Raw genomic sequence first — 230,686 nt, 5'->3', positions numbered from 1 at the left:
GTTGGCGGTGGTGGTAACGACATCATTCACGGTCATCTCGGCAACGACATCATCGACGGCGGTCTGGGTGATGACCTTATCATTGGTGGCGAGGGCAATGACTTGCTCGCCGGTGGCTCGGGTTCAGACACCTTTGCTTTCCTGCGCGGGGATGAAGGTACCACTGAAGACCCGGCGGTCGACCATATCGTTGATTTCGATACCAATCAGGACACCATTAACCTGTCAGATTTGATGGGTTCCGATCCGGCGGAAACACTGGAGAGCTACCTGTCACTGATTGATGACGGAAACGGCCACGCGGTTCTGAACATCTCCACCCAGGGAGATGGCAATGTCGACCAACAGGTGGTGTTCGACAACATGAGCCTTGATGACATGGCAAGCGCTTATGCCGTCGATACCTCCGGCATGACAACAGAGCAGATCAGCACGTCCGTGATTGATGCCATGATCCTGCAAAACCGGATGATCGTCGATTAAGAAAACCAGACAGCTCAAGCCCAAGAGCCTGATTGCCGGTCAGTTCGCTGACTGGCATTTTTTTATCTTTACGAATCTTTACCTACGTCGCTGACGTGCCTCAGCGGCTAAATGGTATATAATCGGGCACCTTTTTTTTCCACTGTGATGGCGAAAAACCATCGAAACCGGGTAACGTTAACGCATGACACTCAAACGCCTTTTCCTGCCAGCAATCACTGTTTTTGCAGCACTGACATTGACCGCCTGTAGCGACGAAGCACCTCAGGTACAAACCTACACCACGCTGGAAAAACCGGTATCGGTAGAAAATCTGGCGCCATTGACCGAGTTTTTCAGCCTTGCCTGTGACCACTGCCGCTCGATGGAATCGGTGATCCCTGTGATTGAAGAGCAAACGGGTCAGAAAGTGGATAAAGTGCATGTCACTTTCAATGAAAGCTCTACCTTCGCCGCACTGATCTACTACTCTGCGGTTATCCAGACTGAAGGCAACCCACCAAAAGCACTGACTGATGCGCTGTTCAAATACGTGCAGGAAGAACAGAGCGAATCACAGGAAGAAAACCAGAAGCGCCTGACCCAAATCTTTAACGATGCAGGCCTGACCAGCCCTTATGAGCTGAATGAAGCGCAGCAGACTGACCTGTTTGCTATGCTGGAGCGTGCGGATTTGATCACCCAGGAATCTGGCATTACCTCCGTACCGACATTTATGGTGGACGGCAAATACATCGTCAATACCTCCGCGCACAAGAGCGTAGAAGAGATGGTGGCGACCATCAAAACATTGCTCAACCAATAACGATTCGACAGGGAAAGGGAATGATTCTGGAAGTCGCGATTTTGAATGTGATACCCGGTCAGGAAAAGGAATTCGAGGCAGCGTTTAACCAGGCGCAGGCCATCATCCGTTCACAGCGTGGGTACCTCTCACACGAAGTACGCCGCTGCATGGAAAATGAAAGCCGCTACCTGCTTTTGGTCAATTGGGAAACGCTGGAGGATCATACGGAAGGCTTCCGGCAATCTGACGGCTACCAGTCATGGAAAGCGCTGCTGCATCATTTCTATCAACCCTTCCCTACGGTTGAACATTATGAGGCTGTTGCTGGCCTGAACTGAAAAATGGCGCCGAAGCGCCATTTTTGTTTTCTGCAATTGCGGGCACTTTCCCGCTGGACTCACTTGCCCAACCGGGAGAAACCAGCGTCCAAATCCGCAATAAGATCGTCCACATCTTCAAGGCCAATGTGCACCCGCACCAGCGTGCCTTCAAAATCCACCGGGCCGGCAGGACGGATAGCGTTCAGCTCCTCCGGTTGGTTAGCAAGGATCAGCGATTCAAACCCACCCCAGGAATAAGCCATGCTGAAATGGCTGAAATTATCGAGATAGTCTGCCACTTGCTCATCGGTCAGTCTGGCTTTGAGCACAAAGGAAAACAGGCCGCAGCTGCCGGAAAAATCACGTTGGTAGAATTCATGCCCCACCGAGCCTTCCAGCGCCGGATGGTTAACACGCGCCACTTCGGGTCGCTGCGCCAGCCAGTTGGCAATAGCAATGCTGCTTTCATGATGCTGTTTCAGGCGTACACCCAAGGTGCGCAGGCCGCGAGACGCGACGTAAGCGGTATCGGCATCAACCATTTGCCCCATCAGGTAGGAGCGCTCGCGAAGCCTTTCCCAGCAGCGGGCATTAGCGACTGCCGTGCCAATCATGGCATCCGAGTGACCGACAATATATTTGGTACCCGCCTGAATGGAAATGTCGATGTCATGGTCAAGCGCTTTAAACAGAATTCCCGCCGCCCAGGTGTTGTCGATCATCACCACCACATCCGGATTGACGGCACGCACCGATTTAACCATGGCGGGAATGTCCGGCACTTCCATGGTGATTGAACTTGGAGACTCAAGGAACACCACCTGGGTGTCCGGCGTCATCAGGCTGCCAAGCCCGGCACCTATCATCGGGTCGTAATACGTGGTGGTAATGCCCATATCATGCAAGATGGTGTCGCAAAACGCCTGGGTTGGCTCATACGCGCCACCGGACATCAGCACATGACCACCAGTTTTGACAAAAGAGAGAATGCTGTTGGCGATAGCGGCGGCACCACATGGATAAAGCACACAGCCTGCACCGCCTTCCAGCTCAGTCATCGCATCCTGAAACGCGAAATGGGTCAGCGTGCCGCGGCGACCGTAAAAAAGCTCACGCTCACCGCGGTGTTTGGTGGCATGTTTCTTCTGTTCAACCGATTCAAAAACGATGGAAGAGGCACGCTGGATAACTGTGTTCACACTGCCATTGCAGTATTTCTTTTTCCTTCCGGCGGTCACCAGCGTGGTGTTCAATTTTTCTGACGACATGAAAGCTCCTTTTTCTTTAGCGCGGGTTCGTCTGCGCCTGGCATTTGCCGAATTCGATAGTTCATTCCCGATGCCCAAGAGTAACGCACTTCCCCCTAAATTACAGCGCTGTTCCTGCCTGTTTTCCCTTCACTATTTTCATTCCGGCCAATATCCGCAAACCACAAAATACTGTGCGCCATCTTTTGGCTGACGATGAAATCAGGCGCAAAAGAGCAACGCTGTACTATAGTTAAGAAAATGTTTCACATCAGGAAATATTTGCAATGAGATCAATAGTTAAACGCCACATTGTTACCTCTTTCCGGCATCTGTTGCTTATCGCTGCGTTTGGCGCAGCCATTGCCGTCTCCAACGCCTTTGCCCATGCCGGTAACCATGATGATGAAACACAGCTACTGGTATTCGGTGTCGTCCCCCAACAGTCGTCTGCCAAACTCATCCGCGACTGGAGCCCAGTACTGAAAAAAGTCAGTGAGATTTCTGGCCTTAAAATCCGCTTTGCCACAGCGCCCAACATCCCTGAATTTGAAAAGCGCCTGGCTGCCGGGGAATATGATGTGGCTTACATGAACCCTTACCACTTCACCGTGTACAACCAGTCTCCCGGCTATAAGGCATTCGCTCATGCCAAAGGCAAACGCATCAAAGGGATCCTTGTCGTTAACAAAAGTTCTGACATCAAATCAGTCAGCGATCTCCAGGGCAAAAATCTCGCTTTCCCGGCTCCGGCTGCATTCGCGGCAACCTTGCTCACTCAAGCCACGCTGAAAAATCAGGGGATCTTATTTACGCCACACTATGTTGGCTCCCACGACTCTGCCTACCTTGCCGTTGCAGACGGACTGTTTGACGGCGGGGGCGGCATTGTCCGAACCCTTGGTGCTGCCCCACCTGAAGCCAAAAGCAAGCTGCGGGTACTGTTTACCACCGAGGGATTCACCCCGCACGCCATAGCGACCCATCCTTCCGTCTCAGAGGATGCCCGTATACGTCTGCAAAATGCGTTTGTCACATTATCCGACAGCAACGAGGGAGAGATGGCACTGAAAGCGCTCAACATAAAGGCATTCGAGCAAGCGGAAGACAAGGACTGGGACGACGTGCGGGCACTGCAGATTTCGGTACTTAACGTGGACTAGCCAAGGGGACACACTGCCTATGTCATTTCGTCTCAAAACCATACTGGGGATTGCGTTTATCGAGTTGATACTGCTCGCGATCCTCATTGTGTCCGGGATTGGATGGCTTCGGGATTCCAACGAGCAGCAAATCATCAATAACGGCGAGCGCCTTTCCCGCACATTTGCGATTGCGGTGCGTGATGCCGTGATCTCCACCGACCTGGCTAACCTGCGCGCGTTCACCCGCGAGGCCGTCCAGCACAGCGACATTGCCTATATCCGCATTAGAAGTGATCAGGGTAAAACGCTGGCAGAAGAGTCCCTGTTACCGAAAGACTCTCCACCACCCAACTACGACGAAACCCCTTCTTTGTCATCAGACGGGATTTACGATATCCGCAGCAATGTGATGATTGATGACTTCAACATCGGACAAATCGAAGTGGGTCTTGATGTCAGCGCGTTCAGCCAGTTAATCAACGACGCGCAGAAGTACGCGGTGTCGCTGGCATTGCTGGAAATGGGCCTGGTCGCCCTGTTTTCACTCCTTTTCGGCTCCCTGCTCACCAAGCAACTTTTGGAGCTCCGGCAAAGCGCCCTGCGCATTCAGGAAAACGGCCCGGGCGAGACAGTACCCATCAAAGGTAAAGATGAAGTCGCACAGGTAGCGGAAGCGTTCAACAGCATGTCTGTCGCCCTGTCACATAGCTACAAGGAAATTTCCTGGGAAAAAGACCGCTTCAAGCAGTTGGCAAAGCAGAACAAACTGCTGGCAGAGATTGTTGAGCAATCACACGAAGCCTATCTGGTGACCGACCTTTCCGGTGTGGTTTCCAATGCCAACCAGGCGTTGTTTGAGCTGACCGGTTACGACGAGAGAAATGCCACCGGGATTCACTTCCAGACCCTGCTGTTCGGCGAACACACCGCAGAGGAAGCCGCTTACCGTTTGAGTGATGCAATGGCACAGGGGCAGAGTATCACAGTCCGCGCAACCTGCCTGACGCGCAGCAATGCCAGCCTGCGCGCTGAAATTACGGTTATTCCCATCCATGGCGGCAGTGGCAATGTCGAACGGTTTGCATTGATCGTGCGGGATGTCCGTGAGCACTACGCACTGGAATTGAAACTTCGTGAAGCAGCCGATATCGCCCAGCAGGCCACAAGAGCTAAATCCGTTTTTCTTGCCAACATGAGCCATGCTATCCGCACTCCCATGAACGGCATTATCGGATTGTCTGAATTGTTGAAAGATTCACCCTTGAGCAAGGAGCAGGCGGATTTCGCCACGATCATCAACAACTCGGCCAATGAATTGCTGCAACTGATGAATGACCTGCTCGACTTTTCCAAGCTGGAAGCCAACCAGTTGACGCTGGAGCAGGTTGTATTCTCTATTCAGGATGTGGTGGAGGAAACGGCGACCCTCGCTTCGGTGACCGCTGCAGAGAAAGAGTTGCTGGTAGTGATTGATATTCCGCCTGAACTCAATACCTGGGTGTTGGGGGATGAAACCCGGTTGCGCCAGGTGCTCTATAACCTTCTCAGCAATGCCGTGAAATTTACGCCCCACGGTTACATCAAGGTGGTGGTTCGCGGAGCCCCCAGCGATGACCCAACAACATCCGCTTTCTCGGTTTCCGTCGAAGACACCGGTGTCGGTATCGGCACCGATAAAATTGACGAACTTACCCATTCTTTCGACAGCAACGATGCCTTTGATAGCCGCAGGTACAGCGGAACAGGCCTCGGGCTTTCCATTACCCGCAGCCTTCTGGAGCTGTTTGACAGCCAGTTGGAATTGGAGTCCGAACCCGGCAAAGGCAGCAAATTCTCTTTTTCCCTCTGCCTGCCGCACTGCCAGCCTGAGCACGACCACCTAAGCGTGTTCAAAGGACGTAACATTGCCGTGGTCAATGCCGACCCGCTCCACCGCCCTTTGCTGGACCGATACCTGAACCACTGGCAGGCAGAAACTACCTATCTGAACAGCCTCGAGCACCCTTCGCTGGCATCCCAGCAATTTGATGTTGCCATTGTGATGGCGGGGCAAATCGAAGATCTCAACCCAACGCCTCATTGCCCTTGGGTTGGCGTCGTGGCCAAAATGCGTCAGCTTAATCTTGAAGCTACAGACCGCGACCGCCGTTTGATAGCCAAGCCCCTTCGCATGAACCAGTTACTGCAGGAGTTGCAGCTGGCCATGCAAAGCGAGCCCCAGCTTGTGCGCGTCGCCCCTCAAAATGCAGCTGCCGAGCTTTCCACGCTGAATAACTTCGCTGTCGCTATCGTCGATGATATGGAATATGACCGCGAGATAATCCGCCTCTACATCGAAGGAATGACGGAAAACATCACCTTCTTTTCCAGCGGCGCCGAGGCCATTGCCCACTATCGGCGTAACCTGTTCGACATTTTGATCACCGATGTGACCATGCCGGAAATGGACGGCTATGAGCTGACGCAGAAAATACGGAAGTTTGAGGAGGAACACCAGTTGCCCTCGGTGTTCGTTATTGGCCTGTCAGCCCATGCCGGTCAGGAAGATTCCGCACGCGCTTTTGCCGCTGGCATGAACAGTTACCTTACCAAACCGGTTAGCAGGTCAAGACTGCAGAAAACGTTACAGGAAGCAGCGAAAACGCGCCTGGCTAAGCTAACCAGTGAATAAAAAATCGCCCAAGCAGAGCGATTTTCTATTGTTCGGCTACTGATAACCCGTTCAGTTCTGAATAAAGCGTTCCAGACTTTCCAAATCCGGCAGTGCTGTCATCGCCCCTTTTTGAGTGGTCGATAACGCCCCGCAGGCATTCGCCCACACCACTGCCTGCTTCGCTACGTCTTGCTGCTGCCAGTCATCAACCCGTGACAGATAAGCCAGCAACCCGCCAACAAAAGCGTCACCCGCGCCTGTGGTATCAACTGGCGAGACTGATTTTCCAGTGACCAACGCTTTATTGTCTCCCATTACCAACCATGCACCCCGTGCGCCCTGCGTAATGAGGATCATAGGTATGTTGAGCGGTTTGACCGCATCAAGGGCAGCGTCCAAATCATTGGTACCCGTCAAGAACAGCAATTCATCGTCAGAAAATTTCACCACATCCGCCATCGCCACGGCACGCATTACGGTTGCACGAATTTCATCCGGATTTTGCCACACTTCTTCCCGCAGGTTGGGATCAAAACTGATGAAGCCACCCGCGGCTTTGATCGCTTCCATTGCGCCAAATGTGCTTCTGCGGCTAGGTTCATTCGCCAGCGAAATTGAGCAGGTATGAAGCCACTCGCCGGCTGAGAAAGCTGGAATATCCTGCGGTTGCAGGAACTGGTCGGCGCTGGGTTTCACCATAAAGGTAAAACTGCGCTCGCCATGGGCATCCAGTTCCACAACCACGGTGGAGGTGCGGTGGTCAGCATCCAGTACCAGATGCCCAGTGCCGACGTTTTCCTTGTTCAGGGTTTCTTTCAAAAAACGGCCAAATGGATCGCCACCCACACGGCCAAAGAAGCCAACGTCCCCGCCTAAACGCGCCACACCTACCGCCACATTGGCAGGCGCACCGCCCGGACATTTCAGATAGGTCATTTCCGTATCTGGGATCAGGTCTACAACCGCATCACCTGTCAACCACACTTTCTTCATTAAACGTATTCCTTTTTAGGCTTGCAGGCCGTCAATTGACGGCCTGCAGGTTGCTATCAGTTTGCGCTGTTTACCACTGGATTATAGATCCGGGTAAGGATAAAGGAGGTTGAAAACGCCGCCGCTATCACTGCCACATACATGGCTAAATCAAACAATGAGCTGGTATAAAGCAGCAGGCCCGGGATAAAGGTAATGCCCATGCCAGAGGCGCTGACATTGAAGATATAGGCAACCATACCGCCAACCGCACCGCCACTCATACCAATCAAAAAGGCTTTACCGTATTGCAGGTTTACGCCAAACAGCAGTGGCTCTGTAATACCGAACAGGGTCGACATAGAGGCGCTGTAGGCATTGGCTTTCTTCACTTTGTCTTTGAGCAGGGTCGCAATCGCAATGGCTGCGCCAAACTGGCCGGCCATGGACGCTGTGATGAGCGGGTTAAGCGGGTTACTCCCACGCTCATTAATCAGGCCAATTTCAATGACGCCGAGCGCATGGTGCAGGCCGGAGATGGTGATCAATTGCTGCAGCGCACCAACCAATACGTAACCGATGCCAAAAGGCAGTTCCAGACCCAGCACCACCAGCTGGGTGATTTGATGTTCAATCACCTGGAGGATCGGGCCGACGACCAGCAGGATAACCGCAATGGAAAACAGGATGGTCATAAACGGTGTTACCACCAGATCCATGACCGCTGGAACAAAGGTTCTCAAACGTTTTTCAACCAGTGACAGGAACCAGCCTGCGAAAATCGCGGGCAGAACTGTCCCCTGATAACCCACCAGCGGGATAGTGATACCCAGCAATGAGATTGTCATCGGGTCGGCATTTCCACCGGCGACCACCCATGCATTGGGCAGTTGTGGGGCAACCATCATCAAACCCACCACGATGCCGAGAACCGGGTTACCGCCAAAACGCTTGACCGCAGAATAGGTGATAAGAACAGGCAGGAAAGCAAACGCGGTATCCGTCAGCATACTGAACAGCGCCAGTCCGTTCTCACTGAAAGGTACGCCCAGCTGTAACATCAGCCCGCGCAGACCCATCAACAGACCCGTGGTAACCAGAACAGGGATCAGAGGGATCAGAATGTCTGCAAAGGTACGCACCACTTTTTGGCCTGTGGTCATGTTGGCATACGCATCTTGTTTGAAGTTGGATCCTGACGCGGTTTCCTCGCCGCCATTGCCCATCAGTTTCTTCACTTCTTCAAACACATGGGTGACCTTGCCCGTACCGATAATAAACTGGTGCTGTCCGGACTGGGCGAAATAGCCACTGATTTCAGAAATGCCTTTGGCCGCATCCACGTCCACTTGCCCGGCATCAGCCAGCACCAGTCGCAAACGTGTCGCACAATGCTCCGCATTTTTTATGTTTTGTAAGCCCCCTACAGAGGCAACGATTTTCTTAGCAATAGCTGGATAGTCCATACATGAATCCTGATCGTTTTATTTTGATAAGACGTCTGCCGAAATTGGTGCAGTGTTTACGGAAGATTTCAAAAGGTGCGTCGCACATTGATATTGCGCTGATGCCGAGCCGAGCAGCCGTATATCGCCTGTTGCGCCTGCTGGGAAAACCCTCGCAGTCATCGCAGCACGTCCCCCATCAAGGAAGATTTCAACGATGCTGCCGTCCACCAGAACATCAACCTGAACGGAGTTACCGAGCGGGTAATCCAAGTCTCGTTGCTCGCCCCAGGCAGTGGCAAAGCGGTGCTGCATTTTGCTGCGGTCAAGGGTGACGCGGCCTTTTGCCCTGTCGAGAAGCAGGTTGAGCGATTCCCTTTCGTCTGCAAGCAGCTGTAGTTCCAGCGTTTCATCAGACAGGTTGGAGAGTGTCAGGGTAAGGCGATAGCGGTGGGGAATATTGCCCGTTATCACCTCAATGCCCTTTACCTCTCCGCAGCCGGACTGGCTACTGAGGTAGAGCTTTTCAATGGCAGGTATAGGACGTTGGCAGAGCTGGTTTTCCTGAATGTAAAGTTCACGTGGGAACGTCAGGCAGTTTGACCAGCCTTCCACATCGCTCGGAAATTCAGGGTCTCCACAACCGGCCCACGCACAAAGCACCCGTTTCCCGTCCGGGTTGTTTTCCATTGTCTGCGGCGCATAAAAATCAAAGCCGCGGTCAAACTCCTCAACCGTGTCGACTCGGAAAGTCAGTGCATTCCAGTCCGCTTTGCCAAGGCAATACACTACGTTGAACTGGTTGTGGAAACGGGCGCCTTGCGGTTCAATTCCTTGTGGTGAGAAGACCAACACATCGTGACCATCGAGTACGAAGTAATCCGGACACTCCCACATGTAGCCACCAATTTCCTGCCCAGCCGGAAAAGCCACTTCCAGCTGTCCCAACAGTGTCCAGTTGAATGCATCATCGCTGCGATACACCAGAACACAGCCCTTGTCGCCAAGTGTTTGCGCACCAAGCAACATGCGATAACCGTCTTCTACAACAATTACTTTCGGGTCACGGACATGACCACTTAAGCCCTCAGGTACATGAGGAATAAGCGGGTTGTTGGCATTTTTGGTGACCTTGCCATCTGCAAACAGGGTTGCCACGCACTGAGTCGCATCCCGTTTGTCACCCTCATATTTCAGGTTACCGGTGAAATAGAGCAGCATTTGGTTATCAACAGGATGAAGGAACGCCGCGCCGGAATACACGCCACGTGGGTCATAACCGGAATCAGGCGTCATCGCCAGTGAAGGGGCTGACCAGTTAACCAAATCGTTGGAGCGCACGTGCGCCCAGTGTTTCATGCCATGGGCGATGCCAAACGGAAACCACTGGTAGAACAGGTGGTACTCACCGGCGAAATAGCAAAAGCCGTTCGGATCATTCAAAAGACCCGCCACCGGAGACAGGTGAAATGCCGGGCGCCAATGGCTCGCCTTCACCTGATGCTGGTAGGCGTCATAGCGGGGCCAGGTTTGCGCATTCAAAGCGACATATTTCGGATCAGACAGGAGTTTCAACGTCATTCTCTCTGGAACAAAAGGTTGTTGGTGTGCAATGGCGACAGAATAATCCATCGTCTTGTACTTGCTCAGGGGGTAGGCTCATGGGTGAAGGCAATTCGCCCTCATTTTCCCCTGTCTTCAAATTGAACTGTGATGTAACAAATGAATTTTGTTACATTGATATCCTTCTTATTCTTTTGGGCTTCACCATGAGTAACGTTCGGGACATTGCAAAGCTGGCGGGAGTTTCGATCGCCACAGTATCCAGGGTGGTAAATACGCCGGAAAAGGTGTCGCCGGAAGCAAGGGCACGGGTGGAAGCGGTGATGAATGAGATCGGTTACCAACCGCATCAACGCAAACGTGCCAAACCCACAGAGCTTTTCGGCGTTATCGTGCCAGACATCACCAACCCTTTCTTCAGCCAGTTTTTGGATGTGCTTGAAAAGCAGGCTTACTTGCACGGCCGCAGTATTCTATTTTTCAACAGCCGCCATGACAGGCATAAAGAGCGGTTGTATCTGGAAGAATGTGCAAGGCACAAAGTTGACGGCGTTTTTTTGTTGCCACTGAATTGTGCGCCGGCCTACTTAAAACAGCTGCAAGAACTGCCTTATCCGGTCGTTGTGCTGACGCGCACCTCACCACTGATTACCAGTTTCGGTGTCGACCATGCTATGGGTGGAATGCTCGCGGCTAAGCACCTGGTTGACAGCGGGCACACCCGAATCGGTTTTATCGGCGTCACCGGCAGTTCGGAAAACAAGTTTATCGGGTTCCGGCAGCATTTAGCTGAACGCGGTTTCCCGCTGAAGGAGACCGATTGCTTTGATGTGAAAAAAGAGCCTGATCTTGTGGCCTTTCTGAAGCAATGCTTTGAACAGCCCAAACCACCAACTGCTTTTTTCTGCATGAATGATGTGACGGCCGACAAGCTGCTCAGGGAACTGGAAAAGCAAGGCATTTACGGGATTGATGTGGTGGGTTTCGACGACAGTATGACAGCGCGTTTAATGGTTTTTTCCAGTATCGCGCAGCCTATCAATGAGATGGCCTACCGTGGGTTCGAAGAAATGCTGGTACTGGTGAATGAAAAAGGCGGAAAACACGGCTGTTATACCAGCATACGTTTTCCGCCTCGATTGGTAGTGCGTTGACCGTTATTGGGACAAATTAGGCTCTGGTGTGGGCTCAACCGTGAATCTACCCACATCCACTGCCACCACTTTAACCATTGACCCTGCCGGTAAAATCGCATCACGGTGGGGCGCTGCCAATACCAGTTTCCAGCTCACACCGGAATATTTTACTGTCACTGGGTGAGCGGCATCCATGTCAGCGTCAAGTTGGAACTCCAGCCCAATTAAATCGCTGTGGATGTTGAACTCACGACGCGGTGATTTCTGGGATTTTTTCAGCGGCTTCCACAATACTGCGGTAAGGACACCCGCCCCGATCCCAGACGTAGCAATCAGTGCAGTGAGGGTTTCAGGCACCACACCAATCAACGCCAGAACGCCAGTGATAACAGCGGCAACACCCAGCGCCAGCAGAACAATTGTCGACAGCCCAAGCAACCACACTTCAATGATCAGCAAAATCAGGCCAATAATGATGGTGGTTTGTGCCATGTTGTTTTGCAGGTACAGGGTTACATCCATATTTACTTCCTCGCGTTCAACGAGTTAATGATACTCATCGATTCTGCAACAATTGATGCGGCGCTGGACTGGCTGTCTGGCAGCAGTACAACCGAAGACTCTTTGGCAATTGCCTTTTTCGCCTCGATGGCTTTGTCAGCCAGATCCAGTTGGATTGCTTTCTGGCCTTCTTCCGTCGCCGCAGTGCGACCAACGATTTCTAACGCTTCCGCTTGCGCCTGTGCAACAGCCAAAATCGCCTGCGCTTCACCTTCTGCTTTCAGGATCTGCTCAGACTTTTCTGCCTCTGCAGCGAGGACACGTGCCTGTTTCTGACCTTCAGCCACGTTGATATCTGCCTGACGTGCACCTTCAGATTCAAGAACGACCGCACGCTTTTCACGCTCTGCCTTCATCTGGCGCTCCATGGCATCCAGTACAGAACGCGGCGGATCAATGTCTTTAATTTCGTAACGCAACACCTGCACACCCCAAGGCTGCGCCGCTTCGTTGATTGCCGACACAATAGCGGTGTTGAGGCTTTCACGCTCTTCGAAGGTTTTGTCCAGTTCCATACGACCGATTTCAGAACGCATCGACGTCTGCGCCAACTGGGTCACAGAGAAAATATAATCGTCAACGCCGTAACACGCCTTAACCGGATCCAATACCTTGATATACAACACACCGTCGACCACCAGCGAAATGTTGTCGCGGGTAATGGCTGACTGTGAAGGCACGTCGAAAGCTTGCTCTTTCAAGGTACGCACATAGGCGACCCTGTCGATAAAGGGAACCAGAACATTCAGGCCTGCTTCCATGGTTTTGTTGTACTTACCAAAGCGCTCAACGACATATGCCGTATTCTGCGGCACAAATTTCACTGCTGATCTCAGTACGATAACCACCAGGATAGCGAGAATGACCCAGATATTTACGATTGAAGGGAGTATTGACAGAAAGTCCATTTTGTTAGTCCTAACCTTTTGAAATTCTGCTCATCATAGCGAAAGCTGATTCTGGCTACTGGATCAATTGATGGAATTTGGGAGTAGAAGGGAATTAATTCAAGCTGTCCGCCAGATAAAAAACAGGGCACTTACGCACCCTGCTTCACTCTCGTTGCTCAACGGCTCTCTTACCAAAGCCTCGCCGCACCGCGCACGCCGCTGGAATCGCCGTACTTTGCTTTCACAATGGGGGTAGCACATTCGCCGCCCATCACCCACTGTCGCATCAGCACTGGAACGTTGGTATATAAGCGCTCGACATTCGACATACCGCCGCCCAGCACAATTACATCCGGATCCACCATATTTACAACTGATGCCAGCGCACGCGCCAGACGATCTTCGTAACGCGCAATACAGGCTTCTGCTTCCGCATCGCCCTTTGCCACCCGCGCCATAATGTCAGGGCCACGAAGCGTCTCACCATTCACCAGTTCAAAGTCTTTCCACAAACCGGTGCCTGAAATAAACACTTCCTGACAGCTTGGCTTGCCACAGTAGCAATGAATTTTTTCGGCGTGGCATCTGTCCTGCTCATTTTGCCATGGCAATGGATTGTGTCCCCATTCTCCGGCAACACCGTTGCCGCCGACATGGACTTTGCCATCAATAGCAATGCCACCGCCACAGCCTGTGCCAATGATAACGCCAAACACCATGTGCTTTCCGGCTGCCGCGCCGTCCACCGCTTCAGAAACCGCCAGACAGTTAGCGTCGTTGGCAATGCGAACTTCACGACCGAGCATACGTGCCAGGTCTTTATCCAGTGGCTGGCCATTGAGCCAGACAGAATTGGCGTTTTTGACCTTTCCGGTCACCGGCGACAGCGTTCCCGGAATCCCCAAACCTACTGTACAGGTGTGGTTAACCGCTGCTTCAGCTCTGTCCACCAGCCCTTTCAGGGCGTCTAACGTCCCTTGATAGTCATGCTGCGGCGTAGGAATGCGTTCTACATGAATTTGCTCGCCTTTAGCATTTAAAACCACGGCCTCGATCTTCGTGCCGCCAAGGTCAATTCCAATTTTCACCCAATGTCCTCCAGACTTCTTACTGCATCACTGCGCCTCAACAAGCCATGAATGGCTCGCTTCTCCGCATTTTTTTTAATTTTATTTTTTTATCGATAAGGCGTCAGTGACGGGAGCAGTACAACCGCATTTTCCTCGCTTGAACGAACAAACTTGCTGCTCACTGTTTTGACACACCCGTAGCATGTATGCTGCAAATCGCCCGCTAACTTGATGATTATTAGAATAAATACATCGTTTCTTGCTAAAATCGAGAGATGTCTCACTTTCTTTTCCATCAAATCGGACTATTTTTAAGAGGTGTACATTGTTGCATCAATTCTCGGCTTGGTTTCGTGAAGAGAGCTACAAAAAACACACGGTCAAACAGAGTTGTCATAATTTAACTATACAATTGGAAACTCTGTGGTACTATCGTTCGGCCTGGTTAATAGAGCTCTTTATGCTGCAATTGAAAACTTCGTTACACTACCTTCGCAAAAAGAAAGTTGTCCTGAAGCTATTCGCTACATTTGCCACCATAAGTGATTCATTAATAGGTCTTAATGCGTACGCGCAATGTTACAAATAGAAATACTTTCAGGAGACAACATGTCTAAATCTACCGGTACCGTGAAGTGGTTTAACGAAGAAAAAGGTTTTGGTTTCATTCAACAAGAAAATGGCCCAGACGTTTTTGTTCACTTCCGTGCTATCACTGGCGAAGGTTTCAAAACTCTGGCTGAAGGCCAAAAAGTAGTTTTCGAAATCGAACAAGGCCAAAAAGGTCCACAAGCTGCAAACGTAGAAAAAGCATAATTTTTCTATTCGCAGAGAATTGTAAAGGATGCCCAAAAGGCATCCTTTTTCTTTTGTTGCGGTAATATTCCCACATCGCAATTTTGTACAAAATTTCAACGCGCAGGTATCGTATACTGAGTTCGAATGAACAACAGGGTATGCAATGGAACGCGCCACGTTTGAATCCTCCCCCCTTCTGGGCGGGTTAGAACTTCTCCAAGCCAGTTACGAAAAACAGACTTTTTCGCGCCACACGCACGAAGGGTATACCGTGGGTGTTATCCGTCAGGGTGCGCAGCGCTTCTGGCGTCACGGCGGTTATCACATTGCGCCGCAGAACAGCATTATTCTGGTGAATGCCGACCAGATTCATGATGGCCATTCCGCCACAGAAGGCGGTTGGACCTATGAAGCGATGTATCCCACAGAGTCGCAGTTTAAAGCCGTCACCCAAGAACTTGGGCTGGCATCAGAGGTGCCCTATTTTCCCGAAGCGGTCGAACAGAACCCGCAACTTGCGCACCAACTGCTGACGCTATTTTCCCTGTTACGCGAAAACCAGGATCCCCTGCTGACAGAAACCTACACCCACCACACCCTCTTATCCCTGACTTGTCGCTTTAACAAACGGCCGCAAGCACCTGTTGAACTGGCCAAAAGTGGCAAGGAGATAGAATGGGTGCGGGACTATCTGCATCAGCATGCCACGGAAACCGTGTCCCTCGATACCCTGAGCCAGCTCAGTGGCATCAGCCCCTATCATCTGGTGCGGCAATTCAAAGCGCGATTTGGTTTACCGCCTCACGCCTATCAAATACAGCTGCGCGTCCGCCTTGCCCAGACCAAAATGAAAAATGGGATGACTATCGCTGATTGCGCGATCAGCAGCGGTTTTCACGATCAAAGCCACCTCCACCGCCACTTCCGCCGCATTATGGGCGTAACCCCAAGACAGTATCAAAAAGCAATTTCGTGCAATCTCTCTGCCTCCCTGCCAGCAGATACTTCAGGCATCTTGTACTAATCCGGATGAAAAAGATGGAAAAGGAACTTATTCAGTGCGCACCCAAGCGTGGAAGCTGGGTCACCCCTTGTTTAGATATGTTGCCGTTAAGCGTTGCGGTTTTACCCTGGGGGATATTGTGCGGATCGTTAGGTGTGCAGGCAGGCTTATCCCCCTTGCAAGCTCAGGCTATGTCTTTATTGGTATTTGCAGGCGCAGCCCAACTCTCCGGCGTCACCATGATGGGCGCAGGTATCCCGGGCAGTACCCTGTTTGGCACCACCTTTGTGATCAGTGCCCGTCACCTGCTCTACTCGGTAAACTTCCGCCAACACATACGGCCTTTACCGCTGCGATGGCGACTGGCGCTGGGCTTTTTATTGACCGATGAAATGTACGTGGTCAGTGCCGCTCATACGGAGAAAACCGGCTCTTTTTGTCGCTACTATGCCCTGGTCAGCGGTTTTTTCTTCTACGTCTGCTGGAACCTTGCCACCTTGCTGGGGGTGATTGGGGGCGCACAGCTCGATAACATTGAAACGTTGGGATTGGAATTTGCTATCGCCGCAACCTTTATCGCGCTAGTGATCCCGACGATAAAAGACAAGCCGATACTCATCAGTGTGATCATCACTGCCATCGCGTCAGTATTGCTGACAATGGCAAATTTCAGCAATGCCCTCATTGTCTCAGCCCTGATCGGCATGGTTGCCGGTTTTGTCAGTGAAAGCCTCTTTCCACCCAAAGATAAAACGGCCGCCAAGGAGAACGCGAAATGAATACATGGATTTTAATTCTGGGTATGGCAGCAATCACCTTCTCCGTGCGCTATTTCTTCTTGGCTAAAAGTGTCCCGTTTCGTGTTACGCCTGTAATGCAACGCGTGTTGAAATACAGCACACCGGCAGTGCTTACTGCCCTCACCGTCCCTATTTTGGTCTTCCCCACTGGCGAAATGATGCTGGATATCGATAACCCTTTTCTTATCGCTGGTATTTTTGCTTGTGTTCTCAGTCTGTTGTGTCTCCATACGCTTTTGACTGTGATCGCCTCCATGTTGTTCTTTTTGTGGATCAGGTAATCACTCTGAATTTCCTATTCAATCACCTTGAGATCTCACACAGGAAACATATGTTTCTTTTATTGAAAAATCAGCAATCTAGGCTATTTCTTAATTAGGGGAGTTGCGCGCAGCTGGAGACCTAGATGCTGGAAAAATGCCTGGTAGTTGATGACCATGAAATGATCCGTGAGACGATTGCCATCATGGCAAAGTCACTCGGCTTTAAAGAGGCCGTCATGGCGATAGATGGCGCGGATGCCATCTCAAAGCTCTATCACGAACGGCCTTCCATGATTATCACAGATTTACAGATGGAGCCCATTGATGGGCTGGAAATGCTGCGGCTGGTTCGCAGCGGCCGTTACGGATTGCCACACGATATTCCCATCATCATCCTCACTGCCAACGCTGCCGAGCACGTTATCGCACAGTGCATTGCGTTTGATGTCGATGCCTTTCTGGTCAAGCCGGTTAACCGTCACTCACTGGAAAGCCGTATCAATCAGCTAACCCAGCAAGCCAAGCCTAAAAAAACCGTCGAGCACTACTTTTCCATGTACCAGCAAGACCCAGCGAAATCGACGGCGTTTCAGGTTAATGGCACAGTCGCTTTCTCCGAGGAAGACCTGAAAGAAATCGATGCTCTGCTGCACGATCACCAGGCCGCTCAGGCCAAGCCGGATTTCACCGAATCAGCACCCGTCGTTGAAGAGGCTGCAGAGCCAGATAAGCATCACAACCGCAAAGAATTTATCAAGTGGCAGGACAGGTTCACAGTCGGTAATGACGAGCTTGATGCCAGCAACCGCGAACTGCTCAACATAATCAATGATACCTATGATCTTATCGTCAACCATCATGAAGGCCATGAGTTCGATGATGTGTCCAAACGCTTCCAGCATTACGTCAAGCAGCATTTCTTTACCGAAGAGAACCTGTTAGCTGAACGCCAGTACCCGCGCCTGAAAGTGCACAAAGACATTCATGATCGCCTTAGAAAACAGGCCGACTTTGTGATCCTGAAGTGTCAGGCAGACCCGAGTTTCTATAAAACGGATTTTTTCCGTTTACTCCGCTTTTGGTGGGTAAAACACGTGGTTCAGGAAGATACCAAGTACAAATCCGTGTTTGATTAAAGGATCGCTGATTTCGAATGTTTACACATCTGTTCCGCGCCAATGCTGAATCACGCCATACCATTCGCCAGTTGTTTTTCAGCGGCGGGATAGTTGTGGCGATCCTGCTGATCGCCTTTCTCTGGTATTACCGCTCTATCCACCAAGATACAGAAACCAAGCTTACCTACTTCCTTGCCGGAGAAATGGACAACCTCTCCGGTGCTGTCACTGACTGGTATACCCACCTGGAAAGTGATCTGAATATCATCGCCAACGACCGGATGCTGAAACAGTCACTCGTGCGCGGTGGCGCTTTTGACACTGCAACCCTGAGTAATCCTGATGTGATAAGGGAGAAGTTGCTGACCTACCGCGACTCCTTTTCCCTGTCAGACATGCAGCTGTACGCCCCGACAGGTGAAGTGCTGGTCAGCCTTGGTTCGACCAACAGCAGGTTTCTGGATGACGTATTTGCGCGCCTGCGCACCACAACCCTCGAGCGGCATATCTACATTGGGCTACCCGAAGTTGTAAACCAGGACAGTGGCCACACACTCATTCCCATGGCGGTCGCCATCCGGGGGCCGGAAGCAAAAGTAAATACCCCGTTACTTATCGCTACCATGGATGCAATTCTGTTCGACAAGCTTTTTATCAGCCACGATAAAGACGCTACGAGGCTGGCATTTGCGATCGACAAAAATGGCGAATTGATAGCGCCACAGGAAAGCCATACCGCCAGTCAGTTGCCCACAATCCTCAATGCCCAGGAGAGTGAAACACCAACCCCTTCAGATCTGCTGTTGTCTGAGAGTACAAAAGTCACCATCAATATCGATGGCTTCGCTGGTCACCTGCCTGAAGATGCCATCGGCATCTGGCGCTGGCATCCGCAATATCCCATTGGCCTTGTCATAGAATTTGATGCCGGGCGTGCCTTGAGCGCGGTGACCTACACCCGCCAATATCTGGCCGCCGCGTTTCTGATCGTGACCATTGCCTTCATTATCTTCCTGTTTAAACACGCCAATTCCGTCGTCAAAATCGGATTTAGTAAACGATATCTTGAGTCGATCCTCAGAAACTATGGTGATGGCGTGATTGTGGTCGACGGTGATGGATTCACAGCCACGGTGAATGATCGGGCCATTGAGTTATTGGCTCTGGCAAAAGCCCCGGACGAGAAGACATCGCTGGAACAACTGGTGACCGGACAGAATGATGGGCTATGTCAAACGTTGAAACAGACCTATGCCAGCGCCCTTGAACAGGGAGAAAGCAGTAGAGTATTCCAGTGGGGAGATGACGACGCCCGGCAAATTATTAACATCAAAGCCAAGCGGCAGCAGATCGATGAGACAGGCTATGTCGTGATTAACTTGCGGGATATCACCCAGCGTTCACTGGTCGAAGGCAAACTGAGCCGAAGTAACGCCCTCTATTCGGTGTTTAACACCGTTCAGGACATGTACATGACCACGGGCAACTCCGAGCGCTCATTCAAAAAAGCGCTGGTGGTGCTCGCCACCTTCACGGAAAGCAAACTTGCCGCCATGCTGATGATCAATGGCGGCACCCAGCAACTGCTGTTTAAACACCAGACCAGCAACCTCGAGCACCCTTTCGAAGCGCTCCCGACCCACTTATTACCCCATGCCAAATCAGCCATTGAGATGAAGCGGACTGAATACTCTTCCCTACACCGCGAGATAGAAGCCTCGGGCGGTGAACGGGAGTTCTTCAAGCACTATGTCTTCATTCCCCTTATCAACAAGGGGGAGGCTGTCGGTATCATCGTACTCGCTGGACGGGATAAGCCGTACTCGGAAGAGCAGGTAAACTGGATAGCCCCCGTCGTCAAAAGCATCTGCAGCATGATGTATTCCGACAAGCAGACCCAATTGAACCTTGAAGTGAACGAAGCACTTCGCCGCGCCAAGGAAGAAGCGGAACAGGCCAATGAAGCCAAATCCAACTTCCTTGCCATGATGAGCCATGAAATCCGCACACCTATCAACGGTATTATTGGCATGTCAGAAGTGCTCAATAACACCGAGCTTTCCTACGAGCAGCGCCATTACAATGAAACCATCTCGGTATCTGCCAACGCCCTGCTCGACATCATCAACGATGTGCTCGATCTGTCCAAAATCGAAGCCGGTAAAATGTCGGTGCGAGAAGAAACCTTCGCCCTTGATGAACTGATGGAAAACGTCACCAACATCGTCGCCCCGCGGGTTAAAGATAACGTCAGCTTCACCACCTATACCGACCCCAGACTGCCACGCCAGATCACCTCAGACTTTTCAAAGCTTCGGCAGATCCTAGTAAACATTGCCGGGAACGCAGCCAAATTCACAGACAGCGGGTATGTTGATGTGTCGATTACCCAAATCAGTGCGACTACCGCCTTGAGTGAGATTGAACTGAAAGTCACGGATACCGGGATCGGCATTGAACAGTCACAGCTCGATAAGGTCTTTGAGAATTTCTCCCAGATTGATAATTCCAGTAAGCGCCGCTATCAGGGGACAGGGCTTGGCCTTCCAATCTGCCGTAAGTTTGTCGAACTGCTCGGTGGCAGTATTGAGGCGAAAAGTGAGCCCGGTAATGGATCTGTTTTCACCACCCGCCTGCCCATCAAAATCCCGGAGGGAGTGGAAAGACAAGACAGCGGCCTGGGCGATTTAAGCCCGTACAAAGCCCTGTTGATTTCGCGCAATGTCAGCCAGATCTCCAATTTGCAGAAGTACCTGAACCATCTGAACATTGGCAGTACCGTTGCGCGGGATGAAAATACCGCCGCCATGTTGTTGCAGAGCGCATCCCCATTCACGGTTACCCTGCTCGACCACACCATATCACTTGAGGGGCTGCAACCTAGCCTGGCACCCAGCGAAAATACGCGCAGCGTCATTTACCTTGCCGATATTAAAGGGATCCTGACCCAGAACAGCTTTGCGATCTCTGCGGCTTTGACGGTGCCGTTTAACATCGAATCTCTCGGTAAAACCCTGGAGTCCGTCATTCATCTTGACGAGCAGGGCATGAGCCGGGAGAACGTATTTGCAAGAGTCATGCAGCAGGAACAGGTTGAAAAGCAACCGTCTGATACGTTGATCAAGCAAGGCCTCTCCGTTTTGGTGGCGGAAGACCATCCTGTCAATCAGGAGCTTATCAATACCGTATTGAACAAACTGGGTTGTCGCACCACCCTTGCAGACAACGGAGCGATTGCCTTTGAGCGCTATATGTCTAGCCGCTTTGACCTGATTTTAATGGATTGTCAGATGCCGGTGATGGACGGTTATGAAGCCACACACAAGATCCGTCAGCTCGAAGAGGAAAACCATCTGCCCCCTATCCCCATTGTTGCCATGACTGCAAATGCATTGTCCGGGGATCGAGAGCGTTGCCTTGAAGAAGGTATGTCAGACTACATTGCCAAACCTTTCCGGCAACAGGAATTGGTCAGCCTGATCAACCGTTTCTTCCCAGAGCAAAGCGAAGAAGCCGCAAACCTTGGTCACTCGCCACTGACTGCGCAACCTGCTCCCCAGCATGCAGCCAGTTCTTCTGGCACGCCGTCATCATCTCAAGAGGAGGCGACAAACCCGGAAAATGAGGTCGCCACAGCATGTATAGAGCCATTTGACTTCTCGTCATTGAAAGAGACAGCGGGTGATGACCCCGAGCTTATCGGCATGCTGGTAGAGCGCTATCTCAGCTCACAGGCGAATGATATGGCAGAACTCGCTACCGCGTGGGATGAAGCACGATACATCGATATCAAAAAGGTCGCGCACAAAATGAAAGGGGCAGCGCTAATGGTTGGAGCAGTAGACTTTGCCTCAGACTGTAAAATGCTGGAGCAGCATGATTTCAGCGTCGACCCCAGTCCCGATGTGCTGTATGAAAAAGTGGTGCATGGGTCTGAGATTTTATGCGAGAGAATGGCCGCTTCTAAGCCCTGACTTCAGCCTAATTAACTGCCACCTTATCGATTTATTGAACAAATCGTTTAAAAATTAACCTGTTAGTACACAAATCATGATCGCGCAAGTATAAAATAGTCGCTTTTTGCTCCCTTTATATTAAGAATGCAAACCGAGCTGCACTATCTTAAGGCACAGCTAGGCAAGTCAGCCAAATTTATCTAACTTATTAATCAAACAACAAAAAATACCTGTGTCAAAGACACCTACATATTTTTAAGAGAAACGCTATGCCGACAGTGATCCCATTCCCAACAGTAGGTACTGCGCCACCAGCGCCAGATACTTGCCACATTACAGAAATGATTCGGGAAGAACTCAGCCAGCTGAGCTCTAGTGAGTATATGGTTGAGTGTATCCTCGAACGAATGAAGCCATTTATTGCAACACTGGATTTTGACCTCGGACTCGACATTGAAGTGACCCCTGAAAATGAAGAAGCCATGATGCAGCTCATCCCTTCCATTCAGGCAATGCAGTCCCGGTTTGACGACATCATCTCCGAGATTATCTCCGAACGTATACTGCATGAGATCCACCTATTCCACATGCAGCGTCATTCCAAACCGTAAAAATAAGCTAACCGCAAAAAGGCGCATTAGCGCCTTTTTTTGTGGGTTAGTTTTCCTCTTTGATGGCGGTGACTACACCTACAAAGGAACGCCTCACCCACAACGCCAGCTAATCTCGCGGAATCCTGCATCTTCAGATACCAATATGATTCCTATTTTGCGAACCTGACGCTCTGTTCGTCACTGCAGATATGCCCATCCCTCTTACTGCTCGTCACTGACAAACGTCGCCCAACGTTCCACTAGTGTCTTTCCCTTGGTCATCAATTACTCATTTATCAATAAAATCAGCAATAAAGACGAACTTAGAGATACATACTAATATTGTTATCAATAAATATATCTCTCAATAAAGAGAAAATCGTCTCGTTGGCGCAACTTTTGCAGATTCCCTATATAAATGACCGTTTAGGGGGCGTTATGGGAGAAGCAGCGATCAGTACAGGTTCGATTCATACGTTCCAGTCACGTTCCGGGGCGCGTAAATTTCCGCGGGTAGAATTCCCTGCGCAGATCGAGATTGACGGCGTCCTGTACCCAACTAAAGAGTGGAGTGTTGGCGGGTTCTCCCTTGACGATGCCAAACTACCCGGAAAAAAAGGCGACAAGTACAACGGCCACCTCTGTTTTGAATTGCCCGTTGGGCGATTTTCCACCCCGGTGCAGTTTGAAGTGATGCGTGCCAGCGAAAACGGATATGCCCTTGGCTGCCAGTTTTACTCGCTCAACTCAGGTCACCGTAAAACCTTGCAATCCATTGTCGATACCTACCTGACCGGCGAAACCATTTCACTGGAAAGCGTGACCTCCTATGGTGTGAAAGCGCAGCTGCACGAAGAGGAAGTGAAACGCATGCAGCAAAACTGGTGGCGGTTTGCAGTCGTCGCCTTGGTGTCACTGTCACTCATCGTCGTGGCCGGTTTGATGGTGCAGGCGCGTATTTTGTCCATCACTTCCGAACACGCAGCCGTTAGCCAGCCAGTGCTGACCCAACGCAGCTACAACAACGGGATATTGCGCCTTGGCGACTACAAGCCCGGGCAGAAAGTGAACAAAGGCGAACTGCTGTTTACTGTCTTCACGGAAGAAGGCACGGATCTGATGGCGAAAAACCAGTTCGAGCTGAGCAATATCAACAGCGAAATTAACTACTATCAAACCTTGCTGCGCCAAAGCAAGGAAGCCGTCGCACGTTACAACACCCGTCTTTTCAATGAACTAAAGATCCTGACTGAGCGCAAAAAGCTGACAGAAGAAGAGCTTCAAACCCTCGAAAACATCCTCAGTCTCTATAACACAGGTGTGAAAAAAGGCTCTGTGGACGTTATTTCCCGTGAGCTGGCGCGTGTTGAGATTTTGGACATCAAACGTGACCTGTTGCAAATGGATGCCCAAAGCGAGTTTATCGAGAACCAACTCGACCAGATCCTTCTGGGCGTGCCGCCCCGTGAGGCTCAGGGTGATATGAAATCGCCTTTTGAAGTGCAAAGTAAACTCAGCATCCTGATTGCCAAAAAAGACAAAGTGCTGGAAGAAATTGAGAGGCAGAAAAATCGCGGACTCGCCTATGCGCCCTGTAATTGCTACATCGTGGCGATCAACGCCTCTGATGGCCAGGTCGTCCATACCGGCACTTCTATTTTCGAGCTTTCCCCTGTGGCTAAAGCTGACCGTACCGCACGTTCGATTCTGGCGCTGATGCCTCTTGAAGGCGCAGAACTCCTGAAAATTGGTATGCCAGTCGAGTATCGTCTCGCCAGTCACGACGCAAAGCTGCAGGGCACCATTGAGCAAATCCAGTTTTACAGCGCCGCCAACAGTGAGATTTTTAACGATGAAGGGGAATCTTTGAGTGGCTTGCCAAAAACACTGCCACGGCTTCAGCAATACACGCTGGTCAAAATCACCCCAAATGACGAAAACATCGACATGATGGTCAATGAACCTGCCACTGTCATCGCCACTGTCGGCTGGAAAGATGTCTTTAAAAACTGGTTCAACCTATGAATGTTGATCGCCTGTTCATCAAAAATTTCCACCGGCAGGATCCTATCCACATCACTATCTTGTGGTGGTTATCCCTGGTGGCGCTGCTTCTGTTGCTGTGGTTGCTTTACACCTTATTGCCCGAAACCGACATTCAGCAGGAGGTGCTCTATACCATAGGCATCATTGGCCTTTGGCGATACGGCTGGAAAACCATTCACCTGTTTCGTGGGCTGTATTACCAGTATGTGCGTTACCCGGTACTGGCAAGCCTTGCCGACATTACACAAAAGCCCAGTGAAATCCTGCTAGTGATCCCCTGCTACCGTACTACGCCAGAGATCAGCGCGCCGGTCTTCAAAGCGCTGGTCGACGAAATCGGCAATTTCGGTGTCGCTTGCCGGGCGGTCGCCTGTGTGACCGACGAAGCCGACCTCAGCATCATCGAATCACAATTCGAAAAGCTTAACCAGAAAGTGCCCGCCACCCTGTTTATCATCGATCAGGACGGCTCAGGTAAACGCAACACCATGGCCGATGCGCTGACCCTGCTCGCTGAAGACAAACCGGTATCCCGCGACAGCATTTTGATATTGATGGATGGCGACACTGTGTTGCCAGAAGGCATATTGTCAAAAGTCTCAGGCTTTTTGATGCGTTATCATGACCTTGGTGCATTGACCGTTCACAACAAACCTATCGTGAAAGGAAGCTCACTGACCCGACAATGGTATTGCCAGCGCATGGCGCAGCGTCACTTTTACATGAGTTCGTTAAGCCTCACCTATCGCGTTCTGGTATTGACCGGCCGCTTCTCCGCCTATCGCGCTTCTATGGCTCTCTCACCCGATTTCATCGAAAGCCTGCGTTATGATCATGTCTCTCATTGGCGGTATGGGCGCATCCGTATGCTCACCGGTGACGACAAAAGTACCTGGTTCTATGTACTGAAAGAGCGCTGGAAAATGCTCTACCTGCCCGACGTGTCAGTTACCTGTCTGGAAGACGCCCCGACCGGAAATTTCTTCAAAACCAGTGTTTCGTTGATGACCCGCTGGTATGGCAATATGCTTCGCAGTAATATCCGGGCGCTGAAACTGGGCCCAAAAAGAGCAGGTTGGTTCCTCTGGCTCTGTCTGCTTGATCAACGTATCAGCATGTGGACGACCCTGATTGGCCCTTCACTGGCGTTGGTAGTGGCTACCTACATGGGGCTGAAAGTGGTCATCGCTTACCTGTTTTGGGTTGTTTTGACACGCAGCATCAACGTGCTTTTGATTTCCGTTCAATCCGGCCAGTTCCACCCTACCTTTGTCGCCCTGCTTTGGTATGAGCAATTAGTCGGTTCACTGGTGAAGGTTTACCTCTTTTTCCACCCCAACCTGCAGCGCTGGACGCGGCAGGGAATTGGTCAAGGCGTGGAAGATCATTCTTGGTCCCATGAAATCAAGCGCTGGCTGCCCCATCTGGAAACCACGGCAGCATTCAGTGCCCTGCTTATCTTTGTCATGTGGTTGTACGGTTAAGCAACGATTAGCGTAAACCCACTTGCCCTGACCCCGATCTCCCCCTAAAATAATACTGTACATTTATACAGTATTATTTCTTATGCTAGATAACCTGCTCGCTCTACATTCCGGGATCTGGACGGCCAACCGTCTCTACCAGCCCCGCACTCATAGCCGCCCCAGCGGACACGCTGTGCTGGACGAAAAACTCGACGGTGGCTGGCCGGAATCCGGCGTGGTCGAGCTGCAATTGCCTTGTTTCGGCATTGGCGAATTGCGCCTTATCCTGCCTGCCGTTGCCCGCGGGCTGAAAGAGAGTGAGCTCACCGTCTTTGCCGCACCGCCGGGAGATCTAAACCCATTGGCACTGTGTCAGGCCGGGCTGGATCTGGAAAAGGTGATCGTGCTGGATACCCCGGCTTCCTCAAGCCTCTGGTGTGTTGAACAGGCCATGAAAAGCGGCTGTTGCCGCACCGCCGTGTTGTGGGGAGATGCCCTGTCAGTCACCCAGGCCAGAAGGCTTCAACTCGCCGCCACTGAAAACGACTGCCTGCTGTTTATGCTGACCCATCAAAAAAGCGTACAGGGACTGCCTGTAAGTTGTCGTTTATCGCTGACCCCAACCGACGAAGGCATTGCTGTGAATGTAGTCAAGCGTCGCGGATTGCCTGTGTTGCCCTTTACCGTGCCTTTGGCTTCCGTGGCACCTGCGTTTACCCTCAAAAGCAGAGTCAGTGGCAGTGATATTGCACACCTCGCCGCAGCATCTTCTGATCCAGCGCGGCCAGACTTAACACCTTCGAATGTGGTGCCACTGTTCCGATGATGCTGTGGCTCTATCTTCATTTTCCGGCGCTGCTGCTGGATACACTCGTCCGCGATAATGCGGTGAAAACGCCGCTGGTGGTACTTTCCCACGCCTCCGGCCAGGTCTGTCAGGCCAATACGCAAGCTCGGGAATTTGGTATTCAGACAGGTAATGATCTCGGCACCGCCAGTGCTTTGTGTCATGGGCTTCAGGTGGCAGATTATGACGAACAGGCCGAAACAGCACGTCTGCATCAACTGGCGACGCTTCTGTATCAGGTCAGTGCCGATATTTTCCCCTACCCGCCTGATGGCCTGCTGATCAAAGTCAGCCCTATGCTCAAACTTTATGGCTCTCTCGATAACTACTGGCATCACCTGTTGCCCGTATTGGCGGCGGAGTCTGTCGATTACCATTTTGCGTTGAGCCCATTTCCGGAAGCCGCCAGGCAACTTGCACGCGCCGGTGCCGATCGCGGTTTCCTGACCGCGGAAACCACAAAAGAAGCGCTTTCGGCATTAGGCGTTCACGGGCTGGGATTAACGCCAAAGCAGGTTTTGCAACTGGAACGCATGGGGATCCGTCAGGCCAGTCAGTTATTTTCGCTGCCGCTAGATTCGCTCGGCCAGCGTTTCGGCAAGCCACTGACAGCGCACCTGCGCGGGCTGACCGAAAGCATTACCGCGCAACAAACCAGCTTCAGACCCCCAGAGCATTTTCATCAGTCGCTGGAGTTAATGCATGAGATCGCCAACAGCCAGACCCTCTGTTTCCCGCTGCAGCGTATGCTCAAGGAAATGGAAAAGTTTCTGCATGTTCGCGAAGCGGTCACCCCCAGCATTGTGGTCGTACTGACCCAGCGCGAGCAGGAAGACAAGGTGTTGGAAATCAGCGCTGCGGCTCCGGAATCTGCCGCCAGCCGCTGGATGTCGCTGCTGCAATTGCATCTTGAAAAACTCAAACTGGATGCCCCGGTCACCCACCTTCGCCTTGACGCCAACATCCTGCTGCCCCGTCAGTCGCCAACGCAGGATTTGTTCGCAGGAAAGCGGGGGCAGTTAACCCCGGAGGAGCTGGTCAGCCTGATGCAGGCCAAAGCGGGAAAAGAAGGGGTATACAGCCTGACGCTGCAAAATGATCACAGGCCGGAGCGTGCCTTTCGTCGCCAGTTGCCGTTTGAACCTTGTCAGCAAACGCTCCCGACGCATCTGCCCGCGCGCCCTGCGGTTTTGCATACTGCGCCGCGCCCGCTGTTTTTCCGGCCGGAGTTGCTGACCCCGCCGGAGCGTATCAGCGGTGGCTGGTGGGATAAATCCCCCGTCCAGCGTGACTACTTTGTCGCCCGCAACAAACGGGGCCAACTCTGCTGGGTGTTCCGTACCGCCACCGGCGAATGGTTCGAACACGGCCTGTTTTGTTGATTTAGGGGGAACAGACCATGACAACCTCTTCCCTTTGGTTTGCCGAACTGCACTGCAAAACCAATTACAGTTTCTTGACCGGCGCTTCCCACCCGGAAGAGCTGGTCGTACGCGCCGCCTCCCTGGGATATCAGGCGCTTGCCATTACCGATGAGTGCTCATTAGCAGGCGTCGTGCGCGCGTACACTGCAAACCGCGACCAACAGCTTGGCCTGAAGCTGATCATTGGCTCAGAAATTACCTTTCAAGGTGAAAAGCTGGTGCTCTTGTGTCCGGATCGCGCTGCCTATGGCGAGTTGTCACGGCTGATTACCCAAGCCAGAATGCGCAGCGAAAAAGGCCACTATCAGGTATTCAGCGATGATTTCAGCCATATCTCCCGTTGCCTTTGCCTCTGGCTGCCGTCACTCCCACAAAGTGATAAACCGGTGAATGACGCTTTCCCCCACTGGCTCAAATCCACCTTTGAAGGGCGGCTCTGGATAACCGCAGAACGCCTGCTGCTACCCAACGAGGCTGCCTATCTTGAACATATCGACACCCTGGCAGAAATCCACAACCTTCCCGTGGTGTGCAGCAATGATGTGCTGATGCACCACACCCGGCGCCAGCCCTTGCTGGATGTAGTCACCGCTATCCGGCTCGGCAAACCACTGCAAGAATGTGGGCTTGAGCTGCCACGCAACGGCGAGCAGACCTTAAAACCGCTCGATAAACTGGAAAAGCTCTACCCTGCTGAGTGGCTGGCAGAGACCCAACGCATTGCCGAACGCTGCACGTTTTGCCTGAGTGAGTTGCGTTACGAATACCCCGCAGAGTTGGTACCGGACGGTTTCACCGCCAGCGGTTATCTTCGCCACTTGGTAGAAGAAGGCATCAAACGGCGTTTCCCTGACGGCATTCAGCCTTCTATCCGTGCCACCATTGAAAAAGAGTTGGTACTGATCGCTGAGCAAAAATACGAATACTTTTTCCTCACCATCTATGACATCGTGCAGTTCGCCAAATCGCAGGGGATTCTCTATCAGGGGCGAGGCTCAGCGGCGAACTCCGTTGTCTGTTATTGCCTTGAGATCACCGCCGTCAATCCGGAAAAAATCAATGTGCTGTTCGAGCGCTTTATCTCCAAAGAGCGGGATGAGCCGCCGGATATTGATGTGGACTTCGAGCACGAACGGCGCGAAGAAGTGTTCCGATACATTTACCAAAAATATGGCCGCCAACGTGCAGCGATTGCCGCTACCGTTATCACCTACCGCTTTAAAAGCGCGTTCCGTGACGTCGGTAAGGCGCTTGGCATCAAGGAATCCCAGCTCGATTTCTACATCAAAAACCTCAATCACCGCGATAAAGGGCTGGATAAAGGCGAACAACTGAAAGCGCTCGGGCTGGATATCGACTCCCACCTCGGGCGTTGGTTACTGGAGTTGGTAGAGGAAATCCGAGGCTTTCCACGCCACCTCAGCCAGCATGTGGGTGGATTCATTATTTCCGCAGGGCCACTTTACGAACTGGTGCCGGTGGAAAATGCCGCCATGGCAGAGCGCAGCGTGATCCAATGGGATAAAGACGATCTGGAATCTCTCGGTTTGCTTAAAGTCGACATCCTCGCCCTTGGCATGCTGAGCGCAATACGCAAGGCGTTTGCCATTATCCGCGAACAGCACCAGCGCCCGCTGTCGATTGCGGACATCACCGCCATGGGTGACGATCCGGTTATCTATGGTCAACTTCAGAAAGGCGACTCTGTCGGTGTATTTCAGGTGGAATCCCGCGCCCAGATGAGCATGTTGCCACGCCTGCGTCCGGCGAGTTATTACGATCTGGTGATCCAGATTGCCATTGTGCGCCCTGGCCCCATTCAGGGAGATATGGTGCACCCGTACCTCAAACGCCGTTGGGGGGAAGAGCAGGTATCCTATCCATCAAAGGAGGTAGAATCTGTGCTTTCACGCACCCTGGGCGTACCGATATTTCAGGAACAGGTGATCCAGCTGGCTATGGTGGCTGCCGGTTTTACCGGTGGGGAAGCCGATCAACTCCGCCGCGCCATGGCAGCCTGGAAACGCAACGGTAAACTGGCACCGTTTCGGGAAAAACTCATCAACGGCATGCAAGAGCGCGGCTATGACATTGCCTTTGCAGAGCAGATTTTCCGCCAGATCCAGGGCTTTGGCGAATACGGGTTTCCAGAATCCCACAGTGCATCGTTTGCAGTACTGGCTTACACCTCTGCATGGCTCAAGCATTACTATCCGGTCGCGTTTTACTGCGCCCTGCTCAACAGCCAGCCGATGGGGTTTTACAGCCCATCCCAGTTGCTGCAAGATGCATCCCGCCACGGTGTGCGCATTCTGCCCATCTGCGTCAACCACAGCGATTGGGATCACCGCCAGATTGTGCTCAGCGGAAAGCCAGCATTGCAACTGGGATTGCGTCTGGTAAAAGGCCTGTCAGAGCAGGGAGCAAAGCTGATGCTATCGCGCCGTCCACGGGAAGGTTTTTCCCATCTCAATACCCTGCGCCAATGCGGACTGAGCCGCGGCGACATGGAAGCGCTCGCCAGTGCCAATGCGACAAAGGTGCTGGCAGACAACCGTTTCGCTGCCCGCTGGCAAATGATGGACGACAGTCATAGCCTGCCGTTGTTTGCCCAGAGCCTGCCGGAGAGTTCAGACGCCAAAGCGATTTCCGCCCCCTCTGCGGTAGAAGATTTGATTGAGGATTATGCCGCGACCGGTATCACACTCGGAAAGCATCCCATTGCCTTGTTAGATGAAACAGGCAGCCTGGGACGCCATCGTTTGGCAAACGAACTGAACACCATCAAAACTGGCACTGCGGTCACTGTCGTCGGTGTTGTTACCGGCCGTCAACGCCCCGGCACCGCCAGTGGCGTAACCTTTGTCACCTTGGAAGATCAGACAGGAAACATCAACGTAGTCGTCTGGCTGGCAACCGCACGGGCGCAAAACACGCCGTTTGTCTCAGCCAAGATTTTAAAAGTGAAAGGGATTTTGGAGCGGGATGGCGATGTGGTGCATATCATTGCAGGACGTTTGATAGATATGACCCATACTCTGGATCAGCTACTTGTCCATTCGCGGGATTTTCATTGAAGAAGTCATGTGGACCTTAGCAAAGGGAAAAGACACTCTTCTTCTTAGAACGTCTGTCCCTGTTATTTTTTGCAGTCATCTACAAAGTAGGCAGAACACCCAGCATCAAATTAGAATCGGAAACAAAAATAAAAAATCCTACCCCTTCTTTATCTTTAACCTGTAAAACATTCACTTCTTTAACAGTGTCCTTTACTGCCAATGCTTGTTCGAGAATTGTGCGAAATGCATCTAAGTAAGAAATGTCACTGTTTTTCATCACATCTCTTTGAATATGAAACCGAGTCGAGTAAATAGATTCAAACTTATCTATGGGTAATGCAGCTAAACTCTTTAGTTCACTATCCTCTTGATTCAACAGGGTGGTAAGCCTACGGGTGTACTCTCGGTGAACCAATACGGCATCACAAATTTCATCAATCAATACACTTTTATCTACTGTCATTTTGATACTCATCAGTATGCGCTGGGAGAACATGACCATAGAAAATGAATGATAAATATAAGGGGACATACACTTTAAAATCCCTATTATTTTCGTTATTTCTTTTCACTTATTTCCAACTGGCGTAAACGTTTCATTTCTTCTAACTGTGTATCGAAATCACCCCATGTTTCAGGGGCAGCACTCTTTATATACTCATCATTTTCATCTGACGACATTAGCGCATCAATGAAACTGTCAAAGTCCCCGCTCAGGTGTATTTTATTAATATATTCTGCATTAAGAGATTCATGTTCCACAAAGAAAATCGCTCCGTTTCCATCCTTGCTCGCTGATATATCTAAACAAATATAATTTCCGAACGGATCGTCTGCAATTGGTAGTAACTTCAGAGTCTCCACAGAATATCTTTCGCCGACAAATTTTTGGTAACGTTGGCCGTCATCATCACACTCAAATCCAAAAAAATGGTGTATTCGACTCGAATCGCCATTACCTACTACGAAAAATCGTTTTTGGGGAAGTGTCCCATCAAAAGATAGAAGGAAGCGTTTGTAAGAATCGCTCAGCACGCCACCTACTTCCTCCTCTAGCTTTTTCACTTCTTCGTCAGAGTAACTTTTCATCCGGCTCAAATCTTAATCCTTTTCTTTTATTCAGTTTCGTTTACCCTTTTGCTGAACTAGGCTTTCAAATTGATAACATAAGGGGACAGACACTCCTCTTCTTATTAAAAGAATTCTTTTAGACTTGGTTTCCATTCCAATCTGTAGAGGCCGGCTCACCATTAGCTAACAACCAACGCTCTATGTATTTTTTGATTCCAGAGAACTCGGATTTAAGACTTTCTGCAAGTTTCTCCTTTTCACTCTCTAAACTCTTAAAAATCCCACCTGTATTAAGCTGGAACTTTTGTCCTCCTTTAAAAAATCCTTCATTGCTTGTCGAGATACACAACCTAGTTTTTAGGTTTGGTTGGACCAAATAGGCTATGCCATCCATACCATCCAGTTGCCCAACATCATCAATAGCTGGTTCAGGTTTAAAAATATTCAAATAAACCTGAATACGTTTGTCTCCTGAAGCGATATAGATATTGACTATTTCTAAGTAACCAACGTCAGAAACCCGACAAAGCTCATAAGAGCAGCCCCCCATGTTGTCACTTCCATACCAAGCATGGGAAAACGGAGATGGTCTGAAGCCTGCGTCTATGAGGGCAGGAAGACCCGCCCTCTTTAGTATCTCATCTCGAACTAGAACGAGTTCCTTTTCTGAAAGTTTGGTCACTGATCACCTTCTACTGAGGTCCCAATGCGAAGTGTACACCCCCGAAACATTCCAGAATCAGATGAAATAACTATTTCCAACTATTCTCCACCGCATCAAACAAGTCCTTTAACTCCTCAGATGACAGTTTCAAATTCAAGCTAAGATATGCTGATAAAATCATCAACCTTTGCTTGCGTGATTCAACAAATAAATTTGTATCTTCTTCACTGACTCCAGAAGCCAAAAGTCGGTTCAACGTAGACACGATTGGAGGAAAACCTGCTTTTTCATAGCTAATTGGAACTGAACTTTCATTCATCCTCTCAACTGCCTTAAGAAGTTTTTCTCTAGCTTGTTTGGTATTTGAGTATTCAAGTTGGCTATCAAATAAGAAACTAATAAGGCCTTTCTTTTTAAATACCCCTCCAAACTCCAATAAAAGTAACTTTAAAGCTTCCTCTCTTTGGATTTTATTTTTCCAACATGACAGGTTCTCTGGTGATAGTTCTCGACTTATTGCTTTCTCCAATATCTTTTTTAGTTTGGGCGGAAGAGGGATCTTCCGTTCAATACAGATTAGGCCAACTGAGATAATCTCATTGTCTGTAACGCTATCACCATGATCTACCGAAGTACCCCATGACCTTATAAAATTCTCTACAATGTTAGGGAACTCGAAACCTTCATCAGCCCATTTACCCCAGCGATATTCAACATCTTGCATTTCTTCAGTAATTAGTACTTGGAGCTGAGCTTTCATAATTTCCCTAACTATTGTTATTTCTATATCTGCCGCAAGGCGTACTATCGGGTCAGACACTTTTTGAATACGCTACCGCCATTGCTCAAACGCCTTGGCGTTGAACTACTCCTTTGGTTGAAAACCACATCGAACATCGAAGCTGGTAACATTGTCGGTACTGAAACCTCGATTAAGGCTGCCTTGCCTTTTCTTAAGCGTAGAAGAGCATCAGGCGTCCGTTTACCCGATAGCTAATCTACTCATTTATTTATATTTTCTTGTTATCAGGCCATTCCCTGATGCTTGTGCTGCTTGAAACTCAAATGACGCTTCGATTTCTTCGGACAATTTGATGATTGAGCGCAAAACATCCAACGTTTTCTTTTGGTTAGACGTTTAACAAAGAGGATAAAGACACTCTTCTTCTTAGAGTGTCTGTCCCAGTTATTGATTTAGGAATGAGAATACGAACAGAGTCTTCCTCTACCAGGCAATTGTTCTTCCCAATCGCATGCTGCGACGACACTGAACCCTAACTCACTGAGGGAAATCATGATTTTGCTTACTTCTTCAAGATACTCGCCAAGCTCGATATCAATAACACTAACGACTTCTACCGTATACCTATAGGTTAAGAATTCATCACCGCTATATGAAGAGGAAAGCCCTAGATCATTCCGTTTAACATCCAATTCGAGAGAGTTCGTCAAGACGGTATCAATCGATAAGATACCGCCTACGACCTCGCGAACATGTTCTATTAAGTCAGTAAGTTCTATTTTCGCATCAACAAAAATCTTAGTGTAAAACTCTTCCATACTTACGTTCACCTAATTTATTGGTATATATGGTCCATTATCAAAAGCACCACCAATACGAATAATTGAAATATCCACTGGCATTCCTAACTGCTCAGCTAACGTTCTTCGAAGCCCTCGCATTCCAGCTTCACCTGCTTGAATTTTACCAGTTTCCATCGCATGTAGCATTGTCCGCATTTTCGCAGAACCCGCGTTAGGAGATCCGAAACTCTGTGCGAGAAGCTCATTAAATCGTTCAGGAGAGACTCTTATTGCAATATCAATATCCGATGCTGCGGATGCTGTACCTGCTGCTCGACTGCCATGAACCGCAATGTCGTCGCTAAGATTCCCTACCTGCTGCCTGATTGTGCTGGACATAGCATCGTAGGCTTCTTGTGTTAAGCCTTGCGGTAGTTTCAATCCTGAGCGTAAGCCACTCACAACCCCAGAACCACCCTTAATTGCACCAAATGTTACAGCTCCAACGACACCATCAACGATCACATCTTCAGCTGTCGTTTCTTCACCTTCAATGGTCCGGGTGACCGTTCCTCCAACAATGCTGGAACCCACAGCGGCTGTTGCTTGAAGGCCCAAGCTAGCACCACAGGTTGTTCCTGCAATAGCCCCACTAGCAGCACCGCCAGCCGCGCCAGCGGTTACACTACCACCAGCCCACCAGGCAACACCTGCACCTATGATTCCTCCAACAACACCACCCACAAGTGTCCCCACACCTGCACAGTTGCCGTCAGGGTCGCTCAGAACTACCGGGCTGTTGAAGCTGTAAGAGTAAGCATTAATATTTCCGGGATTAAACATTCCGCCATTGGTCAATTCTTCGACGTTTGATCCCAAGTACTCCCCAAGTATCGGATCAGGACTCTGCCACACACTCGTCCTTGGGTCGTAATAACGCGCACCGAAGTAGTACAGCCCTGTCGTCTCATCCAGCTCTTTACCCGTGAAGTAGTATGGCGTTAGCTGGGTATTGCTCTTCTCGTGAACCCAGGTTTCACCGAATGGGAAGTACTCAAGGTGCTCGTACACTTCACCATCGATGTCCGTGATGTAGCTGGAGCTGCCAAGGTGATCGCCATGGTAGTAGAACTGTTTGGCTTCAAAATTGATGGAGCCATTACCGCCACCGCCGGAGCCGCCACCTGAACCACCGCCGTTACCACCCGGATCAAGTCCCGCATCGACCATTGCCTGATAAAGCGCGGCTTCTGCAGCTTCCAGATTGCTTTGGGCGACTTTCAGCGCATTGTGTGCTGCTTTCTTATCGCGGCCATGGGCATCTTTGAACGCTTGCAGTGATTGGTCATAAGCCGCTTGTGCCGCTTCTGCCGCCGCCTGCGCATCCAACACTTCCTGTGGCAGTGCTTCCGTTGTGGTGTCGGTTGTTGTGCCATCCGTTGAGGTGTCTGTAGTGGTCTCCGTGGTGCTCGTTTCTGTCGAGGTAGTGGACGTACTGTCAGTACCCGTTACCAAGGTGGAACTTTCGTTTTCCATCACTCGGGTGTGAATGCGCTGGCTACCGGCGTAGTAGTGCTTGGTGGCCACTTTGCCTGCACGTACCACCAGATACGCATTGATGTAGCGCGTTTCACCCTGACTGGTGGATTTGATCACCCGTTCTCCACCAGCATCATAGATATAGGTGCTGGTGTGGCCATTATCGGTCACGGTGCGGATACGGTTTTCTTCATCCCACACGATGTCACGGCGCGTACCGTTGTCATCGTTTGTCCAGCCTGTCTGGTTACCGTTGGCGTCATAGCTGAAGGTGCGGTTACCAATATTACTGGCGGCATGAGGCTGTGCAGATCCCGCGTAGTCGTATTGCCAGTTGTAGCTGGTACCTTGAAGGTCATTCCATCCTGAGCCATCGAGCGGCAAGCGTTCATGCAGCTGGTTCTTCGCCGTGATGTTATGGATGCTGTCATAGCTCATCGAGAGGCTGTAACGTTCCTGATGACCCTGACGGGATGTCCAGTCACCACTTGCACTGACGAGTTGATAGAGGTTGTCATAACCAAAGGTTTGGCTTGTTTCACCGCCAAACAAATTGCTGTCTACAGGCACTGATGCCACATTCGTCATGCTCAGAACATTGCTCATCGCTCCGTAGACGTAGCTGTTGTCCTGGAAGGTGCGGTTGCTGTTGGTCGCAGTCAACGCATCCAGTCGGCGACGTTCCGCTTCATAGCTGTACGTCATGACGGTGTCATTGCCGAACTGCATGTAGACACGTTGACCAAACTTGTCATACGTCAGCGCTTTGAGCGGCGCGTAGGTGTATTCACCTTTGGTGCTGCTCATGGCGTTCAGGCTACCGCCACTGTCGTACTCGTGGACCAACACCTCGCCATCCGGATACGTCAGCTCACGCAGACGGTTCCAGCTGTCGTATCGGTAGCTAGTCTGGTAGGTCTTCGGCGCGCTGCCCGTCAGCGTGGTGACAGTACGCTTAGTGTTGATGGTTTCCCCCAGTGCACCGTACTTATAGTACTCGGTGCCCGAAGCATCACTCACACGGGACAAACGACCCGCCGTGTTATCGGCAGCTCCCGGCTCACCATAGTAGTAGTTGACGTTGTTGACCGCATTGATGGGATAAGTGATGCCTGCAAGACGCTCAAAGTCGTAGGCGTAGTTAATCGCCATGCCCTGTGCGCTTAGATTGGCTGTGATTTTTTGCACCACATTGCTGGCGTTGTCGTACACGCTTTCGGTCAAACCCATATCAGGGCTGTCGATGTGAGTGCGGCGGCCTGCTAAGTCATAAATCACGCTAGTGACATTGTTAAGATCGTCCGTCACGCTCAGCAATTCGTTCACCGCGCTGTATTGGTAGCTGGTGAGAATGTTGGCGTGTCCACCAATCGGGTTGTGCTGTGCAACCGTCGTGATACGTCCACGCACATCTTTGTAGGTTTCAGACTCGTTGCCGTTGGCATCAATGCTTTGGTGCTCAAACTGCATCACACCGCTGCGGTCACTGCCAAAGCCATAGGCATTGGTCAGGGTGTTGCCATCCGGCAACGTGGTGACCAACACACGGCTCAACACATCATAGGACTTACGGGTTGGGTTAACCGAGTCGTACAGGCTATTGAAGGTGCCAGGTGTACCAACCGCTTCTTCAACCGGATACCACTGTGCAATGTCTCGGCCAAAGGCGTCGAAATGCACGCGGCCGGACGCCACCATCATCGGCGTACCCTGTCCGGTCTGCCCATTGTCGATTTCTATGTCTTTTTTGGTCTGGATAACACGCATCAGACCATCGACGAAGGTCACGGTATCGATGGTGTCAGACTTGCCTTCATCGAAATGCGCAGTGGTCGCATACGGCACTGTGGCATCCGGGAAGTAGGCAAAATCAATGGTCGTTACACCGTTTTCAATCTCATACGGGGCAGCGACGGTCTCGATGCGGCCTTTGGCATCAAGGGTGAAATGGATTTGCTGGGCATTAGTGTCGGTGTTGCTCAGTGCCGCACCAAAGCGATAGTCGTAGGTGCTGGATGAGGTATATCCGAAGCTGTCGCTCACGCTTGCCACATAGGTTTGCACCGCATCGTCCATCACGTAGCTCAGGACATAGCGCTCACCTTTGTAGTTTTCAGGGAGGGTGACAGTTTCAAGGTTACCGTAGATGTCGTAAGTGATATCGGTCGTCAGCGCAGTGGTCGCATCGGCGTAAACCCGCACCTGCTCCACACTGCCCTGCGCATTGATATCGGCTTCACGCTGACGAAGCACATTGCCTGCCGCATCGCGCAGCACAATCGATCTCGGCGCAGACACAATCCAGTCACTGACCATCTCGTGGTAAACCACTGTGGCTGTCCAGTCGTCAGATGTCCCGACATCACCGTGATCGGTTTGCACCACCACGTTGCCGTAGTCATCGTACTGGTAGTCGATGCGGGTTTGTTTCTCAGCAGTGTCAGTCCCTTCATAGAAGAAGGTTTGCGTGGTCACCAGTTGCGGGAAGGCAGACGTAAAGTCGTTCTCTTTGCCTGCCGCATCCAGAACCGCGCCACTGAATATGTCTTCGGTCTGGTAGCTGTTCACGGTCTCGGTGTAGGTGTTACCGCTGCCGTCTTTCATCACGCTGTAGCGTGCCAGCCCTTTTTCGTAGTAGTTGTCGTTGATGTAGTCCGTCGACACATAACGGTAGATAGCATCACCGTTGGTGGTATCCAGTTCCAGCGTGGTGACGTTGGCAAAGCCATAGAAATCACGCTCACGACGGTCGTGATAACCGTTCGAATACACGAAGCGCTGTTTCATGGTATCCGCACCGTCGCCGGCAAAGCCATCGTGGGTAACCACATTGCTCAGCACCCAGCGGTTTTGCGGCATATCGAAGGTGTTACCTTCACGGTGATAATCGACAGTGAAGCTCGCCCCCAACGGACGCTGAACCGATTTCAGCAGGTTGGTGCGGCCAATGGTGCTCTTCTTCACGCGCAGATCGGTTTCTGCGGTGGATTGCATTACGTCTGGGTAGCCGTCGCCGTTAACGTCGTTAAGCGAGTAGTTTTCCTGCGATTCACCATCTGATGCGAACGCGCCCGCATTCATACAGATTTTCATCACAATAAACGGTGGCACCAGAGGGATACAGACAGTGAACGAGCCGTTGATTGACGTGGACTCACTGCTGCTGACCTGAATTTCATTCGCGCCGGTCCAGTTTGTCCAGCCCGCGAAACTGCCGCCTTTGTTGATGCGGACTTGGATGTCTGAACCTGTGAATTTGACCTCATCCAGCAAGCCATCGCCGTTGACGTCGTAAAGCGTGTGCAGTTGGTGGGTTTCATTGGCGTTTTTACTGATACCGACCTTGATACTGGTCGCGCCGATATTGATACCCAAACCGCCGCCCTGGGCTTCACTTTCCCCTTCTTTGACCTGGGCGAATCCCCAGTTTTCGGGGTCAGCAAATGTGTAGCCCAAGTTGATTTGCGCGGTACCGTTGTCGTAAACGCGGTCAGGCAAACCATCGGCGTTAATATCACGCCAACTCACATTGGCATGGTCTTGGGTTTTTCCGCTGGTACCGGAAATGCCTGCGCCCGGCATGGTTGTGTTGGCTTCCACAAACGCTTCTTTGAAGGTCTTGGTGGTTTGGTTGTTTGCCGCGCCACTGCTACCAAAGCTGAAGTTACCGCCGAGTGTGACACCCTTGTTTTCCGACTGGGACGTACTTGGATGACCCAGGCCGTTATTTTTGGTGCCGGATTCCAGCGCACCCAGCATGTCGGTGTACTGCACTTGCGATTGGCCGACGATATCCGGATAGCGGTCGCCGTTCATGTCGCTGAAATCCGTCAGGATACGGATATCCTGATCGGTTTCGCTGTAGCTGCCACTGGCACCAAAACCGCCCAGCGGTACACCGCCGCCAATGGAGTACCCACTAAAGGACACTTCCGTCAGCTTGTTAATTGCGCGGATAGCCTGACTGCCATCAGAGCCTGCTGGAATAGCGGTGGAAGGTGCGTATTCATCTTCACCAAAACGCGAGCTCGACATATTGGTGGCGTTAAGCAACGAAAGTTCGTCGTAGCCGCGCCAGGCATCAACCTGCGCGATAGGCAGCATCATGATGAAAATGCTGTTGGTTGGATCGTAAGCGTTTTCAGCCAGATTGTTCTGGTCAATATTAGTCAGATCTGGCGGCGAATTGAGCGCGTCTGTCAGCGCATCATCCAGCTTAAGCTCAGACTCGATGATTGGCTGCTCTGCGCGGGCACCATTACCGTTGTAAACGAACTGCCCCCAACCACGGTACTCAGGCCCGAAAATGAAGGTGTAGGAGTAGGTGTAAATGCCGGCATTCCACGCCGTGACAACGCCCTGATCTTCAATTTCCACGCCTGCATCCAGTGCGAGCAAATCGGCAATCGCCGGGGTGTCGGTGTGGTATTCGATAAACAGGACATCCCCCATCAGCACATCGAGTGAAATGTCTGCGGGTGCAGCGCTCAAGTTGCCGTTTATCACCTCAAACGTCTGTTTCGCCAGGAGCGTATTCTCTTTTTTCACCGTAAAGGTGACAGTGCCGGATTCTGTGCCCAAAGGTGCAGTGATCATCGGCGTGATCAGCACTGTGCCATCTGCATCGGCAATCCAGCGCTGCGTAACCCGGCTTGTTTCGTTAAAGATGTTGAGTGAAGCGACAGTCTTAAATGCCAGAACGGCAGAGCCATCCTGGATTTGGTCATTGGTGGTGGGGTCGTCAGCGGCGGTGTACGTCGCGACTGGCTGCCAATCAAACGCAGCCCAATCCACGTTGGTATCAGCATCGATTTCAAATCGGTAAGTGTCACCGGCGCTGACATCCAGGGTTAAGCCAATACTCTGCTGCGCCGCAGCCAAACCATAATTGGTCTGCCACACGGCTGTCTCAGTTGTATTGGTACCATCGAAGGTGACCTTAACCACTTTGGCGGTGACATTGTCGCTGGTTTGCGGTTTGGTCAACACGCCACTGATTTGCACTGTGCCATCAATTGGCATGCCCAGCTCACCACCCGCCAGCACGTAATCATCTGCGATCGAAGCGCTGTATACGGGAAGCCCGTTAGCATCGGTTTCTGCTGCTCTATCGGTGTAGGTAATAACCGGTGCCCAGGCAACTTCATCGTAATTACCGTCGAAAATCGACTGGACACGGAAGTAGAGGCGGTCGCCTTTGTTGACGTTCACCGCGTTGACACCCGTCGGTGTTTTCACGCCGTAGTCGTCGGCATCAATCGTGGTCGCCCAAAGCTCTGAAGCTGCGTGCTGAATGGCAACACGCACACCATCGGCCTGGGTATAAGCCTGACGGTCTGCACTGGTATCCTCCACCAGACTGACCGGCGCATTGATGCTAACCACACCGTTATAAGGGGCTTTCCACGTGCGCACCGTATCGTGCAGTGGGTTTTCCGCTTCAAAGTTCGCCAGTTCATTCGGGTCGGTCTCAAACCAACCGTCAGTGACCAGAGTGCCAGATTCATTGATGGGGTTGGGTGTGTTTGCACTCGACAAGACAAAGTGCGGTACCGTGGCGTTTGTGCGCTGGTTATAAAGCACACGGCCATTCGCCACGATATCCGTCAGGCCATCGCCATTCACATCACTGAAGTAAATGTCGTTGACGGTAGTGCCGCCACCACTGGTGATCCCCAGATCGCCACTGAAGCTACACGCTCCGATAACCGCTTGGAATCCAGAGTTCTTATTCTTTCCTCTGTCGTGATAGAAAGCGTCAGCCGACCCGGTAAAGGCCTGGAACGAGGCAAAGCTTTCCCCTTCACCCGGCCCTGACAGGTTTTTCTGGTAACCGATAACGCCGCCGCTGATCAGCACTTTATCTGCAAGGCCATCGCCATCGATGTCCGACATAGCCAGAATGCCATCACTCTCTGATTTACTTGAGCCACGCTGGAAGCCGATGGTCATGGATTTACAGGTGAGGTTCCCGTCGAAAATACCGAAGCTGACACCAAAGTGATTACCGCTGCCGTCTGTCACGGTGCCGCTCAGCGAACTTGCACCATTGCCGGCAAAGGAATCCGCCGCCGCGGTGGCAGCCAAACGCTCAACCGTGGCTTCCGGAGAGAGATCCTGATTCGCAAGCTGGGTATCACTGCTTTGTGCAGACATGGCAGCATTAGCCAGCTGCGCATTCAGTGCATCGATATCCCCCGATGAGGTTTGGGTTGAACCATCTGCTGAAGCGATTGGCAGAGAGGAATCCACATCCGCCACCGGCGTAAAGCCTGAATTCGCCAGCGTGTTGTTTGCTGCCGGTTTCAGTGCCGACGCATCAATCGGCTCGCCCGGCAAGGATTGAGAGCTGTCGTAGAGGAAGTTACCCCACTGACGGTAGAGCTGCTTGTTGGCATCATCACTGTTGATATGCAGACCTGCAGTTGCATCTACGCCTAGCTCCACGACAGAAACATTGGGTGTCCAGGCGCTCACTACTGTTTGGTCAATATCCTGCGGAAGGTGGTATTCAAAGTAGACAGGTTCACCGGCCGTCACATCCAGTGCCACCGTGTTAAAGGCATTACCGGTGGAAAGATCCAGCGTTTCTTTGACCAGCGTCTGGTTACTGCCTTTGGCGGTAAAAGTCACGATTCCGGAAGCAGGCAGACCGGCTGGCAGGTTAGGTTGGAGCGTGACTGTGCCACTTTCATTAGCCACCACACTGCTTTGAACCGCATAACCATACAGCCCCATTTCAGGGTTTAAGGTGTACTCAAAGCGTGGCGTGCCGTCGCTGAGATAGAGCATGTCCGCAGTGATGTCGTCATCATTGGCTGAGACATAATTGACGTTCAGCTCACCCGACAGCCCTGCCCAATCCACGTTGGTGTCACTGCTGATCACCAGACGCAGGTTGTCGTTCGCTGAGACAGTGATATTGCCTACCGCAATGGTGCTGGCCGTCAAACCGTCACCCGCCGCATAGCTTTGCTGCCATACCACAGACTCACTGCCGTCAGCGGCAGTTTTAACCACAGTTGCGGTGAGATTGTCGGACGTTGCTGACTTGGTCAGCGTGCCGCTCACCGCCACTGTACCGCTGAACGGCACTACTAATTGCGTGCTGTTTGACGAGACAAAGTCAGAAGAAGATTGATAAACGTTGAGCCGCAATGCGTTGGCATCCAACTCGTCAGAGGCGCGGTCGGTGTAGCGGACCTTCGGATCCCACATCACCTGATCGTTTGCGCCATCCTCCAGCGAATTAACGCGGAACATCACCAGATCGCCTTCATTGACGGCAACCGAATCAAGCGCGGTTGGGGATTTGGCGGTGTAATCATTCGCCGCGATTTGTGTGGCCCAAAGCTCACTGTTTTGGTGCTGAACCGAGACGCGAACGCCGTCGCTACCGCTGTAATCACCTGAGCCTGCGACCAGTGACACCGGCGCATCCACTTTCACTGTGCCCGTAAAAGGTGCTTTCCAGACACGCACGCTGTCGAGATTAGCAAACGCATTTGCCACATTGCTGCTGTCGGTGAACACAAAGCCGTTTTGCGCATCACCCGAGCCGAGGAAAATATTGTCGAGGTAGACCAGATCGGCAATGCCGTCACCGTTAACGTCAGTCACCGCTAAACGTGCTTTCTGGCCGGCAATCATCTCCGGCGAGGCTTTGCAATCGCCGTTAGTGTTGTAGAAAGCATCCTGAGCCGACACCATCAACTGTGCCGCGCCATAGCTGACCGAATCATCTGAACTGACTGAGGCTGCACGGTAGCTGATGCCATCTGAATCGACGCTGAGTTTATCGATCAGGCCGTCACCATTGATGTCAGCCATCGCCAGCAGGGTGGGCGCGGTATTCACATAACATGCCTGCGTACCATCGGCATTGAGCGTGGTAGGCGATGAGGTGGTGTCGGTGGTAGCCGCATTGGTTTGCTGAACGGTCGTTGATTCAACGGAGCGGGTGCCCAGGCTGTCTGCCATGCTGTAGGCATCACTCATGCTCCACGCTTGTGTGGCGGTAAATGGTTGATAGTTACCATTGGCATCGCGCACATCGTCGTAGTAGCTCAGGGAGTGGGTGTTGAAGAGCTGACCATCGGCGTCAAATTGTTGGATAGACGCCAGCAGGGTTTTATGGAATACACCCTCGGTGTAGTTGAATTCGTAGGAGCGAACAGCCTGCCCCTGGAAGCTGATATCAATCTTGCGGAGCAAATCGGCGGTGACCCGCTTGAAGCCAGTACGCGCATCGATCATCACGTCCTGACGGCGGGATTCATTGAGATCGCGGTCGCGGGTAAAGTCGACCGTATAGGCACCCGACGCGCTGTTGAATCCGGTGTAATTGATGGATTGGATATAAAGCTGCTGACCCTGCACTCCACCTGTGCCATTGCCAATACCGGCATCGAACACTTTTTCGTAGTTGTAGGTAACGGTGTTGCCATAGGTGTCGATGGTTTTCACCAGCGCCCAATCGGAGATATTGCCGTCGGCGGTTGCTAATGTCGCAGCTGGCAACATGCTCACGCCATCACCGCCGAAGAAATGGCGGGTACCGTTCTTGTTGGTCACTTCCCACCAGTAATTGGTCGGGCTGGTACCATGACGGACAATGCGGTTAAAGCTGCCTTCCACACGTGGGTAGAAACGTTTCTCACTGGTTCGGGCAACCGGTGTGGCTCGGTGAGCCACAGGTGCCAGTTGCTCACCGGCAAACAGATACGTTTCGGTTTCTGTCGCACCGTCGTAGCGCGGCACACCCCAGCGGGTATCAAGAGAAACCGTTGGTAGACTGAGGTTCCAGCCCATGCCCATCCAGCCATTACCCGCGGATGAGCTGTAGCTCACCTGCAGTTGTGGCGCCATTCCCTGACGGCCACCTGGCAGTTCGATGGGGTAGCTGGTGCGGGCATCACCCATGGCATTGGCTTTGGGCGCTTGAATCAAGTTGACTGACGCGCCCGGATTGGCCGCTTTCATGTCTTTGAGTTGAGTAGTGCCGAACGCCTGTGTTTCCGGAGAATCCGGAGTTTGAATAACGGCGTTGATCATGTCGGTGAAGTGATCGGTTTTCGAGACGATCACGCCATCTTTGGTCACCACTTCATTGCGCGCCAACTGCACCCAGCGGTTGGTTTCGTCGTCATAGAAAAAGGTGTGAACGTCTTTCTCGGAATAGCCTTCAGGGATTTTGTTTTTGTCGTAGCCGAGCGTGAGTTCGTTTTCCTGATTGAACTTGATGCCATGAGGCAGGAAACGGTAAGCCGCAGCATCACCGCGTGTCACGTTCACCATGCCTTGGTTGAGCGCGGGAATATCTCGCTCATCCAGTGTGAAGACTTCGATATCGCGCTCTGCTGATAACGAGGTTTTCAGCACATTCAGTGACGCATCTTTGACCCCGACAAGGGTGTCGTTTTCAGTGGTCGCAAGGTGTCGGGCATAGCCGCGTTCTGGCAAGGCATTGTCGCCTTGCATCGCTTTCACACCGGCAGCAGTGATCAATACACCTTGATCACTGACGTTCTCTTTTGGCGCGAAAGTGAGTGTTTGACTCAGCGTTTTACCGCTTTCAAGCACCGCCTCAACCTGAACGGAATCACCTTGCACGGGTACCAGCGTTTCAAAGCTGCCATTGACGGTTTGAACGACGTTGTCGCCAATCTGGAAGGTAACCGAATCATTACCCTCGCCTTGCACAAAGCCGCGCAGGTAAGCGTGTCCTTGATAGCGGATATCAGGCTGTGGCTCAAACACATGCAGAGAAGGCTCTGCGCTGTTCGCATCATTCAATTCGAAAGAAAGGCGCAGGTTTTCAACCTGATATTTAAGGTGGGAATCCGAATCTGCAAACGGGGTAAAGCGAATCAGGTTTTTCCCCGCTTTCAGCGCGTCGATATCAACCGGCTCGCTGACCGATGCCAAGCCTGCCTGATCCGCCTGAATCAACAACCCCCCTTGCGAGAACTCATCGTTGACCATACGAATAGTACTGGCCGCGCCCGACAGGCCTTTCACGTCATAACTCAGCGTCGCAGATTTCAGCTGCTCAGGGCGGTAAGGCAGGTAAACATCGAACTGGTTGTCATACTTGGCATCGCGATACTTTCCGGGTGCCGCGCCAAGCAAGGCTTTTTGGTTATCAGACGCCGCGACGTTTTGGGAAAATGCCAGTTCAACAGGTGGATTAATCAAATGGGAGGTCAGAACGGCATTTTGTTCGTTCAGGAAGCGAATTTCGCTGGCAGCTTTCGGGTTAGCATTCAGGGCAATAAGCTGGATGCGCACAGCACCGGTGACCATGCCTTCGTTTACAGGCAAGGTATTCCATTGCCCTTCTGGCAAAGACGCCAGATCAACGCCCGTCAATGCGGGAATTTGCGTCCAAAGGTTATTAATTTTCTGCTCTACGGAAAGTTGGTATCCCGCACTGCCGTAAATCTGGATGGCACTAACCGGAGAAACATTTTCAAAGTAGCGTTCAACAAGGAGGGATGAGGGATTATTGAAACCGGAGGCAACCGATTTATCGAATAGCCGTTCTTGCTGGGGATAGGCCGTTTTAATTGCCCTTTCTAATTCATGATTTTTCAACGATGAAATATCAAAATAATTTGTCGATATTTCATTGGTATTTCCAGATGAAGACAAGAGTGCAATGTTGTGTATTGCCAGCGCACTGTTCGAGAAAATCATGGAACCAATAACAACGGACGTAACAACCGGTGAAACACGGTGAATAGAAAGGTCCATAGCCAACCCATCCCTTTGGTTTATAGGTTTTTAATCTTATGTGGTGCGCAAATGGCACATAAAAAAACAGAACAGAAGCGCAATATACCCAGCAACCTGATGATGCAGGTCGTTTGGGCATACTTATATTCCATCTGTTTCACTACTCGTTATTGCGCAATCGAATTAATTTTCTTCAATTAATTCCACCTTGCATAAAAAATAGAAAATAAAAAAGATTAATTCGGGATGAATTGGGTACTAATAGAAGATGGTTCTTAGTTGAATACCGTCCTGTTTCTGACTTGAAACACCGTTAGTAAAATAATTAAAATCTGGAATATAAAAGATATATAATCCACACTTTCTTAATGATTGGCTGAAATCCCAAGCTAAAGCTTAATGCTTTTTCTTCATTTTTTTATGAATGGGGAGAGCGGTAAGAGGAGTGCGGAAAGATACCCAGTCAGCCTTGCCTATGAGACTGTCTGGGTATGTATACAATGGTTTCGGGCTTACGCCGCGAATCAGAAGAGCTGTGGCCAGGACGATAAGGTGACATTCAACCATGTTTATAATCAATATTTTAGATACATACAGGGATCATATAATGACATTTTTAGTCACCATAAGGTGACATTTCCCAAGATGCCCGAGATTTCTTGAAAAGCAGATGTAAGTAATTTTCTTTCAATTTTTATCTGAATTTCTAGCTCAAAATGGTCGGAGACGGCACTTGGCAACAAGTGTCGTCCACCCGACAAAGGTGATTTAGGCAACCGAGAAGGATTTCTTCCTAGTTGACAGCACAGAAAAGGGCAAAAACGTGCCAGAATAAGTCGGTCTGGCACGATAGAGGTCGTTTATTTAGCTGTCTTTGAAGCAGGGTATCCCATGTTCTGAGTACCAACGCTTGAGTTCAGTGACAATAGCTTCTGGTGAGTCTTCTATGCCAACCATCGTTGGGTGGGTGAGAAGTGCACTTCCTTTAGGGTGCACTGTACTCTTGTTGAAAAAGTAAACCAGCTTATCTAAGTCGTCATCAGGAAAGTCATCATCTTCTGTGCTCAACAACAACTCCAGAAACTCCTTTTCCGTATAATCTGACAAGCTACTTTTCATTTGAATGAATCCTTATGTGGTTCTCTGGTGTGTTGATTCTCAAGTTATCAATATCATAGACAGGCCCACCATGCTGAATCTGTTCAACATGGTGGATTTCGTAACGCCCCCGATCTCCTACATGGTGTTCGGGCAAGGTATAAGGGGCATTACCTTTTTTAATTTGCTTTTTGTTTATTTTATCAAACTGTTCAAATAGATCTGGATTGTTAGCGACCTCTTTCCAGATGGCGCTTTTTAGGTCAGAAAAACGATTGAATTCTTTGCCTCTAAGGGCATCGGCAATTTTCGTTGGGATGTATTGCCCCTGTCCTGAATTAGCATCTTGCCCTAACCAGTATCCATCAGACCAGTTAACGTCTTTACCTTTTCCAGTCACTCCACCTGGCTTATTCCTCGGTGAGCTAAACACTAGGTAAAGCGGCGGTATGCCGCTGTCTGCCGGAAAGGAGACGATCAGTTCAATGTGTTCGGCTTCTGGGTTGGGGTAGACAAGGGTAGTCAACTCTTGTCCGTCATCTTCTATTGGGCGCACCAGAATGTTACTGATTTCTAACCCACTGGTATCGGGAAAAGAGGTGCCAGCGGTGAGCACCTTGTCACTGTTGTCTGGGTACCAAGTCAGCGTGATCTCTTCATCGACTTTTGCTTCGAATCTGTCTTCGACTGCTTCTGCAGTGATTCGTTTTACGGTATCGCCGTAAGGGCTACCTTCGCCGGTGTGTATGCCGATCGCCTGCGGGTTGCCGTGCTCGTCTTGATAGAGTCGGAAACGGACACGAGTGGTGGCTTCCGGCAGTTGTGCAAGCTCTTCGTCTATGTAGAGAGTGCCGTCTCCCAGTTGTGCAGGCCAAAACGCCAGGACGAGAAAGTTTGCACGTTTGGCTGCGCTTTTGGTTATTTCGCCTGCGAGTGACCAGTTCAGCGGCATACGTGATGTGGTGCCAGTGAGCTTTGTTAGGGGCAATCGCCCACTGGCGTCTAATGCCTGAGCCGGTGCCATGGCCGCCATCACACCAAAGTTAGGGGCTTTCAATGTCTCTTCGCATGCCTGTGTGTCACCATAGGGACGCGTGCAGGATTTGGCGAAGACTTTGCTGGCTTGGGCTGGCTTTGAAAAATTGTCTGAAATGACTGTTGGTTGTATCGGTTTCGGTGGCGGTTCTTTTACCACGGGCTCTGGTGAATAATTTGCCTCTGAGAACGAGACAAAATCATCGGTTTTCGTTGGTTTAGATGCACCAAAGCTAGTCTTTTTAGACAAGAACCGTTGATTTACCTCAGAGAAGGCTTGGTCAGTGATAGAAATTTGATTGCTGGTATTGGCGACTAACTTTCCATTTGATGACGTGAAAAGAGGAACCGCTGGGGTATCAGAAAGTACAACGAGTTCACCACGCGCTAGGGATGATTTGAGCGATATTCCGCTTGCGCCTGGTGGCAACATTCCTTCCAGCTCTGAATCACTAAAGCGCAAAATGTTTCCTTCAATCCGGATGGCTTCCCCGCTGGATAAGCTATCCAATCTGACAATCTTTCCCATTCCTTGGCAAATCCAACATTAAAACACCAAGGTATACAGCAAAAATCGTACCTCATATATCGCCTGGTTTTTACTTGGCTTGCCCACTATCCCAAAGAAAACAAGCAATTTTCCGCTCTATCTTGAGCAAAATCTCGCCCAAAAGGCAATAAATTGCCCGACGAGCATAGCCGGAGTATCTCGCAACCAGACAACCGACAGTATTGAGAAAATGCTTACTATATCCTCTATTTGTGTATGTATTTCGGATTAGAAATTGTAGGGATCACTGGCAAAGTGATATTCGAGAACTATGATTTTTCCAAGAAGGAATGGGGCATAAGCCGGTCATCTTGATGTCACTAAAAAGAAGCCAAAACAACAAAACCACCAAAGCGGTGGTCAGACTGCTGACAAAGCCCTAGCCATTTGGCTGGGGCTTTGATCTAATAAGGGGTAAGCAAATCAATCACGGATTGGATGACATGCTTAAAGACCCTGGCCCTCAGCAATATGAACTCGAGATGGTGACACTCGAACAGTTGGTCCCTAAAAACCATCTCGTTCGTAAAATAGATGCCGCCATCGACTTTGAATTCATCCGCGACGAAGTGGCCCATCTTTACTGCCACAACAATGGCCGTCCTGCGATAGACCCCGTTCGCCTGTTCAAAATCCTGCTTCTTGGCTTTCTATTCGGCGTCAAAAGTGAACGTCAGCTCGTCAAAGACATCGAGGTCAACGTCGCTTACCGTTGGTTCCTTCGGATGTCACTCACTGAAAAGGTGATTGATGCGTCTACTTTGAGCCAGAACCGCCGCCGTCGCTTCAACGATACCGATGTGTTCGAGCGCATCTTCATCCGCATCGTCGAGCAAGCGATGAACAAAGGCATGGTCGATGGGCGCGTCTTATTTACCGACAGCACTCACCTGAAAGCTAATGCCAACAAGCGTAAGTACACCAACGAACTGGCCAAGCAAAACGCCAATGCTTATGCCGAGCTACTGGATGAGGCGGTGGAGTCTGACCGTGCAGCAGAAGGGAAACGCCCGCTTAAGCCGAAAGAGACGCACATAGAGCGAAACACCAAAGTCAGCACCACCGACCCAGAAAGCGGGTTCATGACACGGGATCAAAAGCCACAGGGCTTCTTCTACCTTGACCACCGCACCGTCGATGGCAAACACGGCATCATCCTCGACACGCATGTCACGCCTGGCAATGTGAATGACGCCCAACCGTATATCGCCCGTCTGGATGTCACATTAGAACGCTTTAAGCTCTCGCCCATCGCCGCCGGACTTGATGCAGGTTACTTCACCGCGACTATCTGTCATGAACTGGAGCAACGCCAAATGCTGCCGGTGATGGGATACCGCCGGCCTCACCGCACCAAGAATGCCATTAAGAAAAAGCACTTTAGTTACGACAAAGAGACTGACCGCTATCTCTGCCCTATGGGACAGGAGCTGGTCTATAAAACCACCAACCGACAAGCTTATCGTGAATATCACTCAAACCCGCAGACATGCAAAACTTGTCCGCTGCGCGATGATTGCACCAGAAGCAAAAACCACAAACGGGTGATAACCCGGCATCTGTTCGAGAAATCAGTTGAGAATGCCAATGCCCTGAGGCTGACAGCGTGGGGCAAGAAAGTGTACCGACGACGGGCAGAGACAGTGGAGCGAAGCTTCGCAGATGCCAAACAACATCATGGCCATCGCTATGCGAGGTTCCGCGGCCTGCTGAAAGTACAAATCCAATGCTGGTTGGCGGCAGCAGCGCAAAACATCAAGAAGATAGCCCTGCTGGAGGCTTATCTTCGCAAAATTGGGCTCAATACACGGCAAATAACCCGGGTAGTGACGCAATTTAGTCTCTATGGGCTAAAAGCTGCTTGAACCTAAAAATATGGAAAAATAGCGCGATCGCGGCCTTCGGCCGCTAACAAAAGAAAACCCCGCTTGAAAAAGCGGGGTTAGTCAGCAATCTGACCACCAAAGCGGTGGTCTTATTGTTTCTCTGCCTTTTCGGCGGTTCAATTCATCTACTTCCATAACTTTGGATCGATTAACATTCCTAGCTGCCTATGCGGCGGTTCACGTCAATATCGGCGCAACCGAATGGCTATCTCCTTTCCTAGCTGCCTATGCGGCGGTTCACCGTTAATTATAGACCCAGACACCTCGTCTATTCGGGCGTTAGGGCGATTTTCCTTGAAAAACCCTTTTTTGAGACACCTTTGTAACCTCCTGATTTTTCTTTACTGGGATTTGCCCTCAAAGAAAAGGGTCATAACGCGATTAGCGGTACTGTTCCTCGCCAATCGACGTTGGTGGCGAGGCCATACATGTTGTAGCCACCATCGTTTGGCCTCTCCTCATCTTCAACCTGAACCTGAAGAACGAAGTCTTTTCCTGATGATTTGCTTCCCATTGGGATGCTGTGAAATGGCAAGAACGTTCTTTCTTCTTCAGAGACGGGGGTAAAGTCTCTGCCTGCCTCTATTGCGCGTTTTTCAGCGCGCCTTAACCGGCGTCTTTTTGAGTCAAGAAAGCTCTTGTCGATAGTTTGGTTTCTGACAAACCTGACCTCTGGTGCTGCTTCGGGGACCGTTTTTACCGGTGATATCTCGAACAATCCTTCTGAACGCATCAGCGTGAAGTAGGGTTGATAAGAAAGTCCCGTTAGCGCCGTTTCATCGTGGCAAACAAACCCAATTGCACTCCCGATGTTTCTGTCATTCCACTTGGGGAAGCAAATACCAACTTTGTTTGCCGCAGCTTCATTGACTGCCATGAACCCGTGCAGAGTCTTAATGCATCGCCCGGCAAGGAGAGCGCAGTCTGCTTGAGCAGGAAGAAACTTGATAGTGAAGAAATATCGATAACTCATGGTTCTACCCCTTTTTCTTTGGCTGACCGTTATTAAACAAACCACCTTTGACCACTACAGCTAACAGGTAGTGAACCTCATCAGGAATCTTGTCGGTGTCAGTTAACTTCTCCAGCCACAGGTCTGCGTCTTTAAGTAATGCGTAGAAATCCTGTTTAGTGCTCGGGTGGCGGCGGGATGTTCCGTATTCACGATGCGCACCATATTCATTGATGCGTATTACGACGTCCGCATCAGGTGCCCACCAATCATCAATGCTCTGAATGGCTGCTCCAATTTTTTGAGCATGGAAAGAGGCGGTTTGCTGCCCTTCAGGGAGAAGAGTTTTCGCTAACTGCTTGCTTGGTTTGCCCTCGACCTTTTCATCTAAGTATTCTTGGCTAGGGAAAAGTTCATCTCCCCACCCCACAGAGACCTTTGCTATTACATCCATATAGTAACTGTCTGACTTATCGCTTAGGCCTTTGCTGATATATTTGGTCAGCGTTTTCAAGGCACTTTGCGCCTCTTTGGGCCACTTTTCAGCCCAACGCAAACGATGCGCTCGATTGACAGAAAGAACGGAATCGTCGCCGCACTTCACTTCGATTTCAACGTTTCGAAAATCGCGGTTTCGCCAGAGCCATGTTCCCATTAAGAGGTTCTTGGCATACCTTTCCGCCAGCTCATTAAAGCCCCCAGACTTGCTGTATTGCTTTGAGAGCGCTTCAAGTACCTGCCGAGCTGAGTCGTTTGAACATTCATTTGGTTTCAAGGTGTTGGCTTGGACGCGCAAAGAGAATCTGCAGTAGATGTCATCTGCTCCGACGGGAACATAGCAGGCTTCAATATACTGAGGGTTGCCATACCCAAATTCTTTCGCAGAACTTAGCTTGGGGGTGTAATCGGATTTGTATCCCTTTTTGAAGTCTGAGTGTTGCCCAAGAATACGTGTTGGATCCACTTTGATGGGTAACATTCGTCCGTCTCCATCAAGTATGTAGAAGCACGCTTTTCCTGATGAAAGTGAACGCATATAAGATAAATGTTCACACCGTTCCATAGCTAGTCCTCCTTTACACTTTCAATCAGAATAGCTGCGTCGTTTTCTGTCAGTGTCCAGAAGGCAAGACGAAAGAAGTTATCCTGCTTGCTCCAACGAACCTCAATGGGGTTTAAGCGCTTCCCTAAACCAATCACATTGTCCGCATAGCAATGAAGCTCTGTCAGGCTGTTGAAACGCACTTTGGGGTTTTCCAAAAACGCATATCCGCAATGCAAAGGAAGTTGACTATGGTCAGAGCTCAGGCAATCATCCAGTTCAGGCAATGTTTGAGGGTTTTCCTTAGCAGGTATTAGCCAACAACCACTGCTCGGTAAACGGCTAACGCGGTGTAAAAGAGATGTTCTATCGGGATACGATGAAAGCCAGTCTCGAGAAATATCAAGCTCTGGAGGGAACAAGCCCCCACCTGCAAAGTTGATGGGCAGAGCGGCTTTGAGTGCCTGAATATAATCTGAAACCCGAGCCTCAGATTTCACCTTGATCACCATATCAAACTCGAGATCAGCCACATGCTCTGAGCGAAGGGTTGTTCGTTTGATGGGGGAAACTTTTCTTTTATGGAGGGGTTTCGAAAGCTCAGTAAGCTTGGCCGTGTAATGCTGAGATTCAGTTCGAAAGAAGATCGCGAAGCTTTCAAACAGGCAATCTTGGTTGGGCTCAAGTAGTTCTCTAAACCGATGCTGATAAGCATGCATAAATCCCCAAATAGCAGTCAGGGATGGCGATCCGGCGAGATAAGGTGAGCCCATCATTGAGGCATCAAACACCCGCATTCTCGAAAGGTAAATGTACTGCTCATCGTGAGTTGCTTCAGTACCATCCTGTGATTGAATAAGCCTTCTGAGTATCCACCGCAACTGTCTTTTCATTAGCGGCATCAGCTTTTGATGATAAGCATATCTCCAGCCAAACTTGCTCTCCTGCAATGTCAGTTGAAGCTGCTGGTTTAACCCAGATGCTAGTGCTTCGAGCTCAGAGATACCACCGAAAATGAACGCACTCACCAATGCATCTTCTGTCTCGAACGACTCACCACTTTCCTCGATGTGGTCTCTAAACTCGACTAACGGCATCAGCCAAACACCAATCTGACGCCGAAGAGCCCGAATTTGATATCGCCTTACCTGCATTTGCTTTTTTGGCGTAGCAAGAGGCGACTCTCCGGATAACCGACGAAGCAAGTCACCAGTCTTTTTGTTCACCATGGCAAAGTCGTCAAAGAAACGATGTGTTTTTTCCCGGCTCGACGATAACGTTCTTTTTGAATGAGGACGAACACTCAATGGATAGTTGAGTAGCCGCATGTTTCCACCCAAAGCACCTGCCAGACTCCCTATTGCAGAAGGGGTCGGCAGCAACAATCTTGCGGTGCTGAGTCTGTTTTCTGGTGAGCGAACATAACGCTCTAACGCCATTTGGAAGCCGTGATTAACAACCGGTGTGATCGTGAGTTCTTCACCTTTCCATGGGAAACGTAGTTTCTTTGAGATTGAGTGAACTGAGTCAGGAAAGAACGATTGAGATAGCGTTTCTTCCAGTGTTTTTTTGAATAAAGACGCCCTCTTTTTGGTGAGTCCAAGCTTGGCCAGTAAGGGCATCCAGGTCGGGTCGTTTTCTCTAATCAAATTGAGCAAGGAGGTCACTTCTCCCTGCCAGATAAAGCTCAATAACAGCCAAAGGCAGTGTTTATACTCTTTGCTATCATGCGCCCACCCGAACTCAATGGTAGACGCGTAATTACTCACCAAGTTTGCGTATTGGCTAGGCAGTAAACTCAGCACTTTTTGGTCTTTTACTCTGCAATCTGGATACTTGAGGTTATGGGTATGAAACCAAGAAATCTCGTTAAGTGAACGACAAATATTGTCATCATGCTTGAGGTATTGCTTTGCGGTTTCTGGGTCTAAATAGTCCTCACACTTTGCGTTCAACAAAGTGAGATTGAGCAGTATCACCGCGGTTTGCTCTTCAAAGCCATCAACGCGTATCGGCGCGGTATAAGGCATAAACGCTTTTTTGATATGCGCATTTCTCGCCTTGAGGTTTTCTTCAGATAACAGAGATTGCAGCGTTTCCATGCTTACCACTCCGGTAAAAAGACATTGAGACCATTGGTTGAAGATTGCATGTGTGTGAGCCTAAGCGTCATCAAGTCACGCAAACGGTAAATAGGCTTATAAGATTCGATTTTCTGGTGCAACTTCAGTCGGAAAGCCGTCTGAAGGTAACCATGCTCGTTCAGGCGGTTTACTTCATCTATTGTGCAGCCTAAAAGCGTTGATGCCTCTAACGTACTAACCAGCATATTGGAAGGGTTATCAGCGTGTTGACCAGCATGCTCATTAACGAGCGTTGAAAGGTAAGCAACAATGGCTTTAAGAATGGGGTTCCGGCTCACATCACGACTCGGCAGGTTACGGGCCTCTTTTACGAGGTTGCCATATACCACTGACAGTGGCGTTTTATTCCAAGGTTGAACTCGTACCGCTTCACCTTTTTGCAAAGCCTGATCCAGCTCCGTATAAAGTGGTTCAGGCCAGGCTTTGAAATAGGTAAAGCACTCGGCTAAGTCAACGTGTTCCTCGTCTCCATAGCGATGCGTATACCAAAGCAGTACCCCGTATCGCTCAGAAATACCCAGCGGGAAAGCAAGTATCCCTTCTTCGGCAATGTGCTCACCCAGTAACCATTGGCTGAGCGTCACCAAATCATCCTCTGCTTTGGTCGTTTTGGCAGTTGTAAGGTCAAAATCGCATTCGCAATAGGTTATGGACTCTGAAGATTGATAATCGAGCTGGACACAACAGGAAGGGCAATGGGTAAGTAACCGCACTTGGTGTCGGTGACATACTTGATGCGGCAGGAACTGCCAGTGCTGGCGAATATAAGGGCTTTCAGCTAAACACTCGGGGCAAACAGGCGTGTGCTCTTTTCGAAGCAGCGTAAACGGGTAATCGACACCGTCTCGGAATGCCGCTTTGTAGTTGGGGGAGAATTCGGTTTTGGAATGCATCAACGCCAGTTTAAGTAGCTCTGACTCTTCGACGCCTCTTTGCCTTCCAATGAACAATAGCCCCTGCGCCCGAAGTTTGCTGGCGACCTTTGCGTGGCAGATGTTGGCTTGATGGAGAGATAGCGGGTAGCTGCCGAAAGCATCAGGTGTACTTTCAACGAGTAGTGCCCAAATTTCTTCTGCAAAGTCAGCATACTCTAGGAAACCAAGATGATCGCTCAATCGCAGCAGATAGCTTTCAAGCGCTTCGTCTTGATAGGGGGAAGGTGTGTTTATCCAGTCCATTGAGCACTCATAAACTTAGAATTACTAAGTTTATGAGTTTGGTACAGAATGATGTGTTGTCAAATTATTGGGTAGTTCAATTAGAGCTTTTCTACTTCAATACCGTATTTTCCAACGCACTCAATCAAATTGGTGATTGTTTCTAGCTTCCACTGATTAGAAATGGCAATAACTTCGCCAGAAGTAAGCTCGATCAAGTCTTCTTCGTCAGTGTGATAGCGCTTACGCTGCTTGTCTGAGAGACTTTCAGCCAGCATAGCAATGCGGCGTCGAATATTGTTGTCGAACACCTTCAGCAGAGCCTCCAATGAAGAAGGTTGATGAGTTGCTATCCAGTCGGTCATCAGTGCAAGAGCCAAATTGCGCTTGTTATATATTTGCTCGTTGTAGCGATATTTACTGTAGTCTCTTACTACAGACAAACTACTTCTTTGCTCAGCACGCTTTTCCCTAAACCTAACTTGGTATTCTTCAACCTCAGGCACAGGAATGATCTGCTCTGCGTTAATCAACACATCGTCTTTATAACGATAAGGGGTGAGGCGGACACAGCTGATATCAATGCCCTTGTCACGGAGCCAAAGGACAGATGTTGTCAGCTCTTTGCCAAAGTCAGCAGATGCGAGCACGATTCGCACATCGTTACCGAAATCATCAAGGCTGTTTTCATCTAAATCGACGAACTCAAGAATGATTTCGCGTGCATTGATTTCCAGCCCTTCCTTATCAATGTACTGCTCGAAGTACTCACAGGCTTTATCGAACGTCATGGTAGAGATCATGGCCGCATAGCGAAGCGCTTGAAGCTCCATGTGTGCGCCGATTTCATCGCGCTTTAGCTCAATAACCACCAAGTTGGCGTTGCGGTCAATTGCCAATAAATCAATACGACGACGGCTGTCTTCCCAGTCGGAAAACTCTTCAGAGATCACCAGGCAGTCTGGGGCAATGGCGTCGATGCAACCTTTAAGGGCTTCTTGTAAATCCTGCCGCTCTTGCAGCCCTTCGGCTGCAAAAGTGGTTTGGGTTAACGCGGTTAGGTTTTTGTTTGAGATGTTGTAGAGACTCAAATTTTCACCATCCAGAGCTACTTGTTTGTTGAACCAATAAGCTTCTCAATTTCACAAACGTAACGTTCCCAATGTTCGACAAGGCCTCGGGTTACTTCAAACTCAGAGCGATTGTAGTCGTTAGACTTAAACCAAGCTTTAGTGTGGTCAGCGATGCGATCTTTATAGCCAGATCCTTTTCCCCACTCGTTGTATGCTTTGTTCCAGAAATGACTATCAGCTTTGATTTTATCTTCGTAGATTGAGCGCCCTTTGTTTAGTGCAAGTTGAGAAATATTATTGAGACGGACATCAGTCGTGTTTTTAAGCTGCTTTAACAGCGAAGCGCTTGGCTTCAACTCTTCCTGAGACAGCATATTGTTAATCAATACGGTCAACTCATCGCGTAATGGCGTAATTTTAGCCATACACTGAGCGCGTGATGCAACTGCTAGTTCCTGATAATAGTTCAGGTTGTGCCAGTTACCATCGCGGTTCACGCTGGCACGCACACTCGCAGCATAGGTTCCTTTGGAACGGATAGAGGCAATCAATGGTACAAAATACTCACTCAACGTTGGCGTGCATGCTTTCGACTTTTTTAGCCATGGCTCCAGAGTCAGTTTTACTTGGTTAATAGCAAGAGAAGCAGACTGAGATTTGATTTCATCTTCCATCTCGCAGATTGATTGCTCGATCTCTACCAAACGCTGCTCATGGGCTTTTCGTAAAGAACGCACTTTGCCAACAAGCATCTCAAAAAGTTCTTCTGGGGCATCTTGCTTGGCATCAAAAAACTCGACATCGAGACCACGCACAGCGTACTTTTGGCAAAGCTCGCTGCTCACTTGCTCCGCTTTAATGTCACGACCATCTTCTTTATCTCCTACTGCTTCGTCGTAATCCATCACATCTTCAGCTTCACCAGCTCGATCCAGGATAAGAAGAACTGACTCATCGTTCAAACGAGGCTTCAATCCGGCTTGAATAGCACTGTCGATCATTTTCGAACAAGTCTGGTCAGGCGCATCATTGAAGCGTGAGCAAAACACGCTAACAGTTTTGTCGTTGGTCAGACACTGATCCAGATCCACACGGTTGACTGTTTGATCGACACCTTTGGTATCAACAAAAGTAATTGAAAAAGAGTCTTCCGTGTGACGAAGTGAAGGAACATATAGGGTAATGCGTTTGGCCAAGCCCACGTTAGGGTGCGTAGCGCTGTTGACTAGCTTAAATGTTTCATGAAGCCACGCCATGTCAGGTTGCCCATCGACATTTTCAAATACAGTTTTGGTACGCTGAGCAAGGTTTACACGTTGGATAAACTCTTCACAAAGCATATCTACCGATGAAAGTTGATCAGCAAAAACCTTTGCATAATCAGTAGCAGTGCGTTTACCGTCCACTTTTTTTCGAACGACTTTCAGTTCAAGCATGTTGCGAAGTGCTCGTTCAACTTCGGCACTCAACTTAAAACCTTCTTGGTCGTTATCGGCATCATCTGACTTCAGATAGAGTGCAAAGTCCGAAAGATAGCTACGCACTTCCTCTTCGGTGTACGGAAGCACCTCGATCTTCGCCTCTGACGCTTTTTTGATGTGTACTTCGCAAAGCGTAGTTCGCCCCGAACCAGTGCTAAGAACAGAATTCTGCTCGTTTACCAACCCTAACAAATGACAGATAGATGTCGTTTTGCCTGCTCCTACGTTCCCGATAAGGGCAATATAATGCTCTTTGTCCGCAAGGTATGACTCGCTGAGCTTGTACATTTCTTTATGGTTTTCAAGTTGGGAGCGCAAAGGGCTTTGAATTGGCATGCATGCCAGCAAATCTTCGATGGTCTTTGAGAATTCAGTGTTCATTTTTAGGTACTTGCCGCTAAGTCGTTGGTTTAAAATAAGCGCCAGAATGCGAGGTGTCCTTTGGAAAAGGCACTTATTTTCTAAAAAATCGGGTGACAGTATTTCAGCATGTAAAACTGGACAATGATGTTGGTCAATATCTGTTTTTATGCGGATAAAATATACTCAATGGCGTAGAGAAGCTGATTTCTAGCAAGATAAACTGAAAAGAACGTAGCGATATGAGACGGTTGAATTGAAATCAACATTAACTTCAAGTTATTGATTTTTATATGAAGTGAAACCTACTATGCGAGCTTCGGTTCCTTGGTTTCTCAATCCTAGTTCATTGCAAATTATCTTGTAGATTCCAGGAGGGAAGCCACCATCAAAATTCCACACATCATAGCCATTTGTCATCTTTGCGATGCCTGAGATAGTCGGATATCTATTTCCCAGTTTATTGACTACGATGTGGTTCGAAAGCTCTTTGCTGGTACGAAAATGATAGGGTCGCATTTCCTTCAAAAGCAGTTCCATTTCTCTGGCTTCTTCATCGCTGAGTCGATACTTGGATTGCAAAGGGAGGTTCTCAAACTCACTCATTTTTTCAGCGACAATGGCGGCCAACGATGATTTATGTGTGACCGGTTTTGAGAGGTTCCGTTCTTCACAATTTGTCTGTTTGGTAACAGATAACCGGCCATCCGCATACAATTTTTGCAGAAAGGTGAGTTGTGCTTCTAGTGTGTTTGTAGATGTTGAGTGGGTGAATAAGTAAGTGCCTTTAGGTGTCTTTTTTACTCGGTCATACGTCAGGTTGCGGATAATAAGCGTTGTGTTAGTGCTTTCCATAGAATCGAGAATAGTTTTGAGTGACTGCATTTAAATCACTAATTCCAAAGTTGTTATTTTTCAATGATGATTGGGTTTCTCAAAAACGGCAGCCTTGTGGCTGCCGTTTTGGTGATGCGAAGGAGATACTACAATGCCTGCTCAACAATCGCATCAGTCAGCAGAAGTTGGGTTTGTTGGCTGTCACGAAGGCATTGCTGAAGCTCGTTGCAAATAGATAATAACGTCTCTACCTTCTCAACAATCAATTGTTGTTCTGCTAACGGCGGTAAAGCGAGTGGCATTTTCCTGAAGTCACCTACATTTACACCAGGTAACGCAACACCCTTTGTTTCCCCTTTCATAAAGCTTTGACCAATAGGCGAATCAATGATTAGTCGAACAAACTCTCTATTGAGAAATGGAGATATAGAAAAGCGAAGAACGTGCTGAGTGATGTTCCCTCCCACCAATTCGGGAGGAACAAATGCTGTTTTGCCTAAAGTTGCTCCATCTTTTGCAATTAGCAAGTCTCCTTCAACTAGTGTGGTCTTATCGAACTTACTCGCTCTTTCAGGGCAACAGTAAACAATATTCCTAAGCTCAAGACTTCCATTAACCATGTCTTTTATACGTGCAGTTGGTACACCCTTATCTTTCCAAACTGGTTTCAAAATTCCATAGGTAATTGTTGTTTCAGGCCTTGCTGCGTCTGCACATTGAATCCACTCCCACCCTTTTGGCAGTTCAAACGGCTTTTCATCCTCAGCTATCGGCGGCAGGGCTTTTTGCTTTTTGATTTTCTTCTCTTTCACCAACTGCGCTTTTTCTTCCGCGATGCGCTCTAGCAGTTTTGTTGCTGGTTCATCATTCGGGTCTTGCGGTACCAGCTTACCCATGACCGCCAGTTGCAGGATGGTTTGTTTTAGCTGATCGATGCTTTGTTCTGTGGTGAACAGGGTGTAGAAGTGTTCGCTGATGCGTGCCCAGTTTGCCATCAGTTCGGTGGCGTTTTGGCTGTTGGTGAGCGTTGCTAGCAGGGTTTCTACCAATACCTGATGGGCATCAAGGCTGGCTTCGGTTTGCTGCTCCAGTTGGTCGCACAGCGCCATTAGCTCGTCGACTTTAGCGACGATGCGGTGTTGTTCTGGTAATGGTGGAACAGCAATCAAAAAAGGTTCAAGGTTGGCCGCAGTAACCTGAGGCTGCGCGCTACCAGTAACGATTTTTTCCTTGTCAGCAATCGTTAGTGAGTAATAGAAATAACGTAATACCAAGTGCTTCCATGTTGACTGCATGACCAATGAGTTGCTTGTTACGAAGCAAAATTTAGGCGAAATATTTGGCTTGCCGCTATATGCGCCTCGGCATGACACGAGTAACTGAGCCTCTTCATAAAGGTAAGACGTGTATTTTCCTATGATCCCGTTTGCACCAAATACGTCATAACCTTCTTCTGTGAGCTTGGAGTTCGGCATCCCTTTGCCATATACAATATCAAAAAGCATTCCGAGCCTTGCCCACTCCCAGCCCTGCGACAACGAAAACGGCTTTTCCTCGTCACGGATGGGCGGCAGCGACTTCTGTCTTTTTATTTTCTTCTGTTTGACCAACTCAGCCATCTCAGCTGTAATCCGCTCAAGCAACACAGAAGCAGGTTCATCTGTAGGATCTTGCGGCACCAACTTACCGCGCACCGCCAATTCCAAAATCAGCTCACGCAGTTTTTTGATGCCATAAAGCTCGCGCTTTTTGCTGCTGCCGCGACCAGAGGCTGATTTGGACTGTACTGCCGACGTCCAAATGTCGATATGGTCAGTGATCAGTTTTTCCGCAGACATTACTTCACCTCATCCGCAGCTTGCGATGATGCTGTTTGCGACGAAGAGAGGGCGTTCCCCAGAATGTCTTTCAATTGGTTACGTAGCTCGGTGATTTCTTGCTGTTGCGTCTGGTAGCTTTGCAGCAGTTCATCTGGGTCATGGCTGACCACTTCGCCTTGATATGGGTTTTTAATATCTAGGTTGAAGTTGCGGGCGATGATCTCATCAATCGAGACTTTCCACGCGTGGTTGTTCTCTACGCGGCTGGCAAAACCGTCTTCTTCGTTGCCCCACCAGTCGATTTCAGACTGAAACTCTTCAAACTTCATCGGCTTGGTTTTGCTGTAGTTCTTCACGCCCTCTGGGTATGGGTGCTCGTAGAACCATACTTCTTTGGTTGGTTTGCCTTTGGTGAAGAACAGAATGTTGGTCTTAATGCCCGTGTAAGGGTTAAACACGCCGTTTGGCAGGCGCACAATGGTGTGCAGGTTACATTCTTCGGTAAGCAGCTTTTTGATTTTGGTTTTTACACCTTCACCAAACAAAGTGCCATCTGGCAACACCACACCCGCACGACCATTTGCAGGGTCCAACACCTCAATAATCAATTGCAGGAACAAATCCGCCGTTTCACGAGTTTGCATTTCGGCTGGGAAGTTCTTTTCAATCCCGTCTTCTTCCGTGCCGCCAAACGGTGGGTTGGTCGCAATCACGTTAATGTTGCTGTCCCAGTTAGAAAGCGGTTTGTTCAGCGTGTTGTCGTGTTTGATTTGCGATGGCACTTCAATGCCATGCAGCATCATGTTGGTGATACACAGCAGGTGCGGCAGCTGTTTCTTCTCAACGCCATGGAATTGCTTCTGGAACGTCGCGTATTGCTCGCTGGTTTCAGGCTTGTCGTGTTCCTGAATGTGGTTGATGGAGCAGGTTAAGAAGCCGCCCGTACCACATGATGGGTCAAATACGTTCTCGCCCAGTTTTGGGTCAAGACGGTCAACGATAAAACGGGTCACCGCACGTGGGGTATAGAATTCACCTGCATTACCGGCGCTTTGTAGGTCACGCAAGATTTGCTCGTAGATATCACCAAACAGGTGGCGTTCCTGCGTGTCAGTAAAGTCGATTTCATTGAGCTTGTTGATCACCTGACGCAGCAAGGTGCCATTTTTCATGTAGTTGTAGGCATCGCTGAACGCTTCTTTCACCACATAGCCACGTGGGTTAGTGTCCACTGGCGCTGGCATGTTTTTCAGGTTGTGGAATAGGTCGTCGTTAACAAACTCCAGCAGTTTGTCACCGGTAATGCCTTGTGCATCTGCCGCCCAGTTGCGCCACAGGTATTTTTCATTGATTGGCGCTTTGTAATCATCCAACTCCAGCTCTAATTCTTCTTCCTGCGCATCGAAGACTTTGAGGAACAACAACCAGGAAAGTTGCCCAAGGCGCTGTGCATCGCCGTCGACACCGGCATCTTTACGCATGATGTCTTGAATGGATTTGATTACGGAGCTGATAGACATGATTTAACTGCTTTTGAAATGCGAAAAATTGCGGGAATTATAGCGGATTTGCTGCCGTTTATTGAGCAGAAGTTTACGTTGATGAGCGTTGAGTGGGGAGAATGTAGACAGCCCACCATGAAACTGGGCTGTCTGGTTTTATCGGCTTGAATGTATTAACTAAACGCGGATTCGGTGGTGGTGTTTTCACTGCACTGTTTGGTTCTCAACCAGCGGTATAAACCCTGTGTGATGATGGCATCAAACGTCATCCCTAAGCCAAACATTACGGCAATGCTTTCCAGCGTCGGTTCAAACCAACCCAATTGATAGGCCATAAAAGCAGAACCATAGAAAAGTGTATTTACGGCCAAAGACTGATAAAGCATTAAGTCAGTGCGTCCAATACCGTAGAAGTAACTGTCAATGACGTTGTTGAACGCAAATACCACATAAAAACCCAGCACCAAAAGAACCAAATCAGTCACTTGCTGATGGTCACTGACACCCATAATGTGTGCGATGAAATCATCCCAGATTGGTATGGATAGCAGCCAGCACATGGCAATTAGGCTCGTGATTTTGAAATACGCATTGACCTTTTCGACTGAAAGGCCATTTGAGCAGGCGGCATCACGCTTAATTAACTGTCCCAATGCCATGACAGGGAGCAGCAGCCATCCCCAGATAAATTGGTTGGATACCCAAAAGACACCCGCTTGCTGAACCTGATTGACCAACTGCAAGATCATCACGATAAATGCCGTATTACGAACGAATGACTCCAATCCGGATTTTGCACCTATCTTTGCCCATTCTTTGAACCATGATAGTGAATGGAATGCTAATTTCGGATTGAACAACCCTTCTCTGTGAAACCAGCAAAGTACAGCGACGAACAAAAGACTGTTTACGATGATGTTGGTGTAAGCGACACCGTTCACGCCTAACTGAAGTGAAAAGGACAGCTGGCTGACGAATAAGCTGTCAAAGCTGACTATCAGCAGAGATTTCAAAGCGATAAATGCATACAACTTTCTCTGTTCATCGCGCAAAACGAGAACCAGAAGGCAAAGCTCCACCACGCTTGAGATGAGAATGGCGATAGACTCAAGGCGAATGTAACTCGTCGTTTTGTCCACCAGTTCAGCACTTTGCTGCATCGCTTGAGTCAGTTCAGGCGCAAGCAAGATCACACTGAATGTTATGGCAGCGTACACAGTGATAATAGCTGCCATCGCACCATTCAAACGCCCCGTAAATGCGACCTTGTCGGTTGTGATTACCTGGCCAAGAACGTAAGCAAGAGGGATGAGCATAGCTTCATTGATAACTTCATAGCCGACATTTAACCAGGCCACCTGAGCAGCGATGCTAAAGGCCCATGTGTCAGGAATACTGCCAAGAAAGTAAACTCGGGACGTGGAGTAAATCGCGGGTATAAGTCCAGAAAGTATGAGAATGAACAGCAGGTTGTAGTTGACCGCTTTCGGGAGAGGAAACATCAAATCTCCATATTGAGTTGCTCTGTGATGAAAAAGGGCTGCTTGTCGCCAAGCAGCCCAAAAGAAAAACTGGGAGGTTATGCCGTCTGGTAAATTTCTGATTCCAGTTCGTTGACGGCTTTCAGGTAGGCTTCTTTGTCTCCGAAACCTTTTTTTATGATCTCGAGCGGACGGCCAATTTCATTGAACGGCGCAACTTTCAGTACCGTCATGTTTTCAATTTCAGTGACGCCCGCATCGGCATATTTCTCAAGAAGATTGCTCAAAACTTCCTGCGCGACATCACCATATTTGGTGAAGTAGTTACGCTTCTTCACATTGTCAGCACGCTCCTTGCGGGTTAGAGGTGGTTGGTCATACACCACATGGCAGATCATATCGAAGGGGTCCATGTCTTTGCCCACTTCCTGTTCCAGCGCTTCCCAGATAATCCCGATCTCCGCAAGCTCATCAATAATGGCCTGTTTGCGGTCAGCATCGTTCCACTTGCGTGTGAAGTCATCCATAGAGGTAAACTGCGTCGCCATGGCTTTGCGGGTGTAGTCTTTGAACGATTCGGTCACCAGTTTGCCGTCGCTGTCGTAGTACTGCACTCGCTCGGCAATCTTTTTCACTTCGACGCCAGAAACATGGAATTTTCGAACCTCTTCCTGAATAGGCTCATCTGGGCCAGAGCCAAACGTATCGTCGCCTGAAGTTGTGTAAGGTGGTGTTGGCTCTAGAATCGTATCTGGGTCGATGTCATCACCAAACGGTGATTCTCCATCAATAGCCGCTTCGCCGTTTTCGTCTTCAGGCATACCATCGACAATATCATCAAGGTCATCTGGATTTTCAAAATCTTCCGGCTTGGTGACTTTTACCCGCTCTGGGGTACCATCAAAACGTTCGTCCGCGAAAAGCTCGGTGGCCTTTTTAAAGTCGAGGATAGAGAACCAGAGTTTGCCGAACTTGTCATCGATACGGGTGCCGCGACCGATGATCTGCTTGAACTTGGTCATGGATTTGATGGTGGAATCCAGCACTACCAATTTGCAGGTTTTGGCATCTACGCCCGTGGTCATCAGTTCTGAAGTGGTTGCGATAACCGGATAAGCTTTCTTAGGGTTGATGAAGTTGTCCAGCTGCGCTTTGCCAATTTCATCATCGCCGGTGATTTTCATCACGTATTTTTCGTTCTTCGCCATTTGCTCTGGGTTGCAGTTGGCAAGGGCTCGGCGCATACGTTCTGCGTGGTCGATGTCGTTACAGAACACAATGGTTTTCGCCATCGAGTCTGTGCGTTTCAGGTAGTTGGTAATGGTTTGGGCAACAAGCTCGGTGCGCTCATCAATCACCATGGTTCGGTCAAAGTCGCTCTGGTTGTAAATGCGATCTGTGATGACTTCGCCATGTTTGTCTACCTGGCCTTTGGTTGGTCGCCAGCCTTGAAGATCAACGTCGATATCCACGCGCACGACTTTGTAAGGTGCAAGGAATCCATCTTCAATACCTTGCTTGAGCGAGTAGGTGTAAACGGGCTCACCGAAGTATTCGATGTTGGAGACTTCATCTGTTTCTTTTGGCGTTGCGGTTAATCCCACCTGGGTCGCTGAGCTGAAGTACTCCAGTATTTCGCGCCATGCGCTGTCTTCAGATGCGCTGCCTCGGTGGCATTCGTCCACTACGATCAAGTCGAAGAAATCCGGACGGACGTTTTTGAAGATTTTCTTTTCTTCTTCCTGCCCCGTCATGGCCTGATAAAGACCTAAGTGGATTTCAAAAGCGGGGTCGATGGTGCGATTGCCAATTTTGGTCATCGCCGTGCCAAAAGGCTGGAAGTCGTTGTTTTTGGTTTGGTCGACAAGGATATTGCGATCTGCTAAGAACAGGATGCGCTTCTTGGCACCTGATTTCCACAACCGCCAGATGATTTGAAAAGCGGTGTAGGTTTTACCTGTGCCTGTCGCCATCACAAGCAGCACACGATCTTGCCCTTTGGAGACCGCTTCAATGGTTTTGTTAATGGCGTTGAGCTGGTAGTAACGCGGTGATTTACCACTACCATCATCGTAGTAATCTTGGGTGATCAGCGGCAGTTGGTCGTCGCTATATCCTTTCCACTGACAATACTTCTCCCACAGCATGGCTGGGGATGGGAAATCCTCAAGGTGGATTTCAGTCTCGATCTGAGTCGGGTTTGTTTTATCGTGGAAGACATAACCATCGCCATTGGTGGCAAACACAAATGGCACATCAAGCAAGGAGGCATAATCCAACCCTTGTTGCATCCCTTTGCCCACTTCGTGCTTATTGGCTTTGGCCTCTACCACCGCCAGCGGCATGCTGGGTTTGTGGTAAAGCACGATGTCTGCCGATTTCACTTTTTTACGTGCCGCAATTTGTCCACGTACGACGACTTTACCGTCTCGGAGTTTAACCTCCTGACGGATTTGAGTCATGCGATCCCAACCGGCATCTTCAATGCTGGGAAGAACGAATTTGCTGATGATATCGGCTTCAGTGAGCTTAGATTTGTTGATGGTGGAGGTCATAGTGCCAACTGTACAACTAACTGGATGTTGGCATTATAACTGAGTTTATATTGCTGGGGAGATGCATGTTCCTCATTGTATTGACTAACTCACTAATACCTTTAGATAAAGTGTGAGAGAACCCGCTGTTTGAAGTTACCTAAAACCAGCAACTCCCGAGACTGGTAGCCGTGCCAGCCAATATCATCTGCATGTACCTCATCAAATACGACTTCACTGTAATGAGTCGTCTCACTGTGGTTTCGCGTATCTGTAGCCTCAAGCCTTGGAAGAGGCTGAGTCTCGTCAATGCTTCGTTTAGGAGTATCAATGACCAGAGTGCTCTCTGGCACGTCGAGGGTTAACTGCTCAGCGAAACTCACCAAGTTGGGCTCTGCAAGGGTGTAGAGCCAAGCATCTGCATCCAGCTGTTCCCGCTTGCGCAGAATTCTCCCGAGTACCTGTCGGAAATGCAGTTCTGTTTTGACACGACTTAGATGGCAACAAACCTGAAGTCTTGGGATATCCGTCCCTTCACTGATCATGCCGACGCTGACTATCCATGGTTGTTTGGCCGTTTTGAATGATTCAATTATCCCGTTTGCGTTGTCATGTCTATAGGTGACAACCACGGACGCTTGCTGAAAATTCGCTCTGAGCATCGACGCAATTTGTTCGGCGTGCTGAACGGTTGATGCTACAACCAGCCCTGCAGCATCTGGGACGCTGAGCCGAACGTCATTGAGCTTTTGGCAAGCCAATTTAAGCACGTGCAAGAGAACGCTCTCACTATTCAGCAGAGAACCATAGGGCTCACCAGAACCTGAGAGATATTCAGAGACGGATGGATAGGTATCCCTTGAGCCATCATAGTTTGAAGCGACCAGCTCTTCGTTATCAACCAGCACCACATTAGGCCTTCGACAAACCTGATCGGCGACAGCCTCGGCAAGGCCATAGCTATAGTCACAGTGAATATTGCCTTCCACCGAATAGGCCGCGAAAGCAATCTGCGTCGCGTTAGATCGCCAAGGTGTCCCTGTTAGGGCTAGTGTGAATGCTGCCAGTGCCTGGATTCTAGATATAAGTAACTGCCCCCAAGCATTGGGCTTTTCTCCTCCGGCGCAATGATGGATTTCATCGAACACGACGAGGAGCCGAATTGTCTGTAGCGACGCCCAAAATTCGTCACTGAGGCTTGATAGACTCTGGTAAGTCAGAGATATACCTTTGTCGCCCATTCCTCCTTTAAAGGGGCATTTCAATCTGCGCGAAAACGTCCTTTTAATACCGCCTGCAATCGTAATTGAAGGGGAAAAGCAAAGCACACCGTCAATCATCCCTTTGTCAAAAAGGGTAGCGGCTAATTCGGCCGCCATGATGGTTTTCCCAGCCCCAGGGGTAGCAAGGCAAAGAAAATGGGGCTGACCCTGAATGTAGTGTTCGATTGCCAAATCTACGCATTCGCTTTGCCATTTCCTCAGCATTGCAATGACTCCAACTTACTCAGGGCGTTAATTCTTCCCAGTAACTCTGCAGAGTACTCTTTAGATTTGTCATATAGCGGCTGGATAAGCGCTGATTGCTTGGGAAAGTGAGCGAGTACACGCTTATATTCTTCCACTTCGCCTAGTACAATCCGGAGCTCAGCTTCCGATTGAGCCTTCTCTCGGGAGATGTGGCTAAGAAATGGCTGTTCATTGCTTTCCCGCCTGTGCTTTTTTAATGACGGAAGTACTGTGCGTTTTGCCGGAATAAACGCCACACTGCCAAATCTGTCCGATTTGAAGTAGCAGGGTTCATTGTCTGCTTCTCCGCTTCGTTTTTCCAGATAACCCCGATCAACCAGTTTATAAATCTGGCGATAAAGCATTTTGCGAAGTTCGTGCTTGTCAAGTTGACCTGCGGTTTCTTCCAGCAGGCTATTCCTTATTTCCAACACCGAGAAGCCATCCATTTCTTTCTCTATCAATGCTTTATACAGCCATTGGTTAAGGGGAACTTTTCGGTTCATTTCACTTTTTTCTTTCACCAAAAACTTAGGATTGCTAAGTATACAGAATTCAGTAAAACTTAGACAATCTAAGTCGACATAGGTCTACCAGATATGGCTCAGTGCAAAAAGACAACCCAATCCCAACGAGGCTCAAAGAAGCCCGTAAAAAAGCCGGTCTCACCCAGAAAGATCTGGGTATAAAAATTGGTATGGAACCAAGCTCAGCGAGTGGGCGAATGAACCACTATGAGAAAGGCCGCCACACACCGGATATCGGCACGCTCCGGCGCATGGCCGATGAGCTTGGTGTACCTTTGAATTACTTTTTCTGTGAGAGTGAGTTGAGTGCGGAGTTAGCCTGCCTGGTGGACAAGCTAAGCGATGAAGACAAGGCGGCGCTGATTGCGAAGCTATGTGGGGGTGGTGAGAGCTAGCGTTTACTGAGTAGATTCCTCATCGGTATTGGCTTTAAAGCAGTAAAGGCACGATCAAACCTCTCTCTTCTTCCTGTCCTGTCATCCAATTCAAAGCGTGTGTACTGCTGAATCGTTTGAACTTCAATGACGTTTGCTTTGTCATCAAAAGGATTGTTTTTTGGGGTGGTAAGCTCGGCAGCTTCTTTTAAATGGTTTCTAGTCAGAGTTTCTGCACCTTCAAGCAATGCAAGCTCTAGAGCATCAGCCAACAAATCTTTCAGCGCTCTCATTTCTCCCCTAGAGTAAGCCAAAAGTGGAAAACTCAACTTGGGCAGTTCTAATTCAGGGCGCTTCGAAAAGGGCATCAAATTGGAGATTGCTTTCAAACTCAGAGCAAACCGCTTCATTTCCTCTTTGTTGTTACTGCCATCATCGTTGATCACTTTGAAATAAGGGATCTCCCTTACGATGCGAATTCTAGACTCCCACTGACTATCTCTAGCAATTTCCTTTGACCAAGGCATACCGACAAACACCATTGAGACGGAAGCTTCTTCACTGATCATTTTTAATCGATTACTGATGTCTTTTTTCTCGTCGCCTGAACGAATTTCCACAAACTCCTGACACTCATCAATAATCACCATACCTATATTCGACTGTTTCAACTCTCGGATTACCATATCTGTTAAGCCGATTTCAGAAGCCTTTTTTATAAATCGATCGTTTTTTCGGTGTGGGTTCAAATCGTGAAGAGTCCAGGTAAGTGTTTCTTGCAGTGATGGCCGGACTCTCGTCCTTAGTACCTTTGGGCCCGTTTTTGTCTGGCTTGATTTGGTGAAATGCTCAAGCAATGCTGATTTACCCGCACCTGTGTCACCGAAAACCAACATTGAGGATTTAAAGCCAGCTCTCGCACTTTTAATACGTAACTTTTCAAGGTCGCCAAGAATCGCGTCAAAGGGCGGAAACAATGCAAAAGACTGATTGAAATTAGAGACGAGCAGCTCTACCTCATTCATGCTGCTATTCGTCATCTAACTCTCCAAGTATCTCTTCCCATTCGTCCAAAAATTCAGCCGCTTTCTTCAATTCTTCATCTTTGCTGTTTTTCGGTGCTTTTTCCTTTTGAGTCGGAGGCTTAGACTCAATTTCTGCACTGCTAATGCCTGAAAATTCTGCCATCTTTTTCATATTTTTAGGTGGCTTACGCTTCCTTTTAAAAGTGCGTAGATCTTCGGTTTCTTCTTCCATTCGAGCCGCCAATGCCAGCCGAGCTTTGGCCAGCGAAAGCGTGTCTACATGTCCTTTTATGTATAATTTATGAGCACGTTTGATAATGAGATGTTCATGAAGCGAAAGGTGCTTGGTGTAGCCGACGGGATCATCACAGGGCACTTCAATATAGCCATCAAGTTCCTCTAGAAAAACGAAAATTCTCGACATGTCATCTGGGTCGACTTTGATGGTTTTCATCGCAGATTCTTTCGTCTGTGGAAACCTTGCGCGGTAATCAGCGAGTGCTTGGCTGCGATAGAATAAGTCTTCATATTGCAAGCCTTTCTCTGTCAGTTTCCGCTTATCTAAAAGCCCCATGATAATAGAAAGTTGCTTGCTGTCCTTCACAGGGAGGCGGGGAGGCGGAAGCGTTTTCACGCTTTGACGCCAATATAAATTGGGCAAGCGATTGTTTCTAGAATCGGCCTTCGCGTTGTGAACATCGATAATCCATCGATGCAGTTCTTCAACAAACGTGGAAAACTTCATAACCGCCTTGTTGGCAGCGTCATAGTCACCTTTTTCCAGGACATTTGAAAACGTCTTTCCCGGAATGGTGTCGAGTAAAGTTTGATTCAGAATACCGAATGACCTTTCTATGAAAGGTTTTAACCAAGGCTTTTTTACAGGATTGTATTGGACTGCAATGTTGAGTTCTTTACAGGCATCATCGATACTTTTTGACCAAAATTCAGCCCCATTGTCCATCACCAACCTTTCGATTTTTCCCTCGCAAAGCCACTGGTTGTTAAGCTCAATCGGTAAGTCTTTAACGTAATCTTTAGGCTTCATGGCATTAAGTAACGCCTTAGCAACTGTTGCATATCCGGGGGCATGAAAACCGAGATGGAAACCAATGATGCAGCCACTAAAGACATCGATAAGCATGGTTAAACAAGGGCGCCCAATAGGGACAAGGTACTCATCATGGAGCAGCATCAAATCGAGCTGTGTATGATCGATTTCAACGCGTTCTAACACTCGCGTCGGCGGTTTATGTTTAGCATTATGGCGATACCAGAGATCTGCGAAGTACTTGCCATGCCTTTGCAGGGCAACAGCATAAGGTGGGAGCTGTTTGAGCCGTCTTGAGAACGTTTTATAGCTGACGCAGGGTATTTTCCCGGCAACAATGTTTTCATTGGCGACATCAATAGAGTCTGAGTAGCGTTCATAGGCTTTAGAAATTTTTGGCCTTTCCGCCTCAAGCCAACTTTGGACGGCTAAATCGAAGTAATATTCATCGCCAACGACCTTGGGTTTTCGGTTGCCCTTAGCATGATTTCTAACGATTAGAGACTTCAAATCGCCGTCGCTTCTCTCGTAACGTTCCCTCCAGCGCAAAACCGTTCTTGGGCTGGGTGTAGGAATCGAAATGTCATCTTTGTGCTTTTCGATTAACGCTTTTACTTGGTCTAACGGCCAAGGCCCGTTGAGTTCTTTTCCTATGAGTGACAACAGCTTAAATCGCTCTAGGGCTTCTTGTTTCCGTTCTTCTGGGAAGCTATCTAAATCTCGCTCGTAAACCGTTACAGCATTCAGTGGCCGGTAACTAAGTTCTGAGTCTTCCTTAGAAACATCATCAGGAAGACTCTCTTTGTTACTTACCAGTTCACGTCTAGATTCGTCATCGAATGGGCCGATATCGCTCATTCTTTCACCCATAGTTCCGTGTCTTCATTAAACAGAGAGTTTTCAAGATGGGCCTTAACTAAACCAAGGCTCATGAGCTCCAATAACTCTCGGTTCATAAAACCAATGGACTTGCCGAAAACGCAGACAAGCTTGCCAGGTGTCGACAGCCCCTGATTCTGAATAACTTCAATCACTGACTTTTTAAAATCACAAATATGTTTTGAGCCTGCATATCGATGAATCAATTTAAGGTTGTCTAAGATGAATCCTTTACGAATTTGTCGCTCGGTGACGAGGTGAAGAGGAAACCCAATAGCCTCGCTACCTTTTTGCATGGCTTCGAAAATATGGATGTATTCAGGGGTTAGGCAGAACTTTGAATCTTTGATTTCTTGCAGTGACTTATGACCACTATTGAGTGTAACTAGGAAATCTGGCGTGTAGCTGTGAGGTCTGTCCTCTAACTGGTAGTTAAAGCAGAAGGGTTGGCTTTCAAATGAAACGACGTTGGGGTGGTATTCGAGATGAAAACAGGCATCAAACTCGAGCGATGATTCGCACGTGATGATGGCGCTATTTTTAACGCTAATGAATTTGAAGACATTTTTCTTAGCGTGCGGCTTTTTGATGGTATGTGGATACATGGCCTACCCCAAGTTGTAAATTTACAACCTAAAAGTAGACCATGACAACTTAGCTGTCCAAAATGACACTTACTATGTCCCAAATGCCATCTTATGGTTCCAGCCACAAGAGCGATGCTATCTGACGTCTGAGAAAACGACAGACGTTATGAGAATACCTCTTCGACGTCGATCACCTTGGAGCGGTTTACTGTTATTTTCCAACGCTGGACAGTAAAGCTGCCATCCTGGTTTTTCTGCTTGGATACCAGATTGAACTGGTGACGTTTGTCGATAGACTCGTGGGAGACCTGACCGTCATTCAAGGCGTAGAAACGTTGCTTACCACGAGCCATCAAGCGGGAAAACGGTCTGAAATCAACACGCCATACTTCCCGGGTCATGTCATAACCGCTGAGGAATTTGGTGGTCGACATATTGGTAACCATCTTGATTCGGACAACCGATTCTTCCCGCTGACGCAGCTTGCCTTTACGGATTTTCTTTACGTCTTCCGGGATCTTGTCAAACGGGATGTAATCCAGCCATTCAAGCTGGTTACCTATGGTCTGTCCTGAAGTTGGATCCGTAAAGACCTTGCGCCACTTCGGGCGGCCTTTACGTAGCCAGCGCCACAGTACTTCGCGCAAATCGTCTTTGAATATTTCGCGCATGGCATACAGGCCTGCCATCGCCATGACAAACGAAAGGGTAATTTCACCAAGGAAACTGCGCATACGGATAATGGCGAAGGTAACGAAAATCATCACCAGACCGGCGGCGGCACCCTTTACGATTTTGTTGAGGTTTTGCCCAAGCAACACGTCTTTTTGACGAATGGTAACCGGGTATTCAATCAGGCGACGGGCAAGGCGCATCTTGTTGACCATTCGCGTCGGGTCACGCTGCGCTTTGACGGAGTTGTAGTTTTGCTCAATCCGGTAGGCAGCTTCTGACTCACAGAACGCTATCAATTGCTCGCGGATGGGTTTGAACGCAGCACTTCTTGGCATGTGAGCCACCAGCGAAAGGAATCGCTGCTCGGTTAACCATGACAGGTAGTTATCGACGTTGTTGTAGTATTTGATCAAGCCTTCGTCTTTCGGCACGTAACGACGCAAACGACGGAGGATCTCCACCGCCATGTCGGTGATGACTTCAAGCTGCTCTACCGCCTCTTCCTCTTCAACATCAGCAACGGTGTCAAAGAACCTGTGGGTGGTTTTTTCCAGTGAGAGTGCATATTGATAGGCGTACAAACTCAAGCTGACGCGGTATTTGTCAGACGGCAGTTTGTCCCGGCTCGCCAGACGTGAATGTACCAGCGGCAAGTGATATTGCGACGAAAAGTAAGTGCGGGTATTGGAAAGAACCTGATTATAAAACCCGTCTTCACTAAGCACATTGTTAGAGAAGTTAAGTTCACCGGGAACAAACAGGTAGAATTCGACATCCTGTCGTTTTATCTCTTCGTTTATCAGCGCGATCCGTGCGGTTAATCCCTCATATTTTTCAACAGAGATCAATTATGTACTCCAAACCATGACGAGCCATTTCATATACCCAAGCAATCTGTTCCAGTAGAAATCTTGGGTATATGCCGGGCTAGTTTATAACGAATTTTTTTATCATGCAGTCATCTTCCACACCCCGCCCACACTAAGTGGACGCTTTTTGACCAGCAAATTCGATTTTGGGGATCCCCGCAGTAAAATGGGGCAAACGGGGATTTTCTTACCGGGTGATTAACCGGGTTATCCACAGAAAAAGTGCATAACTCTAATTTTTCTTCAAGCGCTTAGGGTAATCCAGCCACATCACTTGTTTGCTGCCTTCACGCCAATCGCGCCAGCTTCTACTTTCCAGCCTGATCACCACCACGCCACAGGTTGGCAGGTTATCAAGCTCAAAAGGCACCTGTGCCAGAAAGTGGTTCAAAGCCGGGTTATGCCCTACCAACATGGCACTCTGGTATTCCTCATCCAAATCTTCAATCACAGCGGCAATGTCTTCCCAATCTTCGGTATACAGGCTTGGAAACACCAATAAACGGGGAGAATGAGTAAACTGTTCTGCGACAAGACCAGCGGTGTCTTGCGCCCTCGTCGCACTGCTGCTCACAATCACGTCTGGCATCCCCTGCCAAGCCGCCAACCTTTTTCCCATTTGGGGCGCATCTTTCTTCCCACGATGATTGAGTGGTCTATCGTGGTCGTTCAGCGTCGGGTCGTCCCAACAGGATTTCGCATGGCGTGTCAGAAAGAGAAATTTCACAGCAATTCCCAGGGTCTGTTGACCTTTGGTGGTTGTCGTCACCTGCATGAAGCGACGTCGTTGTCAGGTGCGGACGGCAAGCCTACGGTGTACGGAAAAGTGATGGGGAAGATGGTGAGGTTGGGCATGAATTTCTCTGCCCAACCTGCCGCAGACCTATTTTTCCAGTCGTTCGCGCATGTGGGTTTGAACAACATCAACCAGCAAATCTGGCTGGAATTTGGAGACAAAGCGGTTACAGCCCACTTTTTCCACCATGGCTTCGTTAAAACTGCCACTGAGCGAAGTATTCAGTGCAATGTAAAGGTTGCTCATACGGCTGTCTGCACGGATTTCAGAGGTCAGCTTATAACCGTCCATTTCCGGCATTTCCGCATCGGTGATCATCAACAGGATTTCATCAGTGACAGTTTTTCCTTCGTCACACCAGCCTTTAAGCAATCTCAATGCCTGCGCACCGTTTTTCATCTCGATACATTCGATGCCAAGCTGGCCAAGGGTTTCTGAAACCTGCTTGCGCGCCGTTGATGAATCGTCCACCACCAGCACTTTTTGTCCCACCAGATGATTGGTCAGTTGGTCGTCCAGCACACCATCTGAAATGTCGATGTCGTAGGAAACAATCTCTGCCAACACTTTCTCAACGTCGATGATTTCCACCAGCTTGTTTTGATTTTCATGTTCAAGCTTGGTGATGGCGGTAAGGTAATTAGAACGGCCAGTGCTTGGAGGCTCCATGATTTCATCCCAGCCCATGTTTTTGATGTACACCACTTTACCGGCCAAAAATGCCTGTACGGTGCGGTTGTACTCCGTCACGATGAGGTTGGTTTCCTGATCTTTCTCAAGCGGGCGCATGCCAATGGACTGGCGCATATCAATCACAGGGATAGAGTGGCCGCGGATGGTCGCAACGCCACAAATTTTGGGGTGCGATCCCGGCATTTGGTTAAGGTGCGGGACTTTGAGCACTTCCCGAACCTTGAAAACGTTGATAGCAAACAGTTGGCGGGTCCCAAGCTGGAATATAAGCAGCTCAAGCCGGTTTTCCCCCACCAGGCGGGTACGTGAGTCTACTGAATCTAAAATACTTGTCATGAGGTCTTTAACCGCCCTGTGATCACATCACTCTGTGATTTCTCATTTTTTCTTGTGCAGAACCCAGTAAACCACATACAAAACCACGTCGGTATACGGTGTACTGATTTAGCGCGTAGTTTATCAATTCTTATTAATAGTAGAAAAAGTCCTTGAAGAAAGCGAAATTCAACAATAACCCTTTTCGATTTTGCTCTTTGGACAGAACAAGATATTCACCATTTCGTTGAAATATCAAAGGCCATTCACACTGCAAATGGAAAATAACCTTTCACTCGCCTTGTGTCATGCCTCGCAGAGAAAGTTAAGCTTCTAAACGCAGAAAAACCCAAGAACAGAGGTGTTATCCCCGATATGAAACGCTACACTTACCTGAAAAAGCATTATACCCGCGGTACCTGAACTGTCTGAAATTAAAGGTACTTGGGGTGTAAAAGGCACACCAGACACCACAGGCGCGATATGAAAAGCAAAGCCAATGAATCTCAGGGAATGCTGCTGTTTAGATTGTCTGCAACGCAGATGTTTGCGATCGGCACGCTTAAGGTTCGTGAAATCGTCCCTTTTCGCCATCTCACTGCGCTGCCCGGCTCTCACCACACTGTGATCGGCACTGCCAATATCCGCGGAATCACCACCCCGGTGATTGATATGGCAAAGGCCATTGGATATATGCCCGTCAGTAAAGAAGAGTATGAAAGCTGCTTCATTATCATCACCGATTGCCAACGCAAGGTTGTCGGTTTTTTGGTGCGTGGAATAGAAAAGATCAGTGAGTGTGACTGGCGGAATATCACCCCGCCACCGGAAACGCTGGGTACACGCGCATTCCTCACTGGCGTGATGAACGTCGACAATAAACTGGTTCAGTTGCTCGACGTAGAATTGGTTATGTCGAAAATCTTCCCAATGCCGCAGGACAAACTGCACCCTATCCTCGCCGATGTAGATCGGGAAAAACTCAAACCGATGCACATCCTGCTGGTTGATGACAGTAGCCTTGCACGGCGACAACTGTCAGAGGCGCTCGACAGTATCAACATACCCTATGTCGTCAGTTCAAATGGTCTCGATGCATTGGAAAAGATGAAAACATCTGCCCGTGAAGGACGTCCATTCGATATTGTCGTGAGCGATATTGAAATGCCTGGCATCGATGGCTATGAACTGGCTTTCGAAATCCGCAGCAATGAACCCCTGTCTGAGGCTTACCTTATCCTGCATACCTCATTGTCGAGCGCCATCAGCGTTGATCGCGCCAAGCAGGTAGGTGCCCACGAAGCCCTGACCAAGTTCGATGCAACCGAGTTGGTCAATGCCATGCTCAGGGGCGCGAAACTTAAACTTGAAGGTGAGCACGTCCGGCTTGAAGGCGCAGTCGAGTAACTTACTTTCATTTTTGCCAAAACGGCGCGGTTTATTGTCGCGCCGTTTTTACTTTTCCCAGCCTAAAAACCCGCCATTCACCCCGCCGCCACTGCCAAATTTTTCGCCAACCGTCGCCTTATTCGTGGCCAGTGATTGGTCATTAAACCTTCTTTGAAAATAGTCACTTTTCCTTGATCAAAAGACTGTTTCCGCAGCTATCAATGTGGTTTAATTTCGTCAGGATCACACACAGAAGGTTATAAACCTATGAACAATGTATTCGAGATCGTTAAGTTCTCTCGTCGCAAAAACAAACTGAAGCGGGAAATTCAGGACAACGAAAAGAAAATCCGCGACAACCAAAAGCGCGTTACCCTGCTTGAGAACCTGCTTGACTACATTCAGCCAGAAATGACTCACGAAGAAATCGTTGAGATCGTCAAGAACATGAAAGCAGACTACGAAGACCGTGTAGATGACCACATCATCAAGAGCGCGGAAATTTCGAAGGAGCGTCGCGAAATTTCACGTCAAATCAAAGAATTGACTCGCCTAGATAAAGAAGGTAAGAAGTAATTCTACCCTCTCCTGCAGCTGAGTTTTCAACTTAGGCTGCAATGTTATGGCCTACTCCAAGTTGAAAATGTACAACGTCGGGTAGGCCATTATTTTATCCAAAGCACTCCCACTACCTCCCTCTGGAATCCCCAAACCCATAGCACTGTGTCGGAACTGAAACGAGCATTGTAATATGCCTTGGATTCTCTGCTCCTTACGACTGAGAAGGTATTAATATAGGCATTTGGAAAATACCGAAAAAATTCATTGGCTGCGTCACCTCCTCTTTGTCCTTTCGTTTCTTATGTGAGGATCTCACCACTTCTCTGACATCCAATCTGGCCACCTGAATGGCTTCAGCCCGTCCCTTCCGACCGCTTGATGTATCAAGCAAGTGTTGACGATTTCGAACCTCTGTTTGGTACTTTTCTACTGCGATCCATCGTTTTCCTGATCTCCCGTCCCCGTCGTTTCATCAGTGAGACCTAAAGTAGCCTTAACCCATCTAGGATTTTCTGGGCGGTGGGTTTTCTCGCAGCACGGCCAAATAACAATGACATATCAGGACAGAGGGCAAGAACATGGCATATGTAATTGGTACTAATGACAGCGAAACATTGGAAGGTACAGCTTCAAACGACTGTATATACGCCTATGACGGTGATGATCTCATTCGGACCGGTGACGGGCTGAATTATGTCTATGCCGGCGGTGGTCACGATACCGTTTTTGGTGGTGCAAACTGTGATGTCGTTTACGGTGGTTGGGGCAACGACCAAATCTATGGTTACGGCGGTAACGACTGGCTCTACGGACAAGATGGCAACGACCGTATTGATGGTGGTGACGGTAATGACGTGATTTACGGCGGCTGCGGCGATGATTTGCTGATCGGCGGTAACGGCTGCGATTACCTTGATGGGGGCTATGGCAATGACCGTCTGTTTGGCGGCGCAGATAACGACACCCTGCTGGGTGGATGTGGCGACGACATCATCCATGGTGAAGGCGGTGATGATTACATCGATGGCGGTGCCGGGGCTGACTACATCTGGGGTTGGGATGGCAAAGACACCATTCTGGGTGGTTCCGGTGATGATACGGCATTCGGTCATGGTGGCGATGACTGCATGTGGGGCGGCGATGGCAACGACATGCTATTTGGTCAGGAAGGCAATGACACCTTAGCGGGCGGTTGCGGCAACGATAAACTGGAAGGTGGTGAAGGCTGCGACAAACTCTGGGGCGAATATGGCGATGATGACATCTGGGCGGGTGCCGGTGATGACTGGCTGATTGGCGGTTGTGGTAACGATGTTTTGGCTGCTTCTGCCGGTAACGACCTTCTGTGGGGCGGTTCTGGTTATGACCTGTTCTACTTTGACCACACCGATGGCAGCAATGTGATCAAGGATTTTTGTTGGTCGCAGGACACTATCCAGATCCACCAGAGCCTCGCAACTTCAGCTGCGGATATCAATGTCACCATCAATTCCTATGGCACCACGCTGGGATTTGCCGATGGCACAGAAGTGACACTGGAGTGCTGGTACCACGGCCTGAACTATGTCGATGTGGACTTTGTGACCAGCTTGATGGTTTAAACCCTTCTCCAAAGCAAAGAAAAGAAAAGGGAGCCATTTTCGGCTCCCTTTGCTTCAGTAACAGCCCTTAGCTGTTGTAGGTAGTCGACACAGTGTCGCCGCCTTTACCGGTCCAGTTGGTGTGGAAGAACTCACCACGTGGACGGTCAGTGCGCTCGTAAGTGTGCGCACCGAAGTAGTCGCGCTGTGCTTGCAGCATGTTCGCTGGCAGACGCGCGGTGGTATAACCGTCAAGGAAGGTCAGCGCTGAAGACAGACCTGGCGATGGCAGACCGATTTCGAATGTCTTCGCCACCACCTTACGCCATGAACCCATGCAATCTTCCAGAATGTTCTTGAAGTACTCGTCTGAGCCCAGGAATTTCAGATCTGGGTTTGCTTCGTATGCATCGCGGATGTTGCCCAGGAATGCACTGCGGATGATACAACCACCACGCCACAGCAGCGCCACGTTGCCGTAGTTCAGTTCCCAGTTGTATTGCTCTGATGCTTCACGCAGCAGCATAAAGCCTTGTGCGTAAGAGATGATCTTCGCTGCCAGCAGCGCTTTACGCAGAGCTTCCAGCCACACTTCGCGGTCTCCTTCTACTGCACCAATCTTGTGTTGGAACAGTGCCGCCGCTTCTTCACGCTCTTCTTTGCGTGCAGACAGTGCGCGTGCAAAAACAGATTCAGTGATCAGGGTCAGTGGAATACCGAAGTCCAGTGCATTGATGCCTGTCCATTTACCGGTACCTTTCTGGCCTGCAGTATCCAGGATTTTCTCCAGCACGATTTCGCCGTTTTCGTCGCGGTAACCCACGATCTCAGCACTGATTTCCATCAGGTAGCTGTCGAGTTCGGTTTTGTTCCATGCAGTCATCGTCGCCTGCATTTCATCATGGTTCATGCCCAGACCTTCTTTCATGAAGTGGTAAGCTTCACTGATCAGCTGCATGTCGCCGTATTCAATACCATTGTGAACCATCTTCACGAAGTGGCCAGCACCTTCACGACCAACCCAGTCACAGCACGCTTCGCCGCTGTCAGTCTTGGCAGAAATTGCCTGGAAGATTGGCTTAACCGCAGGCCAGCCTGCTGGGTTACCACCTGGCATGATTGATGGTCCGAAGCGCGCGCCTTCTTCACCACCGGAAACACCCGCACCGATGAAGATCAGGCCTTTCTCTTCCAGTGATTTCATGCGGCGTGTGCTGTCTGGGTAGTTAGAGTTACCACCGTCAATGATGATATCGCCTTCATCCAGCAGTGGCGTCAGTGCGTCGATGAACTGATCAACAACATCACCCGCGCGCACCATCAGCATCACTTTGCGTGGTTTTTCAAGCTTCTCTACCAGATCTTCCAGTGAGTATGCGCCAACAATGTTAGTGCCTTTCGCAGCGCCTTCCAGGAACTCGTCTACTTTTGACGTAGTGCGGTTGTAAGCAACCACTTTGAAGCCGTTGTCGTTCATGTTCAGGATAAGGTTTTGGCCCATTACTGCCAGACCAATTACACCGATATCGCCTTTCATTTTTAACTCCTTATTACCTGATGACTGGCGTATTCCCCATCTGGGCAATCATCAGGATATTTAATCGCGGCAAGTTCGTGACGAAAAATGCCCTAAAAAGTCGCTTATGCCAATGTCTTTGCGGCAGCAGCGTCCAAATACCATTCCGTTATGCCGTGCGCAGAAGCAATGTGCGCGGCGGGATACGGCAAACCCGCCTTTGCGTTTTTACCGTGGATCGCTTCAATCATTTCCGCTTTGCCCGCGCCCAGCACCAGATAGCTGATGCGGTCGGCATTATTCAGCAGGCGCGCACTTTTCGACACGCGAAGCTGACCAGATTGTGGATGCGCTGCAACCAGAGTAAGCGCAGGCTCATCGTAGTCAGTCTGACCCGGGAACAGCGACGCTGTGTGGCCGTCATCACCCATGCCAAGCAAAATCCAGTCAAAAGCTGGCAGGCCATTTTTCTCAGGCACTTCTGCCTTGATTTCGTCGGCCAGTCGTTTTGCCTCTTGCTGTGCATCATCTTCACCACGGATGCGGTGAATGTTCTCAGCCGGAATCGCAATTTGACTGAACAGCAGGGCATTGGCTTCGCCGTAATTGCTTTCGGCATCGTCCGGTGCCACGCAGCGCTCGTCACCCCACCAGAAGTGCAGGTTTTGCCACTGGATGCTGTTCGCCCATTCCGGTTGCGCCAGCAGTTTGAACAGCAGTTTTGGTGTGCTGCCGCCAGAAAGAGAGATGTGAACCGGGCGTCCTTGCTCACTCAGGCTTTTCATTGACGCCGCCAGTTCAAGAACGACAGCGTCAGCGTTGTCTAGAATACGAAATTCCTTCATATCACAGCTCGCAGTATTCGGTGTTGGTTAGGTTTTTACACGGATAACGCCATTCGCGTCCATCACGTTTCAACAGTTCATCCGCTTTTTCCGGGCCCCAGGTGCCTGCGGCATAACCGAACAGGGAATCTGGGTCTTCTTTGTAGCGCAGAATAGGCTCAACAAATTCCCAGCATGCTTTCACCGCATCGGAGCGCGCAAACAGGGTGGAATCGCCTTTGATGGCATCCAGCAGCAGGCGCTCATAAGCGGTCAGCAGTTGCGCTTCTTCCAGGTTCTGGTAGTGGAACTGCATCGCCACTTCTTTGGCTTCAAACCCTGCGCCCGGCTTTTTCAGGCCAAAGCTCATCAGGATACCTTCATCAGGCTGGATACGGATCACCAGTTTGTTTTCCGGCGCATTGGCACCAAACACAGGATGCGGCGTTTTCTTGAAGTGAATGACCACTTCCGTCACTCGTGTTGGCAAACGTTTACCTGTGCGGACGTAGAAAGGCACGCCATTCCAGCGCCAGGTATCCACGAACATTTTCAGGCCAACGTAAGTTTCGGTGCGCGAGTCTTCCGCAACGCCCGGCTCTTCACGGTAACCCGGCAGGGTTTCACCGCGCACGGTCGAGCCTGTGTATTGTCCCAGAACCAGGTTGTTCTTCAGATCGTCATCGCTGATTGGGCGGAAGCTTTGCATCACTTTGGTGACTTCATCACGGATGGAGTCAGAGCGGATTGCCGCCGGTGGCTCCATCGCCACCATGCCCAGCACCTGAAGCAGGTGATTCTGGAACATGTCGCGCACAGCGCCTGATCCGTCGTAGTAGCCACCACGGCCTTCTACACCAAGGAATTCAGCGCCGGTGATCTCAACGTAGTCAATGAAGTTGCGGTTCCAGAGCGGCTCAAACATACCGTTGGAGAAGCGGAATACCAGCAGGTTTTGTACCGTCTCTTTACCCAGATAATGGTCGATACGGTAGAGCTGGTTTTCATCAAATTGATCGTGCAGTTTTTTATCCAGCGCTTCGGCTGATGCGGTGTCATAGCCAAACGGCTTCTCGACAATCAGGCGTTTCCAGCCATTTGATTGGTCGTGGAGGTTGTGGTTGGCAAGGCATTCTGGGATCACGCCGTAAAGGCTTGGCGGTGTCGCCAGATAGTAAAGGTTATTGTGCCCGGTGTTGTGCTTTTCACTGAGCGCATCCAGACGAACAGCCAATTGGTCGTAATTTGCCGAATCAGCCGGATCGAGCGGGAGGTAGTAGAGATGCTGACAGAAACGCTCCAGCGTCTCTTCATTTACTTTTTCATTTGCTTTCAGGAACGCTGACAGCTTTTCGCGGAAAGCGTCATCGGAATATTCGGTGCGGCTGACGCCAAGAATCGCGAAATTCTCTGGCATCATGCCGTTTGCATACAGGTGATAAAAGGCTGGGATCAGCTTACGTTTTGTAAGATCGCCGGATGCACCAAAAATCACGATATTGTTGTTTTCTTTCGCCATGTGGATTTCCCTGAGATGGGCGATAAACCGGATTTAAATCGACAAAAGTGTCCAAGGTCGATGACCTTTATAGGGTCGCTATAAAGTAACAGCATTTTACATTGCGTTTAATTGGTTCTACCTATCTTTCTGATAGGTAAGACCACCATCTGGCGATATTTCGTCCGGATTGCAGCCCATTCATTGTGTGCCTTTCGAAGGCTTGTGTAGTTACTGTACAAAACCTTCGGACTTCTTGGTGAGCCGGAAGGGAGAATCGCAGGGTGTATGTTGAGCAAGGGCTGAGTTTAGAGGCTGGAGATTGGAGATTGGAGATTGGAGATTGGAGATTGGAGATTGGAGATTGGAGATTGGAGATTGGAAGAATAAAAAGAAGCTGAAAGAGAAAGCAAGAACAACAAAGCCCAGCGCTTGGCTGGGCTTTAAAGACAGTATGAAGTTTATGCGTGTTAGGCGGTGTGATTACCAGTAAACACGTGCACCGATAGCGTATTTCGCTTCGCTGTCGACTGCGCTTGGCGCAACCGCAAAACCTTCATTTTTGTTGTTTGAGTAACCGGCAGTGACACCGTCCGAGTAACCCATTTCAGCCCACAGACGGAAGTACTGGTTAAACTTGTGTACCGCACCGACGTACAGGTTAGTGAAGTCATCCTGGACAACAACATTCAGCGGTTTGGCATCAATTTCAAATTCGGAATATTCGTAGCCACCGTAAACCGTTGACTTGTCAGACAAGCCGTAAGACAACGCCAGTGTGTAACCGTCGCGGTCGACGTCTACTGCCAGTGCGTCACTTTCAATGTTGCTCGATGCATACTGAACGCCCACAGTCAGATCGCCAAATGAACGCTCTGCCCAAACGGTGTAGTAAAGGTCGTCAAATGAGCCAGCTTTTACATCTACGGTGTCGATCTTGAATGCTTTGTGGTCTTGAGAGGCGTGTGAAACACCCGCTGTTACAGAAAAGCCCGCAATCTCTTTGCTCAGGAACAGTTCAAAAACCTCGGCCGCAGAGCCATCTTCCGGCAAGCCGTAGCTCGCATCGATGTTGACGAAGTCGGTAGAAACCATGTAGCGGATTGCGTTTTCATGTTTCGCACCAGAAACGGTACCTTCAACGATGTGGCTGCCGCCAAACCAGTATGAGTTATCAACGCCCCACAGGTCGTCAGCAGTCAGGTATTGTTTACCAATCTGAACCTGGCCGAAGTCACCGGAGAAACCAAAAAAGCCCAAGCGGTTTTTCATTGCATCTGCGTCCCAGTCCAGGCTGTATTCCAGCGTAGCCAGTACGTTGATGTTATCTGTCAGAGAGTAAAGTGCGTTAACACCGGTGCGGGAGCCTACATCATCAAGCACCAGGTCTTGATTAGGGCTTTTCATCAGGTTGGCGCGAAGTTGACCATAAACTTCAACTGAACCGGCATCACCACTGTATGCCTCAAATGCGTTTGCGTTGCCTGCTAAAAGTACTGCCGGAATAGCGACTGCTAAAAATTTCTTATTCATAGAATACGTTCCTGTATTTCTTATACATTCCATTTGTAATGTTGTTGCACTACAAAAATTAACATCCAAGAAACACGGGAAACAACGATATATTTTTTAACAAAAATAACAATTGACAGCACAATTGACTAACTGTTGACCACAAAGCGGAAGGCGTGAAAATGAGGGATTTACGCAAGAATTGTCATTAAATAGTTACTAATGACTCATTTTAGTGACATACCATTCATCATACTGTATTCGTCATCAGCGGAATTACCCTGTTTACCACGTGCGCTCATTAACCAGTACAGACAGAAAACTGGAGGGCAATTTTGCGAGTCATTTCAATTATATGAAAATATTTTTATAGCAATTATGATCCATTTGAACTAGTGAAGCACAGTTAATTCGCATAACAGCACGCTAACATTTCAAACAATGTGTTCAATTATCAAGGCAATTTAAGCGGGTTATTTCAATCCAAGGGATCTCAGGCGTTTGTAGACGGTGTTTCGACTCACACCTGAAATTTCAGCGATTCGGGTGATATTTCCATCCGTAGAGGAATAAAGGGATGGCAGGCTTTCCCGCCAGTGTGATTGAACATTCGAGAGGGTGTGCTCTCTCTTTTCTTTCACTGGTAACACCGCGTTCTGATCCAGATCGAGAAAAAAGTCATCCGGCAGGTGCTGTTTATAGACGGTTCGCTGCGCAGACAGTGCCAGCGCTACCCTAAGCACATTCTGCAACTGGCGTATGTTGCCTGGCCAGGTATGACGGACAAACAGGGCTTGAACATCACTGCTTATCGCAACCGACGTACCTGATGCCAATTCAGAGAGCAATGTCTGCACCAGGGACGGAATATCCTTACGTTCACGCAGTGCCGGGAGAAACAGTGTCAGCCCATTAATACGGTAATAAAGGTCATCCCTGAACCGTTTTTCTGCCACTGCCTGCCGCAGCGGTTGGTGCGTCGCGCAAATAACACGGAAATCGACCGGATAACTTTCTGTGCTGCCAAGAGGCGTCACGGTTTTCTCCTGCAGTACGCGCAATAACCTTGCCTGTACGCGCAAGGGCATATCGCCAATTTCATCCAGTAACAAAGTGCCGCCATCTGCCTGGCGGATATACCCCATGCTTCCTTTATTGCTCGCACCGGTAAATGCGCCTTTCACATAACCAAACAGCTCGGACTCCACCAGCTCTGACGGAATGGCTGCGCAGTTTACCGCCACAAATTTGGCTCCTGCCCTGTCAGAAGAGGTGTGAACCGCCTTGGCGAACACTTCTTTACCCACACCGGTTTCGCCCTGTATCACCAGGGGAATATCGCTGTTTACCACGCTCAACGCCTGCTTGATGGCTTTCTGCATTTTCGGGTCGCCTAAATCAAGCTGGTGTAACCCTTTTTTCTGGGGTGAAACCGGCTGCACTTTGGGAGATGCAGGGGCACGCGCGGCGACAGGCGCGCGGATCACCGTTTCCATCGGCCGTTTGATGGTGCCAAACAGGCGGTAATTGGACAGGCCGACAAAAGAGAGGGTCTGGTTTTCCGGGTGTGCGGAAAGCTGCAACATGGCTATACCTGTCACCGCTTCGATATTCAGACCAACCAGGGTATGGCCGACAAGAAGATCAGCACGGCGGTTGGCTGCCACCACCTGCCCCGCAGCATCAAACACTACCAACCCCGCCCACTGGCTGGTGTGGTTGTCCACGCCGGTGTTGAAGACCAGCATGTAGTGTTGGTGGCGATAAGTCGCCATGATGAGTTGGTTTTCGACCGACTGGGTCATCACCTTGACCATCCCATCGACATGGGAAGTCGGCAAATAAGCATCGGACGAGATATTCAACACCCCGACCAGTTCACGTTCACAGTTGTAAATGGGGGCGGCAGACGCCGCCATGTAGCGGTTGGCAATCAGGTAATGTTCGTCTCGCCCCACCACCACAGATTGCCCCGTTTGCAGCGCCGTCCCTACCGCATTGGTTCCGTTGAAACGTTCCTGCCAGCTGGTGCCGGGTTCAAACAAATGGCTTTCCATCTGGTTTACGAAACCCGGCCTGCCCCAGCGGCTTAACAGGTTGCCGTCCCGGTCTGCAAGCAGCACCAGACTGTTGCTGTTCACCAGAATATTTTCGTAGAAAGGCAGCACCTGCTCCTGGGTGGTCACGATCAGTTCTTTGGACTTGTCCTGGGCATCCTGCCAGTCACCCCTGTTTAGCTGGACTATAGACGGCGCGCTTTTCGGATTTAGACCAAACGATCGGCACCGCTGCCAAGAAGCCTCAATAACTGCTTTATGAGTGTGAGCTAGATCGCTCATTTCGCTACCCTTCCATGCGCGTTCGACCGCCAGTATGAGCGTTAAGCATTGTTCACATTCTGTTAACAGTCAACAATCCGGTTGACACTTTTTACACAGCTGAACAGTGCACACTTTCTTATAGTCACTCAAAATCAATGCCTTAACATTTATTTAACCTTTGGCACGGTTCTCGCGTATGTCATCCAGATTGTGACGAAGATGCGCATTCGCGCGCTCGGTCAAGTGTCCTAGTGAAGGATGACACCTATTACCGAACAGGGAGTATTCATGTCGCTCGAATTAGAGAAGGTCACACGAATAAGCAATAACGAAGTCTGGCTGGACGACATCAACCTGCGGATTGAGCCCGGCTCTTTTAATGTCTTGCTCGGCAGGACGCTGGCAGGAAAAACCAGCCTGATGCGCCTGATGGCAGGGCTGGACAAACCCACATCAGGACGGGTGCTGTTTAACGGACAGGACGTTACCGGCATTCCGGTGCGCAAACGTAACGTTTCCATGGTCTACCAGCAGTTTATTAACTACCCCAACCTCACCGTTTTCGAAAATATCGCCTCACCGCTGCGCCTTGAAAAACAGCCGGAGGATCTGATCCGCGAAAAAGTGCAGGAAACGGCCAAGATGCTGCACATCGAGCAGTACCTCAACCGCCTGCCCCTGGAGCTTTCCGGCGGTCAGCAACAGCGCACCGCCATGGCGCGGGCACTGGTCAAAAACGCTGACCTTATCCTGTTCGATGAACCTCTGGTTAACCTCGACTACAAACTGCGTGAAGAATTGCGCCAGGAAATGCGCGAGCTGTTCGCCGAGCGCAATACCATCGCGGTTTACGCCACGACCGAACCCAATGAAGCGCTGGCGCTGGGCGGTAATGTGGTGCTGATGCACGAAGGCAAGGTGATCCAGTCCGGTGCGACACCTGAGGTGTATCACCACCCTGCGTCAGTCACCAGCGCGGAACTGTTCGGCGAACCGCCCATCAACCTTATCCGCGGCAGTGTCGGTGGCGGCAATGTCTCGTTTGATACCCACATTCACTTTCCTCTCAACACCGATTTGGGCGAATTAAGCGACGGTGATTACCAGTTCGGCATCCGCCCCAACCACCTAAGTCTGGTACCACATAACGACGACGATTTAGAGCTTTCTGTGGACGTGGAGCTTGCCGAGATCAGCGGCAGTGAAACCTTTCTGCACGTGCGCAACCGCGACATCGCCATGGTGTTGCACCTGCCTGGTGTTCACGACTACGACGTGGACGAAAAAATCAGCATCTATGTGCCGACCCACAAACTCTATGTGTTCGACCATTCACAAAAGCTGATCCAGTCAGCGCGACGGATCAGGGGGTAAGACCATGGCTGAAATTGTTCTCGAATCCCTGGCCCATTCCTACTCGGCCTCGCCCCAGCATCGCCATGATTACGCTATCCGTAAAATGACGCATACCTGGCGTAACGGCGGCGCTTACGCCCTGCTTGGTCCATCGGGATGCGGCAAAAGCACCATGCTCAATATCATTTCCGGCCTGCTAATCCCTTCCGAAGGCAAAGTCATTTTCGACAAGCAGGACGTCAGTCAGATGGCACCGCAGGAGCGCAACATCGCGCAGGTGTTCCAGTTTCCCGTGGTGTACGACACCATGACGGTGTACGACAACCTCGCCTTTCCGCTGCGTAACATGAAAACGCCGGAAGCCAAGGTGCGGTCCCGCGTTAGCGAAGTGGCCGAACTTTTGGAACTCAACACGGTACTCGATAAACGCGCCAGCAACCTCACCGCCGATGAAAAGCAGAAAGTCTCCATGGGACGCGGTCTGGTACGTGAAGATGTGTCTGCCATTCTGTTCGATGAACCGCTCACGGTTATCGACCCGCACCTCAAATGGAAACTTCGCCGCAAGCTGCGCCAAATCCACGAGCAGTTCCATATCACCATGATTTACGTCACCCATGACCAGTTGGAAGCGGCCACGTTTGCCGAGGAAATCGCGGTGATGTACGACGGTGCGATTGTACAGTTCGGTTCACCGCGGGAACTGTTTGAACGCCCCAACCATACCTTTGTCGGCTTCTTTATCGGCAGCCCAGGCATGAACCTGCTTCCGGTGTCCCGCACAAGTGATGGCAATGTGCAGTTTGAAGATACCGCCATCACGTTGACCCAAAGCCAACGTGACGCATTGGCAGCAACGGAAAGTCAGAATGTGAAAGTCGGCATCCGTCCGGAGTTTATTCATGTGTGGCAGGAAAAGCGTCCCGATTCGTGGGAAGTGCCGGTGCAGTATGTGGAAGATCTCGGTACCTACAAAATTGTCACCGTTCAGTTTGGCTCCGAGCCCATCAAGCTGCGCATTGCTGAAGAAGCGCCGGTGCCAAAGGAGTTCGCCCATATCAGCTTCCCCGCACAGTGGCTGAAACTTTATATCGACGAATACCTGATTGGCGAGCCGCAGGACGCTGATGCGACAGGAGGTCAGGATGCAGACTAAAACCGAAAACAACCGCGCATGGCTTCTGGTGCTGCCGGTTTTCCTCCTGGTTGCGTTCTCTGCCATCATTCCGCTGATGACGGTGGTGAACTATTCCATTCAGGATATTTTCGACCAGAACACCCGCTATTTTGTCGGCACCGAATGGTACCGCGAAATCCTTAACGACCCCCGCCTGCACGATTCGCTGGTACGCCAGTTTATCTACTCCTTCTGCGTGCTGGCGATTGAAATCCCGCTCGGTATTGCGGTGGCACTTTGCATGCCAGCCCGTGGCCTGAAAGCCTCGCTGGTGTTGATTGTCCTTGCCATTCCGCTGCTGATCCCATGGAACGTGGTCGGGACAATCTGGCAGATCTTCGGCCGCGCCGATATCGGCCTGCTGGGGTGGTTTTTGAACAGCATTGGCGTCGAATACAACTACGCCGCCGATCCGATTGATGCGTGGATCACCGTACTGGTGATGGACGTTTGGCACTGGACATCGCTGGTCGCCCTGCTCTGTTACTCCGGCCTTCGCGCCATTCCGGATGTTTACTATCAGGCTGCGAAAATCGACCGCGCCTCCAATTGGGCAGTGTTCCGCTATATCCAGCTGCCGAAGCTCAAAAGCGTTTTGCTGCTCGGTGTCCTGCTGCGGTTTATGGACAGCTTTATGATCTACACCGAGCCGTTTGTGCTCACAGGCGGTGGCCCCGGTAACGCCACGACATTCCTGTCGCAAGCACTGACCAAAATGGCGGTCGGCCAGTTCGATATTGGCCCGGCGGCGGCATTCTCCATCATTTACTTTCTGATCATTCTTTTAGTGTGTTGGGTGTTCTATACCGCGATGACCAACATGGACAAGGGGAAATAAGTCATGAACCGTAAGACGATTGGCCTTCTCGCCTACATCCTGTTCCTGATGCTGCCGATTTACTGGCTGCTGATGATGTCGTTCAAAACCAACGAAGAGATCCTGGGCGGTCTCACCTTCTGGCCGCAGAGCTTCACGCTGGATAATTACATCGTGATCTTCTCTGACCCCAGCTGGTATTCGGGTTACCTCAACTCACTGACTTACGTGACCATCAATACCCTGATGTCACTGGCGGTTGCTTTACCTGCGGCGTATGCGTTCTCGCGCTACCGTTTTATCGGCGACAAGCACCTCTTTTTCTGGCTGCTGACCAACCGTATGGCGCCACCTGCGGTGTTCCTGCTGCCCTTTTTCCAGCTCTACAGCTCGGTCGGCCTGTTCGACACCCATATCGCCGTGGCACTGGCGCACTGTCTGTTCAACGTGCCGCTGGCAGTGTGGATTCTGGAAGGCTTTATGAGCGGCGTGCCAAAAGAAATTGACGAAACCGCCTATATCGACGGCTACAGTTTCCCCCGCTTTTTCGTGCGGATCTTTATTCCCATGATCCGCTCCGGTATCGGCGTGACGGCTTTCTTCTGCTTTATGTTCAGTTGGGTAGAGCTGCTGCTCGCCCGCACGCTCACCTCGGTCAACGCGAAACCCATCGTGGCGACCATGACCCGTACCGTGAGCGCCTCGGGTATTGACTGGGGCGTACTGGCGGCAGCGGGTGTTCTGACAATCGTACCGGGATTACTGGTGATCTGGTTTGTTCGCAACCACGTCGCCAAAGGCTTTGCACTGGGAAGGGTATAAGGAGAAACGTTATGGGATGGATGGCTTGGACACTCCCCAGCGCCCTGTTTTTTATCACCATCGCCTGCATGTTGCTGGTGATGACCGTCTTCGAAGTACTTCGGCCATGTGTGGAAAGGAAGGGATTTTTGCCTATCCGCACTACCCGGGGTGATCGACTCTTTATAGGCCTGCTTGGCAGCGCCTATATCCACCTGTTCTTCATCGGCATGACGGACTTGCCTATTTGGTATCCCTTCGGGATTTCCATTGTCTGGCTTATTTCCGTTCTGCGTTGGGGTTAACGACAAAGGAGCAAAACTATGAAGCAAACGCCTGCTGTAAAGAAATGGACCCCTCTTGGGCTCATGATAAGCATGCTATTGGCACCGGCGGCTTTCGCCGACCAGTACAGCGACGCGGCGAAGAAGTGGGTATCAGGTGAATTTACCCCTTCCACGCTCAGTCAGGAAGAGCAGCTAAAAGAAATGGCATGGTTTACGGAAGCTGCTAAACCCTTCCGCGGGATGGAGATCAAGGTGGTCTCAGAGACCATCACCACCCATGAGTACGAGTCTAAAGTGCTGGCGAAAGCCTTCGAAGAAATCACGGGGATCAAACTGACCCATGATTTGATTCAGGAAGGTGACGTGGTGGAAAAACTGCAAACTGAAATGCAGTCGAACCGCAGCATTTACGATGCGTACATCAACGATTCAGACCTGATCGGTACCCACTTCCGCTACGGCAAAGCGTACCCTATCAGTGACTATATCGAGAGCGAAGGTAAGGACGTGACCCTGCCGACGCTGGATCTGGATGACTTTATCGGCATCAGCTTTACCACTGGCCCGGACGGAAAAATCTACCAACTGCCTGATCAGCAGTTTGCCAACCTTTACTGGTTCCGTGCTGACTGGTTTGCCCGTGACGATCTGAAGAAACAGTTCCGTGATATTTACGGCTATGAGCTGGGTGTACCGGTTAACTGGTCAGCGTATGAAGACATTGCGGAATTCTTCTCGGTTCACGTGAAGGAAATCGATGGTCAGCGCGTTTACGGTCACATGGATTACGGTAAGAAAGACCCATCCTTGGGCTGGCGTTTCACTGATGCCTGGTTCTCCATGGCTGGTGCAGGTGACAAAGGCATTCCAAACGGTATCCCGGTCGACGAATGGGGTATCCGTGTTGATGGCTGTTCGCCTGTCGGTTCAAGCGTTGAACGCGGCGGTGCAACCAACGGCCCGGCGGCAGTGTACGCCACCACCAAATACGTGGATTGGCTACGCGAGTACGCGCCACCGGAAGCACAGGGGATGACCTTCTCTGAAGCGGGCCCTGTACCCGCGCAAGGCTCTATCGCCCAGCAAATCTTCTGGTACACCGCGTTTACCGCTGACATGACCAAACCGGGTCTGCCGGTTGTAAACGAAGACGGTACACCGAAGTGGCGTATGGCACCGTCTCCACGCGGCCCATACTGGGAAGATGGCATGAAACTGGGTTATCAGGATGCAGGTTCATGGACGTTGATGAAATCGACCGATCCAAAACGCCGCATGGCAGCGTGGCTGTATGCGCAGTTCACTGTATCGAAAACCGTATCACTCAAGAAAACTCTGGTGGGTCTGACGCCAATCCGCGAGTCTGATATCAACTCGCAGGCAATGACCGACGTCGCACCAAAACTGGGTGGCCTGGTAGAGTTCTACCGCAGCCCGGCGCGTGTTCAGTGGACCCCAACCGGAACCAACGTGCCTGACTATCCAAAACTGGCGCAGCTTTGGTGGCAATTTATCGCAGAAGCGGCCAACGGTGAGAAATCACCTCAGGAAGCACTGGATGGATTGGCACAAGCGCAGGATCGCGTCATGCAACGTCTGGAGCGTGCCAACGTTCAAGGCGCGTGTGGTCCAAAACTTAACGAGCCACGCGATCCAGAATACTGGCTGAAACTGCCGGGTGCACCGAAAGCCAAACTCTCTAACGAGAAGCCAAAAGGCCAAACCATTGCTTATGAAGAACTGCTTCAGCAATGGAAATCAGCGATGTAAGCGTTGCCGGTACTTTTAAACCAAAAGCCAACTTATCAATAAGTTGGCTTTTTTATGGCCTCACTAATACCGAACGTCATTTGATCAAATAGAATATTGGGAATCGCTTTGACGAAAGCGCTTCACAGAGCTGTAAAATAAAACCCCAATCGCGTTCGCGATAAGCAACGCGATCAGAGGATAATCTGAGTATCTGGCATAAGGCGTGGCCCCCGTCGCATACTGTAATTCAAATGACTTCACCATGCTCTTCCCTTCTGGTAGCTGAAAAACCACCCTACCTTTCTCATCGATCAATTCTGAAATACCAAATGTATCGACCCGCAGCACCGGGCTTGCATTTTCTAATGCACGAACACGAGAAAAGTTATGTAAGACTTCGGGGCCCTGTGTACCCGCCAACCAGGTCTGAGACCCGATATTAAGCAGCAAGTTGGATTCAATACCGTTTTTATTCACCACATTGGGAAAGTAAAAGTCGTAACAGATAGACGGAGAAACCAGATAACCTTTCACATCCCAAACGGTATGTTTAAAGTAGCTCTTAGACAGACTGGAATTATCAAATGCATTGTCAAAATGCTTGAGTATCCCTGGCGACGTTTCCGCAAAGGGGATTAACGCCTGTTTACCATAGTAGTAGTTGCTCAATCGCCACAATGGCTCATCATCAGAAAACGTCCTCAACTCTTCTGAAGTGACATAGAAGGCAGACACCACTGGAATCCCGGTTTCATTATCAGAGTTATTGAAAGCGCCAAAAATCAGATCTGAATCTCTTTCCATTGACCATTCTCTTAGTCGGATGAAAAATGACTTTGGAAAATTGTAAATAATCTGGTTAGAAAGCACTTCTGGTAGTACAACCAAATCGGCATCCAAAGGTACTTGATTCAGGAGAGATAAAATGTTGTTGGGAAACTCAATATCTCTGGTTTTTATCGAATTCAGATTTTCACCGGTTTGTACGACCGACACTTTTAAGGGGGCTTTTTTCTGATACTCGGTATAGTTTCTATCACTGGCCAATAGCGTGATAAATATGACCATCACCAAAACAGAAATGGTATAGCGATTACAATTAGCCAGAAGCATTGCAGTGAAAAGCACAACTGCACTCACCAGTAAACCTCCCCCAATTGGAAAGTAGACACTAAAAGGCGAGTCAATATAAAAATAATTTAGCTTTAAAGTGCTTAAACTATAATTGTAATTCTGCGTCAGAAAATCAATAGTCATCCAAGCACAGAAAGCCGCAGTTAACCTGATATACGTTGAATACCTTCTCAAAAGGTAAGACACTATCACCATAAAGATATAGGGTAGCAGCATTAAAACAATAGCGATTCCCACAAGAAAAACACTCAGTGCCAGACCAATATCAGCATTTATATATAATGTTTCAAAAAGATAATATGTTGATAACAACACCCAGACCGCAAAGAAAGACACCGAAAAAACAAAATAATTTCTGAACAACTCATTTCTAAGAAAATACTCCGAGCTAATTAAAAATATCGTCAGTCCAACAATATTGAAAACCCAAGAAAAGTGATCATCCCACCATAATGGAAGAGTAAAGAAAATCACACTCGAAGAAAATATTATGTTGTTTTTATCAAAATTCATAGCCAGCTTCCACGACCAAGTCTACACGCTTGTTGTTAAGAGCGCGTTTATCTTCGTGACTAATATTTTCCTTTCTAAGTGTGTCGATAGAAAAATCAAGAAAATCCAGGTAAGAAACACTGCCAAATTGGTATTTGAGCGCTATCTTTTGCGACTCAGCTTCCCTCACTTTCATTTGCTCCATACTATATAGATATTTACTCTTAGCCTCCCTATACTCAAAGTACGCTTTGGATAGTTTCAATACTCCCTCGTATATAGACTTTTTATACTCGTAAACACTTTTTCTATACGTTTTAATTCTGGACTCTTTCATGTTGATTTTGTCAGAAAAATCCAAGGGAAACGCAACAGATATAGAGTTCAGGAAAGATGACATTGTGATATCCTGAATGACTTCCAATAAATCAGTACCAATTGATATTGAAATCTCTGGTATAAACAGAAGGTTTGCATTCCGCGCATCCGTATATGACAATTCCATTTCAAACTCTTTCAGCTTCACATCATTGCTGTTAGCAATGTGATAGAATGAGAATCCTGATAATAGTGGTGAAGATTCACTGATATCGAAAGAATAATCATCCCCCTTCAATTCCAAACCAGAGTCCATTTTTAGTTTGTATAAAATCTGTTTCCTGCGTTGATTCTTTTTATCCAACTCATATTCTGTTAAATTCAAATCATGAATACTGTCCAACCATTTGGACTCAGCAACCTTACCCTTGTGGAATAACAATTCAATTATTTCAGTTTTTTCCCGTTGAAGGTTTATAATTTCACCCAAAATAGCGCTCGTTTTATCAATTTCCTCAATCTCATATACAATCTTTGAAAGATCAGAAAAAACATGGCTTGAAACTATTGATAAGTTCACAGCCTTCATTTTAGATAAAATGTCAGATTTTGAAGTTTCAGATAGTTTTGATATGATTGAGTTGAGACTGGTACCTGTGGATAACGAACCGTAATAGGAATTAATACTTTCCTTCTTTGATATTGATGTCGAAACCCCAATACCCAGAGTAGGAAATGATGCGAATGAATTTGAACTGTTATTCAGCTCTTTAATGTCAGCTTCTAACTCCTTTATTCTCACATCGGAACTGTTACTCATTACATATTCATAAATTTCTATAAACTTTACGTTATCTATGTAGTTCCTTATACGAAGGTTTCCGTCAACGTTATCTGAGGAATGTGACGAGATTAGGGCTTCACTTTCGTATGAGAAAGACGATGAATCTGCCACATATAAATTTTCGTCTAAGCTAGTGCACGAATACATCAGTGAAGACAACAATAAAATGGATATGACTCTCATAAATCCCTCAGAATTCTAATGACTGACAAATTCATGATCTTAATACTTGGTGTTATTGCGCTGAAAAACGCAGAAACAGTACCAACAAAAATAGATAACAAAAAATATTCTGGATAAAAAGCAAAGTCCAAACCAGGCACCAGTAAAACTAACAGCATAGACAAAATTAAATAAAGGACACCACCTAGAATGACACCAAATTGGCAGATAACAAAAGTTTCAATCAATAAGTTGATGGTGAGGTTTTTCTTTGTTTCACCGTAAGCTAACCTAATGCCAAACTCCATCTTCCTTTTACTCACTAACCTACTCAATGCATTATTGACATTTACTGTTGCTACGACCATGAGTATCAAGGATATAAGCAAGAGATACTGTTGTATTTCTGATATGTTTTTCGTTATCGCTTCTATGATATCCTTACTAACCTTAATTACTATATTCTTACTCGTATCACCAAATACATTATCAATAGAAAGTTTAATTCGATTGTATGACTTCAAGATGTTTTCTGGGTTGTCATCAAAAAATATCAACTTTTCGATTCCTTTATCAGAAATCTCTCTCAACGTTTTATATGGAATGTAGACAGGGGAATCATCATGCCCATCATATTCATTAACAACGACAAATTTCTCATCTCCTATTTCTATATATCTCTCACCATTATTACCAACCATGAATATTCCACTCATCGCTTTTGGAACGATGGCGACCTTGTTTATTGTATTCATCAACATCGCATTGATGTCTTTGCCGAATTTTGATTGATAGTAAAAATCATTTATAGCCAATACATTGATGAAATGACCATCTACAACTGTATTGACGTTACTCGAGATACCTATCTCTTTATAGCGCATTAATATCTCAAGTTTTGATATGTCACTATCGGTAAAATACTGTTCATTCAATTCACTTCCATTGAGAAAGTATGCTTCAATGGTATTGTTTGATAGGGAAAGAGATTCGACAACATTGTTCTTCATTGCCTGACCAACATTGAGAACTGTAGTAATACACGCAACACCAAGAGATATACTTATAATGGCAGGATAAACAATACCTCTGCAACGAAAAAGAATACGGAGAACATACAATAAGTCGACGTTAATTTTCATCGTTGATATTTTTTTTAAAGATTTTTCCCTTTCTAATTTCATAGTTATTCTTCACTAAATTCGAAAACTCAACGTCATGCGTTATTAGAATTATTGTTTTTCCTTCTGAGTTTAACTCCGAAAGAATTTCGTATATTATTCTCTTGTTTGAAAGATCTAATGCCCCAGTAGGTTCATCTGCAATGATCACTCTTGGTGAATTGATAATTGCCCTCGCGATAGCGATTCTTTGTTGTTCTCCCCCCGATAATTCATTTGGAAAAGAATCTATTTTTTCTGTCAACCCAACTTTCTTTAGAACATTATCAATGAGTTTTTTCTTTTCACTATTTTTGTGCTTTATTTTTATAATTAGGTCTAAATTTTCTCTGATTGTCAGGTAGGAAATAAGATAATAGGATTGAAATATAAAGCCAAAAATCTGATTTCGAACATCCTCTAACCCTCTTCTACCAACCATCTCCATTCCATCAAGTAGATAAGATCCAACAAAATCATCATCAAGTAATCCAATAATATTGGTAAGGGTACTTTTCCCACTACCAGAACTACCTAAAATTGAGATGAATTCACCATCTGAAATGGTCAGATTGATATCAGACAATATTTCGCTGTCATGAATTTTTTTGGAGACTGAATTCAATTTAATCACTGGTTGAGTCATTGTTAGCTACCTTTACTTTAAGTCCGTTAAGGTCCACCCCAACTACTTCAACCTTTCCATTTTTAACTGCACCAAAATTTGCTCTTACTAACTGCCGGTTACCATAAGCATCGAAGGTTTCGAGGTATTGGACATTATCTTTATCTTCTATATAAGTATTGAACGGAACATAATGTCTAGTCGTTGATTCTCCAGACAATACAAATGCGTCTATTTTCTCACCAACAAGAATATCATCTATTTCGCTCGTAATTCTGGCAACGACCTTGTACCGTAGAACGCCTTTTTTAATACTGTCCTGATCAGGATAGGGAACTTTTACACTGACGACTCCATATATTTCTTTTTTTTCTCCCTCGCTGTAAAAACCTTGCACTGTCATTCCAACATTAATATTTTTAAAGTCAGAGGGCTTTAAGTAGAAAACTAGATTGAAATTTTCGTTGTTAAAAACCTCAATTATTTGCTTATCCCGCGACAATTGGCTAAATCCAACATCAGGACATTTGTAAACGGTACCATTTATCGTAGAAGTAATGACAGTTAACTTATTGCTCTTAATATAATCCATTTGACTTTTTATCTGATGTACTTTTTGCTCTACCTCCTTCAGCGATAGGATATCATTTTCATATTTGAATTTGGCTTTTTTTAAGTCATCTTCGAGAATAGCCTTCGCACTAAATAGTACTTGCGCTTCTTTTAATCCTTCCTTTGAAATCCTCACGGACATCAATTGTTTCTCCAAGCTTATTTTTGCCAACTCGAGATCCTGAGACAGTTTGCTGATATCCTCATTCGCGTCTTCAAGTTCAAGAGAAACAATGGGGTCACCTTTTTTGATTGAGTCACCCTCTTTAACAAAGATCTGCTTGAATTTCTTTTTTTCATCGGCAGTAATTTTTATTGTTCCTTGAGACTGTACTTCAGCAGTTACCTGTATGAAGTTCTCTTCTTTTACTGTCTCTACTTCCACCATTTCATATATTTCCGATTTTGTTCCTTTTTTAGAAAGGAATATACCAGATAACAATGCAACGATAAGGAGAGCAACGAGTATTCTCATATTTATAAACTACCGATTCAGTAAGCATGCCACCCACAAGGGTGGCATGGTGTTTAGTTAGCTTTTTGGAAATTGTATTGACTTACAAATGAGCCAACATAGAAATAGTAAGGTTTACTGTGAGTAGTTGTTCCTAATGCACCTTTTGCTTTCCATCTTCTATCTAGCGAATCGTAATAATTTAATACCACACGGTATGGGCAGTTATTGCTTACCGCAATATAGTTTGCAAACGCACCAGACTGGATATTTTGTAAGTGAGCACATTTATCAGGTGGTGGTGGGCCGCCGCCACCAGCGAATACTGGTCCAGATATTCCAAGCAGCAGTGCAAGAGCTGACATTGATAAAGTCAACTTACCTTTATTCATTATTATTTCCTTATGCTTTTTTTAATTTAACAATTGCTGATTTAGCAATAATTAATAAATGTAACAAGTTGTTACAGGCAAATTAAACGCAGCAAATACAGTCACCTCAAATTTAATGGCGTTTTTTTTGAAGGTGCTCAAAGAAATTAAAATAACCCAGTCACTTTTTGAAAAAATTTAAATCGTGACAATCAAAAACTTTTGTTTAACTATATTTATTATTTACACCTAATAAAGGTGATACTTATATCTAATTGTTTTATTGGGATTTTTTGGTGTTTAAAAAGTGAGAGTTCAATATGTCAATTGTATTATAAGTGACACATCGTTCGTACTAAAAACCACAACCTGCATCAATGTCGATTGCTATTGGAAATGAGTTGAGGGTGAAATATGCCTCATACTGCTCGGGCACTAAATCTGAAGGGACGTTCTTTGTCTCGCAAATGCATTGATATCAGCCAGCAACCGAAGACGATGCTGACTACTCGCCGGAAGCGATACGGTCATCTCTCTTTAATTTACAGAGAACGAAAAACCTATTCACATCGACATTTGTGTTTCATGTGCCAGCCTGCGTTATACAGAACCAGCCCGCTCTATCTCTGCGCCAGGCATATGGATTTTTATCATTTTCTCTAAATCTGCCTTGCTTACAGGTTTGGCGATGTAATCATCCATACCGGCTTTCAGGCACTCTTCCCTGTCCTGTGAGGTCGCGTTGGCGGTCAGGGCAACAATCGGGGTTTGTGGTGCATACCCATATTCGCGCAGCAGCCTCGCCGCCTGATACCCATCCATTACCGGCATCTGGCAATCCATAAAAATCAGATCGAACGAATCCGTTTTGCAAAGCTCCAGCGCAATCTTGCCGTTTTCAGCCAGCACCACATCCACACCAAGTCTGAGCAACATGGCCTGCGTGACACGCTGGTTAACTAATGTGTCTTCCACCACCAGAACCCTGCCGTTATAAGACGACGACTCCTGGGGTCGGGCGACGGTTTTGGGTTTCTCTTTCTTAACACCGGAAAGTGAAATTACTCCCAAGCTGGCCTGCTGGTTGCGCAAGATGCGCGTCAGGGTGCTGCGAAGATCGTTGAATTTATAAGGGCGCGACAGGTATCCCTCGATATTGAAGCTTTCCAGTTTGACGTTGTCGTGCACTTCCGGCGCTGCCGTGATCATCACCAGGCTCGGGCAGCGTTTGCCGAAGCGTTTGCGCAATGTCGACGCGATAGAAAAACCGTCTGACTGGGGCATCAGTTTATCCAGAATGACAATCTTGAACGGCTTGGACGTCTCCATGCGCTCGGCAATCATATCCGCCGCGTCTTCCGGTTGGACACAGCAGGTAACCTGACAACCCAGGTTGCTGAGCTGCGCGCTGGTAATGCGCATATTCAGGCGGCTGTCGTCCACCAGCAACATGGCAGCATCAGAAAACATCAGGGCATCAATCGGGGTACTCTCTGGTAAGGCAGCACGATCAAACGTCGCGGTAAAGTAGAAGCGGCTGCCCACGCCTTCCTCACTTTCCAGTTCAAGATTGCCGCCCATCAGCTCGACAATCTGGCTGGAAATCGCAAGGCCAAGGCCAGTACCGCCAAAATTGCGGCTCATACTGCCGTCCGCCTGTTCGAACTTGTCGAAAATGGCCTGCTGTTTGTCTTTCGGAATACCTATGCCTGTATCTTCCACTTCAAACTGCACCGTCAGGGTGTCACCCGTTTCTTTTACCTTACGGATATGCACAGCGATTTTGCCCTCCTGGGTAAACTTCACCGCATTCCCAACCAGGTTAATCATTACCTGGCGTAAGCGCGGCGCATCGCCCATTAACAAGGGGGATAGCTGCTCGTCCACGTTGCACTCAAGGGTCAAACCCTTCTCTTTGGTGCGCAGACGGAAGAGGTGCTCGATGTCTTTATTGAGTTCAAACAGGTTCAGTTCAACAAAATCCAGCTCCAGCTTGCCCGCCTCAATTTTCGAGAAGTCCAGAATGTCGTTGATGATGTCGAGCAGAGAAAGCGACGAGGTTTCCAGCATTTCAATAAATTCACGCTGTTCTTCGTCAAGTTTGGTGCCCTTTAAAAGGGAAGCCATGCCGATGATTCCGTTCATTGGGGTGCGGATTTCATGGCTCATATTGGCAAGGAACTCGCTCTTTTTCTGGTTGGCGAGTTCAGCCTGCAAGGTGGTGTCTTTCAGCTCGGCATAGTATTGGCGCATTTTGCCTATGGTGTTGTTGTAATGGCTGTAGAGGGTGACCAGTTCTTCCCCCATGGGGCGTTCCGGCACAGCAATCGGCACGGGCATATTATCCGCGTCAAACTGGCTCACCCTTTTTGATATCCAGGACAAAGGGCGCACAACATCGACGTACACAATGGCGAACACCAGTCCCCCCAGAATTAGGGTTACGCCGCCCAGAAACAGCAACAACATAATGAACTGGCGGGACAGATCGTTATAAATACCTTGCAGGCTCACATCGACCTGTAAATATCCCAAGGAATAGGTTTGCCCAAACTCGTCATGAACCAAAGGCCACCGGTAAGAGAATTTCGGGTCTGGGGGCGGTGTACCGAATTGCGCCAGCACCCGGTTTTCATCAAACACCTTAATGAAGGAAATCTCCGGGTCGCTGTACACCCCTTTTGCAATTACATTGACCTGCTCAATGTCTTCCTGCCATACGCTGTGGGTGATACTGTCCAGATCCGTTTGCTGAATCAAAAGCGCATTTTCCCGCAGCTGTTCAGTACGCGATTGGTAGTCGAGGTAGAGGGCAAAGGCAGCGACCATAAAAGCCAGCAAAGTACAAACGAGCAGAACACGGCCAACCAATCTGGCTGCCATGCTGGAAGATGGAGTGAAATTCTCTTTTTGATTCAACATAGTCTAGGCTTATTAATGTCTTATTTATAAAACATCCATCTCTAAGAATAGTCACGATTCGTAAAATTGGATGCTCAACTATGTCGAGAAATGAGTTCAATGTGGGCAGAACCGCAAAAGCTGCCCTCGCCATGCTGTTCGCCCTGCTTTCACCCTTGCCGTCGCAGGCGTGGACGCTGAATTATTATGTGGTGCAGGATCAGGCAGAACCCCTGCAAATCCAGGAAAATGGTCAGAATCACCGCGGCATCGTTACCGAGATCGTGCAAAAGGCGCTGGCAGGCTCTGATCATCAGTTGAATATTCATACCTACCCGTTTAACCGTGTGATTGCTGAACTTGGGCAGAACAAAGACAAGAACTGGGTGACATACGGCAGCCCACTTTGGGGACAATGGCAAGCGGCCAACCTATCGGCCGAGCCCATTCTGGAAGTTGAGCACAGTTTACTCACCCGCAGGGATAACCCTTTTGACTATAAAAAGCCCGACGATCTGGATGGAAAAATAGCCGTGCTGTTATTTGGTTTTAACTATCCTGGTCTGGATATCAAGATTGCCAAAGGAAGCGTCAGTGAAGTTCGGGTGAAAAACTACGATGCGGCCTTCCGCGTGGTCGACAGGCTGAAGAACGCCGGAGGATTTGTAGAGATGGATCTGCGCCTGAAATACAACCTTCGCCGACTCGGCTTATCAGACAAAGACTACGCTTTGCAGAAAGTGAACAGCTTAATCCCCAGATACAACATCCACCTCGCCTATTCTCCGGGCTTGGATAGTGACATTCAGCAGTTTATGGAAAAACGGCTGGGCGAAATGAAGGCCAATGGTGAATTGGACACTATTATCAATCATTACCGATAACCACTTTTCGTCACGCTTTAGCGCCAGGAAAACACAGGAGCCATTCCCGCCATGAAAACCATCAAGACAGAATCGTCCGACAGTTTTTACCGGTTACTTTCCGTTGGCGCGAGGCTGAATCTGGAGTTGGCTGACGACCCTAAAAAAATGCAGGTCAACTCGCGTTTGGTGGGTTACCGCAAAGATCAGTTCTTGCTGATTGACCGCCCCTCAGGGAGCACACCGAATCTTGAACGCTTCTTCATACCCAACAACGAACTTATTATCCGGGCCATTACCGACAGTGAATTCAGGGATGTCATCGCCTTTCGGTCTTTGGTGATGGGTGTCATTCAAAAACCTATCCGCCTGCTGATTGTCTCTATCCCTGAAAACGTGGCACACCGCCAGATCCGTCAGGAGCCGCGACTGGATACCAAGCTATCAATGCAAATCGAAAGTGACACCGGCAACTTTACCGGCGTGATGATTGATTATTCCGTTTCCGGCTGCTGTCTGGAAGCCAAGGCGGACGACCACCTGTTTTTTGAAGATGAAACCCTGACCCTGAACCTTGAGTACGGCAGCGATCTGACCGGGAAGCTGACGGGTAAAGTGGTGGGGGTGAACAATGACGCCTCTATTCCCAAAGCCGGGATCCGATTCGACAGCAGCGAACTGACCCTGCGAAAAGAGTTGTTTTACCAGTTCCTGTTTGATTTGCGCGCTAACGACAAATCCCTTGAGGTATAAACACAATCAGGCCGCTCGCGGCCTGATTGGTTTTTAGTGACTTTCCGATTATCCCGCGTCCAGTACACCACGGCGGATCTGATCCAGCTCGATGGACTCAAACAGCGCCTGGAAATTCCCCTCGCCAAAGCCCTGATTGCCTTTACGCTGGATGATTTCAAAGAACACAGGACCAATCACGGTATCGGTAAAGATCTGCAGCAGGATGCCACTGCTGACGTTACCGTCGATAAGAATACGCATGTCACGCAGCTTCGCGACATCCTCACCGTGGCCTTCAACACGCGCATCCACTTTCTCGTAGTAGGTATCCGGCGTATCCATAAAGCCCATTCCGCGTTTTTTCAGCGTTTCTACCGTTTGGTAAATATCATCTGTGCTAAGGGCAATATGCTGGATACCCTCGCCGTTGTACTCTTTGAGGTATTCGGCGATTTGGGATTTATCATCACTGGACTCGTTGATTGGAATACGGATTTTTCCACAAGGCGCAGTCAGCGCGCGGGATTTCAGCCCGGTCAACTTGCCTTCTATGTCGAAAAAGCGGATTTCCTTGAAATTGGCAATGCGGTCATAGAAGTCTGCCCACACGTCCATGTTGCCCTTTTCCACGTTGTGGGTAAGGTGGTCAATCACCTTGAGACCAGCGTCTGAATCTGCCAAACGCGCCTGCCAGTCCGGATAGAAATCAAAATCAATGCCGTAGATGTCACTGTCGCCATAACGGTCAACCAAGTAGAGATAGGAATCCCCAATACCGTGAATGGCGGGAATGTTCAGCTCCATGGGACCAATACGTGGCTCGCACGCTGTCGCGCCCTGCTTGACGGCATAAGCCACAGCGTGTTGCGCGTCTTTCACCCGGAACGCCATAGCGTTTACGCTCGCACCGTGCACACGGGCGAAACCTTCCGCCTGCGAATCCAGCTCGCCATTGACGATAAAGTTGATATCCCCCTGGCGGTACAGCCATACCGCTTTGTGTTTGTGCTTGGCAATTTCTGCAAAACCCATCAGCGAAAACAGGGCTTTTAACTGTGCAATCCCTTTTGCATCCGGCGCTGTGTACTCAACAAACTCAAAGCCGTCAGTTCCCATCGGATTGATTGTTGTCTGTGCCATGTTGGTTTCCTCCTACCAAGCCTATTCATCACGGCCATCACTCGCGGTGACAGCATGAATAACGAATAGCAGTCGGTAAGAAAGATCGGCAAAGCAACACCTCGTGCTACAGCCTTGTGAAGTGTAAAGGTGATTTTGTACAGCTGGATTGACAGTGAGCGGTTCAGGGCATCCGTTCAGGCGCTGATGGTCAGATATTTGTTCGCAATATCAGCCGCTTCAACCTCTTCCCCGCTTAAATCCATTCCCCAATCGGGGCCAAGCAGCACGCCATCATCCGCGAGATCCACCAGCCACTGGTCAATAAATGTTTCAAGGGGGATGGCGACAGGTTCAAAATCTGACCATTCATCAACACAATGGATAGCGGCGGCTTCCCGCGATGACCAGAACGGCATCACGTCGGTTTCTTCGTAAATGGCAGAATCACAAATCACCCAGCCATCGTCACAATACAGGCCCCATATCGCGCCGCTTTCGCATGAGACCATGACAAACAGGTCTACGGGCGTGGGATTTTGAGATGTCATGAATACTCTCCTGTTGCGCGCAAAAACGGATACCATGCCAGCCACTTTTTTCATTCAGAAACAGGGGTTAGCAAGGTGTCGCTAACTCTTCAATCTATGCGTCGGCGCGACCATTTTGTGTATCAAAGTTGAGCATTCAGGCAGGTTGATGACTTAAAAAGGCATGGCTCGGAGAGTTCAGGGCTTGCCCTGTTCGCGGCGGTAGGCAGCGGGTGACACGCCAACCCTTTGTTTGAATTGCATTGTCAGGTGTTGTTGGGAAGAAAAGCCACTGGCATCAGCGATATCAGTCAGGGTGAGGATATTTTCTTCAAGCAGGGCTTTTGCCTTCGCAATCCGGCGGGCGAGAACATATTGGTGCGGCGTACAGTCAAAACTGGCTTTAAACATACGCGCAAAGTGAAATTCACTGAGCTGAACCAGGTTCGCCAGCTCCCCCAGTGAAAGGGTTTGCGGCAGGTGCGCTTCAATATAATCGGCAACCCGGCGCTGGTTTTGCGGAGACAAGCCACCTTTAACTGGCGGGAAAAACAAAGGTTGTTGACAGTAACGCCGAACAAGGTGCAACAACAGCATTTGCTGGGCATGGGACATCATCAACTTGTCGGTATCGCTTCGCCAGTCCAGTTGCATCATGGTTTGGCGGATAAGCTGGATAACAAAGGGATCATCCACAAAGGTGCACTCTTTGAGTTCGATGTGGCGGCCTTCTTTGTCAAACACCTGCTCAGCAAAATCCTGAAGGTGTTTTTGTTCAAAATAGAAATGGAAAAAACTGAATGGGTCTGCAAATGCCCACGACGAACGGTGATCCTGAGGCATTAAACACAGCTTGTTTTCACCGCCGTACATGTCCCCGCCGGATATACAACGTTTGGTATTCTGCCCGCCGTTGAGATAAAAGCTGAGGGTATGGTGTCCAGGCTTTTCATAGCTGGCACTGCCGTGGCTGTTTGTCCACACAGCGGCGCCCAAGCCATTGTCCAGCCAGACTTCATTGTTCAGTTGCGCCGTATTGTTTTTCAACACGGTGTAAACGCCTTGTTTATCCCTTTCCTGCATCGCTGTTGTATTCAATCCCTCTTGATGGCTTCTGACAATATATCGACACCCGCAGGCTTTTAACACGCGCTCAACAAAAAAAGCGCAAGAATCTATAAAAATCGCAGGAAGATGAAAGCCACCCTTCGCTGTTTCCCGTTATGTTGTGGTCAGGGATGTTTTGTTGGAGATGCAGGCATGAACGCCTTCTTGTATGTGATAACCGTATTTATTTGGGGCTCAACCTGGCTCGCGATTGCCTACCAGATGGGGGATACGCCGGTGGTGGTGTCAGTCGGATGGCGTTTTGCCCTCGCATCTGTTTTCCTGCTGGCATGGCTCGCGCTACGTGGCAAACTGCCAACCCTTTCCCGTGAAAACCACAAAATGGCGATACTGCTCGCCCTTTGCCTGTTTTCAAACAACTTCCTCTGCTTCTATGCCGCGACCCAGTATCTGCCCAGCGGCCTGAATGCGGTGGTGTTTTCGCTCGCCCCCATTTTTAATGCATTGAACCTCTGGTGGCTGGAAAAGCGCCGTCCCAGCAGTACCTTTATCCAGGGAGCCCTGATGGGCTTTGCCGGTGTCGTCACCCTGTTCGGTGCCCAGTTCCTCAACGCGGCCATGGACACAACCGTGCTGCTTGGCCTTGGGCTCACCTTTGTCGGCACTTATTTCTTTTCCATGGGTAATCTGGTCTCTGCCCGCGCCCAGCAAAAAGGGATGCCTTTACTGCCAACCACGGCTTGGGCTATGGGCTATGGCGCCCTGTATGTGTTCGCTATTGCACTGGCGATGGGGCATTCATTGGCGTTCAGCACCACGCCGCTATATCTGTCTGCGCTGATCTATCTCGCTATCATCGGCTCTGTGATTGGGTTCAATACCTATCTGGCGCTTGTCGGCCGTATCGGGGCTGCCAAAGCCGCATACTGCACCGTGTTGTTTCCACTGGTCGCGCTTTCCCTATCTACGCTGTTTGAAGGGTATATCTGGACATGGCAATCTGCGCTCGGCGTTCTGTTAGTGCTTGCCGGAAACCTGCGTGTTTTCGGTATTCCTGAGCCGCTCAAACGCTGGCGACGCATTACGCCGACGCAAGCTGAATAACCCATACCATGCTGATCAGCACCGGCCAAAGCCAGGTTGGAATACCGAAAGAAAAGCGGGTTGGGTGTTGGATTTGGGTGTTTCGCATTTTCTCGTCCTCTATAGGTTTCTATAGGAACGATTAAAGCGAAACAAACTTGCAAACCAGCGGGTGAAAGATGGCAATGTCACGGAATATAGTGGCGAAAAAAGGGCACGGATTGCCGTGCCCTTTTCGTTGAAAACTGTGTTTTATCGGGTTATTGCTGTCAGACCTTAAAATCGTAACTGCGGTCGCCGTTGGGCTGAATGGTATTTTCCACCGCTTTCAGAAGCTGCTGCTGACCTTGGGTATAGGCCGAAAACTTGGCCATTTTGGCCTCGCGCTCTGCCACACGGTCAATCAGGCCGCGATAGTCACCTCGTTGTGCCGCTTCTTCCTGCATTTTGTCAGCTTCCATCGCATCTTCGCGGCGGTTATCGACACGCTCATTACGCTCTTCTGCTGGCGAGGAGGCACCGGTTCTCATCATGTCATCCTTGCGCATATCATTCTGCGCGTCCTCTTTCTCGCGCTGGCGCGCGTTGAGGTACATGTTGGTCGAATAACTGGTGTTGATGAGGTTTGCCATTTGCGGATCCTGTTATCGTCAGCCTGTCTAACAGTAGAATCTTAAATTTAGTACAACTCTTGTTTGCTGGCTGATTATTTGCCGTATAAAAAACAAGCAAGCGCCGTACCAACAGCGCTTGCTTGCTTCGATAATAGACTGATATTTATCAGTTATTGCTTAAAGGTACGTTGACGGGTCTTCTCAAGATTTTCGAGAATTTTGTCAATGCGGTCAGGGTGTACCATGTATTGCTGGAAGCCCTTCATGCCTTCTTTCGCCATGGCCGGATCGGTATCGCGGTCATAAAACTGCGCAGTACCCGCCGCTTCACCCAACATCACCACACCGGCATTCAGGAACTCATCATCTTTCGGTTTTGCCTGGTTGTTGGTCGGGATTTGCAGCATCGCCTCGTTGATCATGGTCTGGATTTCAGGACGGGCAACAAACTCCAGGAACTTACGTGCGTCTTCCTTGTTTTTTGCTTTGGCCGGAATGTGAATCGTATCCATGGGCGCATCTTCCGCCATTGGCACATTCGGGTCGATCACCGGGAATTGGAAGAAACCCATGTTTGGACGCACTTGATCGGTAAAGTTAGCGGCAAGGAAATTACCCATCAGATACATGGCAGCGTCGCCGTTGTAGAGGAATGGTTGCGCTTCCTGCCAGGAATAGGAGGCGTGGTTGTCGAGGTAGTAACCTGGCTCAACCAGTTCATTCCATTTCTCAAACACGGCTTTTACGCGCGGGTCGGTATACGGGATTTTGCCGTCCATCAGGTCGATATGAAAATCCAGACCGTTGATGCGCATGTTGAGGTAGTCGAACCAGCCTGCGGCCGTCCAGAGGTATTTGGTACCGATGGTGAAAGGCGTCACGCCGTTTTCTTTCAGCGTTTTCGACGCAGCAACCAGATCTTCCCAGGTTTTCGGCACAGGAATACCGTACTTGTCGAACAGATCTTTGCGGTAGTAAATACCCCATTGGTAATAGGTATAGGGCACACCGTATTGTTTGCCTTTCACCGACATTGCCGGCATGGCACTGGCAAAGCTTTTATCCATGCCATTGGCCTGCCAGATATCGCTCACGTCTTCGAACAGGCCACGGTCAACAAAGGTTTTCATGCGGTTACCGGCATACCAGAACACCACATCCGGTGGCGAAGTCACCAGCCAGTTACGGATGGTGGTTTTGTAGGCTTCGTGATCGTAGAGGTTGTACTTCACCTCAATATCCGGATAGGTTTCCTCGAACTTCTCAATCACCTCTGCCCACGCTTTTTTCGGTGCCGGATCTGACGCATCCGAGTTGATCACCAAGGTACCCGCCAACGCAGAGCCACTGAGCATCAGTAGCAGACTGCCCAAAATACCTATGCCTTTTTTCGCAAGCGTTCTCATAGTATTCATCCTTTTTCGTCGTTATCAGACAGACCCTGTGTGTCTTGCTTTTTGTCCTAACTCGCTGTGTTTTAACCTTTGGTCGCGCCAAGCGTCAGCCCGGCGATAAAGTGGCGCTGCATGGTGAAAAACAGTGCCACCGGCGGCAGCGCGGCGACCACCGCCCCTGCCGACATGTATTGCCATGACGCCAGCCACTGCCCTTGCAACGCATTCAGCCCCGCCGTCACCGGACGGACTTCATCGCTTTGCACCAGCACCAGCGCCCAGAAGAAATCGTTCCAGATAAAGGTAAAGACCAATACCGACAGCGCTGCCAGTGCGGGCCTTACCAATGGCAACACCACAAACCAGAAAATGCGCCATTCGCTGACCCCTTCAACCCGCGCCGCTTCAATCAAGGCATCTGGAATGCCGACAATAAAGTTGCGCATAAACAGGGTGCAGAACCCTGCCTGGAAGGCGATATGGAAAAAGATCAGTGCCCAGTGGGTGTCGTAAAGCCCGAAGCTGATAGTCAGGTCACGCACCGGGATCATCAGGATTTGGAAAGGCACAAAGTTTCCACCGATAAAAAGGGCAAACAGCCAGATGTTGGCGCGGAAACGGTATTTCGCCAGCGCATAGCCAGCCAGTGTGGAAAGGGCGACAGCCCCAGCAACGGCAGGCAGACAAATCAGCAGGCTGTTGAGCAGGTAACGCCCCATAGGGGTCGCAACAAACACCTGGGTATAGTTTTCCACCAACTGCAATTCATCCGGCATCCCCCAGTAATTACCGGCATTGATGTCGGCAATGGAGCGCACAGAAGTCATGATCACCGCCGCGAGCGGGATCAGCCAAAGTGCAACTGCAATATAGAGCGCGAAGCGGTAGGTGACATTGGCAACCGGGCCACGCTGTTCAATAGGACGGGGAAACATCAGCGCTCTCCTCTCAGCATGCGCCACAGGAACCAGGCGATATAGATATCCATGATAAGGAACAACACCACGGCAACCGCCGCGCCGTAGCCCATGCGGTAATTAAAGATGGACTCTTCATACATCAGGTACGCCAACACGGTGGAGCTGCCCCAAGGGCCGCCCGCCGTCATGGTCGCCACCAAATCAAACGAACGCAGTGCGCCAATCACCGTGACCACCACCGCAATAAAGGTGGCGGGTTTGAGTTGCGGCACCACCACATACCAAAGCATGCGCCAGCCTTTTGCACCGTCAAGACGCGCCGCTTCCAGCTGCTCCGGGTCGAGGTTATTGAGGCCGGTGAGATACAAAATCATGCAGTAGGCGATCTGCGGCCAGAGACCGGCGGCGATAATGCCGTAGGTCACCAGCTTTTCATCCGCCAGGATCGAAACCGGCTTAAAACCCAGTGCGGTCATAAATTCAGTCAGCAGGCCAAACGAGGGGTCATAAAACCACGCGAACACCAGACCGACGACCACTTGGGAAATCACGAACGGGAAGAAAAACAGCGCTTTGATTAACCGGATCCCCGCCACCTGCTGGTTCAGGAACAAGGCGATTAACAGGCCAATCGGCGGAGCCAGCATGAAAAGAACCAGCCACAGCAGGTTGTTTTTCAACGAGGTAAAGAAGGCATCAGAATCAAACAGCTCGGCATAGTTATCCAACCCGACCCAGGTTTTCTCTCCCAGACCATCCCAGGAAAAGAAACTCAGCCAGACACTCTGGCCGATCGGGTAAAGCACATACACGCTGAAAATGATGATAGCGGGCGCCAAAAACAACCACGGGGCAACATAGAGTTGGCTCCGTTTTCTCGGCGGCGCTGAAGAAGTGATTGAGGCAGTTCCGGCCATAATACACCCTTTTGTCGATGGAAAAGGCTGCACCGTTTTCCTGATATGCAACCCAGACTAAAAGTTATAAAAATGTAACGAATAATTATCTTGGAATTAAAACTAGTTCACAATTCATGCAATGTAAACGTTTCCATAGCGCAAAAAAGGGACTATTTTGATAAAAGGGTGACGCACGCAACGATTTGCGAAAACGTCATAGAAACGGATTGCATATATTCAGATGACCAGAGAACCAAGGATTCAGGTCACAGGGTAAACAAGGAGTAGGCATGGCAGATATTACGCTCAACAAAGTGGTGAAGCGCTTTGGCAAAGTGGAAACCATTCACGGTATTGACTTGGACATTTCGAGCGGCGAGTTTGTGGTTTTCGTTGGGCCATCCGGTTGCGGGAAGTCGACACTGCTCCGTTTGATCGCCGGGTTGGAAACCCTGACAGAAGGCACGGTGCACATTGATGGGAATAACGTCACCGATGTCGACCCTGCCGATCGCGGTGTTGCCATGGTGTTCCAGTCTTACGCCCTCTACCCGCACATGACAGTGCGCGAAAACATGGGTTTTGGGCTGAAGATGACCGGCGTCGCCAAGGACGTTATTGACGCACAGGTCAGCCGCGCTGCGAAAACGCTGCAACTTGATGCCCTACTGGACAGAAAGCCCAAAGCGTTGTCGGGCGGCCAGCGCCAACGTGTGGCAATCGGCCGCGCGATTGTGCGCGATCCAAAGGTGTTTTTGTTCGACGAACCACTCTCCAACCTCGACGCAGAGCTTCGTGTTGAGATGCGCCTGCAAATTGCCAAGCTCCACCAGGAGCTAAAGAACACCATGATTTACGTCACCCATGATCAAGTCGAAGCCATGACGTTGGCGGACAAGATCGTGGTACTCCGTGACGGGAACGTTGAACAGGTCGGTTCACCGCTGGCGCTTTACCATAACCCCGCCAATCTCTTCGTTGCGGGCTTTATCGGCTCGCCGAAGATGAACTTTGTCCCTGCGCGGGTAGCTGCCTGCAATGGCAACGATGCCCAACTTGAGATGCCGGACGGCCAAACGCTGACCGTTTCCCTGATCCGCCCGGTCAACGAAGGCGAATCCGTCACTGTGGGGATCCGCCCTGAGCACATTGGCATTGGTGAAGGTGCCGGATTCAACTTTTCTTTCCACAGTGAAGTGGTTGAACGCCTGGGCAACAGTACCTACCTGTTCGGCCAATATGCCGGTGTAGACGGTTTCAAGGTGCACATTCCCGGTGACAACGCGGTTAAAGCCTTCCAGCACGTTGCTCTCTACTGCTCACCGGATGATGTGCACGTGTTCGACAGCAACGAGCAGGCACTGACAGCACGCGAGTTGACGGACGCTGAGGTCGCTTAATATGGCGACCATCAAGGATGTTGCGCGTGTTGCCGGGGTATCGGTAGCCACTGTCTCGCGGGTGATCAACGGGTCGCCACAGACCCGTCCCGATACCGTGGCGCTGGTGAAGAAAACCATGCAACAGCTCGGTTACCGCCCCAACGCCGCCGCTCGCACCTTGGTCACCAAAAAGAACCGCGCCATTGGCGTGGTGGTGGCTGACGTTGCCGACCCCTTTTTCGGCACTCTGGTTAAGCATGTCGATACCATTGCCCACGCTCAGGGCTATCACGTCTTGATTGGCAATGGTTATCACAACGCCGAGCGGGAAAAACAGACCATCGAATCCCTGATCCAGAATCAGGTGGGATCGCTCATCATCCACAGCAAAGCACTGGATGATGACACCCTGAGAAAGTACGCGGAAGAACACAGCGCCGTGGTGTTTATCAACCGCCATATTCCCGGTCTGGCAGGTCGCTGCATTTATCTTGATAACTACCACGGCGCGTATCTCGCTACCGAACACCTGATTGGCAAAGGGCATAAACACATAGGATATCTGGGTTCCAACCACGGCATTGAAGATACCGAGCAGCGATATCATGGCTTTCATGATGCCCTGAAAGCCCACGGTCTGCTGTGCGAATCCGGTACGGACGAAACGCGCTGCGCGGCGCAAGGCATTCCGGATGAAACCGGCGGTGAGCTGGCTATGGCTTCGCTGCTTGAAAAGATGCCGTCTGTCACCGCCGTGTTTTGCTACAACGATGTAATGGCAGCCGGCGCAGTTTCCCTGCTCACTGAGCGCAAAATCCATGTTCCGCAAGAGGTCTCTGTTGTCGGGTTCGATAACAGTGCCATTGCCCGCTACATGTACCCTAAACTGACGACGGTTCGTTACCCGATTGAAGAGATGGCTGCCAAAGCCGCTACCCTCGCGATATCGCTTGCCGACAACCAACCCGCCCCCGCCTTGGACAGCAACTACAAGCCCAGCCTGGTGTTGCGCGACTCCGTTTCTTCTCCGGCCACAGACAACTGATTTTTCTCTTTGAAACAACTGAATGCCTGCGTCAAAGAATCACCTTTCACCGAAAGCGCCGCTTTGTAGAAAACCAATTTGGTCTAAACTTTCCAGTATCACACCCCGACAACGGCATACCCTTTCAAGGGCACCGTGTGTTTCGGGTAAACCATAAAACGCCATGTTGATGTCTTTGTACCTGACTTGCTATTTCGCTGTTTTCTAATAGCCAGATCCACCTAGTCATGGCCCGGTTCACACACCAGAAGAGACAAGCAACATGACACGATACGCAGCACTGATCCGTCAACGTCATTGGGAAGACCCTTCGGTCACGCAGTTAAACCGTCTTCCAGCCCATTGCCCGCTTGCCTCTTATCCCAGCGTTGAAGCCGCGTTGGACGATGCCGACAACGCCATTCCTGTTTCACGCAACCGTATTTTCCTGAACGGGTTGTGGAGGTTCGCTATCTATCAAAAACCGGAGGAAGTGCCTTCCGAAGTAGTGTGCAAAGAGTTCAACGATGACAGCTGGCAAAACATCGCTGTTCCATCCAACTGGCAACTGCAAGATACCGACGACAACCCTATCTACACCAATATCCAGTACCCCTTTGAACCGACACCGCCCAAGGTGCCTTCACACAACCCGACTGGGGTATACCGGACGACTTTCAATATTTCTGACGTGTGGCAACGCGGCTACACACGCATCTGTTTTGACGGGGTCAGCGCTGCATTTTACCTGTGGTGTAACGGCCATTTTGTCGGCTACAGCCAGGACAGCCGGTTACCGGCAGAGTTTGACCTTTCTTCGTTTATCTCGCTGGGTGAAAACCAGCTCACCGCTGTTGTACTGCGCTGGAGTGACGGCAGTTATCTTGAAGATCAGGATATGTGGTGGCTCAGCGGGATCTTCCGCGATGTCACCCTGTGCCACAAACCCCACAGTGCGATTGAAGATTTCAGTGTCCGCGCCAGTCTCGACTCCCATCACCAGCTGGGTATTCTCACGGTCACAACCCGCACCAGTGGCGAAGACGGCACTCAACTCGTGGCCCAGCTTTTTGAGGACGGTCAGGACATCAGCGGCGAAATGTTCGCCCAGTCCAATACCCGGCCGGTGGACGAGCGTGGCAGCTGGAAAAACCGGCACACGCACACCATCAAAATCCTGAACCCGACGATTTGGAGTGACGAAAAACCGCACCTTTACCGTCTGGTGCTTACCCTGCTCGACGACAACGGTGAAATACTGGACATCGAAGCGTGTAACACCGGCTTCCGTCAGGTTTCTATTCAGGATGGCATACTGCGCATCAATGAAAAGCCCGCCTTGATCCGCGGTGTGAACCGCCATGAGTTCGACCCCCGTCATGGCTATGCCCAATCTGTCAGCGCCATAGAGCATGATTTGAAACTGATTAAGCAATTCAATTTCAATGCCGTGAGAAACGCGCACTATCCGAACCATCCGGCGTTTTACAACCTGTGCGACCGCCTTGGCCTGTATGTGGTCGACGAAGCCAACATTGAAACCCACGGGCTGGTGCCTATGTGCCAACTCTCGGACGATAACCAGTGGCTCACCGCTTATATGGAGCGCGTCACCGGCATGTACGAGCGGGATAAAAACCACCCCTGCGTGATTATCTGGTCGCTCGGCAATGAATCCGGCATTGGCAGTAACCATCACGCCATGTACCAATGGCTCAAGCTGCGCGACCCTTCACGTCCGGTGCAATACGAAGGGGGTGGAGCAGACACTGCCGCCACCGACATTATTTGCCCGATGTACGCCCGCGTTGAGCAGGATCAGGAAGAACTGGCGCTGCCCAAATGGGCATTGTCCAAATGGATTGGTCTGCCCAATGAAAACCGCCCTTTGATCCTGTGCGAATACGCCCACGCCATGGGTAACAGCCTTGGCAGTTTCGATAAATACTGGCAGGCGTTCCGCCGTTATCCCAGATTGCAAGGCGGCTTCATTTGGGACTGGGTCGATCAGGGGCTGCTCTACGACAGCGACGCAGGCAAAGTCTGGGGATATGGCGGTGATTTCGGCGATACCCCCAACGATCGCCAATTCTGCATCAATGGCCTGATGTTTCCAGACAGAACGCCGCACCCGGCAGCTTTTGAAGCCAAATACCATCAACAGCGCTTCCACTACACGCTGGATGGCACGTACCCGCTGATGGTCACCGTAAGACACGAATACCTGTTCCATCCACCGCAGCACCTCACCCTTCGCTGGTCAGTGCAGGGCAACGGTAAACAGGAAGCCAGTGGCGAGGAGCCGCTGTCATTGCACCTTGGCCGTGAAACCCAGTGCAAACTGATGAGTGCCATGCCCTACCCCAAACACAACGCGGAATACTTCCTCAACCTTGAAGTGGTGCTCGCCAAGGACGAAGACTGGGCACCGGCCGGAACGGTAATTGGCTGGTCGCAACTGACGCTGCCGGTGTACCGAGCGCTTACCGCGCCGGCTGTGGCACCGGACAGGTTGCCAGAGGTGTTGGAAGAGCCAGATCTCTGGACTATCCGCGGTGACACCTTTGAGCTGGGTTTTGATAAGCAGAGCGGCCATCTGGTGCACTGGCTGATCAATGGCGAAGAGCAACTGCTGTGTGCACCGACCGATAATTTTGTCCGCCCGCCCATCGACAACGATATCGGCGCCAGCGAAGCAGACAAGCCCGACCCCAATGCCTGGTTCACCAAATGGCAAAACGCCGGACTGTACGAGCTGCGCCATGAAAACTTGTTCAATACCGTCGACGTGCTTTCAGATACGGTGCAGATCCGCTCTCACCATGGCTATTTCATTGGCGGCACCATGGTGATCAGCACCCTCTGGCGCTACGAAGTGGATTTGGACGGCACTATCGACTTGACCGTAAACGTGCACGTGGCGCAGGACATGCCCGCATTGCCGCGCATTGGGATGGAACTGGTGATCCCCGATACCGACTGTATCTGCTGGTTTGGCCGCGGCCCCCATGAAAACTACCCGGATCGCAAAGCCTCAGCCATGGTTAGCCGCTACATTGCCAGCATCGAAGATATGCACACGCCGTATATCTTCCCGACCGAAAACGGCCTGCGCTGCGATGTGCGCCAGCTGGATATCGACAACCTGCGTATTGAAGGCCTGTTCCATTTTTCTGTCAGCCGCTACAGCCAGGATTCACTCAAAAATGCCCGCCACCAGCATGAGTTGGAGGCAGACGATTACCTGTATTTGCGTATCGACGGCTACCACATGGGCGTGGGCGGCGATGATTCATGGAGCCCGAGCGTGCACCCGGAATATCTGCTGGACGATTCGTTTTACCGCTATTCGCTCACGCTATCGATGAAACAGGATTAACGGCCGTACACTTTCTGGTAACATTCCGGCGCCCTATCCAGAACCTCAATTGCGGTGGAGTGGGTGTCTATTTCATTTGATGTTGTAAGGAATATGCCATGCCACCACTAAGTGCACACAGCCTGTACCAAAGCCCATACTGCCCGTTTTGCGTGAAGGTGCGCTCAGCGCTGCAAGCCATGCAGCTTAAAATTGAAATGGTCGATACCGTTAGGGATCCGGAGGCACGACAGGCACTGATCAACGGTGGCGGCCGCAGCATGGTGCCTTGCCTGCGTATTGACCATGAAGATGGTTCGGTGGAATGGATGTATGAGTCGGACGATATCATCGACTACTTCCGCGACAACTTTGCGCAGTAATTCGCGCATAAGCCCACGCCGAGGTAGGAAAACAAAAGCGCTGCACGAGGCAGCGCTTTTTTGTGCACAACGCTCCCAAGGCTAGACCTCGTCGACGTCAGCGCCCATTTTCTTCGCCCAGTTATGAAAGCTTTTTTCCAGGCTGTTGAACATGCTTTGTGTGGCTGTCAGGTTGAACTTTTTCGCTTCCGGCGTTGAGAGGAAGGCAATGTACTTATCCATTTCCTCCGGCGTGAAATCCTTATAGGCATACGCCAGCGACACTTTCATCATCTGCTCAACATTGGCTTCAGACTGTTTGCGCACCGCATCGAGCTCTTTTTGCATCACTTCCAGCCCTACCGGGGCTTGCGGCTCCATTACAGACATCAAACCGGCAAACACCGCGAGCTGTACTTTCTCGAAGAAGTCTACAGTTAGGGTGGTCAAATCCATCAAGGTTTCAATCTGTCCAACCTGATCCATCAGCGCTTTACGCTTTAACAATGCCGGAGCTTCCTGAGACATGGCCGCGAAGGCTTCTTCCGTACTGCTGTTGGATTCCGCTTCGGTAAAAGCGCGGCCAAGAGGTGAGCGATACCAAGCCAGCAGACTTGAAACCTCAGCGTCGCTAAGCTTTTCGGACAGGGATTGCTTGATTTCAGCAATAATTTGCTCCGGCACGATGGTTTCATCCATCGCACGGATCATGTCATCCACTTCTTTTTGGGACGTATCCGGCTGCTGTTTAAATGCTTCCACCAGCCCCAGTTTTACGGTTTGCGGAAACTCGTTCACCATTTGCTCGACACCTGAGGCAGAGAGCAATTCATTCAGGGATTTATCAGAAACCGCCGCCTGACTTGACGCTGCAAACATCAGCGCAAAGCACCACAATATCCATCGTTTACCTTGTGTCACCATCATCGTATTCCTTTTCGGGGAGCGTTTTATCAATACTCGTCGAATCTGATGCTGATGTGCGCTCCAAGGTCAGGAAAATAGGTGAAATAGTACTTAATTGAGAGAAAAGCAGCAGACAGTTGTCAGGCATAAAAATGAAGCGTTCGGAGGCAGGTTCAAATTCGCCCCACTGGCAGGCAGTCAATAGACTGAAAAAACAACCGGTCACAACGGAGAAAGCCTCTCTAAAACATAGAAATTTATGACGTTAAGCCTCACAATATGCGACCTGATTAATCAATGACACCGGCGAGAACAAGAACATGAAACCCAATGCCACTGGGCTGAAACGCATCGTGGATGCAACCGGCTATTCCTTTCAAGGGCTTAAAGCTGCATGGCGCAATGAAGCCGCTTTCCGTCAGGAAGCGGTACTGCTGGTGGTAATGACAACCATCTCTTTCTTTTTGCCAGTGACACACCTTGAACAACTGCTGATGATTGCAACCCTGTTTGTGGTGGTGATTGTGGAGCTTGTTAACTCGGCGATTGAAGCCGTGGTCGACCGTATTGGCCCTGAACGCCATGAACTGAGTGGCCGCGCAAAAGACATCGGCTCTGCTGCCGTATTTATGGCTTTAATGCTGGTCGTTGTTACCTGGGGCAGCATTCTGCTGTTTTAGTCCCGGCAACAAAAATCTGCAGATTAAAACACAAAAAGGGCGCCAAGCGGCGCCCTTCGGTTATCTGTTATTCCCTGTTTTCACTGATTTTTCAGTGCAGCAGCATCATTAGACTTTGCGACATCCGCAATGCGCTGGAACTGCTCAGGTGTCCACACGTTCATTGCTTTCATCGCTGCCGGCAACGGCGCAAACGCGCCATCCAGGCTTGTTTTACGCAATTCAAACTGTGCCCAATCCGATACCTTTTCGCCATCATGCAGATCCTCAGACAACTGCAGCATCGTGCCATCTGCAACGCCATTCGGAGACAGCGACATGGACAAATCGTAATCACGTTTACGCAGCACCCATTTATCCGGCAGGCGCTTGCTGCTGTCCCACCATTTGCCATCAAGCGCATCAATACGTGTTGTGGTTTCACTGGCTGACACCGCCCCCAAGGCTTTCAGTGCGCGCTGGGTTACCCTGTCCATTTCACGGCCAAAGGCTTTCACATCCATATCCGGTTGCAGGCGCAAGACTTCCATCGCCAGTGTCGCGCCCAGCATATTCGAATAGAGATCTTCCGGCGAAAACGCCGAAGCGAACTCTTTAAATCCGGACACCGATTCCATGCCAAACCACTGCGCTATTTCATGCCACTGCGCCAATCGGAATGCCATCACTCCCGCGATATCGAGCGCCAGTAAATCCGCTTGCGCGACATTTTCCGGCTTGGTGTTTTTCTTCAACACAATCGCGCGCTGACGAAGTTCGTTCGGCAGGGTGATAACCGCGTCCGTACCGAGCTTTTGGCGGATTTCCCCAAACAGGTAATAGGTGAAGTCTGCCGTATCCCGCACATGCGCGGTATCAATAAAGCCGCCCTGGGTCGTGAAAATAAGCCCGTTATGCTCATCACCCAACCCCAGCAAACTTCGGGAAACCCCTTGGGAGCCATCGTTATAGATATGGTTGCCAATCTCATCAGCAGCCAATACGTTTCCGACCGAAAAGAACGGCACAGGGACATTCCCGACCTGCGCTTTCAAATCCTTGCCAAAGGCACAACAAGGACGCACACCTACCGGCGCGTCGGCCAATGCAAGATGGCTGACAGCAAGGAGGGCGCTGCCTAACACCGCGTGACAGACGCGGCTGTATCTGATCACTCTTTTGCTCATGGGGTTTTAAAATGCTTCGTTAATGTGGAAATAGAATCCGCTGCTGTCTTTCCCGATACCGAAATCAAAGCGGACGTTAATGCGCGGCTTGAACGCAAACCGATAACCGATGCCGGCGGTGGGCAACCAGCTGCGGTCAAACAGACCATCCACGTCGGAGGCCACATTGCCTGCGCCGACCCAGGTCACCATGCCATGCCGGGCATTGAACTGATGTCGCCATTCAACCTGCGCTGAAAGCTGGTAGTTATCGCGGTACTGGCCGATGTAATAACCACGCATCCGTTTGTCGCTGCCAAGCTCGGAATAGGCATACCAAGGCACATCGCCGGTCACGCCCTGACCATAAACATCCCATGCCAGAATGCTGTCCGGCGACAGGCGTTGGTACTCGCGGTAATTCAGGGTGACGCGGTCGTAATTGTTGTCCGAACCAAATGCCTCACGGTACGACGCCCATTCCATACTCAGCAGGCGACCCGATTCCGGATTAGGTTCAAAATCCCGGCTGTCATATTCCAGCGCGAGCACAGCAGCACTGCTGATTGAATCCTCAAGCGCTGCGCCCATCAGCAGTGGACCATCCGATTCCTGATCCGTATAGCGCTGGAAATCCCAACCGATCGTGGCATAGGTTTCCGGCAGGAACTGGTAGGAGACTTTTGGCGTAACGCGCAAAATCTGCGCCTGTTGCTTGGTTTTGTTGTTGCTGTTTTCAGCCGCATCCCTACCCACACCCCAGTAATAACCGGGGGCATGGCTGATCCAGCCATCGGCAAGGAAACGCAGGGTATCGCCTTTCAGGTAGGTACGGTTTTCAACGCCAAGGCCATAAGAGCCTGACGTCGACACATAGGATTTCACCGCCACCGTGGAATAGGGGGTTGTTTCCACCCAATCTGACGGCGCATAAAGACCCACCGCCGCCACACCAAAGCCAAAACCTTGCTCAGGGTTCACAAACGGCCCAGGTAATACGCCCCAGTCAATACCGTCTTCGACATTGATGGTTTCGCTTGAGCCAAGCTCGGTCAGCAGGTTGTCAATCCAATCCTGCTCTTGTTCCTGCGCTAACACGGCGGTCGGCAACATCACCAGCAGAGGCAATGAAGTTATGGCTTTCATCGAACCCCTCAGTAGCGCATATCAACGGTTAAGAACAGGCTCTGACGATCGCCCAAGCCCACTTCGCCGAGCAGATAAAGGTTCGGTGAAATTTGGTACTGCATGCCGACGATAGGGTTCCAGGGCGTGGTTAAACGTTGTTCAACGTTAAAACGGCCTTCGTTATCTTTGTTCACGCTACCAAGCAGCCCCGACAGGCCAGCAGGCAAATCCAGCGAGGACAAGCTGCCAGAGAGCGATTGCTCAACATCCTGATACATTGCGCCAGCCCACAGACGAAGCGGCAGTCCCTTCTTGGTAAAGTCGTAACCGACACGGGGAGACACCACAATGGCGTCGATCGCACCGTCAACCACGGTCAGTTCTGTTTGGGTGTAGCTCGCATCAACCAGACCAAACCAGTTGCCATAGCCGCCTGCCAGCACAAAACCACCGCCATAGAGGTTGCCATCCAGATCCAGACGGAACGGGATCGCTTCAGGGTTTGGGTTTTCGAGGTAAATTTTATCTGAGATACGGATGCCGTCGATGGTGACATCTGTTTCTGAATATCCGGTCAGCTTACCCACCATGCCGTACACATTCAGGAACGGGAAAATCCACACATCTGCGCGCAGTGAAAGCACTTCACTTTTCTGGCGACCCGGCGCAGCGCTGATATCAATCATGTCCTGAGCGATAGGAATGTTCAGACCATTAGGGAACAGCCAGCTTGGATCTGTCTTGTAAGCCAGCCCGTCAAACGCGATTGAATCGACCGCGATACCCTGCTCCATGCTCATATAACTGAGGTTCAAACCGATTGGTTTCGGCAACACATAGCCACGGGATTCCGCCTCCTCTTTCCAGATAGGCAGCGAAAATGAACTCGCCCAGCTTGTTGTTGAGCACAGCAAAAGGCCAGTTGCGAGAAGACGGGTTGCTAAAGACATATACCAAAAGTGTCCTGATCGGAGCTTCGCAAACGTGTTGGCTTGAAGTAACACGTGCGTAGGCTATTACTGCATTTTGTTACCGAAACGGGTCAAAATTGCAGCGCATTATAATGTGACGCATATCATACTAATCTATTAATTAAAGTAAACTCAAAAGTGTACTTTTAGAAAGGTGCTGTTCAGCTTGTCATTGAACTACCGTACAAAAATGGAACGAAAGCCCTTTTTCATAACAGGTTCTAAAAGCCTTCAGGTGAAGCTTTCGAAACGAGTTGTTTGGGGCTAGAGACTATAGACTGGAGACTAGAGACTAGAGACTAGAGACTTGAAAAGTTAGCGGACTGGCTTTTTGTCCTTCCCCCTTTTCAAGGGGGAAGTTAGATGGGGGTATTGGCTGCTGGTACAGTCAATAGAGTGCAATTGCTTATTGACGTGAGAAGGGAGCATATGTGTTAAATCCAAATTTTTGATGTGTTGCTTAATCACTCAGATGATAATCGATGGATCTTGGATTGGAGTTGAATGTGTGCTTTCCCTATATTCCATATTGCTCTGACTACTAAACACCCCTGACGGTGTCATAACTGTTATTAAGGTAACCGGATCTTCTATTAACACCGATGAATCTCGCGATCGTTTCGAAGTACTATTTGGAACTTAAATTTTCCAAATCATTAAGGTGAAGGTAAGGATTTACTTTCCTTACCTTCAGTTTCACTAAAAATTGACAATTAGTTAATTCATTCAGTTGGAAAATAAATACTCATAATTTCATCAACATTACTATTGTTGGAGTTAACTATTGATTTTAAGTTTTGACTCCCAAACATATTTCTTTTCAAATAAAGGGAAACAGGGCTATCTATAAGATATGCACTTCTCGCAACGCTGAAAAGTTGAGGGAAAGCATTCTTTGCAACACCAAAATCTTTGAGTCCACATGCAGTACTATACGAACTATCACTCTCTTGAACCTTGTATTTAACACAATAATACGAGGTCCCTTCAAGCACTCCAGATATAAACCCTTCAATATTTACTCTTTCAGCAAAGCCATCATTATAATCGGCAAAAGATTTAAATGACAAAAGAATAATGGTTAAAAGTGACATTTTAAAGTAAGACATTTTATTTCCTCGGATCTGATTGTTTTGTTCCATATTAAGTGTTCTCATGATAATTTTAATTTATAACTCTGAACCACGCAGTGACATAAATGCTGCAGCGCACGCCAAAGAAAGAACATGCCTTCTTGAATGTGATTCAAACATCCGTCCAGCACCTTGTAAATCATTTCTTGATATAGCAATGTCACTAATAGTTACTGGTCGATGCAAATGTTCAGAAAGGATACGCAAATAATTTCCAGACCTTCCACTTAGCATAATTGATGGCCTCGAAGCACTAAGTCCGCACATAACTATCAGTCTACCAATTTCATTGGGACCAACGTGTACACCATTTTCGTCATGATGCGCCAATCCCAGTGCATGTCCAATTTCGTGACGCAAAGTCAAATTAACCATCATTCGAACCAGTTCAGTAATATCAGTGGCTGATGAAATCGCATTTACATTACGAAGGCCTGAATATAAATTTGGTATTTGTCTGGTGAATCCTCGCGGCTCAAGATTGACTCGACTAATCGAACCATCAATTTCACTCAGTGAATTAAAAACAGTATTGCCGTAAGTATTTGCGTTTGTAGTGATTCCAAATCTAATATATCCATTCTGCCCTTCACTTGAAAGAATTCTTTCGAAACGAAGCCCATTAGACTCATGTGCCCATTCATTTATTGCACTTAAAATTTCATCTTCAAGATTAACATGTACAGTTATATCATCGACTGTGATTTGAACGTTATTAATTTCGGGCGGTATATAATACCTTATCACTGAGCCATATATATCTCTAGTATTATAAGGCGCATTTAAGTCCTCATTAAAGTAACCAACAACATTATAAATGTCATTAGGTTTGGCATTCGAAAATGAAGAAAAAAACAACAAAGCAAAAAATATGTATGCAAGTGTCAATCCATGGAAGGTTTTTATGTTCATTTCAATATCAATCACCTAGTTTTCAGCTAACGCACAGTAGCATAACGCTTTATATCGATTATTTTGCTTTATTGATGAGACATATCGTTTTTTTTGAGTTTGATTTATTTTTAGCTTAAGACAGAAAATCTCTTGCCTTGTTAGTTGGATTTTTGTGAGCGTGCATTCAGGCTAACAACTGTAACTTTAAATTAGGAAGTATTAAATGAGCACATATTGAATAAGCCAACGTTAAATAAGCTATACCTTGAATGGATAGGCGCATTTAGACTCTTTTATAACTTAAACTGTCTGATGAGATTGACGCTCACAAATATGGCGTCACACGCCAAAATTAGATTGCAACAAATCAGTTAATCAGGGGCGTTCGTTATGCAGTGTAAAACCAATCAAATAGGAAAAAACGTCATCGACGCGACGCCATGCACCACCTGGTTTATTGCGCGGTTGGTGCGGTCGGCGACCATTTTGGCCATCATGTCCTGAATGACGATCATCTTGCTTAGCAAACGTTCGTAGCTGTAATTGGGGGTGCCGTCGTCGGCGATGCCGTTGCTGAGGAGCATCAGTTCACCCTGCAAGTCTTTTCGGGTGTTGAGCAGCCAGGCGAGGATTTCGAGGTTGCGGGCGCTGTTATAGAGTTTTTGCTGGTCGATATCATCGAGAAGGTAGAATTCGAGCTGATGGTTGTAGCTTTCGCTGATCATGCCGCTGATGCCAACCATCAGGGCGAATACCCTGTCGCCGGTGTAGGTTTCGTCAAAGGCCAGATAAAGCGCGGCAACCCCATCCCGTCCACCTAACTCGGCATAGCCGCCAACAGGGCGGTCGACGGTCATCAAGGCATCCAAACGCCCATTCACCGTGGCTTCCGGTACTTTTGCCAGCTCGCGGGGATTGCGCTTATATAGCTTGATGGTCAATTCACGCACCAGCTCCCTTATCTCCGCAATGTGAATGTCGGTGATAAGATCCATGTCGGTTTTAGCAAGGTTTTTAAATTGGAAGGGGCGGCTACCACTGCTGCAGGCGACAAGGGTAAAAGCCAGCACCATGATCACTCCGGCACGCAAAAGCATCTGACATTCTTTAGTTGCATAAGGAAACAAAAGTGTAGGTGCTCTCTGCCCCGGCTGGAAAGTGCCACACCCCGGCGTTGGGCGCTGCATCGTAAAATCCCGCTGTTTGATGGTTGTTTGCATGGCAGGATTTTCATTAAAATCTGGCCACTTCCTTGGACATACATTGAGTAAATTCATGAACAAGAGCTTTTTAACCAACCTTATTGCTGCGCTGATCACGGCTGCCGGTTACTACTTTTCACAACCTGTCGCCCTGTATGGCGGTCTGTTCGCCCTGTCCGGCTCGTTAACCAACCTTCTGGCGGTACACATGCTGTTTGAAAAGGTACCGGGACTTTATGGCTCAGGCGTGATTCAGGCGCGCTTTGAAGCGTTCAAGCTTGGTATCAAGTCGTTGATGATGGATCAGTTCTTCACCGCAGAAAATATGGACCGCTTCCTGAAAAAAGAGATGTCCAGCGGTGCGACCCTGAACCTTGACCCTGTGATTGAGCAAATCGACTTCAACCCAACCTTCGATGGTCTGGTTGAGGTGATCAACAACAGCTCTTTCGGCGGCATGCTGGCAATGTTTGGTGGCGCTGAAGCACTGGCACCGCTGCGCCAGCCGTTTGTGGAGAAGATGAAATCGTCCGTGGTGGAAATCACCCAGCAGGACAATTTCCGCGATGCGCTGAAAGGCCAGCTGGAACAGCCGGAGATGGTAGGCGATATTAAAGCGAATATTGAGTCGGTGATTGAGCAACGTCTGGATGAACTGACGCCTGAGCTGGTGAAAGAGATCGTACAGAAGATGATCCGCGAGCACCTAGGCTGGCTGGTTGTCTGGGGCGGCGTGTTCGGCGGTATTATCGGTGTGGTATCTGCGCTGATCACGGGCTAACTGCCAGCAAACTGGATTCACAATGTGGCACCCTTGCGGTGCCATTTTTTATCACCCGGTTTTCTTTCCGCCTCGCCTCCGGTCACAAATTGCTGATCTATTGACAAAAAAACTGTTCAGATTTCATCCCACCTGCCGATTCATTTCTAAACTGAGCCAGAGCGTGCCGAATAACTGTACAAAGCGGGTACACCTAAACGACCTGAAGATGCTTAGGTATATACCCAACAGTCGGCGATAATTTGAATTTTTCACAAGGGGTGAACTTTATGGCTACTTCACGGAAACTGCTCACTTTGACGGCGCTAGGCGCCACATTGTTCGCAACATCGGCATCTGCATTGATTCTTCCACTGACTCTGGGTGTCGATGGTGGTGTGACAGATGTGAAATATAAAGGCCGCAGCGCAACCGGCTACTTTTGGGCAGTGAACGGCAACCTCAAACTGAACACCTTCTCCAGCATTTATTCTGGTTACGGCGAGACGACGGCAGACATCCCTGATGCCAACGGTGTCGATCAGAATTTCACCTCTACATCGATTCCTCTGGCACTGCAAATCACCCTGCCTATCGTTCTTGGTGATGTGTACGTGCGTGGTGGCGGTAACTATTACGACAATACTTATGCGAATGAGTCGGAAGATGGCTGGGGCCTGTTGGGTGCGGTCGGTATTAGCCTTGCACCGGCTATCGGCCCTGGTATGGCACTGGAAGTGGGTTATCAAGATCGCGGTAACGCAGAAACCAGCACCATTTCTGTCGGTGCCAGACTTAACTTTTAATACGAAGACTAATAAGAAAAAGCGCCAGAGCGGCGCTTTTTCTGTTTTTGGCGCGGCTATTTCACGCCATGGTGGGCAAGGTAGTTTTCCGCCTGCTCTTTGCCCATATAGCGTCCAAGCGTTTTGGCCGTCACATTGCGAAGATCCACCACAATCAAACCATCCAGCGCATCGTTAAACGCCGGGTCAACGTTGAAACATACCAGTTTGCCATTCAACCCAAGGTATTGGCGCAGCAGCACGGGCACGCCAAGGCCATGGGTCATCCGTCCCAATACCCTTGAAAGCATATGCATGTCGCCAAGGGCAGATAACATAGAGGTATGCCAGGGCACAGGCTCTGAGCTTTCCAGCGGCGTTGTTGGCTTCACCAGTGCGGCAATCTGCGTATCGTAGTGATGGACACTCAGGCTTTCTGCCAGTAAGCGACGCGCCTTTTGCGGGTAGTCGTTGCTGATACTCACCGGACCAAACAGAGTAGTGATTTCCGGGTTGATTCGCACATATTCAGCGATGCCTTTCCAAAGCAGTAGCAGGGCAGAAAGGCTGCGCTGGTATTTTTCATCAATCACCGAACGTCCCATTTCCAGCGATGCACCCATGCTGTCAACAAACCGCTGGTCGTACTGGAACAGGCTGCGTGAATAGAGCCCAGAAATGCCGTGCTGACCGACGATATCCTTCACCCTGCCAAGGCGGTAGGCACCGACCATCTGGCGCTGTTCACGATCCCAGATAAACAGGTGAAGGTAGTACTCATCGTACTGGTCCAAGTCGCATTCCAGCCCAGTGCCCTCACCAACTGCGCGGAAGTTCATTTCGCGCATGCGTCCGATTTCTTCGATGATGACGGGAATATCTGACTTCCCGCAGCAATAAACATCAAACTCACCGCTGCTGAGCAGTTTGGCTTGCTCGGGAAGCGTGTCGAGTTCTGCTTCGATAGCCTCTGGCGATTTGGCCGCAATCAGCGCCGCGCCGGGGTGCGCCATCACTGACGATGCCTGCGATTTATCTTCGTTAAGTAAGTAGGTATTGAGGCGCAGGTAATTGACCAGCGCTTCGTCATTATCAAAGCCGCGGTACTCCTTCCAGGCAATAGGATCACCAATGGAAAGCGGTATCGAGCGGCCTTTTTTGTTCAGCAATTCCCTGCCAAGCAATGCCGTGCGCAGCAAAGGGTGAATCCGTCCGGCGCGGTAGAATTTGCGGCTGTTTTGCCCGCCGATAAACACAGGTACCACGGTCGCTTTGTGCTTTTTCACCAGTACGGCAGCAGAGCGACTCCACGCCTTGTCACTGAGCATTCCTTTGTGATCGAAGGTTGATACCTCACCAGCCGGAAAAATCAGTAACAGGCCACCTTCACTGACATGTTGGTGGGCTTCCCGCAATGCGCGCATGTTGGCACGTTGGGCGCTCTCCCCTTCAAACACGTCCACGCCGATAAAAAGATCGCTCAATTCCGGAATGCGTTTGAGGTAGTAATTGGCCAACACTTTCACATCCGGTCGGATTTGCCGGAGCACCTTGGCAAGAATCACCCCTTCCACACCACCGAGGGGATGGTTTGCCACTACCACAGTGCCGCCGGTCTTGGGAACATTGGCAAGTTGCTCTTCAGGCACCGTATAAGCGATACCCAACACATCCAGTGTGTATTTGAGAAAGTCGTCGGTATCAATGCCTTCCGGGCGACGACGGTAATAGGTATCCAGCGCCCTAAGGCCAGTGACTGACTCTAGCGCTTTCTCAACCACACCAAAGGGGGTTTTACGTGGGATCTGAAACGGACTAACGGCCATTAACTCTCCTCAATCTGGGAAAAGTGCGCTTAGCGCTTCGCCCAGTTTTTGTCACCAGTTTCGATAAAGCCGGGGACATCTTTTTCCCATTTGTTCTGTACCGACTGGTCGTAATTCAGATACAGCTTGTTGTCGACAATGGTCCAAAACTCCGGATCGCCCGGTGCCAAATCATCTTTTTCCGCAATGGCCCAGGCACAATAGCCACCATACTGTGGCGCGTATTTTTCAGGATCGGCCAGGAATTTGTCCAAATTCGCCTGACTGGTAAATAACCAGTCCGCCCCTTTGTATTCGGTCTTGAAGGATGAACTACCCTTGGTTGGCGTTCCTTCGAAAAACGAAACAGTGTCATAGCCACTGACCGCTTTGTTGCTGAAAAATCCGGTGTAGATATCGTCCGCGGAAAAAGCCACGGAAGAGAAAAACAAGCTGAGCAAAACCAGTAAACGGGCCATACCAAAACTCCTGTCTATTTGTCATAAGGTTCACTGATTAAGAACCGGAGGTAGGGCGAAAAATTTCAAATTAAGGACTGTCACTTGCCACTAGTTTAAAAGGCCCGCGGGTTCTTGCCAGAACGGTAGAAGTTTGCTCTCCGCCTTCGCAGGGTGAACCATCAACGTAGACCATTTCCATCACATCCGGGGTCACTTTTAGGTGGGTGAAGCTGACGGTATTGGCATCATTACGGTGCATACAAACGGAGAGGTAACCTGCCTGCGGCACGTGGCTGCGGTGAAACGCCCAGGCTTTTTCAACGGTTTTGGGTTCGGTCATGATGGTGCGGTACGCTTCTCGGCGCGCGAACATCACTTCATCAAACCGGACGGAGGAGGAAATCATAGGCTCGACACTTGGCCGCTGAGTGAGTACGTGACCATCCCATTGAAACGCAATCACATGACCATGCCGGTTGCTCAGATCCGGCGCGAAAACCAACAGAGTAAACGGAGCGTAAGACCCCATGTGCAGCGAATTCAAACGGTTAACCACACCAGACACCGACATCTCCGGTGCCAGCATCTTGACCAGTAGGCCACGGCTTATCAGGGGCAAATCGGGAATGTCCCCCTGATAGTAATTGAGCAGGCAAAGTGACAGGCCATGCTGGTTCATGGCTATCCAGGTGCCGCCGCCATCGGGGTCGACTGGCATCATGTAGCGGGTTCCTTCACGATCAAACACAGCAGGCGGATTGGCGATGGCGCGGCCTTTTTGCTCATCACGGTTAAAAAAAACCTCATACCCGGCATCGTGCAGCAACCAGCTAACGGTACACATTTATTTCTCTCCCCGTTGATGACTCAAGGTGGCAGGTGCCAACCCGAAGTCTTCATCAGTCTCTATCCCCTGCGCACAAAGGCTGACACGGATAAGCGCCAGGTGATGCACTGCATGGCTGGAGACAAACGCCAGTTCACGCCCCAGCGTCGATGGCATTTGCGCACACGCCTGATGGGACAGACAGACTTCGCTTTTCACCGACACCGGGCTCGCCATATCAGCCTCGTCCAGCGTTTCCAGCCAGTCAACAATATGACGCCACTCCTGCAAGGCAATATCGCGCTCTGTTTCTACCGGATGCGCCCTGCGGCGAACGTCATAGTCGACCAGCGCGTTCACCGGCCAGCCAGTCACCGCGTGATTGACATCCAGAATGTGGCGCATATGACCACCAATCGCACTTTGCAGGTACGGTAGCGCAATGTGGGTGTACTGTTCATCACTCAACACTGTAATCAGAGTTTGCGCTTGTGCGGCGACATCAAGACACCCTTGCACTTCGTCCGGCCGCCTTATCCTGTCGGCATCCTGTTCTGGTTTGTTTGCTACCATGCATTCCCCTTCAAACATCTTCTGGCTTCTTTTAGTCGGTAGACGGGTAGTCTTTTACCAAGGCTTTTTCTTTACGCCAGGCACGAAACAGTTCACGCAGCGATGGCACCCTGTGCCCCGCCTTTCGCTGCAGGTTTCCAATCTCAAACAGCATCCGGTACTGGGCAAACAAGGTGGCAAAGGCATCCTTGATGGATGCGCCCCGATCCCAGATATGTGCGGCTTCGCTGCTGGCACCGTTCACTTCCAGCAACACAAAATCCTCCCCCTGCATCAGGCTGTCGATGTCCTTAAATTTCAGGTCAATGCGTCCAAAGTGATAGCCGGGGAAATCATCAAAAATTTCGTCCAGACGGCGTGTCAGGGCGTCTGTAATGTACGCGCTGCCATCGCGGAAGATTGCGCCGCGGCAGTGGCTGCCGGCAAAAGCCAACCTGAACACTTCCCCTTCGGCCGGTACCCAATCCAGCTTTTCCCCATGCCTTGCGAAATAAAGGTGTGCCAACTTCCCGGCGCGGGGGTCATCTTCTATCAGCTTAGACAGGGGACGAACGCCATCGCCAATCACAAAGGGGTTATATTTCAGCGTCATGGAAAATATGCGCCCGCGCGACTCGCCGGGATAGCGCACATAAAAAACCCCCGCCTCTGCGTTGTAAGGCGCTTTTTTCTGCAGCAGCAGCTTGGCACCTTGTGGAAACAGGCGCAGGTATTCTTCAAGCTCGGCTTTGTTTTCAATCAGGCGCACCCCTGCGCCGCGACACCCTAAGTCCGGTTTTGCGACCACTGGGAACCCCAAACCTGCGTTATGCAGGGCAGTCAGCGCTTGATGGGACTGGGTTTCCGGCGGCATGGCCGACTTTTCCCACGTCAGGTAAGGCAATATCCAATCTTTGGCTTTTTCGCCCGCCAGCGACAAAATGGCATCTTTCGATTCCCCCACCATGCCACTGAGTTCAATGCCCGGATTGGCAATCAACGGCAGGGCGAAGTTACGGTATTTGAAGCCGTAACCAATCCACTGCAAGGTGACCGGCGCATAAAACACCCAACCCGGCCAGAATTCAAAAAACGATACCGGCTTGCCGCTCATGTCCAGAGGTGGCATGCCGTAATTGACCGGCAGTGCCGGTGAGGATTTTTCATCCACGATTTTTAGTCTGTGCAAACCGCTTTCTCCTTAAGCTTGCGCCCCGCAACACGGTTCACGATAACCAGCAGGATCACCACCAGGGGGATCAGTCCCCAGTTGAGGTTATGTTTGATCCAGCTGTTTTCTCCCAGCTGATACACCAGCGTAAACACGGCAACCGTCCAGATTGCGGTCGCGACCATGACCGACAGTAAAAATGTTTTGATATCCACCCGGAAAAAGCCGCTCAGACAAAAGCCGACAAAGCGCAGCCCCGGCACAAACCGGATCAAAAACAAGTTACCAAACGCATGGGCGCGCAATTTACGCCGCACCGCCCGCACGCCGGATTTGGTGAGCAAATAGCCACGAAGACACCGCCACCTCCTCGCTAACATACCTAGCCAATAGAGCCCAACGTCACCACTGGCAATACCGATAAATATGGCCAACAAAGCACCCCACAAAGGCATGACACCCTGCGATGCTGCGACGGCGGCGGTCACGATAGCGATATCTTCAAACAGGTAGGAGAGCAGGATCACCGCGAAAAAAAAGGTCATCGGAGAGTAGGTCAGTAAGGTTGCGGTAATGTCACTCACGGTCGACGCCTGTATTCGGATGTTCTTGTTAGAATAGACAGTTTTGGCTGCAAAATTCTTTCAACGCGGGTGTAAATAACTGGGATTCACAAAAACAGGACAGGCGATACGGGGAAATTATGTCAGGCATCCGGGGGAGTAGAGCAGAAAAAACACGCGGAAATACGTGACAAGGGGGAAGTGAGTGCGTCGCCACAAGCTGAAAATAAAAACAGGCGAAAATACAACCAAATCACCTCAGCAAACACTGCATCATTGAGACATATACTACACTTCTGATACAGCCTTTTATTCAGGAGGATGGATAGCATTTGGCGTATGCCCCAGCCTCTCCGACACCCAGCAAACAGGAATAAAACTCAACTTATGGATCCTGTAGCAGAGACCCAGACAGCCCCGGTTCAATCCAGAGACGTATTTCCGGTCGATGCACTGTTGATCCGTGTCATGCTGGTGTTTCTTGGCACCCTGATGCTCGCCCTGAGCGCGATTTATCTGCTGCGTCAGCCCGGCAGTGAGGCATTTATCTGGTACGCCAATGGCCTGTGTATCGCCATGATCGCCATTGCTCCGCAAAAGCAGCGTCTGGCGCTGGTCGGTACCGCGTTTGTCGCGATTTTGCTGGCAAACCTCATCTTTGGCGATGACCCAGTCCAGAGTGTCCATCTCAGTCTTGCCAACGTGCTGACCATTGCCTGTGGCGTCTATTCCCTTGTCTACATCTCACGAGACGGCGATCCCTTTCTGCAATTGCGGCCCTTTGTCGCCTTTGTCGCATTAACTGCGTTTGCCAGCCCTATCGTAGGGGCGGTGTTTGGTGGTCTGGCGCTTCAATACGCCGTCAATGTCCCCTTTTCTGCCGTCGCCCCAGCCTGGTATCTGGGAGATGTCATCGGCATCATCTCGACAACACCTTTGGTTTATGGCTTGCTGCAAAGCCAGCGCGACATTCCTTCGTCCGTCTACAAACCGGTTACGGTCGCCTTGATGATCGCTATCGCCAGTTTCAGTGGCTGGATGATGATCCATGCGGCGCACCCCTATATCGCTATCGCTATCGCCCTGACCATGGCGAGCGCAGTGCTGGACCGCTTATCCGCCTTTGCTACTGCTTTTCTGGTTTGTGTCACGCTGGATTTATTGTTGCTTAATCCGGCAGAAAACCTTGGCGCTTCTTCCGAGATTTTTGAGCACGCCGGACGCCTGCTGCCTATTGCCGGCGCCATGTTGCTGGGCGCACTTCTGGCCGTAAAATCCGCACAACTCACTTATCTGAAAAAGCAAAGCGATGAGCGCTCCAGCCTGTTTGCCAATGCGATGCAGTCATCCGTGATTGGTACTGTGGTTGTTCAACCTGACGGTTTTATGCACAACGCCAATCATGCATTTATCGACCTGACCGGTTTCAGCGTGAAAGAGCTGAAACAGAAAACCTTTAACCAATTGGTTTTTCACCGCGACAAATGCACACTCTCGGAACAACTCGCCACCTTTTCCGACCCCAAAACCGAAAGTTGCCATGTTGAGCTGCGCCTGACGCGGAAGAACAAACAGGTAATATGGACGCGGTTAGGGGTGACCACTGTGCGTGACCAGTGGAGTGGCGCCATCACCCAATATGTTTTTCAAATCCAGAATATCGACCGTGAGCGCCGTTTTGATGATGAACGCAAGCTTTGGTCTAAGAAGTTCGAATTTGCCCTCAGCATCAACCGCACCGCTCTGTATGAAATGGAGTGTCATACCAAGTACATTCACCTTTCTGACAATGCATTTCGGGCCATTGGTGTACGTTCCAGCGATATACGCCGTCTCTATGAGTGGATGGCACGCATTCACCCTGAAGACTTACGCGAATACCAGCACGCCGTGACCCGCATTGGCTCAGAAACGATCACGATTGAGTACCGTCTGATGGACGATGAGAAGTGTTTCCGTTGGGTTCGGGATCATTGTCAGCCCATTGAGCACGACAATAACGGCATCACGACCAAAGTTATCGGAACCATTTCCGACATTCAGGAAGAAAAAGTGAAATCTGAACAGGAGATCATGGCGACCAAATATTCAGAGGTGGTCGATTTGGTCTGCGATCTGGGTGTGTGGGAGTTCACACCAAAGTCTGGCACCCTGTACTGGAACCCCAGAATGTATTCGCTTTATGGCATCAGCGAGGGCGAGCTGATGACCAGTGATATGTGGCGTGACCATTTGCTGAGCAGCGACCGGGCGATACTCGACAGTGTTTTCAGCATGGCACGGCTGAACGATGGTCAAATCGAGGTGAATGTTCAACGCCTGACACCGGAAGGCTCCACCATCAGCCACAACATTCTGGCGAAAGTCATTCACGACAACCAAGGCACCCGTTTGGTCGGGCTGTGCAAGGAGTCAACTTCGCTGCAAAAACGCAATATGGTGCTGAGCCAGAACAATGCCCAACTCACTGCCGCGATTGATGTGGTGTCTGACGGCGTGATTATCCTCGACTCTTTGTTTCACATTACCTCGGTAAATGAAAAGGCGTTGCGGCTAACCAAAGAAGAAAGATCCGTGCTGCTCGGTGAGCACATCGATCAACACTTTAATATCTTCAACCGTGAAACCCAGTTTACGTTCGCCCACCTTTTCTCTGCCTACCAGAAAGAGTTCAAGCTCAACGGTACTTTTACCCTGCAAACACGGCAGGGGGTTGAGGTGAAAGTGTACCTGGAAGCCACGCCCGTGATTGCCGCCGGTGATGCACCGAATGGCTGGGTGCTTTCATTCCATGGCGTTCAGCAAGATTTAGAAAAACACGCAGCGACAGACAGTGAATTGGAAAGTGGACTCAAAGACGTACTGACAGGCCTGCTAAACCGCCGCGGCCTTGAACATGTGTTGCAAAACCACATCGATAACCTGCACAAACAGGCCAACGCTCATTGTTTTGCGGTGATTGAGTTTCGCGGGCTGACCGCCATGTCAAATGCACTGGGCGCACCGGTCAGTGATCAGGTCATCAAATCCGCCGCCTTGATCCTAAAATCCCACCTCAATGCAAAAGGTACGCTGGCACGGATAAGCAACGACCAGTTTGGCGCCTTACTTGAAGGCAGTACGATTGCGGAAGGGAGAACCAAGATCGCGGCCATTATCGAAAAACTGGGAGCGATTGATTACCCACAAAGCGGCAATTTCCCGTTGCAATACACGGCTGGGATCACCGGCGCTGAGTCTGCGATCAACACCCCGTTCCAGATGATCTACCAGTCTCAAATCGCGCTGGATTCGGTCACCGAGGGGATCAATCCTGCCATTGCTGTGTTTGATAAAGCGACGTTGTCGGAAGGCATCACTTCGAAGCGCAACAACCTGTTGCAACATATTGACTCAGCCATTGCCAATAGTTCCTTCAGTTTGCTTTCCATGCCTATGATTCCAACCGATGACAAACAGGCAACCTGGCATGAGGTACTGATCCGCCTGCTCACAGAGGATGGAAACTTGCTGATGCCTGACGAGTTCCTGGCTGCTGCAGAGCCGACAGGAAGGCTTTCAACCATTGAAAACTGGGTATTCAATGAGGTGTTGATTGAAAACGGTACAGCCCTTCGCGATGCCAACTTGCATATTGCGGTCAATATTTCGACCGGCACCTTTTACAACGAGCGTTTCATTAAACAGTGCCTGAATATGATTGAACGCAGCACCCTTCCCGCTTCGCAGCTCTGTATTGAAGTGAAAGAGAGTACCCTGCTGATTGATGTGCTACGCGCCAAAGAGATTGTCACCGCTTTCCGTAAATTGGGTTGTGAAGTGGCCGTCGATAACTTTGGCGCTGAACTGACGTCTTTTAACTACCTGCGCAAGTTCAATATCAGCCTGATCAAAATTGATGGTGCCATCATTTCGCTGATGAAATCCAGCCAGGTTGACCGCCGTATAGTCGAATCCATCAAGCAGATATGTGAATCACTCCATGTGAAAACAGCGGCACAGAAAATCAACGATGAAACAGACCTCAAGCTGGTCAGAGAGATTGGTCTCGACTTTTCCCAGGGTTATGTTTTCGGTGAGCCAACCCCTCTTTCACGCCTGATATCCGTCACCCAAGTAGGACTGAACGATCAGGCCGCCAATCTCAAGTAGGCTGCGTCGCACGTCGTAACGCTTCATCGCCCGACACCGCCTTTCTACCCACTCCTGGTTGTTTGCCTTTCAACGGGCTAAAAAGCCTTCGCAGGTACGGAAGCATGATCATGGATTGCATTTCATCCTTTTTCCCTGATTATCCGGCATATCCTTGACCAACTCGTGCACGAATAGACACCATTGCTCCAATTGGGCGATGAATCTCTTTCTTTTTCTTGAGGTTGGGCATAGCATCGTCGCCTCTCTGTTTCAGAAACCGTATTCAGTGATGCCGGGCGGTGTAAACCCATCTCCCTGCTTCCACCCGATCAGAAAAAGTAAAAGCACGATAATGAAAAAAGCTCTTCTTATGCTCTCGGCAGCCTTGCTGTCTGGTTGTTCGTCCACACCGCCGGAGTGTGATTGCACCAACGTACCCCCGCCAGTCACCAGTGAACCGGTTTCCGATGCCAACAAAAAGGCGGTGGAAGCCCTGTTTGCCTACCTTGCCAATCAGGCCAAAAAGCAGTGGGGAGATGACGAGTATCTGGAATCAGGCAAACACCGCTATGTGAAATACCTTGATGGCTTCCAGACCCGCGCCCACATCGACTTTGAAGCAGGCAAGATCTATGTCTCGACCGTGGCGCAGCAAGAGCCGATGGAAAAACTGCAAAAAGCCATCGTCCAGACCGTACTGATGCCTGCTGATCCTGAGCATGTAGAGCAGTTCACCGACAAGGATATCAAGCTGACAGGTAAGCCTTTCTTCCTCGGCCAGATTGTCGATCAGGAAGGAAAATCGATTGAGTGGGAATGGCGTGCCAACCGCTTTGCCGAATACCTGATTGCCAACAAGCTGAAAAGTAAGACCATCAAGCGTGGAAAAGCCTATTACGTGCAAATCGACATGGTGAAAGACCACTTAGAGCAGCGCGAATACCAGTACGCCCATTTTGTCCGCGATGCGTCAAAACGCTACGACATTCCTGAAGATCTGATTTATGCAGTGATCAAAACCGAAAGCAGTTTTAACCCTTACGCGGTAAGCCATGCCGGTGCATACGGTTTGATGCAGGTGATCCCGAAAACCGCCGGTGCCGACGTGTTCAACCTGGTGAAGAAAAAGCCGGGAATGCCGACCAAAGAGTACCTGTTCGATCCGGCCAACAATATCGATACTGGTACCGCCTACCTGCACATTCTGAAAACCCGCTATCTGCGCGACGTGACCAATCCGTCGTCTCGCCATTTCAGTATGATTTCCGCGTATAACGGTGGCACTGGCGGCGTGCTGGCGACCTTCCACAAAGACAGAAAAACTGCCATGTCGAAGCTGAACCAGCATTCACCAAGACAGGTTTACGATGCGCTGACGACCAAACACCCGAAAGACGAAGCGCGCCGTTACCTGCAAAAAGTGCTCTATTTCCAGAAAGGGTTTAACGAAGGAAAAATTTAGGTTTTTGCCTTCACCTTCACGCCAATAAAAAACGCCCCGGACTCAAATCCGGGGCGTTTCTTTTGAATTCTGCGTTTTTATTGGGTCGCTTTAACAGCCTGTTCCAGCTCGGCCAGTCCACCCGCGTTGTGAAGCTTGGTAAAGCCTTGCGATTGCAGAAACTGGATAGCCCGCTCAACCCTGGCGCCACTGCGGCAGTAAAGGACAATCATGTCGTCTTTGTTGAGTTTGGCGACATGCTTATCAAGCTCCTGCACAGGATAGTTCAGGGCATGCTCCAAATGCCCCTGGGCGAATTCAGCCGGTGTGCGAACGTCAACAATCACTGCGCCTTCTTCAATAAGCTTCCAGCCTTGCATGGCACGCTCTGAAGCCATTGCCGGTTGAATGGAAAACAGGGCAGCAAAAAAGCTGACGACCAACGCGATGATTTTTTTCATGGAACAAGGCACCTCTCGGACAAAACGTTAGCATATACCAAGGGATCAACGCTGGGATATGCCTAGGGGCTGTTGACCTTTGGTGGTTAAATTTTGTTCTAGCCATAAGCGTTTTAGGCGCGGCGAGGTGTGTGCCGCCTAGTTATTCTAAGCAAATACACCTCAACAAAGCATAAAACGCTTAGGGCAGAACCCTTCGGGCAGCGTTTGTGGGGAATTTCTGCTGCGTTATCAGCGTCTCATGTAGGCTAGCTACACATCGAAGCTTCTGCCTTGCATAAAATCCCCACAAACTGCTGCAAAAATCATCACCAAAGGTCAACAGCCCCTAGTGTAACAAACTGGCGATCAACGCTTGTATTTATGCAGTAAATCCAATGGGATATGACAGTAATCACCAGGGAAGCGTGAAAGCCTGTCCTGATGCTCGTCATCGCTTGGGACAAAATTGGCTAAAGGCAGAACCTCGACGGCAATGCGGTCAGCATCCTCACGGCGATTAATAAACCGGCGGGCAGCCTCAAGATGCGCGGCCTTTTCGCTGTAAATGCCAGTGCGGTATTTTTCGCCTACATCGTCACCCTGCTTGTTAACGCTATAAGGGTCGATGATCTCGAAAAAGTACCCCAGCAATGTCTCGACTGACACTTTTTCAGGGTCAAATTGAGTACGCACACATTCAGCGTAACCGTCATACGGGGATTGGGTCGTATCCGTGCTGCCATTGGCGCGCCCTGCCTCTGTGGCAATAACGCCGGGAAGGTGGCGCACAAATTCCTGCACGCCCCACAAACAGCCACCGGCCAGATAGATCTCTTCCACAATGCTTCCTGCCATCAGTCGTGATAAATCATCTTTTTGGTCATGCCGCCATCCACCACAATGTTGGCACCGTTAACGAAATCATTCTCTGCATCGGATAAAAACAGGCAGGCATTGACGATATCTTTCGGTTTACCAACACGACGCGACGGGTGCTGGGCGTGGTCAATGTCGCGCAGCGCGTCGTAATCAGAGGTCTGGATCCAACCTGGGCTGACCGTATTCACGGTGATAGGTGTTTCAGAAAGCGAGTTCACCAGCGACTGGCTGAGTGACACCAAACCGCCTTTTGATGCGCCATAGGCATCCCAACCGCTTTCGTTTTGCTGCCAGCGGGTGGAGGCAATATTGATGATACGACCATAATCCTGCCCCTGATTGGCAGCAATCATTTCACTGGCACAGGTAAATGCCCCAACCAGATTGACGTTCACGACATTGGCAAACTCTTCCGGCGCCAATTCCGCGACTGGCTTGTTGAACGTGGTGATAGCACCGTTGTTAATCAACACATGCACCGTACCAAAACGGCTGCGGATTTCCGCAAAAGCGGCAGCGATAGCGGCTTTGTCCGCCAGATCCGTTTGAATAAAATAGCCGCGAGTTGCCCCGCCTTCGGCGATATCCAGATTCACCACGACAGCATCGCGTTCAGCATAAGCATCGACCAGCGCAGCACCGATGCCGTTGCTGCCACCGGTGATCACCACCACTTTATCGGTATACATATTTGTCCGTCCTGACTGTTGAACTTACTGCGCCCCCGGCATGGTGACGCGGACCCGAAGTCCCGGATGGGCATCTTCAAGGCGAATATCGCCATGATGCAGTCCGGCGACGGCTTTTGCCAGCGAAAGTCCCAGTCCCAGCCCACCGTCTGTGCGGCTTTTGTCCACCCGGTACAGGCGTTCAAATACCCGCGCTTTTTCCGATTCAGGAATACCGGGGCCATTGTCAGTCACATCCAGCCACACTGCACCGTCAGTGGGGTTGCCACCACAACGCAAGCGGATGGTGCTGCCCGCTGGGCAATAACGCAGGGCGTTTTCAATCAGATTAGCGACCTGCTGGATAAGCAATTCACGGTCACCCTGCAACCAAAGCGGCGAGTCAGGTTTTTCCACCGTCAGCAACATGCCTGCGTCGTCGGCCACATCCTCATATATCTCCGCCACGGTCGCGACCACGGCAGTGAGGTCAATCTGGCTGAAACGCGCACGACGGGCACCGGATTTAATCTGGGAGATGCGAAGCAATGCATCAAAAATCGAGGCCAGACGCTGGGAATCGTTCAGCGCGTTTTCCATTTCGTTGAGGAAGCTGTCACTGCATTGGCTGCCCATTTCATCCGCTTCTTCTTTCAGCGTCAGCAGGTTGTGACGTAAACGGGTGATGGGGGTTTTCAGCTCATGGGCGATGTTGGCAGAGATATCGCTCATGGCGGCCACCGAGCCTTGCAGGCGCGAAAGCATGTCATCCAGCGATACCGAAATCTGCGCCAGATCGTTCACTGTATAGCGCTCACCGGTGCGGGCAGAAAGGTCACCTTCCGCCGCCTGCGCCAATACCTGCTCAATACGGGTAATGCGTTTCTGACTGTGGCGGCTCATTGCCACGATCAGTGCCACGGTAAACAGGGAGACCAGAACCCCCGCCAGCACAAAGCCAGACATCAGAACGGTGAGGATGTCTTCGTCGTCAATCGGGTCATCATCAATTTCTTTCTGATGCCCTTGCGCCAACTCCCGGGTTTCTTTAACGATCTCCCGGTTCTGGCTTTTCAATTCATGTTCCACATAGAAGTAAGTCACCGATGCCATCAGCACCAGGCTTATCAGGGACACCGCGCCAAACATCATGCCCTGCTGGGTGGCAGAACTTTTCGCCCAGCGCGGCAGCATTGCAGATATCCGTGCAGGAGAAAAATGGCGGTTAAACCAGACGGACGCACGCTGCTTCATTGCGCGTCCTCTTTGCGTTCCAGCTTATAACCTGCACCGCGCACAGTCTGGATCAGGGTGTCACCAAAAGGTTTTTCCAGCTTGTTGCGAAGGCGGCTGATATGGGTTTCCACCACACTGGTTTGCGGGTCGAAATGGATATCCCACACATGCTCAAGCAACATGGTTCGGGTGATCACACGCCCCGGATGACGCAGGAAAAGCTCAAGAATACGGAATTCCTTGGGCTGCAAATCCAGCGCCTGCCCTTGACGGGTAGCCGTGTGCTCGAAAAGGTTCAGCACCACATCACCATAGGTCAGTTGTGGGTCGGCTTCGGTAGATTTGAGCACTGCGCGGCGGGAAAGCGCCGTAACACGCGCCAGCAATTCAGAAAACGCGAACGGTTTGGTGAGATAGTCATCGCCCCCGGCCTCAAGGCCTTCAACGCGATCGTCAACGCCGCCAAGTGCAGTAAGGAACAGGATAGGTGTACCAACTTGGGCTGCACGCAGTGCTTTTACCAGAGATAAGCCATCAAGCCCGGGCAACATGCGATCGACAATCGCCACGTCGTAGCTTTCGGTCAGGCTAAGGGACAGGGCAACTTTGCCATTGTCTGTCACTTCTACCTGATGCCCGGCTTCTTTCAGCCCTTTTTCAATAAAACGGCTAAGGCTTACATCGTCCTCCACCAGCAATACGCGCATAGAAACTCACTCGTCAGAGACTGCGGTTTACACCGCAGTAATAGGTTGGTTATTTTCTTCTTTTGGATTGTAGTCCGGGTTGGCAACGTCGTTTTGCATCTTACGTTGATGCCATTTGGCGATAAGGATCGCGGCCACGCCGGCGAGTAAACTCATGCCAAGTGTAACCAGTCCCAGCATAAAAAGCAGTGAAAAGCTGAAGACCTCAAACAGGGCTTTCGGCCCTTCCTGACGCAGTTTTTTCACTGCGTTTTTCGTTCGTTGCCAGTAAGTTTGCTTAACTGTCTGTTCTGTCATAACTGCCTCCAAAGTGGCTATTGCGCCGAATGGCATCGGGTCGGTTTACGTGGCGTATTTTTCGCTACGCCACGCAATATCTGTTGGACGGACGCTTATTTTGCGATATTGGCATCAAGGTGTTTTTCAACACGTTTACCGTTGGCATCTACCAGTTTGATTTCGTAGCTGGTGCGGCCGTGATCATCATCGTGCTCTGCGCTGTAGGCCTTACCGCCAAATTCCGCTTCCGCCTGTTTAACCGCCTGCTCCAGTGACATAAACGTGCCGTTGTTGATGTGTGACATCCACTCTGCATCTGTCATGTCGTCGTCATGGTCGTCACCGTCGTGGTCACGGCGGCTTTTGGTTTTGATCACTTCACCGTTGGAAGCGTTGATCACCGCTTTGATATCCATGCCGTCTTTGCCAACCAGTTCGATTTCATACACAGCCTGGCCATGCTCCATATCGCGGTCAGCTTCCAGAGCTACACCACCTGTGGTGTTTTGCGCAATCTCAACCGCTTGCAGCAAGCTGAATGCATCCTGGTTCATGGTGTTTGGTGCATCACCAGCGTTTGCGGTACCTACCGCCATCATTGCAGAAAGGCCAATCAGGGCAGAAAGAGCAGCAGGCTTAAATACGTTCTTTTTCATTGTTATTTCCTCGTTACTGTTCGTCACTGGACAAGGACTGCTCCCTGTCGATGAGATAACTATACCCAGCACTCTTTTCGCCAAGCTTGCCGCAACTATACAATTTTGTAAGGTTGGCCACGGCGCGGTGTATTGTTCACGGGAGTGAGGAAGAAATGCGCCAGACCGCCGACAGAAAAGGTTTTGGGAATAGGTATACAGTGTAAAAACTAAAGAGGTCGGCGTTAAAGCCGACCTTTTGAAAACAATGAATGCGTTATTTGTCAGTTTACGGACGCAGAGTGTTGAAATTGAGCGGTTTACCCTCTTTGGTCAGCATAAAGAAGAAGGTTTCTCCACTGCTGTCATCAACGCCGTCATTGTCTGTCACTGCGTACGCGATGCCTTCTTTGGTGATGGCAAAGCCTTCGATTTTGTCAGTGACATAGCCGCCCTGCGCTTTCAGATCCGGCAGGAAGTCATACACCACGTCTTTTCTCACCAACGGCAACTTGCCTCCCAACGGCGCTGGCTTGGCATCTGCCAGAATCACGCGGGTCAACTGTTTAACCCTGGCGTTATCGCCAATCTGGTTGTCACGTTCAATAATGAAAAGCGCACCTTCATACGCGGTGATTTCCGATAACCCCACCCAACCTTTGTCTACTTTCTCTGTTGGATATCGGACGGCTTTCCACTCGCCGGTTTGGGTGTTGTACTGCACCAGTTTCACGCTGTTTTCCGGGTCATCTTTCCAGCTGCGCTGGATGGCGATCCAGAGCGTATCGCCAACCCGGGTGATACCTTCCGCGCCAAAGCGTTTTTCCACTGCTAGCAGGTCAGGCGGGAAAGGGACGGTTTCGACAATATTGCCCTTGCCATCAGTCCGGTAAAGAGCATGGGGAATGCCTTTGTCTGTGCGGCCTTCAGACGCAAGCCAGAATCCGCCATTGCCGTCGGTGGTAATGCCTTCCAAATCGAGCTTCTCTGCGGCTTTTCCGTTGCGCTTCACCAAAATACGTTCGGCAATTTTGGCCGGTTTGGACGCTGCATCAATCACGAAAATGGAGGGCTGTTTCGCATAGAAACTGTCATTGACCGCGTAGAGAATGCCGTCATGTTCCGGGTCTGCGACCAGTCCGGAAAGCGCGCCCCATCCAATCGGTTTGCCATCGACCATCACTGATTCAATCTGCGGATACTCAGGCGCTTTGTCCATCATCTGGTAAACCATGACATGGGCACGCGGGCCACCGTCTTCAATCAAATCTTTTTCATTCGCCGTCACGAACAGCCCGCGCTCAGGGATGGTCACAGCGGATTCCGGCGCAATGCCCGATGGAAGCAACTGTACAAACTCCGGTGCTGCGCCAGTATCTCGGTACACGCCAACAACGGAGCCACGTTCAGACAACACAAAGATGTAACGTTGGCCGTTAAATTCGCCCACCGCCAAGCCCTCCGGCTCAGCCCCTTTATTGCCGGAGCGTTTTTCCGGATAGTGCCCTGCCTGAGCGACACGGTATTCAAAATCGAGCCCCGACTCGTATAGCACATCACCTTGCTTGTTGAAGATGGTAAACCCGCGGGAGCCGCCCTGGTAATCCCCTTCGTTGGCGATCACGAAACGCTCATCATCCAGCCATTTCACCGCATCCGGTTCGCGTTTACGGTTTGGCTGTTTGCCATCAAAGGTCAGGGCGCGCTCTTCCTCAATATCCACGTTATCCAAATCAACACTGCCTGCCGGAAAGTGGTTGATGATTTCCCCGGTTTTGCCATTCACGATAGCAAGGTGGTTGTTTTCCTGAAGGGTCACAACCACTTCGCCCAGACTGTTGATATCAACAAACTCAGGCTCAGGATCGCTGGGTGCAATTTCCGCCAGCCCAGTCATCTCAACCTTCTTTTGCTCAGCGCAAACCAACTGGCCACCTTTTACCGGCACCAACGTCAGGTAACCCGCGGGCATTTGCGGCAGGTCGCCATCATTCAGATCTTCATCGCGCTCGTTTTCGATAGCCACGGCGACAAAACTGCCATCTTTTGCCACCGCAACGGAATCAGGTTGTCCGCCAAGATCGCACTTCCACATCTGTTTCCCGGTATTGATATTGCGCTGCACCAGATACCCGGACGGTTCGGTAAAACTCTTAGAGGTGTTCACGCCGGTGACAAAGGTGTCATTCAGCACCGCGACGGAGGTCGGTTCGCCCTCCATGGAAATGAACCCTTTCCCTGCGGGTTTTTCTGGGTTTGAAATATCTACCAAACCCACGCCTTTCATCGGGCTGTCTGAATACACCAGGGTGTTTCCATCTTCACTCACTGCAATGATTTCTGCCGAGGTTTCCGTTTCCTGCGGCTGCCCCGGTGGCAGATTTTCAACGGTCGACACCGAGGAGATACGGTTAAAAGTCTGAGTCTCGGCGGCGTGTAATCCCGCACTGATTGACAGGGCAAGCACAGAGAAAAGTAACTGGGGCGAGCGGCGCATGACAAATTCCTTTTATATCACTGACAACAGCCCGTTACCTTCAATGTGGTGGATGTCACTTCAATGACATCCAGATGGCAATTCAGTGATCACACTGAATTTTGGGGCAAGCGTGGCGACCGGGATCGCGATTTTTTTATCTGGTATACACAGGGTAACTGAGCGTGTGTTGGATAAGTCAAGTTGTGGGAATCTAAGCAGAAAACAACCATTCCCCGTTGCAGGTAAAGCGGCACTGATCCCAATGACCATCAGCGCGTTACCGTATTCTGTATCTATATTTCTATTTAAACCTTGCGACCTGCCCTGTTGCAGCACCTTTTGGAGTGAGCCTATGAATCAACATCAGAAACTCAACTATGTTGAATTTCCTGCCCGCGATCTGCTTTCGACAAAATCCTTCTTTACCCAAGCCTTCGGCTGGAACTTCACTGACTATGGCCCTGATTACACCGCCTTTAGCGATGAAGGGCTGGACGGCGGGTTCTTCCGCTCCGAGCAACATTCAACCACCGATTCCGGCTCGGCACTTCTGGTGTTTTACAGCGAGCATCTGGAACAGACGGAGACCAACATCCGTCAAAGCGGCGGCGAAATCATCAAACCGATTTTCCCGTTTCCCGGCGGACGGCGCTTTCACTTTACCGAGCCGAGCGGTAATGAGTTTGCGGTTTGGTCTGACAAATAACATATACCCAAACGACCTGAAGATGCTCGCATTCAGAGGTCATCAATGTGTTCAATTCGAGGCAAATTTTACGAGGAATAGTCGTTCTATTTCCGTGGAATTTAACGAAGAAGTGGGCGCATTGATTGCCTCCCTTTGGGCGAGTTGACTGACGCCGTGCTCTTTGTTGTTCCTTTTTGATGGAGGTGACTACACCTACAAAGGAACGCCGCGATCACAACGCCAGTCAATCTCGCTGAATCCTGCATCTTCAGGTTGTTTGGGTATATCCACCAACTCAGAGGCGGGGGAAATGCCCGCCCTTTCCTTTTCTATAATCAGGTACAACTTCGTTGCGCAGACTGATAGACTTCGCGCCCCTAACGTCTAACCGTAACTGACCATGACTTTCGATACCCTGACCCTTTCTTCTGACATCTTGCGCGCACTGCCTGCGCAAATGACGACGCCAACCCGCATCCAGCAACAGGCTATTCCTGCTGTGCTCCGTGGCTCAGATGTTCTGGCACTGGCACAAACCGGCAGCGGTAAAACGCTGGCGTTTGGCCTGCCGATGCTGCAGCGTATCGATGCCGGTGTAAATCAGGTGCAGGGCGTGGTGTTGGTGCCGACCCGTGAACTGGCGGCGCAGGTAAGCGTTGCGTTAAACCAGGTGGCAACGCCGTTGGGTATCAAGGTAGTGATGCTTTGTGGTGGTGTTGACCAGGCGCAGCAGATTCCCGAACTGGAAAACGCCCAGTTGGTTGTCGCAACCACCGGCCGTTTGCTCGATTTCATCAACCAGGGTGTGGTGTCACTGGATGCCATGACCGTCTGGGCAATGGATGAAGCAGACCGCTTGCTGGAAATGGGCTTCTGGCCGGATGTGCAACGCATTATGGCAGCCATGCCTGCCAAACGTCAGACCTTGCTGTTTTCCGCCACCATGCCTGCTGCGCTGGAATCCATTGCTGACTCTCTGCTGTTTAAACCGGTGCGCATTGAAGCACATGAAAAGAACAGCGTGGTGGAAGACATCGAAGAGCGTTTGTATCTGGTTAACAAAGGCAGCAAAGCACAGGCGTTGATTGCGCTGATCAAGCAACATGCCTGGAAACAGCTGCTGGTGTTTGTCGCAGAGAAAGGCAGTGCCGATGCCTTGGCGAAAAGGCTGGCCAAAGCGAGTTTGTCGGTGGCTGCATTGCACGGCGATAAAGATCAGTCCGCCCGAGAGCAAACGCTGGCAGATTTCAAGGCAGGTAAACTGCAGGTACTGATTGCCACAGACTTGCTTTCACGCGGTATTCATATTGATGCCCTGCCTGTGGTGATCAATGCGGATTTGCCTGCCAACGCACCTGTGTATGTACACCGTGTAGGCCGCACCGCACGTGCCGGTGAAAACGGTCTGGCGCTTTCGCTGGTTTGCCACGGTGAAACTGAAGCCTTGAACGCCATCCGCCAGCTGACTGGCCGTGAACTACCTTTGTTGGAACTGGAGGGATTTCCGGTCACCGACAAACCGGCGTCGGAAACTGCAACCAGCGAGCGCAAACGTGCGCCACGGGACAAAAAAGCCAACCGTCGCACCAACGCCAAGAAAAGCATCAAACAGTTCAAACCCAAAGGGCGCGGATAGCGCCGTTTGCGGTAGCAACAACAAAGACAACAAAGACAACTAAGCCCGGCGAGCCGGGCTTTGTTTTAACTTTTTCAGCGCTTTCCAGACTTAGGCGTCGTAGTCGCTCATATCTTCCGGACGCAGTTTACGCTGCACGCCCAGCAGGAAGTTACGCAGGATCTGGTCTTTACACTGGCGGTAGTGTTTGTTTTCCGGTTTGCGGAAGAATGCGCTCAGCTCGTGCTTGCTCAGACGAAAATCTGCCAGTTCAAGGATTTCCAGTATATCTTCTGCTTTCAGGTTAAGGGCAATACGCAGTTTCTGGAAAACCATGTTGTTGCTCAACTGGCTTTCTGGCGCCGGTTGCTCGCCTTCACGTCGGCCGCGCTTGTGGTTGATCAAACCGTTCAGGAATGACGACAACTCAATGCTGTTCATTTTTACAAACGCATCATCTTCATCGCGCTTCATCCAGCCTTCGACTTGCTCAAGGGTAACGGTGACATCCGCCTGCGCGAAGATTTCTACAACTTCTTTATCTTTAAAATCAAACGCGTAACGGATACGACGCAAAATATCGTTGTTAGTCAAAGCAATTCCTAGTGTTAGGTAGTGCGGCAGTATCAACATGATTTACCGACGAGGCGGGGGAGTCTAACAGAGATTGGGGACGAGCCCTAAGGGAATTGGGCTGGAAAAAATAGAGCCCGCAATGGGCGGGCTCTAGTTTGTCCAAGCATTTCCCGTGATGGATAACTTAGATGTAGTAAGCTTCTACAGTGCCTTTCAGGGTGATCAGCAGCGGTTGGCCGCGACGATCCAGCGCTTTAGGTGAAGGGATTTTGATCCAACCTTCGCTGATACAGTATTCCTCAACATCCGTACGCTCTTTACCGTTAAAACGGATACCGATTTCGTGCTGGAAGCACTCTTCCACGAAATGTGGGCTACGTGGGTTACCAGAAAGATGGTCTGGCAGAGCTGGTTTTGAAGTAGTGTCGTTCATGGTTGTGACCTGATGTCATTAGAAAGTGCGCCATTGTAGACGTTGCAAGGTAAGTGCTCAAGCAATCTGAGAAAGGCAAATCAACACACTTACGTTTTCATTTCGTGGCTGCCAGAAACGACAAAGCCACCGGGATGGTGGCTTTGTAAACGGCTGCGGTTCAGGCTTAAGCAGCAGGCATTGCAGTCGGCGCAACACGGAACAGTTTACGGCATCTTTCCAAGAACGAACCATAAACCACACCCAGCACGCCTGAAAGCAGCGCATTACTCGCGACCGCAGTCAGAATTTGCTCCGGCGCTGCGCCCACGATAAACAGAATGGCAGCATAAACCGGTGACTGGAATGCCACGTAGGCAACAAAGTCCGCAGCACGTTTCATCCACTTAGCGGAGGACTGACGCTGCGCCGCCTTTTGCACTGCATCGCGGAATACACCATAAGGCCAGGCGATCAGAATATTGACAGGGATTGAGAGCAGTCGTGAAGCCAGCGATTGTTCAAATGACATTCCGGACACGAAAATTTCAACCATCATCCCCGTGACAAAACAAAACACAACCATGGCAAACATGTCAGCCACGACACTACGAACGCGGTTAGCGCCACTCATTTCTCACCCCAAAATCGCAAAAAGTAAACCGGCAAAATGCCAAAAAGAGTAAATAGACTGAGGATTACAAACCAACGACCTGAAGCATCCACATTTGTGCAAACTATGCCCGTAACTGGATGAAAATCAGGTTAAAAAACCCGCCGTCATAATCGCTATTAGAACAAAACACCTCTGGATTTAGGCACTATATTTAAATCTCAAACCAGTGTTTTATTCTGTTTTGGATTAATTAAACAGCCTATATGACCGATTAAATGCTTTGCGAATTTAGTGAGTATTTTGAAGATATTTCAATCGATCTTTCTAGAGAGATCACGTGCCATGATCAGCGCCAGCCCCAGTATCTGCAGGAATAGCGCCAAATTGCGGTAACCTGAGATACTGCCAGTGATTTCGCGCTGGGAATCGCTCAATTGCAGGTTATTCAGATATAGCGTATCTATCTTGTTTCTCAGCAGATCCTGCTTTTCATCAATACCTTTCATGATCTTGCTGAGATTTTCACTGTTGATGGGCATGTCGGCCATATTGCTGAAGGGTTGAAGCAATTGGTGGGCAAATGGGACGGGTAAAACACTCTCCTGAGGGCGCGTTGACATAATGGTCAGTATGGTTTCCCGGCGGCGTTCCAGGGCATCCACCTGTTGCCAGGTCAGCTGGATAAGTTGGGCGTTAGCGCTTTGGGTTTCAGCATAGGAGGCCGCCTGCTCGCCAAGATCATCAATGACAAAATTGGTCATCAGCGCTGCAACGATGTTCATTACCAGGCCAATCGCCACGATCACCCACGTTGGTAAGCCTATCCGCACGGTATCCCTCCCCTGTCGTTAGAAAAGGTATAGCGCAATTCCATACGCTGAGGCTTCTTATTCCCGTTACGGGTGCGTTCACCACAAACGAAAAAGGCCAGCAGTGGCTGACCTTCCGTCGATAAAATGGTTATTCAGTTATCAGGCGCTTCTTGCAACTGGCATTACTTGCGCCAGTTTCAGGTAGGCATGCAGCTCACCGTTTTTATATTCGATGGCCGAGTGGATGTTGACGGATTTATTGGCAATCACCCGGCTTTGGTAGCGGTTACCATCCTTTTCTATTTCGAGTTCAAGGATCCCTTGTTCAAGACACCAAAAGCCCCGCGCAGGACGACGGTTGAACAGGGTGTACTCTTCCAGCGAACCATCGGCATTAAGCTGGAGTTCTGTCACATAGCCCGCGCTGCAGCTTTTTATCCAGCGTTGACCACTCACATCCTGCGAGGAAAAAGAGCGTTTGCCCGACATCCAGTCAAAAAGGGCGACTGCATCGACATCTGAGACATGGGGCAGGCGGTCGATATCCAGCATGGCTGCCGTCGAGGATTCACGCATAAAAAGCTGTAGATAGGAGTTGTTTACCTGTTTCTGCATTTCACTTGCCGTCTCATGTTCCTTGAAAAAGAAGAAGATAACCGCAAGCTCAGTCGCCTTCATCTTCCTTTGGGCAGGAATGTTAACCCGCGCTGAAAATGTACAAACCCGCGTTGGGAATCACCGCCAATTTCATCCCAGTTTGTTCTGAATCAAATTAGATATGGCAGTCTCACTGGTGAGGCATTGTCGCGTGAACTATCTTTAAACAAGTGGTTTCGTTGACAGGGGTTAATCATGCGGCAACATATTGTTTATTCAGTATTAATTAGCGTAATACTGGTAGCTGGCGCACAGGCAGCCAGCCAAGAAGAGCTGGGTGAAGTGGTCACTGAGCGTAACGAAAGCATTTGTAAACAAAAATTCACTCAGGAAATATTCACCCAACAGCGCATTTTCAGCTCAGACCGCAACGGTGCCAAACAACGCCGCCTGGCCGAACGTAAAATTGAAGCGGCGAGAAACAAATTCAGCCTGACAGCCAGTTACTGTGATGCGTACGATGAACTGATTACCTTTACCCCCGAGACACTGGATCGCCGTCCCGGCGACGCCATGTTTGAGTAGATTTCTCATCACTGCGCCTCTACGTACCTGCCGTTATTAGACTTTTGCTACAAGCGACTGATAAAGTGTCGCAAAACGCTAACAAACGACAGGTGCTGCTATGCTTACCAACCGTTTTAAATCACACAAGAATACCCTTCGCGCGGCTGTCGCAGCCTCAGTGATGGGTTTGGTACTCGCGGGCTGTTCCGATAAAGATGAAGTCGGGGATGTAAGCCTTGGATTGTTCACCACCAAAGACATCAAAATCCAGATTTTCAATGATCCTGAAGTCCCTGGGGTAACCTGTCACATCAGCCACGTCAAAGCAGATTTGGATTTTTCTGATCCTTCCGATATGGGTATTTCCTGTCGCCAGACCGGTGAAATTACCGAGGAGATGATTGAACAGGTCGACAAGTCGAAATCCGGTGAAGTGATATTCACGGCTTCGAAAAGCATTCTGTTCAAATCGATGAAAATCCGCCGCATCTTCGATTCAGAAAACCAGACCCTGATGTACCTCTCCTACTCCACCAAGGAAACTCAGGGCAGCCACAAGCACAGCCTTTCTACGGTACCGCTTTGGGGAACTAAAGCGTGGCAATCGCCTGAAACGGCGAAACAATAAGCTTTCCGGCGGATTTGCACTGTAAATCCGCCTTTCTTTAACAGGAATAAGCGTTGGGTTTTCGGTGTGCTGCGATTACCATGGCAACCGTCACGTTCAATGGAAGTTCCCATGAAAAACCCATACTCCACTCAAGAAGTCGAAGCCATCACCACAGAATGGCTGGAGAAGGTCGTTATTGGCCTGAATCTTTGCCCGTTCGCGGCAAAGCCTCAACGCAACAAACAAATCAAAATTCATGTCACTGAAGCCACCAGCGATGAAGCCATCATGGAGTGTTTGGTTGAAGAGTTGACCCTGCTGGATCATGCTGAAGTTGCGGATTTGGAAACCACCTTGGTTGTTACCCCAAATCACTTTGCGGATTTTGATGCTTACAACCAGTTTCTCGATGTCGCTGACATGCTGATTGACCAGTTCGGCTGGCGCGGCACTTACCAAATCGCGAGTTTCCACCCAGATTATTGCTTTGCCGATTGCGAGCCTGAAGATGACAGCAACCTCACCAACCGTTCACCGTTCCCGGTATTCCACCTGATCCGCGAAGCGAGTATTGAGAAGGCGCTGCAATATTATGGCAAGAACGCGGAAGACATCCCGGAGATCAATATCGACCGCGTTTGTAGCCTGACGGATGAAGAAAGACGCGCACTGTTCCCGTATCTGTTCAGGGCGCCTCAACACAACTAAATTGTGCCAATCGGGTATCACCAAGGGTGAGGGTCAGTGCATCACCATTATAAAGCTGCCCTACGCCCTTAGGTGTGCCCGTCAGGACAATATCTCCCGGCTGCAGGGTGAAATACTGGGTAAGATGACAAATCAGCTCAACAACCGGATTTAGCATCATCCCGGTATCGCCCTGCTGACGGGTGGCACCGTTAATATCCAACTGATACTGCAGACGGGTTAGATCCTGCCCGTCAAATGGCACAAACGGGCTTTGCACGCAGCTGCCATCAAATGCCTTCGCCAGCTCCCACGGCAACCCTTTTTCCTTAAGCTCGCTTTGCGCTTCCCTACGGGTTAAATCCAGCGCCACACCAAGCCCTGCAATCGCTGCGATCACCGCCTCTGGTGTTGCGTTTGTCAGCGGTTTATCCACCAGCACTGACAACTCTGCCTCATAGTGGATTGGCGCCAGCCGCTGACTGAGTGACAGACTGGATGACGTGCCAACCAGCGCACTGCCAGGCTTGATAAACAGAACCGGTTCATCCGGCACAGGGTTATTAAGCTCTTTGGCATGTTCAGCGTAATTGCGCCCGATACAAACTGCTTTGCCGGTAGGCAGGGCGATTGCATCGCCATTTAGCCAATGGTGTGAGTACATCCTTTTTCTCCTGTTCTGGCGACGTTTCAATCCGTGATTCAAGTTGGATTTCTGTTGGCGTAGAGCCTGTGTTTCACTCTTGATAAAACACGATCTTAGATGGATTTTTCCTTTAATTCTGCGCCCATGGTAAGACCTAGTTATCACTTTGCCAATTGGCACGTTGTCGGAATAGCTGGTCAGGTCAACGCTTTAGATAAATATAATTATCCGGGAATGCGCTGATCATAATGGACGACTTTGACTACGAGGTCCCTGTATCCTGCATCATTTTTGACTGCGATGGCACGCTTGTCGACAGTGAAGTTCTGGCACAAATGGCCATTGTCGAAGTGTTTGCCAAGCATGGTGTGAAACTCGATTTACAGGATTGTCTCGACAACTTCCAAGGCGGAAAGCTGGCCGATGTGTTAATGCAAACCTGCGAGCGCTACCAGCTCCAGCTCTCTATCGATGAGCTTGAACTCCATTACCGGGAGATTTGTCAGCGGCTGTTTTCTGACCACCTTGAGCCGATTGAAGGGGTACCGGAGCTACTCCTGATGCTGAAAGACGTCGGCATTGATATGTGTGTGGCATCCAATGGCCCGGTGAACAAAATGGAAATGTCGCTGGAAATGACTGGGCTATTGCCCTACTTCCGTGACCATCTGTTCAGTGGCTTTGATGCGAACAGTTGGAAGCCGGCACCGGATTTGCTCCATTATGCTGCCATGAATATGGCCGTCCCGACGCAGGAGTGTATGTTTATCGATGACACCATTTTAGGTGTACAAGCGGGGATCAACGCAGGCATGCGGACGGTATTTTTCAACTCGCGCCAGAATGTGATTGTCGACCATCCACTGGTGGTGACTGTGACGTCGATGAATGAGCTAAAAACGCTTCTGGAGCGCCTTCCTCTCTCCAATTGCTGGGCATAACTGACCCTGACGATATTTACACGCGATCAGGAGTGTGCGATCAAGGCGCCATCTTCTATCATACGCCCCAGAATTTCTGCACCTGAGCCACCGCTGACACCAAGCAGTTCCACGCTCAAATCATCCAGTGTTTTGTTTTCAAACACGATGACCTGATCTTCTGTCACGCCGTCGCTGGCTATAGTCAGAGTCGCATTCCCATCTGTGTTGGTCAGTGACACCAGATAATCATCAAGGTTTTCTGCTGTTGCGCCATCAAGCAAATCTGATAAATCCAGCACATCCGAACTGACATCAAAATCTGTCAGGGTATCGATGGTGCCCACCCCGGCATCCCCGGAAAGGAAACTGAAGAGATCTTCTCCCTGCCCGCCGGTCAAGGTGTCACTGCCCTGACCGCCAACAATCAAATCGTTACCCAAACCGCCATCAATCAAATCCGCTCCGGCATTGCCATATAGGCTGTCATTGCCCCCTTCACCCACTATCACGTCGTCTTCGCTGAAGCCGACCAAGGTGTTGGCAAAGTCATCTCCGGTCAATTCGGTGTCATTGATCAGATCGCTCAGGCTGGCATCATTGTTGTCTTCAAGACGGATATCCAAGCGGCTTTCGACCTGCAATCCCGATGCATTCTCCAGGGTGTAGGAGAATGATTCCAGCAAATCGGCCGCGGGGAGATCTATCATCAGGTGGTAGGTAAAATCCCCTTTGTTGTGCACACCGTCATCCTGACCGTATACCGTGAGCGAACCATAGGGGGTTTCAATCAGTATCGTGCCCTCAGAAGCGTTGTAGGTGGCACCGTCGTACTGGATAGCAGCGAATGTCCACTCCCCGCTTAACGCATCGTTGGTAAACAGGTTCCCCATTGCCATATGGGTATCGGCCACTTCACTACCCAGACCCGCAGTTTGCACTGTCACAACATCCGCAACCGGGCGCAGTAAGTCGTTGTAACTAAGCGTGAGATCGGCCTGCGCGCTGTTGCCTGCATCATCGGTGAGGGTATAGGTGAACACTTCATCCAATACGGAGACAGCGGATAGTGAGGCAAAAACGGAATCGACAGTGACACCCTCTTTATCCAGCACCAAATACTGGAACGCGCCGGACGCAGAGACAGACAGCTCGCTGCCGTCATAAGTGCTGCTACCTGAATCCACCACAGTGCCCGCAGAATCGTAGACATACCAGTCGATAGTTTCACCGGTGCTGATGCCATCGAGCGCAAGTGTGGCGCTGTCGACATCCTGCTCAAAGCCATAAACGGTTGCGTGGTATGTGATAGAACCTGCTTCAGTATCAAAGGTAAACATGGCTGCTGTCAGGTCGTCTTTGTCGACGTTTTCCAGCGTCAGTGTGCCATTGTCCAGCGTGATCACCGTGTCGGCACCGTCTTGCACCATTGCCAGTTCAGCAAAGGTATCGATGTTGGTGGCGTTTTTAATAACAATGGTTTCGTTTGCTGTTTTGAAGTCTGTGATGACATCATCACCGGATTCATACACGAACACGTCTTTACTGTTACCGCCGGTTAAGATGTCATCGCCCTCACCACCGCTGAGGTAGTCTTTACCGTTTCCGCCATCAAGGCTGTCGTTGCCTTCACCGCCATAGAGTAAATCTTCCCCGTTGTTGCCGCTCAGGGTATCGTTGCCACCATAAGCATAGAGTGTGTCTCCCTGGTTAGTACCATTGAGCACGTCATCACTGGTGTTCCCTGCCGGTACCTCTGCACCGGAAGGGTTTAGCACGGCCTCCAAATCGAGACCCGCACCAGGGTCATCACTGATGAACAGTGCGTCACTTCGGTCATTGCCAAAGAAAGTCACCCCGTCTGAAGTCTGCTCAAATGTGGTGAGGTTGCTGGCATAGAATTCGGTTTGTACGTTGGAGGTGTATTGGTAATCGCCGCTTTGTAACAGAGTCAGCGAGCCGTAATCCGTTTCAATGGTAACGCCGGATGACGGTACGTCGTAATCAATGCCATTGTGCGTCACAGATTCTACGCGCAGGGTTTCACCTGACAGTATGCTGTCTTCACCCGCGCCATTTGAGCCTGAAATCACATTGCCGCTGGCTACTGACAGTGTCGCTGTCACGGCTGCATCATCAGCCGCAGAGATATCTTCCACGCGGGTGATGTTGATTGTCTCACTCGCGCTTGTGGTATACACGCCGTCCGTAGCAGAGACAGACAGCGACAGAGTGCTCAGCACCAGCAAGTCATTGTTGACCGCCGCCACACCGGCTTCTGTCAACAGAACCTGCTCCCCACTCAACACAAAGTAACCATTGCTGTTGTTGGTGAGCGACACGGATGTGCCGTTTTCATCAGCGTCTGTGACCGTGACGGTGGCGACCACGGTGGCAGTGCTGACGGATTCTTCAGTGAGTGTATTTGCCGATATCACCACGTCCGGTGCATTGTCATTCACCTGATTGACCACCAGCTGTCCACTTGCCCGGACGGTAAACTCGCCATCACTGACTTCCACTTCAACTTGCATCGCAGTCAGTGAAAGCGTGTCGCTGTTTACCGCATCCACACCCGCCTGTGTCAGGACAACCTGATTTCCTTCGATACGGAAATAGCCTTCGCCGTCACCGACCAACGCGTAACTCAAGCTGTCATTGTTGGCATCTGCCGCGTTAATGTTGGCTACCGCCTGGCCTTCGGAAACCGCTTCTTCGGTGACCGCCTGCATACTGAGTGAGACGGTTGGGGCTTCGTTTTCTTCTGTGGTTTCAGTTTGAGCAGGCGTTTGCGGCGCAGGAGTTGCTGCGACGGTGGTTTCTTCATTTTGCGCTTCAAGCAGGCGCTCGTAGAAAAGACGCTGCAGGGTTGAGAGTGAACCCAGCTGCGGGCTGGACAATACGTCGGCCGTCAGGGATTCAACGTCATCCGCTTGTTCGCCCTGGGATTCTTCAAGCAGTTCAGAGACCGTTTTTCCTGATGAAGCCCCGTTTTGGATGCTGACATCGCCAGCGACAAAAAAACTAGATGTGGTCGTGCTTTGGCCTGCGGCAGGATCGGCGTTTTCGGTAGGGTCTTCACCCTCTTCAACATCGCGTTGCAGGGCATTGATTGCGGCATCTGCATCCGGGGGCGTTTCGAAACGAAAACCACTGTTGGCATTGACGCGGATTTCCCGCTCACCGTTTTCTTTTAATAACGCCTGACTGCCATTTTCGGTCACCAGTACTTCTTCTGGCTTAAGTTCGGCATAAAGCTCAGCCGCCCGGACACTGCCGTCCGGTGCAAAGATGATGGCATTCCCATCGAGTTCTGTGATGATCATCTTGCCGGCCATAGCAATGTCCTCACTTCTACCCAAATCCGCGGTTTTCAAGGCTCCAACGCGCCATCAATGCTTCAGATACACGTCCCCGCTACTAACTCTAGTTGACATTTCTCGTATGTGACAAATTTGTCATTAATACGATAATCAGTCTTATTTATGGCAAAACTGTTAGCTTGCTTCAGAAGCTTGCCTAACTACATGATTAGAAATAAAAAAGGGACGCTTTCGCGTCCCTCGGTTCAATGAATTATCAGCTATGGCAGGGTTTTGAGGCTCTGCTCATAATCGTCAAATTTTTCCATCACAGAAGCCTGTGCTCCACCGGTTGCCTTACTCACAAGGACAATAGCCAGCGATGCAAGGATAAACCCTGGGACAATTTCATACAGGTCGAAAATGCCGCCAGTCAGCTGTTTCCAAACCACGACAGTCACACCACCGATTACCACACCCGCCAGCGCGCCGTTGCGGTTCATGTCTTTCCAGAACAGGCTCAGCAACAATGCAGGACCAAAGGCTGCACCAAAGCCAGCCCAAGCGTAGGACACCAGACCCAACACCGAACTTTCAGGGTTCATCGCCAGCACAAGGGCAATCACAGAGATACCGATCACGGCAAAACGGCCAACCATGACCACTTCTTTGGTAGACGCGTTCGGACGGAATACTTGCTTGTAGAAGTCTTCCGCCAGTGCAGAAGAGGAAACCAGCAGCTGGGAGTCTGCGGTACTCATCACCGCCGCAAGGATAGCCGCCAGCAGGATACCCGCTACCACTGGGTGGAATGCAGCGTTAACCAGGTACATAAAGATGGTTTCGCCATCTGCCAGTTCACCGCCCAGGTGTTTGTCCACATAAAGGATACCCACCAGACCGATCAGGATAGCGCCAGCCATCGACAGCCCACTCCAGCCTACCGCGATACGGCGGGCGGTGGTGATGTCTTTGTTGCTGCGGGTTGCCTGGAAACGCGCCAGAATGTGTGGCTGGCCGAAGTAACCCAGACCCCATGCAACCAGAGACAGAATAGCCACCGCTGACAACGGTTCGCCGCTGATGTCATTCCACAGTGTCAGAAGCTCTGGGTTTTTCGCTTCCAGAGCGCCCGGCAGCGCAGTGAATGCGCCATCCATGGTCGCGATTGGTACAATCATCAGCGCTGCTGCCATCAGCAGACCTTGCACCAAATCCGTCCAGGATACCGCAAGGAAGCCACCAAACAGGGTGTAAGAAACCACGCACACGGTACCAACAATTACCGCGGTGCTGTATTCCAGGCCGAATACCGTTTCAAACAGCTTACCACCGGCTACCAGACCTGAACTGGTGTAGAAAAGGAAGAACAGCAGAATGAAGAAGGCTGAAATGGTTTGCAGCAGTTTGGAGTTGTCTTCAAAGCGGCGCGACAGGAACTCGGGGATAGTCAGCGCATTGTCCACTTCGATACTGTAGGTGCGCAGGCGCTTTGCACAAATCAACCAGTTTAAGTAAGTACCCGCTAACAGGCCACCCGCCAGCCACAGGGATTCAATACCTGCTGCATACGCATAACCCGGCAGACCGAGCAGCAGCCAGCCACTCATGTCTGATGCCCCGGCAGAAAGTGCCGCAGGCCAAGGGCCCAGTGAACGTCCACCTAAAAAATAGTCTTCCGAGTTGGAGGTACGTTTGTAGGCGTATACCCCAATGGCAAGCATTAGAATCAGGTACACGATAAACGTGGCACTGATTGCAAAGCTGTTTTCTATCATGGTTTTTCCCTCTCAATACAAAGCACAAAAGGAACCCCACCCCCAAGTGCCCCCACTGTCACCAGACAGTGAAGGCACACTGGAGCCAAAGGCTCTGCGTGCCTAATTCCGCGTAGTTTTAATGTTCGCCACTGCCTAATTCGAGCAGGGTGGCATTGCCCCCTACTGCAGTGACATTTATGGTTCTGGTTCGCTCGGTAATAAACCGGAGCAAATAGGTTGGCGAGGCGACAAGAGGCAGGTTTTGGGCGTCGTCTTCCGCAACGAACTGCACCAATACGCCATCCCGCGCTGCCAGTTTACGATTGAGTTCAATCAGGTTGGATACGTTTGCCACAGCAGCAAACCCGCTTAAGGGGGCTGAGGTAATCGCGGTGTCCAAGGTTTCAACATCAATCAGTGATACCAGACGGCTGGGCACACCGGTTTTCACCAGATCGCCCAACAATGCGTCAGCATCATGTTTCAATGCGGCCGGTACGGCGACCAGCACACAATTTCCGGTCACCAGCGCTGCAGCCAGTTGTCCGGTCAGGGCGATCAGCGACAGCGTCTCGTCCCCGGTTACCACAAACAGCCCCCTGCCTGCGGTGTAAAGTTCGTTTGTTTCGCCTGTTGGCCCCGGCATCAGGTGAACCGGCGCAATCAGCGTGTTTGCCTGGTTAAGATGGAAACGGATCATGTCTGCCGCGAGCGCAAAGTCGCCTTCGCGCATGGCCAGGTTGTCCGCCCATTCCGCCAGATGCTTGGCGCGGCTGTCCACGCCCTCTGCATTCCACTCTTCCCAAACCGCCAGGCACTGGGTTGCCAATGTCATCACTTCATTCATTTCCTGCACTCCCTTGCTCATGCCACCACCTCTTCTTTCGTGAAGCGATAGAGATAGTGCGGCCCACCCGCTTTCGGACCCGTCCCTGACAGCCCCTGGCCGCCAAACGGTTGTACGCCAACCACTGCACCTACCTGATCGCGGTTGATGTAGCAGTTACCGACACGTGCACGCGATTCGATGTGGCAGTAGGTGCTTTCGTTGCGGCTGTGAACACCAAGGGTAAGCCCAAAGCCTGCTGCGTTGATGTCGTTGATCACGCTATCAAGCGCATCGGCTTTGTAGCGGACAACATGAAGGATTGGGCCGAAATGCTCTTCGCTAAGCGCCGCGATGCTGCCGATTTCAAATGCGATTGGCGCAATGTAAGTACCGGCACGGGTCTCGCTTTTCATCGGTGCCTTGGCAATAAATTTCGCGGTTTTGAACAGATGATCGATATGGTTTTGCAACTTGTCCTGCGCCACATCATCAATCACAGGGCCAACATCTGTGGAGTGCAGATACGGCAAGCCGACACGCATTTCAGCCATCGCCCCCTTAATGAGATTGATAACCCGATCTGCCACGTCCTGCTGTACATACAGCACTCGCAGCGCCGAACAGCGCTGACCAGCAGAAGCAAACGCCGAACGCAGTACATCGCGCACCACTTGTTCTGGCAGGGCGGTACTGTCCACCAGCATGGCGTTTTGCCCGCCGGTTTCTGCAATGAATGGCACCGGTGACGCCTGACGTGAAGCCAAGGTACGGTTGATGCGTTGCGCGGTTGGTGTCGAACCGGTAAAGGCCACACCCGCGATACGATCATCACTGGTTAATGCGCTGCCAATGGTGGCACCAGAACCCGGCAACAGGTGAATAACCCCTGCAGGAATGCCGGTTTCAAGCAACAATTCGATAGTGCGGAATGCAATCAGTGAGGTTTGCTCAGCCGGTTTGGCAACCACGGTGTTACCCGCGACCAATGCTGCTGAGATTTGGCCGATAAAAATAGCCAGCGGGAAGTTCCACGGGCTGATACAGGTAAATACGCCACGACCTTCACGGCGCAGTGTCACTTGCTGACCATCGAAACGTGTAAACGAGGTGAGATCACCTTCGATTTTTTCAGCCTGTACCGGGTAGTAGCGCAGAAAGTCGACCGCTTCACGCACTTCATCAATACTGTCGTGAATCGTCTTGCCCGCTTCGCGGTGACAAATGGCCACCAGCTCACCCAGGTTCTCTTCCAGCTTATCAGCCAGCGCGAGTAAGTACTTACCGCGTTCTTTAGCAGTCAGGGCGCGCCAGCCATCCACATTGGATGCCGCAACGTCCAGTGCCACATCCGCATTATCTTTTGTCGCCCAGTTCAGTGAACCGACAACAAGTTTGTGATCAAAGGGCGCAACCACGGTGTGTTCATCACCCACCAGACGGTCGCCATTGATGATGGGGCCTGCCTGCCATTTGGTTTGCATGAAAGGCTGCACTTCAGCCTGATAAGCCGCCCATTCGCTTTCAATATCCGTCGCGACCCCTTTCGAATTCGCGCGCTCCTCACCAAAGATCGCCAGTGGCAACGGAATACGGGAATTGTGCAATGTCGGACGTGACAACAGGGTATCGACCGGATGTTGGGTCAGATCACTGATCGGACAGGCCGCATCCACCAGACGGTGAACAAAAGAGCTGTTGGCGCCGTTTTCCAGCAGGCGGCGCACCAGATACGGCAGCAAATCTTTGTGGCTGCCCACAGGCGCATAGATGCGTACTGATTGGCCGAACATGGATTTCGCATGGTTATACAGGGCATCGCCCATGCCATGCAGGCGCTGGAACTCGTAGTGATCGTGACGCGCCATCGCATTGATTGCAGAAACCGTATGGGCGTTATGGCTGGCAAACTGCGGGAAGATCAGTCCTTTTACGTGTTCTGAAAGCAGGAAGCGTGCGCAGGCAAGGTAGGCCACATCGGTCGCTTCTTTGCGGGTGTAAACCGGGTAACCCGGCAAACCACGCTGCTGTGACCATTTGATCTCGCTGTCCCAGTACGCGCCTTTCACCAGACGCATCGGGATCACTGTGCCATTTTCTTTCGCCAACGCTGCCAGCCAGACGATGACCGGCAAAGCACGCTTGGAATAGGCCTGAACCACCAGACCGAAACCGCCCCAGCCTTTGATATCCGGATGGGTGAAGAGCTTTTCAAACAGCTTCAGGGAGAGTTCGAGGCGATCCGCTTCTTCGGCGTCAATGGTAATCGCCACTTTCAGCTCGCGGGCACGTTTGAGAAGACGCAGGACGATGTCAAACATCTCGCCCATAACGCGATCTTCATTGGCCACTTCATAGCGGGGGTGAAGCGCAGAAAGCTTGATAGATACTGACGGCGCCGGTGCATTGCCAACGTTGAGTTGCTGCGCGACGGTTTCGATTGCCGTCATGTAGTCATCAAAATACTTGCGCGCATCTTCCATGGTCAGCGCCGCTTCACCCAACATATCAAAGGAGTAGGTAAAGCCTTTCTGGCGATTGGATTTGCCGTTATCCAGGGCTTCATTGATGTTGCGCCCCAGCACAAACTGGTGCCCCATGATCTTCATGGCCTGGTGCATCGCCTGACGGATAACAGGCTCGGACATCTTGTTCACCAGTTTATTGATGACTTTACCGGCGCCACCCTCTTTTTGCTCATCAATGCTCACTACCTTTCCGGTAAGCATCAGCCCCCAGGTAGATGCGTTTACGAACAGGGATTCGGAGCTTTTTAAATGGGCTTTCCAATCCGCCACACCGAGCTTATCGCGGATCAATGCATCTGCAGTTTTGGTGTCCGGCACACGCATCAAAGCCTCAGCCAAACACATGAGCAAAATGCCTTCGCGGGTATCCAGACTGTATTCCAACAGCAATGCATCAATCATCTGCACTGCCGTTTTATCGGCGCGGACACGCTCGATCAGGGATGTTGCCGTTTTATCCATCTGGCGGCGTTCATCGTCAGCGGGCGTGGCAAGAGGCAGCAACGACTCGAGCAACGCACCTTCATCAACACAGTAGTGTGCTGAAATTTCAGGCCATAAAGCCGCCGTGGGTTGCTCAAGGTAACTTGGCACCAACACATCGGTCGCTTTTAACATAAGCAGATTCCTCTCTCCTTGATACCACGAGGCAGTGGCAAATGTTACTAATATGTTAGATTAACGACCGATTCTAGGTATGAGGTGCCGGTGAGTCTTTCAAAATTCTGCGGCATTATTGCAAAAAAGTCCGATGATTAACAAACAGAGAACCATCGCCTCTGCCTGCGCATAACAAGTTTTCTTGCTTTTTAATGATTTAGATCAGTGTTGCTGGCGGAAACGGGATGGGGAAATGCCGAAATAGCGGGTGAAGGCTGAGGTAAATCCACTTTGGGACGCAAAACCACAGCTGTCTGAGATTTGTGCAAGGTTTAACTGACTGTTACAAAGCAGCTCCTGCGCCATTTCAAAGCGTTTTTTCAATACGTATTGATGCGGCGTTACACCGGTCTGGGTTTTGAACAGCTGATGAAACTGGCTTTCGGCCAGGAAAACCGAGCCTGCCAACTGGGCAACGCTGATTTTGCGACTGATGTGTTTGCGGATATACAGATCGATGATGTCCATGTTCAGACGATGACCATGGCGGCGCGGGGCGATTTGATCACGAAAATGCCGCTCCATGACACAAAGCAGGGTGTCTGCGCAGGCGCGTCCCAGCATTTCATCGTGCGGATTGGCAATCATCTCGGTTGTCAGGGCTTTAACCAGTGTTTGAGCCTGGCTGTCGAGCTGGAAGTAGGCATCGCGGTCGAAAAGGCGGTCCATACGGTCCTTCATCCCCAGCTCACCCACCAGTACAGGTGCGGGCAGATTAATCACCAGTATCTCATTCTGGCCGACGCCGGAGAAAGAATGCAGTTCGGATTCAGATACCAGACACCCCTGACCCGGCCCGACAAGGCTGCCGCGCCCGGAAAGCTCAAACTCAGTTTGTCCTTGCAGACCAATCACCACCTGACGGTAGTCATGTGCATGCAACGACGGGTGGTTAGGCAACGCCATAACCTGTGAGTGCTTCAATTCGGATGCCATAGTAATCAAAAACAACAACAATACTGCGGGCTATTTTGCCACGCCGACCCACTTAACGAGAAGCGAAATCGCAACGGAAACATGATCAAGAGTGGTACAAACTACGGCATTTGTCATTTCGATTTGAAAACTGTGCAGGATCTCGACATTTCCGGCGCTTAAGATCGTCTTCCGGTCATCGGACCAAAGCTAACCTGGCGGCAACACAACTCTCAAATCAATGATATTGTTAGCATTAATCGCACCACTTCATCGATTTACATCATCATCAATGCTTGATCATGCTTTCAAGGGTTCAGCCACAGGATCATTTCATGATCATCGTTCCGGTGAAACCGGATCTTTGCCCTTTCATTTATTTGTTATTTCACACGCGCGATTCAGTTTAATTCAAAGTCCCGTCAATAAAATGGCGGAAATTATGCTTGTGAACGTCAAATAAAATGGCATTTCTGAAAGTTTAACTACAATTAAATGAGTTATTTCTTAGTGCGACAAAAGTAGATAAAATTTATTGGGTTATTTGGCAAAACATCAGAATTGAAGAATAACGATAAACGTCAAATAATGAGTAACATCGGAAAGCTATTTATCATTTCCATGTTAATCTACAAATTTGGGACAGGCTTTTTGATACCAAGCCCACGTTATATCTAAGGACTTGGTATCGGTAGGTATTGAGAATAAGCAAGGGACATATGAAAAGTAATCGCATCACCGCGTTGGTATTCGCGTTATCGCCGATACTTCTTAGTAGTCAACCGCTTGCCAATGAGGCCACTGTCGCAACCAACGATCCTGTGGTTGCGCTGGAGCAGAAGCTAGCTGATAAAAGAAGTGAAATTAGCGCACATGCCGAAAACCTCCAAACGCAGAGAGATAAGCTGGAAGCGTTATTAACAGAGCGCGAAACGCTGGCGACTAAAGCTATTGAGCTTGAAAAGAAGCGTACTCAGGCACAAGAACGATTGGACGAGCAATTCCGTCGACTGATTGAAAATCCTGATACCGACCTTACTCAGTACAGAGACGATTACCAAGTTGCATGGAATGCGTTAAAAGAAAACCAGGCAGCGACGTTGGTAAATGATCAGGCTATTTCTGAACAACAGCGCATTGTTGAAGGTGAAAACCGTCAGAAACAACTGTTGGTCAGTACACTCGAAAATCTGCAGGAAGCGAAAAAAGAAGCGCGTGTTAAACGCCTTCGTCAAGAACTGACTTTCGCCGACACTATTGAAGTGGTTCACACCATCACCTGTAGCGAATCAATGACGCTCGCAGCGTGTGCAAACCAAGGTAAGACACTGACCATGCAAAAGGCAGTGAACACCTTCCAGTCGCAGGTTCTGGATAACGTCACCGAATCCACAACAGCAAAACTGAACGCGAACCGCGTGTCATTCAATATCCATGTAATGAACAGCAATGTGGTTGATAGTGGCTTTAGTGGTACCAACCGCTACATCACCCGTATGCAGGCAGAAATGCGCAGCCAGCCGGACGAAAATGCAGCATGTAAGCTGCTTGATTTTGCTGAGCGTTACTGTGTAGAAGAACCTTTTACTACTGCGAAGCAGGCCACCAAGCAGCAGGCAAAACGCTGGGTTAACGTCAAAATCCGTTCTAACCGTTACGAAGACAATGTGACGATCAACGGTGTGACTTACGGCTCAACACCGGTCGAAATCATGCTGCCCGCCGGTCAACACCAACTGACTGTCGAAAAGCCTGGGTTTGAAGCGTACAGCCGCCAAATGTACATGAATAAGGATTCTGAAATTTGGGCTAACCTGCGCGAACAGGAGAATCGTCCAAAGCCGGGAAAGCAATTCGCTGACAAACTTTCTAACAACCATCAGGCACCTAAAATGGTGGTCATTGGCGCGGGCCAGTACCGCGTAGGCTATGAAGCCCAACAGCCTGTCTTGGTTGATCAACCTTTCTCGATTGCGGCAACTCCGGTTACCGTGAAGCAGTTTGGAGAGTTTGTCGCCGCCACCGGATATGTCACGGATGCGGAAGAAGGCCAGGGTTGCACCACGCTGATGAACGGTGAGTCCAAGCAAATGCTCAACCATCACTGGCGCAAACCGGGTTTTGACCAAAGTGAAAATTCTCCAGTGGTGTGTATCACGAAAGACGATGCGAAAGCATATTCTGACTGGCTGAGCAAACAAACTGGATTTGACTACTCCCTGCCAACAGAAGTGCAATGGGAAGTCGCAGCACGTGCTGGTAGCGAGTCTGATTACTGGTGGGGCGACGACATTGGTGTTGGTAACGCCAACACAGGTTGGAGCGGCACTGTGTGGTCAAACAAAAGTACGTCTCCGGTGGGCAGCTTCCCAGCCAACCCATTTGGTGTCTATGACACCGCGGGCAACGTATGGGAATGGGCGGAAAGTCAAGCACCGGTCGCACGTGGAGGCGCCTGGAGCTTCTCGCCAAGCAGCGCCCGTGTTGCCGAACGATTAGAGCTGAAATCCGACCTTAGCGCGAACTATCTGGGCTTCCGCGTCGTCCGCAATATCTAGTCCTGACACAACATAGTCCCTAAAGCCCGCTGATGCGGGCTTTTTTTCTTTGTTTTTGCCAATGGACAATTTCCCAGACACCATTGTCTGTACATCTTAAAAACGCGATCAAGTTCTCTAATAAGAAACTGATTAATCAATAAATTACAAAATAGTCCAATCCCCCCCTGTCCGGTTTTCTGGCTGCTGAGTATAGTGTTTTCCGAACAGCGGGGTACTTGGTTATCCCGCAGTTTCATCACTGAAATTTACCTCGGTGAACCACTTGCTCCCGTGTCCAAACCCTCGAGCACGGAAATGAGTGGCCTCTTCTACACGTCGAACAGGAAATACTCGATTTGAGTAAGACTTGTCTTTACCGGCTCCCTACGAGCCGGTTTTTTTATGCTATAAAACTCTTAATTTTCATATTTTTACTGTAAAATACATCCAATTTACAATACATCGCCCTATAAGTAAGCATCCTACAGCTATGTTTGACCAAGCCCTCCCCCCTACACAACTTATTGCCCTGTTCGAGCAACTCCCGGGATGCTGGGGATGCAAGGATACGCAGTCCCGGTTTGTTCACGTGAATAAAGCCTACGCCAATCTGGTTGGGGTCAGCTCACCCAATGCTTTGGTCGGGCAAACAGACGATGATTTACCCGGGAGATTGGCAAGCTGCGCCGCCAGGTTCCAGCAGCAGGATAAACAGGTTCTGGCAACCGGACGCCCTATGCGTGTCCTGAACATCCACCCCTACGCAAACGGAGACTGGCAAGCCCATGTCTTTACCAAAATCCTTTGGAAAGATGACTGTGGGCGTGTATTGGGCACCATTTTTCATGGTCAGCCACTGGATGAAAACCCGATGCTGGAAGTGGGACAATGGTTGTGCAAAGCCTTTGAAGGACAAGGCGACGCTGCCTTTTCAACCCACAGGGCTGACTTGTCCGTCCATCTTTCCAACCGCGAATCTGAAGTGCTGTTTTTTCACCTTTATGGCAAAAAGCCACAGTTTATTGCGCACGCACTCGGAGTGTCGGTCAAAACCGTAGAAAACCATTTTGCCAATTTACGGGTGAAGCTGGGCGCGGGCAGTAAGACAGAAATCGTAGACAAGGCGTTAGAGCTCGGGGTTGGGTGTAAAATCCCTGCCTCTTTGCTCAACCAACAACTCACGATGGTGCTGGCCAACTAATTGCGGCAAACAAACAGGGTCAAAAAAAGCAGCCGAAGCTGCTTTTTTGCAATTTATGGCGCTAAGCGCTCAATATCCCATTTTCCGTTCTCTTCGTCCTGGTAAACGAAGCGGTCATGCAGGCGGTGCTCACCACCTTGCCAGAATTCGAATGCTTCAGGCTTAACACGGAAGCCTCCCCAAAATGTCGGCACCGGCACTTCCCCTTTCTCAAACTGCTGTTTGAGCTCCATGTATTTGGACTCAAGTGCGGAACGCGCGGTAATTCGCTCACTCTGGCGGCTCGCCCATGCGGCAAGCTGGCTTTCTTTTGGACGGGAGAGGAAGTATTTCATCACTTCCAGCTTACTCAGCTTTTCAGCGCGCCCCATGATGTGCACCTGTCGCTCAAGAGGGTGCCAGGGGAAATGGAGGCTTATCTTGGCATTATGGGCCAGTTGTTTTGCTTTACGGCTACCGAGGTTGGTATAGAAGATGAAACCATCACTGCCGACATGTTTTAGCAGCACAATACGTTGAAAAGGCTGGCCATTTTCGTCAACAGTCGCCACTGTCATGGCTGTCGGGTCTGGAAGCTTGGCATCAATGGCTTGTTTGAGCCAGTGCTCAAAGAATTGAACAGGGTTTTCCGGCAGGTCTTTGCGTCTCAAACCGCCTTGGTTATATTCTCTGCGAATATCATACAAATCCATCGTGGTGCTCCGAATACGTTTTTCGCCATTGTGAGGTGACCGATGGCATTTCTCAAGCGAATTTGCCCAAGATAGACAGGAACAGTGCGTGTTACCGGCACTCTTCATCCAGAAAGCACCACACACATGCAGGGAAGCCATGCGCCGACACTCCTTTATTATCGCCGTCACTTTGTTCGGGATTGCCCTGGGCGCAATGGTGGCGGCTTTCACCTATTATTCGGTTGAAAAGCGCTTTATCAAAGATATCGAAAACGATGTCTTCCAGTTACAGGAGAAGCTCGCTGCCGAACTGGCGCGATACAGCGAAATTCCCGTTGTCCTTTCTACTGATCCACGCTTAAAGCGGTTGCTCCGTGTTCCTAACAGCAAACGCTTATCCAGCGGCACCAATCAATTGCTCGAAGACTGGAACGCCCGCTTAAACAGCGATGTTATCTATCTGATGGACGAAGAGGGCCAGACACTGGCAGCCAGTAATTTTGCCAGCGACAGCAGCTTCGTCGGTTACAACTACAGCTACCGCCCATACTTCCAACAAGCCATTGAAGGCAACAAAGGCCGCTATTATGCGTTAGGCGTGGTGTCTGATAAACGCGGCTACTACTTTTCTTACCCGGTATGGGACGGCGACACCATCAGCGGTGTCCTCACCTTGAAAGTCGATTTGTCCATCATTGACCGCATCTGGGATCAGCAGCAATTCGACTATCTGATTGCCGACCCGCTGGGCGTCGTCTTCTACAGCTCCCGTGACGAATGGCTCTACCAAACACTGCCCATTCTGACCGAGACGCAAAAAGCCGCTATCCGTGACTCGCGCCGATACGGTAAATCCACACTGGAAAGCCTCACTGCCTACCATGAGTTGGAAGAGATAGAGCCCTTAACCACACTCGACATCGGGTATGAAGAAATCGGCCGGGAGCATGTGTTGGTCTCCAGCACCGATCTAGGCAGTGCGGGTTGGCGTATTTATGGGTTTACCCCTACCAGTCAGGCATGGCCGATCGTGATTCAGTCTGTGCTGCTGTTTTCCACCTTCTACGTGCTGTTGGCTCTGGTGCTTACCGCTTGGCTGCAAACCGTGAAAGCCCAGCGCAAACTGGCCCTACTCAATGATGAGCTGGAGCAAAAGGTCGCTTCACGTACAGCGAGCCTTGAAGATACCAACGCCAAACTCCGCGAAAGCATCACCCAGTATGAAGAAACCCAAAAAGCGCTGCGCCAGACAGAAAACGAACTGATCCAGGCCGCCAAGCTTGCCATGCTGGGCGAGCTTTCCGCCAGTATCAACCATGAAATCAACCAGCCGCTGGCGGCGATGCGCACCTACACCGAAAACAGCATCAAACTGATGGAAAAGGAACGTTTTGATGCGGTGAAAGGGAACCTCACTACGCTCAACGAATTGATTGGCATGGTGGCAGACATTGTTGCCCGCTTTAAGATCTTCGCCCGCAAGCAAAATGCCGGAGGCAAAGCCCGCGCCAACCTGGACGATGTGCTGTCGGCATCGCTAAAACTCTCTTCGGCCAGCTTTATCAAGAAAGGGATCCAGATAGCCTGCCACAAGCCGGAAAAAGGGATAATCGTCAATGCCGATACGGTGCAACTGGAACAGGTAATTCTTAACCTGCTTAACAACGCTTCCCACGCAGTTGAACATGCCTCGATGCCGGAAATCGGCATTACTGTCGAAACCTTTCTCGACCGGGTTTCCATTCACGTATGGGACAACGGTGCCGGACTCGACAATGACTCTAAAAAGCAGGTATTCACCCCGTTCTACACCACCAAACGGGATGGTCTCGGCCTTGGCCTGACAATTTGCCGCCGGATTATTGAAGGCTTTGGCGGTACCCTGCAGGTCGGCGATCACGCCAGTGGCGGTGCCGAATTCACCATCAGTTTGCAGCGGCTCTATGAAGGAGAACAACCCAATGACCCCGGAAATATGGATCATTGATGACGAGCGTTCTATTCGGGACGCCCTGAGCCAAACACTCGACATTGAGGGCTTTCACGCAAGGGCCTTTGCTTCAGCCAAAGAAGCATTAGGCCAACTGAACAATGCGTTTGAAGGTGTCATCATTTCGGACATCAACATGCCTGTCATGGATGGCATGGCGTTTTTACAACACGCACTGGGCATCGATCCGGAATTGTCGATTGTGATGCTGACAGGGCACGGCGACATTTCAACGGCGGTATCCGCCATGCGAAAAGGTGCCTATGACTTTCTGGAGAAGCCCTTTTCAACCGATCACCTGATGGATGTGTTGCGTCGGGGCATTGAAAAGCGCGCATTGGTACTGGAAAACCGCGAACTGAAACGCGAACTGGAAACCCAAAGCGCCCCCGGCCCCCGCATTCTGGGGAATTCGGAATCTGTCAAATTGCTACGCCGGACAGTGTTTTACCAAAAAGATCAGACCGGAGACATCCTACTACAGGGTGAACGCGGCACCGGGAAAGAACTGGCTGCGCGGCTAATCCATGATCAGGGAAACCGGCAAGACGAGCCGTTTGTGGCCGTAAAATGCCGCCAGCTCCCGGAAGCCCTGTTGGATATCGAGCTTTTTGGCTCCGATCAGCACGGTTTCGCGACCCTGCCAGGTTATAAAAACAGCAAGGTGGCGGCGGCGGGAAAAGGCACCCTTTTTCTCGACGGCATCGAAGCCCTGCCAGCAAAATCGCAGGCCCGGCTCTCTGAGTTGCTGGCAACGGATGAACGCCCACGGATCATTGCTTCAAGCCGGGTTGATCTGGCCCAAAGCGCCGGGCAAGGCAAGTTTAATCCGGCGCTTTACCAATCGCTTTCGACGCTCAAGCTCCATTTCCCTCCTTTGCGCGAACGGCAAGAGGATGTGATCATGCTGTGCCAGAACTTTGTCCGCACCATTGCGTCACGCTTCGGGGTTGCCCCGCCAAGTGTGGATGCCGACCACAAAGCGATGCTGCTGCAACATTCCTGGCCCGGCAATGTGCGAGAGCTGCGAACCTTTGCAGAACGCTGGGTGTTGATGGGCGAAATTTCCCTCGATGATGCACAGGGGGATGGACAGGATAAGGAGCATGACACCCTTTCCGACCGCTTGCTCAAAGTCGAACGCGCTATATTGTTTGATGCGCTTAACCGGCATAACGGCATGCTCAAAGAAGTACAAAACGAGCTAGGTCTTGCCCGCAAAACACTCTATGAAAAACTAAAAAAGCACCATCTGGACAAAGAAAATTTCAAGGGCTGATCTCAGCCCTTTTTTACATCATTCCGCTCACAGACTGGCTTCACGCTCCTTTCCTGCATTCTCTCCATTGAGAAAAAAGCGCCTACTCAATATCGGTACACTGTTCGCAATTAGTGAGAATCCGATAGATAAACTACGCTTTTATAAGTGCTTTAGTGGAATTCATGGTCGAGAAAACAATGACAACAAATAAACAGTCTGAAACCAGACTGCCTGCCAATGAGCACCTTGATTATATCGATGACAAAACGGCAGCCTTGCTGCTCACTTCACCTAAAAGTGCCCGGGTGCTGCTGTGGGTGATCGCACTGTTTATCACTGTTTCCGCCGTTTGGGCAGCGTATGCGGAATTGGACAAAGTCACTGTTGGTCAGGGAAAGGTGATCCCTTCTTCCCAGCTCCAGGTGGTACAGAACCTTGAAGGCGGTCTGGTTAAGGAGTTGTTGGTACGCGAGGGCGACAGCGTGACAAAAGGTCAGCAGCTTTTGCTGATCGACGACACCATGTTCCGTTCAGACTTCCGTGAACGGGTACAGGAACTGACCAGTTTGCAAGGGGATGCCGTTAAACTCAGCACCCTGCTCAACTCCGTGTCCGTCAATCCGGAAGTGGACGTGGCTAACTGGCAAAAATCGGTGTCCGTCAAAAGCAACGAATTGGTCTTTGAACCGGATTTTATTGAAGAGCACCGCGCCGTGGTGTCTCGCCAGCGGGCGGAATACCGGGACAAGCTCAACAACCTGCAAAACCAGCTTTCAGTAACGGCTCAACAAATCCGTCAAAAGGAGCAGGAGTTGATTGAGGTGAAGGCTCGGGTTCAAAACCTCCGTCAAAGCTACAACTATGCCCGGGAAGAGTATTCCATCACCAAACCCTTGGCAGATGAAGGTGTGGTACCACAAATCGATCTGTTGAAATTGCAGCGCCAGGTCAACGACACCAAACGGGAGTTGTCGACCGCGGAACTGTCACTGCCCTCAATCAGCTCTGCCTTGCAGGAAATGGTGTTCAAACACATTGATGTGGCGCTGAAATTCCGCGCAGAGCAGCAAGAGCGCTTAAGTGATGTGGAAGACAAACTGCTGGCGATGACCGAAACCCGCGTGACCCTGGCTGACCGGGTAGAGCGAACCGTGGTGGTCAGCCCGGTGGACGGCACCATTAAGAAATTGCACGTCAACACAGTAGGCGGCGTTATCCAGCCGGGTATGGATTTGGTGGAAATCGTGCCGAGTGAAGACAACCTGCTGATTGAGGCCAAGATCGCCCCGCAGGATATCGCCTTTTTACGGCCAGGCCTCGACGCAGTAATTAAATTCAGTGCCTATGATTTTACCGTGTACGGCGGCTTGAACGGGATACTCGAAACGATCAGCGCCGATACCATTCAGGATGAAGAAGGTAACAGTTTCTATCTGGTGAAAATCCGAACCGAGTCCAACAACCTCGGGGATGGCGAGGAGTTACCGATTATCCCGGGAATGACGGCATCAGCCGACATCATTACCGGAAAACGCAGCGTGCTGGATTACCTTTTAAAACCAATACTGCAAGCGCAGAAATCCGCACTCCGCGAATAACAAACATAAACAGGGATCGGTCAGATCCCGGTGATTTGGCGTTCTGTCGCTGCCTTTCATGGGGGAATGTGTTTTGAACTGGAAAAAGTTAACCATTGCATCGCTGGTCAGCGCTATGTGCGCACCCGCTTGGTCGATGTCTGTCGAACAGGCTGTCGCCACCACGCTGGCAACCGATCCGGAACTGAAAAGTGCATTCAATGACTTTATGAGTAACCGGGAAGAGATAGACGCCGCCCAAGGCGACTACCTGCCCGACGTCAATTTGAATGCGGGTTACGGCTACGAGCGCATTAATAACAGCACCACAAAGGCAAGCGGCGATAAAAACTTCAACCGCAAGGATGCCAATATCAGCCTGACTCAGCTTATCTGGAATGGCACGGCACTGAACAATATCGACCGCACAGAGTTTGAAGCAGAGGCGCAGCGCCATCAATTGCTCTCAGACGCTCAGGACAAGTCTTTGCGCGTCACGGAAACTTACGTCTCCGTGTTACTGGCCAAGCAATTACTTAAACTGTCTGAAGACAACGTGAAGGTGCATGAAAAAATGCTGGCCGACATTCAGCGCCGCGCTGAATCAGGTATTGGCTCCACGGCGGATTTGTCTCAGGTAGAGGCACGTGTCGCCCGTTCTATTTCCAATATGCTGGCGGCGCGCAGTAACCTTGACGATGCCCGTACCGAGTTTTTCCGTCTGGTTGGCACTGAGATCGACGAGCCGGTAGACCCGGAAGTGGATGCGCTGTATTTGCCCAACTCACTTAATGACGCACTGGACGTCGCTTACGCCAACAACCCGGTGATCAAGCTGGCAACCTACGATATTGAAGCGGCGCGCGCACAGTATCGCCAGAACAAAGGCAATATGTACCCATCACTCACCTTTGAAGCCAGCCAAAATTGGACCAATGACGCTAACGGTGTTGAAGAAAACACGGACGAATTCAGCGCCATGCTCAGGCTACGATTTAACCTGTACAACGGCGGCTCTGACACTGCAAATGTGCGCCGCAGCGCCTACCAGCTAAATAAATCCAAAGATATTTACGACAATGCTTCACGTCTTTTGCGGGAAAGTACGCGCCTGGCCTGGAGTGCCTACGAGCTGACAGAGCAACAAAAGAAATACCTGGCAGAGCACGTAGACGCGGCCTCTGAAACGGTCATTGCATACGAAAAGCAATTCCTGATTGGTCGCCGGACTTTGTTGGATTTGCTCAATACCGAAAACGAACTGTTTGAAGCAAGGCGTTCCTATTTGGATGCCCACTACGGAAACATCACCGCCAAATACCGCGTCCTGAACAGCATGGGCAATCTGCTTGATGCCCTGCGAGTGGATGTACCGGAAGAATGGCTTGAACCGGTAATTGATGAAGAAGGTTAACCATGAAACACGTTTTGTTATTCAGCAGCATTCTCCTGGCACTTGGCGGGTGTTCCCTCTCCGCCGATACGCCTCCCCTCGCTGAGCAACGTTCCAATTTGTTGGATGACGACAGTGACGGTGTGATCAACGCGCGTGATTTATGCGATGACACCCCTTTAACAGCAGTTATCGATAATGACGGCTGTCCAACATACCTTTTACTGGAAAGTGACAATTCAATCAGAGTCCAGTTTGCTAACAACTCTGCAATTGTCGAACCTGCTTACCGTGAAGCACTGGACAAAATGGCCCAATTCCTTAAGCTTTACCCCGAAACCTCGCTTGAACTTCAAGGACATACAAGCTCACCCGGTTCGGAAGACTACAATCAAGACCTGTCTGTTCGCCGAGCCGAAGCTGTAAAGTCAATTTTGATCGAGCAAGGTGCACCCGAAGCGCGCGTTAACATCGTTGGCCTGGGTGAAGGCGCGCTGATGCTGCCGGACAATACGGAAACGACGCAGTTGGTCAATCGCCGTGTTGTTGGTCGCGTAAAAGGTTTTAAAGGGGAATTTAAGGAAGCATGGACCATCTTTACCCAACGGAATCAATAACAGTTGAGGTAGCCTAATGCGCAAGCGGGCGATACTGTTTGGGCTGTTTCTGTTGCCGTCTATCGTGACGTTTGCGCTGAACAACAGTGATGCGCAATGGATTGACAAAGTGGCGAATTTCTATGGAGAGAGAGCGGGTAAACGTGTCGCCGCATGGCGAAATGTTGTCACCGAATCTGCCGAACTCTCCGAACTGGAAAAGCTCTCCGCCGTGAACAACTTTTTCAATCAGCTCTACTTTGTCAACGATATCGACTTGTGGGGAAAGAAGGATTACTGGGCGACACCTCTCGAGTTTTTGGGAAGTGCCGCTGGTGATTGTGAAGATTTCAGTATTGCGAAATATTTCACTCTCCGGGAGCTAGGGATAGACGATAAAAAGCTTCGCCTCGTCTACGTTAAAGCCATCAAACTGAACCAGTTTCATATGGTGGTTGCATACTATCCCTCGCCGTCCTCAGAGCCGGTTCTGCTCGACAATATTGACCCCGAAATCAAACAGGCCTCAAAACGCAGAGACCTACTCCCTGTTTACAGTTTCAACGGTAGCAGGCTGTGGCTCATGAAAGAACGTGGTAGAGGTGAGCTCGCAGGAAACTCCTCGCGACTGGGATTGTGGAATGATCTCCGGGCGCGCATGGGTTCTGTGAAGCTAAACAGACCGATCAAAAACTATGATGGGTAAACGTCTATGACTTTATACCGGCAATTGTTTACATGGATGTTGGCGATATTCTTCCTGCTTATTCTCGCAGTGACAGGGGTTGAACTAAACACCACTCGTAATTTTCTCCTTACCCAGCAAACGGCTGAGGTAAATAACACTATTAACTCGATGGGCCTCGCCCTCGCGCCTTACCTTGAGCAGGATGACAAAGTCGCTACTGAATCTGTTATTAATGCCTTATTTGATGGCGGTTTCTACCAGGAAGTGCGCCTCAAAATGCTGTCTGATGGCAGTGAAATCGTCCGGGAATACCCGATAACGGTGGAAGGCGTACCTGACTGGTATACGTCGCTAGACCTTTTCCCTGTCATTACTGAAGAGCGCACCTTTACTAGCGGCTGGCTTCAGCTGGCTGAAGTAAAAGTCGTGTCTCACCCAGGTTATGCCTACAAGGAAATGTGGCGCTCAACCGTACAACTGGGTGTTTGGATTGGCATCCTGTTTGTCACCGCCATGCTGATCATCGGCTTGCAGTTAAGCCGTTCACTGCGTCCGTTGGCAACCATCACTTCCCGTGCCCGGGAAATCGCGCGCAATAAGTTTGGCGAGCCTATCCCACTCCCACCGACCACAGAACTGAAAACCGTGGTTCAGGCCATCAACCAAATGAGCAGCCAGCTGGAAGCTTACTTTGAACAACAGGCCAAGGAAGCGGACCGTCTTCGTGAACACGCTTATCGCGATACGGTTTCCGGTTTGGGTAACCGCAGTTTCTTTGTCGGTCAGTTGAAATCCTGGCTGGCAGAATCTGCCGTCGGTGGCCTGATTATGATGAAAGTAGACCTCATCACAGACACCTACCGCAACCAGGGCTTTGAACAGGGCGACACCTTGGTCAGTCAGTTTGCCAAGAAAGTGAACACGACACTGACCGATGCCGACTGCACTGCGTCACGTATTTCCAAGGATGAGTTTGCCATTCTGGCACCGAACTGCGGCGCAGAAGATCTGCAAATGATTGGCGAAAGCATCATGGCGATTGTCAACGACATGCAGCATGATCCGATGGGTCTGAGCCCACCGAAAGTCGCCATCGGTCTGGCGGTCAATAATTCTGACAACCGGGATGCGAGCGTGCTTTTGGCGCAGGCGGATAACGCCCTGACCCAGGCGCGTAATACGCCGAACCATCCGTTGTCCATGATTGACCAGACCGCCAATGATTCTTCAATGGGTAAACAGCAGTGGAAAGCGCTTATCCTTGATGCTATCGCCCATGAGTGGTTCGTGTTCAAATTCCAGTCAGCCTCAACCTCGGATAGCAAAGTTATCCACCAAGAGGTGTTCTCAGCGATTGAGAAAGGCTCTGATTACTATGGCGCAGCGCACTTCCTGGGGGCCGTCGAGCAACTCGAGCTTGGCGAATCCTTTGACCGCTACGTTGTCAGTCACTTGATTGAGCGACTGACTGATGATGCGAACCTGGGGCCTGTTGCCGTCAATCTGACGCAAAACAGTGTTACCAATGCGTCCTTTATTCGCTGGCTGACTACGACCATGCAGAAGCACCGCAGCCTGGCCGGTCGTCTGTTCTTCGAAATCCCGGAAAGTGTTTTCGTTCGCTACCCAGACCACGTCAGTTTGCTGACAGAGCAAGCACACCGTTTCAACTTCGGCTTTGGTGTCGATAACTATGGACGCAATTTCCAGTCGCTGGATTACCTGAATAAATTCAAGCCTTCATACGTGAAGATTGACTTTGCTTACACCAGCAACCTGGACGACGAGTCGCAAAGCCATGTGCTAGCCTCAATATGTCGTACCGCGCACAACCTGAATATCACCACTATCGCTACCCGAGTGGAAACCGAAGCCCAGCTTAACAAGCTGTCTGAACTGTTCGTTAACGGTTTCCAAGGTTTTATCTTCGAGAAGAAATCAGAGAATCATGGTTAAAGACCCGCTGCTGCAATCTTTGGTGTACGTCAGCCGATATTTCGGTCAATCCAACTCTCCGGATGCGTTGGTATCCGGCTTGCCCATTTCGGACGGCTACCTCTCTCCTTTCCTCTTTCCGCGCGCTGCGGAAAGAGCGGGGATTGACGCCAAAGAAAGCCGCATGCCCCTTAACAACATTTCTCCTATGCTCTGCCCGTGTATCCTGCTGTTAAAAGACAATCAGGCATGCGTGCTGCAGAGCATTAACCACGCTACCGGTGAAGCAGAGGTGGTTGAACCGTTGACGGAAACCACACCGGTCACCAAGAAAATCGACCTGCTCAATGAAGAGTATCTCGGCCGCGTTTTCCTGCTGAAAAAGCAGTTCAGATATGATGAACGTTCACCCGAGATTCTCAAGGAGCGTCAGGGCCACTGGTTCTGGAGTACACTTTGGGAGTCCCGCTCTATTTACCGAGATGTGCTGATCGCTTCGATTTTTATCAATGCCTTTGCGATTGCCACGCCTCTCTTTTCCCGTATTGTCTACGACAAAATTGTTCCCAATCTTGCCTTCGACTCGCTCTGGGTGCTGGCAACCGGGGTTTTCGTGATTTTCATTTTCGACCTGGTGTTGAAAATGCTGCGAAGTTATTTCATCGACATATCCGGGAAAAAATCAGATTTGCTGATCTCCGCGCGTATCTTCCAGAAAGTGATGGGGATCCGTATGGAGGCAAGGCCGCCTTCGGTCGGCGCCTTCGCGCGGCATATGCAGGAGTTTGAATCGATACGGGATTTCTTCACCTCGGCCTCGGTATCGGCGCTGATAGACTTGCCGTTCGCATTGTTTTTCCTTTTCATCATTTGGATAGTCGCCGGGCCGTTGGTGATTGTGCCTATTGTGGCCGTGTCGATACTGGTTATCCATGCCATGATTATCCAAAAACCGCTGCGCCGCACCATTGAAGAAGGGTCCCGACTCTCCTCACAGAAAAACGCCAACTTGATTGAAAGCCTGGCAGGGCTCGAAACCATCAAGCTTTTTGGTGCGGAAAGCCAGTTTCAATACCGCTGGGAAGAAGCTGTCGCCCACATGGCAAACTGGGGGATCAAAACCCGTCGCCTGACAGATTCAGTACAAAACGCTGCGGGTTTTATCCAGCAATTTGTTAACGTTTCAATGATTGTGTTTGGTGTGTACCTGATTGCCAATGGCGATCTCACCATGGGTGGTTTGATTGCGGCAACCATGTTGAGCTCACGTGCAGTCGGTCCTATGGTGCAGCTGTCTTTACTTTCTACCCGTTACAATCAGGCCAAATCCGCCATGGCGATCATCAGCCAGCTGATGGATATGCCGTCTGAGCAGGAAGAGGGCAAACGCTACATCCACCGCCCAATCATTCGCGGTAAAATTGAGTTCGACAGGGTTAACTTTAGCTATCCGAATTCCGATGTCGCCGCGCTGCGCGATGTTTCGCTGACCATACTCCCCGGTGAGAAGGTTGCCATCATCGGGCGGATTGGCTCTGGGAAAACAACATTAAGCAGGCTGCTGATGGGCCTGTATCGCCCTACAGAGGGCTCAGTAAGAATTGATGAGACCGACATCAGCCAAATCCACAATATCGATATCCGGCGCAATATAGGCTGCGTACCGCAAGACCCGGTGTTGTTTTTCGGGTCTATCCGCGACAACATCACACTAGGTCGTCCATTGGCCGATGACAGAGACATCATTGATGCGGCAAACCGCGCCGGTGTCACTACCTTTACCCAGCGGGATCCCGCCGGGCTTGAGCGTCAAGTCGGTGAAGGCGGCAACCAGCTGTCCGGTGGCCAACGCCAGTCGATTGCCATTGCTCGCGCCATGTTGGGGCGCCCTCCGGTACTGATGATGGATGAACCTACCAGCGCCATGGATAACCGCACGGAACAATACATCAAGCAGCAACTCTCCTCATTACGCCGCGATGAGACCCTCATCCTGAATACCCATAAAACCGGCATGCTGGATGTCGTTGACCGTATTATTGTGGTTGAGCAAGGCTCCGTGGTCGCTGACGGCCCAAAACTCGCTGTGCTTCAGGCACTCAAAGACGGGAAGGTGCAAAAGGCCGGTTGACCTCCCTCACCTGCGAAAACACAAAAAGCACCTTCGCGGTGCTTTTTTCGTTTGTGGCCATTTACACTGTAAACAAAGTCAAAAATGACAGTGTGACTGCCGGTTTAAAGCGGCTCGATTTGGATCTCTTTACCGTTAGTCACCAACAAGCTAGGCCCCAATTCATGGCTGATTTGCAATGCGTTGTCCCCTATCTGGCAATGAATTCCGGGGAAGCCATTTTTCACCACTTCGATGACATGCTGGCGATAAAGGGAGCTGAGTTCCGAAGCGTTGCTTTCCATCTTCGCCTTCAATTCGGCAATACGCTCGAAGTGGTGAGTCTTGGTCCACGCCAGACGCTCAATCAACTCGTCAGGGCGCTTGTTGGGCGGTTGCTGAAGCAGTTTCATTTCGGCGTCTTTCACCTTCATTAGCTGCTCGTGCTCGTGATCAAGCTCTTTGACCAATCCAGCAGTGCTTGCCAATAAATCTCCCAAGCCGGTAAAAGCGTGAACATGGGTTGCAGTCCCGGAAGCAGCCCCCAAAGTCAGAACCTTGATGCCACATTGTGCCACGTGCTTCCCCCCCGTGAGGGTGCCGTGGCGCTTGGTATCGTCGCAGACGACCAAGTTTCCTTCAGTAAAGGTTCGGCAATGCATTGCATGCTGGCTGATGTTGATATCACCCTTCGCGCGCAGATTGGCGTACTGGGCAAATTTGACCACAATGGAGCCCTTGGCTTTCAGGCTGGTGGTCAGCTCCTGATCGGCCTGCACCTGACGCCCTAACACGCCATTGTGGATAACAATATCTCCACCCGCTTCGAGCATGGCCATTTCAACCACCCCGCCGACAGTGATGGAGCCTGTCGCTTTGACCTTCATCCCCGAATTCACATCGCCGTTAATGACGACACTGCCTTCAAAATCGACGTGGCCGGTTGCTACCGTCACTGATTTCATACACAACGCGTTGTCAACCTCCACACCGTCCGGGTGAAGAATGGGCATCCCTGCGATTTCAGCGACAATCACATTTTCGTCTTTTGCGCTGTATTTGCTGCCGGGAAACAGTCGGGTTGGCACATCCCTGCCCGGGGTGGTGGTCAGGATTTCTCCGGTAACCCGAAATCCGTCAATCCCCTTGGTAGGCGGTATACGTTTTGCGAGCGGTTGACCTTCCTGTACGGTGATCATCTTTCCGAGGTCACGCATATCAACCGTACCGTCTTCTCGCTCCTGCGGTCGTAAAACCCGGGATTTACTGTCTTGTACAAGGTAAGCCAGTTTTGAATCTTCTCCGGGGATTGGCCATTTACCCGCAGCGATAGGCACTTCCAGATATTCGCCGGGCTTAAGACGGGCTGAAGCGGTCAGCAGCTTTTGCAGCGTCTGTTTCTTTACGCCACGCACAATCTGCGCTTCTTTGAGCGCAGCGAGCAAATCATTACCTCTGATGGGATTTCCGCCACAGGCACCATTGACGCGCAAAAAGGCTGTCATTTTTTGTTCATCGAAACGGGCGCTGACCGACGCATCGCGTAGCTCTGCGACGACGACATCGTCAGGTTCCCCTTTTCAGTCATCGTTAGAGGCATTAATTTTGCCGAGTACTGACTCTATAGTTTCTTCATAGCGGAAAAAGCTGGCGACATTATTTGCAACCAGCCATTCGACAATATGTTTTTTTTCAATATGGGGCGCATCTTGGTCTGCTTTAGGCACTACAGTCATGTAGACCCTGCGACCATCGTTAGAGAGCCGCAAAAGCTGTTGCAGCATGTAATCCCCTAATCCAATACATTAAACTACGAACTAACATCACGTTCGCATTCTACCCAGATGAAACATTTCAACTGAAACACGGCAATGTCCAAGTTAGATTCAGATCGCATTAAATTATTGACCACTTCATCAATTAAGTTACACGTGTCATATAAATGAATTATAGAGACTTTTATGCATTCTGCTGCATGATAGCTCCGGTTTCTTCTGACTCAACAAAACGAAAAAAGGCACGCTGGGTGAGCGTGCCTTTTAAATCAGCATGTTAAAGGGTTGTTATGGCGCCAGCTTTTGGTGGGCGTCATCTGTAAGCCACTCATCCAGACTGAAGCCATATCGATTCCGACCATCAGGTTCTTGATTGCAGTAGATAAGCGTCCCTTTAAGCGGTGGCATATCAACCACCTGCAGATAACAGACCTTATCCAGCGCAAATGAATCCAGCGACAAAAGTCCGATTCCGCTTCGGCTTACATCGCGGATAATAACGCGATGCCCGAATTCCTCATCCAACGGCTCATCTTCAGGATGGTGGGATTGGATATGCAATCTTGCATGTATCCCGCCAGTGCCCAATTCAATGCGCTCCTGAAACCGCTGGCATTCATTTTCCCCACCCGCTTTTCTGATGAGGGTGTCGCAGAGCTTGTCATAGTCATTCATTGTTGAGGCCTCCCACACCAGCGTTCTTACCGCAAATCACGCCGTAAACTTATTATTATATTGATAGATAACCAATTTGCATGTATTGAAAGTTAGATAGCGCAATGCTCGGATTTACAGACAACGTCCGTTTACAGTGTAAATTCTCACCCTATGCCTAACTCAAATAAACGCCGTTGTCTGATTGAATGCCGTTTGAACTGAAACTCTTCAAACAGCGCGGCACTGCTGGTGATCACCTGTTCGCGACTCATTCCTACTTGTTCTATAAGCGTAGCCACACTGCCAAGGTTGCCAACATCCTGTGAAAAATGGGCATCCGACCCAGTGGTGATCCAGGCACCTTTTTCTTTTGCTAATGCGGCGATTGCCAAGCAATTCGGCTCACTGCCTTTTCGGGAACCGTTCAATGACGAGTTGTTAAGTTCGATTGCAACGCCAAGATCAGCCGCAGCTGAAACAACACGCTCTATGTCGATGGGATAAGAAGGATTGCCGGGATGGGCAATAGCATCCACCAATTGTGACTCCATAGCGTTGACCATGGCCTGAGTATGAGCAGCTTCGTTTTGCGCTTTAAACACCGCTTCGTGGAGACTGGCGTTTACCCATTCAAGACTCGCGTAAACATACAAAGGCAAATCCAGCTCACCGTCAGAATTAAGGATGTTCGCTTCAACGCCGCGGACAATACGGACGCCACTAAGAAAGTCCGGTAACACGCGCTGGTTAACGAAATGCCAGTGGTGTGGCGCGCCAGGCATAGTGGAAGCATGATCAGTGACGCAAAGGAATTCAAGGCCTGCGTCGGCTGCAGCCCGGGCATTTTCGGTGATGGTGCTGTAGGCATGCCCGCTGGCAATTGTGTGGGTGTGAGTGTCCGCGATCAGTTTCATTTAGCTTCCTTTTTGCTGATGTGCCAATTGACGCGTAATCCATACTCGCATCGCCGATTCCATGTCTTTTCTGCCGGCATAGCCAAACTGCTTTGCCATTTCTTGCCAGGGGCGTCGTTGCAACACACGGGCAATGAGCAGTGCACAGCCCTTTGATTCATTGTATACCGGGTTTGTGGCAAGCCAATGAATGAGCCAAAGCCAAAGACTGCCCGTGCATAAATCGTACCCTAAATGGTTATCTGCAAACAATGCAACCTGCTGGTTAATCGCTTCGCAAGGAAACGGCGCTTCGCGGTGCGCTAAGAGCTTGGCAACCAGATAGGGGTCAAGCTCAGAGAACTGTTCGCTCAATTGATGGGCAAAATTGCACGAAAACAAACGACTTGCGCTCACATACCAGCTTGGACTATCGCCCAAAGGTTTGACAAGTTGCAGCGAGTGGGTGCCACTTGCCGCATCCCGGCTGACGCCCAATCTAAGCGGCACATACCCAAGGCTCGACCAAAACTGCCATAGGGGCAAGGTTGCACCAAAACTGGTACCAATCAATCCCATTCCCTGCTGTATGGTCGTTTGCTCTGCGTGGGCAATGAGCGCGCGTCCAATTCCCTGGCGTCGGCAAGCCGGCAACACGGCAACGCGGGAGATCCGGGTTAAGGGTGAGGTTAAGACCTCAGGGAGGCCGACATGGCTTGCCAGACTTTGAGCGAGAAGGTGCCCACGCAAACGCCGCTTTCCGGCAACAACATCCTTCGCCAATTGGGGCTCAAAGCCGCCTTCGCGGAACAGCAACACTGCACCAACTAACACCTCATCCATAAAGGCCGCGATCAATTGCTGCTCCTCACCATCGAGAAGCTGAACCAAATCGTTCGGAGATGTTTGATAGTGCGCCGTGATCAACAAAGCAAAAAGCTGTTTAAGCAAGGCTTCATTACCTGCAAGTTCTATAGCCGAAATCTCGCGGTAGCTCACTGCTGCCTTATTTGAGGGCGAGATAGGTTCAGCGTCAAACAAAAAGGCATCAAACAACCACCGCTCGAGGGGATCCCGCTCTGCCCAGCGCACAGGCGTATGGAGTTTAACTTCCTTCCAGCCTTTGGCGTTATCATCCAGCAACGCGCGGAAACGGGTACTGAACGCCCTGCCCGAGCCTTCATAGCCATGCTCTGTGGAAGAGAACACAATACGGCTGTAACCGCTGAGCATGTCTCCCAACAGGGGAAGCGGTATGGCTGCCGCCTCATCCACCATCAGCAAATCGCATGACGGCTGTTCACGCAAAAGCGCATCAGGCGCTACGAATTGCAACGTGCCGCCATTGTCCGCTTCAAGGGAGAATTTTCCTTTGGCATGGATATGTTCGGCCTGCGCCGCATGCCGAAAAAGCGTCTCTGCATTGGCAAACCTTGGTGACGTGACAATGATGTGTTTCGGCGACTTAGCGAGAATGTCACTGACAGCCATTCCCATTGAGGACGATTTTCCCCTGCCCCGGTCAGCGACTAAAAGTGCAGGTCGACGACGGTGTCCATGCAATACACGACCAACGGCGTCGATGGCCGTGTTCTGATCATCTGTCCGGAACCGCTCTGCTGACACGGAACCATGCTGATCCGGGTAGGCATTTTTTGGTGGTCGATAGCCGGAATGCTGGCAAATGCACGCAACATCATCATGGTTGGCGTAATCGAAAAAGCGAGATGCAAAAAGGCTGCTTGAAACCGATGCTTTGTCGCCTGCGATCAGAAACACCAGCTCTCCACCTCGCACACAGCCGGTAATCGCACAAAGCCGCTCTACATCGATGTGATAGCGAAGATCAAGGGCAATGGAGCCCAGCTCCTGCCCCAACAACTGCTTCGTCTTTGACCAGGATAGCGAGGCGCCACTGCCTGTTTTATCGCTCACCCATTGCGTATCAGGCATGGTGCCTAACAGCGACGACACGAAATCATCGTCACCAAAGACAAAAACAGGGATACGGATAAACGCACGCTGCGCCATTGCACGCAATTCACTTAAAGCAGTTACAAAGTCAGGATTCACAATAATGCCATTCACAAGAAAACTGGTTCTATGATACCGGATCCGGCAAGGCGGATAACAGCGAATGCAAAGAAACAAAAAAACGCGCCGGAGCGCGTTTTTCTAACGTTTCTTTCTGGTTAGGAAAGACGTGATTTGATAAAGGCCAAAATGGCTTCAGCGTCTGCATCGCCCATTTTTTTGAGGTTAATCGCCAGTGCATCGCCGCGACGGCGGTAACTCACGCGCCCTTTGATAAGGTCAATGGCCGGCGATTCAGCGTTTGCCGATTTCGGTTTTAACTCTTCGCACCATTGCTCCAACACCAGCGTTACCTCGCGGGTAATGCGGCTTATTCCTGAAGCGTCTACCGTTTGCCATACCGGCGTAGCGTCCAACTTAGCCAGCAGACTCGCCTGCTCAGTATCGGTCAGCGTAAAGAACAGTCGGTGTAGCTTAACGATAGTCGGACGGCCAAGTTCAGCGACGCTTGGGTATGCCTGCAGCAAAGGCAATGGCAAAGATGCCGCTTTCAGCGCCCCACTGACCAGCGCTTCGCTGCACTGGCACACTTTCGCCAACTCTTTTTGGTCAATTGCATCGCCGCGATCTAGCATAGCCTGCATCTCTTTACCGCGCTCATACAAAGACAGCGGCTTGTGGGCATTCGCCACATCCGACAGGAACTTGGCGTGCTTACTGTTAATGCCTTTGGCGACATAAATCAGGAAATCCTGCTTGGCAATAATACACGACATGCGACGGCGGCTACCGTCCAGCACTTCGATTTTATTGCCTTCAAGCCAACGTCCGACCGCCGGATATTGCTGACCACGATCTTTCAGCGTTGTCAGGATATCAGCCAGTGCCAACTCGTTCAGGAACGATTGTTCACGGGCATTTTCAGCAAAGACCGAAGTGCGGGCTTCCACATCTGCAGCAGGCACGCGAACCAGCTCAAACTCTACTGTTGCTTCACCTGCGACAGACAGTTCAATCACGGCCGCTTTGTCTGAAGCGGCTTTCTGCGCTTCTTGCGCAGTGGTTGCGCGTCGTTTGTCGACTTTACCAAACAGGCGCGCATTTAATTCTGAGGTTTTAATGGCCATTTATCACTCCTGATTGCGTTGCGACCAGTGACTGTGGAGCACACGTTCAAGCTCCAATCCTGCGCGGTGCACAGCTTCTTGTGCGGTAGACAGCGTTTTTTTGCCGCCTTCAAAATCTTGCGCAGTTAAATCAAACACTGTGCTGTAGGTATCTGCGCAGGTTTCAAACGCGCGGCTGCGAGGAATTGTCGCCATCATCACCTGATCGCCCAGCAAGTAGTTCATCTCTGTCAGCACCGACACTTGCTTCTTGTTGTCATCTTCGAACATCGTTGGCACCAGGCGAACAAACTCAAGCCCCGGCCAATCTTCCGGGAACATACCGTATACAGTTGGTAGGTGTTGGAAGAAGTTCACTGTAGACGCCCAGTCCAGACGTTTGGCTGCACAAGGGATCAGCAAGGCGTTGGACGCATACATGGCGTTCCAAACCAGAGGATCAATGTGCGGGCCGGTATCAATCATGATGACATCAAATTCATCGGCAATAACATCAATCACCTTCTCCTGCAGCAACTGCACGATATCCAGTGAACCGTTTGTTGCCAGGTTCTGCCACGCTTCGGCGTTGAACATGGCGTCTTCAGGAAAAGCCGCGATAGTCTTCAGGTTCGGATACTGGGTTGGCAGCAGCACGTTCTTCATCATGAACTCTTTATCTGCGTCCTGTGGTGTGTTCCCCAACATCACGTCCACTGCCGAATAGATCCCCTCTTGCTCCGTTACACTGATCTGCGGGTTGAGGAACAAACGCAGCGACCCCTGCGGGTCAAGGTCGACCAGACAGATGCGGTAGCGTTTTTCAAGGTTCAGTGCCAGACAAGCTGCCAGATGCACAGCACTCATGGACTTGCCGGTGCCGCCCTTCTGGTTCTGAATGTTGATAACCCAAGGTTTGTAGCCCTTGCCTTTTCCTTCGTGAAAAGCAGGGATCTTGGCAGCTTCCATAATTTGGTGCGCTTCATCCAGCGTAATGGAATAGTGGTTCGCATTGTTTTTGGTGAATTGATGACCGCCTTCTTCCATGCGGGTGATCGCTTCATCCAATTTACGTCGCGTCAGACCGGAGCGGGTTTCCATCAGCGCTTTCGACATCGGTGGGAACAGCTGCTCGTGACGTTCTTCCATTACGATTTCGATGCGATCAGCCTGTACCTGCTTCGTTTGCTCTGCAATAGTTTGCAGATTTTCTATCGTCTTTTCCCTATTCATTTTTCTTTTCGCCTTAGAAGAGAATTAAAATGAATTGTACAGCATAATTCACCACATTCAACAAAACGCTGCACGCAGTGCAAAATAATTCAGATCACGCTCACTTTCTGACAATCCGCTGAAAATCCGCACTAAAATTTTGCGAATAACACGGCACTAAGTACACGACATTTGAAGTGTTACAGCGTCACATCTTTACAATGTAAACCGGGTTCAAGGATAAAAATCCGATGTAAAGTCCGGAACGGTGAAAAAGGTCGTCGAAATTACGGACGGTGTCATTTCAACTTTTAAATTGAAGCGAATACCGAACAAATGACAAAAAAAGGGGTGAGGGAAACAATATCGCCAGTCACCTTGATCATTTTTCTGAAAACATGATCAAGGAAGTATCACCTAAAACTGTTTGGCTTACACTTTCTCTTGATCATTCTTTCATAAAAGCGCCTCTGAACGGGAAAAATGATCAAGGTTTGAAAAGCGTTGTATTTTTCGGCATATAAACCCGCAACCGGATCCTTTTTCCCGAATCGATGATCAAGTATATCTATGCCGGATTATTCAAGAGACAGATTGCCGGAACGATGAAAGGTAGCGGCGAATTTACGGTTGATGCCTTTTGTATTCTGACTTTATGCCCATTACAAAGGGTTTACAGGCAAAATCAGCGCGCTAGCATGACCCTCGCAGCTCAAGATTGAAATGCAATGCCGCTGTCTTGATCATCGTTTCCATGTTTCCGCTGAGATATGGCAGACGAACAGCAACAGACCGCCATTGCATTTCAACCAGATGCCGGCACGCAAACACCTCACAAAAGGGAGCAACCTGGCCAATATTTAATCGTTGGACTTTGTTGGCTATGAAATTTGGTTCGAAATGACGTTTCCCTGATCATTTTTCCGAGCCCTGAATGGGCAAACTTCAGGTTCAACCAGAGAAAAGAAAGGTAATGGATACCGCGTTCTGTGGATAAGTTGTGTGAATACCATGATCATGCTTTTGAAACATCGATGATCACTGTTTCGTGCTGTTGATGATCATTGTTGCGGACCTCTAATGATCATGCTTTCAATACTTTAATGATCATCATTCCGGGATTGTCATGATCATTGTTTCGGAGTGAGTGAAATTTAAATCAATACACATCAACAAGTTACGCCAATCTCCCCACTCGGATCAATAGATCAATACATCAATAAGATCCTATTAAATCAAAAAGATCAGTTAAAAAACGCCAACAAAAAAGATCTTTCTTTCTTTTATTTTTTCTTATAATCTTTCGGAAAAATGGCTTAATTACGGCCATATGTATTCTGATAACACACCGGCTTAGCAAGGAGCGGCGGCGAATGGCCTCTAGTCCCGCGGAAAAAATACTGATCACAGCCCCTCGATCCCACAAAGATGGGCACCTGTTTGAAGTGCATTCACAGTTGATCGACTGGCTTCCCCAATACGAGCATTTCAAAGGGGTCACCAAAAGCATTCTGGAGCTGCTCAACCTCATTTCCCTGCGTGGCTTTTCGTCCAAAGACGGCCTGGTTTCTACAACGGAATTGGTGGAGGCAACCGACGGTCACCTGACCCGCGCTGCTATCCAGCAACGTCTGCGTGCTGCCGTACAGATTGGCCTGTTTACCCAGCAAGGTGTCCGCTTTGAAGAAGGACTGGCGGGTAAAACCATGCTGCACCGCTTTGTCAATCCAAGCCAGTTGATCTCGGTATTGGGCTCAGCAGGCTTGCAGTCTGAGAAGACCCGGGTGATTGCCAAGCAAAAACGCTCAAAAGCATTGGCACAGAACCATGTGAACAAACAGCTATTGAGTGAACACGGCCTTGGCACGCCACCAACCATGCCGGATGAAAAAGATCAAATTCTGATCTCCCCCACCAGCTGGGCGGGCATTATTGACCAAGCACTCGCACCACCGCGCACCAAAAAGAGCTACCAGAAATCCATGGTGGCGATCAGCGGAACCAAAGCGATCATCGAAACCCGATCATCCAAGTCGATCATGACCGTGGACGATCTGATGACGCTGTTCGCCCTGTTCACATTGACGGTACAGTACCACGATCACCACCTGCCGAGCTATGAGCTCCAGACCCAGAAGGTGGGTAACAAAACGCCAGTGTATATCACCGATATACTCTCGCTTCGGGGCAAAAAAGACAGTGGCCCGGCCCGTGATTCTATCCGTGAGAGTATTGATCGGATTGAGTTTACTGACTTCCAGCTTCATGAACTGACCGGCCGTTGGTTGAGCGAAAACATGCCGGAAGGTTTCAAAAGTGACCGATTCCGTTTTATCGCACGGACCATTACTGCGTCAGAAGAAGCACCACGTGAGGGGGAAGACGGTGAAATCCGTATTAAACCCAACCTATACATCATGGTGTGGGAGCCGTCATTTTTTGAAGAACTGATGACCCGCGATTACTTTTTCCTGTTTCCACCGGAAATCCTGCGCCAGCATACCCTGGTGTTTCAGCTCTATACGCTCTTCAGAAGCCGTATGTCGCGTCGACTGGAAGATTCCATGCTCCTGAGTGAATTGAACCAGAAAATGGCGAGAAACATCGAATGGCGGCGTTTTTCGAGCGATCTGATCCGGGAGCTGCGTAAGCTGGCGAAAAAAGAGAGTCAGGCAGACGGTGTGTTTGCGGTAAACCTGTATGGCTATCACTTGACCCTGTACCGCATGGACGATGACAAAAAGCATCCGGACTACCGCATGGATATCAAATGCAACGTCGATGAGGTGATCCGTTTCTCACGTGCCAAAACGTACAACGAGGGCAAGCGATCCCTGGCGCCGACTATGCCTAACCCGCTGCGCAACGAGATCTTGCCCAAGCAAGACCTTGATCAGCTTTCCGGGATCATCGACGGTGAGTTTGAACCTATCCAACGCAAAGAAAAGCGGGGAGGGCGCCTGGGACGCCGCGTGAAGCTGCGCAAGCACCTGGTGGAGATCAACGCCGACGAGTTGACCATTACGTTGTCAAAATACACCTCACCGGAGGCGCTGCAGCGCAGTATCACGGCACTGTCTGCGATGACTGGCCACCCGGCAGCAACCATCGCTGAGGAATGCCAGGCCTTTATGGACAAACTCGACTGGCTGCGTGTGGATGGGGAAGTGATGTCCTACGACACGCTGAGTAAAACCATTGAGTTTTACAACAGCCAACAGGATGAAAAACACCTGTCTATCGAGCGTTTAATTTCCGGTTTGGCAGTACGCCGAAAGGTTTGCCGCCAAGTATATGACGGTCATTTAGACAGTACGGTACTGGCTGTACTGGATGAAGTGGCGTCCGGCGCCTGATAGAAATGACGGGATATTGACAGAACCCTGACATAGCAACCCCTGATGAAAACTAGGATTAACGGCGAATAGATACCTTTGTCCTATTGGCATCAGGGCTTGCCCGATGCATTGATTTGCTAACCCTTTCACGAGCCTTCTGGCTCGTTTTTTTTGTCTAAATTATCGGCAAAACTGGGCTGTCGTCACGCCCTCAAACCTGTCTCATTATTGAACGTTGCCAATTTGTAAACGCGATGCTAGTTTTTGGACATAGCCGCAGATATCGGCTGGCCGCCCACGCTGGCAAAGCTCACGCAATATCTACTTCCTAACATACTTCTAAGAAATTGGTTGTCACCCGGAAGGGATGCCGGCGTTGAGTGGGCCATGCTGTGCGCATTTTGAACGGTCATTATCCTAAGGGAATACAGTGACACCCAATAACCTGACTGCTTCAGACATCAAGGCCTTTAAACGCCAAGCCAAACGCCTCAAGCGTGAGCTAAGTTGCTCGCACATGCAGGCGCTGGAATTGCTTGCGCGTCAGCATGGCTTTTTGTCCTGGCATCAGGTGCAGAAGATTGCCGAACAGACTTCAGACACCGTTTCATCGGCTGACGCTGCCAACGCCCAGCGCGTTTTACTGGAAAGTGCATTGTATTCCTCTGTCCCCTTTGGATGGTTGATCGGGCGAAAGTCCCACCCAGAATTTTCTGTGTCCCAGGATGGTTACCCAGAAGCCAGCGACTCTGAGCTTGAAGTACCGTCATCACGCTGGCAGGCAGAAAAGCGGGGTTAAAAACCGGGTTGACGCGACAGGGAGCTATCCATGAAACGTTCAATCTTCGGAGTTGTTGTTGCATCCACACTGCTGAGCGTTAGCGCTTATGCCGACACCATTTCCATCTCCTGCGGCGCTGTTGGCCAGGAGCTGGAACTTTGCCAGGATGGCGTGGCGGCGTGGGAGAAAGAAACCGGCCATACCGCAAAAATTGTCACTACCCCTAACTCAACCACAGAGCGTTTGGCGCTTTACCAGCAACTGCTGGCGGCGGGTGCCAAAGACATTGACGTGTTCCAGATTGATGTGATCTGGCCGGGGATCCTCGGTAACCACTTTATTGATCTGAAAGAGTATTCAAACGGTGCGGAAAATGCGCACTTCCCGGCGATCATTGCCAACAACACGGTGAAGGATCGTCTGGTAGCCATGCCATGGTTTACCGACGCCGGTGTGCTCTACTACCGTAAGGATCTCCTTGAAAAATACGGTGAGAAGCCACCGACAACCTGGGAAGAGCTGACAGCATCGGCTGAAAAGATCATGAAAGCCGAACGCGAAGCCGGTAATGACAAGATGTGGGGCTATGTCTGGCAGGGACGCGCCTATGAAGGCCTGACCTGTGATGCACTGGAATGGGTCGCTTCTTACAATGGCGGCACCATCGTTGATCAAAACGGTAAGGTGACGATTAACAACGACAACGCCAAGAAAGCCCTGACTACTGCAGCGGGCTGGGTTGATACCATTTCTCCTCCGGGCGTGCTGAACTATGGCGAAGAGGAAGCACGTGGTGTCTTCCAGACCGGTAACGCGGTGTTTATGCGTAACTGGCCGTACGCCTGGTCGCTGGGTAACAGCGATGACTCCCCGGTCAAAGACAAAATTGGCGTCGTTGCCCTGCCAAAAGGCGGTGAAGACGGCAGCCACGCCGGTACACTCGGCGGTTGGCAGTTGGCCGTTTCCAAATACTCTGACAACCCAGACGTGGCGGCAAGCCTGGCGATGTACCTGACCTCTTTTGAAGAGCAGAAGCGCCGCGCCATTGAAGGTTCCTACAACCCTACCATCGAAGCCCTTTACCAAGACGAAGAAGTGCTAACAGCGGTGCCATTCTTCGGCAGCCTCTACAACACCTTCGCCAACGGTACACCACGCCCATCAACGGCGACCGGGGCCAAATACAATCAGGTATCCAATGCCTTCTGGAATGCTACCCACAGCGTCCTTTCCGGAAGTGAAACTGCCGATGCCGCCCTTGCCAAACTGCAGAAAAACCTCAACCGCATCAGCCGCGGTGGCCGTTGGTAAGGTGATATCCGGCTGTCAGCGCCATAGAGCCTGACAGCCTCCACAGGAAAAAAGGATTGTATATGGAACAGACCAGCGCACTCACGCGTAAACGCGTCCGCGCCGCCTGGTGGTTTCTGACGCCCATGATCATCACGCTCGTAATGGTGGCCGGTTGGCCCTTGTTGCGCACGTTTTGGTTCAGCCTGACCAATGCCACCCTGGATGGCAGCGGCGTCGCTGAATTTATCGGGCTCGATAACTACTTTATTTACGAAGACGGCGAATTTTACGGCATTTTGTTTGACCCGACCTGGTGGCAGGCGGTGTGGAACACCCTCTATTTCGCCGTGGTATCTGTCAGCCTTGAGACCATTCTCGGCATCATTGTGGCTTTGGTGCTCAACACCAAATTCCGTGGTCAGGGACTGGTGCGTGCTGCGGTACTCGTCCCCTGGGCGATCCCGACCATCGTTTCGGCCAAAATGTGGGGCTGGATGCTGCACGATCAGTTCGGGATCGTTAACGACTTCCTGATGACACTCGGTCTGATCGCCGCGCCCCTGGCGTGGACGGCAGATTCGGATCTCTCGCTGAATGTGGTGATCGCAGTGGATGTGTGGAAGACCACGCCGTTTATGGCACTTCTGGTGCTGGCAGCTTTGCAAATGTTGCCGTCTGATTGCTACGAAGCGGCCAGGATTGATGGCATTCACCCCGTGAAAGTGTTCTTCAAGGTGACGCTGCCACTCATCATGCCTGCGGTTATGGTGGCGGTGGTATTCCGCGCCCTCGATGCCCTGCGGGTGTTCGATCTTATCTATGTGCTCACGCCATCCAACGAAGCGACCATGTCGATGTCCGTCTACGCACGGCAAAACCTGGTGGATTTCCAGGATGTCGGTTACGGCTCCGCCGCCTCGACGCTGCTGTTCTTCATCGTGGCTCTGTGTACCGTTGCCTACCTCTATGTTGGGCGCAAAAGCATGAATCAGGGAGGCTGATATGTCGAAAAAATGGTATTGGCGTGTCGGGTTTTACTTCTTGGTGGTGGCGATCGTATTGTTTTCGGTCTTCCCGTTTTACTACGCCATTCTCACCTCGTTTAAATCCGGCTCGGCGCTGTTTGAAGTGGAATATTTCCCGTCAGTCTTTGACTGGGGGAACTACCAAAGTGTCTTTTCCGGCGGCGTGTTCGGGCGAAACCTCCTGAACTCCGTCGTGGTCTCGACCGTGGTAGTGGCGATTTCCCTGCTGATCGGCGTTACCGCCTCCTATGCGCTGGGACGCATCCGCTTCCGCGGCCGTAATGTGGTGCTGCTGACCATTCTGGGCGTCTCCATGTTCCCTCAGGTGGCAGTGCTCTCCGGCTTGTTCGAACTGATCCGTGCATTCGGGCTTTACAACTCCATGCCGGGTCTGGCGCTGGCCTACATGATCTTCACCTTGCCGTTTACGGTCTGGGTGTTGACCACCTTCATGCAGCAATTGCCCCTGGAGCTGGAAGAAGCGGCCATCGTGGATGGTGCCACGCCGTGGCAAATCATCATCAAGGTGCTGATGCCCCTGCTCTGGCCTGCACTTGTTACCACTGGCCTGCTGGCCTTTATCGCTGCGTGGAACGAATTTCTGTTCGCGCTCACCTTCACCCTCACTAACGAGCAGCGCACTGTTCCGGTTGCTATTGCGCTTATTTCCGGGGCAGGGCAGTACGAGCTGCCTTGGGGCACCATCATGGCCGCGTCGGTCATAGTGACAGTGCCGCTGATTGTGATGGTGCTGGTTTTCCAACGTCGTATTGTTTCCGGCCTGACTGCCGGAGCTGTTAAGGGATAAAACACAATCATGAAACAACAAGAACTTGCCTGGTGGCGTGGTGCGGTGATTTACCAAATCTATCCGCGCAGTTTCGGCGATGCCAACCAGGACGGTATCGGCGATTTGCCAGGGATCACCGCTAAACTGCCTTATGTGGCGGCGCTGGGTGTGGATGCGATCTGGCTGTCACCGTTTTTCAAATCACCGATGAAGGATTTCGGTTACGACGTGTCAGATTACTGCGACGTGGATCCGCTGTTTGGGACGCTGGAGGATTTCCGCAAGCTGGTGGATGTGGCGCACGATCTTGGCTTGAAAGTGATGATCGACCAGGTGCTGAGCCATACCTCGGATGAGCATCCCTGGTTTGAGGAAAGCCGTGTCAGCCGTGATAACCCCAAAGCCGACTGGTATGTGTGGGCCGATCCGAAACCGGACGGGACACCGCCTAACAACTGGCTGTCGATTTTCGGCGGTTGTGCATGGCAGTGGGAAAGCCGCCGCCAGCAGTATTACCTGCATAACTTCCTCGTCAGCCAGCCGGATCTCAACTTCCATAACCCGGATGTGATCACACACCTGCTGGAAACCGTGAAGTTCTGGCTCGATTTGGGGGTAGACGGTTTCCGTCTCGATACGGTCAATTTTTACCTCCATGACCGCCAGCTGCGCGACAACCCGCCGCTGTCGGCAGGGGACAGCAAATCGCTGGGGGTGCCGGGCACCAATCCCTATTCGATGCAGAAGCACCGCTACGATATCTCCCAGCCGGAAAACATTGGCTTCCTGAAAACGCTGCGTACCTTGCTGGACCAATACGAGGGCATTACCACCGTCGGCGAGATTGGCGATGATAACCCGCTGCAACTGATGGCGGAATACACCTCGGGGAATGACAAGCTGCACATGGCCTATACCTTCGATTTGCTCAACGTACACCGCTCACCCGGCTATGTGGCGTCGGTGATCGAGAAAATCGAAGGCGCTATCAACGATGGCTGGGCGTGCTGGGCACTGTCAAACCACGATGTGGTGCGCTGTATCAGCCGCTGGGGCGAGGGCGAAGCGGATCAAATGGCTTATGGCAAGGTATTGCTGGCACTGCTGACTTCGCTGCGCGGCAGCGTATGTCTCTATCAGGGGGAAGAGCTGGGCTTGCAGGAAGCAGAGATCCCGTTCGATAAAATCCAGGACCCTTATGGCATTCCGTTCTGGCCGGAATACAAAGGTCGTGACGGTTGTCGGACACCGATGCCCTGGATGTCTGAAGCCGGCAACGCAGGGTTCAGCAGCGCTGAACCCTGGCTGCCGGTAGACGACCGCCACTATCCACTGGCAGTCGACAGGCAAGAGCATGACAGCAACAGTATGTTGGCGCACTACCGCCGTTACCTGCACTGGCGGAAAGCGCACCCGGCATTAATTTCCGGTGAGTTGTCAGATGTTTTTTCCAACACGCAGGGACTGCGTTTTGTGCGCCACAGTGACGGTGAACGTGTGCTGGTCGCCGTTAACCTCTCAGACACCCCTATGACCATTGCGTTGCCTGAAGGCAACTGGCAAGCCCTCTCTGGGCATGGTTTTACATTCTCTGTTGCAAACGGTGAGGTAACCCTCCCGCCTTATCAGGCGGCGTTTTGCAACCACGAAAACGGGTAAGGATGCATTATGGCTGAGGTCATTTTAAACAAAGTAAACAAGAAGTTTGGCAAGGTGCATGTCACCAAAGACGTGGATCTACAGATTGACGCGGGCGATTTTGTCGTCTTTGTCGGCCCGTCCGGTTGTGGTAAATCCACCCTGCTGCGTCTGGTCGCGGGGCTGGAAGACATCACCAGTGGCGATCTGAAAATCGACGGCAAGCTGTGTAACGACCTGCCACCGCCAGAGCGCGGTATCGGCATGGTGTTCCAGTCTTACGCCCTTTATCCGCACATGACGGTGTACGAAAACATGGCTTTTGGCCTGCAACTGGCAAAAACCGAAGCCAAAACCGTGGATCAGAAAGTGCGTGAAGTGGCCACGGCGTTGCAATTGGAACCACTGCTGGAGCGCAAGCCGAAAGAGCTTTCCGGCGGCCAGCGCCAGCGCGTGGCGATTGGCCGCGCCATTGTGCGCGAGCCCAAAGTATTCCTGTTCGATGAGCCTTTGTCGAACCTTGATGCGTCGCTGCGTGTGCAAATGCGCATGGAGATCGCAAGGCTGCATGAACGCCTCGGTGCGACCATGATCTACGTGACCCACGATCAGGTAGAAGCGATGACGCTGGCGACCAAGATCGTGGTGCTGGATGCAGGCAGGGTAGAGCAGGTGGGATCGCCGCTGGAACTTTACAACCATCCCGCCAATACCTTCGTTGCCGGATTTATCGGATCGCCGAAGATGAACTTCCTGACCGCCGATATTGTCGAGACCGGGGAAGTGACCACCAAGGTGCAAATCCACCGTGGACAGGAAATCGAAGTCTCGGCCAATACCATCGGTGCCAGTGTTGGCGACCCGTGTATGGTGGGTATCCGTCCTGAGCACATCCGTTTCGGAACCAAGGACGCGATCCAGGAAGGAGGCGTGGAGCTGAGTGTGGTTGAGCAGCTCGGCAATGAGTGCCTGATGTACTTCAACACGCCACAAAGCGCTGACCCCGTTGTGATCCGTACCGAAGGGCAAACCGGCATCCGTGCCGGAGACAAGCGTTGTATTGAGTTCCCACCTGATTATTGCCACCTGTTTGATCGTGACGGAAAGGCGTTCAAACGCTCTGTGGTGGGCGAAACCAAACCATCGCTGGTGGTCACGCCATAAACATCGCTGAATGGCTTAAAACGCGAAAGAGGCAGGATTTTGGTCCTGCCTCTTTTTTCATTTCACGCCTGTTTGCTTTAAAGCTCCAGCGACCCCGCACCGGAATACTGGATCCCGGCCAGCTCGGCCATTTCTTTGCTGAAAGTGGCGATATCACGCCTTGAGAACTGGTTGAGGTGTTCATGGCCGCAGGCGCGTGCCATCACCTGCATCAGGTGGGTGGACGCTGTGAAGAAGTTGAACAGCCTATCGCTGGCTGCGTCGATATCCAGCCGCTTTCTCAATGCCGGATCCTGGGTGGCGATGCCCGCCGGACACATATTGGTGTTGCACATACGCGCCCCGACACACCCAATCGCCTGCATGGCGCTGTTGGAAAGGGCGATGCCGTCGGCGCCCAGTGCCAGTGCCTTGATAAAATCACTCGGCATACGCAGGCCGCCGGTGATGATCAGGGTGACATCCTTGACGCCCTGGGCATCGAGAAACCGTCGTGCGCGGGCAAGGGCAGGGATTGTCGGCACACTGATGTGGTCACGGAACAGAGCCGGTGCAGCGCCCGTGCCACCGCCACGTCCATCGAGGATGATGTAGTCCGCGCCTGCATCCAGCGCGAAATCGATATCCGCTTCGATGTGGTTGGCACTGAGTTTGAAACCAATCGGGATCCCCCCGCTCATCTGGCGCACCTCATCGGCCACACGGGCAAAATCAGCCGAGGTTTTCAGGTCGGGAAAGGTCGCCGGTGAGATAGCATCTTCCCCTTCAGGAATGCCGCGCACCTGGGAAATCTTGCCATGGTTTTTTATCCCCGGCAGATGGCCGCCAGTGCCGGTTTTCGCCCCTTGTCCGCCCTTGAAATGAAACGCCTGTACGTTTTTGACTTTGTCCAGGGAAAAGCCGAATTTTGCGCTGGCGAGTTCGTAAAAATACCGGCTGTTGGCAGCCTGCTCCTCAGGCAACATGCCTCCCTCGCCGGAACAGATTCCCGTGCCTGCCTTTTCAGCGCCTGTGGCAAGGGCTACCTTGGCCTCTTCAGATAACGCGCCAAAACTCATGTCGGAGACAAACAGCGGCGTTTGCAATACTAGTGGCTTGCGCGCCCGGGGGCCGATCACCAGTTCGGTTGCGACCGGCGCGTCATCGAGCAGGGGTTTTGTTGCCATCTGCGCCACCATGATTTGGATATCATCCCAGCTCGGCAGTTTGTAACGGGGAACGCCCATGGAGGTCATGGGGCCGTGGTGACCGAAGGTGTCCAGCCCTTCTTTAGCGAGCTGATGGATAAGCTCAACGTAAGGTTCCTCCTGCGTCGCTTTGGGTGCAGGAGCCCCGCTAGACTTTTTTACCTCTGGCCGCTCCTTGCCAATATCATCGTCGCTGTAGCGTGTATGGGTGCCATCGCAAAACGGCGCATTGCCGGTGTGTTTGCAGGCGCAGAACCAGACATCCCCGTCTTTGTCAGCCTTGTAGGCGAGGGGAGTAAACGTTGTGCCTGCGTGGGAACCGTCACAGAAAGGCTGTTTTTGTGAACGGCCGCAGCGGCAATAGTAATAAGTTTGGTCTTTTTCGAGTGTAACTTTGATGGGGTTGTTGGCGGAGACAACAGGATCGGACATAAGTAGCTCCTTGCTTGGCAGTGACGAAGGCTTCGCTTCAAGACAAAAGCCTTTTACTTAACTGACAGTATGGCTGGAAATAGCGCCGGGGTGGCGCTGCAGAACTGAGGCACAGGACGTGATGGCTGCTAGGGGGTATGAAGCTCACCAACCCATACCTGCCAAGGTGCCAACAACAGGGCACCACTGGGCGAAGGTTCCCCCGCTTTCATATGCGGAACCGGAACGCTGGTGGCGGATGCCGGCAGGTTCAGACGGATAGTGGCATCCTGATTCGATGCGTTAAGGGCAATGATCAGCGTCTGTGAACCTTCGGGTGAGGTGAAATGGCGTTCTAAAACCATGAGTGATGCATTGAATGCCAGCACGCGGCAACTCCCGTGCTCAAGGGCGGGGTAGGTTTTGCGCCAGCGCAGCATGTTGCGGGTAAAGTGGAGCACAGATGCCCCTTCTTTTTGCTGCTGATCCACAGCGTACCGCACATGGTTTTGATCGGCGGGCAGCCAGGGTGAGCCTTCAGAGAAGCCTAAGTTGGGCGCATCGCTTTGCCAGGGCATCGGTGTGCGGCACCCGTCGCGTCCCACGTAATTGGCGATAACTTGCTTGCCGAACAGGTCTCGGCGCTGTGCCGGGGGAACCGACGCTTCGGGTAGCCCCAGCTCTTCGCCCTGATAAAGGCTTATCACCCCTTGCAATGAGAGCAGCATGGTCAGCAACAATTTGGCTGCTTCCGGCTGGTTGTTGGCATCTTGCCAGCGTGACACGGTACGCGCGATATCGTGGTTACCCATGCTCCAGCAGCCAATCCCCGGGTGAACCGCCGAAGAAAAGGCGCTCAATTGCTCACCCACCTGCGACACATTGCAACACAGGCTCAGGGATTCAAATACATTGGCTGCATCCAGCGCATCCCCTTCACTGGTGTAGCGGTCAATCACTGCATAAGGGGAAGGGTCGCTGAGAGAACCAAGCAGCCATTTTTTTGAATCGTAACCATCGGCAATGACACGCAGTTGCTTTAACAGGTGGATATTTTCCGGCCGGCTGATGTTGTAGCGCTGACTCTGGTAGCGGTAAGGATCGCTTCGCGCTTCGTCCTGCCAGCCAAGGTGTCGGGGCGGGTTGTTGCGCAGTCTGTCATCGTGCAAAAACAGATTCACCGAATCGAGCCGCAAACCATCCACGCCGGTATCAAGCCAGAAACGCACGCTTTTCAGCAGTTCGCGTATCACATCCGGGTTGCGGTAGTTAAGATCGGGCTGGTTACTTAACGTGTTGTGCAGGTAATACTCGCCACGGGTGGGGTGCCAGCGCCAGGCCGATTCGCCGAATATGGTCAGCCAGTTATTGGGCGGCGTGCCATCGGCGCGCGCCGGGGCCCACACATACCAATCGGCTTTTGCCGCATTCGCGCCTTTGCAGCTTTCCAGAAACCAAGGGTGTTGGGTGGATGTGTGATTGGCGACGAAATCCAACATCACTGCCAACCCGCGGGATTTGGCTTCTTTCACCAGACGCACAAAGGTCGCCATGTCGCCATATTCTGGATTCAGGCCGCGCAGGTTGGTGATGTCGTACCCAAAATCACTCAATGGCGATTCAAATACCGGCGACAGTAAGATGCCGTCCACCCCCAGCCACTGCAGGTAATCGAGCTTGGCAATGACGCCTTGAAGGTCGCCCACACCATCACCGTCGCTGTCAAAGAAGCTACGCAGGTAAATATGGTAGAGAACTGGCGATGCACTTGGTTTCATGTTTTTTCTATATGGCTTAAAGGGTTACCTCTAAAAGCGTAGTGCAAGCTGTTAAAGATGTGCTTCTTCTCGTCATATTTACAATGTAAATGGTGCAGCCCTCACACCTTTCGCTATGCGGCGTTGAAGCGCGTAGCGGAAAAAAGAAACGCGACAAATTTGAGAGCACTTTAACCTGTGTCTAATATTTGAGAGCAAGCAAGCGCTTTGGACTATTTCGGCTCCTTTTTGGAACGCGGGTGATGACCTATGGGACTATTTGGCAGCAATTCTGATCGTGTCATGAAGCAACTTATTGATAATGCGGAAGATGCGATCCTGTACACCGATAAAAACAACAAGATTAGCTACATGAATCCGGCGGCACTCAAACTGTTCAAAACCACCCTGAAGGAAAGTGTTGGAAAACCGTTGGATTCGCTGGCGCTCGGTGATGTCAAAGAAGGCAAAGTGGAACTGGACTGGCACGATGGCAAGAGCCTGGAAGCCAACATGTCGCGTATCAGTGTGGCCGGTGGGCAGGGCTGGGCGGTAAACATCAAAGACATTACGCGCGAGCGTAAAGCCATTGCCAATAGTCAGCAGGTGCTTTCCCAGTCCGTCAACGCCGTGGTGTCGATTGATGACAACAACAACGTGACATTTATGAATGCCGCTGCCGAAGCGCTTTGGGGATACAGTGCTGATGAGGTAATGGGGAAAAACGTGAAAATGCTGGTGCCAAAGGAAATTCAGGATTTTCATGACGGCTATGTCAACAAGAACCGAACCAGCCGCGTCGACTCCATCGTGGGCACCAGCCGGGACATCCAAATGGAACGCAAAGACGGTTCCCGTATCTGGGCGAACCTGTCCCTGTCACGCATCGACGGCGAGGAGGGCACGGGCTATACCGCGTTTGCCCGTGATATCACTAAAGAAAAAACCGCCAAAGATGAAATTGAGCAGATACTGCGCCAGGCCAACGATGCTGTCGTCAGTATTGATGCGGACAACAATGTCACTTTTTTCAACCCTGCGGCAGAAGCCCTGTGGGGTTATGACGCCAATGAAGTGCTCGGTAATAATGTGAGGATGTTGGTGCCGGAAGAATTCCAGGCCGATCATGACAGCTTCGTCAACAAGAACCGCACCACGGGAAAAGACAAGATTGTTGGCTCAGCCCGTGAACTGGAAATGCAACGTAAAGACGGCAAGCGGATTTGGGTCAACTTCTCCCTGTCAAAAGTCAGGACAGGAAACGCCATTGGTTACACCGCCTTTGTGCGGGACATCACCGAGCAGCGCACGGCGCAGGAATCCATCAACCAGACCCTGACCCAGGCGCTGGACGCGGTGGTGACCATTGACGAAAACAATATCGTCACCTTCTTCAACCCTGCGGCGCAAGCGTTGTGGGGTTACACCCCTGATGAAGTGGTCGGCCAGAACGTCAAGATGCTGGTTCCGCCGGATATCCAATCCAACCACGACAAGTTTGTGAACTCAAACCGCACCACGGGAAACGACAAGATTGTCGGTTCCAGCCGGGAAGTGCCAATCCACCGTAAAGATGGCAAGCTTTATCATGGCTTGTTATCACTGTCGAAAGTGAACATCGATGGCAAAACCCTGTATACCGCGTTTGTGAAAGACGTGACAGCCCAGGTACAGCAGCGCTCTGGCATGGGTGAAATCATGGAGCTGGTAGCGAAATCCAGTGGTGAAATTTCCAACATTGCGCGGGTGATTGATGGTATCTCCGAGCAGACCAACCTGCTGGCACTGAATGCGGCCATTGAAGCAGCACGCGCCGGGGAACACGGACGGGGTTTTGCTGTGGTCGCGGATGAAGTGCGCCAGCTCGCGACGCGCTCGTCAGAATCCACCAGCGAAATAAACCGACTGTCTGACGATACCCGTAAACTTTTGGACGAGCTGTCTGAGATCCTGAAAGCCGCCACCGGACAATAAATCACGCTGTAATCAAAGGCGGGATGCGATATGCATCCCGTTTGATTTTCTTACTCTTTCCCCGACTTCCCGCACTTTCTCTAGCTTCCTGTAATCAAAGCATTTGCATTGATAAGTGAGTCAATAAAGAGACACGTCGCTGCAATAACTCTCCTAGACTTGGGGAGATAGTTTGATTCAACAAGGTGCACCTTTGGTTTTGGGGTGCAGGATAGTAAGGAAAAGAGTTATGCAACCTAACGAAAAAGACATTGTGCGGGAGCCCGAAAAACGTAGCTTTGAATGGCGGGCATTCTTTTTTATTGCCGTTTTTCTTTTCCCCATCCTGAGTGTGGTGTTGATAGGGGGATATGGCTTTCTGATTTGGATGAGTCAGGTGTTTCTTTTTGGCCCACCGGGGCACGGCTAATGCCAACTTCCACCGTATCTCAGTGATCGATTAAGAGCAGACTGCCATGAAAGAATTTATCAAAAAACTCTGGGCCACCATGCGACGCCCAGCGACAAAAATCAGCTTGGGCACGCTGACGCTCGGCGGCTTTATCGCCGGCGTTCTTTTCTGGGGGGGCTTTAACACCGCCCTGGAACTGACCAACACCGAACAGTTTTGTATTTCCTGCCACTCTATGCGCGACAACGTTTATCCGGAATTGCAAAAAACCGTGCACTGGTCGAACACATCCGGCGTGCGTGCAACCTGCCCGGATTGCCACGTTCCCCATAACTGGACAGACAAAATCGCCCGTAAGATGCAGGCCAGTAAAGAAGTCTTTGCCCAAATTTTCGGTGTGATAGGCACCCGGGAGAAATTCCTCGATAAGCGGCTGGAGCTTGCCCAACATGAATGGGCGAGGTTCAGTGCCAACGGCTCCCTGGAATGTAAGAACTGCCACCAATACGACAGTATGCAGTTGCATAACCTGCGCCCGGCAGCCCGTCTGCAAATGACACAGGCGGCGGAAAAAGACCAAAGCTGTATCGATTGTCACAAAGGGATTGCCCACCAGCTTCCAGCTGAAATGGACTCCACCGGCGGTATGGTTGGTAAGCTGATCTCCATGTCTCACAGCACCAGCTACGACGTCGGGCAACCACTTTACAGTGTTGATTTCATTGAACTCTACACCGATGAAAACATGGCAACCCAAGGTGCAGTGCTAGAGCCTGCGACCATGGTAACGGCCATCGACGATGGTGAAGACGCAGTGAAAGTGACCCTGACAGGTTGGCGTAAGATGAAAGGTTTTGGCCGCGTGATCAACGAAGACTTTGGCCTGAACATTGCCTCGGCGGCACTTTCCAAAGAAGTGGCGCAAAGCGACACCGATGTCCGCACCTTTGAAACCAAAGAAGATGAGCTGACCGGCCTGACCTGGCAGCGCGTCGAAGTGGATTTGTGGGCGCCGAAAGAAGACTTCCTCGACAGTGTTGACCCCATCTGGACAGAGGCCCAACAGGCATACACCACCAACTGTAGCCTGTGTCATACCCAACCGGATGTGGCGCACTTTGATGCCAACACCTGGCCGGGCATGTTTGACGGCATGATGGGTTTTGTGAACTTCGACCAGGCCACACAGGCTCTGGTACTGAAGTACCTGCAAAAACATTCCAGCACATTTGTAGATCACTGAGAGGGATAACAGCATGACGATTACCCGACGTAATTTCCTAAAAGGCATGTTGTCTGTCAGTGCCACGGCTGCGATTGGTCCCAGCCTGCTGGTGGCAGCAACCGATGCCAAAGCCCATGAACTACTGGACGGTGTATGGCGTACCACGGGCTCCCACTGGGGGGCTCTGCGTGCCCGCATAGTCGGCGGTGAAGTGGTGGAAGTGGTGCCGTTTGGCCACGATAAACATCCCACCGTAATGCTCGAAGGGATAAAGGGCCTTATCTATAACCCGTCCCGTGTCCGCTACCCGATGGTGCGCCTTGACTGGCTGAAAAAAACCGAAGGATGGAACACCACCCGGGGTGATAACCGGTTTGTCCGCGTGACTTGGGATCAGGCGCTGGATCTGTTCTACAACGAACTGGAAAGGGTACAGAAAACCTATGGCCCTTCCGGTTTATTGGCAGGCCAGACCGGCTGGCGCCAGACTGGCCAGTTCCAGAGCTGTACCACCCATATGCAGCGTGCGCTGGCGATGCACGGTTTCTACGTGAAAAAAATTGGTGACTATTCCACCGGTGCAGGTCAAACCATCATGCCTTACGTGCTTGGTTCGACTGAAGTCTACGCCCAGCAAACCTCCTGGCCTTTGGTATTGGAAAATGCCAAGACCATTATTCTGTGGTCAAACGATCCGGTGAAAAACGCTCAGGTGGGCTGGCAGTGCCCAACCCACGATGTGTATGGCTACTTTGATCAACTGAAAGACAAGGTCGCCAAAGGGGAGATCCGCGTCATTTCGGTGGATCCAGTGGTCAGCAAAACCCAGAAATTCCTTGGCTGTGAGCACCAGTACATCAATCCACAAACTGATGTGCCCTTTATGCTGGCCATTGCCCACACCCTTTATACCGAAGATCTGTACGACAAAGACTTCATCAAGATCTACTGCCTCGGCTTTGAACCTTTCATCGACTACGTCATGGGTAAAACCAAAGACAAAGTTGAGAAAACGCCGGAGTGGGCATCCAAAATCTGTGGCATCGCACCGGATGATATCCGCGAGTTTGCCCGCATGCTCACCAAACAACGCACCCAGATCATGTTTGGCTGGTGTGTACAGCGTCAGCAACACGGTGAGCAGCCTTACTGGATGGGGGCTGTGATCGCCTGTATGTTGGGCGGTATCGGCCTGCCCGGCGGTGGTATTTCCTATGCCCACCACTACAGTGGTATCGGTGAACCGGCAACCGGCGCTGCAGGGCCGGGTGGTTTCCCCCGTAATCTGGACCCTGGCATGGAGCCGCTTCATAACAACAACGACTTCAAGGGATATGCCAGCACTATTCCGGTGGCGCGCTGGATAGAGGCGATTGAAGAGCCCGGTAAAGTGATCAACTACAACGGCAGTAAGGTGAAACTGCCGCCAATCAAGATGGTGGTCGTGAGCGGGAACAATCCGTGGCATCACCATCAGGATCACAATAGGATGAAGAAGGCGTATTACAACATCGAAACTGCGGTCACCATCGATTACGCCTGGACAGCTACCTGCCGCTTCTCCGATATCGTGTTGCCCGCCTGTACCCAGCTTGAGCGCAACGATATTGACCTCTATGGCGCCTATTCCGCTACCGGCGTGCTCGCCATGCACAAGCTGGTGGATCCTTTGTTCCAGTCCCGCACTGACTTTGAAATCTTCCAAGGGCTTTGTAAACGCTTTGGCATCGACAAAGACAAAGAGTATGCCCAGGGCATGAACGACATGCAGTGGATCACCAAGCTATACAACGAGTGTGTGGCAGCGAACAAAGGCAATTTTGAAATGCCTGACTTCGAGACCTTCTGGAAAGACGGTTATGTCGGCTTCGGCGAAGGCAGTACCTTTGTGCGTCACGCCTTGTTCAGGGAAGACCCTGAACTTAACCCACTGGGCACACCTTCAGGCTTTATCGAAATTACCAGCCGCAAGATTGGCAGCTATGGTTACGAGTACTGTCAGGATCACCCCATGTGGTTTGAAAAAGCCGAACGCTCCCACGGTGGTCCGGGGTCAGACAAATTCCCAATCTGGCTGCAATCGTGTCACCCGGACAGACGCCTGCATTCACAGATGTGTGAATCCCCGGCATTGCGTGAAACCTACACAGTGCAGGGACGCGAACCGGCGTACATCAACCCTGATGATGCCAAGGCTCGCGGGATTAAAGATGGCGACCTTATCCGCGTCTTTAACGACCGTGGTCAATTGATTGCGGGCGCTGTGGTGTCGGATGACTATCCACCGGGTGTGGTGCGTATCCAGGAAGGGGCGTGGTATGGCCCGACAGGCTCAGCCATTGGGGCGATTGATACCTACGGTGACCCGAATACGGTGACCTTGGATGTCGGCACCTCTGAGTTGGCGCAGGCCTGTAGTGCCTATACCACCATCGTGGATTACGAGAAGTTCCAAGGCGAAGCGCCGGCGGTGAACGCTTTCAGCGGTCCCATCATCGTCAAACCCTCAGAAATGTAATCACCGGACTGTAAACCAAAGAGCCGCCTTTGCGGCTCTTTTTGATCGCCCTATGCTTAGTAGTAATCGAGTACTTACTCTGAGGGACGTTTTATGTGTGGCCGCTTTAACGTAACCGACGATCCCTTTATGCATGGGCTGCTTCAGGGGCTGGGCGTTGATCTCGGGCCGCTTCCCCTTCGCACCAGTGATGATGTGGCGCCGACAGACACCGTCAGTATTGTGATAGAGCAAGACGGACATCCTGTCCTGAACGATGCCCTTTGGTGGCTATTGCTGGAACAGACGCCGCAAGGGTTGCGTCCCAATACCCGCTACGCCAGTTTCAATACCCGCAGCGACAAACTGAATACGCCCGGCAGCGCCGGATTTAATGCATTCCGTACCCACCGCTGCATTGTACCTGTCTCTGGCTTTGTCGAGACCCAGAATGGAAAAGCCTACGCCATAGCGGGGCAGGGAGAGGCGATTGCCTTGGGGGGATTATGCCGGGAGTGGGTAGACAGTGATAGCGGGGAAGTGGTGCGTTCGTGTTCGATTATCACCCTGGCGCCACACCCGAAACTGGTGCCGTTTCACGCCAAATCCATGCCGTTGATCCTGCCGTCTGACCCAGTGGTTTGGCAGCGGTGGCTCCGGTGTGGGGAATATCCGGTGCAGACTCTCAATGATTTGCTGCAGCCGCAGATTCCCTTACCGCTTTCTGTCACCCCCATCGAAAAGGCATCCCTCCGGATACCCAGCGGGGAGACACTCTTTATTGCCGCAGACTTGTTGGCCGGCTAAGCCGCCATCCGTGTTTTCATGGTGTCTGACACCACATGGAGCAGAGTCACCCAGGCTTCGCGCACCTCAGGGGTAAAGTCATCACCCAGTCCGGCTTTCAGGGTGTGGAGCAGGGCGTTGCCAACCGGGGTGAAATGCGATTTCTTCACGCCATATTTAACGTGCCGATCAGCCAAATCATGGAGCACAGGTACCAGGGATTCCAAATCATCCAGCCCATTTACCGCAGCATGAAGCATGGCCATCAGTTTGCGTCCCTGCAGTTTCATATCGCCCTTAAACAGGGCTTTCAGTGACGGATCATAACTAAAAAGGGTTTCGTAAAAGATTTGCGCGGCCTGCAAAGAAATGGGTTCCACTTTCTTAAAACTGTTTTGTATCAGCGTGATTTGTTTCTGGGTGAGTGACATTGGCTCTATCCTTTTTTTTGCAGTATCGAAAATGAGAATTCGACACGCCTTTTTAAAAATTAGGCGAAATCATCCACTTGTCCAATGCAATTCACGGTCTGACTCATGCTGCACAGGACAGTGAATTGCCGTTTCCGGTTGCACGCCGTACAGCGAAAAATCTGGGCTGGGTGTCAGTTTGTCGAGGAAATTTCAAGCTATGTGTTGGCGAATGGGGTCTGACTGCTATAGGTTAGTGATAGGGTATTCAGTCGTGGGTAGCGGATGCCCAGGGTGAAGGAATCATACCCATAAAACCCCCTCTCCCTTGTGGGCTAACAAATTTGGCTGTAAAGGAGGAGGCAGGGAATAAGACCGTGATGAGCGGCGAAGAGACAAGGAGTACCATGTTAACGTTTGATGATGTTTGCTTGCGACCGGCCAAAAATGAAGAAAGGGATCATCTTTGGCACTTTATCTATGTGCAGAATGAATGGAAGGCACATGACGCCCCCTATTTTCCGCTTGAGTACCAATCCCGTTTCCAGTTCCGCCGCAATCTGTTCAAGCGTCTGAAAGAGGCCCAGACCGCCATGGTGATCGAATACAATGGCGAGGCGGTCGGCTACCTTTCCTGCTACTGGGAAGACCAGTCCAACCGCTGGCTGGAAGTTGGGATCACCCTGTTTACCGCCAGGCATTGGGGCAAACGTATTGGCCGTAAGGCACTCACACTCTGGATTTCCCACCTTTTCGAGCAATACGACGTCGCCCGCATTGGCCTGACAACCTGGTCGGGTAACCCCCGCATGATGAAGTGCGCCGAAGCCATGGGCCTGATGGAAGAAGGGCGCATCCGCAAAGTGCGTTACTATCAGGGCGAATACTACGATTCCCTGCGCTATGGCGTGCTGCGTGAAGAGTGGCAAATGCTGCGCTCTGCCATTGAACTGCGCTGTGCCGGTTAGACTATTTACATTGTAAACGAATGCCTCATGTCGATTTCAACGGAACCCACCTTTACTTCCGCCGGGAGGGCTCAGGTCCCGCCCTGGTGTTGCTTCATGGATTAGGCTCCAGCGGGCAGGACTGGCAATACCAAATCGACTATTTTTCCCAATGGTTTGATGTGATTGCGCCGGACTTTCCCCTGCATGGCCGTTCCGGCGGGGAGATAAGCGCATTCAACCTTCCCCAATGCGCCGAGGCTGTAAACGCTTTGCTGGATTCAATTGGCATTGAACAGGCAACGGTGGTCGGGGTTTCTATGGGCGGCATGGTTGGCCTTGAACTGGCAACCGCCTTTCCTTCCCGGGTGACGCGCCTTTGCGTGGTGAATGCACTGGCAGAATGCCGTCCGCGCCGTTTAACCGAGTGGTGGATGCTGCTTTCACGGCGTCTGCTTCTCAAATACGCCAGTATCGAGCGCATCGCCAGCTTGATGGCAAAGCAATTGCTGCCGGGAGAGCAACACGCAGCATTGCGGCAGGAAGTGATTGCGCGTTGGTCAGCCAATGACCGTGAACGCTATATCGCGGCTTTCAATGCACTGTTGCAGTGGGATGTTCTGTCGCGCTTGCCGCAGCTTACTTGCCCCTTGCTGATGCTGGCCTCTGAATATGACTACACGCCGACAGGGGCAAAAAAGGTGTTGGCGATGATTTATCCCGGCGGTGTGTTTGACATGCTCAAAGGTGCTCATCACCTTGCCCCGCTGGAAATGCCCGGTGATTTTAACCGGGCATTGGAACTTTGGTTGGAACAAACTGCGTAGGCAACAAAAAGGCCGGGACGTTCCCCCGGCCTTTTTGTTTACCCTGCAAGCGATTACTTGTTGTCATCACCATCGTAGAACTCAAACTCGATGTCGTCATCGTCATCGTCATCGTCATCGTCATCGTCGATGAATCCGAACGCGACATCTTCTTCGTCGTCTAACTCATCGTCTTCATCATAGTCGTCCTCTTCAAAGTCATCTTCTTGATCTTCATCGTCGACTGCGTTTTCAGACAGAGTAAAGAATGCCATCATCTCCATCATGTCCTGGGCAAGGTTCCACATCCCTTCGCTGGCCGTGGTGGCTTCTTCCACCAGCGCAGCGTTTTGCTGGGTCATGTTGTCCATTTCGGCGATGGAGTGGTTGACCTGATCGATACCGAGACTTTGCTCCTGGGCAGCGTCGGAAATTTCCGACGTTTTTGCGCCCATTTCTTCCACCATAGTGACGATTTCGGTCAGGGTTTTACCCGATTCAGCCACCAGCTCTGACCCCACCGCCACCTTCTTGTTGCTCGCTTCAATCAGGGCTTTGATGTCTTTGGCGGCGCTGGCAGAACGCTGGGCAAGGTTTCTTACCTCTCCGGCGACCACAGCAAAACCGCGTCCATGTTCGCCCGCACTGGCGGCTTCCACGGCGGCATTTAGCGCCAGCAGGTTAGTCTGGAAGGCGATTTCATCAATCACGCCAATAATTTCACTGATTTCTTCGCTGGCTGTTGAAATATCTTCCATGGCCGTGATGGTACGGGCAACGGCTGTCCCGCCTTCCCGCGCTTTACTGCGCGCTTTCACGCTGACATTTTTGGTGATCAGCGCATTCTCGGCACTCTGTTTAACCGTCCCTGTCATCTGCTCCATACTGGCAGCAGTCGTTTGCAGGGAAGATGCCTGCGCTTCAGTACGGAAGCTTAAATCCTGGTTTCCGGAAACAATCTCGCGGGAGGACGAGGCCACAGTGGAGGCCGTTTCACGGATTCGGTTGATCACGTTGGTCAGCTTGTCGATGGTTTTGTTGGCATCGACTTTTAGCTGACCAAGGCTGCCGCTGTAGGACTTTTCGATACGCTGGGTCAAGTCGCCCCGTGACATGGCGGCGAGAATGCGCTGCATATCACTAACGGATGCTTCCATGTTGTTGGTCAGGGTATTGAGGCCTTCTGCCAGGTTGTAGAAGAAACCCTGTTTACCTTCCATGGCGATTTCGGTATCGAACTTACCTTTGGCGGCAGCGGCGATCATGGCATCGATTTCGCGCTCAATTGCCACCTCGGCAGTGCGATCTGTCCATTCGATAACCACGCCGAGGCGTTCGCCATCATTATTGAAAATGGGCATGGCAGTGATGGACATGACTTTGTCGCCGACAAAGAACTCGCTGGTGAACTGGGTGGTCAGGTTTTCCAAGATCTCACGCTGGCGGCTCGGGTCGCGGTGGAAGGCATCGATAGACTTGCCCAACACATTTTTCGGATTGAACCCCGGAATTTCTTTGGCAAAATCATCCGCGGCTTCCACCAGCATGGTGCGGGTCGCGTTGTTTATATAAATAACATCCAGCTCGCTGTTGGCAAGCATGATGTTGTTGGAAACGCTGTCCAGAGCCTGTCTTACCCGGGCGTTTTCATCTGCCACGGCTGCAGCTTCGGCCTCAAATTCCTGTTTGATCTGCTCTGCACGCTCTGCGTTATCCAGCGAGCGGTTGGTCACTTCCTTGATGGCGTTAAGGTCGCCTTTGTATTCCCCATTGATGCGGGTACTTAAATCCCCTTCAGCAATACGTCCCATGACTTTATTGAGTTCGCTAAGGGCGCTTTGCGTTTCATCCATCAGTCGGTTAAAGGCGAGTGCCGACTCGCTGATTTCATCGCGCCCTGTCACCTCCAGACGCTCAGAATAGTCGCCGTTGCGGGAGACTTTCTTCAAGGTCTTAGTCATTGAAAGCACGGGCCTGGTGACTGAGCGGGTAATAATAAAGGCCACCAGAAAACCGACAACAAGGCTGCCAATGCCAGTGATTTTGAGCACGTTGGAGATGTCGTCATTCAGGGCATTGAGTTTTCCTACTTCGCGATTGAGTTGGTTTCGTTGCAGGGCGGAAACCTCATCAACCAGTTGCAATGATAACACCGACAAGGGGGCAGCTTTGGTGCCCAGCAAATACTGGGACATGTTCCAGCGCTTGGATTCGCGGATTTCGAATAGCTGGTCCACCATGCCCGCGAATTTATCCCGGTAGGTGGTGTATTCATTAAAAAGCTTCTCCTGCTCGGAATTGAGCAGGTAACGTTTCTGTTCGATGTTGTAGTAGTTACTGGTATTGGCCGTCCACTGGCTGGAAAAGGTTGCCTTGAACGTTTTGTCTCCATTGATAAGGTAAGAGCGGGTGGCCGCCAGACCGAGGGAGAGTGAGGCGCTGGCGTTGGCAAACAGGCCGAGCAGTTCTTTCCGCTCTGGGGTGGCGGGCAGCCCTTGCTCCACGGTGGTGAGTTGGTTGATGGCGGCCAGCAGGCGGATAACCACAGGCTGGACCTTATCCTGGTACATTGCCTGCGCCGGTTGCTCGGCATCGGTATGGGCGACGGCTTCAGCTTCATCCTGTGCGCTGCGGTATTGTTTAAGGCTCACTTCCAGTGCGCGCAGCTTTTCTGCATACCCGATGATGGAAAGGGTGCTGGTTTTGTTGCTTTTCAGCACCGCCATTTGGGCGTCAATGTTGTCCCACACTTGCTGGCGTTGTTTTTTCAAAATGGGTGTGCCGAGAACCAGGTAGCCGCGCAGGATGGCCAGCGATTTGTTTATCTCCCCGACCAGCTCACTGGCAGCAAGGGTGGAAGGATAGGTCGACGATACCAGCTCGTTTTCGACCCGCTGAAGTTCGTTTAACCGGCTGCTGGCATACATCACCGCCGAAAGGAGTATGGCGAGTAGCAGGCCAAACCCCAAAGCCAGGCGTTTACCGATAGTCAGTTTGAGTATCTTCATATCCATCCGTACCCACTTTATCTTGTTTGTCATCCTCGCCGAGCAGGATGGTCAGTTTGCGGTCAAGTAAATCCACCAAGGCATAAACGTGTGAGGGGGTTTTCGCCCGAGAGCTGCTGCGGTTGCTGTAGAAATCGCCAAGTGGCGTACTGGGGTCGCTTTTGTACATGGTCGCGGCCATGGTATCGAGGCAGGCACCGGCCAGCAGGAACACTTCGGCAGGAATGGCTTTGTCGCTTTCCCGCGTGACACGCCGGACGGGTTCAACACCACCTTTTTTCGCCAATGCGTCGATATGGTCAGCCAGCGAATTGAGCGCGACAAACACCTCTTCCGGAGCATAACCCTCAACGAAATTGATCCGCCGTGGCAGCGTGCGCGCAAGTTCCGGCTTTTCGCGGTTGGCATAGAGCATGACCATGGCATCCATGTTTTTCATTAACGCGAAGACCTGTGTGGGCGTCAGTTCGCCGTACAGATTGGAATAACCGTATTGGGTGGCCTCGGTGTTTTGCTCTGCACTGATTGCGGGTTGCGAAAAACAGGCCAATATCAGTACCCATACACAGCCAAATCCCACCGGTTTTGGGAACAAACGGCGGTTGTTGGGGTTGAAGAATGACCGGGCTTGCATCGTTGCCCACCTCGCTGCACTAAACGTGAGACTGAGTCTCAAAAACAGGGTTTTGGCTCATAGTTAAGTCTAGACACAAATAGCGTAACTGCCTGTTTCTAAGAGACAGGCGGTGCAACAGTGGCGGGGGAGGAAATTGGCGGGTCAGCTCAGGAGAGTGGATCAGCGCTAGGGAACATTGGCTGCGGCGATCTGTTGCAGCCATTGCCCCAGCTTGACGATTTCCGGTTGGCGGGCACGGTGCTTTTTGTAAACAAAAAAGAGGCTGTCACCGGTCGGCATTTCATGCATAGGAATACGCACCAACTGCTCGCGGTCGATTTCATTCATAAAGTAGTGGTTCAGCAAAGTGATGCCGTGGGCATAACGCGCCGCTTCGGTTGCCAGCAGCATGTGGCTGAAGGTGTGGATTTTGACCTGCTTGGGCAAAGCGAAGCCGCCGAGCTTGCACCACTGGGCCCAGTCGTTATCCATTAAAGAGGTCACCGACAACAGGGGATAATCCCAAAGGGCGTCAGGCAGGGGTTTGTCTTTAATTTGCTGCCAGATTTTTTGGCTGCAAACCGGGTACAGGTATTCGTTGTAGAGCAAATCGTATTGGTAGTTCCGCCCCGGCTCGAAGTCGGTAATAAAGCAGTCTGCCATCTTGTCTGACAAATCAGGGTGGTCCGCATACATCTCCAGCGACAAGTCAATTTCCGGGTGGCGGGCTCGGAAATCCGACAGTTGTGGCATCAGCCATTTTACTGCCAGCGAACTGAACACGGCGAGTCTCAACCGACCCGACTCCCCAACCCTAATCTGGTGGCTGGCACGGGCAATGGCCTGCAGTGGATCGCTGATTTCATCGTAATAACGAAGGCCAACAGGCGTGAGCTGAAGGTTGCGCCCTTGACGGTCAAACAGGGACTCCCCCAGAAAATCCTCCAGCAGACGGATCTGGTGACTGACCGCACTTTGGGTCACGTTCAGCACTTCGGCTGCGCGTGAAAAGCTGTTCAGGCGTGCAGTGGTTTCGAAATACTGGACGGCGCGCAGTGGGGGGAGCTTCATTATCGAAATATCTCATGAATGGAGAATAATCATCATTATACGTCATGATTAACTGGGGCTACTATTTAGCGACTGTGAGCTATGTCCCTAAATTATCTGCCCGAAAACAATTTTTTCATTCTGTTCCAACGGGGAGTGGTTAGGGGAAGGCTATTTTTCGTCCCATTTTGGAGCATTGATTATGGGTAACATTTCAGTCGGTTTTGCTATGGCCTTGTTGGTGATAGGAAACCTCAGCGCGACATTTTCTGACGCGCTGGTTAAAACCATGGAAGGCGGGCCAGATGGCGCGATCTTCCAATTCGCACTGTTCCGCCAGATTTCCGCTGTCCTCATTCTGATCCCTTTCTGTTTGACAGCGCCGGCGAAGAACCTGACGTTGGGATTGAAATGGCATGCGCTTCGCGCGCACATCTGGGTGATTGGCGTGTTTTTCTCGGTTGTTGCGCTGACCACCATGCCGCTGGCAACTGCCAATGCGATTTTCTACGCAGCACCCTTGATCATGCTTCCGTTGGCGGCGATCTTTCTGCGTGAAAAGCTTTCTATGGCGTCTGTGATGGCGGCAGTGATCGGTTTTATCGGCGTATTGATTCTGGTTCGCCCAACCGATTTCACCTGGGCGGCGTTGTCAGCCATGATTGTAGCGGTGACGCTGGCTATCAATAACCTGTTGATCCCGAAAATTCCGCGCCAGCAGACGGTGCCACAAACCCTGCTGCTGCATAACCTGATTGGTATTCCGGTGGCGCTGGCACTGGCGTTGTACGAGGGCATGCCGTTCAGTCTGGATCTGTTCTGGCGTGCGGCAGGTTCAACCGCCTTTATCCTGATTTACGCAGCGACCTGTGTGGTGGCGTACCGCGCGGCTGAAAGCAACAAGATTGCCAGTGCCGAATACAGCGGTCTGGTGTGTGCAGTTGGTGTCGGTTTTGTCCTGTTCGGTGAAGTGCCGGATATGCTGATGATGGTGGGAACCACGCTTATCGTCCTGCCGCTTATCTGGCTGGCACACCATGAAAAACGCAAAACCCGCAAAGCGGCGAAACTTGCCGCCGAGCAACTGGCCGAGCCTGCTTAAGTCTTTTCTCCTGAAAAACGCCACGCATCTGCGTGGCGTTTTTGTCTCCGACCTGTTTTTTAATGTGACGGTTTTACATACTTTTGTGGCATGCTCACCCAAAGACGAACAAAGGTAATGGAACACCGATATGGAAAATACGCCGCCAAGACTCTCCCTGAGAACGATTGAGCCGACGGACTACGATGCGTTGGCCGAGTTAATGGATTCTATCTTTCATGACGTTGGCGGATCATGGCCGCGAATGACCATCATGGATCTCATCCACCAGTTTCCGGATGGACAAATCTGCATTGAAGACAACGGCAAAATTGTCGGCGCGGCGCTTACCCTCAAAGTCGATTATGCCCGCATCTCCCTGCCACACCTGTACTCCGAGATCATCGACGAAAACAACGTGATTAAGAATCAGGTTACGGGTGATGCCATGTATGGCCTGGATGTGTTTGTGCATCCGGACTACCGCGGGTTGCGACTTGGAAGGCGTCTTTATGATGCGCGCAAGGAACTGTGCCGCACCATGAATTTCAAGGCGATTCTGGCAGGCGGGCGCATTCCCAACTTCCATAAACACGCCGATGAGATGAGCGTCGCTGAATATATCGACAAGGTGAAGCGCCGTGAATTGCATGACCCTATCCTGTCGTTTCAGTTGGCGAACGGCTTCGATGTAAAACGCATTATGCGCAATTACCTGCCGGAAGATGATGCGTCTGGTGGTTACGCTACCTTGCTGGAGTGGGACAACTTTTTCTACGAAGAAGATATCCAGTCCGTTCACGATGTAGAGAAAACCCTAGTGCGCATTGGGGTGATCCAATGGCAAATGCGGGCGATGCGTGACCTGCAGGATTTGCTTGATCAGGCAGAGTTCTTTATCGCCTCCCTGGCTAACTACAAAGCTGACTTTGCTTTGCTGCCGGAGTTTTTCAATGCACCTTTGATGGGGCTGCAAAATGGACAGAACTCTGTCGAAGCGATTCGCTTTTTGGCCAGTTTCAGCGAGGAGATCAAACACCATTTCTCCCAACTGGCGGTGACGTACAACATCAATATCATCGGGGGAAGTATGCCGGTGATTGAAGATGACAAGCTCTATAACGTTTCCTACCTGTTGCAGCGCGATGGCGAAATCAATGCCCAATACAAAATCCACATCACGCCCCATGAAGAAAAAGACTGGGTGATTGATGGCGGCGACAAAGTGCAGGTGTTTGAAACCGACGCAGGCCGCGTAGGCATCCTGATCTGTTATGACAGCGAATTCCCGGAGCTTGGCCGCATGCTGGCGGAAGAAGGCGTGCAAATCATCTTTGTGCCTTTCTGGACGGACACCAAGAACGGCTACCAACGGGTGCGTTTGTGTTCACAGGCACGGGCGATTGAAAACGAATGTTATGTGGCCATTGGCGGCAGCGTTGGTAACTTGCCGAGGGTCGATAACGTGGATATCCAGTATGCCCAATCTGCGGTGTTTTCGCCGTCGGATATCTACTTCCCGCACGATGCGATGCTCACCGAGGCTAACGCCAATACCGAGATGATCATCTTTGCTGATGTGGATCTGACCAAGCTCAAACAGCTTAACACCGAAGGCTCGGTGACGAACCTGCGCCACCGTCGCCTTGATTTATATGGCGGCTTTACCCAGCCAAAAGATCCGTCCAAGCCGGAATAAAACCCTACTGGAGACCATTGCGCAGTGCCTGCGGAATGGTCTCTACCAAATAGCGGATAAGCGCTTTAAGCCGAGCAGGCTGGTGACGGTCACGGTGATACAGCAAATAAAGCGGTACTTTGTCCACCCGCCAGTCGGTGAACACTGGCTCCAACTCACCCGTTTCAACATAGCGCTCGCAATAGAGAGCAGGAAGTCGGCAGATACCATTCCCTTTCAGTGCTGAACTCAACATCACATGGCCGTTTTTACACTGTAAACTTCCGCCTACCTCAACGTCACAATGTTGCGATGGTTCCTGGGTGCTCACATATCGCCATTTGGCGACCGAACCGGTCAGACAATTGTGCTGGTGAAGCGCCTTAGGATTTTCCGGTTTGCCCTTCCGAGCAAAATAGGAAGGGGCCGCATAAGTACCAATGCGGATTTCCCCCAACTCCCGGCCAATCAGGTTGGAGTCCGCCAATGCGCCCATGCGCAGTACCAAATCAAAGCGCGATTGAATCAAATCAACCCGTTCCGAACTGAAATCCAGTTCGATACTGATCTCCGGGTGTTGCACACAAAAGTCATGGATAGCATCCCCAATCAGGCTTTCACCAATGATGCCGCCAACGCAATTGACCGAAATATGGCCGCGCATGGCATCAGCATCATGACTGGCAAGAAAAATGGCTTCATCCAGCTGTGACAGCGCGGCGCGGCAGCGGACAAAGAAATCTTCCCCCGCCGAGGTCAGGCGCTGCGAACGGGTGGTGCGGATGATTAGCTGCACGCCAAGGCGCGCTTCAAGCTGGCTAAGCTGACGCGACACATGGGCGCGGGAGGCATTCAATTTCTCCGCGGCTTTAGAAAAACTGCCGGTTTCAGCGATAGCAACAAAGCTTCTGATGTCATTCAGGCTTTCACCGAGGAGTGGGTTATTTGTGCTCATTTGGTAACACTGAGTTTTATTGTGACATATATATCAACAATCATGGCGCATCTAGAATACAGACTCAATAACAAACAGCGCTTAAGGCCAGACAATCCGGCCTGGGCGAACAGGTCTCCGAGGTAGAACATCATGAAAAAATTAGCCGTCATCACAGGTGCAAGTTCAGGTATTGGTGAAGCCATTGCAAAACAACTTTCTGCATTGGGTCATCCGCTACTGCTGTTGGCACGCCGCGTTGAGCGTCTGGAAGCACTGAACCTGCCAAACACCCTGTGCAGAAAGGTTGATGTGACAGACAAAGCTGCGTTTGAAGCAGCGATCAAAGAAGCGGAAGCCCAATACGGCGAGACCGATCTGCTGGTTAACAACGCAGGCGTCATGCTGCTGGGCGATGTGACTACCCAGAATGCGGCAGAGTGGCAGAACATGTTCAACGTGAACGTGCTGGGTTTGTTGAACGGCATGCAAGCGGTGCTGGCGCCAATGAAAGCGCGCAACGGCGGCACTATCGTAAACATCAGCTCTGTGGCTGGCCGTAAAACCTTCCCGAACCATGCGGCATACTGTGGCACCAAATTCGCGGTACATGCCATTTCAGAAAACGTTCGTGAAGAAGTGGCGGATGCCAATGTCCGCGTGATTACCATTGCGCCGGGTGCGGTGGAAACTGAACTGCTGTCCCACACCACCAGTGATGAAATCAAAGCCGGTTACGACAGCTGGAAAGAGGAAATGGGCGGTGTACTGAAAGCTGACGATATTGCGAGCGCAGTTTGTTATGCATACGGCTTCCCGCAAAACGTCTGTGTACGTGAGATTGTTATGACGGCAACCCGCCAGCAACCATAACAGACACGAAGAAAAACGGTGATAAAAATCAGCCCTTCGAGGACTCTGTCCCGAAGGGCTTTTTGTTTTCAGCTGGCTAAACGAACCCGGCTGGTTGGAGGTTGCAACAGCGGGGTTGCGCTGCATTGTCAAATCAGTCCATTGCATGAAATAATCCCGCGCCAAACTGTTCCAACCACAATGATGGTGACTTTATGAATAATCCAAACAATATCATCGACAGCCTTGAAGAGCTGGAAGCCTTTCTTATCGCCATCGAAAATGGCGGCCTGGGTTTGACCGGCGTGGCTGGCGTTGCACTTGCCACCAACAATGCGAACGGTCAGCCTTTCGTGGCGGTGCTGGATGACAAGCACCAGCTTCTTCTGGCGCGCAATGTTACCCAGGAAGTGTTTAACACCGGCAAAGATCTGGTACGCAACGGACCGAAAAAGCACTGATCGCAGCTTCAGTCTCGATCTGCATCTCGATCAGAACAAAGGGCGTGGTCGCGCCCTTTGTGGTTCGGCAGGTGGAGCAAATGCCTTCACGCCCCACAAACTGGGGGCAGGTTTTAAGGGCTTCAACCCGAATCACGCAGAGAGTCTATCTCCAATAAATGTTATTTATTACATGTATTTATGGAAATAATTGCCAGAGAAATAATCAGATCTCTCCAGACAAATAAATACGCTTTCAAAAATTTACCTATCTATTCTGCCGACAAGGTGTATACTGGGCGCCGCTCATAAAATCGAGCTATTAATGATATTTTCAGTTCAAGTATCTTCCTAGTTTTCTTTCGAATTACTTCGTCATATTAAGCCATCGAGAGCTTCTACTTTCTATCCCATTTAGTAGTCTCGTTTTACTATTTTAATCTGTTCCTGAGCATTCCCTGGCTGAAAACCAAGCGTGGTTTGGTTTTTATGCTGTCACTGTTTGGGGCGCAAGAAGACCCGTCACGGCTGATGCAGCGTGTGGAGGGCTTCAAAGAGGAAAGTGAAATGAAAAAAAAGAACAATAAATTCCAGAAACAAGCGTGGAAAAACAGCGGTGAAGCACGATTTGAGCAAATGGTAGGGGAATACCAACGCGCGAAAGCTGAGCTTGATGCAATGGAGAAGGATACGCCAGAGCATGCTGCACAACAAAAGCTCTGCGACACATTGTTTTCAAATGCTGAACGTTTCTTTAAACAGCACCAATAAATATAACTTCATAGATTGGCGTTGATATAAGTCCGCTGGTCCTGTGAAAAGAAAAAGCCCGAATTTTCGGGCTTTTTGATTTTTAATATTGGGTAAAGCAGTGTTTAATTTATATTCTTTTATTTTTTAATGTTGAAATGAAATTATCTTTCCGCCAATACGTCTTTTAAAATAAACATGCCGTTCAGCGCCATCCCGGTTTCTTTCAGGCGTTTGATAAAACCAGTCCACTCCAGATCTTTGGTTGAGAAGTCACGATGGCCGCTACTGTTTCTGCGCACGTCTTTCAGCAAGCCGATTTTTTCGTAATACCTGAGGGTGTAAGCGGATAGCCCAGCCAGATGTGAAAACTCTTTCATGTTCATAAGCCCTTCCCTTGGTTTTTGAATCGTGAATAGCGGGTGCCAAAGTCGCTGCTTGGGATTATTCAACATTACAGGTAAAAGGCTGACGTGGGGAAGGTTAGGATGGGGTTGGGCGTTTGGTTTGTGCCCCAAAAGCAACCCCCTCTAACTCCCCCTTGAAAAGGGGGAGGATCAAAGCGGTGTGCAAACCGGACCGTCTTCCGTCTCCCGCACCTCACTCACCCAATCTGCACTTCCAAATCAGATTCCACAGATGACGAGCACGCCAATACATAGCCTTGCTCGATTTCCTCCGGTGTCAGGGTCTCCTGACTGGTAGAGGTGACGCTGCCTTTGCGAACCTTGCATTTGCACGAACCACAGATGCCACTGCGACAGGCGACAATGATCGGTAAGCCTGCGTTTTCCAGCACATCGGCCAGTGGCTGGCCTTTTTGGGCGTCTAGGGTTTGGGCAAAATCCGGGACGAAGACACTGACGCTTTCAGTGGAACCAGCAGTTTCTGTCGCTACACTTTCTGCGTTGGCGGCGGGCGTGAAGCTTTCTTGATAGAAGTTCGCCATATCAAAGCCAAGGTCGCTTAAATAGCACTGAACGTCCTGCATAAACTGGCTTGGGCCACACAGGTAAACGGTGCGCTCCCTGAAATCCGGCACCAGTTCCTGTAACCATTCAGCATTCAGGCGGCCTTGCGGGTGCGCGGTTCCTTCACGGTTTTTCAACAGCAGCTTGAGGTGAAAATCGGGGTAGACCGCGTCCAGCGTTTCCAGTTGATCGAAATAGATGGTTTCTGCCGGGCTGCGGGCGATGTGCAGGAAAGCGATATCGACGTTGCTCTCGTTCTCCTGCCCTGCATGGTGTAACCAATGTTTCGCCATGGAATAGACCGGCGTGATGCCACATCCGGCGCTGATGAGCAAGGTTTTGGTTGATCCTTCTCGTTGGGCTGGCGGGTGATCGATACAGTTAAAATCACCGGTCGGTGGCAAAGCCTGAACCGTATCGCCGGGCAACAGTGAATCGACAATGTAATTGGAAACCCTACCGCCCTCGACGCGCTTGATGGTGAGCTGAAGGTAGTCGTCACCGTTTATCGAACTGATGGAATAGGCGCGGAATTCCATTTTCCCGTCAATCTCAACGCCAAGGTTAATAAACTGACCGGGCTTGAACTGGAACAGAAGCGATTCGCGGAGATCGGCCAGTTTGATGCTGACAGTGTCATGGGTTTCAGTGTTTTTATCGATGCAGCGGAGCGTGACGGGCTGGTTACCTTGCCATTCAAAAAACATAGTCTTCTCTATCGTGCGGTGTGGAAAAAGTAGATGGTGGAACTGGTGCGTTGAGAAAACGCCCCACGGCAAAGCGGGGCGCAATGGGGCGTTTGAAATTACGCCGCCAGAATCGCTTTCAGATCGTCCTGCACATTGCCAATGCTGCGCATGTCGAACTTCTCCTGAATGATCGCGATAAGGTTCGGTGTCAGGAACGCTGGCGCAGTAGGGCCGGTGTAAATGCCTTTTACGCCCAACGCAAACAGGGTCAGCAAGATCACAATCGCTTTCTGCTCGAACCATGACAGTACCAGTGTCAGTGGCAGTTCGTTGATGTCGCAATCGAACTCTTTTGCCAGCGCCAGCGCAAGCTGGATAGCCGAGTAGGCATCATTGCACTGACCGACATCCAGCAGGCGAGGGATGCCGTTGATGTCGCCAAAGGTGTTCTTGTTGAAGCGGAACTTACCGCACGCCAGCGTCAGGATCAGGGTGTCTTCCGGCGCTTCAGCGGTAAAGTCGGTGTAGTAGCTGCGCTCGGCCTTATCACCGTCACAACCGCCCACCAGGAAGAAGTGTTTGATGTTGCCCTGTTTCACCTGATCGATAACCGCTGGGGCGGCATTCATCAGTGCGTTGCGGCCAAAACCAACGGTAATGTGGTGTTCAATTTCATTGTGCTGGAAGCCAGGCAGTGCCAGTGCACATTCGACCACTGCGCTGAAATCGTCACCTTCAAGGTGCGCCACACCCGGCCAGCCGACAATGCTGCGGGTAAACAGGCGGTCTGCATATTGGCCGACATTCGGGTTCAGCAGACAGTTGGAGGTCATTACAATCGCGCCTGGGAAGTTGGCGAACTCTTTCTGCTGGTTTTGCCATGCGCTGCCGTAGTTACCCACCAGGTGCGGGTATTTCTTCAGTTCCGGGTAACCGTGTGCAGGCAGCATTTCACCGTTGGTGTAGACATTGATGCCCTTGCCTTCGGTTTGTTGCAGGATTTTTTCCAGATCGTGCAGGTCGTGACCGGAAACCAGAATACATTTGCCTTTCACGGGCTTGACGTTAACCGTGGTTGGCTCTGGGTGGCCGAAGGTTGCGGTTTCGCCCAGATCCAGCATTTCCATCACTTTGTAGTTCATCAGGCCGATCTGCATTGAGCAGTCCAGCAGCGCACCCAAATCTTCAGGGTCGGTACCCAGCCACGCCATGATGTCATGGTACTCGGCGTAGATATCGTTATTGGTTTGCTCCAAAACGCGGGCGTGCTCCATGTAAGCCGCCGCCCCTTTCAGGCCGTAAAGGCAAAGCAGGCGCAAGCCAATCACATCTTCATGCACTTGGTCTTTACCGCGGTTTACCGCGACTTGTGGGGCAAAGGCCAGGATTTCTTCTGCGCTGTAAGGCAGGTCGAATTCAGCAACAGCAGGCACGTTTTCCAAAGTTTGGTTTGCCAGCGTGGCAGCCGCCAGTACCTGTTCTTTCAGCTTTGCTTTGTAGCGTGCGGCTTGGGAAGTCAGAGCCAGAATACGCTCAGGGTCAAAGTTGACGTTGGTGAGGGTCGAGAAGAATGCTTTTGGCGCCCACTGGTTGATTTCATCGTTGATGATGCCGAACTCACGCGCTTTTGATGCCCAAAAAGAAACCCCTTGCAAGGTGTAAACCAGCACGTCTTGCAGATCAGAAACTTCAGAGGTTTTGCCGCACATACCTTGTGCAAATGAACAACCTTTAACAGCAGGGGTTTGAATTGTCTGTTCGCATTGAATACAGAACATATTGGGGTCTCCAGTGATTGTTGTAATCGTCGTGATATTTACCACTGGAGAGCAGAATGCGTGCCAAAAGTTATCTATTTGAAATTTATGATTTTTGTTGTTTTTAAGCAGATGGAATGATGTCATTAATACAACGCGGAAAGTGTCTTAATGACATCGAACACTAGGGAGTGCCTATTTGTTAATCCCGAGCTTTTTGCCCATTCGGTACAGATTGCCCCGATCCATCTGTAAAAATTCCGCCGCTTTTGCCCACACGCCACCATTTTGGCTCAAAGCATGTTCAATTAATTCACGCTGGTAGCCTTCAACCAGGTCACGCATCGGCTGGCTTTCTTTTGGCAAATAGTGCGATGTGCTTTTGACATCATCCAGCGCCAGCGAGGCATCAAAGTGGCTTGAAAGAATGGTCACCGCGCCTTGTTGAATGGCATGCAATGCCGCGCGGGTCAGGGTGTGTTCCAGTTCGCGTACGTTGCCATACCAGGGCTGGGATTCCAGCTGCGCCAATACTTTAGGGTGCACGTGCAGGTTGGGCGCATTGAAGTGTTGGCGCACTTTTTCCAGCAGGTATCCTGCCAGAACAGGAATGTCCCCCTCACGGGCGCGCAGCGGCGGCACGTGGATAGGGAACACATTCAAGCGGTGGAACAGATCGGCGCGGAAAGTACCAGCCTCGACTTCTTTTTCCAACTGGCGGTTGGTCGCCGCCACAATGCGGACATTCACCAGTAAATGCTGGTCGCTGCCGACCCGTTGCAGTTCTCCCTGCTGAATAACCCTCAGTAATTTTGCCTGTAAAACCAGCGGCAACTCACCGACTTCATCAAGGAAAATGGTACCGCCATCTGCCAGTTCGAATTTCCCGGCCCGGTGGCTGTTGGCACCGGTGAACGCACCTTTCACATGACCGAACAGCTCACTTTCGGCCAGTCCTTCCGGCAAGGCGGCGCAGTTCACGTAAATCATCGGCTTGTCGCTGTGAAGGGACTGGGCATGCACCGAGTGGGCGACCAGCTCTTTACCCGTGCCGGTTTCCCCGGTGATCAACACGGCGTAATCAGACTTGGCAACGGTGGCGATATTGTTTCTCAGCTGGGTGATTTGCGGGCTTAACCCCACCATGTCACCGTGCTGGGAACGCGCCTGTTGAATCAGGGTCTGGGTGACACTTTTCTGCTTCTGGTTCTGCGCCTTAAGCGCTTTAAGCTGGGCAATGTTGCGAAGGGTCGCAGCGGTCAACGCCGCAAAGGTTTCAATGGTGACCGGGTCGATATTATCAAACGCACCGACCGCCATGGCATCCATGGTCAATGCCCCGACAAGCTGGCCTTCGACATACAGGCTGAACCCCATGCAGTCATGGACATCAATGCACTGATCTTCACTGAGCAAGGTGCCGTCAAACGGATCCGGTAACGGACAGTCTGCATCGAAACGCACCGGCTCGCGGCTTTGGATAATCGCCTCCAGCCTTGGGTGTGCTTTGGGAAAATAGCGACGACCCAGCACTGAACTTTGCAATCCCCGCACTGCCACCGGCGTAAGAAAGCCATCCTGATCCAAGATAAACAGGCAGCTCGCATCGCAGGGGAAGACCTGCGCCACGCCATCAATCAGGCTTTGGTATTGCTGTTCGTGGGAACGGTTGGAACTGAGGTTAAGCGCGATATTGAGCAGAACATGATCGACGGTCGGAGACATAACACACCCGGAAAAAGCCCAGAAAGTGGCCATGCTAGCAAGCTGATGTCATTTGAACATCGAAAGCAGGTAAAGAATGATGTTCCATTGACGACGATCAACTGACACGGCAATTCCGCATTACAGTGATATGCATCTGGTTTTCCGATCTAGATTGAAAGTGTTGTCTGTTTCTTGCAAACCTTGCCATCTAACCACTCCTTTTCTGCAAAAAGTGCAACGGCTATGAGTGGTTTCTTCTAGCCGCTCTGAAAGTGATTAAGCGCGTCACATACATTGTTATTTTCACGCCATCATAGGCTTTTGGAACGACTGTTGTGCGTTATCAGAGGTACCTAATAAATGGCATTCCGGATGGAAAGAAAAACACTTTGGGGAGTTGCTGCGTTGTTCATTGGGCTCAGTTTTGGTGTGCAGGCTGATGGAGCGCGGATGCAGGCATTCACTGATGCTGTGCAAGAGAAGGTGACTGATCAAAACCTGATGCTGATAGCGATGGAAGCGGGTAAACGCTGGACGCAGACGATAGAGATTTATACTGGAAATGCGCCTGTTCCAGATGCTCAAACAGCGCGGCATATTGTCGCCCGTTTGGTAGCAATTGACTTGTGTCTGAGCGATTTACACAGTAAATCGCCGGACATTCCTAATATCAAAGACCTTTATTTCCCTTCGTTAGAGGATGCTGTTTTATCCGTTCAGGTGGCGAATAATATGGCGCAATTTGTCGGAGATGAGGATCTTCTGATGGAGGAAATCATTGCGCAGACGGAATGTGAGGTCTTAGCGGAAGCCATACGGAAAGAAGGGTAATGAGTAGCAATTGATACTCGATCTTACGCATCCACTGGTTAGTCACGAAGAGATCACAAAGTCGGTCTGGTTGAACCGAGGGAAAAGCGAAGTAGGCGATTTTGTTGTTCGAGAGCATTGGCTGCTAACGCAGCCAAAAAAAGCTATTGCCTATTGACCTGAGAAGGGCGCATATGTGTTAGATTTTTATGCTGTTGCGTACTTTTTGTCTCCCCTAAGCCCACATAAAGTACGCCATGTTTCAGTATCGATTTTTTTCGCACCATATTGTCCATAAACGCCCCATGCATATGAGATATCTAGATCCCAACAAGCATCGCACTGCAATGCTTCCTTCGGAACAGTTAGATTGAGGATATCATGAGCAATGCTGTCAATACTTGACGGGATAGCACAGTAGCAATTTTTACTACCTAAGGGATCTCTTAGATTAATTGGACCAACATATCTTCGATAGGTCCTTGGGAATTTCTTTCTCAGTCTTTGCTTTGCCGCTTTTAAAATACTAAATTCGCCATGAGTTGTCGCATTACGAATGAAATTCAACAGACTTTTTTCATTGTCGTACTCACCTTGATTTATTCGAGCGAAAGTTTCTTGTAGCCGAATAGACCGTCTTGAATTTTGATTTGCTTGGGCTCGGCTTAGTTTCTTATAGGGACAGACACTATAAGAAAAGCACAAATCTGTCATTTTCATCATTCTAAAATCCCGCTCTAACTCTCGGTAATCTAAGCTGAAATCATTTCGCCGCCACGCTACTTTCAAACCATTGTGATTCTTCATACATGACGGTAGAAATAATGACCAAAGCGCGTTCATCCCTTATTTCCATTGACGCCACGCCTTACTATCATTGCGTGTCACGCTGTGTGCGTCGTTCTTTTCTATGTGGTGTTGATGAATCAGCGGGAAAGAGTTTTGAGCATCGGAGAGGATGGATTGAGAAGCGGCTGTTGGCGCTTTCTCAGGCTTTCTGCGTTGATGTGTGTGCGTACGCCATTATGAGCAATCACTACCACGTTGTGCTGCACATCAATACCGACAAAGCGAATGCACTATCGCCTTTGGAAGTTGCAGAGCGGTGGTTGGCGTTTCATCAAGGGCCAACTTTAATCCAACGTTGGTTGCAAGGTGGTGAACTGTCAGACGCTGAAACAGCCCGTTGCCTTGAAATAGTGGAATGCTGGCGTGGACGCTTAACCTCCATCAGTTGGTTTATGCGGCTCCTTAATCAGCATATTGCAGTGGAAGCCAATCGGGAAGATGGGTGCACCGGGCACTTTTGGGAGGGGCGGTTTAAAAGCCAGGCGTTATTGGACGAAAAGGCGTTGGCTGCTGCGATGGCCTACGTTGATTTGAATCCCGTTCGTGCCGCTATCGCAGAGACGCCAGAACAATCAGAACACACTTCCGTCAAAGCTCGAATCGAAGCACTTAGGAAAGAACAAGCAACTGCGCCTTTTCTGTTTCCTTTTGTCGGCAACCCAAGAAAAGAAATGCCTGCTGGACTGCCATTCCGGCTGATGGATTACCTCGAATTGGTTGAATGGACTGGACGGCAACTTCGCGATGACAAATCCGGCCATATTGATAAGGCTTTGCCGCCTCTACTGGAACGATTAGGTTTGGAACCAGACAGTTGGCTTGATACCTGCACACGTATTGAGCGTGGAAATATCATTGGTACTCAAACGGCGATTCAAGCCGCCCTTCCTCATCTTAAACGACATCGGGTATCTGGGCTGCGATTACCCGACCACTAATTCAAACGCGCTAGCTAACTCAAAAACATGATCAGACGGACGTCTGAGCCTTGTGCTTTCTTCAATTCGCAAACTGACCGTTAGATTCCCCATCACGCTGAAAAATAAACTCAAATAGATAGTCTTAGGGATTAAAAGCATCCGTTGAGGCAGCTTCAAGCTCTCTAATTTTTAAAGTGCCTGTCCCATGTTTTTGAATTTTTAAAGTGCCTGTCCCATGTTTTTGGAAAGAACAAGCAACTGCGCCTTTTTTGTTTCCTTTTGTTGGCAACCCAAGAAAAGAGATGCCTGCTGGACTGCCATTCCGGCTGATGGATTACCTGGAGTTGGTTGAATGGACTGGACGGCAACTTCGCGATGACAAATTTGGTCATATTGATAAGGCTTTGCCGCCTCTACTTGAACGATTAAGTTTGGAACCAGACAGTTGGCTTGATACCTGCACACGTATTGAGCGTGGAAATATCATTGGCACTCAAACGGCGATTCAAGCCGCCCTCCCTCACCTTAAACGACATCGGGTATCTGGGCTGCGATTGCCCGACCACTGATTCGAATCCGCTAGCTAGCTTAAAACATGATCAGACGGACGTCTGAGCCTTGTGCTTTCTTCAATTCGCAAACTGTC

General features: G+C 50.5%; 181 protein-coding genes and 2 pseudogenes (1 of these 183 cut by a window edge). 78 read left to right on the top strand and 105 right to left on the bottom strand.

Annotation, left to right across the window (positions count from 1 at the left end; translation table 11 throughout):
• The 3 genes from KU854_RS05345 to KU854_RS05335 form a co-directional block, all read left to right on the top strand.
• Positions 1-483 carry the 3' portion of a VCBS domain-containing protein gene (locus tag KU854_RS05345; RefSeq protein ID WP_218357419.1) on the top strand. The gene continues 9,885 nt to the left of window position 1, outside the view, so the window shows 483 of its 10,368 coding nt (coding positions 9,886-10,368); its start codon lies off the left edge, out of view; its stop codon occupies positions 481-483.
• Positions 484-667: 184 nt separating this feature from the next.
• The gene (locus KU854_RS05340) at positions 668-1,288 is read left to right on the top strand and encodes a thioredoxin domain-containing protein (protein WP_218357418.1); all 621 of its coding nucleotides are present in this window, start codon (positions 668-670) and stop codon (positions 1,286-1,288) included.
• Positions 1,289-1,308: 20 nt separating this feature from the next.
• Positions 1,309-1,608, top strand: a complete 300-nt coding sequence (locus KU854_RS05335) for an antibiotic biosynthesis monooxygenase family protein (protein WP_218357417.1) — start codon at positions 1,309-1,311, stop codon at positions 1,606-1,608.
• A 59-nt stretch (positions 1,609-1,667) separates the two neighbouring features.
• On the opposite strand, the gene metC is transcribed toward KU854_RS05335, so the two are convergent.
• A complete protein-coding gene (gene metC, locus KU854_RS05330; protein WP_218357416.1) occupies positions 1,668-2,858 on the bottom strand; it encodes a cystathionine beta-lyase in 1,191 nt (396 codons plus the stop codon).
• 266 nt (positions 2,859-3,124) lie between these two features.
• On the opposite strand from metC, the gene KU854_RS05325 reads away from it, so the two are divergent.
• Both KU854_RS05325 and KU854_RS05320 read left to right on the top strand, forming a co-directional pair.
• Positions 3,125-4,000 carry a phosphate/phosphite/phosphonate ABC transporter substrate-binding protein gene (locus KU854_RS05325; RefSeq protein WP_218357415.1) on the top strand — a complete coding sequence of 292 codons (876 nt, stop codon included), beginning with the start codon at positions 3,125-3,127 and terminating at the stop codon, positions 3,998-4,000.
• Positions 4,001-4,019: 19 nt separating this feature from the next.
• The gene (locus tag KU854_RS05320; protein WP_218357414.1) at positions 4,020-6,653 is read left to right on the top strand and encodes an ATP-binding protein; all 2,634 of its coding nucleotides are present in this window, start codon (positions 4,020-4,022) and stop codon (positions 6,651-6,653) included.
• A gap of 51 nt (positions 6,654-6,704) precedes the next feature.
• On the opposite strand, the gene KU854_RS05315 is transcribed toward KU854_RS05320, so the two are convergent.
• The 3 genes from KU854_RS05315 to KU854_RS05305 are packed head-to-tail and all read right to left on the bottom strand — an operon-like array spanning position 6,705 to position 10,684.
• Entirely contained in the window at positions 6,705-7,628 is a 924-nt protein-coding gene (locus KU854_RS05315) for an aminoimidazole riboside kinase (RefSeq protein ID WP_218357413.1), read from the bottom strand.
• A 56-nt stretch (positions 7,629-7,684) separates the two neighbouring features.
• Positions 7,685-9,073, bottom strand: a complete 1,389-nt coding sequence (locus KU854_RS05310) for a PTS transporter subunit EIIC (RefSeq protein WP_218357412.1) — start codon at positions 9,071-9,073, stop codon at positions 7,685-7,687.
• 18 nt (positions 9,074-9,091) lie between these two features.
• Positions 9,092-10,684, bottom strand: a complete 1,593-nt coding sequence (locus tag KU854_RS05305) for a glycoside hydrolase family 32 protein (RefSeq protein ID WP_255555428.1) — start codon at positions 10,682-10,684, stop codon at positions 9,092-9,094.
• Positions 10,685-10,713: 29 nt separating this feature from the next.
• Between KU854_RS05305 and KU854_RS05300 the strand changes: the two genes are divergently transcribed.
• Complete coding sequence (locus tag KU854_RS05300; protein ID WP_255555427.1) at positions 10,714-11,769, top strand: LacI family DNA-binding transcriptional regulator; 1,056 nt, start codon at positions 10,714-10,716, stop codon at positions 11,767-11,769.
• Positions 11,770-11,772: 3 nt separating this feature from the next.
• Here KU854_RS05300 and KU854_RS05295 read toward each other — a convergent pair whose 3' ends face one another.
• From KU854_RS05295 to mak, 3 genes are all read right to left on the bottom strand, one after another.
• Positions 11,773-12,273, bottom strand: a complete 501-nt coding sequence (locus tag KU854_RS05295; protein WP_218357411.1) for an NfeD family protein — start codon at positions 12,271-12,273, stop codon at positions 11,773-11,775.
• Positions 12,274-12,275: 2 nt separating this feature from the next.
• Complete coding sequence (locus KU854_RS05290) at positions 12,276-13,220, bottom strand: SPFH domain-containing protein (RefSeq protein ID WP_218357410.1); 945 nt, start codon at positions 13,218-13,220, stop codon at positions 12,276-12,278.
• 170 nt (positions 13,221-13,390) lie between these two features.
• The gene (gene mak / locus KU854_RS05285) at positions 13,391-14,290 is read right to left on the bottom strand and encodes a fructokinase (RefSeq protein ID WP_218357409.1); all 900 of its coding nucleotides are present in this window, start codon (positions 14,288-14,290) and stop codon (positions 13,391-13,393) included.
• Between the two features lie 591 nt (positions 14,291-14,881).
• Between mak and cspE the strand changes: the two genes are divergently transcribed.
• The 12 genes from cspE to KU854_RS05225 all read left to right on the top strand — a co-directional run bounded on the left by cspE (position 14,882) and on the right by KU854_RS05225 (position 31,663).
• Complete coding sequence (cspE, locus tag KU854_RS05280; protein WP_002536803.1) at positions 14,882-15,088, top strand: transcription antiterminator/RNA stability regulator CspE; 207 nt, start codon at positions 14,882-14,884, stop codon at positions 15,086-15,088.
• A gap of 145 nt (positions 15,089-15,233) precedes the next feature.
• Complete coding sequence (locus tag KU854_RS05275) at positions 15,234-16,094, top strand: AraC family transcriptional regulator (RefSeq protein ID WP_218357408.1); 861 nt, start codon at positions 15,234-15,236, stop codon at positions 16,092-16,094.
• Positions 16,095-16,108: 14 nt separating this feature from the next.
• A complete protein-coding gene (locus tag KU854_RS05270) occupies positions 16,109-16,852 on the top strand; it encodes an AzlC family ABC transporter permease (protein WP_255555426.1) in 744 nt (247 codons plus the stop codon).
• Positions 16,849-17,154, top strand: coding sequence for an AzlD domain-containing protein (locus KU854_RS05265; protein WP_218357407.1), 306 nt, complete (start codon positions 16,849-16,851; stop codon positions 17,152-17,154). The genes KU854_RS05270 and KU854_RS05265 overlap by 4 nt, the downstream gene beginning before the upstream one ends.
• A 125-nt stretch (positions 17,155-17,279) precedes the next feature.
• Positions 17,280-18,272: a hemerythrin domain-containing protein gene (locus KU854_RS05260; protein WP_218357406.1), complete on the top strand. Its 993-nt coding sequence runs from the start codon at positions 17,280-17,282 to the stop codon at positions 18,270-18,272.
• Between the two features lie 17 nt (positions 18,273-18,289).
• Positions 18,290-22,228 carry a response regulator gene (locus KU854_RS05255; protein ID WP_218357405.1) on the top strand — a complete coding sequence of 1,313 codons (3,939 nt, stop codon included), beginning with the start codon at positions 18,290-18,292 and terminating at the stop codon, positions 22,226-22,228.
• Between the two features lie 251 nt (positions 22,229-22,479).
• Positions 22,480-22,821, top strand: coding sequence for a hypothetical protein (locus tag KU854_RS05250; RefSeq protein WP_054779118.1), 342 nt, complete (start codon positions 22,480-22,482; stop codon positions 22,819-22,821).
• Between the two features lie 420 nt (positions 22,822-23,241).
• Positions 23,242-24,828, top strand: coding sequence for an HlyD family efflux transporter periplasmic adaptor subunit (locus KU854_RS05245; RefSeq protein WP_218357404.1), 1,587 nt, complete (start codon positions 23,242-23,244; stop codon positions 24,826-24,828).
• A complete protein-coding gene (locus KU854_RS05240) occupies positions 24,825-26,333 on the top strand; it encodes a glycosyltransferase (protein WP_218357403.1) in 1,509 nt (502 codons plus the stop codon). Before KU854_RS05245 ends, KU854_RS05240 begins: the two co-directional genes overlap by 4 nt.
• Before the next feature lie 82 nt (positions 26,334-26,415).
• On the top strand, positions 26,416-27,141 hold the full coding sequence (gene imuA / locus KU854_RS05235) for a translesion DNA synthesis-associated protein ImuA (protein ID WP_218357402.1): 726 nt from the start codon (positions 26,416-26,418) through the stop codon (positions 27,139-27,141).
• Positions 27,138-28,544: a Y-family DNA polymerase gene (locus KU854_RS05230; RefSeq protein WP_218357401.1), complete on the top strand. Its 1,407-nt coding sequence runs from the start codon at positions 27,138-27,140 to the stop codon at positions 28,542-28,544. The genes imuA and KU854_RS05230 overlap by 4 nt, the downstream gene beginning before the upstream one ends.
• A 17-nt stretch (positions 28,545-28,561) precedes the next feature.
• On the top strand, positions 28,562-31,663 hold the full coding sequence (locus tag KU854_RS05225) for an error-prone DNA polymerase (protein ID WP_218357400.1): 3,102 nt from the start codon (positions 28,562-28,564) through the stop codon (positions 31,661-31,663).
• Between the two features lie 79 nt (positions 31,664-31,742).
• Here the strand turns inward: KU854_RS05225 and KU854_RS05220 are convergent, their stop codons facing one another.
• The 8 genes from KU854_RS05220 to KU854_RS05185 form a co-directional block, all read right to left on the bottom strand.
• On the bottom strand, positions 31,743-32,108 hold the full coding sequence (locus KU854_RS05220) for a hypothetical protein (RefSeq protein ID WP_218357399.1): 366 nt from the start codon (positions 32,106-32,108) through the stop codon (positions 31,743-31,745).
• Between the two features lie 95 nt (positions 32,109-32,203).
• Positions 32,204-32,734: an SMI1/KNR4 family protein gene (locus KU854_RS05215; protein WP_255555439.1), complete on the bottom strand. Its 531-nt coding sequence runs from the start codon at positions 32,732-32,734 to the stop codon at positions 32,204-32,206.
• A gap of 118 nt (positions 32,735-32,852) precedes the next feature.
• The gene (locus tag KU854_RS05210; RefSeq protein WP_218357397.1) at positions 32,853-33,398 is read right to left on the bottom strand and encodes a hypothetical protein; all 546 of its coding nucleotides are present in this window, start codon (positions 33,396-33,398) and stop codon (positions 32,853-32,855) included.
• Between the two features lie 70 nt (positions 33,399-33,468).
• On the bottom strand, positions 33,469-34,140 hold the full coding sequence (locus KU854_RS05205) for a hypothetical protein (RefSeq protein WP_218357396.1): 672 nt from the start codon (positions 34,138-34,140) through the stop codon (positions 33,469-33,471).
• Between the two features lie 434 nt (positions 34,141-34,574).
• Positions 34,575-34,940 (bottom strand): hypothetical protein, encoded by a 366-nt coding sequence (locus KU854_RS05200; protein WP_218357395.1) that lies wholly within the window; start codon positions 34,938-34,940, stop codon positions 34,575-34,577.
• A 12-nt stretch (positions 34,941-34,952) separates the two neighbouring features.
• On the bottom strand, positions 34,953-47,198 hold the full coding sequence (locus KU854_RS05195) for a SpvB/TcaC N-terminal domain-containing protein (protein ID WP_218357394.1): 12,246 nt from the start codon (positions 47,196-47,198) through the stop codon (positions 34,953-34,955).
• Positions 47,199-48,044: 846 nt separating this feature from the next.
• Positions 48,045-48,299 (bottom strand): bacteriocin immunity protein, encoded by a 255-nt coding sequence (locus KU854_RS05190; protein ID WP_255555425.1) that lies wholly within the window; start codon positions 48,297-48,299, stop codon positions 48,045-48,047.
• On the bottom strand, positions 48,289-49,842 hold the full coding sequence (locus KU854_RS05185; protein WP_218357393.1) for an S-type pyocin domain-containing protein: 1,554 nt from the start codon (positions 49,840-49,842) through the stop codon (positions 48,289-48,291). Before KU854_RS05185 ends, KU854_RS05190 begins: the two co-directional genes overlap by 11 nt.
• Before the next feature lie 464 nt (positions 49,843-50,306).
• Here KU854_RS05185 and KU854_RS05180 point away from each other — a divergent pair, with 464 nt between their 5' ends.
• Positions 50,307-51,728 carry an IS1182 family transposase gene (locus KU854_RS05180; RefSeq protein WP_218357392.1) on the top strand — a complete coding sequence of 474 codons (1,422 nt, stop codon included), beginning with the start codon at positions 50,307-50,309 and terminating at the stop codon, positions 51,726-51,728.
• Between the two features lie 391 nt (positions 51,729-52,119).
• On the opposite strand, the gene cas6f is transcribed toward KU854_RS05180, so the two are convergent.
• From cas6f to KU854_RS05115, 13 genes are all read right to left on the bottom strand, one after another.
• Positions 52,120-52,722: a type I-F CRISPR-associated endoribonuclease Cas6/Csy4 gene (gene cas6f, locus KU854_RS05175; RefSeq protein WP_218357391.1), complete on the bottom strand. Its 603-nt coding sequence runs from the start codon at positions 52,720-52,722 to the stop codon at positions 52,120-52,122.
• Between the two features lie 4 nt (positions 52,723-52,726).
• Complete coding sequence (csy3, locus tag KU854_RS05170) at positions 52,727-53,764, bottom strand: type I-F CRISPR-associated protein Csy3 (protein WP_218357390.1); 1,038 nt, start codon at positions 53,762-53,764, stop codon at positions 52,727-52,729.
• A 2-nt stretch (positions 53,765-53,766) separates the two neighbouring features.
• Positions 53,767-55,845: a type I-F CRISPR-associated protein Csy2 gene (locus tag KU854_RS05165; protein WP_218357389.1), complete on the bottom strand. Its 2,079-nt coding sequence runs from the start codon at positions 55,843-55,845 to the stop codon at positions 53,767-53,769.
• A 2-nt stretch (positions 55,846-55,847) separates the two neighbouring features.
• The gene (locus KU854_RS05160; RefSeq protein WP_218357388.1) at positions 55,848-57,065 is read right to left on the bottom strand and encodes a TniQ family protein; all 1,218 of its coding nucleotides are present in this window, start codon (positions 57,063-57,065) and stop codon (positions 55,848-55,850) included.
• 80 nt (positions 57,066-57,145) lie between these two features.
• Positions 57,146-58,135: a hypothetical protein gene (locus KU854_RS05155; protein ID WP_218357387.1), complete on the bottom strand. Its 990-nt coding sequence runs from the start codon at positions 58,133-58,135 to the stop codon at positions 57,146-57,148.
• A gap of 17 nt (positions 58,136-58,152) precedes the next feature.
• Entirely contained in the window at positions 58,153-59,979 is a 1,827-nt protein-coding gene (locus KU854_RS05150; RefSeq protein WP_218357386.1) for a P-loop NTPase family protein, read from the bottom strand.
• A 258-nt stretch (positions 59,980-60,237) separates the two neighbouring features.
• Positions 60,238-60,843: a hypothetical protein gene (locus KU854_RS05145; protein ID WP_218357385.1), complete on the bottom strand. Its 606-nt coding sequence runs from the start codon at positions 60,841-60,843 to the stop codon at positions 60,238-60,240.
• 98 nt (positions 60,844-60,941) lie between these two features.
• The gene (locus KU854_RS05140; RefSeq protein WP_218357384.1) at positions 60,942-62,633 is read right to left on the bottom strand and encodes a restriction endonuclease subunit S; all 1,692 of its coding nucleotides are present in this window, start codon (positions 62,631-62,633) and stop codon (positions 60,942-60,944) included.
• Positions 62,633-64,135, bottom strand: a complete 1,503-nt coding sequence (locus KU854_RS05135) for an N-6 DNA methylase (protein ID WP_218357383.1) — start codon at positions 64,133-64,135, stop codon at positions 62,633-62,635. The genes KU854_RS05140 and KU854_RS05135 overlap by 1 nt, the downstream gene beginning before the upstream one ends.
• 155 nt (positions 64,136-64,290) lie before the next feature.
• Entirely contained in the window at positions 64,291-65,619 is a 1,329-nt protein-coding gene (locus KU854_RS05130; RefSeq protein WP_218357382.1) for an MATE family Na+-driven efflux transporter, read from the bottom strand.
• Between the two features lie 77 nt (positions 65,620-65,696).
• Positions 65,697-68,153 (bottom strand): EcoAI/FtnUII family type I restriction enzme subunit R, encoded by a 2,457-nt coding sequence (hsdR, locus tag KU854_RS05125; protein WP_218357381.1) that lies wholly within the window; start codon positions 68,151-68,153, stop codon positions 65,697-65,699.
• A gap of 101 nt (positions 68,154-68,254) precedes the next feature.
• On the bottom strand, positions 68,255-69,619 hold the full coding sequence (locus tag KU854_RS05120) for a DEAD/DEAH box helicase (protein WP_218357380.1): 1,365 nt from the start codon (positions 69,617-69,619) through the stop codon (positions 68,255-68,257).
• Positions 69,613-70,146 (bottom strand): hypothetical protein, encoded by a 534-nt coding sequence (locus tag KU854_RS05115; protein WP_054779082.1) that lies wholly within the window; start codon positions 70,144-70,146, stop codon positions 69,613-69,615. Before KU854_RS05115 ends, KU854_RS05120 begins: the two co-directional genes overlap by 7 nt.
• A 101-nt stretch (positions 70,147-70,247) precedes the next feature.
• On the opposite strand from KU854_RS05115, the gene KU854_RS05110 reads away from it, so the two are divergent.
• A complete protein-coding gene (locus KU854_RS05110; RefSeq protein WP_054779081.1) occupies positions 70,248-70,562 on the top strand; it encodes a helix-turn-helix domain-containing protein in 315 nt (104 codons plus the stop codon).
• Here KU854_RS05110 and KU854_RS05105 read toward each other — a convergent pair.
• The 6 genes from KU854_RS05105 to KU854_RS05080 form a co-directional block, all read right to left on the bottom strand.
• A complete protein-coding gene (locus KU854_RS05105; protein WP_218357379.1) occupies positions 70,559-71,581 on the bottom strand; it encodes a TniB family NTP-binding protein in 1,023 nt (340 codons plus the stop codon). The genes KU854_RS05110 and KU854_RS05105 overlap by 4 nt on opposite strands.
• Positions 71,571-73,475, bottom strand: a complete 1,905-nt coding sequence (locus tag KU854_RS05100; RefSeq protein ID WP_218357378.1) for a Mu transposase C-terminal domain-containing protein — start codon at positions 73,473-73,475, stop codon at positions 71,571-71,573. The genes KU854_RS05105 and KU854_RS05100 overlap by 11 nt, the downstream gene beginning before the upstream one ends.
• Positions 73,472-74,101, bottom strand: coding sequence for a TnsA endonuclease N-terminal domain-containing protein (locus KU854_RS05095; RefSeq protein ID WP_218357377.1), 630 nt, complete (start codon positions 74,099-74,101; stop codon positions 73,472-73,474). The genes KU854_RS05100 and KU854_RS05095 overlap by 4 nt, the downstream gene beginning before the upstream one ends.
• Before the next feature lie 146 nt (positions 74,102-74,247).
• Positions 74,248-75,606 (bottom strand): hypothetical protein, encoded by a 1,359-nt coding sequence (locus KU854_RS05090; protein WP_054779075.1) that lies wholly within the window; start codon positions 75,604-75,606, stop codon positions 74,248-74,250.
• 253 nt (positions 75,607-75,859) lie between these two features.
• Positions 75,860-76,354 (bottom strand): SixA phosphatase family protein, encoded by a 495-nt coding sequence (locus KU854_RS05085; RefSeq protein ID WP_218357376.1) that lies wholly within the window; start codon positions 76,352-76,354, stop codon positions 75,860-75,862.
• Positions 76,355-76,510: 156 nt separating this feature from the next.
• Complete coding sequence (locus KU854_RS05080; RefSeq protein WP_218357375.1) at positions 76,511-77,452, bottom strand: chemotaxis protein CheV; 942 nt, start codon at positions 77,450-77,452, stop codon at positions 76,511-76,513.
• Positions 77,453-77,914: 462 nt separating this feature from the next.
• Here KU854_RS05080 and KU854_RS05075 point away from each other — a divergent pair, with 462 nt between their 5' ends.
• The 3 genes from KU854_RS05075 to KU854_RS05065 all read left to right on the top strand — a co-directional run bounded on the left by KU854_RS05075 (position 77,915) and on the right by KU854_RS05065 (position 80,982).
• Complete coding sequence (locus KU854_RS05075; protein ID WP_218357374.1) at positions 77,915-78,838, top strand: chemotaxis protein; 924 nt, start codon at positions 77,915-77,917, stop codon at positions 78,836-78,838.
• Positions 78,839-79,087: 249 nt separating this feature from the next.
• Positions 79,088-79,396, top strand: coding sequence for a DUF496 family protein (locus KU854_RS05070; protein WP_054779072.1), 309 nt, complete (start codon positions 79,088-79,090; stop codon positions 79,394-79,396).
• Positions 79,397-79,959: 563 nt separating this feature from the next.
• Positions 79,960-80,982: a calcium-binding protein gene (locus tag KU854_RS05065; RefSeq protein WP_218357373.1), complete on the top strand. Its 1,023-nt coding sequence runs from the start codon at positions 79,960-79,962 to the stop codon at positions 80,980-80,982.
• Positions 80,983-81,049: 67 nt separating this feature from the next.
• On the opposite strand, the gene gnd is transcribed toward KU854_RS05065, so the two are convergent.
• The 5 genes from gnd to KU854_RS05040 all read right to left on the bottom strand — a co-directional run bounded on the left by gnd (position 81,050) and on the right by KU854_RS05040 (position 88,650).
• Positions 81,050-82,498 (bottom strand): decarboxylating NADP(+)-dependent phosphogluconate dehydrogenase, encoded by a 1,449-nt coding sequence (gene gnd / locus KU854_RS05060; RefSeq protein WP_218357372.1) that lies wholly within the window; start codon positions 82,496-82,498, stop codon positions 81,050-81,052.
• Between the two features lie 104 nt (positions 82,499-82,602).
• Complete coding sequence (gene pgl, locus KU854_RS05055) at positions 82,603-83,322, bottom strand: 6-phosphogluconolactonase (RefSeq protein WP_218357371.1); 720 nt, start codon at positions 83,320-83,322, stop codon at positions 82,603-82,605.
• A gap of 1 nt (position 83,323) precedes the next feature.
• Positions 83,324-84,820 carry a glucose-6-phosphate dehydrogenase gene (gene zwf / locus KU854_RS05050; RefSeq protein WP_218357370.1) on the bottom strand — a complete coding sequence of 499 codons (1,497 nt, stop codon included), beginning with the start codon at positions 84,818-84,820 and terminating at the stop codon, positions 83,324-83,326.
• Between the two features lie 462 nt (positions 84,821-85,282).
• Positions 85,283-86,332, bottom strand: a complete 1,050-nt coding sequence (locus tag KU854_RS05045) for a porin (RefSeq protein ID WP_218357369.1) — start codon at positions 86,330-86,332, stop codon at positions 85,283-85,285.
• Between the two features lie 452 nt (positions 86,333-86,784).
• Entirely contained in the window at positions 86,785-88,650 is a 1,866-nt protein-coding gene (locus tag KU854_RS05040) for a sigma-54-dependent Fis family transcriptional regulator (RefSeq protein ID WP_218357368.1), read from the bottom strand.
• Between the two features lie 270 nt (positions 88,651-88,920).
• Here KU854_RS05040 and KU854_RS05035 point away from each other — a divergent pair, with 270 nt between their 5' ends.
• The 6 genes from KU854_RS05035 to KU854_RS05010 are packed head-to-tail and all read left to right on the top strand — an operon-like array spanning position 88,921 to position 94,840.
• On the top strand, positions 88,921-90,006 hold the full coding sequence (locus KU854_RS05035) for an ABC transporter ATP-binding protein (protein WP_218357367.1): 1,086 nt from the start codon (positions 88,921-88,923) through the stop codon (positions 90,004-90,006).
• 4 nt (positions 90,007-90,010) lie between these two features.
• Positions 90,011-91,144 (top strand): ABC transporter ATP-binding protein, encoded by a 1,134-nt coding sequence (locus KU854_RS05030; protein WP_218357366.1) that lies wholly within the window; start codon positions 90,011-90,013, stop codon positions 91,142-91,144.
• Positions 91,134-92,003: a carbohydrate ABC transporter permease gene (locus tag KU854_RS05025; protein ID WP_218357365.1), complete on the top strand. Its 870-nt coding sequence runs from the start codon at positions 91,134-91,136 to the stop codon at positions 92,001-92,003. Before KU854_RS05030 ends, KU854_RS05025 begins: the two co-directional genes overlap by 11 nt.
• Before the next feature lie 3 nt (positions 92,004-92,006).
• Positions 92,007-92,804: a carbohydrate ABC transporter permease gene (locus KU854_RS05020; RefSeq protein ID WP_054779066.1), complete on the top strand. Its 798-nt coding sequence runs from the start codon at positions 92,007-92,009 to the stop codon at positions 92,802-92,804.
• Between the two features lie 11 nt (positions 92,805-92,815).
• Complete coding sequence (locus KU854_RS05015; RefSeq protein ID WP_218357364.1) at positions 92,816-93,088, top strand: DUF2160 domain-containing protein; 273 nt, start codon at positions 92,816-92,818, stop codon at positions 93,086-93,088.
• 18 nt (positions 93,089-93,106) lie between these two features.
• Positions 93,107-94,840 carry an ABC transporter substrate-binding protein gene (locus tag KU854_RS05010; RefSeq protein ID WP_218357363.1) on the top strand — a complete coding sequence of 578 codons (1,734 nt, stop codon included), beginning with the start codon at positions 93,107-93,109 and terminating at the stop codon, positions 94,838-94,840.
• An 84-nt stretch (positions 94,841-94,924) separates the two neighbouring features.
• Here the strand turns inward: KU854_RS05010 and lnt are convergent, their stop codons facing one another.
• The 7 genes from lnt to KU854_RS04975 form a co-directional block, all read right to left on the bottom strand.
• The gene (gene lnt / locus KU854_RS05005; RefSeq protein ID WP_218357362.1) at positions 94,925-96,469 is read right to left on the bottom strand and encodes an apolipoprotein N-acyltransferase; all 1,545 of its coding nucleotides are present in this window, start codon (positions 96,467-96,469) and stop codon (positions 94,925-94,927) included.
• Positions 96,459-97,586, bottom strand: coding sequence for a TolC family protein (locus tag KU854_RS05000; protein WP_218357361.1), 1,128 nt, complete (start codon positions 97,584-97,586; stop codon positions 96,459-96,461). The genes lnt and KU854_RS05000 overlap by 11 nt, the downstream gene beginning before the upstream one ends.
• Before the next feature lie 203 nt (positions 97,587-97,789).
• On the bottom strand, positions 97,790-98,956 hold the full coding sequence (locus tag KU854_RS04995) for an ABC transporter permease (protein WP_218357360.1): 1,167 nt from the start codon (positions 98,954-98,956) through the stop codon (positions 97,790-97,792).
• Positions 98,904-99,578, bottom strand: a complete 675-nt coding sequence (locus KU854_RS04990; protein WP_218357359.1) for an ABC transporter ATP-binding protein — start codon at positions 99,576-99,578, stop codon at positions 98,904-98,906. The genes KU854_RS04995 and KU854_RS04990 overlap by 53 nt, the downstream gene beginning before the upstream one ends.
• Positions 99,559-100,644, bottom strand: a complete 1,086-nt coding sequence (locus tag KU854_RS04985; protein WP_218357358.1) for an efflux RND transporter periplasmic adaptor subunit — start codon at positions 100,642-100,644, stop codon at positions 99,559-99,561. The genes KU854_RS04990 and KU854_RS04985 overlap by 20 nt, the downstream gene beginning before the upstream one ends.
• 53 nt (positions 100,645-100,697) lie before the next feature.
• Positions 100,698-101,015 carry a hypothetical protein gene (locus KU854_RS04980; protein ID WP_218357357.1) on the bottom strand — a complete coding sequence of 106 codons (318 nt, stop codon included), beginning with the start codon at positions 101,013-101,015 and terminating at the stop codon, positions 100,698-100,700.
• Between the two features lie 579 nt (positions 101,016-101,594).
• Complete coding sequence (locus KU854_RS04975) at positions 101,595-103,916, bottom strand: response regulator (protein WP_218357356.1); 2,322 nt, start codon at positions 103,914-103,916, stop codon at positions 101,595-101,597.
• An 80-nt stretch (positions 103,917-103,996) separates the two neighbouring features.
• Here KU854_RS04975 and KU854_RS04970 point away from each other — a divergent pair, with 80 nt between their 5' ends.
• Both KU854_RS04970 and KU854_RS04965 read left to right on the top strand, forming a co-directional pair.
• Positions 103,997-104,779 carry a substrate-binding periplasmic protein gene (locus KU854_RS04970; RefSeq protein WP_218357355.1) on the top strand — a complete coding sequence of 261 codons (783 nt, stop codon included), beginning with the start codon at positions 103,997-103,999 and terminating at the stop codon, positions 104,777-104,779.
• Positions 104,780-104,830: 51 nt separating this feature from the next.
• Positions 104,831-105,511 carry a flagellar brake protein gene (locus KU854_RS04965; RefSeq protein WP_218357354.1) on the top strand — a complete coding sequence of 227 codons (681 nt, stop codon included), beginning with the start codon at positions 104,831-104,833 and terminating at the stop codon, positions 105,509-105,511.
• 48 nt (positions 105,512-105,559) lie between these two features.
• Here KU854_RS04965 and hppD read toward each other — a convergent pair whose 3' ends face one another.
• From hppD to KU854_RS04950, 3 genes are all read right to left on the bottom strand, one after another.
• Positions 105,560-106,633 (bottom strand): 4-hydroxyphenylpyruvate dioxygenase, encoded by a 1,074-nt coding sequence (hppD, locus tag KU854_RS04960; protein ID WP_218357353.1) that lies wholly within the window; start codon positions 106,631-106,633, stop codon positions 105,560-105,562.
• A gap of 176 nt (positions 106,634-106,809) precedes the next feature.
• Entirely contained in the window at positions 106,810-107,163 is a 354-nt protein-coding gene (locus KU854_RS04955) for a DUF2750 domain-containing protein (protein ID WP_218357352.1), read from the bottom strand.
• 177 nt (positions 107,164-107,340) lie between these two features.
• Complete coding sequence (locus tag KU854_RS04950; RefSeq protein WP_218357540.1) at positions 107,341-108,225, bottom strand: helix-turn-helix domain-containing protein; 885 nt, start codon at positions 108,223-108,225, stop codon at positions 107,341-107,343.
• Between the two features lie 177 nt (positions 108,226-108,402).
• Here KU854_RS04950 and KU854_RS04945 point away from each other — a divergent pair, with 177 nt between their 5' ends.
• Positions 108,403-109,314: a DMT family transporter gene (locus KU854_RS04945; protein WP_218357351.1), complete on the top strand. Its 912-nt coding sequence runs from the start codon at positions 108,403-108,405 to the stop codon at positions 109,312-109,314.
• A gap of 248 nt (positions 109,315-109,562) precedes the next feature.
• Here the strand turns inward: KU854_RS04945 and KU854_RS04940 are convergent, their stop codons facing one another.
• From KU854_RS04940 to KU854_RS04925, 4 genes are all read right to left on the bottom strand, one after another.
• Positions 109,563-109,925: a hypothetical protein gene (locus KU854_RS04940; RefSeq protein ID WP_218357350.1), complete on the bottom strand. Its 363-nt coding sequence runs from the start codon at positions 109,923-109,925 to the stop codon at positions 109,563-109,565.
• A gap of 152 nt (positions 109,926-110,077) precedes the next feature.
• Positions 110,078-111,262, bottom strand: a complete 1,185-nt coding sequence (locus KU854_RS04935; RefSeq protein WP_418885840.1) for an ABC transporter substrate-binding protein — start codon at positions 111,260-111,262, stop codon at positions 110,078-110,080.
• A 122-nt stretch (positions 111,263-111,384) separates the two neighbouring features.
• Positions 111,385-112,236 carry a carbohydrate ABC transporter permease gene (locus KU854_RS04930; protein ID WP_218357348.1) on the bottom strand — a complete coding sequence of 284 codons (852 nt, stop codon included), beginning with the start codon at positions 112,234-112,236 and terminating at the stop codon, positions 111,385-111,387.
• Positions 112,236-113,138 (bottom strand): carbohydrate ABC transporter permease, encoded by a 903-nt coding sequence (locus KU854_RS04925; protein WP_218357347.1) that lies wholly within the window; start codon positions 113,136-113,138, stop codon positions 112,236-112,238. The genes KU854_RS04930 and KU854_RS04925 overlap by 1 nt, the downstream gene beginning before the upstream one ends.
• Before the next feature lie 272 nt (positions 113,139-113,410).
• Here KU854_RS04925 and KU854_RS04920 point away from each other — a divergent pair, with 272 nt between their 5' ends.
• The 4 genes from KU854_RS04920 (at position 113,411) to KU854_RS04905 (ending at position 119,267) form a co-directional block, all read left to right on the top strand.
• Positions 113,411-114,520 carry an ABC transporter ATP-binding protein gene (locus KU854_RS04920; RefSeq protein WP_218357346.1) on the top strand — a complete coding sequence of 370 codons (1,110 nt, stop codon included), beginning with the start codon at positions 113,411-113,413 and terminating at the stop codon, positions 114,518-114,520.
• 1 nt (position 114,521) lies between these two features.
• Positions 114,522-115,547 (top strand): substrate-binding domain-containing protein, encoded by a 1,026-nt coding sequence (locus KU854_RS04915; protein ID WP_218357345.1) that lies wholly within the window; start codon positions 114,522-114,524, stop codon positions 115,545-115,547.
• Positions 115,548-115,809: 262 nt separating this feature from the next.
• Positions 115,810-118,905 carry a beta-galactosidase gene (locus KU854_RS04910; RefSeq protein ID WP_218357344.1) on the top strand — a complete coding sequence of 1,032 codons (3,096 nt, stop codon included), beginning with the start codon at positions 115,810-115,812 and terminating at the stop codon, positions 118,903-118,905.
• A gap of 98 nt (positions 118,906-119,003) precedes the next feature.
• A complete protein-coding gene (locus KU854_RS04905; RefSeq protein ID WP_218357343.1) occupies positions 119,004-119,267 on the top strand; it encodes a glutaredoxin family protein in 264 nt (87 codons plus the stop codon).
• An 81-nt stretch (positions 119,268-119,348) separates the two neighbouring features.
• Here KU854_RS04905 and KU854_RS04900 read toward each other — a convergent pair whose 3' ends face one another.
• Positions 119,349-120,173, bottom strand: a complete 825-nt coding sequence (locus tag KU854_RS04900; RefSeq protein ID WP_218357342.1) for a DUF2059 domain-containing protein — start codon at positions 120,171-120,173, stop codon at positions 119,349-119,351.
• 299 nt (positions 120,174-120,472) lie between these two features.
• Between KU854_RS04900 and KU854_RS04895 the strand changes: the two genes are divergently transcribed.
• Positions 120,473-120,832, top strand: coding sequence for a diacylglycerol kinase (locus KU854_RS04895; protein ID WP_218357341.1), 360 nt, complete (start codon positions 120,473-120,475; stop codon positions 120,830-120,832).
• An 80-nt stretch (positions 120,833-120,912) separates the two neighbouring features.
• Here KU854_RS04895 and KU854_RS04890 read toward each other — a convergent pair whose 3' ends face one another.
• From KU854_RS04890 to KU854_RS04865, 6 genes are all read right to left on the bottom strand, one after another.
• Positions 120,913-121,983, bottom strand: a complete 1,071-nt coding sequence (locus KU854_RS04890; protein WP_418885839.1) for a DUF4056 domain-containing protein — start codon at positions 121,981-121,983, stop codon at positions 120,913-120,915.
• Positions 121,984-122,004: 21 nt separating this feature from the next.
• Entirely contained in the window at positions 122,005-123,123 is a 1,119-nt protein-coding gene (locus KU854_RS04885; protein ID WP_218357339.1) for a BamA/TamA family outer membrane protein, read from the bottom strand.
• An 8-nt stretch (positions 123,124-123,131) separates the two neighbouring features.
• Positions 123,132-124,055 (bottom strand): TonB-dependent receptor, encoded by a 924-nt coding sequence (locus KU854_RS04880; protein WP_218357338.1) that lies wholly within the window; start codon positions 124,053-124,055, stop codon positions 123,132-123,134.
• Between the two features lie 743 nt (positions 124,056-124,798).
• Positions 124,799-125,185: a subtilase family AB5 toxin binding subunit gene (locus tag KU854_RS04875; protein ID WP_218357337.1), complete on the bottom strand. Its 387-nt coding sequence runs from the start codon at positions 125,183-125,185 to the stop codon at positions 124,799-124,801.
• A gap of 60 nt (positions 125,186-125,245) precedes the next feature.
• Positions 125,246-126,136 (bottom strand): zinc metalloprotease, encoded by an 891-nt coding sequence (locus KU854_RS04870; RefSeq protein ID WP_218357336.1) that lies wholly within the window; start codon positions 126,134-126,136, stop codon positions 125,246-125,248.
• A 374-nt stretch (positions 126,137-126,510) separates the two neighbouring features.
• Positions 126,511-127,323 carry a hypothetical protein gene (locus KU854_RS04865; RefSeq protein ID WP_255555423.1) on the bottom strand — a complete coding sequence of 271 codons (813 nt, stop codon included), beginning with the start codon at positions 127,321-127,323 and terminating at the stop codon, positions 126,511-126,513.
• A gap of 55 nt (positions 127,324-127,378) precedes the next feature.
• Here KU854_RS04865 and KU854_RS04860 point away from each other — a divergent pair, with 55 nt between their 5' ends.
• Together KU854_RS04860 and KU854_RS04855 are read left to right on the top strand one after the other, a co-directional pair.
• A complete protein-coding gene (locus KU854_RS04860; RefSeq protein ID WP_218357335.1) occupies positions 127,379-128,086 on the top strand; it encodes a DUF445 domain-containing protein in 708 nt (235 codons plus the stop codon).
• A 269-nt stretch (positions 128,087-128,355) separates the two neighbouring features.
• Positions 128,356-128,871: a hypothetical protein gene (locus tag KU854_RS04855; protein WP_218357334.1), complete on the top strand. Its 516-nt coding sequence runs from the start codon at positions 128,356-128,358 to the stop codon at positions 128,869-128,871.
• A gap of 56 nt (positions 128,872-128,927) precedes the next feature.
• On the opposite strand, the gene KU854_RS04850 is transcribed toward KU854_RS04855, so the two are convergent.
• The 6 genes from KU854_RS04850 to KU854_RS04825 form a co-directional block, all read right to left on the bottom strand.
• The gene (locus tag KU854_RS04850) at positions 128,928-130,676 is read right to left on the bottom strand and encodes a lysophospholipid acyltransferase family protein (RefSeq protein ID WP_218357333.1); all 1,749 of its coding nucleotides are present in this window, start codon (positions 130,674-130,676) and stop codon (positions 128,928-128,930) included.
• A 29-nt stretch (positions 130,677-130,705) separates the two neighbouring features.
• Positions 130,706-131,134, bottom strand: coding sequence for a YHS domain-containing (seleno)protein (locus tag KU854_RS04845; protein ID WP_218357332.1), 429 nt, complete (start codon positions 131,132-131,134; stop codon positions 130,706-130,708).
• 70 nt (positions 131,135-131,204) lie between these two features.
• Positions 131,205-131,960 carry an NRDE family protein gene (locus tag KU854_RS04840; protein WP_218357331.1) on the bottom strand — a complete coding sequence of 252 codons (756 nt, stop codon included), beginning with the start codon at positions 131,958-131,960 and terminating at the stop codon, positions 131,205-131,207.
• Positions 131,961-132,515 (bottom strand): DinB family protein, encoded by a 555-nt coding sequence (locus tag KU854_RS04835; protein WP_218357330.1) that lies wholly within the window; start codon positions 132,513-132,515, stop codon positions 131,961-131,963.
• Between the two features lie 31 nt (positions 132,516-132,546).
• Positions 132,547-133,623: an ATP-grasp domain-containing protein gene (locus KU854_RS04830; protein WP_218357538.1), complete on the bottom strand. Its 1,077-nt coding sequence runs from the start codon at positions 133,621-133,623 to the stop codon at positions 132,547-132,549.
• Between the two features lie 47 nt (positions 133,624-133,670).
• A complete protein-coding gene (locus KU854_RS04825; RefSeq protein ID WP_218357329.1) occupies positions 133,671-134,249 on the bottom strand; it encodes a DedA family protein in 579 nt (192 codons plus the stop codon).
• A gap of 366 nt (positions 134,250-134,615) precedes the next feature.
• On the opposite strand from KU854_RS04825, the gene KU854_RS04820 reads away from it, so the two are divergent.
• A complete protein-coding gene (locus tag KU854_RS04820) occupies positions 134,616-138,380 on the top strand; it encodes an EAL domain-containing protein (RefSeq protein WP_218357328.1) in 3,765 nt (1,254 codons plus the stop codon).
• Between the two features lie 334 nt (positions 138,381-138,714).
• Positions 138,715-139,824 (top strand): membrane-bound lytic murein transglycosylase MltC, encoded by a 1,110-nt coding sequence (gene mltC, locus KU854_RS04815; RefSeq protein WP_218357327.1) that lies wholly within the window; start codon positions 138,715-138,717, stop codon positions 139,822-139,824.
• Positions 139,825-139,901: 77 nt separating this feature from the next.
• Here mltC and KU854_RS04810 read toward each other — a convergent pair whose 3' ends face one another.
• The 8 genes from KU854_RS04810 to KU854_RS04775 all read right to left on the bottom strand — a co-directional run bounded on the left by KU854_RS04810 (position 139,902) and on the right by KU854_RS04775 (position 147,147).
• Positions 139,902-140,264 (bottom strand): rhodanese-like domain-containing protein, encoded by a 363-nt coding sequence (locus KU854_RS04810; protein WP_218357326.1) that lies wholly within the window; start codon positions 140,262-140,264, stop codon positions 139,902-139,904.
• A 348-nt stretch (positions 140,265-140,612) separates the two neighbouring features.
• The gene (locus tag KU854_RS04805; RefSeq protein ID WP_218357325.1) at positions 140,613-141,086 is read right to left on the bottom strand and encodes a peptide-methionine (S)-S-oxide reductase; all 474 of its coding nucleotides are present in this window, start codon (positions 141,084-141,086) and stop codon (positions 140,613-140,615) included.
• 14 nt (positions 141,087-141,100) lie between these two features.
• Complete coding sequence (locus KU854_RS04800) at positions 141,101-141,814, bottom strand: SDR family NAD(P)-dependent oxidoreductase (RefSeq protein ID WP_218357324.1); 714 nt, start codon at positions 141,812-141,814, stop codon at positions 141,101-141,103.
• 24 nt (positions 141,815-141,838) lie between these two features.
• Entirely contained in the window at positions 141,839-143,047 is a 1,209-nt protein-coding gene (locus KU854_RS04795) for a sensor histidine kinase (RefSeq protein ID WP_218357323.1), read from the bottom strand.
• Positions 143,044-143,736 carry a response regulator transcription factor gene (locus KU854_RS04790; RefSeq protein WP_218357322.1) on the bottom strand — a complete coding sequence of 231 codons (693 nt, stop codon included), beginning with the start codon at positions 143,734-143,736 and terminating at the stop codon, positions 143,044-143,046. Before KU854_RS04790 ends, KU854_RS04795 begins: the two co-directional genes overlap by 4 nt.
• A 27-nt stretch (positions 143,737-143,763) precedes the next feature.
• Entirely contained in the window at positions 143,764-144,033 is a 270-nt protein-coding gene (locus KU854_RS04785; RefSeq protein ID WP_218357321.1) for a hypothetical protein, read from the bottom strand.
• Positions 144,034-144,128: 95 nt separating this feature from the next.
• Positions 144,129-144,671 (bottom strand): PepSY domain-containing protein, encoded by a 543-nt coding sequence (locus KU854_RS04780; RefSeq protein ID WP_218357320.1) that lies wholly within the window; start codon positions 144,669-144,671, stop codon positions 144,129-144,131.
• 268 nt (positions 144,672-144,939) lie between these two features.
• Positions 144,940-147,147 (bottom strand): esterase-like activity of phytase family protein, encoded by a 2,208-nt coding sequence (locus tag KU854_RS04775; RefSeq protein ID WP_218357319.1) that lies wholly within the window; start codon positions 147,145-147,147, stop codon positions 144,940-144,942.
• Positions 147,148-147,481: 334 nt separating this feature from the next.
• Here KU854_RS04775 and KU854_RS04770 point away from each other — a divergent pair, with 334 nt between their 5' ends.
• Both KU854_RS04770 and KU854_RS04765 read left to right on the top strand, forming a co-directional pair.
• On the top strand, positions 147,482-147,835 hold the full coding sequence (locus KU854_RS04770; RefSeq protein WP_218357318.1) for a VOC family protein: 354 nt from the start codon (positions 147,482-147,484) through the stop codon (positions 147,833-147,835).
• A gap of 382 nt (positions 147,836-148,217) precedes the next feature.
• Positions 148,218-149,453, top strand: a complete 1,236-nt coding sequence (locus KU854_RS04765; RefSeq protein ID WP_218357317.1) for a DEAD/DEAH box helicase — start codon at positions 148,218-148,220, stop codon at positions 149,451-149,453.
• 90 nt (positions 149,454-149,543) lie between these two features.
• Here KU854_RS04765 and KU854_RS04760 read toward each other — a convergent pair whose 3' ends face one another.
• The 5 genes from KU854_RS04760 to KU854_RS04740 form a co-directional block, all read right to left on the bottom strand.
• A complete protein-coding gene (locus KU854_RS04760) occupies positions 149,544-150,026 on the bottom strand; it encodes a YehS family protein (RefSeq protein ID WP_218357316.1) in 483 nt (160 codons plus the stop codon).
• Positions 150,027-150,192: 166 nt separating this feature from the next.
• Complete coding sequence (locus KU854_RS04755; protein WP_054779990.1) at positions 150,193-150,441, bottom strand: DUF3297 family protein; 249 nt, start codon at positions 150,439-150,441, stop codon at positions 150,193-150,195.
• Positions 150,442-150,607: 166 nt separating this feature from the next.
• Positions 150,608-151,054, bottom strand: a complete 447-nt coding sequence (locus KU854_RS04750; RefSeq protein WP_218357315.1) for an L-alanine exporter AlaE — start codon at positions 151,052-151,054, stop codon at positions 150,608-150,610.
• A gap of 293 nt (positions 151,055-151,347) precedes the next feature.
• A complete protein-coding gene (locus tag KU854_RS04745; protein ID WP_054779992.1) occupies positions 151,348-151,866 on the bottom strand; it encodes a hypothetical protein in 519 nt (172 codons plus the stop codon).
• Between the two features lie 141 nt (positions 151,867-152,007).
• A complete protein-coding gene (locus KU854_RS04740; RefSeq protein WP_218357537.1) occupies positions 152,008-152,463 on the bottom strand; it encodes a hypothetical protein in 456 nt (151 codons plus the stop codon).
• Between the two features lie 237 nt (positions 152,464-152,700).
• Here KU854_RS04740 and KU854_RS04735 point away from each other — a divergent pair, with 237 nt between their 5' ends.
• The 3 genes from KU854_RS04735 to KU854_RS04725 all read left to right on the top strand — a co-directional run bounded on the left by KU854_RS04735 (position 152,701) and on the right by KU854_RS04725 (position 154,330).
• Positions 152,701-153,030 (top strand): hypothetical protein, encoded by a 330-nt coding sequence (locus KU854_RS04735; RefSeq protein WP_218357314.1) that lies wholly within the window; start codon positions 152,701-152,703, stop codon positions 153,028-153,030.
• A gap of 163 nt (positions 153,031-153,193) precedes the next feature.
• A complete protein-coding gene (locus KU854_RS04730) occupies positions 153,194-153,640 on the top strand; it encodes a CreA family protein (RefSeq protein ID WP_418885838.1) in 447 nt (148 codons plus the stop codon).
• Between the two features lie 111 nt (positions 153,641-153,751).
• Complete coding sequence (locus tag KU854_RS04725; RefSeq protein WP_054779994.1) at positions 153,752-154,330, top strand: DUF1415 domain-containing protein; 579 nt, start codon at positions 153,752-153,754, stop codon at positions 154,328-154,330.
• Here the strand turns inward: KU854_RS04725 and KU854_RS04720 are convergent.
• Positions 154,308-154,973: a fumarylacetoacetate hydrolase family protein gene (locus tag KU854_RS04720; RefSeq protein ID WP_218357312.1), complete on the bottom strand. Its 666-nt coding sequence runs from the start codon at positions 154,971-154,973 to the stop codon at positions 154,308-154,310. The genes KU854_RS04725 and KU854_RS04720 overlap by 23 nt on opposite strands.
• A gap of 230 nt (positions 154,974-155,203) precedes the next feature.
• Here KU854_RS04720 and yieH point away from each other — a divergent pair, with 230 nt between their 5' ends.
• Positions 155,204-155,896 carry a 6-phosphogluconate phosphatase gene (gene yieH, locus KU854_RS04715; protein WP_218357311.1) on the top strand — a complete coding sequence of 231 codons (693 nt, stop codon included), beginning with the start codon at positions 155,204-155,206 and terminating at the stop codon, positions 155,894-155,896.
• A gap of 26 nt (positions 155,897-155,922) precedes the next feature.
• Here yieH and KU854_RS24985 read toward each other — a convergent pair whose 3' ends face one another.
• The 5 genes from KU854_RS24985 to KU854_RS04690 form a co-directional block, all read right to left on the bottom strand.
• Entirely contained in the window at positions 155,923-159,213 is a 3,291-nt protein-coding gene (locus KU854_RS24985; protein ID WP_218357310.1) for a type I secretion C-terminal target domain-containing protein, read from the bottom strand.
• Between the two features lie 245 nt (positions 159,214-159,458).
• Entirely contained in the window at positions 159,459-160,955 is a 1,497-nt protein-coding gene (gene putP, locus KU854_RS04705; RefSeq protein ID WP_218357309.1) for a sodium/proline symporter PutP, read from the bottom strand.
• A 118-nt stretch (positions 160,956-161,073) separates the two neighbouring features.
• Entirely contained in the window at positions 161,074-161,805 is a 732-nt protein-coding gene (locus KU854_RS04700; RefSeq protein ID WP_255555421.1) for a delta 1-pyrroline-5-carboxylate dehydrogenase, read from the bottom strand.
• Complete coding sequence (gene putA / locus KU854_RS04695) at positions 161,802-164,909, bottom strand: bifunctional proline dehydrogenase/L-glutamate gamma-semialdehyde dehydrogenase PutA (protein WP_218357308.1); 3,108 nt, start codon at positions 164,907-164,909, stop codon at positions 161,802-161,804. The genes KU854_RS04700 and putA overlap by 4 nt, the downstream gene beginning before the upstream one ends.
• 204 nt (positions 164,910-165,113) lie before the next feature.
• A complete protein-coding gene (locus tag KU854_RS04690) occupies positions 165,114-165,887 on the bottom strand; it encodes a helix-turn-helix domain-containing protein (RefSeq protein WP_218357307.1) in 774 nt (257 codons plus the stop codon).
• A 698-nt stretch (positions 165,888-166,585) separates the two neighbouring features.
• Between KU854_RS04690 and KU854_RS04685 the strand changes: the two genes are divergently transcribed.
• Positions 166,586-168,424 (top strand): SUMF1/EgtB/PvdO family nonheme iron enzyme, encoded by a 1,839-nt coding sequence (locus tag KU854_RS04685; protein ID WP_218357306.1) that lies wholly within the window; start codon positions 166,586-166,588, stop codon positions 168,422-168,424.
• Between the two features lie 472 nt (positions 168,425-168,896).
• Positions 168,897-169,607 (top strand): helix-turn-helix transcriptional regulator, encoded by a 711-nt coding sequence (locus KU854_RS04680; RefSeq protein WP_218357305.1) that lies wholly within the window; start codon positions 168,897-168,899, stop codon positions 169,605-169,607.
• Between the two features lie 53 nt (positions 169,608-169,660).
• Here the strand turns inward: KU854_RS04680 and pdxH are convergent, their stop codons facing one another.
• Positions 169,661-170,299 carry a pyridoxamine 5'-phosphate oxidase gene (gene pdxH / locus KU854_RS04675; protein ID WP_054780023.1) on the bottom strand — a complete coding sequence of 213 codons (639 nt, stop codon included), beginning with the start codon at positions 170,297-170,299 and terminating at the stop codon, positions 169,661-169,663.
• Positions 170,300-170,438: 139 nt separating this feature from the next.
• On the opposite strand from pdxH, the gene KU854_RS04670 reads away from it, so the two are divergent.
• The 8 genes from KU854_RS04670 (at position 170,439) to KU854_RS04635 (ending at position 181,852) form a co-directional block, all read left to right on the top strand.
• Complete coding sequence (locus tag KU854_RS04670; RefSeq protein WP_218357535.1) at positions 170,439-172,268, top strand: sensor histidine kinase; 1,830 nt, start codon at positions 170,439-170,441, stop codon at positions 172,266-172,268.
• Positions 172,243-173,550: a sigma-54-dependent transcriptional regulator gene (locus tag KU854_RS04665; RefSeq protein ID WP_218357304.1), complete on the top strand. Its 1,308-nt coding sequence runs from the start codon at positions 172,243-172,245 to the stop codon at positions 173,548-173,550. The genes KU854_RS04670 and KU854_RS04665 overlap by 26 nt, the downstream gene beginning before the upstream one ends.
• A gap of 179 nt (positions 173,551-173,729) precedes the next feature.
• Complete coding sequence (locus KU854_RS04660) at positions 173,730-175,130, top strand: HlyD family type I secretion periplasmic adaptor subunit (RefSeq protein WP_218357303.1); 1,401 nt, start codon at positions 173,730-173,732, stop codon at positions 175,128-175,130.
• 73 nt (positions 175,131-175,203) lie between these two features.
• Positions 175,204-176,523, top strand: a complete 1,320-nt coding sequence (locus KU854_RS04655; protein ID WP_218357302.1) for a TolC family outer membrane protein — start codon at positions 175,204-175,206, stop codon at positions 176,521-176,523.
• A gap of 2 nt (positions 176,524-176,525) precedes the next feature.
• Positions 176,526-177,119, top strand: coding sequence for an OmpA family protein (locus KU854_RS04650; protein ID WP_218357301.1), 594 nt, complete (start codon positions 176,526-176,528; stop codon positions 177,117-177,119).
• 16 nt (positions 177,120-177,135) lie between these two features.
• A complete protein-coding gene (locus tag KU854_RS04645) occupies positions 177,136-177,804 on the top strand; it encodes a transglutaminase-like cysteine peptidase (RefSeq protein WP_054779999.1) in 669 nt (222 codons plus the stop codon).
• Between the two features lie 6 nt (positions 177,805-177,810).
• Entirely contained in the window at positions 177,811-179,742 is a 1,932-nt protein-coding gene (locus tag KU854_RS04640; RefSeq protein WP_218357300.1) for a bifunctional diguanylate cyclase/phosphodiesterase, read from the top strand.
• Complete coding sequence (locus KU854_RS04635) at positions 179,735-181,852, top strand: type I secretion system permease/ATPase (protein ID WP_218357299.1); 2,118 nt, start codon at positions 179,735-179,737, stop codon at positions 181,850-181,852. The genes KU854_RS04640 and KU854_RS04635 overlap by 8 nt, the downstream gene beginning before the upstream one ends.
• A gap of 104 nt (positions 181,853-181,956) precedes the next feature.
• On the opposite strand, the pseudogene KU854_RS25135 reads toward KU854_RS04635, so the two are convergent.
• The 7 genes and pseudogenes from KU854_RS25135 to KU854_RS04605 all read right to left on the bottom strand — a co-directional run.
• A pseudogene (locus tag KU854_RS25135) lies at positions 181,957-183,345 on the bottom strand (DUF342 domain-containing protein); the annotation flags it as partial.
• 66 nt (positions 183,346-183,411) lie between these two features.
• Positions 183,412-183,615: a hypothetical protein gene (locus KU854_RS24770; protein ID WP_255555420.1), complete on the bottom strand. Its 204-nt coding sequence runs from the start codon at positions 183,613-183,615 to the stop codon at positions 183,412-183,414.
• Positions 183,616-183,894: 279 nt separating this feature from the next.
• A complete protein-coding gene (locus KU854_RS04625; RefSeq protein ID WP_054780000.1) occupies positions 183,895-184,281 on the bottom strand; it encodes a hypothetical protein in 387 nt (128 codons plus the stop codon).
• A gap of 146 nt (positions 184,282-184,427) precedes the next feature.
• On the bottom strand, positions 184,428-185,177 hold the full coding sequence (locus tag KU854_RS04620) for a phosphatase (RefSeq protein WP_218357298.1): 750 nt from the start codon (positions 185,175-185,177) through the stop codon (positions 184,428-184,430).
• Positions 185,178-187,229, bottom strand: coding sequence for a tRNA(Met) cytidine acetyltransferase TmcA (locus KU854_RS04615; RefSeq protein WP_336245224.1), 2,052 nt, complete (start codon positions 187,227-187,229; stop codon positions 185,178-185,180).
• A gap of 119 nt (positions 187,230-187,348) precedes the next feature.
• Positions 187,349-188,317 carry a ParB/RepB/Spo0J family partition protein gene (locus KU854_RS04610; RefSeq protein WP_218357297.1) on the bottom strand — a complete coding sequence of 323 codons (969 nt, stop codon included), beginning with the start codon at positions 188,315-188,317 and terminating at the stop codon, positions 187,349-187,351.
• Between the two features lie 3 nt (positions 188,318-188,320).
• On the bottom strand, positions 188,321-189,529 hold the full coding sequence (locus tag KU854_RS04605; RefSeq protein ID WP_218357296.1) for an AAA family ATPase: 1,209 nt from the start codon (positions 189,527-189,529) through the stop codon (positions 188,321-188,323).
• 1,352 nt (positions 189,530-190,881) lie between these two features.
• Here KU854_RS04605 and KU854_RS04600 point away from each other — a divergent pair.
• The 7 genes from KU854_RS04600 to KU854_RS04570 all read left to right on the top strand — a co-directional run bounded on the left by KU854_RS04600 (position 190,882) and on the right by KU854_RS04570 (position 199,537).
• Positions 190,882-192,864, top strand: a complete 1,983-nt coding sequence (locus KU854_RS04600) for a replication initiator protein RctB domain-containing protein (RefSeq protein WP_218357295.1) — start codon at positions 190,882-190,884, stop codon at positions 192,862-192,864.
• A gap of 412 nt (positions 192,865-193,276) precedes the next feature.
• A complete protein-coding gene (locus tag KU854_RS04595) occupies positions 193,277-193,645 on the top strand; it encodes a glyoxalase superfamily protein (protein WP_218357294.1) in 369 nt (122 codons plus the stop codon).
• A gap of 30 nt (positions 193,646-193,675) precedes the next feature.
• The gene (locus KU854_RS04590; protein WP_218357293.1) at positions 193,676-194,938 is read left to right on the top strand and encodes an ABC transporter substrate-binding protein; all 1,263 of its coding nucleotides are present in this window, start codon (positions 193,676-193,678) and stop codon (positions 194,936-194,938) included.
• Positions 194,939-195,000: 62 nt separating this feature from the next.
• A complete protein-coding gene (locus KU854_RS04585; protein WP_218357533.1) occupies positions 195,001-195,921 on the top strand; it encodes a carbohydrate ABC transporter permease in 921 nt (306 codons plus the stop codon).
• A gap of 1 nt (position 195,922) precedes the next feature.
• Complete coding sequence (locus KU854_RS04580) at positions 195,923-196,753, top strand: carbohydrate ABC transporter permease (protein WP_218357292.1); 831 nt, start codon at positions 195,923-195,925, stop codon at positions 196,751-196,753.
• Positions 196,754-196,762: 9 nt separating this feature from the next.
• The gene (locus KU854_RS04575) at positions 196,763-198,394 is read left to right on the top strand and encodes an alpha-amylase family glycosyl hydrolase (RefSeq protein WP_218357291.1); all 1,632 of its coding nucleotides are present in this window, start codon (positions 196,763-196,765) and stop codon (positions 198,392-198,394) included.
• 9 nt (positions 198,395-198,403) lie between these two features.
• Entirely contained in the window at positions 198,404-199,537 is a 1,134-nt protein-coding gene (locus tag KU854_RS04570) for an ABC transporter ATP-binding protein (protein ID WP_218357290.1), read from the top strand.
• 77 nt (positions 199,538-199,614) lie between these two features.
• Here KU854_RS04570 and KU854_RS04565 read toward each other — a convergent pair whose 3' ends face one another.
• A complete protein-coding gene (locus KU854_RS04565; RefSeq protein ID WP_218357289.1) occupies positions 199,615-201,156 on the bottom strand; it encodes a glutamate synthase-related protein in 1,542 nt (513 codons plus the stop codon).
• Between the two features lie 128 nt (positions 201,157-201,284).
• Positions 201,285-202,913: an alpha-amylase family glycosyl hydrolase gene (locus KU854_RS04560; protein ID WP_218357288.1), complete on the bottom strand. Its 1,629-nt coding sequence runs from the start codon at positions 202,911-202,913 to the stop codon at positions 201,285-201,287.
• 249 nt (positions 202,914-203,162) lie between these two features.
• Between KU854_RS04560 and KU854_RS04555 the strand changes: the two genes are divergently transcribed.
• From KU854_RS04555 to KU854_RS04535, 5 genes are all read left to right on the top strand, one after another.
• Complete coding sequence (locus KU854_RS04555; protein WP_218357287.1) at positions 203,163-204,866, top strand: PAS domain S-box protein; 1,704 nt, start codon at positions 203,163-203,165, stop codon at positions 204,864-204,866.
• Positions 204,867-205,095: 229 nt separating this feature from the next.
• Positions 205,096-205,275, top strand: coding sequence for a trimethylamine N-oxide reductase system protein TorE (gene torE, locus KU854_RS04550; RefSeq protein ID WP_218357286.1), 180 nt, complete (start codon positions 205,096-205,098; stop codon positions 205,273-205,275).
• A 46-nt stretch (positions 205,276-205,321) separates the two neighbouring features.
• Complete coding sequence (gene torC / locus KU854_RS04545) at positions 205,322-206,500, top strand: pentaheme c-type cytochrome TorC (protein ID WP_218357285.1); 1,179 nt, start codon at positions 205,322-205,324, stop codon at positions 206,498-206,500.
• Between the two features lie 13 nt (positions 206,501-206,513).
• Complete coding sequence (gene torA, locus KU854_RS04540) at positions 206,514-209,000, top strand: trimethylamine-N-oxide reductase TorA (protein WP_218357284.1); 2,487 nt, start codon at positions 206,514-206,516, stop codon at positions 208,998-209,000.
• A gap of 93 nt (positions 209,001-209,093) precedes the next feature.
• The gene (locus tag KU854_RS04535) at positions 209,094-209,786 is read left to right on the top strand and encodes an SOS response-associated peptidase (protein WP_218357283.1); all 693 of its coding nucleotides are present in this window, start codon (positions 209,094-209,096) and stop codon (positions 209,784-209,786) included.
• Here the strand turns inward: KU854_RS04535 and KU854_RS04530 are convergent.
• A complete protein-coding gene (locus KU854_RS04530; protein WP_218357282.1) occupies positions 209,783-210,196 on the bottom strand; it encodes a globin family protein in 414 nt (137 codons plus the stop codon). The genes KU854_RS04535 and KU854_RS04530 overlap by 4 nt on opposite strands.
• A 386-nt stretch (positions 210,197-210,582) precedes the next feature.
• Between KU854_RS04530 and KU854_RS04525 the strand changes: the two genes are divergently transcribed.
• Positions 210,583-211,143, top strand: coding sequence for a GNAT family N-acetyltransferase (locus KU854_RS04525; protein ID WP_054780009.1), 561 nt, complete (start codon positions 210,583-210,585; stop codon positions 211,141-211,143).
• 20 nt (positions 211,144-211,163) lie between these two features.
• Complete coding sequence (locus tag KU854_RS04520; protein WP_218357281.1) at positions 211,164-211,949, top strand: alpha/beta fold hydrolase; 786 nt, start codon at positions 211,164-211,166, stop codon at positions 211,947-211,949.
• A 53-nt stretch (positions 211,950-212,002) separates the two neighbouring features.
• Here KU854_RS04520 and KU854_RS04515 read toward each other — a convergent pair whose 3' ends face one another.
• The 3 genes from KU854_RS04515 to KU854_RS04505 form a co-directional block, all read right to left on the bottom strand.
• Positions 212,003-214,936, bottom strand: a complete 2,934-nt coding sequence (locus KU854_RS04515) for a methyl-accepting chemotaxis protein (RefSeq protein ID WP_255555418.1) — start codon at positions 214,934-214,936, stop codon at positions 212,003-212,005.
• Positions 214,908-215,570, bottom strand: a complete 663-nt coding sequence (locus KU854_RS04510; protein WP_255555417.1) for a hypothetical protein — start codon at positions 215,568-215,570, stop codon at positions 214,908-214,910. The genes KU854_RS04515 and KU854_RS04510 overlap by 29 nt, the downstream gene beginning before the upstream one ends.
• 168 nt (positions 215,571-215,738) lie before the next feature.
• A complete protein-coding gene (locus KU854_RS04505) occupies positions 215,739-216,623 on the bottom strand; it encodes a LysR substrate-binding domain-containing protein (RefSeq protein ID WP_218357279.1) in 885 nt (294 codons plus the stop codon).
• Positions 216,624-216,804: 181 nt separating this feature from the next.
• On the opposite strand from KU854_RS04505, the gene KU854_RS04500 reads away from it, so the two are divergent.
• Together KU854_RS04500 and KU854_RS04495 are read left to right on the top strand one after the other, a co-directional pair.
• Positions 216,805-217,704, top strand: coding sequence for a DMT family transporter (locus KU854_RS04500; RefSeq protein WP_218357278.1), 900 nt, complete (start codon positions 216,805-216,807; stop codon positions 217,702-217,704).
• Positions 217,705-217,834: 130 nt separating this feature from the next.
• Positions 217,835-219,382, top strand: coding sequence for a GNAT family N-acetyltransferase (locus KU854_RS04495; protein ID WP_218357277.1), 1,548 nt, complete (start codon positions 217,835-217,837; stop codon positions 219,380-219,382).
• Between the two features lie 4 nt (positions 219,383-219,386).
• Here KU854_RS04495 and KU854_RS04490 read toward each other — a convergent pair whose 3' ends face one another.
• A complete protein-coding gene (locus KU854_RS04490) occupies positions 219,387-220,316 on the bottom strand; it encodes a LysR family transcriptional regulator (protein ID WP_218357276.1) in 930 nt (309 codons plus the stop codon).
• A gap of 132 nt (positions 220,317-220,448) precedes the next feature.
• Here KU854_RS04490 and KU854_RS04485 point away from each other — a divergent pair, with 132 nt between their 5' ends.
• The 3 genes from KU854_RS04485 to KU854_RS04475 all read left to right on the top strand — a co-directional run bounded on the left by KU854_RS04485 (position 220,449) and on the right by KU854_RS04475 (position 222,358).
• A complete protein-coding gene (locus KU854_RS04485) occupies positions 220,449-221,168 on the top strand; it encodes an SDR family oxidoreductase (RefSeq protein ID WP_218357275.1) in 720 nt (239 codons plus the stop codon).
• Positions 221,169-221,362: 194 nt separating this feature from the next.
• A complete protein-coding gene (locus KU854_RS04480; RefSeq protein WP_054780012.1) occupies positions 221,363-221,608 on the top strand; it encodes a hypothetical protein in 246 nt (81 codons plus the stop codon).
• Between the two features lie 546 nt (positions 221,609-222,154).
• Positions 222,155-222,358 (top strand): hypothetical protein, encoded by a 204-nt coding sequence (locus KU854_RS04475; RefSeq protein ID WP_054780025.1) that lies wholly within the window; start codon positions 222,155-222,157, stop codon positions 222,356-222,358.
• A gap of 182 nt (positions 222,359-222,540) precedes the next feature.
• On the opposite strand, the pseudogene KU854_RS04470 reads toward KU854_RS04475, so the two are convergent.
• The 4 genes and pseudogenes from KU854_RS04470 to norR all read right to left on the bottom strand — a co-directional run.
• Positions 222,541-222,723, bottom strand: a pseudogene (locus KU854_RS04470) (MerR family transcriptional regulator); the annotation flags it as partial.
• Positions 222,724-222,941: 218 nt separating this feature from the next.
• Positions 222,942-224,015 (bottom strand): FAD-binding oxidoreductase, encoded by a 1,074-nt coding sequence (locus tag KU854_RS04465; protein ID WP_218357273.1) that lies wholly within the window; start codon positions 224,013-224,015, stop codon positions 222,942-222,944.
• Between the two features lie 98 nt (positions 224,016-224,113).
• Complete coding sequence (gene hcp / locus KU854_RS04460) at positions 224,114-225,775, bottom strand: hydroxylamine reductase (RefSeq protein ID WP_218357272.1); 1,662 nt, start codon at positions 225,773-225,775, stop codon at positions 224,114-224,116.
• A gap of 174 nt (positions 225,776-225,949) precedes the next feature.
• Complete coding sequence (norR, locus tag KU854_RS04455) at positions 225,950-227,479, bottom strand: nitric oxide reductase transcriptional regulator NorR (protein ID WP_218357271.1); 1,530 nt, start codon at positions 227,477-227,479, stop codon at positions 225,950-225,952.
• Between the two features lie 354 nt (positions 227,480-227,833).
• On the opposite strand from norR, the gene KU854_RS04450 reads away from it, so the two are divergent.
• A complete protein-coding gene (locus KU854_RS04450) occupies positions 227,834-228,292 on the top strand; it encodes a hypothetical protein (protein WP_218357270.1) in 459 nt (152 codons plus the stop codon).
• Between the two features lie 186 nt (positions 228,293-228,478).
• Here the strand turns inward: KU854_RS04450 and KU854_RS04445 are convergent, their stop codons facing one another.
• Positions 228,479-229,114, bottom strand: coding sequence for a hypothetical protein (locus tag KU854_RS04445; RefSeq protein WP_218357269.1), 636 nt, complete (start codon positions 229,112-229,114; stop codon positions 228,479-228,481).
• On the opposite strand from KU854_RS04445, the gene KU854_RS04440 reads away from it, so the two are divergent.
• Positions 229,096-230,058, top strand: a complete 963-nt coding sequence (locus KU854_RS04440) for a transposase (protein ID WP_218357268.1) — start codon at positions 229,096-229,098, stop codon at positions 230,056-230,058. The two genes, KU854_RS04445 and KU854_RS04440, sit on opposite strands and share 19 nt — an antisense overlap.
• Positions 230,059-230,686: the final 628 nt, after the last annotated feature.

This window comes from Enterovibrio paralichthyis (assembly GCF_019209835.1).
Classification (GTDB): Bacteria; Pseudomonadota; Gammaproteobacteria; order Enterobacterales; family Vibrionaceae; genus Enterovibrio; species Enterovibrio paralichthyis.
The sequence above is the reverse complement of the archived record's forward strand: the minus strand, read 5'-3'. Positions and strand labels throughout refer to the sequence as shown.

Bases quoted from the DNA above. Each gene is read 5' to 3' on its own strand.
- KU854_RS05340 (WP_218357418.1), top strand. From the start codon at position 668: ATGACACTCAAACGCCTTTTCCTGCCAGCAATCACTGTTTTTGCAGCA.
- KU854_RS05335 (WP_218357417.1), top strand. From the start codon at position 1,309: ATGATTCTGGAAGTCGCGATTTTGAATGTGATACCCGGTCAGGAAAAG.
- metC (WP_218357416.1), bottom strand. From the start codon at position 2,858: ATGTCGTCAGAAAAATTGAACACCACGCTGGTGACCGCCGGAAGGAAA.
- KU854_RS05325 (WP_218357415.1), top strand. From the start codon at position 3,125: ATGAGATCAATAGTTAAACGCCACATTGTTACCTCTTTCCGGCATCTG.
- KU854_RS05320 (WP_218357414.1), top strand. From the start codon at position 4,020: ATGTCATTTCGTCTCAAAACCATACTGGGGATTGCGTTTATCGAGTTG.
- KU854_RS05315 (WP_218357413.1), bottom strand. From the start codon at position 7,628: ATGAAGAAAGTGTGGTTGACAGGTGATGCGGTTGTAGACCTGATCCCA.
- KU854_RS05310 (WP_218357412.1), bottom strand. From the start codon at position 9,073: ATGGACTATCCAGCTATTGCTAAGAAAATCGTTGCCTCTGTAGGGGGC.
- KU854_RS05305 (WP_255555428.1), bottom strand. From the start codon at position 10,684: ATGGATTATTCTGTCGCCATTGCACACCAACAACCTTTTGTTCCAGAG.
- KU854_RS05300 (WP_255555427.1), top strand. From the start codon at position 10,714: ATGGGTGAAGGCAATTCGCCCTCATTTTCCCCTGTCTTCAAATTGAAC.
- KU854_RS05295 (WP_218357411.1), bottom strand. From the start codon at position 12,273: ATGGATGTAACCCTGTACCTGCAAAACAACATGGCACAAACCACCATC.
- KU854_RS05290 (WP_218357410.1), bottom strand. From the start codon at position 13,220: ATGGACTTTCTGTCAATACTCCCTTCAATCGTAAATATCTGGGTCATT.
- cspE (WP_002536803.1), top strand. From the start codon at position 14,882: ATGTCTAAATCTACCGGTACCGTGAAGTGGTTTAACGAAGAAAAAGGT.
- KU854_RS05275 (WP_218357408.1), top strand. From the start codon at position 15,234: ATGGAACGCGCCACGTTTGAATCCTCCCCCCTTCTGGGCGGGTTAGAA.
- KU854_RS05270 (WP_255555426.1), top strand. From the start codon at position 16,109: ATGGAAAAGGAACTTATTCAGTGCGCACCCAAGCGTGGAAGCTGGGTC.
- KU854_RS05265 (WP_218357407.1), top strand. From the start codon at position 16,849: ATGAATACATGGATTTTAATTCTGGGTATGGCAGCAATCACCTTCTCC.
- KU854_RS05260 (WP_218357406.1), top strand. From the start codon at position 17,280: ATGCTGGAAAAATGCCTGGTAGTTGATGACCATGAAATGATCCGTGAG.
- KU854_RS05255 (WP_218357405.1), top strand. From the start codon at position 18,290: ATGTTTACACATCTGTTCCGCGCCAATGCTGAATCACGCCATACCATT.
- KU854_RS05250 (WP_054779118.1), top strand. From the start codon at position 22,480: ATGCCGACAGTGATCCCATTCCCAACAGTAGGTACTGCGCCACCAGCG.
- KU854_RS05245 (WP_218357404.1), top strand. From the start codon at position 23,242: ATGGGAGAAGCAGCGATCAGTACAGGTTCGATTCATACGTTCCAGTCA.
- KU854_RS05240 (WP_218357403.1), top strand. From the start codon at position 24,825: ATGAATGTTGATCGCCTGTTCATCAAAAATTTCCACCGGCAGGATCCT.
- imuA (WP_218357402.1), top strand. From the start codon at position 26,416: ATGCTAGATAACCTGCTCGCTCTACATTCCGGGATCTGGACGGCCAAC.
- KU854_RS05230 (WP_218357401.1), top strand. From the start codon at position 27,138: ATGATGCTGTGGCTCTATCTTCATTTTCCGGCGCTGCTGCTGGATACA.
- KU854_RS05225 (WP_218357400.1), top strand. From the start codon at position 28,562: ATGACAACCTCTTCCCTTTGGTTTGCCGAACTGCACTGCAAAACCAAT.
- KU854_RS05220 (WP_218357399.1), bottom strand. From the start codon at position 32,108: ATGACAGTAGATAAAAGTGTATTGATTGATGAAATTTGTGATGCCGTA.
- KU854_RS05215 (WP_255555439.1), bottom strand. From the start codon at position 32,734: ATGAAAAGTTACTCTGACGAAGAAGTGAAAAAGCTAGAGGAGGAAGTA.
- KU854_RS05205 (WP_218357396.1), bottom strand. From the start codon at position 34,140: ATGAAAGCTCAGCTCCAAGTACTAATTACTGAAGAAATGCAAGATGTT.
- KU854_RS05200 (WP_218357395.1), bottom strand. From the start codon at position 34,940: ATGGAAGAGTTTTACACTAAGATTTTTGTTGATGCGAAAATAGAACTT.
- KU854_RS05195 (WP_218357394.1), bottom strand. From the start codon at position 47,198: ATGGACCTTTCTATTCACCGTGTTTCACCGGTTGTTACGTCCGTTGTT.
- KU854_RS05190 (WP_255555425.1), bottom strand. From the start codon at position 48,299: ATGAAAAGTAGCTTGTCAGATTATACGGAAAAGGAGTTTCTGGAGTTG.
- KU854_RS05185 (WP_218357393.1), bottom strand. From the start codon at position 49,842: ATGGGAAAGATTGTCAGATTGGATAGCTTATCCAGCGGGGAAGCCATC.
- KU854_RS05180 (WP_218357392.1), top strand. From the start codon at position 50,307: ATGCTTAAAGACCCTGGCCCTCAGCAATATGAACTCGAGATGGTGACA.
- cas6f (WP_218357391.1), bottom strand. From the start codon at position 52,722: ATGAGTTATCGATATTTCTTCACTATCAAGTTTCTTCCTGCTCAAGCA.
- csy3 (WP_218357390.1), bottom strand. From the start codon at position 53,764: ATGGAACGGTGTGAACATTTATCTTATATGCGTTCACTTTCATCAGGA.
- KU854_RS05165 (WP_218357389.1), bottom strand. From the start codon at position 55,845: ATGGAAACGCTGCAATCTCTGTTATCTGAAGAAAACCTCAAGGCGAGA.
- KU854_RS05160 (WP_218357388.1), bottom strand. From the start codon at position 57,065: ATGGACTGGATAAACACACCTTCCCCCTATCAAGACGAAGCGCTTGAA.
- KU854_RS05150 (WP_218357386.1), bottom strand. From the start codon at position 59,979: ATGAACACTGAATTCTCAAAGACCATCGAAGATTTGCTGGCATGCATG.
- KU854_RS05145 (WP_218357385.1), bottom strand. From the start codon at position 60,843: ATGCAGTCACTCAAAACTATTCTCGATTCTATGGAAAGCACTAACACA.
- KU854_RS05140 (WP_218357384.1), bottom strand. From the start codon at position 62,633: ATGTCTGCGGAAAAACTGATCACTGACCATATCGACATTTGGACGTCG.
- KU854_RS05135 (WP_218357383.1), bottom strand. From the start codon at position 64,135: ATGTCTATCAGCTCCGTAATCAAATCCATTCAAGACATCATGCGTAAA.
- KU854_RS05130 (WP_218357382.1), bottom strand. From the start codon at position 65,619: ATGTTTCCTCTCCCGAAAGCGGTCAACTACAACCTGCTGTTCATTCTC.
- hsdR (WP_218357381.1), bottom strand. From the start codon at position 68,153: ATGACCTCCACCATCAACAAATCTAAGCTCACTGAAGCCGATATCATC.
- KU854_RS05120 (WP_218357380.1), bottom strand. From the start codon at position 69,619: ATGCTGAGGAAATGGCAAAGCGAATGCGTAGATTTGGCAATCGAACAC.
- KU854_RS05115 (WP_054779082.1), bottom strand. From the start codon at position 70,146: ATGAACCGAAAAGTTCCCCTTAACCAATGGCTGTATAAAGCATTGATA.
- KU854_RS05105 (WP_218357379.1), bottom strand. From the start codon at position 71,581: ATGACGAATAGCAGCATGAATGAGGTAGAGCTGCTCGTCTCTAATTTC.
- KU854_RS05100 (WP_218357378.1), bottom strand. From the start codon at position 73,475: ATGAGCGATATCGGCCCATTCGATGACGAATCTAGACGTGAACTGGTA.
- KU854_RS05095 (WP_218357377.1), bottom strand. From the start codon at position 74,101: ATGTATCCACATACCATCAAAAAGCCGCACGCTAAGAAAAATGTCTTC.
- KU854_RS05080 (WP_218357375.1), bottom strand. From the start codon at position 77,452: ATGACAAGTATTTTAGATTCAGTAGACTCACGTACCCGCCTGGTGGGG.
- KU854_RS05075 (WP_218357374.1), top strand. From the start codon at position 77,915: ATGAAAAGCAAAGCCAATGAATCTCAGGGAATGCTGCTGTTTAGATTG.
- KU854_RS05070 (WP_054779072.1), top strand. From the start codon at position 79,088: ATGAACAATGTATTCGAGATCGTTAAGTTCTCTCGTCGCAAAAACAAA.
- KU854_RS05065 (WP_218357373.1), top strand. From the start codon at position 79,960: ATGGCATATGTAATTGGTACTAATGACAGCGAAACATTGGAAGGTACA.
- gnd (WP_218357372.1), bottom strand. From the start codon at position 82,498: ATGAAAGGCGATATCGGTGTAATTGGTCTGGCAGTAATGGGCCAAAAC.
- pgl (WP_218357371.1), bottom strand. From the start codon at position 83,322: ATGAAGGAATTTCGTATTCTAGACAACGCTGACGCTGTCGTTCTTGAA.
- zwf (WP_218357370.1), bottom strand. From the start codon at position 84,820: ATGGCGAAAGAAAACAACAATATCGTGATTTTTGGTGCATCCGGCGAT.
- KU854_RS05045 (WP_218357369.1), bottom strand. From the start codon at position 86,332: ATGAATAAGAAATTTTTAGCAGTCGCTATTCCGGCAGTACTTTTAGCA.
- KU854_RS05040 (WP_218357368.1), bottom strand. From the start codon at position 88,650: ATGAGCGATCTAGCTCACACTCATAAAGCAGTTATTGAGGCTTCTTGG.
- KU854_RS05035 (WP_218357367.1), top strand. From the start codon at position 88,921: ATGTCGCTCGAATTAGAGAAGGTCACACGAATAAGCAATAACGAAGTC.
- KU854_RS05030 (WP_218357366.1), top strand. From the start codon at position 90,011: ATGGCTGAAATTGTTCTCGAATCCCTGGCCCATTCCTACTCGGCCTCG.
- KU854_RS05025 (WP_218357365.1), top strand. From the start codon at position 91,134: ATGCAGACTAAAACCGAAAACAACCGCGCATGGCTTCTGGTGCTGCCG.
- KU854_RS05020 (WP_054779066.1), top strand. From the start codon at position 92,007: ATGAACCGTAAGACGATTGGCCTTCTCGCCTACATCCTGTTCCTGATG.
- KU854_RS05015 (WP_218357364.1), top strand. From the start codon at position 92,816: ATGGGATGGATGGCTTGGACACTCCCCAGCGCCCTGTTTTTTATCACC.
- KU854_RS05010 (WP_218357363.1), top strand. From the start codon at position 93,107: ATGAAGCAAACGCCTGCTGTAAAGAAATGGACCCCTCTTGGGCTCATG.
- lnt (WP_218357362.1), bottom strand. From the start codon at position 96,469: ATGAATTTTGATAAAAACAACATAATATTTTCTTCGAGTGTGATTTTC.
- KU854_RS05000 (WP_218357361.1), bottom strand. From the start codon at position 97,586: ATGAGTAACAGTTCCGATGTGAGAATAAAGGAGTTAGAAGCTGACATT.
- KU854_RS04995 (WP_218357360.1), bottom strand. From the start codon at position 98,956: ATGAAATTAGAAAGGGAAAAATCTTTAAAAAAAATATCAACGATGAAA.
- KU854_RS04990 (WP_218357359.1), bottom strand. From the start codon at position 99,578: ATGACTCAACCAGTGATTAAATTGAATTCAGTCTCCAAAAAAATTCAT.
- KU854_RS04985 (WP_218357358.1), bottom strand. From the start codon at position 100,644: ATGAGAATACTCGTTGCTCTCCTTATCGTTGCATTGTTATCTGGTATA.
- KU854_RS04980 (WP_218357357.1), bottom strand. From the start codon at position 101,015: ATGAATAAAGGTAAGTTGACTTTATCAATGTCAGCTCTTGCACTGCTG.
- KU854_RS04975 (WP_218357356.1), bottom strand. From the start codon at position 103,916: ATGTTGAATCAAAAAGAGAATTTCACTCCATCTTCCAGCATGGCAGCC.
- KU854_RS04970 (WP_218357355.1), top strand. From the start codon at position 103,997: ATGTCGAGAAATGAGTTCAATGTGGGCAGAACCGCAAAAGCTGCCCTC.
- KU854_RS04965 (WP_218357354.1), top strand. From the start codon at position 104,831: ATGAAAACCATCAAGACAGAATCGTCCGACAGTTTTTACCGGTTACTT.
- hppD (WP_218357353.1), bottom strand. From the start codon at position 106,633: ATGGCACAGACAACAATCAATCCGATGGGAACTGACGGCTTTGAGTTT.
- KU854_RS04955 (WP_218357352.1), bottom strand. From the start codon at position 107,163: ATGACATCTCAAAATCCCACGCCCGTAGACCTGTTTGTCATGGTCTCA.
- KU854_RS04950 (WP_218357540.1), bottom strand. From the start codon at position 108,225: ATGCAGGAAAGGGATAAACAAGGCGTTTACACCGTGTTGAAAAACAAT.
- KU854_RS04945 (WP_218357351.1), top strand. From the start codon at position 108,403: ATGAACGCCTTCTTGTATGTGATAACCGTATTTATTTGGGGCTCAACC.
- KU854_RS04940 (WP_218357350.1), bottom strand. From the start codon at position 109,925: ATGGCAAACCTCATCAACACCAGTTATTCGACCAACATGTACCTCAAC.
- KU854_RS04935 (WP_418885840.1), bottom strand. From the start codon at position 111,262: ATGCTCAGTGGCTCTGCGTTGGCGGGTACCTTGGTGATCAACTCGGAT.
- KU854_RS04930 (WP_218357348.1), bottom strand. From the start codon at position 112,236: ATGTTTCCCCGTCCTATTGAACAGCGTGGCCCGGTTGCCAATGTCACC.
- KU854_RS04925 (WP_218357347.1), bottom strand. From the start codon at position 113,138: ATGGCCGGAACTGCCTCAATCACTTCTTCAGCGCCGCCGAGAAAACGG.
- KU854_RS04920 (WP_218357346.1), top strand. From the start codon at position 113,411: ATGGCAGATATTACGCTCAACAAAGTGGTGAAGCGCTTTGGCAAAGTG.
- KU854_RS04915 (WP_218357345.1), top strand. From the start codon at position 114,522: ATGGCGACCATCAAGGATGTTGCGCGTGTTGCCGGGGTATCGGTAGCC.
- KU854_RS04910 (WP_218357344.1), top strand. From the start codon at position 115,810: ATGACACGATACGCAGCACTGATCCGTCAACGTCATTGGGAAGACCCT.
- KU854_RS04905 (WP_218357343.1), top strand. From the start codon at position 119,004: ATGCCACCACTAAGTGCACACAGCCTGTACCAAAGCCCATACTGCCCG.
- KU854_RS04900 (WP_218357342.1), bottom strand. From the start codon at position 120,173: ATGATGGTGACACAAGGTAAACGATGGATATTGTGGTGCTTTGCGCTG.
- KU854_RS04895 (WP_218357341.1), top strand. From the start codon at position 120,473: ATGAAACCCAATGCCACTGGGCTGAAACGCATCGTGGATGCAACCGGC.
- KU854_RS04885 (WP_218357339.1), bottom strand. From the start codon at position 123,123: ATGAAAGCCATAACTTCATTGCCTCTGCTGGTGATGTTGCCGACCGCC.
- KU854_RS04880 (WP_218357338.1), bottom strand. From the start codon at position 124,055: ATGTCTTTAGCAACCCGTCTTCTCGCAACTGGCCTTTTGCTGTGCTCA.
- KU854_RS04875 (WP_218357337.1), bottom strand. From the start codon at position 125,185: ATGTCTTACTTTAAAATGTCACTTTTAACCATTATTCTTTTGTCATTT.
- KU854_RS04865 (WP_255555423.1), bottom strand. From the start codon at position 127,323: ATGCAAACAACCATCAAACAGCGGGATTTTACGATGCAGCGCCCAACG.
- KU854_RS04860 (WP_218357335.1), top strand. From the start codon at position 127,379: ATGAACAAGAGCTTTTTAACCAACCTTATTGCTGCGCTGATCACGGCT.
- KU854_RS04855 (WP_218357334.1), top strand. From the start codon at position 128,356: ATGGCTACTTCACGGAAACTGCTCACTTTGACGGCGCTAGGCGCCACA.
- KU854_RS04850 (WP_218357333.1), bottom strand. From the start codon at position 130,676: ATGGCCGTTAGTCCGTTTCAGATCCCACGTAAAACCCCCTTTGGTGTG.
- KU854_RS04845 (WP_218357332.1), bottom strand. From the start codon at position 131,134: ATGGCCCGTTTACTGGTTTTGCTCAGCTTGTTTTTCTCTTCCGTGGCT.
- KU854_RS04840 (WP_218357331.1), bottom strand. From the start codon at position 131,960: ATGTGTACCGTTAGCTGGTTGCTGCACGATGCCGGGTATGAGGTTTTT.
- KU854_RS04835 (WP_218357330.1), bottom strand. From the start codon at position 132,515: ATGGTAGCAAACAAACCAGAACAGGATGCCGACAGGATAAGGCGGCCG.
- KU854_RS04830 (WP_218357538.1), bottom strand. From the start codon at position 133,623: ATGCCACCTCTGGACATGAGCGGCAAGCCGGTATCGTTTTTTGAATTC.
- KU854_RS04820 (WP_218357328.1), top strand. From the start codon at position 134,616: ATGGATCCTGTAGCAGAGACCCAGACAGCCCCGGTTCAATCCAGAGAC.
- mltC (WP_218357327.1), top strand. From the start codon at position 138,715: ATGAAAAAAGCTCTTCTTATGCTCTCGGCAGCCTTGCTGTCTGGTTGT.
- KU854_RS04810 (WP_218357326.1), bottom strand. From the start codon at position 140,264: ATGAAAAAAATCATCGCGTTGGTCGTCAGCTTTTTTGCTGCCCTGTTT.
- KU854_RS04800 (WP_218357324.1), bottom strand. From the start codon at position 141,814: ATGTATACCGATAAAGTGGTGGTGATCACCGGTGGCAGCAACGGCATC.
- KU854_RS04795 (WP_218357323.1), bottom strand. From the start codon at position 143,047: ATGAAGCAGCGTGCGTCCGTCTGGTTTAACCGCCATTTTTCTCCTGCA.
- KU854_RS04790 (WP_218357322.1), bottom strand. From the start codon at position 143,736: ATGCGCGTATTGCTGGTGGAGGACGATGTAAGCCTTAGCCGTTTTATT.
- KU854_RS04785 (WP_218357321.1), bottom strand. From the start codon at position 144,033: ATGACAGAACAGACAGTTAAGCAAACTTACTGGCAACGAACGAAAAAC.
- KU854_RS04780 (WP_218357320.1), bottom strand. From the start codon at position 144,671: ATGAAAAAGAACGTATTTAAGCCTGCTGCTCTTTCTGCCCTGATTGGC.
- KU854_RS04775 (WP_218357319.1), bottom strand. From the start codon at position 147,147: ATGCGCCGCTCGCCCCAGTTACTTTTCTCTGTGCTTGCCCTGTCAATC.
- KU854_RS04770 (WP_218357318.1), top strand. From the start codon at position 147,482: ATGAATCAACATCAGAAACTCAACTATGTTGAATTTCCTGCCCGCGAT.
- KU854_RS04765 (WP_218357317.1), top strand. From the start codon at position 148,218: ATGACTTTCGATACCCTGACCCTTTCTTCTGACATCTTGCGCGCACTG.
- KU854_RS04755 (WP_054779990.1), bottom strand. From the start codon at position 150,441: ATGAACGACACTACTTCAAAACCAGCTCTGCCAGACCATCTTTCTGGT.
- KU854_RS04750 (WP_218357315.1), bottom strand. From the start codon at position 151,054: ATGAGTGGCGCTAACCGCGTTCGTAGTGTCGTGGCTGACATGTTTGCC.
- KU854_RS04740 (WP_218357537.1), bottom strand. From the start codon at position 152,463: ATGCAGAAACAGGTAAACAACTCCTATCTACAGCTTTTTATGCGTGAA.
- KU854_RS04735 (WP_218357314.1), top strand. From the start codon at position 152,701: ATGCGGCAACATATTGTTTATTCAGTATTAATTAGCGTAATACTGGTA.
- KU854_RS04730 (WP_418885838.1), top strand. From the start codon at position 153,194: ATGGGTTTGGTACTCGCGGGCTGTTCCGATAAAGATGAAGTCGGGGAT.
- KU854_RS04725 (WP_054779994.1), top strand. From the start codon at position 153,752: ATGAAAAACCCATACTCCACTCAAGAAGTCGAAGCCATCACCACAGAA.
- KU854_RS04720 (WP_218357312.1), bottom strand. From the start codon at position 154,973: ATGTACTCACACCATTGGCTAAATGGCGATGCAATCGCCCTGCCTACC.
- yieH (WP_218357311.1), top strand. From the start codon at position 155,204: ATGGACGACTTTGACTACGAGGTCCCTGTATCCTGCATCATTTTTGAC.
- KU854_RS24985 (WP_218357310.1), bottom strand. From the start codon at position 159,213: ATGGCCGGCAAGATGATCATCACAGAACTCGATGGGAATGCCATCATC.
- putP (WP_218357309.1), bottom strand. From the start codon at position 160,955: ATGATAGAAAACAGCTTTGCAATCAGTGCCACGTTTATCGTGTACCTG.
- KU854_RS04700 (WP_255555421.1), bottom strand. From the start codon at position 161,805: ATGAGCAAGGGAGTGCAGGAAATGAATGAAGTGATGACATTGGCAACC.
- putA (WP_218357308.1), bottom strand. From the start codon at position 164,909: ATGTTAAAAGCGACCGATGTGTTGGTGCCAAGTTACCTTGAGCAACCC.
- KU854_RS04690 (WP_218357307.1), bottom strand. From the start codon at position 165,887: ATGGCATCCGAATTGAAGCACTCACAGGTTATGGCGTTGCCTAACCAC.
- KU854_RS04685 (WP_218357306.1), top strand. From the start codon at position 166,586: ATGAAAAGTAATCGCATCACCGCGTTGGTATTCGCGTTATCGCCGATA.
- KU854_RS04680 (WP_218357305.1), top strand. From the start codon at position 168,897: ATGTTTGACCAAGCCCTCCCCCCTACACAACTTATTGCCCTGTTCGAG.
- pdxH (WP_054780023.1), bottom strand. From the start codon at position 170,299: ATGGATTTGTATGATATTCGCAGAGAATATAACCAAGGCGGTTTGAGA.
- KU854_RS04670 (WP_218357535.1), top strand. From the start codon at position 170,439: ATGCGCCGACACTCCTTTATTATCGCCGTCACTTTGTTCGGGATTGCC.
- KU854_RS04665 (WP_218357304.1), top strand. From the start codon at position 172,243: ATGACCCCGGAAATATGGATCATTGATGACGAGCGTTCTATTCGGGAC.
- KU854_RS04660 (WP_218357303.1), top strand. From the start codon at position 173,730: ATGACAACAAATAAACAGTCTGAAACCAGACTGCCTGCCAATGAGCAC.
- KU854_RS04650 (WP_218357301.1), top strand. From the start codon at position 176,526: ATGAAACACGTTTTGTTATTCAGCAGCATTCTCCTGGCACTTGGCGGG.
- KU854_RS04645 (WP_054779999.1), top strand. From the start codon at position 177,136: ATGCGCAAGCGGGCGATACTGTTTGGGCTGTTTCTGTTGCCGTCTATC.
- KU854_RS04640 (WP_218357300.1), top strand. From the start codon at position 177,811: ATGACTTTATACCGGCAATTGTTTACATGGATGTTGGCGATATTCTTC.
- KU854_RS04635 (WP_218357299.1), top strand. From the start codon at position 179,735: ATGGTTAAAGACCCGCTGCTGCAATCTTTGGTGTACGTCAGCCGATAT.
- KU854_RS24770 (WP_255555420.1), bottom strand. From the start codon at position 183,615: ATGCTGCAACAGCTTTTGCGGCTCTCTAACGATGGTCGCAGGGTCTAC.
- KU854_RS04625 (WP_054780000.1), bottom strand. From the start codon at position 184,281: ATGAATGACTATGACAAGCTCTGCGACACCCTCATCAGAAAAGCGGGT.
- KU854_RS04620 (WP_218357298.1), bottom strand. From the start codon at position 185,177: ATGAAACTGATCGCGGACACTCACACCCACACAATTGCCAGCGGGCAT.
- KU854_RS04610 (WP_218357297.1), bottom strand. From the start codon at position 188,317: ATGGCCATTAAAACCTCAGAATTAAATGCGCGCCTGTTTGGTAAAGTC.
- KU854_RS04605 (WP_218357296.1), bottom strand. From the start codon at position 189,529: ATGAATAGGGAAAAGACGATAGAAAATCTGCAAACTATTGCAGAGCAA.
- KU854_RS04600 (WP_218357295.1), top strand. From the start codon at position 190,882: ATGGCCTCTAGTCCCGCGGAAAAAATACTGATCACAGCCCCTCGATCC.
- KU854_RS04590 (WP_218357293.1), top strand. From the start codon at position 193,676: ATGAAACGTTCAATCTTCGGAGTTGTTGTTGCATCCACACTGCTGAGC.
- KU854_RS04585 (WP_218357533.1), top strand. From the start codon at position 195,001: ATGGAACAGACCAGCGCACTCACGCGTAAACGCGTCCGCGCCGCCTGG.
- KU854_RS04580 (WP_218357292.1), top strand. From the start codon at position 195,923: ATGTCGAAAAAATGGTATTGGCGTGTCGGGTTTTACTTCTTGGTGGTG.
- KU854_RS04575 (WP_218357291.1), top strand. From the start codon at position 196,763: ATGAAACAACAAGAACTTGCCTGGTGGCGTGGTGCGGTGATTTACCAA.
- KU854_RS04570 (WP_218357290.1), top strand. From the start codon at position 198,404: ATGGCTGAGGTCATTTTAAACAAAGTAAACAAGAAGTTTGGCAAGGTG.
- KU854_RS04565 (WP_218357289.1), bottom strand. From the start codon at position 201,156: ATGTCCGATCCTGTTGTCTCCGCCAACAACCCCATCAAAGTTACACTC.
- KU854_RS04560 (WP_218357288.1), bottom strand. From the start codon at position 202,913: ATGAAACCAAGTGCATCGCCAGTTCTCTACCATATTTACCTGCGTAGC.
- KU854_RS04555 (WP_218357287.1), top strand. From the start codon at position 203,163: ATGGGACTATTTGGCAGCAATTCTGATCGTGTCATGAAGCAACTTATT.
- torE (WP_218357286.1), top strand. From the start codon at position 205,096: ATGCAACCTAACGAAAAAGACATTGTGCGGGAGCCCGAAAAACGTAGC.
- torC (WP_218357285.1), top strand. From the start codon at position 205,322: ATGAAAGAATTTATCAAAAAACTCTGGGCCACCATGCGACGCCCAGCG.
- torA (WP_218357284.1), top strand. From the start codon at position 206,514: ATGACGATTACCCGACGTAATTTCCTAAAAGGCATGTTGTCTGTCAGT.
- KU854_RS04535 (WP_218357283.1), top strand. From the start codon at position 209,094: ATGTGTGGCCGCTTTAACGTAACCGACGATCCCTTTATGCATGGGCTG.
- KU854_RS04530 (WP_218357282.1), bottom strand. From the start codon at position 210,196: ATGTCACTCACCCAGAAACAAATCACGCTGATACAAAACAGTTTTAAG.
- KU854_RS04525 (WP_054780009.1), top strand. From the start codon at position 210,583: ATGTTAACGTTTGATGATGTTTGCTTGCGACCGGCCAAAAATGAAGAA.
- KU854_RS04520 (WP_218357281.1), top strand. From the start codon at position 211,164: ATGCCTCATGTCGATTTCAACGGAACCCACCTTTACTTCCGCCGGGAG.
- KU854_RS04515 (WP_255555418.1), bottom strand. From the start codon at position 214,936: ATGAAGATACTCAAACTGACTATCGGTAAACGCCTGGCTTTGGGGTTT.
- KU854_RS04510 (WP_255555417.1), bottom strand. From the start codon at position 215,570: ATGCAAGCCCGGTCATTCTTCAACCCCAACAACCGCCGTTTGTTCCCA.
- KU854_RS04505 (WP_218357279.1), bottom strand. From the start codon at position 216,623: ATGAAGCTCCCCCCACTGCGCGCCGTCCAGTATTTCGAAACCACTGCA.
- KU854_RS04500 (WP_218357278.1), top strand. From the start codon at position 216,805: ATGGGTAACATTTCAGTCGGTTTTGCTATGGCCTTGTTGGTGATAGGA.
- KU854_RS04495 (WP_218357277.1), top strand. From the start codon at position 217,835: ATGGAAAATACGCCGCCAAGACTCTCCCTGAGAACGATTGAGCCGACG.
- KU854_RS04490 (WP_218357276.1), bottom strand. From the start codon at position 220,316: ATGAGCACAAATAACCCACTCCTCGGTGAAAGCCTGAATGACATCAGA.
- KU854_RS04485 (WP_218357275.1), top strand. From the start codon at position 220,449: ATGAAAAAATTAGCCGTCATCACAGGTGCAAGTTCAGGTATTGGTGAA.
- KU854_RS04480 (WP_054780012.1), top strand. From the start codon at position 221,363: ATGAATAATCCAAACAATATCATCGACAGCCTTGAAGAGCTGGAAGCC.
- KU854_RS04475 (WP_054780025.1), top strand. From the start codon at position 222,155: ATGAAAAAAAAGAACAATAAATTCCAGAAACAAGCGTGGAAAAACAGC.
- KU854_RS04465 (WP_218357273.1), bottom strand. From the start codon at position 224,015: ATGTTTTTTGAATGGCAAGGTAACCAGCCCGTCACGCTCCGCTGCATC.
- hcp (WP_218357272.1), bottom strand. From the start codon at position 225,775: ATGTTCTGTATTCAATGCGAACAGACAATTCAAACCCCTGCTGTTAAA.
- norR (WP_218357271.1), bottom strand. From the start codon at position 227,479: ATGTCTCCGACCGTCGATCATGTTCTGCTCAATATCGCGCTTAACCTC.
- KU854_RS04450 (WP_218357270.1), top strand. From the start codon at position 227,834: ATGGAAAGAAAAACACTTTGGGGAGTTGCTGCGTTGTTCATTGGGCTC.
- KU854_RS04440 (WP_218357268.1), top strand. From the start codon at position 229,096: ATGACCAAAGCGCGTTCATCCCTTATTTCCATTGACGCCACGCCTTAC.
- KU854_RS04445 (WP_218357269.1), bottom strand. From the start codon at position 229,114: ATGAACGCGCTTTGGTCATTATTTCTACCGTCATGTATGAAGAATCAC.